The organism is Pseudomonas sp. AK106 (assembly GCF_053903055.1).
This window is the reverse complement of record NZ_CP096426.1, coordinates 120,001-350,686: the sequence shown is the minus strand read 5'-3', so window position 1 is coordinate 350,686 and position 230,686 is coordinate 120,001. Positions and strand designations below refer to the sequence as shown.

Genomic DNA, 230,686 nt, shown 5'->3' with positions numbered 1-230,686 from the left:
CTTAGTTACTGCGGAGGAGGCTACTAAGCGATCGGCGGCTGAGCGATAAATGCCCAGCCGTTCATAAATAATAACGGATCATTAAGCGTAGAATAGTTAATCCTGTGCGCCTAACGTGGCAAATAACATATGTATGGAACCGAGCACCACCAAAACCGGGGAAAAAGCCACGCTACACCAATAAATTTTTTGTTTAGAGCCTGCTGCGTCGACGCTACGTTCTCGGATACTTCCGGAAGAACTTCAAAACATCAGGCTTCCATCTCAAGAAAATACATATCCCTACTGCTCATTTCAGCCGTATCCGTCGCGTTAACTTTCGGATATTACGGACATTACACTAGGAAAGTGACAATCAAAGGGATTCTTGCTCCTCAACAGAACACAGTTCACGCGGTGTCGCCTGCAAATGGTGTAATTCAAGAAGTTTTTGTACAAGAGGGCGACTTCGTAGCGCCAGGCCAACGTATTGCTAGGCTCTCGAGGGAAACATTTACCACCCATGGTCCCACGTTCGCGCTAACCGCAGATGAAATAAAAAAACAAATTCAGTTGATCGAAATTAAGAGAAAACTGATCAGGCTCAAGCACGATCTAGAGCTACAGGACCTATCAAGCACAGAGAGCCAGCTAAAAACACAGATTTTAATGCTAACGTCGGAAGTTGAATTTCAGCAGACCCTGGTCAAAGGCAGAAAACAAAATTTTCGGAAACACATGAAACTCACCTCCGAGGGTGCCGTCTCTCTTGTAGCAACAGAAAATACAAAAAAAGAGTACTTAGAAGCATCGATAGATCTACAAAGAACAAAACAGGCTCTAAAGAGCAAAGTTTCGGAGTACGAAGGTATCGGGTTAAAGAAACAGATTATGACAACTGCCGACGAGATTACTTTGGCGGGTTTTGATCACGAAATGATGCAACTCAACCAAGATCTTCTTAACAATGAAGCATCCAAAGCAATAGATGTCGTCGCTTCGATTGCAGGCACGATTTCGGCAATCAATACTTCCGTCGGTCAACATGTTTTGCTCGGTGCAACGCTGGCGAGTGCCTATCCCGCAGAGAGTTATTTGCAAGCGATTTTATACATCCCACCGGAGAGTGTCGGATTTGTAGAGCGGGGGCAAAACGCAAACGTCAGAGTTTCCGCTTTCCCATTTCAGAAATTTGGTGGAATCAAAGGTACGATTATTGCACTTTCTCAGACACCTTATCAAAGCGGGGAACTGCCAGCACAACTTACAGATGCAATCGACGTAAACCGCACATATTACAAGGCCATCATTAGCCTCAAAAATCAAAATATTAAAGGCGATGGACAGCAGAGGAAGCTTCTGCCCGGCTTGATAGTCGAAGCGGATCTTATGTTAGAGAGGCGAAGGCTTTACGAGTGGTTATTGTCACCCCTGTATGCATTTACAAAAAAAACATATTTGAGAGAAATCTAAATGCCGATTGAATTCAATATCACCCAACAAGATTTTAAATCGCAAATCCAAGGAACAAGGCCTTACTTGTTCAAAAATGCTCTTAAGGCCCACTCCATTAACTGGAAACTCGTTAATCAACTGATTAGCAGGCACGATCATACCTCTAGCAATTTTAAATTATTGAAAAACGGGTTGATACTCAAATACGACTATCTGGAACAGTATCAGGAGGTGTTCACGACAAAATACAGAGCGAATAAGCTTTACCCACCCTATGTAACGGACTACCTGAGTTGGTTACTGGAAGACCTCTCCGCGAAGTCGGAAATATTGCGAGCACCTATTGAACCAGAGGCGCCTGAGAGTAGCGTCTTTAAGAATATCGATAGCCTGCTAGGTACAGCTATACAAAACCCGGAAAATCAAAAAAGATTTTTTCAGTGGTTTAGTAGCCTGCAAAGGGTAGACTCCCCCTATGCCATTGAGTTATTTGGCAATGCGAATGCCACCTCAATCCCGCATAAAAGCAAGATTTTCATGAACGCAAATAACTGTCACATGTGGAATGGAAGTGAGATTATTGCGAACGGTACAAAAATAAAGTTAAACGGACTCAGCAAATCAATCATTCAGGTCATTACACAGCAGCAAGGCATTCAGATTGATGCTCTCGTTGCTCGTTTCCCAGACAGGCCACCGCACCAAATTGAAAGTTTTATTATAGAAATGACTCTTCAAGACGTACTGGCCATACATTTGCAGGCATGAAAAGCGTCCAATATATATGAAGCCAATTTATCAAGAAAGCATGACTGATTGTGGGCTGGCATGTTTGGCCATGATCGCCACTCATCATGGTTCAAATGTGACAGTGCGCCAACTATCCGAACGATGCGATGTCGAATCAACCGCAATAGCGGCACATGATCTCGTTCGGATCGCGGGGAGTCTTAGTCTGAATAGTCGCGTACTTAGACTTGAGCCTGAGGAACTACCCGAACTAAGCACACCGTGCATCCTACATTGGAAGATGAATCATTTTGTTGTTTTGGAATCTGTGAATGCAAATAAGATAGTTATTATTGACCCCGCTTTGGGTAGGCGAAGCATCACAGCTTCTGAGCTAGATAGATCTTTCACAGGTATTGCGCTAGAAATTACCCGTACGGAAAATTTTGCAGCAAAAAAAACACCACCTGCTATCTCGTTATCTGATCTGTCTCGTGGCCTCGCGACGGAGATAAAGTCTCTTGGTTATATAATAACGTTTGCCATCGCATTGGAAATATTAACACTGACGATGCCCTTTATATCCCAAGTGATCATTGATAGCGCAATCACTTCACAGGATAAGGATTTTTTGCTGGTCGCGGTACTTGGTGGTATGGTTTTAGTTTTATTTCAGTTTACGCTCGGCGTCATAGGGAACATTGCAAAACTGAGGCTAAGTCAACGCATTGGGCTCCGGTGGTCCTCCAACCTGTTTTTGCACTTGATGAAGTTACCCTGGGCTTATTTCCAGCACCGTCAGCTTGGTGAAATCAGCAGCAGGGTCTCGGCACTTAAACCCATCAAAGAATTCATCTTAGCCTCGATCACTAGGACGCCGATTGACGTTATAGTTTTGGTGTGCACTGGTTCGTTCATGGCCCTATACGACACAGCACTGCTGTGGATCGTCTTAATCGCAGGCTTATGCTACGGATTAACCCAAGCGATTTTCTATCCGTTTTTAAGAAATGCGACTGCAGAGAGGTTGATACTTTCCGCCAAGGAGCACGCGTATTTCCTGGAAAGTTTGAGAGCAGCATTAACCATAAAGATGTCTGGAAACGTTGAGCATCGTGCTAATCAATGGAGCAATATGATCGTTGATGTACAAAATAGAGACACTGCCACTCAGAAAATCCAGATATGGTCTTCGGGAATTAATACGCTGATTTTCGGTATAGAATCAATGAGCGTATTATTTGTCGGTGGCAACTCGATTATTAACTCCGAAATGAGTATTGGAATGCTTATCGCTTTTTTGGGCTTTAAAACCAACTTTACCAGCCGACTTTCAGGCATCATTGATACAGTAATTCAGTGGCATATGAACTCTGTTCAATGTGAACGACTTGCAGACGTAGTCTTACAAAAAACCGAGTCGCCTACATCAAACACAACCCAAACACAATCCTGCTTACAAATAGAACTTGTTAACGTTTCATTTAGGCATAGCACGGCATCTCCGTGGATAATAAAGGATGCAAGTTTAATCATCACTCCAGGCGAATTTTTGGCAATAGTCGGTCGTTCGGGTAGTGGTAAATCTACCTTAGCCAAACTGATCCTTGGATTATTAGAGCCTACGGAAGGTCACATTTTAGTTAATGGTATCCGTCTAGAGGAATTTGGATTTTCTAGCTTACGTACAATTACAGGCACAGTAATGCAAGAAGACCAAGTTTTGACTGGAACTATCGCTGAAAACATCACAAATTTCGAACTTGAGTCATGTATGACTCAAGTTCGAATCGCTGCCAAAACTGCAAATTTACATAACGTCATATGCAAATTCCCCATGGGCTATCACACCACTATTAGTAATGCATGCTCCACTCTATCTTCAGGACAGCGACAGCGTCTGTATCTAGCTCGGGCGATTTATAAAAACCCAAAGCTTCTGATATTGGATGAAGCAACTAATAATCTCGATCTGCATAGTGAGCAACACATAATTTCATCGCTGAAGGCGATGGATATTACTCTCATCACAATTGCCCACCGTATCGAAACGTTAGCATTAGCCTCAAGGATAATATCTATTGAGAATGGCAAAGTGGTTAGCAGGTCGGACAACTGATCCAAGAAATCCATCCCCGAATGTATATGTAAATAACGAATATCAGAGAAATGCAATTTTCTACGAGATCACTTGATTCATTCTGAAGATACCGGCACGCACCCTGTGTTTTTTTATAAAACGAAAATCAATATTAGATACAGGCCCTGCTTGCTGGCGGCGTTGCACAGTGTGACAGAGCGACTATGACAGAAAGAAAAAAGCGCCGATAAGGCGCCTTCGGCGATTCTAGCGTACAGCCCTACCGCACCACCCCCTCCTCCACCAACAATTTCAAAATCGCCGCAGCCCCCTCCTGAGCAGTCACCCCCTTGAGAACCTGCCCACCGCCGCCGCTCGCTTTCGCCGTGGCGGCCTTCATGCGATCAGCGCCGCTCTTGGCTTTGATGACCTTCAAACGTTTAGGCCGTGGTTTCGCGGGCGTCAGCTCAGCGCCGGTGAACACTTCATCGATGACCACCTCGATCGCCTCCACGTCCAGCAGGCCGCGCTGCGCCGGGCCGTAGGCGCTCTGCCGAGGTTTCGGTGCCGAGTTATCCACAGTCGCGAGAAACGGCAGCCGGACCTTGAGTCGGCGGCGCTGACCTCGGGGGAGCGCCTGCAGCACCTGAGCGCTGCCGTTGCTCATGGACTCGACCTCCGCCAAGCCCACCACGAGCGGCCAGCCTAGCGTTTCAGCCAGCAAATACGGGAGCATCCCGGAACCTTCTCCCGTCTCCGCCTGACTGCCGGTCAGCACCAACTGCACGCCCGACTCGCGAATGTAATCCGTGAGCCCAGGCACCGAGTCCGCGCCTGGCGGCTGAGCCAGCACGTGAAGCTCGTCCACGCCCATGCCCAGGTAGCCACGTAATGCAGGTTCTTCGGCGTCACCCGCGTGCAGTACGTGCAAGTTATCCCCAGCCAGTTGCAAACCCAGCTCTACGGCACGGGCATCCTGCTCAGCCCGACGCGGCCGTCCTGACGTCGGGTGCGCGCCAACGGAGACGAGGCTGATCACGTGCAGCGCACCTTTATCCACAGAGACACCCATTTCAGGCTGCATCGCGCTTCTCCCCGTTCCGGTAGGCGTCGACCGCCTCAATCAGCGCTTCGAGAATGGCAGAGCTCTCGCCGATCACTGACAGATCGGCGCGCTTGATCATGTCGCAGGTGGGGTCGAGATTGATGGCCACCACCTTGTCGCAGGCGCCAATGCCCTGTAGATGCTGGATCGCACCGGAGATCCCGACCGCCACGTATACCCGGGCGGTGACCCAGGTACCGGACGCACCGACCTGGCGATCGCGGGTCATGAAGCCATCGTCAACGGCCACTCGGGATGCGCCTTCGGTGGCGCCCAGCGCGACGGCGGTACGGTGAAACAATGACCAATCCTTGATCCCGTTGCCACCCGAAAATATGAACTCAGCTTCAGACATGGGGATAAGTGCCGGATCGACCGAAACGGCACCGAGGTCCTCGATTCGTGACAAGCTGCGCGCGACAGCTGTGGATAACTCTACCGGCAGAGCTTCATGCCGTTTCTCACTGACGGGTTCGGCACATTCCGCTTGAGCAAGAATCAACCGGGACACGGGACGCGCCAGATCCTCGGCACCAGCGCCTGCACGACCGATGCACCGTTCACCAGCGACTTGCCACACTCGTGTCGACGGTCGCTCACCCAGACTGGCCGCAAAGCGGCGTCCCAACTCTCCCCCGCCGTTTCTGCTGTCGGGCAGCAACCAGTGATGGGGGTCGAACTGGTTATCCACAGCTCGCAAACCTTGCACACGCTGCTCGGGGGAATAACCAGTGAACGCGCTGCCTTCCAGTATCAACAGACGATCGACGCCTGCAGTGTCGAACGCCGTCTCTTTGTGCTCGCCAAAAATCACCGCCAGGACGGCGCCCTCGTTGCCAGCCAGACCATGGGCCAAGCCCAGCAAGTCGCGGTCATGGCTGCTCAGACGGCCGCCGACCATGTCGGGAACGACAGCGATGTAGAAAGAGGGCTCGGCAATCTGGTGCAGCGGTAACTGCGCTTCGACCGTTGCCGAGCGTTTAATCGCGCCGCCTTGCTGCGCACCGCTTCGATCAATGCGTTTGACGCCGTTGGGACCGATAAAACCGATGCCATGCACGTTTTTACGCAGCACACCGTTGGGCCCCATCCAGCTGGCTTGAGCCGGTTGCATGGCCGCGTGCAGCGGATGCAACCGGTTACGTGCGATCCATTCGGCACGTGGGTCACGGCGGATAATGTCGCTCATCAATGCGCCTCCGCAGGTTCACGTCGGGCCGCTGCCGGTTTTGCAGGCGCGGTTTCTTCAAGCAGTGCTTCAGCTACCAGCTCGGCGATGTCCTTGATCATCGGCCGTGGCTCGACCACGCCTTCAAGCATCGCGGTGCACTGTGGACAACCCACAGCCACCAGCTCGGCGCCCGTCTCGCGGATGTCATCCATGCGCATGTCCGGGATACGTTGTTTGCCAGGAATGTCGGTGATCGGCGCGCCACCGCCGCCGCCGCAGCAGCGTGAGCGGAATCCGGACCGGACCATTTCCTTGACCTCAATGCCCAGCGCACGCAGCACATCGCGCGGCGCCTGGTACTCGCCGTTGTAACGGCCGAGGTAGCACGGATCGTGATAGGTGACGCTGGCGCCTTTGTGCTGACCCAGATTCAACGCGCCGTTGACTATCAGCTCGGCCAGATACGTGCTGTGGTGCTGTACGACGTAGTGACCCCCGAACGCACCGTATTCGTTTTTCAGCACATGAAAGCTGTGGGGGTCGCAGGTGACGATGCGCTTGAAGTCGTACTGCGCCAGCGTCTGGATGTTGCGTCTGGCGAGCGTCTGGAACGTTGCTTCATCGCCCAGACGACGAGCCACATCGCCGCTGTCGCGTTCCTCCAGCCCCAGCACGGCGAAGTCGACCTTGGCCGCTTTCAGCACTTTGACGAAGGCGCGCAAGGTGCGCTGATTGCGCATGTCGAACGCGCCATCGCCGACCCAGAACAGCACGTCCACGGCTTTCTTGTGGCTCATGACGTCAAGGTTCAGGTCAGCCGCCCAGTTCATGCGTCCGCCCGGCGCGAAGCCACCCGGGTTGTCCGTCGCAATGAGGTTTTCAAGGACCTCGGCGCCCTTGTTGGGGGTGGCGCCTTTTTCGAGGGTCAGATGCCGGCGCATGTCGACGATGGCGTCCACGTGCTCGATCATCATCGGGCACTCTTCCACACAGGCCCGGCAGGTTGTGCACGACCACAGGGTGTCGGCGTCGACCAGCCCGTTGACGATGGGTTGATGGGGATTGCCGCCATGCTCGCCGATAGGCCTACCCTGACCGTCGAGGGACGGATAAGGGCTGCCGACGAAGTTTGCATCGGTGCCGCCCGCCAAGCCGACGACCATGTCCTGAATCAGTTTTTTCGGGTTCAGCGGCTGGCCGGCAGCGAAGGCCGGGCACGCCGCTTCGCACTTGCCGCACTGCACGCACGCATCGAAACCGAGCAGCTGATTCCAGGTGAAGTCCTTGGGTTTCTCCACGCCCAGCGGCGCGGTTCTGTCCTTCAGATCGAGGGGTTTCAGCCCCGTCGAGCGGCCACCGCCAAAACGCTCGGGACGGCGATGCCAGGCCAAGTGCAGCGCGCCAGCGAAGGCGTGTTTCATCGGGCCGCCCCAAGTCATGCCGAGGAACAATTCGCAGACGCCCCACAGCACGCCGATGCCCAGAATGATCGCCAGCAACCAGCCACCGAAGTTCGCCGGCAGAACGCCCGCAACCGGCAACGTGACGATAAAGAACGAGCCCGAGAACGCCAGCAGGCTCTTCGGCAGGCGCATCCACGGGCCTTTCGACAACCGACTCGGCGGGTTGCGACGACGCAGGTACATGAAGATTGCGCCCACGAACATCACGGCCGCCATCAGCAACAGCGCGTAGCCGAGGACCCGGTTATGCCAGCCAAACCCGTGAACCAGAATCGCAAGCACGATCGACGCAACCGCCCCGCCCGCCGTAGCCACGTGGGTATTGGCGATGTATTTGTCCCGGGCGACGACGTGGTGTAGATCGACCATGTAGCGCTTGGGCATGGCCAGCAACCCGCCGAGCAGATCGACCTTGGCGGCACGCCCGTTGCGCCACAGGCTCACCCGCCGCAACGCGCCAAGGACCGCAAGGCCCAGGGCAGCGAAGAGCAGGATGGGAAGAAGGGTGTTTAGCATGTGGAGCTCCCAAAGACTCAGGGTCTTGCAGGTCGGGATGCCTTACTCGATTCCTGTAGGAGTGAGCTTGCTCGCGAAGCCGGACTGACATTCAACATGGATGTCGACAGACCCGCCGCTTTCGCGAGCAAGCTCACTCCTACAGGGTTGTGTGCCGGCCGCTAGAAATCCTTGCACAGCCTGAGTGCGTCATAGATCGCCGCATGGGTATTGCGTTGAGCCACGCAGTCGCCAATGCGGAACAGCAGATACCCGTCACCCGGCTGACTCAACGACGGCTGCGGCTGAATCGCAAACAGGGCGTCGATGTCGATCTGGCCCTTGTTGCGCGAACCTTCCTTCATCCCGTAATAGAGCCCCTCGTCAGGACGAACGCCGTTCTCGACCACCACTTGATCGACCACCCGCTCCTCTTTGGCGCCGGTGTATTCGTTCTCCAGCACCGCGACCAGCTTGTCCCCTTCGCGGTAGACCTTCTCCAGCATCATGTCGCCGGTCATGATCACTTCCTTCGGGTACATGCTGCGGTAGTAAGTCGGGAACGACGTACCACCGATGGCCACGCCGGGCTTGATGTCATCGGTGACTATCTCGACCTGACAGCCTTTGTCCGCCAGAAAGTCGGCCGTGGACATCCCGGTGAACTCGCAAATGGTGTCGTAGACCAGCACGTTCTTGCCCGGCGCGACTTTGCCGTCGAGGATGTCCCAGCTGCTGACCACCAAGCCTTCACCGGCGCCCCAATGCTCGTTCTGCTCAATGAACGGATGACCGCCCACCGCCAGCACCACCACGTCCGGACGCAGGTCCATGATGGTCGCGATGTCCGCCGCCGTGCCCAGACGCAGATCGACTTTCAGGCGCGCCAGTTCAAGCTGAAACCAGCGCGTGATGCCGGCAATCTGATCGCGCTGCGGTGCTTTCGACGCCGTGGTGATCTGTCCGCCAATGGCGTCTTTCTTCTCGAACAAGGTCACGTCGTGTCCACGCTCGGCCGAGACGCGCGCCGCTTCCATCCCGGCAGGCCCTGCCCCGACGATCACCACTTTGCGCTTCACGCCGGTGGTCTTTTCGATGATGTGCGGCACGCCCATGTATTCGCGGGACGTTGCGGCGTTCTGGATGCACAGCACGTCCAGGCCCTGGTACTGACGGTCGATGCAATAGTTGGCACCGACGCACTGACGGATCTGGTCGACCTGACCCATTTTGATCTTGGTGATCAGGTGCGGGTCGGCGATGTGCGCGCGGGTCATGCCGACCATGTCGACGTAACCGCCTTCGAGGATGCGCGTCGCCTGATTCGGGTCCTTGATGTTCTGCGCGTGGAGCACAGGCGCCTTGACCACTTCCTTGATGCCGGCCGCCAGATGCAGAAATGGCTCCGGTGGATAACTCATGTTCGGGATGACGTTGGCCAGGGTGTTGTGGGTATCGCATCCTGATCCGACGACACCGAGGAAGTCGATCATGCCGGTCTGGTCGTAGTACTTGGCGATCTCCTTCATGTCCTCGTGGCTGAGGCCGTCCGGGTGAAATTCGTCGCCGCATATCCGCAGGCCGACGCAGAAGTCAGGGCCGACTTCCTTGCGCACAGCCTTGATCACTTCCAGGCCGAACCGCATGCGGTTTTCGAAGCTGCCGCCCCACTCGTCAGTACGCTTGTTGACCCGAGGGCTCCAGAACTGATCGATCATGTGTTGATGCACTGCCGACAGCTCGACGCCGTCCAGGCCACCGGCCTTGGCACGCGCCGCCGCGCTGGCGTAATTGCCGATCACCCGCCAGATCTCTTCCGGCTCGATGGTCTTGCAGGTCGCGCGGTGTACCGGCTCGCGGATGCCCGAAGGCGACAGCAGCGTCGGCCAATGATCGCCGTCCCAGCGGGAGCGACGGCCCATGTGGGTAATCTGGATCATGATCTTGGCGCCGTGCTTGTGCATGGCGTCGGCAAGGTTCTGGAAGTGCGGAATGATCTTGTCAGTCGCCAGGTTGACCGATTTCCACCAGCCTTGCGGGCTGTCGATGGCCACGCTGGACGAGCCGCCGCAAATGGCCAGACCGATGCCGCCCTTGGCTTTCTCCTCGTAGTACTTCACGTAACGGTCGGTGGTCATACCGCCGTCGGTGGCGTAGACCTCGGCGTGCGCGGTACTCAATACGCGGTTGCGTATGGTCAATTTACCGATCTGAATCGGTTGAAACATCGCTTCGAAAGCCATGACGGAAACCTCGACTTACAACGGCTTGACGACAAACAGGCCGTCGTCGTGGCCTTCTTCGGATCCGCCGTAAACCTGCTCGGCCACGGTGCGGATTTTGCTGCCGCTGGCTTCCAGAACCTGGTCCATGGCGCCTGCAAACCAGCCGGTGAACATGTAATCAACCTTGCGCCCCACCTTGCCGTAGACGTAAACGAAGGCCGAGTGCTCGAGCTTGACGCTGGCGGTGCCTTTTTCCAGATCGATGTCCTGAATCTTGAACAGGCCCCAACCGCGCTGGGACAGACGATTCATGTAGTGCTCGAACACCGCGACGCCTTCGATGCCGTGGCATTCAGCTTCTTTCTCGCACCAGTGCCAGGCGGACTTGTAGCCGGCCTTGTAGAGGATGTCGGCGTACGCTTCGGCGCCCAGTACTTCTTCGATGCCCATGTGGTTGTTGACGAAGAAATGGCGCGGCACGTACAGCATCGGCAGGGCGTCGGAGGTCCAGACACCGGTCTCGCTGTCGACTTCGATTGGCAATTGCGGGGCGATCTTGGCCATGGAAACTTAACTCCGGAAAATTCGAGTGGATGCCCTCTCCGCGACGGGGAGAGGAAAAATTCAGTGCTCGGCGCGTGGGGCTGGCGGCTTATTCGCCCCAGACGTCACCCAGGATGCGTACCCAGTTTTCGCCCATGATCTTGCGCACCACGCGCTCGGAGTGGCCGCGTTTGAGCAGGGTTTCGGTGAGGTTCGGGAATTCGCCGACGGTACGGATGCCCAGCGGGTTGATGATCTTGCCGAAGTTGGTCAGGCGGCGGGCGTAGCCTTTGTCGTGGGTCAGGTATTCGAAAAATTCCTGGCCGTGACCCTGGGTGAAGTCAGTGCCGATGCCGATGGCGTCTTCGCCGACGATGTTCATCACGTACTCGATGGCTTCGGCGTAATCGTCGATCGTCGAATCGATGCCCTTGGCCAGAAACGGCGCGAACATGGTCACGCCGACAAAGCCGCCGTGATCGGCAATGAACTTCAGCTCGGCGTCGGATTTGTTGCGGGGGTGTTCTTTGAGGCCCGAAGGCAGGCAGTGGGAGTAAGTCACTGGCTTCTTCGACTCGAGGATGACTTCCTCGGACGTCTTCGAGCCCACATGGGAGAGGTCGCACATGACGCCGACGCGGTTCATTTCCGCGACGATTTCACGACCGAAGCCCGACAGGCCGCCGTCGCGCTCGTAGCAGCCGGTGCCCACCAGATTCTGGGTGTTGTAGCACATCTGCACGATGCCCACGCCCAGCTGCTTGAAGATCTCGACGTAGCCGATCTGATCCTCGTAAGCATGGGCATTCTGGAAGCCGAACAGGATGCCGGTCTTGCCCAGTTCCTTGGCCTTGCGGATGTCAGCGGTGTTGCGCACCTGGATCACCAGGTCGCTGTTCTCACGAATCAGTTTCTGGCTGGACGCGATGCTGTTGACGGTCTGCTGAAAACCTTCCCACACCGAAACTGTGCAGTTGGCCATGGTCAGGCCGCCTTTGCGCATGTCTTCGAACAGCTCACGGTTCCATTTGGCAATGATCAACCCGTCAATGACGATGCTGTCGGCGTGTAATTCGGCTGGGCTCATCAGGCGGTCCCCTGTAGTTCTTTAATGGCCGGAAGGTCTGCCGGCGCTTTGGGGTCAGCATATGCCTGAGGGTCGGAGGAGCCGGGTGCAAAAACGACAGGGGAATTGCCGAAAGCGTCAAGAAACGACAAAGGGGGGACGTGGTCTTTTTCCGGCCGCATTTCATACCTGTTCTTTGCCTCGCGCTTGGGCGAGAATCCAATCCATCTCTGACTCGGGAAGTCCCAATGAAAACCATGTTTCTGGCTTTGGCTTTATTCGCGACAGGTGCCCACGCTGCAGCCAATCCGGCCGCCAATCCTTGTGATGGCGTCGAAGAGGACCAACAGACCCTAGAGTGCTCGGTGTACAGCCGCGACACGGCGGAGAAGCTGCTGACCGAGAATGTGCAGAACGTGCTTGAGCGGGTGCAGACGCAGTTCGGGGCGAACAAGGCCCAGGCCGAGGAGTTCGCCACCAAACTCAAGGCGGCTCAGGAAGCCTGGAAAAAACTGCGTGACGCGGATTGCGCCGTTGAAGTGTTCCCGGCCAAGCCCGGTACCAAAGAATTCAACATCGACCAGAACGATTGCCTGACCCGCGCCAGCGACGAGCGATCGGAGTATCTGGACACCGTCGCGCAGTCTGAGTGATCCCGAATGCGCTACCCTGACGCCCTTCCCGAGCTCAAGGTATGCACATGAACATCTGCGGCGTAGAAATCAAAGGCAGCGAGGCCATCTTCGCTGTCGCCACCCGCGCGTCCGGCGCGCTCGAACACGTTCCACTGCCAATCAAGAAGATCGCCCTTGAAGACGACGATGAGGCCGCCAACGTGAAATCGTTCGCCCGCCAGATCGAGGCCTTCGTGCGCGATAACGGCATTGGTCACATCGCGATCAAAAAACGCAGCAAGAAAGGCGAGTTTGCCGGCGGCCCGACGACGTTCAAGATCGAGACCATCTTTCAACTGCTGGAAGACTGTGAAGTCATCCTGCTGTCGCCTCAGACGATCAATGCTCAGATGAAGAAGCACAGCTTTGAGCTGCCGACAGCGCTGAACAAATATCAGCATGAGGCTTACAAGGCGGCGTGCTCGGCGTTGATGAAGACTAAGTAGAGAGGTCTGCACCCCATCGCTTGCTCGATGGTTGACCGGGGTTAAAACCGACTGTAGGACCGGCTTTAGCCGGGAAGGCGTCAGGCGCCACCACCTTAAACTGAGGGTGCTCAACCGGACCTATTCCCGGCTGAAGCCGGTCCTACTGAACGAGCCGGAGCCTGAGGAAGAAGGCGGAAGGAGCACGCCGCGCCATTTATACCCAATTATAGTCACGACTATAATTCACAATAATTGGGGTTCAGACAGCCTTCACCTCACGTGTACGCCCTCGGTCCTCCCTCGGGCACACCACAAATCTCCCCCTGTAACTGCGGGTGAAATACGATGGCGATTCAAACCCGCACGCAATACTGACTTCCAGCACGCTCATGTCGCTCTGACGCAGCAGTTGCCTCGCTTTTTCCAGCCGCAGGCCGAGGTAGAAGTTGCTCGGCGTGTCGTTCAGGTGCAGACGAAAGAGCCTCTCCAGCTGACGCCGCGTCACCTGAATCCCTTCCGCCAGTTCCAGCGTGCTCAGCGGCGGCTCGGTGTGCTGCTCCATGACGCCAATCACCTGAACCAGTTTCTTGTTATTGATGCCGTAGCGCGTGGCAATCTGCATGCGCTGGTGGTCTTTGCGCTGACGTATGCGCCCGAGAACGAACTGTTCGGAGACCTTGATCGCCATGTCAGCTCCGTGAGCCTGCCCGATGAGGTCGAGCATCATGTCGATGGAGGCGGTGCCGCCGGCCGACGTAATGCGGCGCCGATCGATCTCGAACAATTCCTGTGTTGCTTGCAGCCGGGGATAGGTTTCCTTGAAGGCGTCCAGCGCTTCCCAGTGCAGGGTCAGGCGATACCCCTCCAACAGACCGGCCTGGGCGAGGACGAAACTGCCGGTGTCGATGGCCCCGAGAGTCACGCCTTCCAGGTCCAGGCGGCGGAGCCAGTGTTCCAGCGTCCCGGTATAAAACTTCAGCGGATCAACGCTGCCCATCACCCACAGCGTTGCGCCTTTTTTCAGTGGCTCCAGTGCGGCATCGGCGTTCACCGACATGCCGTTGCTGGCAATCACCGGACCGCCGTCGGCGCTCAGAATGTGCCAGCGAAACAGCTCGCCACCAAAGCGATTGGCGACGCGCAGCGGCTCCAGCGCCGACACGAAACCCATCATCGAAAAGCCGGGCATGAGCAGAAAGTAGAAATCCTGGGACATCGTTGGCGCGTTCCTTGGGATTTGAGCCTATGGGCGATTTGCGCGAGGCGGGGTCAAAAGCGATCGCGCTTCCCGGACCCGCTCATCAAATACACCTCTTTGCCGATCGGCAGCAACCGCACAGGTCGCTGCTGTGCAAGACCTTGTCGCCGCTGTGCGTTTTGACGGGCTCGCCGCTGCGTAGCTTTGCACCTCAAAAGCGGGCCCCAAACGTCCGCGTCACTGTCTGGCCTGCAAGGAACCTTACCCATGAATCACGACGTCATCATCACCTGCGCACTGACCGGTGCTGGCGACACGACCGGGAAAAGCCACCTGGTTCCGATCACGCCCAAGCAGATTGCCGCAGCCGCAGTCGAGGCCGCGAAGGCCGGGGCGACAGTCGTGCACTGCCATGTGCGCGATCCCGAGACCGGCAAGTTCAGCCGTGACGTCGAGCTGTACCGCGAAACCATGGACCGCATCCGTGAAGCGGACATCGACATCATCGTCAACCTGACGGCAGGCATGGGCGGCGATCTGGAAATCGGCCCGGGCGAACGTCCGACCGAGTTCGGCCCCGGCACTGATCTGGTCGGGCCGCTGACCCGGCTCGCGCACGTCGAAGCGCTGCTGCCGGAAATCTGCACGCTGGATTGCGGCACCCTCAACTTCGGCGATGGCGACACCATTTACGTATCCACGCCCGCGCAACTGCGGGCCGGTGCCAAGCGCATTCAGGAGCTGGGTGTTAAGGCCGAACTGGAGATTTTTGACACCGGCCACCTGTGGTTTGCCAAGCAGATGATGAAAGAAGGCTTGCTCGACAACCCCCTGTTTCAGCTGTGCATGGGCATTCCATGGGGCGCGCCGGCGGACACCACCACGATGAAAGCCATGGTCGACAACTTGCCTGCTGACGCGGTGTGGGCCGCCTTTGGTATCGGGCGCATGCAAATGCCGATGGCGGCGCAGGCGGTATTGCTCGGCGGCAACGTGCGGGTCGGTCTGGAGGACAACATCTGGCTCGACAAAGGCGTGCTCGCCAGCAACGGCGCGCTGGTCGAGCGCGCCAGCGAGATTCTCAGCCGCCTGGGCGCCCGGGTTCTGACCCCGGCCGAGGGCCGCGTGAAGATGGGGCTGAAAAAGCGGTTTTGATCCCCACACAAATCCTACCGCGCAGGAGTGAGCTTGCTCGCGATAACGGTGTGTCAGTCACACATCGGGGCAGATAAGTAGCTATCGCGAGCAAGCTCACTCCCACAAAGGCTTCGACACTTTCTCGAGTAACCGACATGACCTTCATCACCACCATCAAAACCTTCGCGGCCTTGGGCAGCGGTGTCATTGGCAGCGGTTGGGTGGCGCGCGCGCTGGCTCATGGCCTGGACGTCGTGGCCTGGGACCCGGCGCCGGGAGCCGAAGCAGCGCTGCGAAAACGCGTCGCCAACGCCTGGCCAGCGCTTGAGCAAAAGGGCCTGGCATCGGGCGCCTCCCAGGAACGTCTACGCTTCGTCGACACCATCGAAGAGTGTGTTCGCGACGCCGACTTCATTCAGGAAAGCGCCCCGGAGCGCCTTGACCTCAAGCTGGATCTGCACAGCAAGATCAGCGCGGCGGCCAAGCCTGACGCGATCATCGCTTCCAGCACTTCCGGCCTGCTGCCGTCGGAGTTTTACGAAAGCGCCACGCACCCGGAACGCTGCGTGGTGGGCCATCCGTTCAACCCGGTTTATCTGCTACCGCTGGTGGAAGTGGTCGGCGGCAAGAACACCGCGCCGGAAGCGGTGCAGGCAGCGATTCAGGTCTATGCATCACTGGGCATGCGACCGCTGCATGTGCGTAAAGAGGTCCCCGGTTTTATTGCGGATCGCTTGCTCGAGGCGCTGTGGCGTGAGGCCCTGCACCTGGTGAACGATGGGGTGGCGACCACCGGCGAAATTGATGACGCGATTCGTTTCGGCGCCGGCCTGCGCTGGTCATTCATGGGCACCTTTCTGACTTATACCCTGGCCGGTGGCGATGCGGGCATGCGTCACTTCATGGCGCAGTTCGGTCCGGCGTTGCAGTTGCCGTGGACCTATCTTCCGGCACCGGAGCTGACCGACAAGCTGATTGACGACGTGGTCGATGGCACCTCCGATCAGCTGGGTAGCCACAGCATTGCGGCGCTGGAGCGGTATCGCGATGACTGCCTGCTGGCGGTGCTTGAGGCGGTGAAAACCACCAAGGCCAGGCATGGAATGGCGTTTGAGGATTGATACGCCATGCGCCCCATCGTCTGAACTGACGCTTTCGCGAGCAAGGTCACTCCTACAGGGGATCGGGAAATACTGTTCTGATGAGCACCCGAAATGTTGCGGTGTGGCGCTTGCCGTCTTCCCGGCTAAAGCCGGTCCTACATTCGTTCACGCAAAACCTGTGGGAGTGAGCTTGCTCACGAATAGGCCCATTCAGCTCACCACGATTTCAGCCCTGGAACTCCTATGCCTGCGCTCATCACTTACAAAACCCCAGTCCTCGCCGATTGGGTCGACTACAACGGCCACCTGCGCGATGCCTTCTATTTGCTGATTTTCAGCTTCGCCACAGACGCTTTCATGGACCGCATCGGCCTCGCCAGGGATGACCGGGATGCAAGCGGCCACTCGCTGTTCACGCTCGAGGCGCACATCAACTTCCTGCACGAGGTGAAGCTCGGCGAGTCGGTGGAAGTGCGTACGCAAATCGTCGGACACGATGGCAAGCGGGTGCAGATCTATCACGGGCTGTACAAGGCAGACGGGGATGTCGAGCTGGCAGCGAGCGAGCAAATGCTGCTGCATGTGGATCTGGCCGCCGGACCGAAATCGGCGCCGTTCAGTGAGGCGTCGCTGCAGGCCTTGCGCCTGCTCTCGGAAGCTCAACACGATCAGCCTGAGCCAAAGTATGTCGGGCGGATCATTGCCCTGCCTGGCCGGCAACATACCGTGTAGAAGCGCAGATCACGGCCACAAAAAAGCCCGCATCGCTGCGGGCTTCTTCATTTCAGCAAATTGATCAGAAAACGATCAGTTCACTTTGGCGTTCAGCTCGCCTTTGGCATAACGTTCAAACATCTTCTCCAGGGAGATCGGCTTGATCTTGGAGGCGTTGCCGGCGGTGCCGAAGGCTTCGTAACGGGCGATGCACACGTCGCGCATGGCCGAAACGGTTTTCGCCAGGTACTTGCGTGGGTCGAACTCGCTCGGGTTTTTCGCCATGAACTCGCGGATGGCACCGGTGGACGCCAGACGCAGGTCGGTGTCGATGTTGACCTTGCGCACGCCGTGCTTGATGCCTTCAACGATTTCTTCGACCGGCACGCCGTAGGTTTCTTTAATGTCGCCGCCGTACTGGTTGATGATTTTCAGCCATTCCTGCGGAACGGAAGAAGAACCGTGCATTACCAAGTGGGTGTTCGGAATGCGCTTGTGGATCTCTTTAATGCGCTCGATCGCCAAGATGTCGCCGGTAGGCGGCTTGGTGAACTTGTACGCGCCGTGGCTGGTGCCAATGGCGATGGCCAAGGCGTCGACCTGAGTTCGTTTAACGAAATCAGCTGCTTCTTCCGGATCGGTCAGCATCTGGCTGTGATCCAGCATGCCTTCTGCGCCGACGCCGTCTTCTTCACCGGCCATGCCGGTTTCCAGCGAGCCCAGAACACCCAGCTCACCCTCAACCGACACACCGCAGGCGTGAGCCATGGCGACGGTTTCCTGGGTGACGCGTACGTTGTAGTCGTAGTCCGCAGGGCTTTTGCCGTCTTCGCGCAGAGAGCCGTCCATCATCACCGAGCTGAAGCCCAGCTGGATGGAGCGTTGGCAGATAGCAGGGCTGGTGCCGTGGTCCTGGTGCATGACCACCGGGATGTGCGGGAATTCTTCGATTGCCGCCAGGATCAGGTGGCGCAGGAACGGGGCGCCAGCGTATTTGCGCGCACCGGCGGAAGCCTGAACGATCACCGGAGAATCGGTCTTGTCGGCCGCTTCCATAATGGCGCGCATTTGTTCCAGGTTATTCACGTTGAATGCAGGGACGCCGTAACCGAATTCGGCTGCGTGGTCCAACATCTGGCGCATGCTGATAAGTGCCATTGTCTGTCTCTCTCCCGGTGGGGTCGTTAATCGTGCGTGCCGTATTGGCGGCTATTCAAATTATAGGGGTCGATTGCTCAGTCATCGCCCCGGTACAGCCTCGTTCGAACTGCCCGGCCCTTTACGGCGCCTTGCAGCCACGACCGATCAAATCGTTGGTAGCGTCCCAGTAGACCAGGCCTTCGCTGCCTTTGTTGTCAAACGCCAGCACGCCGTTACTGTAGAGCGCGCCGGAAGCTCCGGGCGACGCTTGCAGACGGAATACCTGCTCGCTCTGATTGAGGCGCACATCCACCTCCTTCTTCGCGGCATCGGCGTACTTCCAGAAAATCTCGGCTTTGCTGTCGCAGACCCAATGGGTCCAGGGGGCTGCCGGTTCCGAAGCCTTCATGCTGGCGCAACCGCTCAGCAGCATCAGTGTCGCAAGGGCTAACAAGCCTTTCATTACTACTCCTGAATCCCCTGCATCGCGTGACGGATGTCGATCATGGCAGGGGCAATGCTGTTCCTGTATTCCGGCGCACCGTCAGCTGAGCATCAGTGGTCAACTGAGCATCAGTGACAGGGGACTGGTCCCACGGCAGGCATGAATTCGTATTTTTCCCAGACTTCAGGCCCGCCACGCTTGTAAACGATCGGTACGGTTTCCGCCTGCCAGCCCGCCTGATAGCAGCTGACCTGAAGCAATCCCGGCGCCGCGCTGGACGCCGTTTCCGCTTCAGGCTTGCTTGCGCAGCCGACCAGCAAACCCGCCATGATCAACAGCGGTAATGGCTTGACCATTTCACTCCCCTTCACCTTGGCCGGTCAGGCCTTGGCGCGTTGTTCCAGAACTTCCACGGCAGGCAGAACCTTGCCCTCGACGAACTCGAGGAACGCGCCGCCGCCTGTAGAGATATAGGAGATTTTGTCGCCTACACCGTATTTGTCGATGGCGGCCAAGGTGTCGCCCCCGCCGGCGATAGAAAACGCAGAACTCTCAGCGATTGCGTGAGCCAGCGTCTTGGTGCCTTCGCCGAACTGATCGAACTCAAAAACGCCGACCGGGCCGTTCCAGAGAATAGTCTTGGAAGATTTCAGCAATTCGGCGAAGTGCGCAGCTGTTTGAGGACCGATGTCGAGGATCATGTCGTCCTCGGCCACATCGGCGATCAGCTTGACGGTGGCTTCGGCATCGGCGGCGAATTGCTTGGCAACCACCACGTCGACCGGCAACGGCACGCTGACCTTGGCGGCGATGGCTTTGGCAGTCTCAAGCAGGTCCGGCTCGTACAAGGATTTGCCTACCGGATGACCTGCGGCAGCGAGGAAGGTATTGGCGATGCCACCGCCGACAATCAGCTGATTGCACTTCTGGCTCAGGCTGTTGAGCACGTCCAGTTTGGTGGAGACCTTGGATCCGGCAACGATGGCGGCCATTGGCTGGGCCGGATTGCCCAGAGCCTTGCCCAGTGCGTCGAGCTCGGCAGCCAGCAAAGGGCCTGCGGCAGCGACTTTGGCGAACTTGGCCACGCCGTGGGTCGAGCCTTCCGCACGGTGGGCGGTGCCGAAGGCGTCCATCACGAACACATCACACAAAGCAGCGTACTTCTGCGCCAGCTCGTCAGCGTTCTTCTTTTCGCCCGTATTGAAGCGCACGTTCTCGAACAGCACGATATCGCCCGCCTTGACGTCGACACCGTCCAGGTATTCCGCCACCAGCGGCACTTCACGCCCGAGTGCCTTGCTCAGGTAGTCAGCGACCGGCTTGAGGCTGTTCTCGGCGGAAAACTCACCCTCGGTGGGGCGACCCAGGTGCGAGCAGACCATGACGGCTGCGCCTTTCTCCAGCGCCAGCTTGATGGTGGGCAACGACGCGAGAATGCGGGCATCGCTGGTCACCACGCCGTCTTTGACCGGAACGTTGAGGTCTTCGCGGATCAGTACACGCTTACCTTGCAGATCGAGGTCGGTCATCTTCAACACGGTCATGAGGCATTCCCTGTTTTTACTATTGTTTATGGATGGTGTGCAGGTAGTGATCGGCGACGTCCAGCATGCGATTGGCAAAACCCCACTCATTGTCGAACCAGGCCAGGATGTTCACCAGCCGAGGGCCCGAGACCCGCGTCTGGCTGGCATCGATGATGGCCGAGTGCGGGTCGTGGTTGAAATCGCAGCTGGCATGGGGCAATTCGGTATACGCCAGCAGCCCCTTCAGCGGGCCGCGGGTAGCGGCCTCACGCAGGATACAGTTGACCTCGACAGCATCGGTATCACGAGCGACCTGCAGCGTGATGTCCAGGCACGAGACGTTCACCGTCGGCACACGAACTGCTTTGGCCTGAATTCGGCCGGCAAGTTCCGGAAGCAGCCGCTCGATGCCCCGCGCCAGACCAGTGGACACCGGGATGATCGACTGAAAGGCCGAGCGCGTACGGCGCAAGTCTTCATGATGATAGGCGTCGATGACCGGCTGATCGTTCATCGCCGAGTGAATCGTGGTGATGGTCACGTATTCGAGGCCCAGCTCGCGGTTCAGCAGGTCGAGTAATGGCACGCTGCAATTGGTGGTGCACGACGCGGCAGACACCAGTTGCTCATCGCCCGTCAGGGTTTCCTGATTGATGCCGTAGACGATGGTGGCGTCGACGTCGGCTTCGCTGGCCATGGGCTGGGAAAACAGTACTCGCGGCGCGCGGGCCGAAAGAAAGCGCTCGCCATCGGCACGCGTGTTGTAGACGCCGGAGCATTCGAGCACGAGATCCACGTCGAGTGAGTCCCAGTCGATGCCTTCCGGCGTCGCGCTGCGAAACACTTTGATGACGTGATCGTTGATGTGCAGAAAATCGCCTTCGACCCGCACTTCGCCGGGGAACCGGCCATGTGTGGAGTCAAAGCGCGTGAGGTATTCGAGACTGGCCATGTCGGCCAGGTCGTTGATTGCCACCACTTCAAAGCCCGCCTTCGCACCTCGCTCGCACAGCGCGCGCAGCACGCAGCGGCCGATGCGACCGTAACCATTGAGGGCGACTTTATAAGGGCGTGGCTGAGGCATGGGGTTCTCAAAATCTTGAGTGGTACAGAGAACCTGCAAGCGCGTGGCTCACCCCTCGATCTGCCAGGCTCAGGCAGCAGATCTCAAGACAAGGCACGCGCCTGCAAGGGCAACGCGGTGGTGCTTAGTCTTCCAGCAACTCTTCAGCCGTGGAAAGGACGTTCTCCAGCGTGAAGCCGAACTCTTCGAACAACAGGTTGGCAGGCGCCGACTCGCCGAACGTGGTCATGCCGATCACGCGACCTTCCAGGCCCACGTATTTGTACCAGTAGTCAGCGTGAGCAGCTTCGATGGCGATGCGCGCGCTGACTTCCAGCGGCAGGACCGACTGCTTGTAATCGGCGCTCTGGGTCTCGAAAACGCTGGTGCATGGCATGGAAACCACACGGACGTTCTTGCCGTCTGCGGTCAGCTTGTCGTATGCCTGAACAGCCAGGCCGACTTCGGAACCGGTGGCGATCAGGATCAGATCCGGTTCGCCGCTGCAGTCGCGCAGTACGTAGCCACCGCGGTTGATGTTTTCCAGCTGCTCGGCATCACGCGCCTGATGTTGCAGGTTCTGACGGGAGAAGATCAGCGCCGATGGGCCGTCATCACGTTCAATCGCGTGTTTCCAGGCGATGGCGGATTCAACGGCATCAGCCGGGCGCCAGCAATCCAGGTTCGGCGTGGTGCGCAGGCTGGTCAGTTGCTCGATCGGCTGGTGAGTCGGGCCGTCTTCGCCCAGACCGATGGAGTCGTGGGTGAACACATAGATGATGCGTTTCTTCATCAGCGAGGACATGCGCACGGCGTTGCGGGCGTATTCCATGAAGATCAGGAAGGTCGCGCCGTATGGCACGAAACCGCCGTGCAGGGCGATACCGTTCATGATCGCGCCCATGCCGAACTCACGAACACCGTAGTGCAGGTAGTTGCCGGTGGCGTCTTCGCCGGTGATGCTGCGGCAGCCTTTCCAGATGGTCAGGTTGGAACCTGCCAGGTCAGCCGAGCCGCCGAGGAATTCAGGCAGCAGCGGACCGAAGGCGCTCAAGGCATTCTGGCTGGCCTTGCGGCTGGCGATGGTTTCGCCCTTGGCGTTGACTTCAGCCACGTATGCCGCGGATTTCTCGGCGAAGTCAGCAGGCAGCTCACCGCTCATGCGGCGGATCAGCTCATTGGCTTCGGTCGGGAAGGCAGCGGAGTAGGCAGCGAAACGCTGGTCCCATTCGGCTTCGACAGCCAGGCCTTTTTCCTTGCCGTTCCACTCGCTGTAAATGTCGGCCGGGATTTCGAATGGGCCGTGGGTCCACTTCAGCGCGGCGCGGGTCAGGGCGATTTCGTCAGTGCCCAGCGGAGCGCCGTGGCAGTCTTCCTTGCCCTGCTTGTTCGGCGAACCGAAACCGATGGTGGTCTTGCAGCAGATCAGCGTCGGCTTGTCGCTCTTGTGAGCGGTGTCGATGGCGGTTTTGATCTCGTCGGCGTCATGGCCGTCGACGTTGCGGATGACCAGCCAGCCGTAGGATTCGAAGCGCTTCGGGGTGTCGTCGGTGAACCAGCCCTCGACTTCGCCGTCGATGGAAATCCCGTTGTCGTCGTAGAACGCGACCAGCTTGTTCAGGCGCAGGGTACCGGCCAGCGAAGCCACTTCGTGGGAAATGCCTTCCATCATGCAGCCATCACCCATGAACACATAGGTGTGGTGGTCGACGATGTTGTGGCCTGGACGGTTGAACTGGGCGGCGAGGGTCTTCTCGGCAACCGCGAAACCGACGGCGTTGGCGAAACCCTGACCCAGTGGGCCGGTGGTGGTTTCAACGCCCGGGGTGTAGCCGTATTCCGGGTGGCCCGGCGTGCGGCTGTGCAGCTGACGGAAGTTTTTCAGGTCTTCGATGGACAGGTCGTAACCGGTCAGGTGCAGCAGCGAGTAGATCAGCATCGAGCCGTGGCCGTTGGACAGGATGAACCGGTCGCGGTCGGCAAACATCGGATTGGCTGGGTTGTGCTTCAGATAATCGCGCCAAAGCACTTCAGCGATATCCGCCATGCCCATCGGGGCACCCGGGTGGCCGCTATTGGCCTTTTGCACGGCATCCATGCTGAGGGCACGAATGGCATTGGCTCGCTCACGACGGCTTGGCATCGCTGATCTCCTGGGGCAGATAAAAGTGGGACCGGAAAAAGGCGGCCATTTTCCCTCAGGCACCCTCCGGGGGCAATGACAGATCACACACCATCGGTGTTTTCCTCTGCTGCTGGCGTGTTTTCGTACACCGCACCCAATGCCCGACGGCAAGCGGCAGAATCACGGCGCCGGGGTGCCGCCACTGATCGACCAATATCAAAACTTTTTGATATTGGCCTTGCGACAGCCCCGGTCGATAACTAGACTGCCTGCCTTATGAATCTTCGCGTGCCTGCCATTAGCCATGATGAATGCGACGAGCTGGCTGCCCTGTGCAAAGCCGGCGGCGATCCGCTGCGGCTGAATGTCTTGCGCGCGCTGTCGAACGATTCCTTCGGCGTGCTGGAGCTGGCGCAGATTTTCGCCATTGGCCAGTCCGGCATGAGCCATCACCTCAAGGTACTGGCCCAGGCTGACTTGGTAGCGACGCGGCGTGAAGGCAACGCGATCTTCTATCGACGCGCCCTGCCCCACACCGAACACACCGGCGGCAAGCTGCACGCGGCGATGCTTGAAGAAGCCGACAATCTGCGCCTGCCCGATGATGTACAGACCCGGATCGGGCTGGTGCATCGGCAGCGGGCCAACGCCAGTCAGGACTTCTTCGCACGCACTGCCGAGAAATTTCGGGCCCAGCAGGACCTGATCGCAGGACTGCCGCAATACCGCGACAGCCTGCTGTCGTTGCTGGACAAGCTGAGCTTTCCCGCCGACGCCACGGCGATAGAAGTAGGGCCTGGGGATGGCGGTTTTCTGCCGGATCTGGCGCGGCGTTTTCGGCACGTTACGGGGCTGGACAACAGCCCGGAAATGCTCGATCTGGCGCGCAAGATCTGCACGCAAAAGGCGCTGGTTAACGTCGAGCTGAAACTGGCCGATGCACTGACCAACGCTAATATCTCCGGCAACTGCGTGGTGTTGAATATGGTGTTGCACCATTTCGCCGCGCCCGCCGAAGCGCTCAAACATTTGGCCAACCTGTTGCAACCGAGCGGTAGCTTGCTGGTGACAGAGTTGTGCAGTCATGACCAGAGCTGGGCCAAGGAGGCCTGTGGCGATCTCTGGTTAGGCTTCGAACAGGAAGATCTGGCCCGTTGGGCCATCGCTGCGGGGCTGGTCCCCGGGGAAAGCCTGTACATAGGCTTACGTAATGGTTTCCAGATCCAGGTCCGCCATTTTCAGCGACCGGCTGGCAACACTCACCATCGGTACTAATCAGGAAAACCGTCGAGATGAGCGAATACTCCCTTTTCACCTCCGAGTCCGTGTCTGAAGGACATCCGGACAAAATCGCCGACCAGATCTCCGATGCGGTGCTGGACGCCATCATTGCCCAGGACAAGCAGGCTCGCGTTGCCGTGGAAACCCTGGTCAAGACCGGTGTGGCCATTGTTGCCGGCGAAGTCACCACCACCGCGTGGGTCGACCTGGAGCAGATCGTTCGTGACGTGATCTGCGAGATCGGCTACACCAGCTCCAACGTCGGTTTTGACGGTGCGACCTGCAGCGTGATGAACATCATCGGCAAGCAGTCCCCTGACATCAACCAAGGTGTCGACCGCGCGAAACCTGAAGATCAGGGCGCTGGCGACCAGGGCCTGATGTTCGGCTACGCCAGCAACGAGACCGCCGAGCTGATGCCTGCGCCGATCGCGTTCTCGCACCAGCTGGTGCACCGCCAGGCCGAAGCCCGTAAGTCCGGCCTGCTGCCATGGTTGCGCCCGGACGCGAAATCCCAAGTCACGTGCCGCTATGAAAACGGCATCGTGGTGGGCATCGACGCCGTTGTTCTGTCGACCCAGCACAACCCGGAAGTGTCCTACAAAGATCTGCGCGAAGGCGTGATGGAGCTGATCGTCAAGCACGTGCTGCCGGCCGAACTGCTGCACAAAGACACCCAGTTCCACATCAACCCGACTGGCCAATTCATCATCGGCGGCCCCGTGGGCGACTGCGGTCTGACCGGTCGCAAGATCATCGTCGACAGCTACGGCGGCATGGCCCGTCACGGCGGCGGCGCGTTCTCCGGTAAAGATCCATCCAAGGTCGACCGTTCGGCTGCGTACGCTGGCCGGTACGTTGCCAAGAACATCGTCGCCGCCGGCCTGGCCGAGCGCTGCGAAATTCAGGTTTCCTACGCCATCGGCGTTGCACAGCCGACGTCGATCTCGCTGAACACCTTCGGCACCGGCAAGATCAGCGACGACAAGATCGTCCAGTTGGTCCGCGAGCACTTCGACCTGCGTCCATACGCGATCACCACCATGCTCGACCTGCTGCACCCGATGTACCAGGAAACCGCAGCCTACGGCCACTTCGGCCGCACGCCGCAAACCAAGACCGTGGGCGACGACACCTTCACCACGTTCACCTGGGAAAAAACCGACCGCGCCGACGCATTGCGCGCCGCTGCCGGTTTGTAATACCTGCTGGGTGCATTGCGCCTAGCGGCACCCGGTAAGAGAAAAGCCCCTGGCGATGGAAGTCGTCAGGGGCTTTTTTTTGCTTATTGCCCGGTTAATTAGCGTCAAACGGATAACTGGCCACCAGGATTTACCGGTATCGGCCTAAACCAATTGGCAATGAGTGTTATCGCGACCGGCGATAACGAGCTTCAACCCTTTGATTCACTTGTCATTTCATTCAAGTACATCTCATCAGCAATTTCGGTCGATCCCTGCACTTGTCTCTACGCTGGATTAATAACTGCGAATCTCGCAATTCATCCAGCGTAAAAGGAACTCGATCATGGACGACACCACTACTTCAGTGGTTTACGGAAAGCTATTTCCCGACCAAGTCGCTGACAGATGTTCCTCCGATGCACTTGAGTGCCAATAACTGTCCCATTGCCTACCTGCACGCGCTGTATCAGATGGCGTTAGGTGTTGAAGCGAAGGGCGATCCCCAAAGCAGGATTACTCTCGCCGAGAGGAGGCCGGATATCGGTGAACGAGTGCTTGATCAAGGCAGCCTTTTATCGGCGGCTTACGCCCAGCAGTCTCAATCACGCATGGCTGAGTTATCAAAAAGCACTCAAGCTAATCGGTTCGCTGCCAGAGCGGGTTTCAGTATCGCGATGGGTTGCTGACCCGCTCAAGAATATACAAAGCTGGTCATTTCGGACGCGCAGTAACGAGCGGATTATTAATGCGCGAAAAACGGTGGAGCAAAGACTGTTCAATCTTCGCCACGGGCTGACCATTGACGGCAGGATATTACCCGCCATCGGCTGGCAAACCGAAGGCACAGATGGTCTCAGCATCACCCAGCGCAACGTCGATCATGTGATGAGCACCTACAACAGTGGTCGAGCTCCAGTGGAAATGGAGAATGCCTATCTGCATAGCCGAGAGCGCCGCCTGACGATCAAAAAGACCATCGATATGAAAGGCAAGCAAACGGATGCTGCATGGCTGGCCACGATAAGCGGCTTGGCCACCACGCCTATTACCCTGGAGCTCAAGGCTGTCGATTTAGACAAAAACTACCCAGGTCATTATCTGCGTCAACTCAAGCACGTTTCTATCTCTTTCGTCATGACGTCGAGTAGTGGCATGGACTTGGAAAACATCATTGCCATTCTGACTCAAGTAGATAGCACAACGCTGGTCGAACCCACTGAAGAGGGGTTGGGTTATCTCTACAACGCGACAAAAGCGCCGCCGGAAATCAAGCGCAGTTTGCGCGCTAACCAGCAAATTGCATCGTCGTCTCAAGTCGCTGATGATGGATTGGGACTAGGCAAGGATGGCTGGATGTATGAGCTGTTGTTCCGTGACGGCCGTTAATAACCATTTGAAGGTTCGGCTGCCATTTCCCGCTGGAAACTGAGTTTTCCGGACGCTGAATTTGCGAGGCCACTCATCAGCGCCGACAAGAAAACCGCTCTCGTAAAAATCCAGATTCACCTTGTTTAGACAGCGGTAGAAGGAGGCAATGAATTCACTGAAAAAGTGAAAGCCATTATGCCAACCTGATAGTTGGCAGCAGCACCTTAAAGCAGCTGTTAGCTGGAAGACCTATGAAATCCCTCAAACGAAACTCGTTGGGGATTTCTGTACACTGAAAACTTATAAATATATAGCGGAGTGACGCTGCCCTGCACTCCAGCAACCTGGGAGTCAAGAAAGCTTTATAGTTAGACACATTCGCGATTACTGTTATAGCGACAGGCGATAGCCGTAGCTAATCCACTGTTTCATATAGCCTTTAGCAAATAGCACTTCGTCTGGCATTTCTACAGATCGCGGCCCCCGCGTCTACCCTGAGTATTAGTTGCGATCCCGCAATCTAATCCCGCGTGTATAGGAATACGATCATGGACGACACAATCACTTCAGCCGTGTTCAGAGAGCTCTTTCCCGAACAAGTCTCCGATACATGCTCTTCTGATGCACTGGAGGCCAATAACAGCCCGCTCGCCTATCTTCACGCGCTTTACCACCAAGCACTAGAGCTTGAAAAGCTTGGCGACGCCGCTACTCAGATCAGGCTCGCCACACGGCGCCCGGATATAGGCGAACGGGTACTTGATGAAGGCAGTCTTGAAGCCCACATACCCGCGCTAACCCTGGTCATAGAGGCGATGACACGTGAGGCAAAACTCCACGTAGGGGACAAAACCGTCCTGTCAGAGCGAATCGCCAACGCACAGTACCCTGTGCAGTTACCCTTTCATTATCCCCTTGAACAAATCAACGCCGTACTTAGCGTTAGACAGTCCTCCCTGTTTAATCTGCTACAGCAGACTGATTATGCCTACCCCAACTTCGTTTACGGAAACCTACGAACCGATCAACTGCGTAATATCATGCGCAAAGCCACCGGATTCAGTCCCGCACTGCAAGCGTTATTGCTGGAAAAAAGCGACAGCACAGTTGCCGACTTTTTGCTAAAGCGCTACGGCGTGACAGGCACTGCGGAGCACGCGCTGGAACGATTGAGTGATGTCGAATTTCTTGCGCGGCAAACAGGGTTGAAGCCGGAAGATATTGTTGATTTGCTCGCTGTGTCCGGCGTAGCAGACGAGGGCCAGGAGGCATTTACCGCTGTTAAACAGTCAAGCGCCTACTTGCCAGCCGGTAAGAACACGGCGCCGATCGCGGGACACATTTTCGGCGCAGCTTTTATCAATAACGCCACTGCCCCCGCCCTTACGCTGCAAGACACGTTAAGCGGAGCAGGTATCTCACTGCGAATCAAAGGCGCCAATGCGGACCACCTCGGCCGCATCCACAAAATCATTCACCTGCAACACGCCCTGCAGTTGCCCTACTCGGAAGTAGATCTTCTGGTCATGGCCGCGCTGCGCGCGGAAGGTCAGACCAAAGACTTCACCATTACGGAAAACACCCTCAGGGCATTGGGCGTATTCAAACACCTGCGAAATGAATATCAGATTTCTGCCGAGCAATTCGCGGCGCTGATAGATGAGGTGACGCCTTATGCCGTAGGTGAAACCAAGCCGTTTCTCAATAGAGTACTTGATGGCCCAGTGGCAGGCACGCTGGCAGAAATCGATACGCCGCTGGTGCTCGATGCACGGGTGTTTGAACTCCCCACGACCACGGGCGTCGAGAATGCTGCACCAAACCCCATGATCGCTGAACTCTGCAGAGCGTTCGCGCTTGAAGAGAACGTGGCAATTCTATATCTGAACCAGATCAAACGGACGTTGGGCGTGAAACAGCATGCCCTGACGCTTGGGGTCTTTTCGTCGTTATACCGTCTTACTCGATTGCCGCGACTTATGCGCCTGGGCATGAACGAGGGCGCCAGCCTGATCGCACTGCTCGACGCCGCTAACCCTCAGGTCATGGCACAACTGGCTGGCAAACCGGTGATTGCCAGCGATGAAAAGACGACCGACGTCCTCGATGTATTGATTGGCCTTGCGAATCTGGACCACTGGCTGCGCGAGCACAGGATCACGCCGACCGCGCTTTTGAGTTGGCTCACGCCCTACCCCGCTAACATACCCGCCAGCCTTAAATCGTATTTCGCTTTGGATGCGCGCATCCAACGCACCGTTCTTGACGCTGTCCCGCGAATCAAATCGTCACTGGTCACCGAGTCGGGCCTCGCTCAGACCGCTGGGGCGGGTGTAATGCTCATATCGGGTTCATGGCTGGACACGCTGTCCGCTTACATTGACAGCAGCGGCCTTATTAAATCGTTTGCCCTGGAGACCTCCGGTCCCCTCGCCAGTCAATTGACCGAGGCGATGGTAGGCAAAGTTGCTAGCACTTCCGGCCTGCTCATAGCCAAAGCCAATTTGGTGGAGATAGCTGATGGTCTTGGGTCGCTCATACAAAACGCAGTGATCGCCCAAGAAGATGCGGTAAAGCACATCATTGGCGCAGCGTTTGGTAAATCGAACGATGTCCTGGCCCTGAAGCCTGAACATGCTCTGCCATTACTGCAGTGGGTGAGCGTCTCGCGCCTTGAGGTCCTCGCTGGAATCCTCGAAGCAGAATCCGGTCCACCAGAGCAATCCGGTGCGACCGCAAATGGCCTTGATGTCGCGCTATGGAGCAATCTCGCTCGCCATGCGCAGGTGATCAAGCATTTCAAGTTGAGCGCAGCAGGCTTGAGCGCGCTGCTGAATAAGCCCGAATGGTTTTCGCTTGAACAAACCACGCTGGATAACACGGCGCCGTCAACAGTGCTGCCTGTGTTGAATCTCGATCTGTGCTACCAGATCGGGCATTACCACGACTGGGTGTCCAAATGTGAAGAAAATGGTTTTGAAGAGAAAGACGCGCTGGCCTTCTTCGGCAACATTCCAGCCGCCGACGATACCGAGGCAGTCGTCGCTTCGTCCCAGCGTTTAGGAAAATTGACGGGCTGGTCCGAGAGCGAAGCCTTGTCGCTGATGTCTTCGTTGCAAAAAGTGAAAGAACATCCGTTGGAAGCAAGTCTATTGTCAGCACAGCCCGTCAAGGCCGTGGCCACATTTGATGACTTCCTAAAATTGCTCAAACCTGCTGAGAAAGCGCTCTACGATCGCTGGGAGCAAAGGCCCAGAGGCGCAATGGCCGAATTGCTTAATTTGTACATGTTGGAAAACAGAACATCGAGCGGAGGCACAGAGGCTGACATTGAACGCGGAATGTACGACAAATTCAAAACATTCATGAGCGATAACCCGGCGCCTCTGCGAGTGTTTGCGAGCCAATATTTGCCAGAAACGAAGCCTACCCTGTGGAAAGAAATGGAGCTATATCAAAGAAATAAATCTCCGCTGACCTTGACGAAATATGACCCGGAAAGTTTGGAGCCTGAGTTAGGAAAGCTTGAGCCTCAAGTAGCATCAGGTCTGAAAAGCACCTTAAGCGACATTGATTACGTGCTGAGATCACAGCGCCTTTGCACTTTGACGAAATTGCGGTTCCGTTCAGTTCTGGACATGTACAGGCTTGACAGGAACGCGACATTTGATGCGTATCGAAATACCGCGCGGCTGTTACTGGGTGCATGTAGCGAGATGGAGTCAGCGTCGGTCCAGTCACTCTTGCAGGAAAAGTGGTGTGATGCATTGGCGGGTTACCTGCTAGGACATTGGGCGCCCTCCACTGACGCTACCAAAACGCAGATTAATTCGTTCGATGACCTGTCCAACTACTTTCTGACAGATATCCTGGTCAGCTCAGCTGCCACTACCTGCGTTGCCATTAAGCATATTGCCAGTCTGCAGCATTATTTGCACAGGCTGTTTGCCCGTCTGGAACCTGGCTATTTGAATGCCGCAATTCCGGAAGCCGCCTCGACGGTGTGGCGAGAGTACATGAGTGAATATGGACTATGGAAAATCTGGAAAACTCAGATCAACCACCCGGAAAATTTAATTTATTATGCAAACCGGCCAAATAAAACCGCCGCATTCCAATCCCTGGAAGTCGAGCTCAACCAAGGCAAGCTTGATCCCGCACTACTGCAAACTGCCATTACCAGCTACCTGACTAAGTTTGAACAGACCAGCAACCTGCAGGTTGTTAGCGGGTATTTGGACGGCGTAGATCCTAAAAGCGACACTTATCATTTTATTGGCAAAACCAACACGTCGCCCCCTGAGTACTACTGGCGCTCGGTAGACATGGGCCTGCGTGATGACAAAGAACGCTTGAGCCCGCTGGCTTGGACGGAGTGGGAAAAGATTAGCGTCGCACCTGGTGGCCAAATCACACAAAGCAGCTACAGAGAGATAACAAGGGACAAGAAGACCATCAAACACACTTGTGACACGATCCGCCCGGTGATGATCGAGGGGCGGCCTTATGTATTTTGGGTTGAGCGCGGGACGGTAGGCCTTCCCAGCGCCGATGAGAAAAACCAGACGCCTACCAAGTTCAAGAAGCTGACTGTTCAGTACATTTACAAACAAAGCGATGGTTTTTGGTCACCGCCTAATGAGCTTCTCTGCCTGGATGGTACAAAAGACGGGGAACGTTTGCCGGATGCAGATAATGCTTATCTGAAAGACGATACCTATGTGCCCGGCCTGGTCGCACTGGTGGACTCGGAAGGAGAACGCGCCAAGGATCCTTGGTTGAGAGTGATGCTCTATGACTGCGCCTATACCGCCCAAAACGAAACGGCAGAGGCCGCGAGCTGCGGAACTTTTCACAAAGATTATTTCATCGAGTCTAGGGACTTGCTGCTCATTGATAAGAAAGAGTCCTCGAGCGGGAAAATCGCGGAATCTTTCAGCAAATCAGCTTATAAAGCTTTCGGTGATATCAGAAAGATCCAACACCCGGACTCGATGAATAAAAACGGGATGAATCGTCGCGAGCAAGAATGGGGCATGATACTTTTTGCGCTAGAAAAATATAATGAACACTCGCTATCAACCCCAAATTTTAATCCGTGGGTAGTAGATGAGATCTACAATTACCTGGACAGTGGCGCAGGCAGTGAACTTATAGATAAACCCACAGGATTTCACGAAAAATTCGCCAAAGCATATCCTTTCTTACTGCAAATTCCTTTCTGGGCTGTCGACAGCACAAGATTTAAAATTGTTGAGATCACCGTTAAAGGAATGACGGGCGGTGTGACAGTCGAAGACGTTAGTACCCTTGAAAAAATCCCCCTAGTAGCACCCGGCACTCATAATAAACAATCCTCTTCCGAAAAGAATCAATTCTTTGCAAACTTGAACTTGCCCATGACGCTAGACGCAGCACGCAAACGTGAAAACGTGATACAGATCACTGCTCACTACCCTAAATCAATCATAAAAAAATCTGTCGCCCCAACGGTTAGTTATATTGGTATCAATGCTGAATTTTCTTCAGCCCTTTGCCATTATAGAGTCACCTGCCAGCAGAACAACATCTCTTATACCCCAGGAGAGCCATGCACCCTCCTGATCAAACTGGAAACCACCGATAAAAAATTTATTCGCGTGGGTTACTCGGTAACCGCCCACCAACAATATATCTCTGAACAGTTTGATCCTGACGAGACAACCACCATCAACCTTCAAAGCAGGACTTACAGCGTTAAGCTAAAAAAAGCCGACTATTTGTTTGAAGAAAGTTTCAGGATAGAGCTTTTCACGCTCCCTCCGAAACTTATAAAGTCGTTGCCAATGCAAATAATCGTCAACCCGGCAGCCTATGAAAAGATAGACCTCCGACTGTATGCCAAGGGACCTAACGAGAACTCCTTCAGTAGATTGACCGAGGAAAGCGTTGTGGCCAACGGCCAAGCGGTTATCAGCCAGGAGTACATTTGTGCAACTTCGGGCCCTTATATGTTTGCTCTTTGTGAAGCAGGCGATCCCATGCAGAACGTCTTCTCCACTTTCGACTTCCAGACGGCGGATTTGGAGGAGGAGTGGAAGATCGCGATAAAAAGGGATGACCAACAAGCGCAGTACCTGGACTTGAGCTCAGTCGCCGAGCGCAGCCCCGTCCTCCCCTCAAACGCCATTCGGCTAAATACGTTATTTGGCAAACAGCTGGTGTCCCGCGCAACGCGCAGTGTTGAACGCGCACTTGAATGGGAGGCGCAATGCATTGAGGAACCGACTATTGATGACAGCATCCCCACGCCTCGGGTCGACTTCCATGGCGCCAATGGCGCGTATTTCCGCGAATTGTTCCTGCATTTGCCGAATCTCGTAGCCACTCGCCTGAGCGAACAACAACAATTCGATGAGGCTGAGCGTTGGTACACCCAGTATTTGTTCGACCCCTACAGAACACAGAAAGACGAAAAACAGCGTCCGCCCTTCTGGAACACCCGTCCCCTCGCGGATGCGGGGACAGGTACCTCAGAGTTGCAAAAGGTGGTGAACCCCACGACCAGAGCTTTCATTCTGTCGCGATACAACCGGCAAGCGGTGTTCCTTTCGATGGTGGAAAACTGGCAGCGCCAGGGCGACCATTTTTACCGTCAACTTACCCCGAGCACGCTCAATCACGCTTGGCTAAGCTATCAAAAAGCGCTGAAGCTGATCGGGCCCTTACCAGAGCGCACGGCGGTGTCGCGTTGGGTGCCTACCGCACTGAGCCAACTGGAAGGCTCGGCATTCCGTATGCCGATCAATGAACGCGTTATAGAAACGCGGAAAATAATCGAACATCGCCTGTTCAATCTACGCCACGGCCTGACGCTGGACGGAAAACTGCTGCCGGTCATGGACTGGCGCACAGAAGGCACAGACCCTTTCGGGTTCGCCCAACGAGGCATCGGTCATCTCATCAGCAGCTACAACAGCGACCGCATGCAAATACCGGCCTACCGGTTCAGACAGTTGATCCCCATGGCCCGAGCTGCGGTACAGCAACTTCAGGACATGGGTCGGCATTACATGAAGCTGATGGAGGATGAGTTCAACACTACCCTTTCCGTGCTGCTAAAACAGCAGGAGATCAGAATCTCCGATTTCACATTAAGACTTAAGCAGGAGGCAATCAACTCGGTCAAGGCTAAAATGGAAACATTGTTGATAAGCAAGGAGATAGCGACTTTCAAGAAGGATCACTTCACAAATCTGATTGAAGTTGGGCGGTCTGCAAGGGAGGAGGCGGCAACAGGCCTGCAGTGGACGGCGGCAATACTGGAAAACACTTCAATGCCGCCAAAGCTTCTTGCCAGTGCAATCAAGGCAGTGGTGCCGAACATTTATGGCTTGGCAGTCGGCGGAAATGAACCTTCAAAAACCATTGACACGTTCTCTGAGTTGGCCGAAATCGGTGCTAAAGCCTCCAAGTATCTTGCAGACAAACTCCTTGTTGAAGCGGGCTACGAACGCCGGGCGAACGGATGGACATTCGAACAGGGCCTCGCAGCGTTGGATATTCAGTCCATCGACCTGCAGCTGAAAGAAACCAATATCGAACTAAACGTAGCCACCTTATCTATGGATGAGGCCCGTACCTATCGCAAAAACCTCGAAGAAGCCCACATGGCCATGACGACCGGCTTCACCATCATCCCCATCTACAACTGGCTCGTCGCCCGTCAGGAACTGCTCTATGCACCAGCCTATGACGCCGTCTTGTCGTTGTGCCTGAGCGCCGAAGCCGCCTGGCGTTACGAGATCGGCGATTACAAACGACCTGCGTTTGTTAAGACCAGCGCATGGATCGACTCCTACAAAGGCATGCTGGCGGGCGAGTCGTTGCTGGTCGATTTGCAGGAAATGGAAAATGCGTACCTGCAAAGCAATGAGCGTCGCTTGACGATCAGAAAAACGATCAATATATGGGAGGCGCAGACTGATACAGGTCTCAAGATCCTTAAGGGGCTGAAGAGCACCCCTCTGACATGCGACATTAAATCCGCCGACTTCGACCGGAGCTATCCTGGCCATTACCTGCGGCAGCTCAAGCACGTATCGGTTTCGTTCGTAATGGCTGCCGAAGCCGGCGATACCATGAAAGAGGTCAGCACGATTCTGACCCAAACCGACAGCACGACGCTGATCGAGCCTGTCAAAGATGGGGCTGAGCATCTTTACGGTCTAGCCACCAAACCACCTGCCAGCGTTAAACGTAATTTACGAGCGCAACAGCAAATCGCCCTATCGTCAGGCACTGCAGATGACGGATTGGGTTTTGGGCCAGGGGATTGGGTATATGAACTGATGTTCCACGATGGCCGGTATTTGCCATTCGAGGGCACCGGTGCGATATCGCGCTGGCAGCTGAGCTTTCCTGACGAGCAATTCGTCAAGTCATTGGTCAACGGGGATAAAGCGCTGGTTAAGAGCATCCAGCTTCATATGGTCTACACCGCAGTAGACGGCGGTAAAGACTTCACTGACAAGGTGAAAGCGCTGCGAGACAAGCCGTAACCGCAACAAGCGCCACGTCGGGGGTCATGATCATTTCATGGCCTTTGACGATTACCTGGATTCAGCCCATTTCCGTGGGCTGAATACGTATTAACCCCGCCGCGCCACCAATAAAAACGACGCCGCACTCGCCAACAACCCCGCACACCCCCGATTGAACAGCCGCTTGCCACCCGCCTGGGCAAACAACCGACGCGCATGCACCCCCATCCAGCAGTACAGCGCGATGGCGATACATTCCAGCACCAGAAACATCGCCCCCAGTTGTGCGAACTGAGTGGTGACCACGCCGGAACGATCCACAAACTGCGGCAGGAACGCCGTAAACAACAGAATGGCTTTGGGATTGCCGATGGCGACCAGAAACTCCTGGCGCGCCAGTCTCGTCACTCCGGCCTGCGCGCCGGCTTCGACATCGTGCGCCTCGCATGGCGCTCGCCACAGTTGTAAAGCCAGATAGAACAGATACGCCGCCCCCACAATCTTGATCGTATGAAACAGCCACTCGGACGTATGCAGCACCGCTGTAAGCCCAACCGCTGCCAGCGCGATCATGATCGCGAATGCCAGCAACCGACCAATGCCGCCCGAACAGGCACTGATAAATCCGTAGCGCGACGCATTGCTGATGGAGAGCAGATTGTTCGGGCCCGGCGCCATGTTCAGGGCGAAACAGGCGGGGATGAAAACAGCGAGGGTCGACAGGTCCATGGCAGTGTCTCTTCCAGTTGCCGGGATGAAACATCATTTTGCACTCGTGGGCGCGCGGCTCAAGGCACAGCTGCGCGGGGAATCAGGGCCTGGCTGTATCGGTACGAGACAAACGCGGTAACCAAGGCGCGATGAAACACCCATCGGGAAAACCTAGCCTTGCAGTCCCTCCCCCGGCAAGGACGCTCCGATGCTGCTCTGCCTTCGCGCAATGGTCCTCTGTGCACTGCCTCTTCTGGCCATCCATGCAAACGCGCAAACATGCCCCGACTGGCCACCGGCCAAAGCCCGAAGCGAGATCCTTTCGCTGCAAACCCAGATCACCCAATGGGACGACAGCTATCACCGCCAAGGCGTGTCTCTGGTGGCCGATGAGTTGTACGACCAATCCGTTCAGCGACTCGCCGATCTGCGCAGTTGTTTCGCCGCCACTTCGGCGTCGCCTTCCAATCCGCTGAAAACCGCGCGCGGTTCCGTCGCCCACCCCATCCCTCACACAGGCCTGACCAAATTGCCGGGCGAGGCCGCCGTTCAGGCATGGCTTGAAGGCCGAAGCGATCTATGGATTCAGCCAAAAGTGGACGGCGTGGCGGTCACGCTGGTGTATGTCGACGGGAAACTGGTGAGCGCCATCAGCCGGGGCGACGGGGTTTTCGGTCAGGACTGGACCGGACATGCCCACCAGATCGAGGCGATCCCTCGCCATCTCGCCTGGGAAAAGACCGTGATCCTCCAGGGCGAGTTGTATTGGAAGCTGACAGATCACGTTCAGGCGGACGCCGGCAGTCTGAACGCTCGCAGCAAAGTGGCCGGGCTGCTGGCGCGTCACGCGATCAGCGAACAGGAAGGCGCGAATATCGGGCTGTTCGTCTGGGACTGGCCAGAAGGTCCGTCGGACATGACCGAGCGATTGGCAGGGCTCAGGGCCATGGGTTTCGAGGACAGCGCGCGCTTCAGTGAGCCGTTGGAGGGTTTCATTCAGGCGAAAAACTGGCGAGAGCACTGGTACCGTTCGCCGCTGCCGTTTGCCACCGATGGCGTGGTTATGCGGCAGGGCGAGCGTCCGTCAGCCGAGCGCTGGCAGGCGAAAGCGCCTTACTGGATCGCGGCATGGAAGTACCCGTTTGCGCAGGCGCTGGCCGAGGTGCGCAAGGTTCATTTCAACGTCGGGCGCAGCGGCAAGATCACGCCCGTTCTGGATGTCGAACCGGTGCGCCTGGATGACCGCATGATTAATCGCATCAGCGTCGGTTCGTTCAAGCGTTGGCAGGAGATGGACATTCGGCCTGGGGATCAGGTCGCAATCAGCCTGGCCGGGCTGACGATTCCGCGGCTGGATGAGGTGGTGTCGCGAAGCGTCGAGCGGGCGCCGCTGAGCGTTCCGCGCGCTGAGGATTTTCATTCGCTGAGTTGCTGGCAGCCGGTCGAGGGCTGCGAAAGCCAGTTCCGCGAACGGTTGAAATGGCTGGGCGGGAAGAAGGGGTTGGCGCTCAGCGGCGTAGGGCCGGGCACGTGGGATAAGTTGATTCAGGCAGGGCAATTAAAGGGTTTGTTGGGCTGGATGACCCTCGATGGTGCACAGCTTGCTAACATTCCCGGCATGGGCGAGCGCAGCAGCGCTAAACTGCTGGCAAGTTTTCAGGCTGCACGCGATAAAACCTTTGTCGTGTGGCTCAAAGCCATCGGTTTACCGCCGGCCACGGGCGTTGATCTGGGTGATTCGTGGGCAGCGCTGGCCTCGCGAAGCGTCGTTGAATGGCAGGCCGAACCCGGCATTGGCTCGGGACGTGCGAAGCAGTTACATGCATTTTTTCAAGACCCGCAGGTGCAGGCCCTAAGCAGGCAGCTGAAGGACGAAGGCATCAACGGTTTTTAGTATTTTCAGGGCCGCATGATGGTGTAGAGCGTGCGGCTACGTGTATTCAAGGAGTATCCATGAAATTCCTGACATCCCTTTTTGCATTCACCGCGTGCGGGTTTCTGGCCGCACCCGTGTTTGCAGCCGAGCAGGCGCCGGAACCGTCCGGATGCGCCGCGAAGCGCCAGGACATCGCCACTCAGATTGAGAGCGCCAAAGCCGCCGGCAACACCGATCAACAGGCCGGGCTGCAAAAAGCCCTGAGCGAATTGAACGCCAACTGCACCGACATCGACCTGGTCAAGCAGCAGGAACAGAAGGTGCTGGATGCCAAGCGTGAAGTCAGCCGTCGCCAGGCGGACCTGAACAAGGCCATGAGCAAGGGCGATCCGGAGAAAATCGACAAGCGTAAAGACAAGCTGGCCGAGTCCCGCAAGGAACTGCAGGACGAGCAGGAAAAACTGGAGAAGGTGCAGCCCGACGAGGATGACGAGTAAGGTCGTCTGCGGGCCTGTGTCTTTTTGTGTGGGAGTGACCGGGGTGGCGCTCCACCTGGCCCGCGAGGCGGTATCAGACCCATCGGATTTGCAGCTACTACACTGGCCTCTTCGGGAGCAAGCTCCCTCCCACACAAGCTCCCTCCCACAGTAGCCAGGTGCGCCAACTGACCGCGCAGCGTCAAAAGCGCTGAGCGATCAGACTGAGACGCCAAACAACGCAATCACCAGCCCAAGCCCGACGATCCAGGCCAGCGAACGCAACGTCGCGAGATCCGCCAGATAGAAGATGATGTAGAGCAGGCGGCTGGTCACGAACAGCACGGCGAGTACGTCGATCGTCACCAACTGCGCCACGCCGGCGACGTGGGCGATGATTACGCCAGCGGCAAACCCGGGAATCGCTTCAAAACTATTGAGCTGCGCATTGTGGGCGCGGCGCGGGAGACCTTCGAGGCGGTCGAGAAAGTCCCGGGGGTCATGATTGTGCCGTGCACTGAATTTGCCGCTGCTGAACTTGGCAATGCCAGCGCACCCTATCGGCAACAGAATCACGATCAACACACACCAAAACGCGACGGTCATACCTGCATCCTTTTTTAGAATTTGAGCTTCATTAGAAAACGCCCATCTACAGCCTAAGAGCCACGGCCCGTCGAAAGGTTCTTACAGGCAACGAATGCAATCGTAGGACCGGCTTTAGCCGGGAAGGCATCACCCGCCACACCGCAAATTTGATGGCGCACACACCGGCCCCTTCCCGGCTGAAGCCAGTCCTACAGAGAACAACCCGCGTGCAGTTTGCTCGTCGTTACTGCCACCGCCATCCCGATTGGCTAAGATGCCAGCCACCCAGCCGACCGCGGCTGTATCTCGTTGCCCAGGAGCCTGCATGTCCAGCGAAGAAGACGCCACCCTCAGTGGCGCAGCGCCGATGATTCCCGATCAGCGCCGGGAGTTGATGCTGCGTCAGCTGCGCAAGCATCAAGTGCTGAGCGTGCATCAGCTCATGGACATGTTCGACTGCTCGCACATGACCGTCCGCCGCGACATCGCGCTGCTTGAGCAAAGTGGCCGTGCCTATTCGGTGACCGGCGGGGTGCGCATCGCCAGCCAGGTTCACAGCGAGCCGAGTCATCAGTCCAAGGCAGTGGTCGAGCTGCCGCACAAACAGGCGATGGCCAAACTGGCCGCCAGCCTGCTGCACCCCGAGATGACCGTGTACCTGGACGCCGGCACCAGCACGCTGGAAATTGTCCCGTACATCGTCGCGCTGGCGGGCATGACCGTGGTCACCAACGACTTCGGCGTGGTCAATGCACTCGCTGACGCAGCCCACGTAGATGTGATTCATACCGGCGGCTTGCTGGACCACCCGAACCGATCCTGTGTCGGCGGGCTGGCAGCGGCGACGTTGCGGCAACTGGCAACCGATGTCGCGTTCATGTCCACCAGCTCATGGGATCTGCAGCGAGGCACGACCACGCCCTCCGCGCTCAAGGTTGAGGTCAAGCAAGCGGCGATGCAGTCGGCGTCGCGCACAGTGTTGCTGACGACCAGCACGAAATACGGCACGTTCGGCATGTACAAGGTCGCCGGTCTGGAGCAGTTCGACACGATCATCAGCGACGACCGCCTCGCCCACGGCGCAGCGGACAGCATTCGAGGACTGGGGGTTGAATTGATGTTGGCGTCGGTGGACCAGCCACGCTAATTCAGCGCGCTTCTACAGTCGATGGTTACCAGGCCTCAGTCTCGACTGGGGCTTTTTTGTGCCCGACAGCAGCAATGTTAATTTTTGTTAATTCAAAAAAGCTCTTCACATTATCCGATCATGGGTTCACTATCTTTAACAGATCAGAACAAACACCGTTCGAGTGCTGATGAACTTCGGCGCTCACCCGAGGAGAGATTCATGAATAACAAGAATGTCGGCGTCATTGGTCTGGGTGCGATGGGCCTGGGCATTGCGCGCTCCCTGCTGCGCAGCGGCTTCAACGTTCATGCCTGTGACGTGCGCGCGGCCGTGACCGAGCAATTCGCCAGCGAAGGCGGCGTTGCCTGTGAATCTCCTGCGAGCATGGCCGCTGCCTGCGACGTGATCATCACCGTCGTGGTCAATGCCGAGCAGACCGAAACCGTATTGTTCGGCGACAACGGCGCAGTCGCCGCCCTGCGCCCGGGCAGCCTGATCATCGGTTGCGCCACGGTCGCACCGACCTTCGCCATCGAACTGGGTCAGCGCCTCACCGAAAAAGGCCTGCTCTACCTCGACGCGCCGATCTCCGGCGGCGCGGCCAAGGCAGCTGCTGGCGAGATGACCATGATGACCTCCGGCCCGGCTGATTCCTACGCCAAGGCCGACGCGATCCTCAACGGCATGGCGGGCAAGGTGTATCGCCTGGGCGACGTTCATGGCCTGGGTTCGAAAGTCAAAATCATCAATCAGCTGCTGGCCGGCGTCCACATCGCCGCCAGCGCCGAAGCCATGGCCCTGGGCCTGCGCGAAGGCGTAGACGCGGACGCGCTGTACGAAGTGATCACCAACAGCGCCGGTAACTCGTGGATGTTCGAGAACCGCGTGCCGCACATCCTCAAAGCGGACTACACGCCGCTGTCGGCCGTGGACATCTTCGTCAAAGACCTGGGCCTGGTGCTGGATACCGCCCGCGCCAGCAAATTCCCGCTGCCGTTGTCGTCCACCGCCCACCAGATGTTCATGCAGGCCTCTACCGCTGGCTTTGGCCGCGAGGATGACTCTGCCGTGATCAAGATTTTCCCGGGCATCGAACTGCCCACCGCCAAGCCTGAAAACAACTGAGATGACGCTGATGAGCACCACGACTCCGCGCCCTCTGTTGGGCTGCATTGCCGATGACTTCACCGGCGCCACCGACCTGGCCAACATGCTGGTGCGGGGTGGAATGCGCACCGTGCAGAGCATTGGCATCCCGAGCGCCGAAAGCCTGGCTGAACTGGATGCCGACGCCATCGTCATCGCGCTGAAATCCCGCACCACGCCGGTGGCAGAAGCGGTTGAAGAATCCCTCGCCGCGCTGCACTGGCTGCGTGATCGCGGCTGTGAGCAGATCTTCTTCAAGTACTGCTCGACGTTCGATTCCACCGCCAAAGGCAACATTGGCCAGGTCAGCGATGCGCTGCTCAAGGCGCTGAACAGCGACTTCACCCTGGCCTGCCCGGCGTTCCCGGAGAACGGTCGCACGATCTTCCGCGGCCACTTGTTCGTGCAGGACCAACTGCTCAGCGAATGCGGCATGCAAAACCATCCGCTGACGCCGATGACCGACGCCAATCTGGTGCGCGTGCTGCAATCCCAGACTACGCAGAAAGTCGGCTTGCTGCGTTACGACAGCATCGCCAAAGGCGTCGACGGCGTGCGTGCGCGCATCAAAGAGCTGCGTGCGGACGGCGTGGTCATGGCGATTGCCGACGCATTGTCGGACGCTGATTTGTACACGCTGGGCGAAGCCTGCGCCGACTTGCCGCTGCTCACCGGTGGCTCGGGTCTGGCGCTCGGTCTGCCGGGTAATTTCCGCAAAGCGGGCAAGTTGCGTGACATCAATGCGGCGAAGCTTGAGCACGTCGACGGCGGCGAAGTGGTATTGGCGGGCAGCGCATCGGTCGCCACCAACGGTCAGGTTGCCGCCTGGCTTGAGGCCAAACGGCCTGCCCTGCGCATCGATCCGTTGGCACTGGCTGACGGCAAACCGGTGGTGGCAGACGCATTGGCGTTCGCCCGCGATGCCGGGCAAACCGTGTTGATCTACGCGACCAGCAGCCCGGAAGAAGTCAAAGCCGTGCAGCAAAAACTCGGCGTCGAACGCGCCGGCGCGCTGGTCGAAGACGCGCTGGGGCAGATCGCCCGCGGCCTGCTTGACGCGGGCGTGAAACGCTTTGTCGTCGCCGGTGGCGAAACCTCCGGTGCCGTGGTTCAGGCGCTGGGCGTGAGCTTGCTGAAGATCGGCGCGCAGATCGACCCGGGTGTTCCAGCGACCATCAGCAGCGGCGCGACGCCTCTGGCCCTGGCGCTGAAGTCAGGGAATTTCGGCGGCCGTGACTTTTTCGACAAAGCCCTCAAGCAGCTGGCAGGGAGTGCCCAATGAGCAACGTAACCAGCCCTTCAGTGAGCGCCGAAAACAAGCAGCGTGAAGAAATCTGCGCCATCGGCCGTCTGCTGTTCGGACGCGGCTACACCGTCGGCAGCGCGGGCAACATCAGCGCGCGTCTCGACGATGGCTGGCTGATTACGCCAACCGACGCCTGCCTGGGGCGCCTCGATCCCGAGGCCATCGCCAAGGTCAACCTGGCCGGCGAATGGGTCTCCGGGGACAAGCCGTCGAAGACGTTGGCCCTGCATCGTCAGGTCTACGACCGCAATCCCGGCGTCGGCGGCGTGGTGCACACCCACTCGACGCATCTGGTTGCGCTGACCCTGGCCGGCGTCTGGAAACCGGACGACATCCTCCCGCCCATCACGCCGTATCAGGTGATGAAGGTCGGGCACATTCCCTTGATTGCCTACGAGCGCCCCGGCTCGCCGAACGTCGCTGAACAAGTGGCGAAACTGGCGAACAGCGTGCGTGGCGTGATGCTCGAGCGACTCGGCCCGGTGATCTGGGAAAGCTCGGTCGCCAAGGCTTCTTATGCGCTGGAAGAGCTGGAGGAGACCGCACGCCTCTGGCTGATGAGCAACCCCAAACCTGAACCGCTGGACGCAGCCGCTTTGGAAGAACTGCGCCAGACGTTCGGCGTGAACTGGTAACCCCAACGGCGTTTTGATCGAAAACCGGCCCTCCGGTTTTCGGCGGACCGGCCTCGCCGGAAAACAATAACAACGGGACACAACATGACTCCTCTATTCCTCATGATCGTCGCCGGAGCGGGCATTGCGCTGTTGCTGCTTCTGGTCCTGAAATACAAATTCCAACCGTTCGTGGCGCTGATGCTGGTCAGCATCATCGTGGCGCTGGTGGCCGGGGTTAAACCAAGCGACCTAGTGGCGACCATCGAAGGCGGCATGGGCAAAACCCTCGGCCACATCGCGATCATCATTGCCCTTGGCGCCATGATCGGCCGCATCATCGAACTGTCCGGCGGCGCCGAGGCGCTGGCCAAGACGCTGATCAACCGCTTCGGCAACCGCCGCACGCCGCTGGCCCTGACCGTCGCGGGGTTCATGGTCGGTATTCCGGTATTCTTCGAAGTGGGCGTGATCATCCTCATGCCGCTGGCCTACGGGGTTGCCCGTGCCGCACGTAAACCGCTGCTGGTTTACGCGCTGCCGATGTGCGCAGCGCTGCTGTCGGTGCACGCCTTCCTGCCGCCGCACCCGGGCGCCGTCGCAGCAGCCGGCCAGCTGGGTGCGGACCTGGGTCGCGTGTTGATGTTCGGGCTGCCGATGGTGGGCATTCTGTGCCTGATCGGTTACCTGATTGCCGGGCGCATGACCCGCAAGGTCTACCCGATGACCGACGATATTCGCAGCGAAGTGTATGGCTCTCACGTCACCAACGAAGACCTGGTGGCATGGGCCAACAACGATTATTCGCGGGTGTCTGAAGCGACCCACACCAAAGAACTGGGCCTTGAAGAAAACGCCAGCAGTCTGGCGGCACGCCTGCCAAAGGCGCCGGCGCCGGGTGCAGGCATCATCATCGCGCTGATTCTGCTGCCGATCATTCTGATCCTGCTCGGCACGCTGGCGACCACGATGCTGCCGGCCGACTCAATGCTGCGCAGCGTGCTGACCGTTCTCGGCGCGCCGCTGGTGGCACTGCTGATCGACACATTGCTGTGCGCATGGCTGCTGGGTTCGCGCCGTGGCTGGAGCCGCAGTCAGGTGTCCGATGTCGTGGGTTCGGCATTGCCCGGCGTGGCGATGGTGATCCTGATTGCGGGCGCTGGCGGCGTGTTCGGCAAGGTGCTGGTGGATACCGGTATCGGCGCAGTGGTGTCCGAAGCGCTGCGCAACACCGGGCTGCCGGTTCTCGCGCTGGGCTTTCTGCTGACGCTGCTATTGCGAGCAGTGCAGGGCTCGACCACAGTGGCGCTGGTCACCACGGCCGGCATTCTCAGCCCGCTGATCGCCACGCTGAACCTCAGCGCCAACCACATGGCGCTGCTCTGTCTGGCCATGGGCGGTGGCGGTCTGGCGATGTCGCACATCAACGACGCCGGTTACTGGATGTTCACCAAACTGGCGGGCCTGAACGTTGCCGACGGCCTGCGCACCTGGACCTTCCTGGTGACCATTCTGGGCACCCTCGGGTTCTTGATGACGCTGCTGCTCTGGCCTTTCGTCTAACGGCTTCAACTAGGAGATAACCATGCCTCGCTTCGCTGCCAACCTCAGCATGATGTATCCGCAACACGACTTTCTGGCGCGTTTCTCGGCTGCGGCGAGTGACGGCTTCAAGGGCGTGGAATACCTGTTTCCGTACGACTTCAAAGCTGAGGAAATCAAGCTGCGTCTGGACGACTTCGGCCTGACCCAGGCGCTGTTCAACGCCCCGCCGGGCGACTTCTCCAAAGGCGAGCGCGGCATTGCTTCGTTGCCTGGCCGGGAGGGTGAATTCCGCGACGGCTTCCAGAAAGCGCTGGATTACGCAGCGGTTCTGGGTAACGACCGCATTCACGTCATGGCCGGCCTGCTGCCCAGTGAAGACTTGCGCCAGAAGCATCACGCGGTGTACCTGGAAAACCTGAGCTTCGCCGCACAACAAGCGGCCAAGGTCGGGCTGACGGTGTTGATCGAGCCGATCAACACCCGCGACATTCCGGGCTTCTTCCTGAACCGTCAGGATCAAGGCCAGGCTGTGCTTAAAGAAGTCGGCGCCGACAATCTGCGGGTGCAGTTCGACTGCTATCACTGCCAGATCGTCGAGGGCGACGTCACCAGCAAGCTGCGCCGCGACTTCGCCGGCATCGGCCACATCCAGATCGCCGGCGTGCCGGACCGCCATGAGCCGAGCGTGGGGGAAGTGAATTACCCGTGGCTGTTCGAAGAAATCGACCGCCTGGGCTACACCGGCTGGGTCGGCTGCGAGTACCGTCCGAAAGGCGATACCACCGAAGGGCTGCAGTGGCTGCGTGACTGGCAGGCACGCAGCACAATCACTCGTTGATCACGTCTTCCTTGAACTGATCCTTCACGTAGGTGATTTCGGTCTTGCCGTGTGGCGCCGGCAGGCCGTCTTCGCCCAGATTCACGAAGACCATTTTCTCAACCGTGAGAATGCTCTTGCGGGTGATCTTGTTGCGGACCTGGCACGTTAGCGTGATGGATGTGCGGCCGAATTCGGTCGCGGTAATCCCCAGCTCGATGATGTCGCCCTGACGCGAGGCGCTGACGAAGTTGATCTCGGAAATGTACTTGGTCACAACGCGCTGATTGCCCAACTGCACAATGGCGTAGATGGCCGCCTCTTCGTCGATCCAGCGCAGGAGACTGCCGCCGAACAACGTGCCGTTGGGGTTGAGGTCTTCAGGTTTTACCCATTTGCGAGTGTGAAAGTTCATGGAGGCTCCGGGGTGTTTGGGAGACGGTGGGGGATGTGCCCCAGCTTCAAGCTTCAAGCCTGAAGCTGCAAGTTAAAAGCAGGCCCGCTGTTGTTTACCGCTTGCCGCTTGCAGCTTGCCACTTGCAGCTCAAAGAAAGATAATCGCCACCGCTTCAAAAAACGGTCATCACACCTTGTTACCGTTTTCCCGCCACCTGTCCGAGGGGCGCTGCAGCAGGTCAGACCTGTCAGGCTCGGAGAGGGCGTTGTTTGATCAGGCCTCCCGCCGGTCAAGCTTTAAACGCACAACGGCGCCCATTCGCACCCTACGAATGGAGACTCTTTATGAGTGCTGTACTGACGCCCAACGATTTCAACGACTACAAAGTCGCCGACATGTCCCTGGCTGCCTGGGGCCGTCGCGAAACCATCATTGCCGAATCCGAAATGCCAGCCCTGATGGGCCTGCGTCGCAAGTACGCTGGCGATCAACCGCTCAAGGGCGCGAAGATTCTCGGCTGCATCCACATGACCATTCAGACTGCCGTGCTGATCGAAACCCTGGTTGCCCTGGGTGCCGAAGTACGCTGGTCGTCCTGCAACATCTTCTCGACTCAGGATCAGGCCGCTGCCGCTATCGCTGCTGCCGGCATTCCGGTCTTCGCCTGGAAAGGCGAAACCGAAGCCGAGTACGAGTGGTGCCTGGAGCAGACCATCCTCAAGGACGGTCAGCCATGGGACGCCAACATGATCCTCGACGACGGCGGCGACCTCACCGAGCTGCTGCACAAGAAATACCCGGCCATCCTGGACCGCGTCCATGGCGTGACCGAAGAGACCACCACGGGCGTTCACCGTCTGCTGGACATGCTGGCCAAGGGCGAACTGAAGATCCCTGCGATCAACGTCAACGACTCGGTCACCAAGAGCAAGAACGACAACAAGTACGGCTGCCGTCACAGCCTGAACGACGCCATCAAGCGCGGCACCGACCACCTGCTGTCCGGCAAGCAAGCGCTGGTCATCGGCTACGGTGACGTGGGCAAGGGTTCGGCTCAGTCGCTGCGTCAGGAAGGCATGATCGTCAAGGTCACCGAAGTCGACCCGATCTGCGCCATGCAAGCGTGCATGGACGGTTTCGAACTGGTTTCGCCTTTCATCGACGGCGAGAACGACGGCACCGAAGCGAGCATCGACAAAGCACTGCTGGGCAAGATCGACCTGATCGTCACCACCACCGGTAACGTCAACGTCTGCGACGCCAACATGCTCAAGGCGCTGAAAAAACGCGCAGTGGTCTGCAACATCGGTCACTTCGACAACGAAATCGACACCGCTTTCATGCGCAAGAACTGGGCATGGGAAGAAGTGAAGCCGCAAGTGCACAAGATTCACCGCACCGGCACTGGCGCGTTCGATCCTCAGAACGACGACTACCTGATCCTGCTGGCCGAAGGCCGTCTGGTGAACCTGGGCAACGCCACCGGTCACCCGAGCCGCATCATGGACGGCTCGTTTGCCAACCAGGTGCTGGCGCAGATCTTCCTGTTCGGCCAGAAGTACGCTGACCTGAGCCCTGCCCAGAAAGCCGAGCGTCTGACCGTTGAAGTGTTGCCGAAGAAGCTGGACGAAGAAGTGGCCCTGGAAATGGTCCGCGGCTTCGGCGGCGTCGTGACCAAGCTGACCAAGACCCAGGCCGACTACATCGGCGTGACCGTCGAAGGTCCGTTCAAGCCGCACGCTTATCGCTACTAAGCAGTAAGCGGCAAGCTTCAAGCGGCAAGTAAAGGCATCACCATTGTCATGACTTGCCGCGTCAGGCTTTAAATCGTCCAAGCATTTAGCAGCACCAGGTGACAAGCCTTGATCTGCAGGATACGGCGCACGGCCACTCTTGCAGCTTATGGCTTGTAGCTTGCCGCTGGAGACTCGCTCCATGAGCCAAGACCGTAGCTACAGCTTCGAATTCTTCCCGACGAAGACCGACGCTGGTCATGAAAAACTGCTTGCCACGGCGCGTACGCTGGCCAGCTACAACCCCAGTTTCTTCTCCTGCACTTACGGTGCCGGGGGTTCCACGCGCGACCGCACGATCAACACCGTGCTGCAGCTGGAAAAAGAAGTGCACATTCCCGCCGCACCGCACTTGTCGTGCGTCGGTGACAGCAAGGCCGACCTGCGCAGCTTGCTGACGCAGTACCGGGAAGCCGGCATCAAACGCATCGTTGCCCTGCGCGGTGACCTGCCGTCCGGCATGGGCATGGCCAGTGGTGAGTTGCGTTATGCCAATGACCTGGTGAGCTTCATCCGTGAAGAAACCGGCGATCATTTCCACATTGAAGTCGCGGCCTACCCCGAGATGCACCCCCAAGCGCGCAACTTCGAAGACGATCTGAAAAACTTCGTGCGCAAGGCCAACGCCGGCGCCAACAGTGCGATAACCCAGTACTTCTTCAACGCCGACAGCTACTTCCACTTCGTCGAGCGCGTGCAGAAGCTGGGCGTGGATATTCCGATCGTGCCGGGCATCATGCCGATCACCAACTACAGCAAACTGGCGCGCTTTTCGGACGCGTGCGGTGCGGAGATCCCGCGCTGGGTTCGCAAGCAGCTGGAAGCGTACGGCGATGATACGGCCAGCATTCAAGCGTTCGGCGAGCATGTCATCACTGAAATGTGCGAACGACTGCTGCACGGTGGCGCCCCCGGCCTGCATTTCTACACGCTGAATCAGGCCGAACCGAGCCTGGCGGTCTGGAACAATCTGAAGCTCTCTGCGTGATAACGGTTTCAATCCAGTCGGATTGAAACGTCGCTGGCTTCACTGGCAGGCTTCTTCACCCCGAAGCCTGCCAGTCCCGTCCTTGAGCCCTGCCTTCTGCTTTTGTTGAGAATCATCACTTCTATTTAGTTAGCTTGCGTCGTAATCTCGCGCGCATGCCGCCCATCCTTCCCCTATCCGTTGCTGTCCTCCTGGCCTGCCTGAGCTTCAGCGCGCTGGGCGAGAAATTGCGGATCGTCACCGAACCCTGGTCACCCTATGTCATCGTGGACGGCAACCACGCCTCCGGGCTTGATTACGACACCACGGCGATTGTGTTCGAACGCCTGGGCATCGACGTCGAGTGGCAGTTTCTCCCCTGGAAGCGCTGCCTGATGATGCTCAGTGAAGGCGAGGCCGACGGTGTTCTCGATATAAACAAGGACGAGGCGCGCGCTGATCTGTTGTATCCGGACGAACCGTTGTCGAGCATCGACTGGGTGCTGTTTCAGGCCAATGCCAGGCCCCATGCCTTCAATAGCATGGAGGACTTGCGCGGGCTGACCATCGGCGTCTCTCCGGGCTATCGATACATCCCGGCGTTCGACACCTCGACGGCGTTCATCCGAGAGCCTGCGCCGAGCCATGAAGCGAACTTCGGCAAACTGATTCGCGGCCGCATCGATCTGATGGTGACCGATCGCCTGCTGGGCCGGCAGATGATCGAGCGGCTCAAGCTCCAAGGCCAGGTTAGTCAGCTGCCGACCGTGCTCAATCACCGGGGGCAGTATCTGGCGCTGCGCCGCAATGCCGGCATGGACCTGCTGGCCCAGCGGTTCAGTGCAGAACTGAAGCGTTTCAAGCGTGAGCCCGCGTACGCGAAACTGGTGGAGCGGTACACCGGCGAAACGCCGACGACACTCCCTGCAGAATCGGAGGAAAGGGTCGATAAAACCGTTGAGCAGCAGGAAAGCAGCGCGTTGTGATTGCTCTGTTATACTCCGGCGTCCCCGCCAGGCTTGCGCCCGGGTGCACGGTCTCACAGAAGACTTCTCGAACACGTCAGCAGCGCACTTTTTAGCGCCCCTGCCCGAGTTGAACTTACAGACCTCCACAGGACCGGACGCCATTGCACCTTCCAAGGACTGTGCGATGACCGCAGCAGGGTCGAGCGCATTCACGTTACGTGCAGAACCTTTAGTCTGCGCCTGGAAGATCATCCCTATTTGGGCCTCTATGGCCCCAACTCAAGACAGGATTACTCATGTCCTTTGCTTCCCTCGGTCTCTCCGAGGCTTTAGTCAGCGCCATCGAGGCTGCTGGCTACACCCAGCCTACCCCAGTGCAACAGCGGGCCATTCCCGCCGTGTTGCAAGGCCGCGATCTGATGGTCGCCGCCCAGACAGGTACTGGTAAAACCGGTGGTTTCGCCCTCCCTATCCTGGAGCGGTTGTTTCCCAACGGTCATCCGGACAAATCCCAGCGTCACGGCCCGCGCCAACCGCGTGTTCTGGTCCTGACCCCTACTCGTGAACTGGCCGCTCAAGTCCACGACAGCTTCAAGATCTACGCCAAGAACCTCAAGTTCGTCAGTACCTGCATCTTCGGCGGTGTCGGCATGAACCCGCAGGTTCAGGCCATGGCACGCGGCGTTGACGTACTGGTTGCCTGCCCGGGTCGTTTGCTCGATCTGGCCGGTCAGGGCAGCGTCGATCTGTCCCACGTTGAAATCCTTGTCCTGGACGAAGCTGACCGCATGCTCGACATGGGCTTCGTTCACGACGTGAAGAAAGTCCTTGCACGCCTGCCGTCCAAGCGTCAGAACCTGCTGTTCTCGGCAACGTTCTCCCAGGACATCACCGCGCTGGCCGGCAAACTGCTGCACAACCCGGAACGCATTGAAGTCACGCCGCCGAACACCACGGTCGAGCGTATCGAGCAGCGTGTGTTCCGCCTGCCGGCCAACCACAAACGCTCGCTCCTGGCGCACCTGATCACTCAAGGCGCGTGGGAACAGGTGCTGGTGTTTACCCGCACCAAGCACGGCGCCAACCGCCTGGCCGAGTACCTGGATAAGCACGGCCTCAGCGCTGTGGCGATCCACGGCAACAAGAGCCAGAACGCACGCACCAAAGCGCTGGCCGACTTCAAGGCCGGCACCGTTCGCATCATGGTCGCGACCGACATCGCTGCCCGTGGTCTGGACATCGACCAGTTGCCCCACGTGGTCAACTTCGAACTGCCTAACGTCGACGAAGACTACGTGCACCGCATCGGTCGTACCGGTCGCGCAGGCCGTAGCGGCGAGGCGATCTCGCTGGTTGCGCCGGACGAAGAGAAGCTGCTGAAAAGCATCGAGCGCATGACCAAGCAGAAGATTGCCGACGGCGATCTGATGGGCTTCGACATCACGGCCGTCGAAGCCGAGAAGCCGGAAGTCCGCGAGCGTCCGGATGTGCGTAACCCGCGCAATGCCCGTGGCCCGCGTGGCGACGGCCCAAACGGAGGCGGCGGTGGCGGCGGTCGCAAGGACAAAGGCAAAGACAAGGGCAAGGAAAAGCCGGCAACGGCCGCGGCAGCACCTTCGGGCGAGCGCCCGGCACGTCCGGCGCGCCCTCAAAAGCCGCGTCAGGGCACCCCGTCGAGCGAGTCACGTCAGTCGCAGCCAGCGGCTGCGGGTGCTAATCGCGCACCTGACGAGTTCCTGGATGACGAAGTGGATAACTTCGGCAACCGTGCCGACTACGTCAGCCCGTACCAGAACAAGAACCAGAGCCGCGGCCGTCGCCCGGGCGCTCCTGCAACGGGCGCCGCACCGGCACCTCGCGGTCAGGCGCCAGGCCGTAGCGGTCCGCGCAGTGGTTCGGCCACTGGCGGCTCCGCCAGCACCGACGCCGCCGGCGCACCGGCCAAACGCAGCGGTCCTCGCAACGGTTCCGGCCGTGACGGTCAGGCTCGTCGCGAAGACCAGCCTCGTGCTCGTCGTCCGGCGCGCGAAGACCAGCCAGCGCGTCAGGAGCCAGCGGTACGCGGGCCTCGCGACGGTCAGCCAGCACCGAAGATCATGCACAAAGAGTCCAAGGGCGATCGTTTCCCTTCGGCTGAACAACTTGATCAGTTGCCAAGCCGCCCACGCGGTGAAAAACCAGCCCTGCTGACCCGCAACCGCGAAGGTTAAGCAGCGCCGGTTGTTACGCAGCCAATAAAACGCCCCGACTGGTTCGGGGCGTTTTTGTTTGCGTGATTCAAGCAATGCCACACACAAAAACGCCGACCCAAAGGTCGGCGCTTCATCACCACGACAACGCGTCTTACTTGGCTTTGACGCCTTCGAACGAGATGTCCAGCTCCAGGGTGTCGGACTGTGGACCCAGGTCCATCATCTTGCCGAAATCAGAACGCTTGATCGAAGTAGTGCCCTCGAAGCCGGCACGGTAGCCGCCCCATGGATCCTTGCCTTCACCCAGGAAGGTAGTCTTGACGGTGACCGGCTTGGTCACGCCGTGCAGGGTCAGGTCGCCGATCACGTCAGCCGTGGTCTTACCGTCAGCATTCTTGCCGATGTTGGTGACCTTGGTGGAAACAAACTTGGCGTCAGGATAGGTCGCGACGTCGAGGAAGTCCTTGCTGCTGATGTGCTTGTCACGTTCAGCGTGGTTGGTGAAGACGCTGGCGGTCTTGAGGTCGATGCTGATCTTGCTGTCTTCAGGCTTGGCGGCGTCGAAGCTGAAAGTGCCGTTCCAGTCCTTGAACGTGCCGTAGATGAAGCTGTAGCCCAGGTGGCTGATCTTGAAGTTGATGAAGGCGTGTTGGCCTTCCTTGTCGATCGTGTAATCAGCGGCCATTGCCTGACCGGCCGTCAGCAGCGCGGTACCCAGGGCCAGTGCAGCAAGTGTCTTTTTCAACATACGTCGTCTTCCTTTCTAGTTGAATTGAGTATCAGGCCTTGCGGCCAAGCATACGTACAAGGGTGGCATCACGATCAACGAAGTGATGCTTCAAAGCGGCCAGCCCGTGGAGTCCTGCAAAAATCACCAGGGTCCAGGCCAGGTACAAGTGCACGGTGCCTGCGACGTCTGCCTGGTCGGGCAGTCCGCTGATCAAGGCAGGCACTTCGAACAATCCAAACACCGGAATCCCGACACCGTCTGCGGTGGAAATCAGGTAACCGGCGAACATCACCAAAAACAGGTCCAGATACAGAAACGCATGGCCCAGTTTCGCAGCGGTTTTCACAAACCGGCTGTGGGTGGCAGGCGCTGCTGGCGGCGGGCTGACGAAGCGCCAGATCACCCGGATCAGCATGAACAGGAACAGCGTGATGCCGATGCTCTTGTGCAGGTCAGGGCCGGCCTTACGCCAGGTGTCGTAATAGCCCAGCCCTACCATCCACAACCCTAGCGCAAACATGCCGAACACCGTCAGCGCGACACCCCAATGCAAAACGATGCTGACCCAGCCATAGCGAGAAGATGAGTTGCGTAACTGCATGCTGAATATCCTGTGAGGGCCGAGGAGAGACTAGCGCTTTACCTATCGAAAGAAAGCGCAAAATGTTGCTTTGAAGAATCAGGAAATCCGATTGAAATCTCCTGACATATTTTCGTCCGAATGAGATTAAGCCAGCGTTACGTTTTATCCAGGCGAAAAAAAGGCGCGGTATCAAGCCGCGCCTTTGCTTTCAGCCGTTACCGATCAGTTTTTGCTGTCGGTCGCCGGTGCTGCCGGAGCCGTTGCCGGAGCCGCCGGAGTAGCCGGAGTAGCCGGTGCTGCCTTGTCACCCGTGGCCTTGGCCGGCGCTTTTTTCGCAGCGTCGGTTTTGGCAGGGGCTTTGTGGGTGGCTGCCGGTTTGGCCGGAGCCTTTTTGACGGGCTCCTTCTTCGCCGGTTCTTTCTTGGCCGGGGCCTTTTTCGCAGGCTCCACGACCGCAGGCTTGGCGGGTTCAACCACTGGCGCTGGCGGCGGCGTTACCGGGGCAGGCGCTGGAGCCGGGGTCGGAGCAGGCGCCGGGGCTTTCTCGGCCGGTTTCGGCTCAGGCTTGGAACCGCCAAACATGTTCGAGAAGAAGCCGCCAATGCCGCCGCTGCTATCCTTGGCCGGTTCAGGGGCCTTCGGAGGCGGCGCTTTGACCGGCTCGTACGACTTGCCTTCAGACAGGCCCTGCACCTGAATCGCCGCACGCTGACCTGAACGCAATGCGCCTTCCAGGGTGCCTGGGTACAAGGTGTCGGTGTGCTCGCCGGCAAAGGCTACGCGCTGCAGTGGTCGTTCCCACAAGCGCCAGTATTTGCTGATCTGGCCCGGGCCGAAGGCCAGGTATGCACCGCCGCTGGACGGGTCAATGCTGGAGCGACGCAGTTCGTAGCCGGTGAACGCGCCGCGCGCCTGCGGGTAGAACGCCTGCATGCGGATCAGCACTTGATCCACCAGCTGCTTGTCGCCGAACGCCTGCATGATGCGGGCGTTGTCGCCGGCCAGGTTGATCACGACGTTGGCGCCGCCCTTCAGCGCAGGCTCGACCCACAACATGCCGAGTCCGGTGTTGCTATAGATCTCGCCGGACATGCGCGCCTTGCTGTCCCAGACCGGGGTCTTGAACTTGAGCATGATCTGGTCATGCCAGCCGTAGTTGGTGCTCTTGATCGCGCCCAGACGCTGGGCGTCCAGTGCAGGGGTCATCTGGATCTTGCTCAGTGCGCGCAACGGCACGGCCAACACGACATATTCGGCTTCGTAGCCCAGCGAACCGACCTTGACGGTCACGCCGTCCTTGTCCTGATTGATGGCCGACACCGGCGAATTGGTCTTGATGACTTTCAGCTGTTTGACGAACTCCTCGGCCAGCACGGCGCTACCACCCGGCAGGCGAGCGGCGCGGCGGTCGCGGTCGTCGACGTTGCGATTGACCCGTGTTTGCTGTGCGAGGTACAGCAGCGACAGACGCGAAGGTTCGTCGTAGCGCGTACGAATCTGCTGATTGATCAGTTGGCGCGCGGTCGTTGGCAGGCTCAGACGGTCCAGCCAGTTGGAGACGGTGATCTGGTCCAGCGCAAACAGGGTGCTGTTGGCCGCCGGGTTGTCGGGGTCGGTGATCGAACGGGCCAGGTCATCCACCGCTGCTTCGTAGCGCTTGATGGCTTCGGCGGTCGCCGGCTGTTTGGTCGCCAGGTCGGCGCCAGTGAAGTACTCGCCTTCGATCAGGTAGCTCGGGGTCCGCACAAATTCCGGCGCGGGCACCGCCTTGATCTTGAAGCGATCAATGTACTGATTCAGCACCGGCTGGGCCTTGGCGTTGCCGATCCACTCGCTGCCGGCCAGACCGGAGCGGCCGCCGACGGTGGGTTTGGCTTCCAGCAAGGTGACTTGCCAGCCTTTGCTCTGCAGCTCGTAAGCCGTCGTGAGTCCCGCCAGACCACCGCCGACGACGATCACCGTATGCGGTTTATCCACGGCAAGCGCTGAAGCGCTGACCATCCCAACCATCACCAGCGCACAGGCGCGCAGCCAACCAGAAAGCATTCAGCGAACTCCGGAGAAAAACGGGGGGAATTGTCGGATTTTGTTGTCCGATTTTTCGAAGAGCGCGAAGGATACGCGAGCCGCGAAACGCCCGCCAGCAATGTCCGTCAGGCTCGAAAGCGGCGCTCGCGGCGATTTAAACAACACGCTAAAGGTTGTCCCGCTGGCATCCATTGCATAGGCTTGCGCGATTGTTTGCCCTCGCGCCATGCGAGCCGCTATGTGGAGAAGAGTAATGGGCCTTAACGACCAGTGGATGCAGCGCGACCTGAAGGTCCTTTGGCACCCCTGCACCCAGATGAAAGACCACGAAAAACTGCCGCTGATTCCGATCAAGCGCGGCGAAGGGGTCTGGCTGGAGGACTTCGAAGGCAAGCGCTACCTCGACGCGGTCAGCTCCTGGTGGGTCAACGTATTCGGCCACGCCAACCCGCGCATCAATCAGCGCATCAAGGATCAGGTCGATCAACTGGAGCACGTGATCCTGGCAGGCTTCAGCCATCAGCCGGTCATCGAGCTGTCCGAGCGTCTGGTGGCGATGACGCCCGAAGGCCTGACGCGCTGCTTCTACGCCGACAACGGTTCGTCCTGCATCGAAGTCGCGCTGAAGATGAGCTTTCATTACTGGCTCAATCGCGGCAAGCCGGACAAGAAGCGCTTCGTCACCCTGACCAATAGCTACCACGGCGAAACCATGGCGGCGATGGCGGTCGGTGACGTGCCGCTGTTCACCGAGACCTACAAAGCGCTGCTGATGGACACCATCAAGGTGCCAAGCCCGGACTGCTACCACCGGCCTGAAGGCGTGAGCTGGGAAGAGCACACCCGGACGATGTTCGCGGTGATGGAGCAAACCCTCGCCGAGCATCACGACAGCGTCGCGGCGGTGATCATCGAGCCGCTGATTCAAGGCGCGGGCGGCATGCGCATGTACGACCCGATCTACCTCAAGCTGCTGCGCGAGGCCTGCGACCGGTATGGCGTGCACCTGATTCATGACGAGATCGCCGTGGGTTTCGGCCGCACCGGAACCATGTTTGCCTGCGAGCAAGCCGGCATCCGTCCGGATTTCCTGTGCCTGTCCAAAGCATTGACCGGCGGTTATCTGCCGCTGGCGGCGTGCATCACCACCGATGATGTGTACGACGCGTTTTACGACGATTACCCGACGCTGCGCGCGTTTCTGCACTCCCACAGTTACACCGGCAACCCGCTGGCGTGCGCGGCGGCGTTGGCGACGCTGGATATTTTCGAGCAGGACAACGTCATCGAAAACAACAAGGCGCTGGCCCAGCGCATGAAGACCGCGACAGCGCATCTGGTCGATCACCCGAACGTCGCTGAAGTGCGGCAGACCGGGATGGCGATTGCCATCGAGATGGTGCAGGACAAGACCACTAAAACGCCGTATCCGTGGCAGGAGCGGCGCGGGCTCAAGGTGTTCGAGCACGCGCTGACCCGAGGTGCTTTGCTGCGTCCGCTGGGCAGCGTGGTGTACTTCCTGCCGCCCTACGTAATCACACCGGAGCAGATCGACTTCCTGGCCGATGTAGCGACCGAAGGGATCGACATCGCGACGCGCAGCAGCGTGAGTGTGGCGGTGAGAGAGAACTTCCATCCGGATTTTCGTGATCCGGGCTAGCAGGCCGTTACACCCATTCTCCAGGCGCTGCATTCAACACAATCTTTAGAGACACAACCATGAGACTGTCCCGCTTTTTCGTCGATGCCACCCTCAGCGTCGGGGAGCACGAACTGCCAGAGGCCCAGGCCCATTACATCAGCCGCGTGTTGCGCATGTCCGAAGGCGACGCGGTGCAGCTGTTCGATGGTTCGGGCCATGAGTTTCGCGCCACGCTGGCGGAAGTCGGCAAAAAGCAGGTGCGGGTGCAGGTGAGCGAAAGCTTTGCCGGTCAGCCGGAGTCGCCCTTGCAGATCCATCTCGGCCAGGGCCTCTCCCGGGGTGAGCGGATGGACTGGGCGATTCAGAAAGCCACCGAACTGGGCGTGACGCAAATCTCCCCGATCATCAGCGAGCGCTGCGAAGTGCGTCTCAAAGATGAGCGTGCGGAGAAGCGTCAGGCCCATTGGCAGCAGATCGCGATCAGCGCCTGCGAACAGTGCGGGCGCTCCGTGGTGCCGGTGATTCATGGGCCGGTGACTCTGGCCGAGTGGCTCAAGCAGACGGAGGCGGACTTGAAGCTGGTGCTGCACCCGGTCGCGGCGCCGCTGACCAGCCATGAAAAGCCCGGCAGTCTGGCCTTTTTGATTGGTCCTGAAGGTGGGCTGAATGACGCCGAAGTGGCCCAGGCACAGGACGCCGGTTTCCACGCCGCCCGCCTCGGCCCCCGCGTGCTGCGCACCGAAACCGCGCCAGTGGTGGCGCTGAGCATCGCGCAACAGTTGTGGGGGGATTTGTAGGACCGGCTTCAGCCGGGAAGGCGTCAGTCGTCACGCCGCAAGATTGATGGTGCGCACACCGGCCCCGATCCCTTGTAGGACCGGCTTCAGCCGGGAAGGCGTCAGTCGTCACGCCGCAAGATTGATGGTGCGCACACCGGCCCCGATCCCTTGTAGGACCGGCTTCAGCCGGGAAAGCGTCAGGCGTCACGCTTCAAGATTGATGGTGCGCACACCGGCCCCGATCCCTTGTAGGACCGGCTTCAGCCGGGAAAGCGTCAGGCGTCACGCTTCAAGATTGATGGTGCGCACACCGGCCCCGATCCCTTGTAGGACCGGCTTCAGCCGGGAAAGCGTCAGGCGTCACGCTTCAAGATTGATGGTGCGCACACCGGCCCCGATCCCTTGTAGGACCGGCTTCAGCCGGGAAGGCGTCAGTCGTCACGCCGCAAGATTGATGGTGCGCACACCGGCCCCTTCCCGGCTGAAGCCAGTCCTACAAGGGTCGCGTACATCCGCCAGTGATTTAGTCCTCACTCCGGTAATTCCGACGCTCGACGCCGGGCTTTCGCAGGCTCCGGCCGGGCGCAGGGCAGAAACTCTCCGCGCCCCGGTTCACCCAACGAACTGCCGTCCCAGACCCGCTCCCCTCTGGCGAACGTCATCGCCGGCCATGCACTCAAGCGCATCCCCTCGTACGGGGTGTAATCGACGTTGTGGTGCAGCATTTCATTGGTTAGCTCGATGTCCAGGTCCTCATCCCAGATCACCAGATCCGCATCCGAGCCAATGGCGATGCTGCCCTTGCGCGGATACAACCCGTACAGCCGCGCCGCATGAGTGGCCGTCAGCGCGACAAACGCCTGCGGGCTGATTCGCCCCTTGCGCACGCCTTCCGACCAGAGCAGCGCCATGCGCGTTTCGACGCCCGGAATGCCATTGGCTACTTCTGAAAACGGCGCCGTCTCGCCGTGGGCACGCTTGCCGTCCGGGCCGCCGTAGCGAAACGGCGCGTGATCCGATGAGAACACTTCGAACGAGCCATTCTGCAGGCCGTCCCAGACCACTTGCTGATTGCCAGCGTCTCTCGGCGGCGGGCTGCAGATGCATTTTGCGCCTTCGAAGCTGTCATCGCAGCCAAGGGAATCCGCGGTGAGAAACAGATACTGCGGGCAGGTTTCGCCGTACACCTTCAAGCCGTGGCTCTGCGCCCAGCGGATCTGCTCGATGGCCTCGCGTCCGGACACATGCACGATGAGAATCGGCACATCGACCAGCTCGGCCAGCGCAATGGCCCGATGCGTGGCTTCGCGCTCGACCAGCATCGGCCGCGACGTGGCGTGATAACGCGGCGCTTTATGGCCGGCGGCGAGCAGGCGCTCGGTCAACCAAGCGATGCAGTCGCTGTTTTCCGCGTGCAGCATCACCATCGCGCCTTCGGCCCGCGCCACCGACAGGGTTTCCAGAATCTCCCGGTCGTTGAGCTTCAGCGCGTCATAGGTCATGTAGATCTTGAAGGAGGTGTAGCCCTCGGCAATCAGCTCGGGCAACTCGCGGCGCAGCACGTCTTCGGTAGGGTCGGTGACGATGAGGTGAAACGCGTAATCGATCAGCGCCCGACCGTCCGCACGCCGATGGTAATCCTCCACCGCCGCCCGCAGGGTCTGGCCCTTCTGCTGGCAGGCAAAGGGAATCACCGTTGTAGTCCCGCCACAGGCTGCCGAGCGGGTGCCGCTTTCGAAGTCATCGGCCATGACCGAACCATCACCGGTCGGCTGATCCAGATGCACATGGCTGTCGATACCGCCGGGGGTGACGGTTCGCCCTCGCGCATCGACTTCCTCTGCGGCACCTTGCAGGCCAAGGCCCAGCGCGACGATTCGGCCGTCGCGCACGCCGATGTCGCACAGGAAACCGTCCGCCGCCGTCACCACATTGGCGTTGCGGATGATCAAATCAAAAGCCTGCATGTCGTTCACTCCCTCAGGCGCGGGTCAGCCAGGCCTTGGCGATCTCTTCGCGGGTGGTGAACCAGACGCCTTCGCGGGCCTGGGCGTACTCGATGAAATGCTTGATCGCGCGGACACGACCCGGACGTCCGACCATGCGTGGGTGCAGCCCGATGGACATCATTCGCAGGCCGTCGGCCGACTCTTCGTACAGCACATCGAAGCTTTCCTTCATGTACTCGAGGAAATCGGACGCCTGAGACAAGCCCGGCGAGTTCCAGTAGCGGAAGTCGTTGACGTCGCTGGTGTACGGCACCACCAGATGTTGCTTGCCCTCGACGTCGACGAAATACGGAACGTCGTCGTTGTAGGCGTCCGAGTCATAGAGAAACCCGCCCTCTTCCGCCACCAGCCGACGCGTATGAACGCTGGCGCCGTAGCGGCAATACCAGCCCACCGGACGCTTGCCGCAGGTGCGTTCGAACGACTCGATCGCCAGGCGAATGTGCTCGCGCTCCTCGGCCTCGGTCAGGCGGAAGACCTCCTCCCAGCGATAACCGTGACTGCAGATTTCATGGCCCAGCTCGACAGCCGCTTTGGCGACATCCGGGTTCTGCTCGAAGGCCACCGCACAGGCATGAAAGGTCGCCGGGACGTTGGCCTGTTGCAGGATGTCGAGGATGCGCCAGATGCCGACGCGGGCGCCGTACTCGTACATCGACTCCATCGCCAGATTGCGCACGCCGTCGGGAAACTGATAACTGCCCCACTCGGTCATGCTCTCCTGGTCAGGGTCGCCCATGGCGAGGGAGCGCTCCGAGCCTTCTTCGTAGTTGATGACAAAGTTGACGGCCAGACGCGCGCCGTTGGGCCAGGTGCCTTGGGGGCGCTGCCGGCCGTAGCCGACCAGATCTCGAATGGGTGATGCCATAAAAGCCTACTCCTGCAACGTTCGAACAGTCGGCAGACCACCAAGCCAGGGCTCAGCAGTCGATGGTTTTCAATGCATCATGGTCGGGGCCATCGAGGTTCTGGCCGGTGCGAAAGGCCAGGCCCATGGCCAGGGTCTGCGCAATGCAGAACGCAGCGGTGAGCGAGCGAAAGCCCAGCAGCTCGGCGTCGTTGACCTCGATCATCACCGACGCGGTTTGTCCGATGGGGCTGAGAATGCTGTCAGTGATCGCCACGATGGGCGTCCCCGCGGCGACCGCTTGCTGGCAGGCGTCGATGGTTTCCTGCGCGTACGGCGGAAAACTCACCGCCACCAGCACATCATCGCCGTGCAGCGCACCGACCTGTTCGCGCAGGCTGCCGCCCAGACCGCTGATGTGTACGGCACGACGACCGACACGGCTGAGTGCATAACTCAGGTAGGACGCCATGGGAAACGAGCGACGCATGCCGACCACGAAGGTGGTGCGCGCCTGCTCCAACAGCTCGATGGCGCGCTCGATGGCCTCGACTTGCTCGCCTTCGGCCAAGTGCTCCAGCGAGACGATATTCGCGCGGCTGAATGCCGAAAGCATGGCGCCCACATCGGTGGGGTCATCGAGCAACTGCTCGCCGCGATAGTGCCGGATGCGCTCTTTAAAGCTGCCCTGCCCGGCCTGCTGCAACGGCTGCTTGAACAGGCGCTGCAGGTCGCTGAACCCGCCGAAGCCCAACGCCTGGGCCAGCCGAATGAACGCGGACGACGGGATGCCGGAGATCTTCGCCAGCGCCGCGACCGTGTTCAGCGCCACATCGTGGGGGTGCTCGTTCAGGTAATGCGCCGCGTCACGCTGCCGCGCGGTCAGGCGTTCCTGATGTTCGACGATGGCGGCACGCAGCTCGGCCAGGGTTTGGGGTACAGGCATAAAAAGGCTCGATAGAAGTCAGGATGGACGCAGTTCTGTGATCGCCTGGGCCAGATGCTCCACCAGACGATTCAGCTCATCGACGCTGTTGTAGTGGGCGATCGACACACGAACCACGCCGCCGTATGGGGTCAGCCCCAACTGTTCGATCAGGCGGCGCGCATAGAAGTCACCAAAGCGGATGCCCATACGGTGATTGTCCACGCGGCGCACGATGGCTTCCGACTGAATGCCCTCCACCACGAAGCTGATGGTTGGCACGCGATCACCATCGGTCACACGGGATTTTCCGATGATTCGTACACCCGGCGTCTCCCGCAGAAACGCCAGCAGCGTTTCGGCCAACAGGTCTTCCTGGACTTCAAAGGCATCGAACGCCGCCTGCATCAGCTGGCGTTCGCTGCCGCTGGCGCCGAGGCGTCGGCCGATGTCGATCAGGTAATCGCTGATGCCGATGCAGCCGTAGGACAGCTCGTAGTTCAGGTTGCCGGGCTGAAGCTTGTAGGGAATGACCTCCTGGCCGATGAAAAAGTGGTTCAGGCTCGGCAGCTCCAGCAACGCCTCGCGTTTGCCCCACAGCACGGCGAAGTGCGGGCCGAAGGTCTTGTAGAAACTGAACACGTAATAATCGGCGCCGCTGGCCTGCACATCGACCAGCCGATGGGGCGCGTAGGCCACGGCATCGACGCACAACTTGCCGCCGACCGCGTGCACCCTGCGCGCCACTTCGGCGACCGGGTTGACGCTGCCGAGGATGTTCGACGCGTGGGTCATGGCCAGGTAGCGAGTCTTGTCGCTGAGCAGCGCATCCAGATCAGCCAATTCCAGGTCCATGCTCTGGGCGTCGACGGCCCAGACGCGCAAGGTCGCGCCGCGGTCTTCGCACAGCCTTACCCACGGCCCGATGTTGGCTTCGTGGTCGCAGTTGGTGACGATGATTTCGTCACCGGGATTGATCGACGGGGCGATGGCGCGGCAGAGGATTTGCAGCAAATGGGTGGTCGAGCCGCCCATCACGCACTCTTCCGGGTAGCGCGCGTTGATCAGTTGTGCGACCGATTCCCGCGCCTTCATCACACGTGCGCCAGCGTCTACCGACTCACTGTAGGACGCGCCCAACTGGACGGCGCTGTTGAGCAAGTAATCGGTAATTCGAGCGGCGACCGGCTTGAGCACGGCAGAGCCGCCGGCGTTGTCCAGGTAGGCATAGCCGCTGCCGAGGGCGGGAAACTGGCTGCGTACGTAATCGATGTCCAAGGCATTCAAGGGATGAGCTCCAGAGTCTGATCAGTGATGCAGGATGGCCTGCAAAAACGCGCGGGTTCTCGGCTCTTGCGGGGCCGTGAAGAAATCGTGCGGGTTGTTCTGTTCGATGATTCGGCCGTTCTCCATGAAGATCACCCGGTCGGCGACCCTGCGCGCAAAGCCCATTTCGTGGGTCACGACGACCATGGTCACGCCCGAGCGGGCGAGGTTCTGCATGACGTCCAGCACTTCGCCGACCATCTCCGGGTCGAGCGCCGACGTGGGCTCGTCGAACAGGATCACCCGTGGTTCCATGGCCATGGTCCGGGCGATGGCCACGCGCTGCTGCTGGCCGCCGGACAGCTGGCTCGGGTATTTCGCCGCGTGGGCGCCCATGCCAACTTTCTCCAGCAGCAGGCGCGCACGTTCATTGGCGTCACGCCGAGACATGCCGCGCACCCGGACCGGCGCCAGGGCCACATTGGCGAGCACGGTGAGGTGCGGGTACAGATTGAAATTCTGAAAAACCATGCCGACTTCGCAACGGATGCCGGCCAGCTTCGGGCCGGTTTCAACGCGTTGGCTGCCGACGCGGATGTCGCCCTGCTGATACTCCTCCAGCAGGTTGATGCAGCGGATCAGTGTCGATTTACCGGAGCCCGATGGCCCGAGAATCACCACCACTTCGCCTTGATCGACGGTCAGGTTGATGTCGGTCAGGGCCTGGAATGGCCCGTAGAATTTGGCCACGCCTTCCATTTCGATGACGGTGCTCATGCGCTTTTCCTCCCGGCGCCGTTACGCCGCTCGATCCAGCTCACCAGTTGCACCAGCGGCAGAAGCAGCAACAAGTACATGACCGCCGCGCCCACCAGCGGTGTCGGGTTGGCTGACAGTGCCTGGGCCTGAGTGGCTTGTTTGAGCAGATCGGGCATCGCCACGACGGACGCCAGCGCGGTGTCTTTCATGACGTTGATGCAGTTGCTGGTCATCGGCGGCATGACGATGCGCATCGCCTGGGGCAGGACGATGTCGCGCATGGTGTTGAAAAAGCTCATGCCCTGGGACGCCGAGGCTTCGAACTGACCGCGCGGAATGGCTTCGATGCCGGAGCGGAAAATCTCCGCCGAGTACGCGCAGGACACCAGTGACAGCGCCGCCGTGGCCGCCGCGAACGACGACAGGCGAATGCCCACAAACGGCAGCGCGTAATAGATCAGCACCAACAGCACCAGCAATGGAATCGAGCGCAGCACGTCGATGTACACCCGCGCCAGAAACCGCACCGGCGCGTACCCGTACAACCGCAGCATCGCCAGCACCAGCCCGCCCACCAGGCCGAGAATGATGCTGACCACGCCAAGCATCACCGTCACGCCCAGGCCGCGGAGCATCAGTGGCAGCGCATCGACGAACACGCTCCAGTTGAAGAACGTTTCTAACAACTCCATTGCGATTCCTTGGTGGCGAGCAGTGACTGGCGGGGCCGTGAGCGGTCAGGGCTTACTTGAGCACATCGACCACTTTAACGGTGCTGGACTCCGGATCAGCGTCGGCACCGAACCACTTCTTGTGCAAGTCGGCGATCACGCCTTCTTTCTTCATCGTGGAAATGATGTCGTTGACCTGACCGGCTGAGGCCCAGCCCTTGGCGTGCATCAACGAGTACTTCTCGCCGGTAGGAATTTTCGCGACGACTTTGTACTGCGGCTTGTCCTTGATGTAGTACAGGACCGCCGGGATATCGCTGATGTAGCCGTCCATACGGCCGGACGCGAGGTCGAGCATCGCAGGCGACAGCCCTTCGTAGCGTGAGACTTCCTTGAATTTGTATTCGGCCTGATGGGCGTTGACCCACATGTCGCCGGTGGAGCCGGTGTCGACGCCGACCACTTTGCCGTCCATGTCTTTCAGGCCGTTGATGCCGGATTTGGCGAGCACGGACAGGGATTGGTCGCTGTCGTAATACGGCTGGGCGAAGCCGACCGATTCAAGGCGCTTGGGCGTGATGGTGATCGAGGAAATGGCGATGTCAGCGCGTTTGGACTGCACGGCGCTGAACAGGCCGTTAAACGGGATGTTGACGAATTCCACGGTCTTGCCGGCGCGCTTGGCGACTTCCTTCACCACGTCGACTTCGAAGCCGACGATCTCGCCTTTGGCGTCCTGAAACTCCCACGGCACGTTGCCCACGTTGGCGCCGACGGTCCAGTCAGCGGCCCAGGTGGATGCGGAAAAGGCGGTTGCCACGGCCATGCTCAAGAGTACTTTCACATTCATGTCTTGCTCCCCGATTGATCAGTCAGTTCAAGAAGGCCGCCTTACCACAAGAGGGGGGCGTTTCGAGGATCAGACTAGGATGACGAATCAAATAATTCAACAAATAAAATAAATGAATTAAATGCTTCAATCGGGTGCGGAAGTTATCCGCATTGGTGCAGAAGGGAAAGCGCGCAAGGCTGTGGGGTGTACAGAAAGTGATCAGTGATTTGAAGGACGCCATGCACCGAAGCAGCGCATGGATCGCCCAACTACGTACGCTGCGTAAGATCCGAATGTGCAGGAGCTGGGTCAGCGATGCCCAGCCTCACAACACGTAACGCATGATCGCGACAAAGTGCAGCAGGCTGCCGGCGATGACGAACAGGTGCCAGACCCCATGGAAGTGTCGGACCTTGGTGTCGAACGCGAAGAAAATGATCCCTACGGTGTAGAACACGCCCCCCAGCGCCAGACAGACGAATCCGGCCATGCCCAGCGCGGCGATCAGCGGCTTGACCGCGACCAGCACAATCCAGCCCATGACCGCGTAAATGACGATGGACATCACGCGGGCTTCGGAGCGGGGCTTGATCTCCTGCAGAATCCCGATGATCGCCAGCGCCCAGACGATGCCGAACAACGTCCAGCCCCACGCCCCGTGCAGCGTCACCAGACAAAACGGCGTGTAGCTGCCGGCGATGAGCAAATAGATGGAAAAGTGATCGACCTTTTGCATGATCACTTTCGCCCGACCGCGAACGCTGTGATAAACCGTCGACGCGCTGTACAGCATCACCAGGGCCACACCGTAGACCGCCACGCTGATGATCTTCCAGATGTCTCCGGCCATCGTCGCGACAACCAGCATCCAGACCGCACCGATCGTCGCCAGAATCGCGCCCACCAAGTGGGTCCAGGCGTTGAATTTTTCTCCGTAGTACATCCGCACACTACCTCTCTAAGTTGCACGACACGCGTCAAGGGTCCTGCTTCTGAACCGCAATGACAACGCATTGTGTCGTGTTATCGAGAATTTAATGCAGCCAGCCGCCGATCTCTTCGGCACAATCGGGCGCTCTCAAAACAAGAACCCGGCGCGGGCCCACACGATGCAGATCGACGAAGAGCTCACCCTCAAGAAGCTGGAAATCTTCCTGGCGTTCATGCGCACCGGCAATCTGGCTCGGGCGGCGGCCGAGTTGCAGACAAGCACGGTCAGCGTGCATCGGGCGATTCACTCGCTGGAAAGCGCGTTGCGGTGTCCGCTGTTCAAGCACGAGGGTCGCAACCTCACACCGCTCGAAGGCGCATATGTGCTGGAGGAGCGTGCGCAGAAGCTGGTGCAGGACGTGCTCGGCACCATCGAACAGACCCGGCAGGCGGCCGGGTTTTCGGCGGCGCGGTTCAAGCTGGGGGCGCTGTATTCACTGACGGTCAAAACCGTGCCGCAGCTGATCATGGGCCTGAAGATCCGCCGCAGCGAACTTAACATCGACCTGATTCTGGGCTCGAACATCGACCTTTTCTACAAGCTGAAGAACATGGAAGTGGATGCGATTCTGGTGTCGCTGAACGAATCCGTGAGTGATCCGGACTGCGAGCATTTGCCGCTGTTCTCAGACGATATCTTCCTCGCGGCCCCGGTGGATTCACCCTTCGCCCAGCAAAGCGAAGTGAACCTGGGCGATCTGCGCGAAGCGACGTTCATTACGCTGACCCAGGGCTTTGCCACCCACCGCGACGGCGCGCGGGTGTTTGAACAGGCCGGGTTTGAACCGAAGATCGCCATGCAAGTGAACGACATCTTCACGCTGCTGAGCATGGTCAGCTCGGGTGTGGGCTATGCGCTGCTGCCGGGGAGGATTGCGGCCGTGTATGAAAACCGTGTGCGGCTGATCCCATTGCAACAGCGCTATCGCATGCAGCAGCACATCGGACTGGTCTTCCTCAAAGCCCGCGAACGCGACCCGAACCTGCTGGCGTTGCTGGCGGAATGCCGGATGTACTCGAACCGGCTGGCCCAGGCCTGATCCCGGCTTCAGCTCGATCCAATCCCCACTGTGGGTGTGAGCTTGGTCTGGGCCGCATCGGGGCGAAGAGGCCGGGGAGTTCAGCCACTTTCTCTGCAGGCTGAATGCAAGCCTTCGCGAGCAAGCTCGCTCCCACAGAATCTCCGTCAATTTGATATCTCGGGCGAGTCGTAGAACTTGTGGGAGTGAGCTTGCTCACGAAGAGGCCGGGGCGTGCAGCCAATTTCTCTGCAGGCTGAATGCAGCCTTCGCGAGCAAGCTCGCTCCCACAGGATCTCGGTCAATTTGATATCTCGGGCGAGTCGTAGGACTTGTGGGGGTGAGCTTGCTCACGAAGAGGCCGGGGCGTTCAGCACTTTCTCTGCAGGCTGAATGCAAGCCTTCGCGAGCAAGCTCGCTACCACAGAATCTCGGTCAATTTGATACCTCGGGCGAGTCGTAGGACTTGTGGGAGTGAGCTTGCTCACGAAGAGGCCAGGACATTCAGCTGCTTTCTCTGCAAGCTGAATGTAAGCCTTCGCGAGCAAGCTCGCTCCCATGATTCCGACGCTCGCAGGTAGATCTGCAATCAGGCGCGCAGCGGCAGCATGTTGCTGAACACCGCGCATCCCAAAGCCTCAGCCCAGAATCCCGCGGACGATGAAGTACAGCAGCGACGGCCCCAGCAGACAGCCGAGCCCGGTGTGGAAGGTCGCCGTCAGCGCGCCGTAAGGCACCAGCCGTCGATCCGTCGCCGCGAGCCCGGCTGTCACGCCGCTCACGGTGCCGGCCAGACCGCCGAAGACCATCGCGGAGCGCGGGTTATCCAACCCCATCCAGCGCGCGGCCATCGGGGTGCCGACCATCACCAGAATGGCTTTGATCAGACCGGTCGCGATCGACAGCGCCATCACGTCCGAAGTCGCGCCCAGCGCCGCACCGGTCACCGGCCCGACGATGTAGGTCACTGCGCCCGCGCCAATGGTGGTGATGCTCACGGCGTCGCGATAGCCGAAGGCATACGCCACGCAGCAACCGACGATGAACGGCAGCAACGTGCCGAGCAGCAGCGAGAACGCGCCGACCCAGCCAGCTTTTTTCGCTTCGGTGGCCTGCACTTCGAAGGCCGTGGCGACGATGGCAAAATCACGCAGCATCGACCCGCCCATCAGGCCGATTCCGGAGAACAGCGCCAGGTCCGCCAGCCCTTTCTGGCCGCCGGTCATCGTGCCGCCCACCCACGCCAGGACCAGGCCGATGACGATCGCAATGGCCGAACCATGAATGCGCCCGAACGTCAGTCGCTTGGACAGCACCACCGAAATCCACATCACCACGCCCACGACCGCAAACGCGGTGACCAGGCCCTGACTGATCAGGTCTTTCTGAATGAGCTCCCACATATCAGCGGCCTCCTGCCGGGGAAACAGTCGGCGCGATCACCGGGAGCGGATTAGCCAGTTCGTCCTCTTTGGGCAGCGGCTCGCCCTTGTTGATGCGGCTGATGACGGCAATCGTGCAGCCGCAGACCACCACCGACACCACCGCCGCAATGACCGCGATCGGCCCACCCTTGAGCGCCGTCACCACGTTTTGCTGAGCGGCCATGGCCACGACGACCGGGATATACATGGCGCCCCAGAAGCCGACGCCCATTTCACAGCCTTCGCTCATGCCGCCGCGCTTTTGCATGAACAGCCGCGCGCAGATCAGCAGGATCATCGCGATCCCGACGCCGCCCACGTTGGATTTGACGCCCAGCAGCACGCCGAGCAGATCACCGAGAATCACCCCCGCGAGGGTGCAGATTGCGAGTAACGCCACGCCATAAATAACCATTGTTCTTATCCTCAAATTGCATCGTCGAAGTTGTTGTTTTTGTGTTCCTTCGAAAGCAGCAGTCGGTTTATGAGTGGCGGCGTTCCTCCTCTCGCGACAGCGCGCTGAGCGTGTCCAGCCGGGCGCCCTGGAAAGCGACGGCCGATCCTTGTTCGAAGACGCGGCGCGCCAGGCCCGTCAGCACCGTGCCCGGCGGCAATTCGATGTGCAGGCGCGCGCCGCGCTCGTAAGCGGTTTGCACCGTGCTGCGCCAGTCGATGACCCGGCACATGTTGAACGCCAGATCGTCACGGACCTTGTCGGCGCTGAGCATCGGCCGCGCAGTGCTGCCACTGAGGTATTTCAGCGTCGGTGCTTTCACCGCTACCCGGGAAAACGCTTCGGCGAGAACGTTTGCAGGTTTAGCCAGCAGCTCGCAATGGGAGGGCACGCTGACCGCCAGCCGTTTGGCTGCCGCAGCGCCCTGCTCTTTGGCGAGCGCGGCGACCGCCGCCATGGCGTCGTCTTGCCCGGCAATGACGAACTGGTTATCGGCGTTGATATTGGCCAGATAGACCGGGCTCTCAACGCTATGAATTCGGGCAACCAGGGCTTCAACGGTGGGTTGGTCGAGCCCGATCAGCGCGGTCATGCCGTAGCCCTGTGGATAAGCGCTTTGCATCAGCTCGCCCCGCAGCGCCACCAGACGCACGGCATCCGAAAAATCCAAAGCCCCCGCGATGACCGCTGCGGGATAAGCGCCAATGGACAAGCCCGCGACCATGTCAGGGGAGTTTCCATCGGCCATCAGCACGCGCGCACAGGCGACGCCGGCGATCAACAAACACAGCTGAACGGCTCGCGTCGATTGCAGCGCGGGGGCGGTGTCCAGCGTCAGGACGTCCTCGCTCAATGCAGCGCTCGCTTCCGCCAGGCACTGTTCAACCAAGGGGTGCTCCGGCAGCCCGTGGAGCATGCCCGGCTGTTGCGCGCCCTGGCCGGGAAACGCCCAGAAACTGCTCATGCCGCAACCGCCTGCGCCAGCCAAGGGTTATCCACAAGCCGCGCGCCGTCTTCGGCTTTGAGCAGCACCTGGCGTGACGGTCCTGCCCATTCGCGCAGCGCTACGGCACCAACCGGGGTTTGCAGCTGAAGGTCGATGCGGCACACCGCGCTGGCAAGCTGCTCGACCAAACGAGCGGCGTGCTGGCGATCAAAGAAATCCGGGGTGCGCAATATCAGATCGAGGTCGCTGCCCGCGTGCAGCACCGGCACGCCACTCGCCAGCTCAAAACCGGCGCCACCCGCTACGCCCCATGGCAGGCCGAGCGCATGCATCACGGGACAGATCTGCTGCAAGGCGCGCAACGCCGGCCAATCGGCGTCAGGCGTCATGGCAATCAACTCTTCAGGCCGCACGCGCCGCTGCACATCGTCGAGCTTCATATGAGTGGCGTAGCGCTGATCCCGGGACCGACCCCTCACGCCCACCGCCACCAAGCCAGCCGGGACACGGGCGCGGCGCACCACCACGGGATGACCGAGGCCAACGGCTTCAAAAGCCCATGCCGGTGCGTCGATCGGCAACGCAGCCGCCGACAAACCCCACAACAAGTCGTGGGGCAGCACCGACTGAAAAGTGCTCATCACCACTGCGCCCGCAACAGCTCGCGCACTTTCGACGACGCCGCACGGTTCGGCGCGCCCAGGCGTGTACTCAGGTCATTGGCCCCGGCCAGGGTGTCTTTAATCGCTGCAATCAGACAGTCCTGAACCAGGGTGAGATCCGACGCCGTTGGCTGCTCAATCTCACTGACCGACAGGGTTTCCCAGAGCAAACCGAGGCTGGCGTAGCTGTCGATGTCGTAGGCCATCGGCGGCACGCTCGCGGCGAGTTTTTCCAGTTCTTCGACGCTGCGCAGCGTCACCCGCGCCGCAGAAGCCTTGCCCATGGCGTGAACCATAACGCCGGGGTCGCGCAGGGCAATCAGGCGATTGGCCTGATATCCGTGGGCGAGAAACGCGCCGGACATCGCCTTGCCCACCAACAGCCCGATCACCGGATGCCCGGCCAGTCGGGCCCGCGCATAGGCGTCGACCGCACCGGCCAGCGCTTGGTGAATGCCCAGCGCTTCCTCGCGGCGGCCATAGGCCTGACTCGGTACATCGATGATCGCAATCAGCGTGCGCTTGATGTCGCTGTGCCGATCCAGCTCGATGGCGCCGTCCACCGCCTGGGCCAGACCCCATCCTTCAAGCAAACCGACTTCGCCGTTTTGTGCGCGGGGAAAGCGGTTGGCAGGGTCAGCGACCACCGCCAGGAATCGCGCCGGGCGATCACCCAGTGCGCCGTCTGCTGCTTTCACCGACGCCGGCAGCCCCGCCACTTCAGCGGCGTTCGCGGCCAGCGCATTGAACCAGTTCAATCCACGATGGGAGTAAGCACTCATGACCGGTCTCCTTGATAGGCAGTGCGCACGGCAGCGGGCTCTATCTGCCGGGCCGTGTCCACTTGGGCCAGACGTTCGAGGAAAAACGCGTATCGACTGCTGCGTTCCTGCTCGGGCTTGCCCTTGTGCAACAACGCCTGCACCTGTTGCTGAATGGCGCTGATGTCGTCGGCGACAAAGGCGTCCACCAGACCGCTGGCAAAACGTTGCTCGCCCCCGGTCAGGCTCCAGATGAAGGGCCGGTCGCGGGAATCGTATTCCTCGATGCCGGCTTCCTGCTCGATGACTTGCGGACCGTTCAGGCCCAGACGGGCTTCCTGGGTGACGACCAGATAACTGCACAAACCCGCCGCAATCGACATGCCGCCAAAGCAGCCGACGCTGCCCGCCACCACGCCAATCACTGGCTGATAACGACGCAGATCAACGATGGCCGCGTGGATGTCAGCGATGGCCGCCAGCCCGAGGTTGGCTTCCTGCAAGCGCACGCCCCCGGTTTCCAGCAGCAGAACGGCTGCGGTGGGAATGCCCTTGCGATTGTCTTCGGCGGCCAGTTCCAGCGCGCCGGCCATTTTCGCGCCGCCGACTTCGCCCATGCTGCCGCCTTGAAAGCCGCCTTCGATGGCGCAGATCACCACCGGCTTGCCCTCAATCGTGCCCTTGGCGATCACCACGCCATCGTCGGCCTGTGGCACGACGCCCTGCTTGGCCAACCAAGGGGAGACGAGTCGCGCGAAAGGATCGATCAGCTCACGAAAACTGCCGTTGTCCAGCAGTGCGCGGGCGCGTTGCCGGGCGCCGAGCTCGACGAAGCTGTGCTGCTGCAGAAGCCGCGTGCTGTCAGTCATGGCCGACCTCCTCGAAACCTTGCTCCAGGCGCAGCCGAACCACGCCCGGCGTGGCGCCGAAATCATGGATGTCGATGCTCATGGCCGGTGGCGTCTGGCCGTCAAACATGCGTTGAAAGAGGTTTTCCCAGCGCGCCGAACTGCCGTTGACCGACGTCAGCACCTGAATCGTCAGCTTGCCCGGCTGACCCGGTTCCAGGAGCACTTCCAGATCACCCGAACCGACACAACCCACCAGCGCGCGACCCAATGGCGGCTGCCCGGCGGGGAATTCAAAAGACAGGGTTTCCATGATCAGACGTTCCTCGTTGCATCGCCGAGCGCAGGCTCCAGGCGATCAATAAACAGGCAAGCGGCGAGCAGATCGGCAGCGCCGCCGGGGGAGGCGTTCAGGCTCAGCAGTTGTTGATCCAGCTGATTCAGCGCGCGACGGCCGCTGAGAGTCGCGCTGCCGCCGGCGTCCAGTACCTGCTGCGCACCGTGTTGCATGGCGTGCAGGCCTGCTTCACCGGCGCGATACAGCACGCAGGTATCGGACAGCGTGGTCATGATCGCCAACAGCGCATCGAGTCGCGCGTTCTGCTCGCCATGCCCGGCGGTGCGGCTGCGGAGGAGTTGCGGCAAACCGGTTTGGGTGACGGCAGGGAAACCCGCTTGCGCTTGCTCCCGGGCGCCCGTTGCGCCGTATTTCTGCGCAACGGCCTGGCCATGGCTCTGACTCTCGCCCTGATGACGATCGTCGATCAATGCCAGATGGCCCGCGCGTTGGCACAGCCCTTCCGGAGAGAGATCATCGGGGTCCAGCGCGGCAGCAGTGACCAGCAAACCCAATGCCCAGATCGCGCCACGGTGGGTGTTCACCCCATTGGTGGTGCGCATCATCGCGGCTTCACCCTCGCGACCGAGGCGGCCGATGGTTTCCCGCAGTGCCGGGTTGAGCTCGCCGATGGCGATGGCGGCGTCGGCCATTTGCTTGAACGCGGGCCACAGCGAGAGCGCTGATGCGTGCATCAGACCCAAGTGCAGATCGGTGTGGGCGCCACTGCTGCGGCGATCGACCAGCGCCGGTTTTGGCGACAGGTCGGCTTCGTCGATCAGTGCATCCACGGCCAGATCAGCCAGGCGCTCAGCCAGCGAGGCCGAACCGGGCGCTGCATCGAAAGCATCGAAAGCTACGTTGAGTGCGCGCATCACCAACTCCTGAATTTCGCAGGCGGGTTGTACAAACCACCGGACCACTCCACCAGCTCGGCGACGCTCTTGGCGGCCAGCAGTTCGCGGCTGGCATCGGTGCGACGAATGCCCAGATCCTCAGGCAGCGCAATCAGCCCTTCGCGGCGCATGCGGGCGGTGTCTTTCGGGTTGTGGCGCAGGCCGATGGAGGTCACCCCCGCCACGGCGGCAATCATGGCCTGACGCTCTTCCAGCGTTCGCGCCTTGTACAGATAGGCGATGCCTTCTTCGGTCAACAGATGGGTGACGTCGTCGCCGTAGATCATGATCGGCGCCAGGGGCATGCCGCTCTTTTTCGCGACTTCGACAGCGTCCAGCGTCTCGACGAAAGTGGGTTTGCCGCCCTCCTGGAAAGTCTCGACCATTTGCACGACGAGCTTCTTGCCGCGTTCAAGATAGGCGTCCGGCCCGTCACCGCTCTGCTGGCGCATGTCCAGCCAGGCGGGCGTGGCGTGACGTCGGCCGCGCGGGTCGTGCCCCATGTTCGGCGCGCCACCGAAGCCGGCGAGGCGCCCGCGCGTAACGGTGGAGGAATGGCCGTCGCCGTCGACTTGCAGCGTGGCGCCAATGAACAGGTCAACCGCGTACTGCCCGGCCAGCTGGCACATCATCCGGTTGGAGCGCATGGAGCCATCGTGGCCGGTGAAGAACACGTCGGGCCGTGCCGCAATGTAGTTTTCCATGCCCAGCTCGGTGCCGAAGCAATGCACGCTTTCGACCCAGCCGCTTTCGATGGCGGGGATCAGCGTCGGGTGCGGGTTCAGCGTCCAGTTGCGGCAGATCTTGCCCTTCAGGCCCAGGGATTCACCGTAGGTCGGCAGGATCAGTTCGATGGCTGCGGTGTTGAAGCCGATGCCGTGGTTGAGGGACTGGACGTTGTGTTTCTCGTAGATCCCGCGAATCGCCATCATCGCCATCAGCACGTGCACCGGCTTGATGTGGCGTGGGTCGCGGGTGAACAGCGGCTCGATGTAGAACGGCTTGTCGGCAACAACCACGAAATCGACCCATGACGCCGGGATGTCCACGCGCGGCAGGTCGCTGACGTCGTCCACCAACTGGTTGACCTGCACGATGACGATACCGTCGCTGAAGGCCGCCGGTTCGATCAGGGCGGGGGTGTCTTCGGTGCTGGCGCCGGTGTAGATATTGCCGGCCCGGTCAGCCATGAAACCGGCCGAGAGCACGACGTTGGGAATCAGGTCAACCAACAGGCGGGAATACAGCTCGATGTACGTATGAATCGCGCCGATTTCCAGCAGGCCGTCTTCCAGCAACTGGCTGATGCGCAGGCTTTGGGTGCCGGCGAAAGAGAAGTCCAGCTTGCGGGCAATGCCGCGTTCGAACAGGTCCAGATGCTCGGCCCGCCCAACGCTGGGCATGATCATGTGCAGGTCGTGGAGCTTGGCGGGATCGGCCTTCACCAGTGAGCGGGACAGGAAATCCGCCTGCTTCTGGTTGTTGCCTTCCAGCACCACGCGATCACCCGGCGCAATCAACGCCTCAAGCGCCGCAACAATCTTGTCAGTCGGCAGTACAACGCCATCGGCAAAGGAACGCACCAGGTCGAGCCGTCGCAGTTTTTCAGTGCGACGACGCGACCAGCGCGGGTCAAGTTTAGTTGTTGTGGTCATGCTGACTCCACGAGTTCGCTGTCGTGGGGCAGATTAGGAGGGGTTCAAGTGCGGCATCAATCAAGTAACTGACGGGATCGTTACGCTGAGAGTAATGATCAGTCCGCCCAGTTGATCTGATAACGGGTGCTGCGCCCGCCGCCCGGGAGTTTAAGCAGGCAGCCTTTTTCCAGAAGGTCTTGAAGATGCCGGGTGGCGGTGGCTTTACTGACTTTGGCAACCGCCTGGTATTGAGCGGCGCTGATGCCACCGGTAAAACCCGCGTCGGGTTTCTCCGACAGCAGGTCGCCATTCAACAACCGATTAAGCACCTTGGTCTGCTCGGGAGACAGCCCGTCATCCCGATGGGCTTGCCAGAATCTCGCCTTCGCCAGCACTCGCCCGATACGCTGCATGGCCTGCTCAAGTGTGTGCAACAACGTCTGCAGAAACCATAGGAGCCATTCGGTGATGTTAAGGTCGCCACGCTGGGTCGCTTCCAGAATCCGGTAATAGTCCTGACGGCGGGCGAGGATGCTCGCGGACATGGCGTAAAAACGTATGGCCTGATGTTCGCCCTGGGCCATGGCCAGATCAGTGATTGCGCGGGTCAAACGTCCGTTGCCATCGTCGAACGGGTGCAGCGTCACGAACCAGAAATGCGCGATGCCCGCGCGGATCAGCGGGTCCAGGGTTGGATCGGCGCGGCTGCTGTTGAACCAGTAAAAAAAGTCATCGAGCTTTTGCTCCAGGCCCTCGCGCCCAGGCGCCTCGAAATGCACCACGGGGCGGTCGATGCGCCCGGACACGACTTGCATGGGGTCGGGGCCTCTAAGCGCTCCAACCTGGATGGGGTTTGCCGTCAGCGTGCTCGTCTCGGGGAACAACAAGCGATGCCAGTGCATCAGCCGCTCAGACGTAAGCGGCCCATCGTGCTGTTGAGTGGCGTCCAGCATCAGCTCCGCCAGACCTTCACTGCGTGCAGTCACGCGGTCATCGCTGGCGAGCCCGAGCCGCTTTGCCAGCGAAGAGCGCGCCGACTCCACGTTGAGTTGCTCACCTTCAATCGCCGAGGAGGTGATGACGTTTTGCAGCAAGGCGTCCAGTTCGCGCTCGACATTCGCGCCGGTGCCCGACGCGCCAATCATCCCCAATAACTGACCCTGCGCCTGGGTACACGCCCGCAACAGCGGCGCCAACGGCTCCACGTCCCAGGAAAAGGACGGCCATTTGGGGTGTTGCCAAATCCACGTTGCTGACTGTTTCACGGGACGCCTCGGAGGGGTGTGAGCCGATTAGCAACCCTATTCGGCTCACGGCATGAGCCGAATATGCGGTTTATTCGGCTCAGCGTCTAGAAGGGATTTGAGAGGAAAGCGATATATATGTACCGCAGTCGACCCTTTTTGACTGATTAAACTGTCTGCTTCACAAATTTGAAGTCTGATCCCGATGCCGCGACCGCCTGAATTGCCTTTTTCGACCCAGACTCCTACCTTTGAGAGCGACATATATGCCTTTCAAGCGCCCGGAGATCTCATGTCATCGACTGTCCTGTCATTTCAAGCCGATGAAGAAACAGTACAAACACTTGACCAGTTGGTCGGCGCCACTGGGCGTGATCGGCAATATCACCTTCAGCAAGCACTGAGCCGCTACATCGAGGCCGAGAAGCACCAGATGCAGGCTGTCTCGGACGGCATAGCGGATGCCGATGCAGGGAACCTCACCGACATTGAATCTGTGAAAGCGAGATGGGTGAAGCGTGCTGACAATAGCCCTGACTGATAAAGCGCAGAGTGATCTAGAGGGCATACATGAATATTACGCGGCAATATGCGGCTCGGAAGTCGCCAACCGAATCGTGATTGACGTGCTTGGTCAGTTGGAGTCACTGAGAACGTTCAGTGGGCTAGGCCGGCCTTCACAATACCCCGGTGTCAGGGAGCTGGTGTTAAGTCGATACACGTATGTGGCGCCGTATCGGGTGAAGGATCATCAGGTGGAGGTGCTGAGGGTTCTACATCACCGGATGGATCGATGACAGCACGCCGTTCACGTGGGAGCAAGCTCGCTCTGGGCCGTATCCAGACGAAGATGGCGGTACATCTTTTAAATCTTCAGCAGATGAAATGAAGCGTTCGCGAGCAAGCTCACTCCTACAGGGGCTGTGTCCGGCATGCACCCTGCGGCGTTTGAGAGCCGGGGAGTCTCTTACAAGCTCGGCGTCACCTGAATCAACCCCGCCTCCACCAACCACTCTTCCAGCGCCACAAGGTCGGGGATCTTCGCCACGGTCTCGCCCACTTGCACCGCGGCCAGTTCCAGCTCGGCCAGCGGCACGTCGACATAACTGAGCTGGCTGTCGAGCTTGCACGAGCGAGGAATCCCTTGGGTCAGCAGGGCGATGAATTTGAGGTCAGGCCGGCCGCCGAGGGCGTTGAGCACGACGATGCGGGCGCGGCCTCCGACACGGGCGCGGCTGCCGCAGGCGGCTTCGAAGCTGAGCAGCGGCAGGCTGCGGTTGCGCCAGTTGATTGGGCCCAGGTACCACTGCGGTGCGGCGGGGTCGGCGACGCTGTCCTGATAGTCGATCAGTTCGGCGACCGCCACGTTGGGCAGCAGCAGGTGCCGGTCACTCAAAGGGATGAGCAACCCGGTCAGGCTAGTGAGCCGCGCCGTTTGCGTCGTCGTGTCAGACATGGGCGTGGCTCCAGTGGGCGATGCTTTCCAGCAGTGCGGCTTCCTGATACGGCTTGCTCATGTATTCGTTCACGCCCAGTGCCATGGCGTGGTCGCGGTGCTTCTGCCCTGATCGCGACGTAATCATGATGATCGGCAGGTGCTTCAAGGCGTCGTCTCCGCGAATCTTGCTGACCACCTCAAAGCCGTCCATGCGCGGCATCTCGATGTCCAGCAGCATGATGTCCGGGGTGTGCTCCTGCAGCAGCGCCATGGCATCGACGCCATCTTTGGCCGTCAGCACGTTCATGCCGTTGCGCTCCAGCAAGCGGCCGGTGACCTTGCGCACCGTTACCGAATCATCCACCACCATCACCAGCAACGGCCGCGCCTGTTCGGGTTCGACATGGCGCACCGGCGCATGCCCCGCGACGTGCAGCGCCAGCAGCTTGGCGTGAAAGCGCCGGATGTGCGCAAACAGGTCGAGAATCAGCACCACGCGGCCGTCCCCGAGAATGGTCGCGCCGGCAATGCCGGGTATCGACGAAAACTGAGGACCCAGGTTTTTCACCACAATTTCCCGCGAGCCGGCCAGCGCATCCACCTGCACCGCGACCCACTGATCGTGTACGTGGACCAAAAGCACCGGCAGCGGCTGGGTCTGTGTCTGGCCACTCAGTTTCGGCGGATGACCGTTATTGAGCAGTTCGCCCAGATACCGCAATTCGTAACTCCGTCCGCTGTACTCGTAGCGCGGCGGCACCGAGTGATAACAGGTCTCCAGCTCGCTCGGCATCACGCGCACGATGCCCTCGATACTGTTCAGCGGTACGGCGTACTGCTCCTCGCCGCTTTGCACCATCAGCGCCCGATTGACCGACACCGAGAACGGCAAGCGGACGCGGAAACGCGCGCCCTCTCCCGCCCTGGAATCAATGACCATCGAACCGCCAAGGTCCTTGACCTCGGCGTGCACCACGTCCATGCCGACGCCGCGCCCGGAAATCTGGGTGATGGTCTCGACGGTGGAAAAGCCCGCGCGCAGGATGAACTGCAGAATGTCGTGTTCGCTCAGCTCGGCGTCGGGACTGATCATGCCGCGCTTGATCGCCTTGCGCCGCACGGCCTCGAAGTCGACACCGGCGCCGTCGTCGCGCATCTCGATGACGATGTCACCACCTTCGTGGGCAAGACTCAGCGTGATATGCCCCCACTCGGATTTACCGGCGGCCAGGCGTTCCTCGACGCTCTCCAGACCATGGTCGACCGCGTTGCGCAGCATGTGCTCCAAGGGCGCAACCATGCGTTCAAGGACGTTGCGATCCATCTCGCCCTCGGCGTTGATGACGTCGAACTTGACCTTCTTGTTCAGCTCGCCTGATACCTGACGGACAATTCGGCGCAGGCGCGGCACCATGCGTTCGAACGGCACCATGCGCGTGCGCATCAGGCTTTCCTGCAGTTCGGTGTTCACCCGTGCCTGTTGCAGCAGCAGGGTTTCGGCCTCATGGGCGCGGGTGTCGAGGGTTTCCTTGAGGTCCATCAGGTCGGACGCGGACTCGAACAGCGCGCGGGACAACTGCTGCAGCTGCGAATGACGGTCCATTTCCAGCGGGTCGAATGCTTCATATCCGTACCGATCGGTGTGATGGTCACGGCTGAGAATACGGCCCTGGGTCTCGATGTCGAGTCGGCGCAGCTGATCGCGCATCCGCTCGATGGTGGTTTCCATTTCGACCAGGGTGATCTGCGCGTCGCTGACCTGCTGCTCGACACGGCCCCGGAATATCGAGGTCTCCCCGGCCAGATTCGCCAGGTCTTCCAGCTGCTCGGCCGGGACCTTGATCATCTCCGGTCCGGTACGCTCGCCATCAGCCTCGGCCTGTGCCGCCGCCGGATCAACAGCGGGCGCTGGCAGCGGAGCCGGCACCTCCTGAGGTTTTTCGACGGGCTCGCGGGCGGCTCCGGACGAGGTGTAGTGACCGATGCTCTCGATCAGCAGCGCCGGATTGGGCAACGGCTCATAACCTCGAACGGCATCAACCATGTCGGCGAGCATGTCGTGGCCGCTTTGCAGCAGGCCGTTGAGCAGCGCGCTGTTTTTCAACGCGCCGGTCGACAATCCCTCGTACAGCGACTCCAGCTCATGGGCCAGATCGCCAATTGGCGCGATTTCTACCATCCGCGCGCCGCCCTTGAGCGTGTGCAGATCGCGCAGCAGGTTCTCGACTTCCTGCGCGTTCTGAGGGTCGGCCTGCCAACGTACCAATGCCGCACTGCTGCTCTCGATGATGTCGTCGGCTTCTTCGAGGAAGATCTCCAGCAGTTCCGGATCGCGCTCGTCCAGCGAGTGAATCATTGCGCTGACGTTGCGCGTCTCGCCGTCATTGGGCAGCAGGTAGCAGTTGCGCTGACGAAACTCGCGAATCTTCTCGATCAGGGGCGCGGGACTGGTCAGCGCCGAACGGTGCTGCAGCTGCTCAAGCATCAGCGACAGGTGATCGTGGCTGTGTACCAGCAAGTCGGCCAGTTGCGGCGAGTAACCGCAACGTCGGTCGAGCAGGCCTTCGTAGAGCGATTCCAGTTCATGACCGAGGTCACCCACCGGGCCGATTTCGGCCATGCGCGCGCCCCCTTTGAGGGTGTGCAGGTCACGCTGCAACGATGACAGCGGCAGCGGGTTTTCCGGGTCGTCGAGCCAGCGCTGCAGCGCAGGGCCCGCGATGTCGAGAATATCCACCGCCTCCTCGAGGAAGATCTCGACGATTTCCTGATCGAAATCATCCCGGGCAGGCTGGGCGGGTTGAGCGAGATGCTCGGTGACCTCCTCCATGTTCGTGATGCTTGTCGCCCCACCGCGATCACGTTTGATAACGCCCATTGCGCCGGGGTCCAGCGCTTCGGCGAGCAGACCGCGCAAGGCGCCCACGCGCTCGGGGCACGGCTGGACTTCCTGTCCGGCGGCGACCTGATCGAGCATGTTGATCAGCGCTTCGTGGGCCTTTTCGGCTTCGTCGAAAAACCGCTCGCTGACCGCAAGGCTGCTCTCCTCTACGGCGCCATACAGGTCGAGCAGTGCTTCGCAGAGCTCATCGACCTGGGGCAGGTCGGCTACGTGCGCGCCGTGGCCGAGCATGGTCAGTTCGTCGAGCAGCGCATTCAGTTCCTGGCGATGGCCGGGGTGCTGGCGCCAGTCTTTGAGCAAATTGTCAGCGTCCAGCAGAATGTCCATGCCTTCGGCCAGAAAGCTCGCAATCAGCTGCGGATTGCGCCGCGTGCGCAGGCCATTGCTGTCGTCGCTCAAAACATCGGCCAGGCGCGCGTCGAGCAACTCATGGGCTTGTTGAATCAGCGCAGCGGCGCCTTCGATGGGCATCAGCGGGTCGACATTCAACTGGGACAGGCCTTGATGGAACAAAGGCTCGGCCGCCCGCAGCAGGCCGATTTCGCCCTGGCTGACCGCGATCAGATTGGTCTTGAACTCGCGCACCAACTGATCCAGCGGGCTCGCCAGCTCGGCGATCGGCAAAACGCCCGCCATGTAAGCGCTGCCTTTGAGGGTGTGCAGCGCGCGCAGCAGATCATCACTGAACAGCGGCGCATCATGGTCCTGCGCAGCGTCGAGGTAGCGAGCCATGGTGTTCAGGTGGGTGTGGGCTTCCTGTCGGAAAATCTCCAGCAACTGCGGATCAAAACCCTCTTCATCCGCCAGCCGCTGCGCAGGCTCGACGTCGCCCGCCTCACCCTGGGCCAGCGCGTGGGCCTGGGCCGCCAGTTGGTCGACATCATCGCGCTGGCGCTGAACATCCTCGGCGAAATCGCGAATCACGTCCGGCAGTAAGGCCTGCACGTCTGTGAGCAACTGCTGCACCCGTGCGTCCGGCTCGACGCTGCGCTCCAGCACGCGGTTCAGCAGGTTTTCCACCGACCACGCCAGCTCGCCCAGAATCAGCGCACGGACCATCCGGCCGCTGCCCTTGAGCGTGTGAAACGCCCGACGAATTTCGCCCAGCGCCGAGAGATTGCCAGGATCGGCAAGCCAGCGCGGCACGTACTCGCGCAGGGCTTCGAGCATCTCGTCGGTTTCTTCGAGGAAGACTTCGCGCAGCTCGTCATCGATTGCCTGCTCACCCTTCGGCGGCGGCAACAGGCTGGCCGGCATATCGCGCGCCGGCGGGTTGACCGCCGACAACGGGCTGGCCAGCACTTCGGCGAGGGTCCGGCTCGGGCTGACCAAGGCCTGGCGTTCGTGCAGGTCTTGCAGCTCTTCTTCGCTGATGATTTCTTCGAGCACCGGCACATCCAGTGCTTCCGGGACCGGTGAATAACCGAGCCTGGCGAGACTTTCCTGAGCCAGATCCAGCACGTGCTCACCCGGCGCTTCCGGGTCCTCGGCCATGCGTTCGAGGTAATACTCGACGCCGATGATCACGTCCGCCAAGTGATCGAGCTGCGAGGCCGCCGGGCTTTCGGTGTCGACCAGCAGGTGCTCGGTGATGTAATCGTTACAGGCCGCCAGCAGGCCGGATGCCCGCGCCAGGGGGATCATCGCCAATGCGCCGCGCACCTGAACCAGTTGCTCGGACAGCGGCAGCAGACGTGCCCGGTCCAGCTCGCCGTCGACGTAATCGTCGATCACATCCTTGGCCTGCTGCAGGACAATGCGCGCTTCCTTGATGACCAGCTGGTGAATCTGACTGAGGTCTGTGGTGGGCAGACGGCTCTCTTCGGGGCTGCTCTGGTTGACCGTTCCGGCCATGCCCGCGAGGGTGGACTCGACGTACAGCAACGCACCGGCGACGTCCATCAACGTGGCATCGTCGGGCGCGCGTTGTCCTTGGGCCATGCCCTGCACCACGGTCATCTGATCGATGATAACTTTGCGCGGCTGCCCAAATCCCAGCACCGCCAGGGTGTCGGCGATCTGCCGTAGCGGCGGCAGCAAAGCGCTCAGCTCACTGACGTGTTGACGGTCCCCGCGCACAAAAACGTCGAGCCGCTCCTTGGTGCGCACCAGCTCATCGCACAGGGCAATGATCACCGAGCGCATGGCGTCGCGATCCGGCCCGGCCATACGCGCACGTTCTTCAGCAACCAAGGCACTGTGGGGCAGGGCATCGGCAAGGCCGTACTGATCCTTCAAGTCCGTCATCTTCTGCGCCTCGCTGTCGGACTTGGCGATGTAAAACAACAGGCTTTTCAGGAGTTCGTCGGGCGCAGGCTGATTGATGCCTTCAATACCCTGATCCAGCAGACGTTTGAGTTCTTTGTCAGCGTCCTTGAACAGACTGCGCAGCGCCGGGCTGTTGGTGAAGTTGCCGCTGAGCATGGTTTCGACCAGCGCGGAAGCGATGCGCCACAGCGGTTCGAGGGGCGCGTCCTCGCACAACACCTCAAGCCGCGAGAACACCTTGCCCATGTAACCGAGCTGAGTCTGAACATCCTGATCGCGAAGCAGCCCGACCAGTGCCGTTTGCAGCGTTTGCCGCAGCTTGCGCAGTTTCGCGGGCAGTTCCGGGCTGTCGCGCTCGGCCAACGCGTCGGCATCAAGGGCGGGAATGGACAGCAATTGCGGCGAGAACAGGCTGGTCTCGGACAGCAGGCTTTCGCCCCTGGCGCTGCGTAAGTCGTTGAGCAGCGGCAGCACCACCAACGGCAGATCACGGCGAGCGGAGTGCACACGCTCCAGATAGACCGGCAGCTGGGTCATCGCCAGATTCAGCAGTTGAATCGCTTCGTTTTCCTGGGCGACATGGCCTTGTTTCAGTGCCAGCGCCAGCTGTTCGATTTCCTCGGCGAACAGCGCGGCGCCGTAGAACTCGATCATCTGCAGGCTGCCGTGAACCTGATGGATGAGCTCAAGGCACTCGTCCATCGCCGCTGCGTCGTGAGGCCGGGCGACGAAGGTGTCCAGCGCCTGTCGGGCGTGGGTGAGGGTTTCGGCTATTTCGCCTTTGACCCACTCCAGGGCCACGTAATCGTGACGGTCAGCCATGGTGACTCCGGTTGCCTGTGCCTTGACGCTGCTTCATGTGCAGTAACGGGGGCCTTAACGGGGCTATCAAACGCGCCTTCACAACGGCCATCACTGCCGCGATGTCGGCAGCGTGAAGCCGGACACCGAGCGGCGCATCTCGCTGGCCATCTTCGCCAGATTGCCCATGCTCCGAGCGGTGGCCGCCGTGCCTGAAGTGGTCTGCGTGGTGGTCTGCTGAATCACCAGCATGGTCGAGGATATCTGCTGACCCAATGCCGCCTGCTGCTGCGCTGCATTGGTGATGCTTTCGACCAGCGCGGCGAGGATCTTGGACACGCCTTCGATCTCTTCGAGCGCGACACCGGCATCCTGCGCCAGCCGGGCACCGCGCACCACTTCCGCGGTGGTCTGCTCCATGGAGATCACCGCTTCGTTGGTGTCGTTCTGAATCGCACGCACCAGCGTCTCGATCTGCTTGGTGGCTGACGACGAGCGCTCGGCCAGCCGCTGGACTTCATCGGCCACCACCGCAAACCCGCGCCCGGCATCACCGGCCATGGAGGCCTGGATCGCGGCGTTGAGCGCGAGAATGTTGGTCTGGTCGGCGATGTCATCAATCAGGCTGACGATATCGCCGATCTCCTGGGAAGACTCGCCCAACCGCTTGATGCGCTTGGACGTGTCCTGAATCTGCTCGCGAATGTTATCCATGCCGGTGATGGTGTTATGCACCACTTCGTTGCCCTTGTTGGCGATGGTCACGGACCGCTCGGCCACCGCGACGGACTCGGACGCATTGGCCGAGACCTGATCGATGGAAGTCGCCATGTCATGGATGGCGTTGGACGCCGCTGCGATCTGCAACGCCTGATGCTCGGACGCCGCGGCCAGTTGCGTGGCGGTGGTCTGCGTGTCTTTCACGGCGCCGAACACTTGCTCGGCAGTGAGGTTGATGGTCGACACCAGCTCGCGCAGTTGGTCGATGGAGTAGTTGATCGAATCAGCAATCGCACCGGTGAAATCCTCGGTGACCGAAGCGGCCACGGTCAGATTACCGTCCGCCAGGTCTTCGATCTCGTCGAGCAGGCGCATGATCGCGTTCTGATTGCGCTCGTTCTTCTCGGCGGTTTCGCGCAGCTGCCGATTGGTTTCGCGCACCATCACCAGGCCAATCAGGATGATCGACGCCAGGGCCAGCAGGCCCAGCATGTAGCCGGCATAGCTGTACACCGCGCGGCCACCGGCCATGTGCTCGAAGCTGTTAGCGAGCACCGAGGCTTCGTCGAGGAGCGTTTGCGACAGATTAAAGATGCTGCCTGCCGCTTCCCGGACTTCCAGCAGCTCCGGCGAGGTTTCGAGAATCTCGTCCACCGACCCCGAGACGAACTGGAACAACTCGGCGATCTCGGCCAGCCGCGCCCGCGCATCCCGGTCTTCGACCTGGGCGATCTTCAGGGTGGCATTGCCTTCGAGCATGCCGTTGAGCACGCGCCCGAACTGGCTGGCATCGCGACCGAAAGCATCCGCTGCCTGAACCGCCGTTTCGTCGCCCGACAGCACCGTGTTGACTGCGCCCAGTATCCGCTCGGCCAGCAGCGACTGCCGCTGGGCAAGGGCCACCTGGCTGGCGGGCGCACGGGTTTGCAGGAGAATGTCGACGACCTTTTCCGATTCGATCTGCAACTGCGGTATGGTCTCGGCCAGCGTCGCCGCGACCTGATGCAGCGAGAGCACGGTTTGCTCGCGGGCAAGAATCACGTCAGTGCTTTTGCGCAGGTTTTCCCAATCGGTCTGCACCGCTTTCAGCTCATCGCTCACCGCGTCGGGCGCAGCAGGCAGGCCGGTGTTCTTGTCGCCTTTCTTCAGATACTGCCAGCGCGTGTCGAAGTCGTTGCGCGCGTCGGCCAGCAGCTTGAACGCCGCCGCCTTGCCCGCCGCCGCTTCCGTGGCGTTTTTGGCGATGCGCTGGGACAGCACCCGCAGCTCGCCGGCGTGGCCGATGTATTGTTTGTCGTAGTTGGACTGCGTGCTGAGGTACGCGAAGTTGACGAACAGCAGCATGATAAAAACGATGAGGCAGATGAACAGCACGACGATCTGTGATCGACTGCGCGCGCCTTCCAGTGACTTGCCGGTATTACTCATTGCTCAGGGCTCCGCCTGATGTTCGATTTAGGGGGCGTCGGCACAGTGGCGCAACGCTGCCGTTCTGTATCAAACCGCTACGTCCATGAAATCCGGCGACTGAACCAGCGATCTCGGGCTGAACACCTGCCAGACCTGCTCGCGCACGAAACGCCCCTGTATATAAGGCGCGACGCGGGCTTCGCTGTCGTGCCCCGGTTCCGGCATCAGACTGCGCTCGCTGAAATGCTGCATGCCCAGCACCTCGTCAATGAGCAAGCCGACAAAAACCCCCTGAAAATCGATTACCAGCACGCGACGCTGTTTGCGCAAGGGCGAGAGCTCGTGGCCGAAGAATGCGCACAGATCCATGATCGGCAACAAGCGGCCGCGCAGATTGGCAATGCCGCAGACCCATGCCTTGGCGCCCGGCAACACCGCGCAGCGCGGCTCGTGGAGGATTTCGTCGACCTCGCCCATGGGCGCCACGTAATGGCGCTCGCCCATGCGAAAGCCAATGCCGCCCCAACCCTGCTGTCGGGTTTCCTGCAGCGGAAGGCCGGCAGCGAGGGAGCGGCAGCGCTGGTCGATATCGAGCAGCAGCTGGAAGGCGGTTCGTGACTGGGCCATGAGCGTCAGCCGGGGGTCAGCCCGCGAGCACCGCGTTCAGGGTTTTCATGAGGGTTTCTTCGTCCACCGGCTTGGTCAGGTAATCCCGCGCGCCCTGGCGCTTGCCCCAGACCTTGTCGGTTTCCTGATCCTTGGTGGTGATCATGATCACAGGGATCATGCTGGTGTCAGCGTCTTTGGTCAGCTGACGGGTCGCCTGAAAACCGTTCAAGCCCGGCATGACGATGTCCATCAGCACGGCATCGGGCTTTTCCTGACGGGCCAGCGCCACGCCGTCGGCACCGTTTTCGGCCTTGAGGACCTGATGGCCGTGCTTCTCCAGCATGCCGGTCAGCTTGTACATTTCGGTCGGCGAGTCATCGACGATCAGAATTCGAGCCATGGTGCTTCCCCATAGAAACAGCCGTCCCGCACGAGGGGGACAGCATCAAGATAGTTGTTGTTCGACTGCAACGAACCCGGGCACATGGGCCTTGATCGCACTGAGCAGTTCTTCCTTGCTGAACGGTTTGGTCAAAAACTGATCGGAACCGACGATGCGCCCCTTGGCCTTGTCGAACAGCCCGTCCCTTGAGGACAGCATGATCACCGGCGTGGATTTGAACGCCCGATTGTTCTTGATCAACGCGCACGTCTGATACCCGTCGAGCCTGGGCATCATGATGTCGACGAAAATGATTCTGGGATGATTGTCGGCAATCTTGGCCAATGCATCGAAGCCGTCGATGGCGGTGATCACTTCACAGCCGACGTTTTTCAGCAGGGTCTCGGCGGTGCGACGAATCGTTCGGGAGTCGTCGATGACCATCACTTTCAATGGGGCTGAATGCTGTTCCATATCTGCTCTACCATCGCCGCGGCGAATCAGATGGGTTGCCTTCTGCCGGGCATCTGGTTTTGGGTCGGGGGCATCGGGAAGCGGCAAGGCAAGGCTGGCGCGACACCGGATGCCGAGCCTTTTTAGCACACTCTCCACGGTCAATCCATAAAGCCTTGCCCCTTGACCCAAAGCCGGCGCGGCGCCACCCTGACGCCTATTTTCGGCCTGTCGTGGCCTTTACCGATCAGAGGATATTACCCATGAGCATTCGCCTGGGAATCGTCATGGACCCCATCGAGCGCATCTCCTATAAAAAGGACAGCTCGCTGGCCATGCTCCTGGCAGCGCAAGCCCGCGGCTGGTCTTTGTTCTATATGGAGCAGCACGACCTGTATCAGGACGCCGGCCAGGCCCGCGCCCGCATGAAACCGCTGAAAGTCTTCGCCGACCCGGCCCACTGGTTCGAACTCGAAGCTGAAGTGGACAGCGGTCTGGACGACCTGGATGTGATCCTGATGCGCAAGGATCCGCCGTTCGACATGGAGTTCGTCTACTCCACCTATCTGCTCGAACAAGCCGAGCGCGCCGGCGTGCTGGTGGTCAACAAGCCGCAAAGCCTGCGTGACTGCAACGAGAAGCTGTTCGCCACGCTGTTCCCGCAATGCACCCCGCCGACGCTGGTCAGCCGCCGTGCGGACATCATTCGTGAGTTCGCCGCGAAGCATGGCGACGTCATTCTCAAGCCGCTGGACGGGATGGGCGGCGCGTCGATCTTCCGCCACCGCGTCGGTGACCCGAACCTGTCGGTGATTCTCGAAACCCTGACCAAGCATGGCCATGAGCAGATCATGGCGCAGGCGTATCTGCCGGCGATCAAAGACGGCGACAAGCGCATTCTGATGGTTGACGGCGAACCTGTGCCCTATTGCCTGGCAAGGATCCCGGCCGCTGGCGAAACCCGAGGCAATCTGGCTGCGGGCGGTCGTGGCGAAGCCCGTCCCCTGAGTGACCGCGACCGCTGGATCGCCGCCGAGATCGGCCCGACGCTGCGGGAAAAAGGCCTGCTGTTTGTAGGTCTGGACGTAATTGGCGAGCACCTGACCGAAATCAACGTCACCAGCCCGACCTGCATCCGCGAGATCGACAACGCGTTCGGGACGGACATTGGCGGCATGTTGATGGATGTGATTGAGAAGAAGCTGCAGGCGCGCGTTTAACCCGGCTCCTTGTGGGAGTGACCGGGGTGGCGCTCCACCTTGCTCACGAAGGCGGCATTCCAGCCGCCGAGGATTCAGCGGATGCTCAAGCCTCTTCGCGAGCAAGCTCCCTCCCACGGGAAATGGTGGGGCCCGCCCCTCCCGCTAATCGGCCCGGATCTAATCGCTATATATCAAAGTTTTATAATTTCGATTGGCAATAAAAAAACCTGTAGAGGGCATGAGAATAAAACGCGCACATATGCCGTCAGGACTTATTCGAAATAATGCTTGGATTCGTAATAGCAAATTCATTTTACGGGCAGCACCCCCGCTTCGATAACGCTTATAAAAATCTTCGAAAAAAATCCACATAGGCCAGCAAATTCAATTAGTTAATGAATAATCGCCGAGACACCATCTCAACACTAACACCATAACTCGCAGGAACTATCCACATCTGCAGCCAATGCCATTGAGTGGCATCGCTCACACCATCAACTACAGTCTTATTGTGTGTGGGTAATTTAATGGCAGAATAGGCGACTATTAATCGTCCAACGGAGGTTCGATTCCTTCCCCACATACTTTTACCCTTATACCATGCCAATAAATGGGAACATCTGGCGTAAGGAGGCTGGGGGGAAGCACGCCCGCTGACCGACCCCGATCGCTGGATCGCCGCCGAAATCGGCCCGACGCTGCGGGAAAAAGGCCTGCTGTTCGTAGGCCTGGACGTAATTGGCGAGCACCTGACCGAAATCAACGTCACCAGCCCGACCTGCATCCGCGAGATCGACAACGCGTTCGGGACGGACATCGGCGGCATGTTGATGGATGTGATCGAGAAGAAGCTGCAGAAGGTCTAGCCGCGACGTTGTAGGAGCGTGGCTTGTCCCGCGATCTGCCGGGAACCGGCAGCAAATCTGGCGAATACGGCATATCGGGTGTACCCCATTTGCCGGTTTTGCGACGGGTGCCCCGCCGTTCGCGGGACAAGCCACGCTCCTACAAGGGACCGCACCTCCCACTAATCGGCCCGGCGACATCAAACGCAAAGCCAGTCCTGACATTGCGTTATCATGCGCGGCCTGAATTTTTGCGCTAGGTGAGTAGTAATGCTGGCACATGTGCTGCCGGAGCGTGGATGAACGCTGCGGTCGACGATGATCTCCCCCTGTCCCTGACCCGCACTGGCGTGCGCCCTGCCGATCGCCTCGGGTTTACCCTGATGATCGCCGCACTGGTGCATCTGGCGGTGATCCTTGGCGTCGGTTTCACCTACGTCAAACCGGAAAAGATCAGCCAGACGCTGGAGATTACCCTCGCCCCCTTCAGAAGCGACACCAAGCCCAAGGACGCTGACTTCCTCGCCCAGGAAAACCAGCAGGGCAGCGGCACCCTCGACAAGAAAGCGGTGCCCAAGACCACCGAAATCGCCCCGTATCAAGACAATCAGATCAACAAGGTCACGCCACCGCCTGCCGCCAAACCGGTGATCAAGCAGGACGCGCCGAAGACAGCTGTCGCCACGAAAGCCCAGTCCACGCAAAAGACCGTCGCCAAGCGCGATGAGGTCAAACCGGAAGAACAGAAGAAGGTCGCGCCCACCATCGACAGCACGCAGCTGAACAGCGAAATCGCCAGCCTTGAAGCCGAACTGGCGGATGAGCAGCAGGCCTACGCCAAGCGTCCGAAGATCCACCGCCTGAGCGCGGCCTCGACCATGCGCGACAAGGGCGCCTGGTACAAAGAGGACTGGCGCAAGAAGATCGAGCGCATCGGCAACTTGAACTACCCGGATGAGGCGCGCCGCAAGCAGATCTACGGCAGCCTGCGGATGATGGTGTCGATCAATCGCGACGGCTCGTTGTACGAAGTGCTGATTCTCGAATCATCGGGCCAGCCACTGCTGGATCAGGCGGCTCAGAAGATCGTCCGGCTGGCCGCACCCTTTGCGCCGTTCAGTGGCGATCTGGCCGACATCGACCGGCTTGAAATCATCCGCACCTGGAAATTCGCGCGCGGGGACAAGCTGTCGAGTAATTGATCAGCCAATGCCGCGCACTATGAAACCTGACCTGCGTCGCGATTTATCCGCCCGCGAGTGGGTTCTGCCAGTTGTCACAACAGCCCCGCAACGCCACACTAGGGCTCATGAAAAACGTCTCTCCGTCGTACCTCAAACATCAGTTTCTGATCGCCATGCCCCACATGCACGATGAGAACTTCGCTCAGACCTTGACCTACATCGTCGAGCACAACGCCAATGGCGCCATGGGTCTGATCATCAACCGACCGCAAAGCCTGTCGCTGGCAGACGTCCTCGAACAGCTGCGCCCCGAATTGCCGCCCCCTGCGCGGTGCAAGGACATAGCCATTCACCTCGGCGGGCCGGTGCAGACCGACCGCGGCTTTGTCCTGCACCCTTCCGGCCAGGTGTTCCAGGCGACCGTGGATCTGGGCGGTATTTCGCTCTCGACCTCCCAAGACATCCTCTTCTCTATCGCAGACGGCTACGGTCCTGATCAGAATCTGATCACTCTCGGTTATGCCGGTTGGGACGCAGGCCAGCTAGACGCCGAGTTTGCCGCCAATGCATGGCTGAACTGTGCGTTCGACCCGGCGATCCTGTTCGAGGTGGAAAGCGAAGACCGACTCAACGCCGCCGCCGCCAAACTGGGCGTCAACCTGAGCTTGCTGACCAGCCAGGCGGGTCACGCCTGATGGCTGGACTGCGCCTGCTGCTGGGATTCGACTACGGCACCAAGCAGATCGGCGTGGCCGTCGGGCAAGTGATCACCGGACAGGCTCGCGAGCTCTGTACACTGAAAGCGCAGAACGGCGTGCCGGACTGGGACAAGGTTCAGGCGCTGATCAGCGAGTGGAAACCGGACGCCATCGTCGTCGGCCTGCCGCTGAACATGGACGGCACGCCCAGCGAGATGAGCGCACGCGCCGAGAAGTTTTCGCGCAAGCTCAATGGCCGCTTCAACTTGCCGGTCTACACCCACGACGAGCGTCTGACCACGTTCGAAGCCAAAGGCGAACGTGCCTCTCGCGGCGGCCAGCACGGCAGCTACCGGGACAATCCTGTGGATGCCATCGCCGCAGCGCTTCTGCTGCAAAGCTGGCTGGAAGCCAACGCCGCGCTGTTTGAAACCTGATCCATCTACGCTGAACCGAATTCGATTTACCCCGGACGTTCGTGCAGCGCACGCCGGGGCACCTGAAGGAGCAACCATGAGCCTGCCAAATCCCGCCGAACTGATCAGCCAGATGGCCATTGATCTCGACGCGCACCTGAACAAACGCGGCATAAAAGAGCCTCGTTTCATTGGCATTCGCACCGGTGGCGTGTGGGTCGCGCAGGCGCTCCTCGAAGCCCTCAACATTGAGTCCCCGCTGGGCACGCTGGACGTCTCCTTTTATCGGGACGACTTCAGCCAGAACGGCCTGCACCCGCAGGTGCGCCCTTCGGAGCTGCCGTTCGAAATCGAAGGCCAGCACTTGGTGCTGATCGATGACGTGCTGATGAGCGGGCGCACCATTCGTGCGGCGCTCAACGAACTGTTCGATTACGGCCGCCCGGCCAGCGTGACCCTGGTGTCGCTGCTGGATCTGGACGCCGCCGACCTGCCGATTCGGCCGAACGTGACGGGCGCGACCCTGTCACTCGCGCCCAATGAGCGGGTGAAGCTGTCCGGGCCAACGCCGCTGACGCTTGAACTGCAAGACCTTTCCACCGATTCCGCCGCCCTCTAAGAGTCCTTTGCGATGACGCCTCTCGACGCCAAGCGCCCGCTGCAACTGAACCATCAGGGCCAGCTGCAGCATTTTCTCTCCCTCGACGGTTTGCCCCGCGAACTGCTCACCGAAATCCTCGACACCGCCGACTCCTTCCTCGAAGTCGGCGCCCGGGCGGTGAAGAAAGTCCCGTTGCTGCGCGGCAAGACCGTGTGCAACGTGTTCTTCGAAAACTCGACCCGCACCCGCACCACGTTCGAGCTGGCGGCGCAAAGGTTGTCGGCGGACGTCATCACGTTGAATGTGTCGACCTCCTCCACCAGCAAGGGCGAGACGCTGTTCGATACGCTGCGCAATCTGGAGGCCATGGCCGCCGACATGTTCGTCGTGCGCCACGGTGACTCCGGCGCGGCGCACTTCATCGCCGAACATGTCAGCCCGCAGGTCGCGATCATCAACGGCGGCGACGGCCGTCATGCACACCCGACCCAAGGCATGCTGGACATGCTGACCATCCGCCGCCACAAGGGCAATTTCGAGAACCTCTCGGTGGCGATCGTCGGCGATATCCTGCATTCCCGTGTCGCGCGCTCGAACATGATCGCGCTCAAAGCGCTGGGCTGCCCGGACATCCGCGTGGTCGCGCCGAAAACCCTGCTGCCGGTGGGCGTCGAGCAATACGGCGTGAAGGTCTACACCAACCTGACCGAAGGCCTGAAGGACGTCGACGTGGTGATCATGCTGCGCCTGCAGCGCGAGCGCATGTCGGGCGGCCTGCTGCCGAGCGAGGGTGAGTTCTATCGGTTGTTCGGCCTTACCACCGCGCGTCTGGCCGGCGCCAAGCCCGATGCCATCGTGATGCACCCGGGCCCGATCAACCGTGGCGTGGAAATCGAATCAGCGGTGGCCGACGGAGCGCATTCGGTCATTCTCAATCAGGTGACTTACGGCATTGCGGTGCGCATGGCCGTTCTGTCCATGGCCATGAGTGGCCAAACCGCACAACGTCAGTTCGAGCAGGAGATCGCCCAGTGAAGTTCAGCATCCTCGGCGCTCGCGTCATCGACCCTGTCAGCGGTCTGGATCAAGTCACCGACATCCATCTTGAAGCGGGCAAAGTTCTCGCCCTCGGCGCGGCCCCTGCCGGCTTCAGCCCTACGGAAACCATCGACGCCGCCGGCCTGATCGCCGCCCCCGGGCTGGTTGACCTGAACGTGTCGTTGCGCGAGCCGGGTTACAGCCGCAAAGGCAACATCGCCAGCGAAACCCGCGCCGCAGCAGCAGGCGGCGTCACCAGCCTGTGCTGTCCGCCGCGTACCAAACCGGTGCTCGACACCTCCGCGGTCGCCGAGCTGATCCTCGACCGCGCCCGCGAAGCCGGCCACAGCAAGGTGTTCCCGATCGGCGCCTTGAGCAAGGGCCTGGAAGGCGAGCAACTGGCCGAGCTGATCGCCCTGCGCGACGCGGGCTGCGTGGCGTTCACCAACGGCATGGTCAATTTCCGCAGCAATCGCACGCTCTGCCGTGCCCTCGAATACGCGGCGACGTTCGATCTGACGGTGATTTTCAACTCCCAGGACCACGATCTCGCTGAAGGCGGTCTGGCCCACGACGGCCCGACGGCGGCGTTTCTCGGCCTGCCGGGCATTCCGGAAACGGCTGAAACGGTGGCCTTGGCGCGGGACCTGTTGCTGGTCGAGCAAAGCGGTGTGCGTGCGCATTTCACGCAGCTGACCAGTGCGCGCGGTGTGGCGTTGATTGCCCAGGCCCAGGCGCGAGGCCTGCCGGTGACGGCGGACGTGGCGCTGTATCAGTTGATCCTGACCGACGAGGCGCTGACCGGCTTTTCGAGCCTGTATCACGTCCAGCCGCCGCTGCGCACACGTGCCGACCGCGACGCATTGCGTGAAGCGGTGAAGTCGGGCGTGGTGCAGGCGATCTCCAGTCATCACCAGCCCCATGAGCGTGACGCCAAGCTGGCTCCGTTTGGCGCGACCGAGCCGGGCATCAGCAGCGTGGAGTTGTTGCTCCCACTGGCGATGACGCTGGTTGAAGACGGTCTGCTGGACCTGCAGACGCTGCTGGCCCGCCTCAGCTCAGGCCCTGCCGCTGCACTGCGCCTGCCCGCCGGAACGCTGATCGCCGGCTCGCCTGCGGATCTGGTGCTGTTCGACCCCGCCGCGTCGACGGTGGCGGGCGAAAAGTGGCTGTCGAAAGGCGAGAACTGCCCGTTCCTCGGCCATTGCCTGCCGAGTGCGGTGAAGTACACGTTTGTGGATGGGCGGGTCAGCTATAACGGGTGAGATTCACCCGCTTTGTCCAGCGTCCGCGCAGTTGCGCGGCAGGCACTGTTTATGTGGGAGCAAGCTTGCTCGCGAAGGCTTACTTTCAGCCCCAGAGAAAGTGGCTGAATGCACCGAACCCTTCGTGAGCAAGCTCACTCCCACAATTCCGGCGTCACCAGTATGACCCTGCAGGAGTGAGCCGTATTTCGCAGCGCTCCTGCTATCTACGAGCGTTCTTCACCGAGATCTGGTCATTCAGCGTCCAGAAGTCGTACAGCACGCCCAGCAGCGCCAAACCTCCCGTGAACAGGTAAATGATCCCGGTGATCCATTTGCCCTGATACATCCGGTGCACACCGAACACGCCCAGAAAGGTCAGCAAAATCCAGGCGAGGCTGTAATCGGTCGACCCCGCGTTGAATCGCAGGTCCGCTTCCCGATCCATCGCCGGAATCAGGAACAGGTCAATCAGCCAGCCAATGCCAAACAGACCGAGCGTGAAAAACCAGAGCGTACCGGTCACCGGCTTGCCGTAATAAAACCGGTGAGCACCGGTGAATCCCACAATCCAGAGCAAATAGCCCATGACCTTACTGTGGGTATCAGGACGTTGAACGTCCGCTTGATAGGTGTTCATTGTTGACCTCGCCTTCTGCAATAGAAAAAAATATGCGTAAGTTTTGTGACTTTCGTGACGCCGTCCGACGTATGGCTTGAACCTCTTTTCAATCGTGCAAACCCTTGTTCTGCAAGGTGATCAGCACAGCAAGATGACGATTTTGCCGCCAAAACTGACTCCAAGGGCAGTAAATTGTTCGACAAGGGGGCTCAGAATTTCGCCAAAAGCTGTTATAAAGTTGCGCGCTGACCAACATGAGCCCTGCCTAATGCGTCCATTTTTCAAGACATGGCTGACTATTTGTCTATTTATGCCACTGGCCGCCCACGCCACCAATCGTGAGCAAACCCTTCCACCGAGCTTCACCGGTTTCACCGCCAGGTCCGAGTCGCCGGAATCCGTTTCACGCAACATTGCCGCTCAACGCGCTGCAATGGCTGCATTGGAACAGACGGCTACTCCACTCGAGTCCTCCGGCAAGCGAGCCAAAGCTGTTAAGGGGAAACCATCCCGCAGCACTCGCAAGATTTCGCAGAACACTGTCGCCCTGGCCAACACGGCGCAGATGGGTACCAAACAGAGCAGCACCGTGGTCAACCGGGCCGTTAACGCCATCGGTACACCTTATCGTTGGGGCGGCACCAGCCCGACAAAAGGGTTCGACTGCAGCGGACTGGTGAAATATGCCTTCAACGACGTGAGCGAAGTCGATTTGCCGCGCACCTCCAACGCCATGGCCGAAGGCCACGGGCAGAAGGTTGACCGCAAGGACTTGAAGCCGGGCGACTTGCTGTTTTTCAACATCAAGAGCCGCAAGGTGAATCACGTGGCGATCTACCTCGGCAACGACCGGTTCGTTCACGCGCCACGCCGCGGCAAATCCGTGACGATCGATACGCTGAAGAAGCCGTATTGGGACAGCCATTACGTCGTCGCCAAGCGTGTGCTGCCAAAGCAGCCGCCGAGTCAGAAAGGCACTGTGCGCATCGCCCAGCGTTGATCGCACACGCCGCCTGACAAACAACACGGTGGGGAGCGGAGTCATTCGCTCCCCACCGTCGTTTGCCCTCCCGATCAAAAATTGTCCGGCGTCTTCGCCTTCTCCCGCGCACTCTCCCGCGTGATCAGCCCCTTGCTGATCAGATCCTTCAGGCACATATCCAGCGTCTGCATCCCCAGCGATCCCCCGGTCTGAATCGACGAATACATCTGCGCCACCTTGTCCTCGCGGATCAGGTTACGGATCGCCGACGTGCCGATCATGATCTCGTGGGCCGCGACACGGCCTCCGCCGACCTTCTTCAACAGCGCCTGAGACACGATGGCGTGGAGCGACTCGGAGAGCATCGAGCGGATCATCGACTTCTCCTGCGCCGGAAACACATCGACGATACGGTCGATGCTCTTGGCAGCGGACGTGGTGTGCAGCGTGCCGAACACAAGGTGGCCGGTTTCGGCTGCCGTCAGCGCCAGTCGAATGGTCTCCAGGTCGCGCAGCTCGCCCACCAGAATCACGTCAGGGTCTTCACGCAGGGCCGAACGCAGCGCTTCGGCGAAACCGTGGGTGTCGCGATGGACCTCGCGCTGGTTGATCAGGCTTTTCTTGGACTCGTGAACGAACTCGATCGGGTCTTCGATGGTGAGGATGTGGTGATGTTTGTTGCTGTTCAGGTAATCGACCATCGCCGCAAGGGTGGTCGACTTGCCCGAGCCGGTCGGACCGGTCACCAGCACCAGGCCGCGGGGCACGTCGGTAATCTTGCGAAACACTTCGCCCATGCCCAGCTCTTCCATGCTCAGGACCTTCGACGGAATGGTCCGGAACACCGCGCCAGCGCCGCGATTCTGGTTGAACGCGTTGACCCGGAAGCGCGCCACGCCCGGCACTTCGAAGGAAAAGTCTGTCTCCAGATCCTCCTCGAAGTCCTTGCGCTGCCTGTCGTTCATGATGTCGTAGATCAGCGCCTGGACCTCTTTCTGGTCCAATGCGGGCAGGTTGATCCGCCGCACATCGCCATCGACGCGAATCATCGGTGGCAGGCCGGCAGAGAGATGCAAGTCCGACGCGCCTTGCTTGGCACTGAAGGCCAGCAGCTCGGTAATATCCATACAGCTCCTCATCACATAGAATGCCGCAGACTTTAGCCCTGCTGGCGCAAATCAATGTCCACGATAGCAGAGAACATTTCAACGCTCGCCGAGCGAATTCGTAGCGCGGCGCAAGCGGTGCAGCGCGACCCGGCCTCTGTCGGCCTGTTGGCGGTGAGCAAGACCAAACCGGCGAGCGACCTGCGGGAAGCCTACGACGCCGGCCTCCGCGATTTCGGCGAGAACTACCTTCAGGAAGCCCTCGGCAAGCAGGCCGAATTGACCGACCTGCCCTTGATCTGGCATTTCATCGGCCCCATCCAGTCCAACAAGACTCGCGCCATCGCCGAGAATTTTGCCTGGGTGCATTCCGTGGACCGTCTGAAAATCGCACAACGGCTGTCCGAGCAGCGGCCGCCAGCACTGCCGCCGCTGAACATCTGCATTCAGGTCAACGTCAGCGGCGAGGCCAGCAAGTCAGGCTGCAGCCCTGAAGACCTGCCCGCACTGGCCCAGGCCATCAGCGCGCTGCCGAACCTGAAACTGCGCGGCCTCATGGCCATTCCCGAACCTACCGACGACCGCGACGAACAGAACGCTTCGTTCACCGCCGTCAGCACGCTGCAGGCACAACTTGGCCTGCCGCTGGACACGCTTTCCATGGGCATGAGCCACGACCTCGAAGCCGCCATCGCACAAGGTGCGACCTGGGTGCGGATCGGCACTGCCCTCTTCGGCGCCCGCGATTATGGGCAGCCTTAACCTTTGCCCCACAGGAAACCGTTCATGAGCAAAACCCGTATCGCGTTCATCGGCGCCGGCAACATGGCCGCCAGCCTGATTGGCGGCATGCGCGCCCAGGGCGTCGACGCTGAGCTGATTCGTGCCAGCGATCCTGGCGCAGAAACCCGCGAGTGCGTGGCAAAAGAACACGGCATCAAGGTGGTCGCCGACAACGCCGAAGCCATCGAAGGCGCCGATGTGGTGCTGCTGGCGGTCAAGCCGCAAATGATGAAGTCCGTGTGCGAAGCGCTGAAACCCGCGCTCAAGCCTCATCAACTGATCGTGTCGATCGCCGCCGGGATTACCTGCGCCAGCATGCGAGCCTGGCTGGGCGAGCAACCCCTCGTACGCTGCATGCCAAACACGCCCGCACTGCTGCGCCAGGGTGTCAGCGGCCTGTACGCCACTGCCGATGTCACTCAGGCACAGCGCGAGCAGGCCGAGACGTTACTGTCGGCGGTCGGGATTGCCCTGTGGGTCGATGAAGAAGCACAGATCGACGCGGTGACTGCGGTATCAGGCAGCGGCCCGGCGTATTTCTTCCTGCTGATCGAGGCGATGACCGCCGCAGGCGTCACGCTCGGGCTGCCGGCTGACGTTGCCAGCAAGCTCACCCTGCAAACCGCGCTGGGCGCCGCACTGATGGCCACCGGCAGCGACGTCGATGCGGCAGAGCTGCGTCGCCGAGTGACATCGCCTGCGGGCACCACCGAAGCGGCCATCAAATCGTTCCAGGCCGATGGCTTCGAAGCAATTGTGGAGAAGGCGCTGGGCGCTGCCGCACATCGCTCCGCCGAACTCGCCGAACAGCTGGGCAAATAAGGAGCAACACATGAATGCACTCACCGGCGCTACGATTTTCGTCATCCAGACGCTCATCAGCCTGTACCTGACCATCGTTCTGCTGCGCTTCGTGCTGCAGCTGGTCAAAGCCAACTTCTATAACCCGCTATGCCAGTTCGCTGTTCGTGCGACCCAGCCGTTGCTCAAGCCTATCCGGCGCATCGTGCCGAGCGTTTTCGGGCTCGACACGTCCTCGCTGCTGCTGGCGATCGTCATTCAGGCGCTGTTGATGGCCTTCGTGCTGATGATGACCTACGGCACCATCGGCGATATCCCGCACCTGTTGATGTGGTCGATCATCGGCATCACGTCGCTGCTGCTGAAGATCTTCTGGGTGGCGATGATCATCATGGTCATCGTGTCGTGGATTGCTCCGGGCAGCCACAACCCGGCGGCCGAGCTGGCCTATCAGATCAGCGAGCCGATTCTGGCGCCGTTCCGCCGCATCATCCCCAACCTGGGCGGCATGGACATCTCGCCGATCTTCGCCTTTATCGCGATTCAGGTGCTGCAGTCCTACGTCATGCCTGCGCTGGCGGCCTATGCCGGCATGCCGCAAGAGCTGTGGCGTTTGATCTGACAGCCGCCGCATGCAGCAAATGGGAATGCGGTAACTCTGACCGTAGGACCGGCTTCAGCCGGGAAGCTTTTGATCTTGGGGCGACGGCACCAGCAGCCGTCGCCCTTTTCCCCGCCTCATGAATGTCGCGCGGGCAAAAATCCAAAGCGTCACCCTCCGCGCATTCAGCCATTTAGTTTGTTGCCGCACCCCGGCGCGATCTTTAGACTTACGCCTCATTTCAGCGAGAGCAGGTCGATGTCCACGGTCTTTCCCAAAGATTCTGTCGGTCTAGTCACGCCGCAAACGGCGCATTTCAATGAGCCGCTGGCCTTGGCCTGCGGGCGTTCGTTGCCAGCCTACGATCTCATCTACGAAACCTACGGTCAGCTCAACGCCGCCAAGAGCAACGCGGTGCTGATTTGCCACGCGCTTTCGGGTCATCACCACGCGGCGGGCTATCACAGCGCCGAAGATCGCAAGCCGGGCTGGTGGGACAGCTGCATCGGGCCCGGCAAGCCCATCGACACCGATAAGTTCTTCGTCGTCAGCCTGAACAACCTCGGCGGCTGCAACGGCTCCACCGGCCCCAGCAGCCTCAACCCGGAAACCGGCAGACCTTTTGGTGCCGACTTCCCGGTGTTGACGGTCGAAGACTGGGTGCATAGCCAGGCGCGTCTGGCCGACCGGCTGGGCGTCGATCAATGGGCGGCCATCGTCGGCGGCAGTCTGGGCGGCATGCAGGCGCTGCAATGGACGATCACCTACCCCGAGCGCGTGCGTCATTGCCTGGCGATTGCTTCCGCGCCCAAGCTGTCGGCGCAGAACATCGCGTTCAACGAAGTCGCGCGGCAAGCGATCCTGACGGACCCGGAATTCCACGGCGGCTCGTTTCAGGAGCACGGCGTGATCCCCAAACGCGGCCTGATGCTGGCGCGCATGGTCGGGCACATCACGTACCTGTCCGATGATTCAATGGGTGAGAAATTCGGCCGGGGCCTGAAGAACGAAAACCTCAACTACGACTTCCACAGCGTGGAATTCCAGGTCGAAAGCTACCTGCGGTACCAGGGCGAGGAGTTTTCCGGGCGCTTCGACGCCAACACCTATCTGCTGATGACCAAGGCGCTGGACTACTTTGATCCGGCCGCCAACTTCAACGACAACCTCGCCGCCACTTTCGCCAATGCCAGCGCCAGGTTCTGCGTGATGTCGTTCACCACTGACTGGCGCTTCTCCCCGGCCCGCTCGCGGGAACTGGTCGACGCGCTGATGGCGGCGAAAAAGGATGTCTGTTATCTGGAGATCGATGCGCCCCAGGGACACGACGCCTTCCTGATCCCGATCCCGCGCTACTTGCAGGCCTTCTCCAGCTACATGAACCGAATTGCACTCTGAGGACACCATGAGAGCCGACCTGGAAATCATCCAAGACTGGATACCGGCAGGCAGCCGTGTGCTCGACCTCGGCTGCGGCGACGGCGAATTGCTCGCCTGGCTGCAGGAGCACAAGCAAGTGACGGGCTATGGCCTGGAAAACGACGCCGACAACATCGCGCGTTGCGTGGCGCGAGGCGTTAATGTCATCGAACAGGATCTGGACAAGGGGCTGGGCAACTTCGCCAGCAACAGTTTCGATGTGGTGGTCATGACCCAGGCGCTTCAGGCCGTGCACTACCCGGATCGCATCCTCGACGAAATGCTGCGCGTCGGCCGCCAGTGCATCATCACCTTCCCCAACTTTGGGCACTGGCGCTGCCGCTGGTACCTGGCGAGCAAAGGGCGGATGCCGGTTTCCGAATTCCTGCCGTACACGTGGTACAACACCCCGAACATCCACTTCTGCACCTTCGAAGATTTCGAAGAGCTGTGCCGGGGTCGCTCGGCGAAGGTCATTGATCGGCTCGCGGTCGATCAACAGCATCGGCACGGCTGGGCCAGCAAGCGTTGGCCTAATCTGTTGGGTGAAATCGGCATCTACCGCGTCAGCAGCCCAGGCTTGCAGGACCATCAGATTGCCGTGTGACCTGCGCTGCAGGGCGTTAAAGCCCTGTCGGCCAGCGCCAGCACTCAGGTAAAAGCGGGCAACAGCCACACACTGACTCAGCTTCAATCAGCAGATTTTCACGCAGCCGATTTTCACGGACTCATCATGAATCTCACCCAGCTTGTACTGGCCAGCCATAACGCCGGCAAACTCAAAGAACTTCAGGCCATGCTCGGCGCCAGCGTTCAGCTGCGCTCGATCGGCGAGTTCAGCACCGTGGAGCCCGACGAAACCGGGCTGTCGTTCGTCGAGAACGCCATCCTCAAGGCGCGCAATGCCGCACGTATTTCCGGACTGCCGGCGCTGGCCGATGATTCGGGGCTCGCGGTGGATTATCTGGGCGGTGCGCCGGGCATCTATTCCGCGCGGTACGCCGACGGCCAGGGCGATGCGGCGAACAACGCCAAATTGCTGGACGCCCTCAACGACGTCCCCGCTGAACAACGCAGCGCCCAGTTCGTCTGCGTTCTGGCCCTGGTGCGCCACGCCGACGACCCGCTGCCGATCCTCTGCGAAGGCCTGTGGCACGGCCGCATCCTCACCGCCGCCAGCGGCGAGCACGGCTTTGGTTATGACCCATTGTTCTGGGTGCCGGAGCGCAACTGCTCAAGCGCCGAACTCACCCCGGCCGACAAGAACCAGATCAGCCACCGCGCCCGCGCCATGGCCATCCTGCGTCAGCGTCTGGGGCTGAGCCCTGATCAGCAATGACTCAGGATTCCACCACCCGGCCGCTGATTCTCGGCGCGGCCGGCTTCACGACAGAGCCGTCGCGGGCGCCCCTTGCCGAGCTGCCGCCGCTGTCGCTTTACATCCATATCCCGTGGTGCGTACGCAAATGCCCGTACTGCGATTTCAACTCCCACACGGCGAGCCCGGTGTTGCCGGAGCAGGAATACGTCGACGCGCTGCTGGCCGATCTCGACCAGGACCTGCCCCACGTCTACGGCCGCGAGCTGAGCACGATCTTTTTCGGTGGCGGCACGCCCAGCCTGTTCAGCGCCGATGCGCTGGGCCGCCTGCTGAGCGGCGTTGAACAACGCATTCGCTTCGCCCCAGACATCGAGATCACGCTGGAAGCCAACCCCGGCACCTTCGAGCAGGTGAAATTCAGCGCCTATCGCGGTCTAGGCATCAATCGTCTGTCCATCGGCATCCAGAGTTTTCAGGAGGCCAAGCTCAAAGCGCTGGGGCGTATCCATAACGGCGATGAGGCCGTGCGCGCTGCCGACATGGCGCGTCGGGCGGGTTTTGATAATTTCAACCTGGACCTTATGCACGGTCTGCCGGACCAGTCCCAGGAAGACGCCCTCGGCGACCTGCGTCAGGCGATCGCCCTCGCCCCGACCCACCTGTCCTGGTATCAGCTGACCCTTGAGCCGAACACGGTGTTCTGGAATCAGCCGCCCACGCTGCCGGAAGATGACATCCTTTGGGATATTCAAGAGGCCGGTCAGACGCTGCTTCGGGAAAACGGCTATGGCCAATACGAAGTGTCGGCCTACGCCCAGCCGGGACGCGAAGCACGGCATAACCTAAATTACTGGAGCTTCGGGGACTTTCTCGGGATCGGCGCGGGCGCCCATGGCAAGCTCAGCCATCCGGACGGGCGCATCATCCGCACCTGGAAAACCCGACTGCCCAAGGATTACCTCAACCCGGCCAAGGCTTATCAGGCTGGCGAAAAGCGGCTGCCACTGGATGAGATGCCCTTTGAATTCCTGATGAACGCCCTGCGCCTGACAAAGGGCGTGGACGCTGCATTATTTCAGCGCCGCACCGGTCTAAGCGTCGATTCGCTCGCCAGCGCCCGTCTTGAGGCCGAACAACGCGGCTTGCTGGAGACTGATCCGGCACGGCTGGTGGCGACCGCTCGCGGCCAGTTATTCCTCAACGACTTGCTGCAGCACTTTCTTCTGTAAGGCTCAACATTAAGGACACTGAATGGAATTCGTACTCGACTTGCTGGCCACCGTCTCGCGCTGGAGTCGCAGCAATTTGTCGGAAATCGCCTTGGCGTTGGTCGGCTGCCTGCTGATTCTGTTCGGGACCGACATCAAGGGCTGGATCGAAGGCCGCCTCGGCAGCTTTGCCGGCGCGTTGCGCATTCCGATCATGGCGCTGCTCTGCACCGTTGGCAGCGGCGCTGCGCTGATTTATGCCACGCCGTGGGTCGTGCGAGGCCTGAGCCAGTTCAACAACTACAGCCTGGCGCCGGTGTTGGTGGTGGTGCTGGTGTTGATCGGGGTGGTGGCGGATCGGAAATAACCGACCGGAATGCAAAAGCGCCCTTGCCCGCGATGGCGGGAAGGGCGCTCAAGAAATCACACTCCGCTGTTGCCGAGTGCGATCAATCCATCAGCGAATGCTTTGGATGCTGCCTTTGTTGCCGGTCACTTTTACGTTCACTTGCTTGAAGATGAAGTAATCGTTGACGGTGACTTCGTAACGCGGCGCGACGATCAGGTCGGAACCGGACGATTTGACCGCCTTGAACGCTGCGGCTGCTTTGGTGGAGGAGATCGGGTCCGGCAGAGGAAGGCCCATGCCACCGCCGCTCGCGCCGCCGTAGGTCACGCCGTCCGCAAACTGCGTGTCGCCGCCGATGTTCAACCAGCCGAACAGAACATTGGTGGATGACTCGCCGCTGATGGCTTCACCGACTTTGACGTCAGCCTTCAGATCAGTCTTCACGTCGCCGGACAGCGAAGCGCTTGGCTGGCTGACGTTGTAGCTGACACAGCCGCTGGTGGTCGCAATCAGCGTGGCGATCGCAGCCATTTGCCAAAACTTGTTCATCTTTATTCCTCGTCATCGATATGGATATATGCAACGGCGGGGACTATGAAGATCAGAACTGAAAATGGATGTCGGACGATTCCGAAGACCCTGTAGCCTTCTTAGGAAGAAATCGAAGGGTTCGTCGTACAAGGCAATTATCGGCTGAAATGTGCTGTAAAAACTCAAAAGCGGCCGCTTTTGGGCCGCTCCTGGTCAAGAAGTGATCAGGCCAGCTTCTCGAACTTCAGATCCCAGACCCCGTGACCGAGCCGTTCGCCACGGCGCTCGAACTTGGTGATCGGACGTTCCGCAGGGCGCGCAACGCATTTGCCGTCCTCGGCCAAGTTGCGGTAACCCGGGGCCACATTCATGACTTCCAGCATGTATTCGGCATACGGTTCCCAGTCGGTCGCCATGTGCAGCACGCCGCCCGGCTTCAACTTGCTACGCACCAGTTCGGCAAATTCGGCTTGAACGATACGGCGCTTGTGATGGCGCGACTTGTGCCACGGGTCCGGGAAAAACAGCATCAGCCGGTCCAGGCTGTTGTCGGCCACACAACGGTTGAGCACTTCGATCGCATCGCAATCGTAAACGCGCAGGTTGGTGAGACCTTGGGTCAGCACGCCGTTGAGTAAAGCGCCAACCCCCGGACGGTGCACTTCCACGCCGATGAAATCCTGCTCTGGCGCGGCGGCGGCCATTTCCAGCAGCGAGTGCCCCATGCCGAAACCGATTTCGAGAGTGCGCGGGGCCGAACGACCAAACACTTCGTCGAAATCAACGGGGGCGTCCGCCAGCGGCAGCACGAACAACTCCTTACCCTGATCCAGGCCACGTTGCTGACCTTCGGTCATGCGACCGGCGCGCATCACGAAGCTCTTGATGCGGCGGTGATGGCCGTCATCGCCTGGCGCTTTGGCATTTTCGTCATTCATCACTTCATCGTCCGGAAGTGGGTCGGGCGTTTGCGAATCAATCATCAACAGGCTCTTACTTGATCAGACCATCCAGCGGCGAGGACGCGCTGGCATAGAGTTTCTTGGGCATACGACCGGCCAGGTAAGCCATGCGTCCCGCCAGAATGGCGTGCTTCATGGCTTCGGCCATCAGCACCGGGTGCTGCGCGTGAGCGATGGCCGAGTTCATCAGCACCGCTTCGCAACCCAGCTCCATGGCAATAGTAGCGTCGGAAGCAGTGCCGACACCCGCATCTACCAGCACCGGGACTTTCGATTCTTCGAGGATGATCTGCAGGTTGTACGGGTTGCAGATCCCCAGGCCAGTACCGATAAGGCCCGCGAGGGGCATCACCGCGCAGCAACCGATTTCGGCGAGCTGGCGGGCAATGATCGGGTCATCGCTGGTGTAGACCATGACGTCGAAGCCGTCCTTCACCAGCGTTTCGGCTGCCTTGAGGGTTTCGATGACATTAGGGAACAGGGTTTTCTGGTCAGCGAGGACTTCCAGCTTGACCAGATTGTGGCCATCGAGCAGCTCGCGGGCCAGGCGGCAAGTGCGCACGGCCTCAATGGCGTCGTAGCAACCGGCGGTGTTCGGCAGGATGGTGTAGCGATCCGGCGGCAGCACGTCGAGCAGGTTCGGTTCGCCCGGGTTCTGCCCCAGGTTGGTCCGGCGCACGGCAACGGTCACGATCTCGGCGCCCGAGGCTTCGATGGCCAGTCGGGTCTGTTCCATGTCCGTGTACTTGCCAGTGCCGACCAGCAGGCGCGACTGAAAAGTACGACCGGCCACGGTAAACGGCTTGTCGCTGCGAACGTTGCTCATCTGAAATCCTCTTTACGGTTGAGGTTCTTGCAGTGCTTGCGGATCAGGCCGACAGCACGTCGAAGGCTAGCCGCCACCGATGGCGTGTACCACTTCGACCTGATCGCCCTCGGACAGCGTCGTGGCGGCATGCTGGCTGCGCGGGACGATGTCCAGATTGAGCTCGACGGCGACTCGGCGCCCGGTCAGATCCAGACGTGTCAGCAATGCCGAAACGGTCTCGCCGTCGGGCAGCTCAAAGGATTCACCGTTCAACTGAATGCGCATGCGAGGGGGCAGCCATCATTTTAGGGGGCGAGCATTCTAGCCCGATCGGGCGGTATGACCAAGGCAAAGCCACGCCATTCGTCTCAGGCGTGGCCGAGGGTTGCTGCGCGCTCGACATGAGCGCACGCATTCGGGATCAGAGCGTGTCGAGGCCCAGGCGCCAGGCTGTCCAACCGAGAATCGCCCAGCCGATCAGGAAAAACAGGCCGCCGAAGGGGGTGATGATGCCCAGCTTGGTCGCGCCGGTCAGCGTCATCAGGTAGAGACTGCCGGAAAACAGGATGATGCCCAGTGTGAAAGAGATGCCTGCGTAGGTGACGAGCCGGCCCTGGATCTGCATCGCCAACAGCGCCACGCCGAAAATCGCCAGCGCATGAATCAGTTGGTAGAGCACTCCGGTATGAAAGACCGCCAGGTACTCGGGCGTCAGACGGTTTCTCAGGCCGTGGGCAGCGAACGCACCAAGGGCGACGCCAGTGAATCCGAAGAAGGAGGCCAACATCAGAAAGGTTCGTAACATGTACAACTCCAGGCAGGTTCGATGACGCGTGGTCTGTATAATGGCCCGCTCAACCGGTTCGGCCAAGCCATCTCTATGCTGCAATTACTCCTCCGTCGTGTCGCCAAAGGCCTGCTCTGGTTCGCAGCGGCAAGTGTCGTGCTGGTACTGATTTTCCGTTGGGTCCCTCCTCCGTTTACCGCGTTGATGGTCGAACGCAAGATCGAATCCTGGTTCGACGGTCAGCCCATTGATCTGCAGCGCGACTGGGAGTCATGGGACAACATTTCCGATGATCTGAAAATCGCCGTCATCGCTGGCGAGGACCAGAAGTTCGCCGAGCACTGGGGTTTCGATATCGACGCCATTCAGGCGGCACTGGTTCATAACGAACGCGGTGGTTCGCTGCGCGGGGCCAGTACGCTGAGCCAGCAGGTGTCGAAGAACCTGTTCCTGTGGTCGGGCCGCAGCTACTTTCGCAAAGGCCTTGAAGCCTGGTTCACCGCGCTGATCGAGGTGTTCTGGTCCAAGCAGCGCATTCTTGAGGTGTACCTGAACAGCGTGGAATGGGACGACGGCGTCTTCGGCGCCCAGGCCGCTGCGCAGCATCACTTTCATGTGAATGCCAGCCAGCTTTCCACGCAACAGGCGAGTTATCTGGCCGCCGTCCTGCCCAACCCGCGGGAGTGGAGCGCCAGCCACCCCACCAGCTACGTCTCACGCCGCGCAGGCTGGATCCGCCAGCAGATGCGTCAGTTGGGTGGGGATGAGTATTTGATGGGGTTGAATCACAGTCGCAAGTGGTAAGCCCAAGTCTGGCTTTATAGCTTTCGTAGGACAGGCTTTAGCCGGGAAAGCGTTACGCGTCACGCCGCAATCCTAATGGTGCTCAACCCGGCCTCTTCCCGGCTGAAGCCGGTCCTACTCAGAAACCGCGTCCACCTTGCGGGATGGGCAGGGTCAGATTCGCGTTCACGCTGTTAGTAGTTTCCGCATCGGGCGCAATACATCCCAGAAACAAAAACGCCCCGATCACTTCGGGGCGTTTTGCGTTTCGGCGCAGCGATCAGGCAGCGATCGACAGCTTCAACTTGTTCATCGCGCTCTTTTCGAGCTGACGAATACGCTCGGCAGAGACGTTGTACTTCTCGGCCAGGTCGTGCAGCGTGGCCTTTTCTTCCGCCAGCCAGCGCTGGTACAGGATGTCGCGGCTGCGGTCGTCGAGCACGTTCAAGGCTTCGTGCAGGTTGGCCGTCGAGCTGTCAGTCCAGTCGGAATCTTCCAGCTGACGCGCCGGATCGTAGCGATGGTCTTCCAGGTAGTTGGCCGGCGACTGGAAGGCGCTGTCGTCGTCGGCTTCTGCCGCCGGGTCGAACGCCATGTCGTGGCCGGTCAGACGACTTTCCATCTCGCGCACTTCGCGGGGCTCAACGCCGAGGCTTTCCGCCACGCGATGCACTTCTTCGTTGTTCAGCCAGGCCAGACGCTTCTTCTGGCTGCGTAGATTGAAGAACAGTTTGCGCTGAGCCTTGGTGGTTGCGACTTTTACAATGCGCCAGTTGCGCAGGATGAACTCGTGAATCTCGGCCTTGATCCAGTGCACGGCAAAGGACACCAGGCGCACGCCCATCTCGGGGTTGAAGCGCTTGACGGCCTTCATCAGGCCAACGTTGCCTTCCTGAATCAGGTCAGCCTGAGCCAGTCCATAACCGGAATAACTGCGTGCGATATGCACGACAAATCGCAGGTGGGCGAGCACCATCTGCCGAGCCGCCCCTAAATCCTGCTCGTAATAGAGACTCTCGGCCAGTTCACGCTCCTGCTCAGGCGTCAGCAGTGGAATGCTGTTTACCGTATGCACATAGGCTTCCAGGTTTGCACCCGGAACCAAGGCATAAGCAGGTTGCAAAGAATTGGTCATACGAAAAAACCTCCGACACATAACTCGTGCAGTTCAGCACTGCGAAATTGACCGGGAACCGCTAGACAAGTTCCCTCAGCTGAAAAGTCAATAGGTGAAACAAAATTTACTCAAAACTCATGACAACACTACATTCACATCACTAACGAGGCGCCAGCTCTCTCAAATGGCGTGCCACTGCAATCCACGCACCGATATACCCCAACAACACCGCTCCAAGCAAGAGCGACACGCCGTCGGACACCGGCACGCCGGCAAGCGCAAAATCGCTGCCGTAGAGCCCAGCCAGTTTGACCACCGCATCGTTCAGCCAGTCTAGCCCAAAAGCCAGAACACCCCAGGAAAGCACCCCGGCGCCCAGCCCGTACAACGCCCCCATATAAAGGAAAGGCCGACGCACGTAGCTGTCTGTACCGCCTACTAACTTGATGACCTCGATTTCCGTACGACGGTTCTCGATGTGCAGACGAATGGTGTTGCCGATGACCAACAGCAGTGCCGCGACCAGCAAGACGGTCAGGCCGAAGACAAATCGGTCGCCCAGCTTCAGGATAGCGGCCAGCCGCTCAACCCAGACCAGGTCAAGCTGGGCCTGCTGCACCTTGGGCAACTCGGCCAGACGCGTACGTAATGCTTCCAGCGCGGCTTTGTCAACTTCCAGTGGCGTCACCAGCACAACGCCGGGCAGCGGGTTTTCAGGCAGTTCCTTCAACGCCTCGCCCAGACCGGACTGTTTCTGGAACTCGTTCAGTGCCTCATCGCGGCTGATGTACTCGGCATCAGCGACGCCGCCCATTTCCTTGATCTGACGGACAAGACCCTCGCCTTCACTCGGCGATGCGTCCAGTTGGAGGTACAGAGATATCTGCGCCGCACGCTGCCACGAACCGCCCAAGCGCTCGACATTGTTCAACAGCAATGACAGGCCCATCGGCAAGCTCAGCGCGATGGCCATGACCAGACAGGTAAAGAAGCTACCGATGGGCTGCTTGCCGAGACGGCGCAGGCTGTCCAGCAGGCTTGAACGGTGGGCCTCGATCCAGGCGTTGAACAACTCGCCGAAACTCGGGCCGTCATCGTCATCGCGTTTCTTTTTCTTTTGCGGCGCCGGGTCTGAGGCCTTGGGCGCTACACGTTCGGAAACCTTGGGACTGCGGGTGGCACTCATACGCCAGCCTCCCCGTCGCCGATCAATCGGCCGCGCTGCAACGTCAGCATGCGGTGGCGCATCCGCGCGATCAGTGCCAGGTCGTGGCTCGCAATCAGCACACTGGTGCCCAGTCGGTTGATGTCTTCGAACACGCCCATGATTTCGGCGGCGAGTCGCGGGTCGAGGTTACCGGTGGGTTCGTCCGCCAGCAGCAGCGCCGGGCGGTGAACAATGGCGCGAGCAATGCCGACGCGCTGTTGCTGACCGGTGGACAAATCGCCCGGGTACAGCTCGGCTTTGTCGGACAGCGCCACGCGCTCAAGGGCCGAATCGACGCGTTTGACCACTTCGGTCTTGGACAGGCCGAGGATCTGCAGCGGCAGCGCGACGTTATTGAACACCGTGCGATCAAACAGCAGCTGGTGGTTCTGGAACACGACACCGATCTGACGACGCAAAAACGGAATCTGCGCGGTGCTGATCTGACCCAGGTCCTGACCTGCCAGCAACAGCTTGCCGGTGGTCGGACGTTCCATCGCCAGCAGCAGGCGCAGCAAAGTGCTCTTGCCCGCGCCGGAATGGCCGGTCACAAACAGAAATTCGCCACGACGTACTCGAAAGCTCAGCTCATGCAAGCCGACGTGTCCGTTCGGATAGCGTTTACCAACCTGTTCGAAACGAATCATGGGCGCTCCCGCTCGGCGAATAGGGCTTGGACGAACGGTTCGGCTTCGAAGGTTCGCAGATCGTCGATGCCTTCACCGACACCAATGTAGCGAATCGGCAGGCCGAACTGCTTGGCCAAGGCGAAGATCACGCCGCCCTTGGCCGTCCCGTCGAGCTTGGTCAGCGCGAGGCCGGTCAGCTGGACAGTCTGATTAAACTGCTTGGCCTGATTGATCGCGTTCTGGCCTGTGCCGGCGTCTAGCACCAGCAGGACCTCATGGGGCGCGTCGGCGTCGAGCTTGCCGATCACGCGGCGAACCTTCTTCAACTCTTCCATCAGGTTGTCTTTGGTGTGCAGACGGCCCGCCGTGTCGGCGATCAGCACGTCGATACCGCGCGCCTTGGCGGCCTGCACAGCATCAAAAATCACCGAAGCCGAGTCAGCACCCGTGTGCTGGGCGATCACCGGAATCTTGTTGCGTTCGCCCCAGACCTGCAGTTGCTCAACGGCTGCAGCGCGGAAGGTGTCGCCCGCCGCCAGCATGACCTTCTTGCCTTCCATCTGAAGCTTCTTGGCGAGCTTGCCGATGGTGGTGGTTTTACCCGCGCCATTGACGCCGACGACCAGGATCACGAATGGCTTGTGCTGCGAAGTGATGACCAGCGGTGCTTCCACTGGTTTGAGCATTTCGGTCAGTTCGTTTTGCAGCGACTTGTACAGCGCGTCGCTGTCGGTGAGCTGCTTGCGCGCCACTTTCTGCGTCAGGTTGCGCACGATCGCCGACGTTGCTTCCACACCGACATCTGCGGTCAACAGCCGGGTCTCCAGCTCGTCGAGCATGTCGTCGTCGATGGCTTTTTTGCCGAGGAACAGGCTGGCCATGCCTTCGCCAAGGCTGGCGCTGGTTTTCGACAGGCCCTGCTTCAGACGCGCGAAAAAACCAGGCTGCTTGGGTGCGGGGGACCCTTCGAAAGGGACTGGCGGTACGTTGGTCTCAAGAACGGGCACGGCAGCCGCGGCTGGAACCAGCGGCGCCGTGGTCAACGGCGGCGTCAGCGCAGGAAGATCATTGCCGGAAACCGGATCAGGCAGCGCGACGGGGGTCGGCTCGATGGACGGAGCCACTTCAAACGAGCGGGTGTCGATGACCGCCGGCTGAGCGGGGGCTTGCGCCAATGGAGTCGCTGCGGATTCCACGTTGGACTCGGTGTGAACCGGAATCGACGGCGTAACGTGAGGCTCGCGCTCATCGGTGAAAGCCACTGGCTCTTCAGCAACAGGCAGGTGCAGCCAAGGATCTTCGACCGGGGCCGAAAGCGCTTCAGTCGTAGCTGTTTGTGGCAAGGGCTGCGGCGCGGTTTGCGGCGCGCGCTCGGCCGGGATGACCGGGGCGTTGGGCTGCTCAGCAACAGCCGGGGCCTGATCGGGCACGGACTCTGGCGCTGGTGCGGGGGTGTTCTGAGGCGGCTCGGGAGTGACTTCCTGCGGCTTTTTGCGCAGCCATCCGAACAGGCCTTTTTTCTCGCCAGCCGGGGCTGGGGTCTTCTTGTCGTCGTTGGAACCAAACATGGAGGACGGCTATCTCACGGTAACGACGCGCCAGAGCGGCGCCTCTGAAAAATTCTGTATGGGAAACAGACTGCTTTTATGTCAGCTTGTTCAGCGTTCGCCCTGCCACAGGGGGGGCGCAGTCCCATTGAGCGCACTGCTCGGCCATTTCTTACGAAGCGGGTTTACGACGCTGACATCTTAGTCATGGTCGTCAGGCAAACTCGCCGCTATCCTAACACCCCCGCGCCCGCTGACGCTAAGCAGGCCGTCTCCAAGGTTCAAATCACGAATGAATGCTCTAGCCCGCTGTGCCGCAGGCCTGCTGCTCAGCACAATCTGTTTGCCCTTCGCCGCATCGGCTGCCGACCCACAACCCACCACCGAATTCACGCTGGACAACGGCCTGAAGGTCGTCGTGCGTGAAGATCACCGCGCACCGGTCGTGGTTTCGCAGGTCTGGTACAAGGTTGGCTCCAGCTACGAGACGCCTGGCCAGACGGGCCTTTCCCATGCGCTGGAACACATGATGTTCAAGGGCAGCTCCAAGGCAGGTCCGGGCGAAGCGTCGCTGATCCTGCGCGACTTGGGCGCCGAAGAGAACGCCTTCACCAGCGACGACTACACCGCTTATTACCAGGTCCTGGCTCGTGATCGACTGGCGGTTGCCTTCGAACTGGAAGCCGACCGCATGGCCACCCTGCGCCTGCCGCCTGAAGAGTTCGCCCGGGAAATCGAAGTCATCAAGGAAGAGCGCCGCCTGCGCACCGATGACAAGCCGAACGCCAAGGCCTACGAGCGCTTCAAGGCCATCGCCTACCCCGCCAGCGGCTACCACACGCCGACCATTGGCTGGATGGCGGACCTTGAGCGCATGAAGGTCGAGGAGCTGCGCCACTGGTATGAATCCTGGTACGTCCCCAACAACGCCACGCTGGTGGTGGTGGGCGACGTGAAGCCCGATGAGGTTAAGGCCCTGGCTGAGCGCTTCTTCGGCCCGGTTCCGCGCCGCGATGTACCGCCCTCGAAAAAGCCGCTGGAGCTGGCCGAACCTGGTCTGCGCCAGATCACCGTGCATGTCGCCACGCAGATGCCGAGCCTGATGTATGGCTTCAACGTGCCGAGCCTGGCCACCGCCACCGATCCACAGTCGGTCAACGCACTGCGCCTGATTTCGGCCTTGCTCGACGGTGGCTACAGCGCGCGCATTCCGACCCGCCTGGAGCGCGGCGAAGAACTGGTGACCGGCGCTTCGTCCGACTACGACGCCTACACCCGCGGCGACAGCCTGTTCACCCTCAGCGCCACACCCAATCAACAGAAGAAGAAAACCCTCGCCGACGCTGAAGCCGGCATCTGGCGCCTGCTCGACGAGCTGAAAACCAAGCCGCCCGCCAAGGAAGAGCTGGAGCGGGTCCGGGCCCAGGTGATCGCCGGGTTGGTCTATGAGCGCGATTCCATTACCAGTCAGGCCAGCACCATTGGCGAACTGGAAACAGTGGGCCTGTCCTGGAAGCTCATCGATCAGGAACTGGCAGGGCTGCAAAGCGTGACGCCGGAAGACATCCAGAAAGCCGCCCGTACTTACTTCACCCGCGAGCGCCTCGCCGTTGCGCATGTTTTGCCTGAGGAGAAAGCCCAATGAGCCAGCGCTACGAATCCCGCTTTGCGCGAACGCGGGCCTGCTCATTCGCACTCGCCGTAACGCTTGGTCTGTTAGGTGCCCCATGGGCGATGGCAGAGACCGCCGCCGAAGCCCCGAAAGCCATCGACAAGGCCGCCAGTACGCTGGAGTCCCTGAAGGAACTGGACGGTAAAGCGCCGGCGCGCCGTTCGCTGAACATCCAGTCGTGGAATACCGCCGAAGGCGCTCGCGTGCTCTTTGTTGAAGCCCATGAGCTGCCAATGTTCGACATGCGCCTGCTGTTCGCAGCCGGTAGCAGTCAGGATGGCGCCACCCCCGGCATCGCGCTGGTCACCAACGCGATGCTCAACGAAGGCATCAAAGGCAAGAACGTCAGCGCCATCGCCGAAGGTTTCGAAGGGCTGGGCGCTGATTTCGGCAACGGCTCGTATCGCGACATGGCAATCGCTTCGCTGCGCAGCCTGAGCGCCGCGGACAAACGCGAGCCCGCGTTGAAACTGTTTGCCGACGTGGTGGGCAAACCGACATTCCCGGCGGACTCGCTGGCGCGAATCAAAAACCAGTTGCTGGCGGGCTTTGAATATCAGAAGCAGAACCCGGGCAAGCTGGCAGGCGACGAGCTGTTCAAGCGGTTGTACGGCGATCACCCCTACGCGCACCCGAGCATGGGCACGGCTAAAAGCATCGCGCCTCTGACGTTGGCTCAACTGAAGGCCTTTCATGCCAAGGCCTACGCCGCTGGCAACGCAGTGATCGCGTTGGTTGGCGACCTGACGCGCGCAGAAGCCGAAGCGGTAGCAACCCAAGTGTCCGCCGCGCTGCCGAAAGGCCCGGCGCTGGCACAAACCGTTGCCCCGACCGAGCCCAAGCCGAGTGAAACCCACATCGAGTTCCCGTCCAAGCAGACGCACCTGATGCTGGCTGAACTGGGCATTACCCGAGGCGACCCTGACTACGCGGCCCTGTCACTGGGCAACTCGATCCTCGGTGGCGGCGGCTTCGGCAGCCGCCTGATGACCGAAGTCCGGGAAAAACGCGGCCTGACCTACGGTGTGTCTTCAGGCTTCACGCCGATGCAGGCACAGGGTCCGTTCATGATCAGCCTGCAGACACGGGCCGAACTGAGCGAAAACACCCTGAAGCTGGTCAAGGACATTACCCGTGACTTCCTTGCCAACGGCCCGACCCAGAAAGAGCTCGACGATGCCAAGCGCGAACTGGCCGGCAGCTTTCCTCTGGCGACCGCCAGCAATGCGGCCATCGTTGGCCAACTGGGCGCGGTCGGCTTCTATAATCTGCCGCTGACCTACCTGGAAGATTTCATGACGCAGTCCCAGAGCGTGACGGTCGAACAGATCAAGACCGTGATGAACAAACATCTGGACGCTGACAAGCTGGTGATCGTGACCGCAGGTCCGACCGTCCCGCAGAAGCCGCTGCCACCCCCTACCGACAAACCCGCTGAGCAACCGCTCGGCGTTCCGGAGCACTGATGACCTCGACTTCCAAGCCGCCGCGTATCCACAAAGGGCACAAAATCCACACGGGCCTCGGCCAACTGCGGATCATCGGCGGCGAATGGCGCAGTCGGCGTCTGAGTTTCCCTGACGCCCCCGGTCTGCGCCCGACGCCGGATCGTGTGCGGGAAACCCTGTTCAACTGGCTGGCGCCGTACATCGAGGGCGCGCGCGTGCTCGATCCGTTCGCTGGCAGCGGCGCGCTGTACCTTGAAGCCCTGTCGCGCGGCGCCAGCATGGGCTTGGCGCTGGACACCAACTCGATGGCGATCTCCAGCCTGCGCGAACACCTCGGCACGCTGCGTTGCACCGTCGGCAAAACCGCGACGGGCGACGCACTCCGACATCTGGAAACCCAGCCGGCTGAACAGTTCGACGTGGTCTTCCTCGACCCGCCGTTCCACCAGGATTTGCTGATGCCTGCGTGCACGTTGCTGGAAGAGCGCAACTGGCTGGCGGACAGCGCGTGGATCTACACCGAAAGCGAGACCGCGCCGTCGACGCTGGACATGCCTGCCAACTGGCGCCTGCACCGTGAGAAGAAAGCCGGTCAGGTTCACTACGCGGTGTGGGAACGAAGTGCCGTCGCGAGCTGACCTTCCCGTGTTCGTCCCGGCCTTCGGCCTGGGCAACCCGCACTTGCAGACGCTGTGGGGACCGCTCTGGCGTCCGACCACGCACCTCGAGCGTCGGCGCGAGCGCATCTGGCTGGAAGACGGCGATTTCCTCGACATGGACTGGCACGGACCGCACGACGCAAACGTGCCGGTCGTGCTCGTGCTGCACGGTCTGACCGGCTCGTCCAACTCCCCCTATGTCGCCGGGCTGCAGCACGCCATGGAAAAACGCGGCTGGGCGAGCGTCGCCCTCAATTGGCGAGGTTGCTCGGGGGAGCCAAACCTGTTGCCCCGCAGCTATCACTCGGGGGCCAGTGAAGACCTTGCCGCCGTAATCGATCATCTGCGCAAGGCAAGACCGTTGGCGCCGCTTTACGCGGTCGGGTATTCCCTCGGCGGCAACATCTTGCTCAAGCACCTCGGCGAAACCGGGCTCGACAGCCACCTGCAAGGCGCTGCGGCGGTGTCGGTGCCGTTTAGGCTGGATGAATGCGCCGACCGGATCGGGCTGGGCTTCTCCAAAGTCTATCAACGCCATTTCATGCGCGAGATGGTCGGCTACATCAAGGACAAGCAGAGACGCTTTCAGCATGAAGGCCTCAGTGACGGACTGGCAGAACTGGCGGCACTGGGCTCGCTGAAAGACATGCGCACGTTCTGGGATTTCGACGGGCGCGTGACAGCGCCGCTCAATGGATTCGTCGACGCCCATGATTACTATCGCCGCGCCTCCAGTCGGTACTTCCTCGGCGCCATCCGTACGCCCACCCTGCTGATCCAGTCCCTGGACGACCCGTTCGTGTTCAAGCACAGCCTGCCTGAAGCCTCTGAGCTGTCGTCCAGCACCGCGTTCGACCTGCAGAAAAAAGGCGGGCATGTGGGTTTTGTCGGCGGCACGATCAGAAAGCCGACGTATTACCTGGAGCAGCGGATTCCGGCGTGGCTGGCGGACGTCCATGGCGCGCAGATAAACCGCTAACGTCTGCACGATCGTTCAAGACACTTATGCGCCGCCCGCTTACCATCCGGGGCATAAGGAGAAAAACCATGTCCCGTCACCCATTCTTCGTCCGCGGCCTCCGCGACAGCGTGCCCATGCTGGTCGGCATTGCACCGTTCGGCATTATCTTCGGCACCCTCGCCGGTGTGGGCGGGCTGACGTTATGGCAGGCCGTCGGCATGTCGATGTTCGTTTACGCAGGGTCGGCGCAATTCATCGTCATCAGCCTGATGGGCGCCGGGGCCGGCGCGGTGGTGATTCTGTTGACGACCTTCATCGTCAATCTGCGCCACGTGCTGTACAGCGCCACCTTGCAGCCACAGGTTCAGGGACTGCCACAGCGCTGGCGACTGTTGCTGGCGTTCTGGCTGACGGACGAAACCTTCGCGATCGTCCAACGCCACTACCTGGTCCACGGCCGGACGCCACTCGCACATTGGTACTGGCTGGGTGTCGCGAGTTCGCTGTATGCCTGCTGGGTCAGCAGCTCACTGGTGGGCGTGCTGTTTGGTCAGGCTTTTCCCGATATGGCCAGCTGGGGCCTGGAGTTCGCGATGCTGGCGACCTTCATAGGCATCGTCGTGCCCCTGCTGCGCAACCAGCCGCAGATTGCCGCCGCGTTGGTCGCCGGCGCAGTTGCCCTGCTGACATGGTCGTGGCCCTACAAGCTGGGGCTCATGGCCGCAGCCTTCAGTGGCATCACAGCGGGGGTGCTTCTGGAAAGACGGCAGCCAAAAAGGCAGGACGACATGCACCCGGACGAGGTGCGCCCATGACGTACTGGTGGCTGATTATGGGCATGGCTGCGATCACTTTTCTGATGCGCTACAGCCTGTTCGCCTGGCCGAACCTGCGTTTCTCGCCGCTGGTGCGCCAAGGCCTGCATTACGTACCCACCGCCGTGCTGACGGCCATCGTCGTGCCTGGCATGTTGCTGCCCGACGGCGCGCATTGGCAGCTGTCCCTGGACAACGCCTATTTGCTGGCCGGGATCGTGTCGATTGGCATTGCGGCCATGAGCCGCAATCTCCTGGCGACCATCGGCGGCGGGTTGCTGGTGTTCTTCTGGCTGCGCTGGGCGATGGGGCAGATGTGAGGCACACACGCCGCCACCTCAGCCCCCGGTCGCGACGCCCCGCTGCGGATCATTGATCCACTCGCTCCACGAGCCCGCGTACAGCGCCCCCAGTGGATACCCGGCGAGGGCCAGGGCAAACAGGTTGTGACAGGCCGTCACGCCGGAACCGCAATAAGCGACCAGCGCTTCTGCAGGGCGACCATGCAGCGCCTCGGCGAACCGCTGCTTCAGTTGCTCCGGTGGGAGAAACCGGCCATCCGACCCTAGGTTGTCGGTGAATGCCGCGCACTGCGCGCCCGGAATGTGCCCCGCGATAGGATCGATGGGCTCGACCTCACCCCGGAACCGCGCGGGTGCACGCGCATCGATCAAGGTCATGGCGGGATCGCCGATGCGGGCCTTTAGCTGCCCGGCCGTCAGCACCATCGCGTCCTCCGGCACGCCGTCGAACGAACCCTCGGGCTGATGCGGCGGATCAAGACTCAGCGGCAGACCCGCCCCATGCCAGGCCTTTAGCCCGCCATCGAGCACAAACACGCCGTCGCGCTTGCCCAGCCACGCCAGCAACCACCAGGCTCGGGCGGCATAAGCACCCGGGCCATCATCGTACAGCACGATGTCGCTCTGATCGTTCACACCCCAGAACCGCAAGCGCTCGATCAGCCGCTGGGGATCCGGCAGCGGGTGGCGACCGGTGACACCTTTGGTGATGGACCCACTGAGGTCATTGAGCAAATCAGCGTAAGAAGCCCCTTCGATATGGCCCTCTGCGTAGCTGCGCTGGCCGTAGTCCAGATCGTCCAGCGACGAACGACAATCCAGTATCACTAGCCCGGGCCGGGTCAGGCGTTCTGACAATTGTTGCGGGCTGATCAGTTGCGCGATGGACATGACAGGCTCCTGCAGGCAGTAAAAAATGGCGATATGACAATCAGTTCAGACAGCCAGGCTGATTCAGCCGGCGTCTTCCAGCGCCTTGGCCAATGGCACATAAAACTCTGCGCATAGCGCATTCACCGCTTCCCGCGCCTGGGGCGTCACGTAGGCCAGTTCCAGCATCAGCACCTGATAGACCCCGCGACGAATCGCGTCCTCATTCAGGTGCGCGGCGTTTTCCCGTGTGGTGCACAGAAAACGTACCCATGACGTGAGGATGATCCAGGCATTGAGCGTCAGTGATTCGATCTGCACCTTATCCATGCTCAGAATCTGCGCGTCGACAAAGCCGCTGTAAATGGACATCGCCTTGATCAGGCAGTGTTGGGAAAAGCGTCGGTAGCGCACCGCCAGCTCTGGATCGGTTTCAAGCAGATGCTCGAGGTCGCGGTGCAGAAAACGATAGCGCCACATGCCGTCGAGAATCGCCATCAAGTAATGGCGCTTGTCTTCAACACCCGGCAGGCGACCCTTGGGCGGGTGCAGAAAGCTGTCGACCAGCGTTTCGTATTCAGTGAACAACTCGGCGATGATCGCCTGCTTGTTGGGGAAGTGGTAGTACAGATTGCCAGGCGACATTTCCATGTGCGCAGCGATGTGATTGGTGCTGACGCTGCGCTCGCCCTGCTGATTGAACAGCTCCAGGCTGCTGTGCACGATGCGTTCACGGGTGTTGATGCGTACGGTTTTGATGCGCGGCGCCATGTTCAACTCGAACGTCGAAACGTAACAGGGATGTGCCGGATCTTAACGCAAGCGTTGGGCCCGTTGCAGACTTCATCGCTCCAGGGCAGTCGCCAGCCTGATCCGAACCACCGCTGCGACGCCGATACCCAGCCCGGCTGCCGCCAGCATGTTGATCAAGATGACGCCGCGCAGCCCGATCGGCGCTGTCAGTATCCCGACGAGCAGACCGGCCAGCGGTTGCGACAGGTTGTTCAGCAGTGTGATGACGCCCACGGTCTTGCCGAAGTCGCGCGCGGGGATGACCCGCTGACGGATGCTGCGCATGTACACGTTGAACATCTTGTCGAAGCCGACGATCAGCAGAAAGCCGACAAGGTAGACCTCGGATGACGCGCTCGTGGCGGTAATGAATGCCCCCAGCAGCAAGGCAATGTATGACATCGCACCGAGCAGTTTCAGCGGCAGGCTGACCCGTGCCAGGACAAACAGAATCCCTATGGTCAGCAAGGCGCCCGCCGCCTGCAGCCCAGCGTAGTAATCTTTGCTCTCACTGAATGAGCCGATGACCATCGCCGCCGAGCTGGCCAGCGTGACACCGACGATCAGGTTGACGCCGACCGCCAGCAAAATGATCTTCTTCAGCTCGGCCAATCGGAAGATGTGTCCGAAGGCGATTTTCAACGGCTGTGTCCAGCGGCCTGCGTCCTGATCGAACCGCTCCAGCGTGATATTGCTGTTGCGCTGCCAGACTCGCATGGCGAGATCGGCCGCGACAAAAACCAGCGCCACGCCGATGACAACACCCCACCACGGGCAGATTTCCAGCGCCAGCGCCGCCAGCAAAGGCCCGAGCACCAGGCCGGTCTGGTCGGCAATCTGTGAGTAGGACAGCGTCTTGCCGTAGCGGTAATCCGGGAAAATATGCGGCATCACCACTTCCCGGGCCATGATCCCCTGGGTGGTCAGGACGCCACAGACCGCCGACAGGATGATCAGCCAGTAGATCCCGCCAAACAGGCCATATAGCCCCATTGCGGCCAGGCAGATAACAGCCCGGTAGACCTGACTGATGTGCAGCAGCCGGATGGGCGAGTATTTGTCGCAAAGGGCGCCGCAAATCGGGAAAGCAAGGAAGCGTGGCAACGTCTCGACGAAGAACGCCAGCCCCGCCAGGGAAGCGCTGTTGGTGGTCTGGAAAACAATCAGCGGCACCAGAAACAGGAGCACCTGATCGGCAAGACGGGATAGAAAAAGGGAAAGAAAAAACGCCAGATAGTCCGTGCGCATTGAGACTCCGTGTCAGGTGGTGCGGGGCGGCAGTTCAGTTTTTGCCCGGACAGTCTGGCGTGCGTCTGCGAGCGAATGCAAGGGCCGTTGACTTCATAGAGCAATGACTCTAAAAGCACTGCATAACTTCAACAAGGACCGCCGCGATGCCCGTCGACTCTAATCTTCTGCCATATGCAGACGACGCTCCTTGCCCGCGCCGCCATCTGGAACAGGTATTCGACGAGCAACGACGCGCATTCGCCGCCAATCCGATGCCGGTCCTGCAAGAGCGCAAACAATGGCTCGATCGCTTGCACACGCTGCTCAGCAGCGAGCGCCAGGCGATCATTGATGCAATCAACGCTGATTTCAGCCACCGCAGCGCCGACGAAACGCTTCTCGCCGAGCTGATGCCCTGCCTGCACAACATCCGCCACGCCCAGCGTCATTTGAAGAAATGGATGCGGCCCTCCCGCCGAAGCGTCGGCATGGCGTTCCAGCCCGCCAGCGCCAAAGTCGTTTACCAGCCATTGGGCGTGATCGGCGTGGTGGTGCCTTGGAATTACCCGCTGTACCTGGCCATCGGGCCGCTGGTGGGCGCACTGGCGGCGGGTAACCGCGTGATGCTCAAGCTCAGCGAGTCCACGCCCGCCACCGGCGCGCTGCTGAAAAGCCTGCTGGCGCGGGTGTTTGCGGAAGATCACGTCGGCGTTGTGCTGGGCGAGGCGGAGGTTGGCGTGGCTTTTTCAAGGTTGCCGTTTGATCACTTATTGTTCACGGGCGCCACCAGCGTCGGGCGGCATGTCATGCGCGCGGCGGCGGACAACCTCACGCCGGTGACGCTGGAGCTGGGCGGAAAATCCCCCGCCATCGTGTCCCGCGACGTACCGCTCAAGGACGCCGCCGAGCGCATCGCTTTCGGCAAAACCCTCAACGCCGGACAAACCTGCGTGGCTCCCGACTACGTGCTGGTGCCCAAGGATCGCGTTGACGAATTCGTCGAATCCTACAAGGAGGCGGTCACACGGTTTTATCCGACATTGACGGATAACCCGGACTACACCGCGATCATCAATCAGCGGCATGTCGCACGCCTGAATTCGTATCTCGCCGACGCGCAAGCCAAAGGTGCTCGCGTGATTCAGCTATTCCCCGAGGGGCAGGACAGGAGGATGCCGTTCAGCCTGATTCTGGATGTGAGCGACGACATGCTGATCATGCAGGACGAGATCTTCGGCCCGCTGCTGCCGATCGTACCCTACGACCAGATCGAGCAGGCGTTCGCCTACATCAATCAGCGGCCCAGGCCACTGGCACTGTACTACTTCGGCTACGAACGGCATGAACAGAGCCGCGTGCTGGAGCAGACGCATTCGGGCGGCGTCTGCTTGAATGACACCCTGCTCCATGTCGCCCAGGACGACTTGCCTTTCGGCGGCATCGGCGCGTCAGGCATGGGCCATTACCACGGACACGAGGGGTTTTTGACGTTTAGTCATGCCAAAGGCGTGTTGATCAAACAGCGGTTCAACGCGGCGCGGCTGCTCTACCCGCCCTATGGAAAGGCGATCCAGACGCTGATTCAGCGACTGTTCGTGCGCTGATGCGCTTGCGAATTCTGACTGACCCAACACCCCCGTGCATTGAGCTGGCTGTGGAACATTGTGGGACTGGCTTTAGCGCGTCACACCGCAAATCTGAAGGTGCCCACACTGGCCTCTTCCCGGCTGAAGCCGGTCCCACTATTTGAACGCGATCGTCCTGTAGCACAGGCTTTAGCCGGGAAGACGTCTCGCGTCAGACCGCAAATCTGACGGTGCCCACACTGGCCTCTTCCCGGCTGAAGCCGGTCCCACTATTTGAACGCGATCGTCCTGTAGGACTGGCTTTAGCCGGGAAGGCGTCTCGCGTCACACCGCAAATCTGACGGTGCCCAGACTGCCCTCTTCCCGGCTGAAGCCGGTCCCACTATTTGAACGCGATCGTCCTGTAGGACTGGCTTTAGCCGGGAAGGCGTCTCGCGTCACACCGCAAATCTGACGGTGCCCAGACTGCCCTCTTCCCGGCTGAAGCCGGTCCCACTATTTGAACGCGATCGTCCTGTAGCTCAGGCTTTAGCCGGGAAGACGTCTCGCGTCACACCGCAAATCTGACGGTGGCCACACCGGCCTCTTCCCGGCTGAAGCCGGTTCCACTATTTGAACGCGATCGTCCTGTAGGACTGGCTTTAGCCGGGAAGGCGTCTCGCGTCACACCGCAAATCTGACGGTGCCCACACTGGCCTCTTCCCGGCTGAAGCCGGTCCCACTATTTGAACGCGATCGTCCTGTAGGACTGGCTTTAGCCGGGAAGGCGTCTCGCGCTGCACCGCAAAGCTTCCCACTACACTCCTCGGCAGCTTGGCCCGCTCAGCCTGCTGCGCTACCATCCAGTCCCCAACGAACTCCGACCAGGACGACGCGATGAACCGAGTGTTGTACCCCGGCACCTTCGACCCTATTACCAAGGGTCATGGCGATCTGGTCGAGCGCGCCTCGCGCCTGTTCGATCAAGTGGTCATCGCCGTCGCCGCCAGCCCCAAGAAAAACCCCCTGTTCCCACTGGAGCAACGTGTTGCGCTCGCCCGCGAAGCGACCAAGCACCTGCACAACGTGGAAGTCGTAGGATTCTCGACACTGCTGGCGCACTTCGCTCAGGAACAGAACGCCAACATCCTGCTGCGCGGCCTGCGTGCAGTGTCGGATTTCGAGTATGAATTTCAGCTCGCCAACATGAACAAGCAACTGGCCCCGGACATCGAGAGTCTTTTTCTTACGCCGTCGGAACGCTATTCGTTCATTTCATCTACGCTGGTCAGGGAAATCGCAGCGCTGGGCGGTGATATCACCAAATTCGTCCACCCCGCCGTGGCCCAGGCGCTGAGCGAACGTTTCAAAGCCTGAGGCCTTGCGTCGAGGTAAGGTGCATACCGAGCGCTAATGCGGCACAATTCGCCGCATTCGTTTTGATATGCCCCGGTGTCGACCGTGGCAGGAGTATCCATGTCCCTGATCATCACCGACGATTGCATCAACTGCGACGTCTGCGAACCCGAGTGCCCGAACGAAGCGATTTCCCAGGGTGAAGAGATCTACGTGATCAATCCCAACCTGTGCACCGAATGCGTCGGCCACTATGACGAGCCGCAGTGCCAGCAAGTCTGCCCCGTGGATTGCATCCCGCTGGATGAAAACCACGTGGAGAGCAAGGACGAGCTCATGGCCAAGTACAACCTGATCACCAGCAAGGCATAACCGAACGCATATCCTGTCGGCATACGTGCTTTCGCCGAAGACACTGGCTTATAACGCCCGTTGAATTGAGCGAGATACGCATGATCTCTATGCTGGAACGGATACCTGTTTTGTCAGGCGCAGTGTTTCTGCTGTGCGCTTTTTCGGCCCAGGCCAGCCCCGATCACCCCGATCAGGCTGCCATCGCCAGCCCGCATCCCATTGCCACCGCCGCCGGCCGGGAAATCCTGGTGGATGGCGGCAACGCATTCGATGCCGCCATTGCCATCAGTGCCACGCTCGCCGTCGTTGAACCTTACGGGTCGGGCCTCGGCGGCGGCGGGTTTTTCCTGCTGCGCCAATCCGGCGACCCCGTTCAGTATCAGTTTCTCGACGCGCGCGAAAAGGCGCCGCTCAAATCAAAACCCAAAATGTTCCACCGCAACGGGATCCTCCAGCCGGACCTGTCCCTTAACGGACCACTGGCGGCCGCGATCCCCGGGCTTCCCGCGGCATTGGTCGAGCTCGCCGAACGCTATGGCCGATTGCCGCTTTCGATCTCGCTGGCGCCCGCCATCCGGGTCGCCTACCGCGGCTTCAAGGTGGACAGCGTTTATCGCGAGCGCGCCAGCTGGCGGCTGTTCGCGTTGCGCAACAATAAAGAGAGCGCGCGCCTGTTCCTGCGCAACAACGACGTGCCGAATCTGGGTGACGTCATCACCCAGCCTGAGCTGGCGCAAACCCTGGGGCGCCTTGCCGATAACGGCCGCGCCGGGTTCTACAGTGGCTTGGTGGCACAGGCGATGGTCAGTGGGGTGCGTCGCGCCGGCGGTATCTGGAATTACCATGATTTCGAAGAATATGAAGTCATCACGCGAACGCCTCTGCGCTTTCAGATGGCCGATCAACGGGAACTGATCAGCGCACCGCCGCCCTCGGCAGGTGGCATTGCACTGGCGCAAAGCCTGTCGATGCTGCAACAGCTGCCGTGGCGGGGGTCGGAGAACATTCAGCGGGCGCATTTTGTGATTGAGGCGCTTCGCCGTGCGTATCGTGATCGCGTGCTGCTGGGCGACCCGGACTTCGTGCCCAACCCGGTGGCTCAACTCCTGTCCACCGACTACTTGCTGCAGCTGACCACCAGCATCGATCCCCACCGCGCCACGCCCAATAACACCCTGCCCCCCGCGCCGCGCTGGCGTGAGGGCGACAACACCAGCCATTTCGCCGTACTGGACAACGAAGGCAACGCCGTGACGGCGACACTGTCGCTAAACCTGCCCTTCGGCTCAGCGTTTACCGTGCCCGGCACCGGGATCATCCTCAACGATGAGATGGACGACTTTGCCATAGACCCCAAAGGTCAGGGCAACTCGGCCTCAGCCGGCGGACACGCCAATGCCATCGAGCCGGGCAAGCGACCGATCTCAAGCATGAGCCCGAGCTTCATCGAAGGCCCGCAATCACTCGCTGCCTTCGGTACCCCGGGCGGCAGCCGCATCCCCAGCATGGTGCTGCTGTCGATGCTGCAGTATCTGGACGAGCAGCCGATTGCCAACTGGGCATCAACGCCGCGCTACCACCACCAGTACACGCCGGATGTGGTGGAGTACGAGCCGGAGACATTCACGGAGCAGGAACTGGCGGACCTGCGCGAGCGCGGTTATGCGCTGAAGGAGACGGCGAAGGATTTCGGCAATCAGCAGGTGCTGTTATGGCACAAGAACAGTGCCCGGGTCGAAGCGGCCAGTGACCCGCGTGGCATTGGCGTATCAACGACTTTCAAACCCAGTGACGCGCTGAAGCTGATGCGCGCCTGCGCCGATCAGTCCTGCTTGCCATAACCGTCGCCGGTGCAACCCAGGCAGCGGACGAATGCCGCCTTGCCCGGATCCACCACCAGCGCCTTGCCGGTTCGGCCAATGCCGCCGCCGGCGGCGGTAAACGGCAGTGCAACCACGAACAACCCGGCGCCGATGATGGTGGCAGCAATGAGAATCGGCCGCGCGATCAGCAGGTCGCCGATCATCGCGTAGGCGGGAGGGCTTTCGATTTCGTAGACGGGGTCACCACTGCCGGTCGCGTCCTGAGCCAGCGCAGGCGTGAATTGCAAGCCGAAGAACACGGCCAGGGTGGCAGCAAGCATGCGAAACGGGCTCATGGCATGGTCCTTCAAGCTAAGGCAGATATGAAGCTGTTCACTATAAACAGGGCGCGGGCTTACGCAAGAGGCGGCGTGTCTCACTGACAAGACACGCCCTGTAGGAGGGATCGGATAAACCCTCGCGATCCGGGGCAGTCAGCGATCCAGGCCGACGGCTCTGCTGCTGTCTGGAACTACTTCTGGCACTTGGGGCAATAAACACTCGCCCGCTGACCCAGCTTCACTTCTCGCAGCGTGGTCCCGCACACCTTGCACGGTTCCTCGCCGCGTCCGTAGGCGAACAGTTCCTGCTGGAAGTAACCGGGCTGGCCGTCCCCGCCGATGAAATCACGCAGCGTGGTACCGCCCCGTTCGATGGCGGCGGCCAGGATGCGTTTGATTTCAATCGCCAGCTTTATATAGCGTGCCTTGGACACGCTCCCGGCGGCGCGGCGCGGATCAATGCCGGCGGCAAACAGGGCCTCGGTTGCATAGATGTTGCCGACACCCACGACGATCGCGTTGTCCATGATGAACGGCTTGACCGCCATTGCCCGGCCACGGGACAGCTCGAACAGACGCAGCCCGTCGAACACCTCGGTCAGCGGTTCCGGCCCAAGGCGCGCGAGCAATTCATGGTTAAGCGGGTCGAGGCTCCAGAGCATGGCGCCGAAACGCCGAGGGTCGGTGTAGCGCAAGGCCAGGCCGGACTCGAGTTCGATGTCGACGTGCTCGTGCTTGAGGGGCGGCAGACCGGCGTCCACCAGGCGCAGATTACCCGACATGCCGAGGTGGCTGATCAACGTGCCGACCTCCGCCTGGATCAGCAAATACTTGGCACGACGCTCGACAGCCACGATTTTCTGACCTGACAGGCGCACGTCAAGGTCTTCGGGGATCGGCCAGCGCAGGCGACGATCACGCACAATCACGCGGCTCACGCGCTGGCCCACCAGATGCGGCGCAATGCCCCGGCGGGTGGTTTCGACTTCAGGTAATTCAGGCATGCGGCAGCTCGATGAAGGGCAAGGTCAGGCGCAGGGTCAGTGCGCGCTCAGCTCGCGAATACTTTCCTTGAGGTTTTCGAAGTCGTAGTCGGACAAGCCAACGTAATCGAGCACCAGAGGACCAATGCTGTTCCACTCGTGGTCGACGGGCTCGTTGCCCAATACGCGGTGGGATTCGCAGACATGCTCGGCCATCTTCAGCACGGCCAGCATGTTTTTCAGTGGCGCGTTGCGACCCGAGTCGTCCTTGAAAATCGCCAGCGCATTATGGTGATTGGCGATCGCATTGCTGACATGTTCAGGCAAACGCCAGGACTTGGCGGTGAAATAACCGACAACGGCGTGGTTGGTGTTCAGCAGCCGGTTCTCGGTGTCGACCACCCGGCACTCGGCGGTGGTGTTGGAATACGCCTCTTCGAGCACGCTCATGTAGTCGGGGAAACGCTTGATCATCAGCGGCACACCGCAGTCATGAAACAGGCCCAGTGCGTAGGATTCGTCGACCGTTTGCGAGCCGATGCGCTTGGCGATCGTCAGACTGGTCATTGCGACGTCCTGGGCGGTGTCCCAGAAACGGTTGAGCACGACGATGGTTTCGTCGCTCATCTCGCCCTTGATCGACTGTGCGTTGATCAGGTTGATGACCGAGCGGCTGCCGAGCAGGTTCACCGCCCGTTGGATCGAGGCGATTTTGTTGGTCAGTCCGTAATGGCTGGAATTGACGATTTTCAGCAGCGCGCCGGAGAGCCCCGGATCCTGGGCGATCAACCGGGCGATGGCACCCAAGTCAGGGTCAGGCATGTACTGCTCCATCTGCAAATCCACCATGATTTGCGGCTGGGGCGGAACGCTGATGCCTTGTAACGCCTGCTGGATCTGCTCGGACGTAAGCTCTTGGGACATAACTTCACACTCGGGGTCAGGCCACGATTCTAACCCCTCGCGGCCACGGGTCGACAACTGGATGACGATCCAACGGATCCGACGGACAGCCAGACGGTAATCGACCACGGCGCGCCCGTCAGAGGGTTCACGCGCTATACTCCCGCTCTTTTTTCCGGAGCGACGTCATGTCCCTGCCTAGCTTGCGCCTCAAGCCCAACGCCGATCGCCGTTTGCGCAACGGTCATTTGTGGGTCTACAGCAACGAAATCGACGTCGCTGCCACCCCGCTCAACGGCTTTGCTCCGGGCGCTCAAGCCATTCTGGAAGCTGCGGGCGGCAAGCCGCTGGGCATCGTCGCGATGAGCCCGCAAAACCTGATTTGCGCACGTTTGCTGTCCCGCGACATCAAGCTGCCACTGGACAAGTCGCTGCTGGTTCATCGCCTGAATGTCTGCCTGTCGCTGCGCGAGCGTCTGTTCGACAAGCCGTTTTATCGTCTGGTCTACGGCGACTCCGACCTGTTGCCAGGTTTGGTGGTGGATCGCTTCGGCGACATTCTGGTGGTGCAGCTGGCGTCAGCGGCCATGGAGCAGCTCAAGGACGACGTGCTCGCCGCGCTGATTCAAGTGATCAAGCCGAGCGGCATTCTGCTCAAGAACGACTCCGCCGCACGCGACGCCGAAGGGCTGAACCGCTACGTTGAAACCGCGTTCGGCCTGGTGCCGGAGTGGGTCGCGCTGGAAGAGAACGGCGTGAAGTTCGAAGCGCCGGTGATGGAAGGCCAGAAGACGGGCTGGTTCTACGACCACCGCATGAACCGCGCGCGCCTGGCACCGTACGCCAAGGGCAAGCGTGTACTGGACCTGTTCAGTTACATCGGCGGCTGGGGCATCCAGGCCGGTGCTTTCGGCGCCAGCGAAGTCTTCTGCGTCGACGCGTCAGCCTTCGCGCTGGACGGTGTCGAGCGTAACGCCGCACTGAACGGCTTCGCGGAAAAGGTCACCTGCATCGAAGGCGACGTGTTTGAGGCGCTGAAGGAACTGAAAGCGGCTGAAGAGCGTTTTGACGTGATCATTGCCGACCCGCCCGCGTTCATCAAACGCAAGAAAGACATGAAGAACGGCGAAGGCGCCTACCGCCGCCTGAACGAGCAAGCCATGCGCCTGCTCAGCAAGGACGGCATTCTGGTCAGCGCTTCCTGCTCAATGCACCTGCCGGAGGACGACCTGCAAAACATCCTCCTGACCAGTGCCCGCCATCTGGACCGCAACATCCAGCTGCTCGAGCGCGGAGGCCAGGGCCCGGACCACCCGGTCCACCCTGCAATCCCCGAAACGCGTTACATCAAAAGCATCACCTGCCGGTTGTTGCCGAACAGCTGATGGCTGATAGCGTGACGTAACGAGCCGCCCACTCCTACAGGCCATCTGCAGAACCTGTAGGAGCGTGGCTTGTCCCGCGATCTGCCGGGAACCGGCAGCAAATCAGACGACAGGGACATGTCTGAGTGAATGCGATTGCAGGATTACTGTCGCTTCGCAACAGATCGCGAGCAAGCTCACTCCTACAGGCGATGCACAGTACCTGTAGGAGTGAGCTTGCTCGCGATTCTGCTTCAAAACCAACTCGCGTCCCACAGCGAATAATCTCCGACCCGTTTGACCAATCCAGCCCTCAACGGATTGGCGACAATGTATCTGGCCATCATCAAAAGATCGTCCTCCCGTCGTAATGCTCTGTCGTGAAAACCCCTCTGCCAGACTTGCCGGTGCGTTCCTCGCGACTGATTGATTGCGCGAGCGCTTCGCGATTTCACTCCCTGTAAAATCCGAGTGAGTTCACCTCCCGTCAGTTCAAGCAGCCAGTGGATGTGGTCGGGCATGATGACCCACGCTAACGAATCCGCCGCCCCCGAGGACTGAACAGCGCGAAACTCGTTTACGACCAAACGCCCCAGCTTCCAGTCGTTGAAAACCTGCTCCCGGTTATGGGTGACCGACGTGACGAGGTAAATCCGTCCCGACTCCGAAAATCTCCCGCTCCTTAGATATCTTCCACGCGGTAATTCCGGCATTAGTCGCTCCCGTTGGTGATTACCAGGAAGGCTAGAACAGTGCCTGAGGGGTAGACGCCAAACAGAGATTCCGGATGTGTCTGCAAGATCCTTATCGCGAGCAAGCTCACTCCTACAGTGGTTCCGCGCCGAACTTTGCATTCGTGCCGGGACCATTGATCGCTCGAATCAGGGGGCATCTTTGTAGGAGTGAGCTTGCTCGCGATTGAGGTCGGATCCCCCACCGACCCGTTTGGCAATCAGACCGATGAGTCCGCAGCCCCACTTCCCACCATTCCCTCCCGCCCCCACAGGTGTAGAATCAGCGCTATTCATCGCCAGTCATCCCCGGCGGGTTTATGAGCTCAGGCTGGGCGTACGGTGATCCCGTATCGTTCGGTTTCTTCGCTGCATCCGGTCACTGCCTTTTGCACACGACGTCACTAGAAGCTCACTCCCTTCCTCATTCAGCCGATTAGCCGGAGTGCTCCAATGCCTGATTACCGTTCGAAAACGTCCACCCACGGCCGCAATATGGCCGGCGCGCGCGCCTTGTGGCGTGCCACGGGCATGAAGGACGACGATTTCAAGAAGCCGATCATCGCCATCGCCAACTCGTTCACCCAGTTCGTTCCGGGCCACGTCCATTTGAAAGACATGGGTCAGCTGGTGGCGCGCGAGATCGAAAGAGCAGGCGGCGTCGCCAAGGAATTCAACACCATCGCGGTGGATGACGGCATCGCCATGGGCCATGACGGCATGCTGTATTCGTTGCCCAGCCGCGAGATCATCGCCGACTCCGTCGAATACATGGTCAACGCCCACTGCGCCGATGCAATCGTCTGCATCTCCAACTGCGACAAGATCACCCCCGGCATGCTGATGGCTTCTTTGCGCCTGAACATCCCGGTGATCTTCGTCTCCGGCGGTCCGATGGAAGCCGGCAAGACCAAGCTCGCCAGCCACGGCCTGGACCTGGTCGACGCCATGGTCATCGCTGCCGACTCCACCGCGTCCGACGAAAAAGTCGCTGAATACGAGCGCAGCGCCTGCCCGACGTGCGGTTCGTGCTCCGGGATGTTCACCGCCAACTCGATGAACTGCCTGACTGAAGCACTGGGCCTTGCACTGCCGGGCAACGGCTCCACGCTGGCGACCCACTCGGACCGCGAACAGCTGTTCCTGCAGGCCGGGCGCACCATCGTCGACCTGTGCAAAACCTACTACAAAGACAACGACGAGTCGGTGCTGCCGCGTAACATCGCCAACTTCAAGGCGTTCGAGAACGCGATGACCCTCGACATCGCCATGGGCGGTTCGACCAACACCATCCTGCATTTGCTGGCCGCTGCCCAGGAAGCCGAGATTCCGTTCGACTTGCGCGACATTGATCGCCTGTCGCGCCGCGTGCCGCAGCTGTGCAAAGTCGCGCCGAACATCCAGAAGTACCACATGGAAGACGTCCACCGCGCCGGCGGCATCTTCAGCATCCTCGGCTCGCTGGCCCGTGGCGGCCTGCTGCACACCGACTTGCCGACCGTGCACAGCAAATCCATGGAAGAAGCCATCGCCAAGTGGGACATCACCCAGACTGACGACGAAGCAGTGCACCACTTCTTCAAAGCGGGCCCTGCGGGCATTCCGACCCAGACGGCCTTCAGCCAGTCGACCCGTTGGGAAACCCTGGACGACGACCGCGAGAACGGCTGCATCCGCAGTGTCGAGCACGCCTACTCCCAGGAAGGTGGCCTGGCCGTGCTGTACGGCAATATCGCGCTGGACGGCTGCGTGGTGAAAACCGCTGGCGTGGACGAGTCGATTCACGTGTTCGAAGGCAACGCCAAGATCTTCGAAAGTCAGGACAGCGCTGTTCGCGGCATTCTGGCGGACGAAGTGAAGGCCGGCGACATCGTGATCATCCGTTACGAAGGTCCGAAAGGCGGCCCGGGTATGCAGGAAATGCTGTACCCGACGTCGTATCTGAAATCCAAAGGTCTGGGCAAAGACTGTGCGCTGCTGACCGACGGGCGTTTCTCGGGCGGGACCTCTGGCCTGTCCATCGGCCATGCGTCTCCTGAAGCCGCAGCAGGTGGCGCGATCGGTCTGGTCCGTGACGGCGACAAAGTACTGATCGATATTCCGAATCGCTCGATCAATCTGTTGATCGACGACGCGGAAATGGCCGAACGTCGCGCCGAGCAGGAAAAGAAAGGCTGGAAACCCGTTGAGTCACGCCCTCGCAAAGTGACCACCGCCCTCAAGGCCTACGCCCTGCTGGCGACCAGCGCCGACAAGGGTGCTGTGCGTGACAAGGCGATGCTCGACAAGCTGATGCCGTAAGCATCAACCCGCACTGGAAAACACCCCGCATGTCGGGGTGTTTTTTTGCCTGCCAACCGCTTGGAGGAGGTAAGGCTCGGGCACGGGTCGAACACCCGGCCGAACCTTCAATTAGCCTCCAACAGATCCGGACACCGGCGGTTTCAGGAGCCAACGGCTACAGTGATCGCTCCCAGCAGCAGGCAAAGACTGGCGACCAACGTTAAACGCAGGCGCATCGGCAAATACCAGTCGGGCAGTGTTGTGGTTTTCACCAGACGCCGGTCCTGCCAGTAGTGCGTGACGAAACCGAAAATCAGCAGCAACAGCCCCAACGGTGCCGGCAATAACAGTGCGGGCCAGGCGATCAGCGCCGGGATGACACTCCAGATGAACCGCTCGCGACACTGGTCGGCATTCAAGCCTTGCAGGGTCATGGCGAATCCCCAATGCAGCGCGCCCACAAAACTCAGGATCACCGCTCCGTAAGCGAGCAGCGCGTGCGTCAAGAAAGCTCGGTAGTCGACTGCAAACAGGATCAGCAACAGCAGCCCAACGAACGGCAGCAAACCGCCATAACCCAGCAGCGCCACGTACCTTGGCGACGAAGACAGCGACAACGCTTTCATTTGAGCCCCTTTCAGTCATTTACTTGAAAGACTATGGCTCAAAAGTGCAATGCTGTTTAGCTTCTCTTGCTCGACCGGAAAAAGGACCACGTCCTGTCACCCACTGATCAAGGCCTCGATCCCTGGGCGCTGAGACCTTCACATGAATACGTTGATCTATTGGTTCCGTCAGGACCTTCGGCTTGCCGACAACCCCGCATTCACCCACGCATGCGAACTTGCCCACACGCTGCTGCCGGTTTACTGCACACCCGTGGTGACGTCCACGCCGTGGGGATTCGAGCGCATCGGCGCCCACCGCCAGTATTTCGAACAGACCGCGGTCAGCGCACTGGCCGGGCAGCTGAGCGCACGAGGCAACGCGCTGATGCAGATTGAGGGTGAGTCCGTTGAACGCCTCGTCGCCCTGGCCCACGAGCTGGGCATCGATACGATCATCTGCGAACGCATCGCGGCGCCGGAAGAGGAAGCACAGGTGCAAGCCCTCCGCGCGGCGGGACTGACCGTGGAGGATCACTGGCAATCGACGCTGTTTACGCTGGATGAATTGCCAATGGCGGTCGAGCAGCTGCCCGACGTATTCAGCAGCTTTCGGCGTCTTGTGGAAAAGGCCCACGCTTCTGCCCGCCCCGCCATACCATCGCCAGCGACAATTCCAGCGCTGCCGCAAGGTGTGAGGATTGAACCGGTCACGCTGCAAACGTCTGCGGTTCCGGACTCCCGCTCGGCGTTTCCTTACCAACAGCAAGCATTTCACGGCGGCGAGCACGCGGCCATCGAGCATCTGCAGCAGTATTTTCGCCGGGGCCTGGCGAACAGCTATAAAGCCACCCGCAACAACTTGAGCGCTGTGGACGACTCCACCAAGTTTTCGCCCTGGCTTGCACGCGGTTCGCTTTCAGCGCCGCAGGTCGATCAGGCGCTGAAGGCTTTTGAGTCCGAACATGGCGCCAATGACAGTACGTACTGGATCTACTTCGAGTTGCTGTGGCGCGATTACTTTCGCTTGCTGCATCTGAAATACGGCCGGCTTCTCTATTGCGCCAGCGGCCTGAAAGGGACCAGCGAACCGGGCCACAATCCACAGGGCTTTGCGCGCTGGTGTCGGGGTGAAACCGGAGAGGCGTTGATTGACGCGGGTATGCGGGAATTGGCAGCGACGGGCTATCTGTCCAACCGCATGCGCCAGATCGTCGCCAGTTACCTGATCTTCGATCTAAAGGGTGATTGGCGCGCCGGGGCCGCGTGGTTCGAGGCGCAGCTGGTGGATTACGACGTTTACAGCAATCAGGGCAATTGGCTGTACATCGCCGGCTACGGAACGGACCCGCGGGGCGGTCGGCGCTTCAACACCGTGAAGCAGGCCGACGAACATGATGCCGACGGCGCATACCGCAGGTTATGGGCCTGAAAAAGTGCGACACGGCAAATCGCCGCGCCGCGCAATGAGACGGCTTACTGAATCTCGTCCGGCTTGACGATCACCCAGTTCTTGTCCGCCGTGACCGGCAAGCCTTCTTTGGCCTGAGCCTCGGCATTGGTCTTCATCATGCCGTTGAGCTGGGTCATGTACTTGTCCTTTCGGTTGATCCACAGATGAACGCCGCCTTTGCTGACGTCGACGCTGTGGAACAGCATGTAGCCATCGCTGGTGGGGGTGTCGCCGCCCACCAGCACCGGTTTTTTCCACTGATCGATGTAGGTCAGAATCGCTGCCTGCTTGCCGGCCATCCAGGTCGCCGGGGTCCACAGGTAAGGCGTCAGCTCAAGACCGAGGTTGGCCTTTTCGTCGTATTTGCCGGCGGTGATCTGCTTGCGGGCGGTGGTCAGCTCGCCTGTCTCGCGGTTCTTCAGCAGAGTGGTCACCCCGATGACGTTCTGCGGCTTCACGTTGTAGCCGTATTTGGGATCGGCGGCGACCATGCGCACCAGCTCTTCTGACGCCGCGGTCATGACATAGACCTCAATACCGTTTTCCATCAGCTTGTTGTACAGCTCGGCCTGACCGGTGAAGACCTTGGGCGGCTGCACTTCGATGGTCTTGACCACATCGCCTTCGTAATACGTACTCGGCACCGGCTTGCCCGAGGCCATCAGCTCGTCGACGTAGCCTTTGAGCTCTTTGAGGGTGAAGCCGGAAAACACTTGCGCGACCCACGGATAGCAGACCATGTCGTCGATTTCGCAAAGCCGGTAGTAGTAGCTGAACAGGCTTTCCTTGTGGTCAGCGGTGTCCTTGAACGGGATGAGCTTGAGGGAAGGATCGAGTGTGTCGCGGGTGATCAGCCCCTTGTTTTCCATGAACGGCAGCAGCGACTCTTCCAGGTCGAAGCGGTAGCTGGTGTTGTCCATGTCGAAAACGGCGAAATTACCTTTGTTGGCGTTTGCCGCAATCATGGCGTTGAGCTGCTTGGCGGCAGGCGCAGGCCAGTGGGTCAGTTCGGTGGCGAGTGCCTGTCCGGCCAGACCCAGACACAGCGCGGTGGCCAATAATGTTGGTACGAATTTCATGGTGATCCCCTCCCCTTTTTTGGTTCGAGGAGGACCGTAACAAAAAGCCATGACTGTTTGGATGCGTCAGCGACAACGTCTGTTCTGATGGCGTCACCCCGATCGCCATTCACGACAGATGACATGAAACCGACATTTTTGTGACAGCGTTGGGCTGCTCACTCCCACAGTTGACCGCATTCCCCTGTAGGAGTGAGCTTGCTCGCGATAGCGATATCAGGCCCGCTCCCAAACCTCGAAACTGTACGCAGGCTTGTCATCCAGTGCCGGGTTTGGCGTGTCGGAAACCAGTTTCCACTGCGCCAGATCGAATTCCGGAAACCACGCGTCTCCTTCAGGACTCAGCGCCACGCGGGTGAGGTACAGGCGGTCAGCGTTCTCAAGGGCCTGGCCGTAAAGCTGGGCGCCGCCGATCAGCATCACTTCACTGACGCCCTGCTCGGCCGCCCACTCTTCCGCGCGGTGCACCGCCGCTTCCAGAGAGGTGAAGACCTCGGCGCCCTCAAGCTGCAAATCCTGTTGGCGCGTGACCACCAGATTCAACCGCCCCGGCAGCGGACGACCGAGCGAATCCCAAGTCTTGCGACCCATGATGATCGGCTTGCCCAGCGTGGTCGCCTTGAAATATTTGAAATCACCCGGCAAGTGCCAGGGCATGGAATTGTCGACGCCGATCACCCGGTTTTCAGCGAGTGCGGCGATCAAGCTCAAGGGGAGATGTTTTTTCATGGCGCGAGGATATCAGAGGCCGCCCTCTGATTCCTTCCACGGAGTGCGAGCCGAATGACCATCGCCTGGAAGGCCCCTATCGCGAGCAAGCTCACTCCTACAATGTCCGCAGACGCGGAAAATTGCGAACGACGAACCTATAAGAGTGAGCTTGCTCGCGATGGCGGTTGTCCAAACACCGCGAACCCTTGGCAATGCGCGATCGCAGCCACACCGGTTATGCTCACCCACGACTTTACCGACGAGACGCCGCGTGACTGCACTGACTCCCCTTGATGAACTCTGGCTGACCGAAGCCGTGCGCCTGCGTGAAGAACACGCCGGCGCGCTCGAAGACGAAGAAGCCAACCGCCGCGCACGCGCCTCGGCGGGCGACCTGCAAACCCGGATCAAACACCGCGCCCTGTGGCTCGCCGAACGCGACGGCATGCTCAAGGCGCTGCATCACTGGAAACAAGGCGCGCGCCTGGCGTTGATCGTGCTGGCGGTGTTCGCGGTGGTCAGCGGCGCCGGACTGGCGTTCGCTGCCTTGGGCGACGGCCAGACGCCCGTCAATGTGTTCTGGGCGCTCGGCAGCCTGCTGGGGCTTAACCTGATTCTGCTGTTGAGTTGGACCATCGGCGTGCTCTTCGTCGGGGAAAGTACCGCCGGCCTCGGTCGCCTCTGGCTGTGGCTCAGCGAGAAACTGGCGCGCGATGCCCAGGCGGCGCAGCTCGCGCCGGCGTTGATATTGCTGCTGCAACGCAAGCGCCTGAACCGCTGGGTGCTGGGTATCTGCGTCAACGGCTTGTGGCTGCTCGCCTTGGTCAGCGCCCTGACGCTGCTGCTGTTACTGATGGCGACGCGGCGCTACGGCTTCGTCTGGGAAACCACCATTCTGGGCAGCGACACCTTTGTCAGCCTGACCCGAGGCCTGGGAGCAATCCCCTCGCTTCTCGGTTTCAGCGTCCCCACCGAGTCGATGATCCGCGCCAGCGGTGATAACGCGCTCGCCATCGAAAACGCCCGTCAGGCCTGGGCTGGATGGCTGGTCGGCGTGCTGGTGGTGTTCGGTATTATGCCGCGCTTGCTGCTGACGATGCTGTGTTACCTGCGTTGGCGCGTGGGTCGACGAGGGTTGTCACTGGATCTGAGCCATCCCGGTTTCGTCGAGCTGCGCGAGCGCTTGATGCCCAGCAGCGAACGGCTGGGCATCAACGATGCCGCGCCTCCCGAGCTTCACACCGTGGTCACCGGTCCGTCAGCGAGCGAAAGCCAGGGCGCGCTGCTGGTCGCCATCGAGCTGGACAATCAGCAGCCGTGGCCGCCCGAGCTGCCCGACAGCGTGGTCAACGCCGGCATTCTCGACTCCCGTGAGTCAAGGCGCACACTGCTCGACCAACTGACACGCTACCCGCCTGCGCGTCTTGCCATCGCCTGCGATCCACGTCGCTCGCCGGATCGCGGCAGCCTGGCGTTGATTGCCGAGTTGGCTCGCTGCGCCACCGCGACGCGCATCTGGCTGTTGCCGGCCCCCACCGGACAGGTGCTGGACGCCGACCGACTGGAGGATTGGCACACGGCGCTGCAGCAGCTTGAACTGCACTGGACCGACAGTGCGCCGATGACCTGGCTGGAGAGCGGGCATGACTGACAAGGACGCAATTCGCCCGTTGAAACTGGCCGTGGTCGGCCACACCAACGTCGGCAAAACCTCACTGTTGCGCACGCTCACCCGCGACGTCGGCTTCGGCGAAGTCTCCCACCGCCCGAGCACCACCCGGCACGTCGAAGGCGCGCGGTTGTCGGTGGATGGCGAGGCGCTGCTGGAGCTGTACGACACGCCCGGCCTGGAAGACGCCATCGCCCTGCTGGATTACCTCGAGCGGCTGGACCGACCCGGCGAACGGCTCGACGGCCCGGCGCGGCTCGGGCGCTTTCTGGAAGGCAGCGAGGCGCGCCAGCGTTTTGAACAGGAGGCCAAAGTGCTTCGTCAGCTACTCGCCTCCGACGCCGGCCTGTACGTGATCGACGCGCGAGAGCCGGTGCTTGCCAAGTACCGCGACGAGCTTGCGGTGCTTGCCAGTTGCGGCAAGCCGTTGCTGCCCGTGCTCAATTTTGTCAGCAGTGCGCAGCAGCGCGAACCGGACTGGCGTGAAGCGCTGGCGCGTCTCGGCCTGCACGCGCTGGTGCGTTTTGACAGCGTTGCACCGCCCGAAGATGGCGAACGCCGTCTGTATGAAAGCCTGGCCCTGCTGCTGGAAACCTCCCGCGGCAGACTGGAGCGTCTCATCGCAGATCAGCAGGCCCAGCGCGAGGCTCGCAAGCAGAGCGCCGCCAGGCTGATCTCCGAGCTGTTGCTGGACTGCGCTGCCTGCCGCCGAAGTGTTGCGACGGATTCCGGTCAGGTACAGGCGGCCATCGACGATCTGCGCAAAGCCGTGCGCCAGCGCGAACAACGTTGCGTCGAGTCGCTGCTCAAGCTCTACGCGTTTCGTCGAGAAGATGCCTCGGCCAGCGATTTGCCGTTGATGGATGGCCGCTGGGGGGATGACCTGTTCAATCCCGAAACCCTGAAATTGCTGGGCGTACGTGTGGGTGGCGGTATTGCTGCGGGCGCGGCGGCAGGTGCAGGCGTGGACTTGCTGGTGGGCGGCATCACGCTGGGTGCGGCGGCACTGGTCGGCGCGATTGCCGGCGGCGCTCTGCAAACAGCGCGCAGTTACGGCGGGCGGCTGATGGACAAATTCAAGGGGCAGCGCGAACTGACGGTCGACGATGCCGTGCTGCGGCTGTTGGCGCTGCGCCAACGGCAATTGCTGCAAGCGCTGGAAGTGCGCGGCCACGCCGCCATGGAGAGCATCAAACTGACCGCGCCTCTGGACAAGACCTGGCGCGAAGGCAAGCTGCCGGAGGCGCTGCACAAGGCGCGAGCGCATCCGCAATGGTCGTCGCTGAATCCTGGCGCAAAGCTGAACCAGAGCGAGCGGCAGGAGCAAGTCGAGGCCTTGGCAAAGACCGTGCTGGTCTGAAATGGGCGGCCGCAATGCTCTACCGGTCAGCAGCCGACAGTCGCCCCGACGATTTTGCGATAGGGGAATTGCGCGCGGACCGGTATGATCGCGCGCCCGATACACCCGGAAGCACACGCGCATGAAACCCACCTTGATCGCCGCTGCAGAACTCGACCGCATCGAGACCTGGCAGAAATATTCCAGCTACATGTGCGGAGGCTGTGTTTCCAGTTGCTGCACGCTCCCTGTGGAAGTGAAGATCAAGGACCTGATCCGCATCGGCATCGTCGACGAGTTCGAACAGGGCGATAACCCGAAGAACATCGCCAAACGCTTGCAGAAGGACGGGATCGTCGAGCGCTTCAATCAGAAGTCCGGGATCTTCACCCTCCAGCGCATGAGCAACAACGATTGCCTGTACCTGGATCGCAAGAGCCGGCTGTGCACCATCTATGACAAACGCCCCGACACTTGCCGCAACCACCCGAAGATCGGCCCGCGCCCGGGTTATTGCGCCTATAAACCGAAAGAAGTCGTGCGCGAAGCTACCGGTACGTTGAATTCGAACTCCGGCCGGGTGCCGTTGAAGTTCTAAACCTTCTATAGTGCTCGTGTACGCCTTCCCGGCTGAAGCCGGTCCTACCAAAGGCGCGCAGACCTTAGTGGGACCGGCTTTAGCCGGGAAGAGGCCGGATTGAGCGGCATCGCCCTCACAGCATCGACACCGGCCAAACCAAAACGCAGACAAACAAAAACGCCCCCGGCCTTTCGACCGGGGGCGTTTTCGTTCAGCCGGGGCTAGTTACGCCTTGGCTTTCTTGGCAGCACGGGTACGCTCGCCTTCGTCGAGGATCTTCTTGCGAAGACGGATCGACTTAGGGGTGACTTCGCACAGCTCGTCGTCCTGGATGAATTCCAGAGCCTGTTCCAGGGTGAAGCGAACAGGTGGAACCAGAGCGATGGTTTCGTCTTTGCCCGAAGCACGCATGTTGTCGAGCTTCTTGCCTTTGGTTGGGTTCACGCCCATGTCGTTATCGCGGCTGTTCAAGCCAACGATCTGACCGTTGTAGATCTCCTGACCGTGCTCGACGAACAGCTTGCCGCGCGCCTGCAGGGTTTCCAGGGAATAGGTCAGTGCCTTGCCGGTCTCAACCGATACCAGAACGCCGTTCTGACGACCGGACATGTCGCCGGACTTCATGGTGTCGTAGCGGTCAAAGATCGAGGTCAGGATGCCAGCACCGTTGGTCAGGGTCAGGAACTGGTTACGGAAACCAATCAGGCCACGAGCAGGGATGTTGTATTCCAGACGCACACGGCCTTTGCCATCCGGCACCATGTTGGTCAGGTCGCCCTTACGCAGCCCCATCTCTTCCATGACCTTGCCCTGGGATTCTTCCGGGGTATCAATGGTCACGTTTTCAAACGGTTCCTGCTTCACGCCGTCTACCTGACGGATGATCACCTCAGGACGACCGACACCCATTTCGAAGCCTTCGCGACGCATGGTTTCGATCAGTACCGACAAGTGCAGCTCACCACGGCCGGAGACCTTGAACTTGTCAGCCGAGTCGCCTTCTTCAACGCGCAGAGCAACGTTGTACAGCAGCTCCTTGTCCAGACGCTCCTTGATGTTACGGGACGTCACGAACTTGCCTTCTTTACCGCAGAACGGCGAGTCGTTGACCTGGAAGGTCATCGAAACGGTGGGTTCGTCAACGGTCAGCGGCTTCATCGCTTCCACTGTGTCCGGGTGGCACAGAGTGTCGGAGATGAACAGCGATTCCATACCGCTGATGCAAACGATGTCGCCAGCAGCAGCTTCTTCGACGTCGATGCGGTGCAGACCGTGGTGACCCATCAGCTTCAGGATACGGCCGTTGCGGCGCTTGCCGTCAGCACCGATCGCAACAACCGGAGTGTTTGGCTTGACGCGGCCACGAGCGATACGGCCAACACCGATAACGCCCAGGAAGCTGTTGTAGTCCAGTGCCGAGATCTGCATCTGGAACGGGCCGTCACGGTCAACCTTTGGCGCAGGGACGTTGTCGACGATCGACTGGTACAGCGGGGTCATGTCTTCAGCCATGTCGGTGTGATCCAGACCGGCAATACCGTTCAGGGCCGAGGCGTAGACGACTTTGAAGTCCAGCTGTTCTTCGGTAGCACCGAGGTTGTCGAACAGGTCGAAGATCTGGTCCAGAACCCAGTCCGGACGCGCGCCTGGACGGTCAACCTTGTTGATGCAGACGATTGGACGCAGGCCGGCTTCGAAAGCCTTCTTGGTCACGAAACGCGTTTGCGGCATAGGGCCGTCCTGGGCGTCGACCAGCAGCAGAACGGAGTCAACCATCGACATCACGCGCTCTACTTCACCGCCGAAGTCGGCGTGGCCCGGGGTGTCAACGATGTTGATGTGGTAGCCATTCCAGTTGATCGCGGTGTTCTTCGCGAGAATGGTAATACCGCGTTCTTTTTCCTGGTCGTTGGAGTCCATCACGCGTTCGTCGTTGAGCTCGTTGCGCTCAAGGGTGCCGGACTGGCGCAGGAGCTTGTCAACGAGGGTAGTTTTACCGTGGTCAACGTGAGCAATGATGGCGATGTTGCGTAGATTTTCGATCACTTGTGTATCTCGATCAGAGGATTCGGTCAGCTGTCTGATTGTAGGCAGCTATGAACGGTGGAGCCGGCGAAAGCCGTTACGGCTGACGACTGGTGTCGGGGGGCCGGTGACGCAAGCCACAGGCAAACAGCCCCGGGCACTTAGCTCGGTCGATAAACGCGCACATTGGCATGCCCCTCACTGAGCAGATGATGAGCATGCAGGCGACTCATGACGCCTTTGTCGCAATAGAGCAGGTACTGGCGCGTATCATCCAGTTCCTTGAAACGGCTGTTCAATGCAAAGAACGGCAGCGTTTGTACTTCAACGCCAGTCAGCGCCAGCGGGCGGTCTTCAGCGTCATCCGGGTGACGGATGTCGATGACCACTTGCCCGGCCAGCGCCTGACCAACTTCTTCAATCTGAACGTCCTGGCCCAATTCCTCGATCACGCGATCGATCGGTACCAGACGAGCGTTTTCAAGCGCACGCTCGAGCACGGCCATGTCGAACGATTTTTCTTCGTGCTCGACCCGGTTGCGCTTGGCAGCGGTCTTCGGGTTCACCGAAATCACCCCGCAGTATTCGGGCATGTGCCGGGCAAAATCGCCGGTGCCGATCTGATCGGCCAAGTCAATGATGTCCTGCTTGTGACTGGCGATCAGCGGCCGCAAGACCAGCTTCTCCGTCACGCAATCAATGACCGACAGGTTGGGCAGCGTCTGGCTGGACACCTGGGAAATCGCCTCGCCGGTGACCAGCGCGTCGATTTCCAGCCGGTCGGCAATGTTCGTCGCGGCGCGCAACATCATACGCTTCAATACTACGCCCATATGACTGTTATCGACTTTTCCGAGAATTTCTCCCAGAACTTCCTCGAACGGTACGCTGACAAACAGCACGCGCTGGGAGCTGCCGTACTTCTTCCAGATGAAGTGCGCGACTTCCATCACGCCCAGCTCGTGGGCACGTCCGCCCAGGTTGAAGAAGCAGAAATGGCTCATCAGGCCACGACGCATGATCTGGTACGCGGCCACGGTGGAGTCAAAACCACCGGACATCAGGATCAGGGTCTGCTCAAGCGAACCCAGCGGATAACCGCCCATGCCGTTGTGCTGGCTGTGAATCACGAACAGGCGCTGGTCGCGGATTTCGATTCTGACTTCGACTTCCGGGGCCTTCAGCGAGATGCCGGCGGCGTTGCATTCACGGCGCAGCTTGCTGCCGACGTACTTCTCGACGTCCATGGAGCTGAAGTCGTGATGACCCGCTCGCTTGCAGCGCACCCCGAATATCTTGCCGGGGATCGCATCGCCGAAGTGCAGCTTGCACTTCTCATAGATGTCTTCCATGTCGCCCAGCGGATACTGGTCAACCTGCAGAAAGTGCGTGATGCCGGGCATGCAGCTCAGCCGCTCGGTCATCTCGCGCAGCACTTTGGCATCCTCGACCCTGGTTTCGACCTCAAGGTTGTCCCACACGCCATCCACCACCAACGCCGGGTCCAGATCGCGGAGCACCGTACGGATGTTCTTGGCCAGCTGTTTGATGAAGCGCTTGCGCACAGGCCGGCTTTTGATAGTGATTTCTGGGAAGACTTTGACGATTAATTTCATGAAAACAGCGCGCTAGGTCCCGGTCGAAAAAGGGGGGCGCGGATTATAGCGGAAATTGCTCAAGGTTTAACCAGTTATCGTACAGTCAATCGTCCACGCACCAAAACGGCCCTGTATACAATTAATTGGCACCACAACGGTGCGCCTGTTTTCGAATATGCGACGTTTAACACGCTAAAAGGCAGGTATTCCCGAGGAAATCCCAACACAGGGCACTGGCATGCAAATTGCTCCCTTGTGAGGCAGGTTGCCTTGGTCGAGTATCGCGCCCGGCATCACCCAAATTGAAGGGCCCACTACTACTCAGGCCCTAATCCACCCCGGAGGACAACATGTCGAAGTCGGTTCAACTCATCAAAGATCATGACGTTAAGTGGATTGATCTGCGCTTCACGGACACCAAAGGCACTCAGCACCACGTGACCATGCCGGCCCGCGATGCGCTGGAAGACGACTTCTTCGAAGTCGGCAAAATGTTCGACGGTTCCTCCATCTCGGGCTGGAAAGGCATCGAAGCCTCCGACATGATCCTGCTGCCGGACGACGAAACCGCCGTCCTGGATCCGTTCACCGAAGAGCCTACCCTGATCCTGGTTTGCGACATCATCGAACCGTCGACCATGCAAGGTTACGATCGCGACCCACGCGCCATCGCTCACCGCGCCGAGGAATACCTGAAGTCGACCGGCATCGGTGACACTGTATTCGCCGGCCCTGAGCCAGAATTCTTCATCTTCGACGAAGTGAAATTCAAGTCCGATATCTCCGGCTCCATGTTCAAGATCTACTCCGAACAAGGTTCGTGGATGTCCGACGCTGACATCGAAGGCGGCAACAAGGGCCACCGTCCAGGCATCAAAGGCGGCTACTTCCCGGTTCCACCGTTCGACCACGACCACGAAATCCGCACCGCAATGTGCAACGCTCTGGAAGAAATGGGCCAGGTCGTCGAAGTTCACCACCACGAAGTCGCAACCGCTGGCCAGAACGAAATCGGCGTGAAATTCAACACGCTGGTTAAAAAGGCTGACGAAGTTCAGACCCTGAAATACGTCGTGCATAACGTTGCCGACGCTTACGGCCGCACCGCTACCTTCATGCCCAAGCCTCTGTACGGCGATAACGGTTCGGGTATGCACGTTCACATGTCCATCTCCAAAGATGGCAAGAACACCTTCGCAGGCGAAGGTTATGCCGGCCTGTCCGACACCGCTCTGTACTTCATCGGCGGCATCATCAAACACGGCAAGGCCCTGAACGGCTTCACCAACCCGGCAACCAACTCGTACAAGCGTCTGGTTCCAGGTTTCGAAGCGCCGGTCATGCTGGCCTACTCGGCTCGTAACCGTTCGGCTTCGATCCGTATTCCTTACGTCAATAGCCCTAAAGGCCGTCGTATCGAAGCACGTTTCCCGGACCCGGCAGCCAACCCTTACCTGGCATTCGCTGCCCTGTTGATGGCTGGCCTGGACGGCATCCAGAACAAGATCCACCCTGGCGATGCTGCTGACAAAAACCTGTATGACCTGCCGCCTGAAGAGGCGAAAGAGATCCCACAAGTTTGCGGCAGCCTGAAAGAAGCCCTGGAAGAGCTGGATAAAGGCCGTGCGTTCCTGACCAAAGGCGGCGTATTCAGCGACGACTTCATCGACGCTTACATCGCTCTGAAATCCGAAGAAGAAATCAAAGTACGCACCTTCGTACACCCACTGGAATATGAGCTGTACTACAGCTGCTGATCCAGTCGCGCAGGCGTAAGCCGCGTGAACAAAAGGCCTCCTTCGGGAGGCCTTTTTTGTTACTGAGCGCGTATTGTTCAGTCGCTATAAATATGTACCGCAGATGGGAACGATGCTTCCGGCAACCTTGTGCTTTCTGCTCTTCAACAAGCACAAGGATTTCTTTCATGCTCAACATCACCCCCGCCTGCCTGCTGCTGGCGATGATCGCCCTTGGCGGATGCGCCACCGCGCAAACGTCCAGCTCCGCTCCAGTCTCAACGGTCGAGTCCACCGTTCTGCTCAAAAGCTCAACTTCCTGGGACGGAACCCCCTATGACGCCTACCCTGTCGGCAACCCTGAGCTGACAGTCCTCAACATCAAGATCCCCGCCAACACCGCCCTCAAATGGCACGAGCACCCGATGCCCAATGCGGCCTATGTCGTGTCCGGCAATCTCACGGTGGAAACCCGCGAAGGCGGCAAGTCGATTCAGCTGAAACCAGGCGATGTGCTGCCTGAAATGGTCGCCAGGCAGCACCGAGGCCTGACGGGAGACACCGCCGTGGAGCTCGTCGTTTTTTACGCCGGAACACCGGGAATGCCACTTTCTTCCAGCCAAAATGTTAAACAGTGATCGCTTGGTCATACGTGAGGACATGACAATGCTCAAACAGCTCCAACTCGCCGCCCTGGCCTGCGGCCTGGTGTCGACCGGCGTTCACGCGGCGCCTGCTCAGCAGCCTCCTGGGCAACTTCAGCCGCTTATTGCGGCCATGGAGCAAAGGCTGGAAATCGCCAATGACGTGGCGCGCAGCAAATGGCACAGCGGCAAGCCGGTACAGGACAGTGAGCGCGAGCGCCAGGTGATCCAGAGCGCCGAATCACGGGCGGGTGAATTCAAACTGGCGGCCGACGACGTGCGCGAGTTCATGACCGCCCAGATGGAAGCCAACAAGATGGTGCAATACGCGCGCATCGAGCAGTGGCGTGAAACTGGCCACTCTCCGGAGAAGCCCGAATCCAGTCTCACCGATGGCATCCGGGGTCGGCTGGATACGCTGCTGCCGGTGTTGATGCAAAGTTACTCGGCGTTTCAGCCTTATCGCAGCGATGCCAAGTGCCCGGGTTGGGTGCAGTCGGAAATCCAGCGGCAGGCAAGTGATCCGGTCATCGTGACCGCGTTGCAACGGGCGGCAGGCGACCTTTGCCGGATCAAGGCAAGCCAGTAAGCAGGCACGCAGATCCGCTTCTCAACTGACACCGTCGATCAGTATTCCTCTATGCTGATCCTGTGCCGCGCCATGCATTGAGCGCGGCACCATTGTTGGTTGTCCTGATCGCTGCACTGGAGTGTTCATGCGTCAATGTCTCGCCCTTCTGCTGCTGGTGTTTGCACTGCCCGCTGACGCGCAGATCTACAAATACACCGATGCCTCCGGGAACACGGCGTACAGCAACCAGCCGCCGAACGGCACCAAAGCCGAAACTGTCGAGCTGCCGCCGCTCAACAGCGTCGAGACCGTCGTGCCTGCCGCGCCGCCGCCACTGCCCGCGACGCAGAACCAGAACCAGCAAACCGCTGCCACCTATCAGGTGCTCGCGCTGAAAGACCTGCCCCAGGACGAAGCGCTTCGTGCCAACAACGGCTCGTTCACCGTTGGCGTGGCCATTGAGCCTCGTCTGCAGCCCGGGCATTTGCTGCAGTTGATAGTGGACGGCGCGCCCTACGGCCAGCCCACCAATATTCCGCGACTGCAGGTGATGGAGCTTGAACGGGGCGAACACAGCTTCTCGGTTCAGGTGCTGGACAATCAGCGTTCCATCCAGCAAAGCGAGACGGTTAACCTGACAGTGCAGCGAGTTCATGTCGGCAGACCTTAAACACTTTTGCCGGTTGGCCATTGCCCTCTGCCTGCTGTTCGGCGTAACTCAGTCCGCCCTCGCCCAGGTGTATACCTACGTCGATGCAGACGGGAATCGGGTCTTCACCGACCAACCTCACCGCAATGCGAAGAAGGTCGACATTGCGCCGACCAACCGGGTCGATCAGCCTGCGAAGGCGCCCAGTCGGCCATCCAAACCGAAGCCAGCGGCGGGTCCCATCTTTCATTATCAGTTGCTGCGCATTCTGGCGCCGGAACCTGACAGCACGATTCGCGACATTGAGGGCAACCTGAACGTCACCGTCAGCAATGAGCCAGAGCTACAGCCAGACCACCTGTACCGGTTACTGCTCGACAGCAAACCCTATGGCGAGCCGACGCGCAGCCCGGTGTTTCCGCTGACCAACATCGACCGCGGCACTCACCAGCTGTCCGTGGAGATCATCGATCAATACGGCCGAGTGCTGGAGCGAACCCCCAATCAGCCCTTTCACCTGATACGCATCTCTCTGGCGCAGAAGCGGCTCGCACAGCCTTGTAAAACGGAAGATTACGGCGTGCGCCCCGAATGCCCCCTCAAGGACAAGCCAGAAGAAGAGTCGAGCTTCTTTCCATTTTTCCGCTAAACCACGCTGACTGGCTATGCTCTATTATGGTGCGCAACCTGAACAAGGTTTCGTTCTAAAAGCCCATTTTGGTTCAGCATTCAGGAATTCATGCACTGTCGCCGGGCCTGCCGTGCAAAAACCGCTCGCAATTCCTCAATCCGCGCTTCTTTTCGGAGCCTTGGTTTGGTTTTTGCATTTTGTAATGAATGCGCGAGCACATCACACGTTTCAGCGGTTTCCATACGCTGGCAAAGACCAATCAGCGCCTGCACTCACGGCCCAGACCGTGTGCATAGAGCCAAAAGAGGTCACCGGGATTCATGACTATCAGCGATGCGTTGCATCGGTTGTTACTCGACAACCTGACCACTGCCACGATTCTGCTCAACTCGGACCTGCGCCTCGAGTACATGAATCCTGCCGCTGAAATGCTGCTGGCCATCAGCGGTCAGCGCAGCCACGGACAATTCATCAGCGAGCTGTTCACCGAATCCGCCGAAGCGCTCAGCTCCCTTCGTCAGGCAGTCGAACAGGCCCATCCGTTTACCAAGCGTGAGGCCATGCTCACCGCACTGACCGGCCAGACGCTGACGGTTGATTACGCCGTCACGCCGATCCTTTCCCAAGCCGAGACGATGCTGCTGCTGGAAGTCCATCCCCGTGATCGCTTGCTGCGCATCACCAAGGAGGAGGCTCAGCTGTCCAAGCAGGAAACCACCAAGATGCTGGTGCGTGGCCTGGCCCATGAGATCAAGAACCCCCTTGGCGGGATTCGCGGTGCCGCGCAGTTGCTGGCACGTGAGCTGCCGGAGGAGAGCCTCAAGGACTACACCAACGTCATCATCGAAGAGGCTGACCGTCTGCGTAATCTGGTCGACCGTATGCTGGGCTCGAACAAGCTGCCGATGCTGGCGATGACTAACGTGCATGAAGTGCTCGAGCGCGTGTGCAGCCTGGTCGAAGCCGAAAGCCAGGGATGCATCACCCTCGTGCGCGACTACGACCCGAGCATTCCCGATGTACTGATCGACCGCGAGCAGATGATTCAGGCGGTGCTCAATATCGTGCGCAATGCCATGCAGGCGATCAGCAGCCAGAACGAGCTGCGTCTGGGCCGCATCAGCCTGCGCACGCGCGCCATGCGTCAGTTCACCATCGGCCACGTGCGCCATCGTCTGGTCAGCAAGATCGAAATCATCGACAACGGCCCCGGCATTCCGCCGGAGCTGCAAGAAACCATTTTTTATCCCATGGTCAGCGGCCGCCCGGATGGCACCGGGCTGGGCCTTGCCATTACCCAGAACATCATCAGTCAGCACCAGGGGCTGATCGAGTGTGATAGCCATCCTGGCCATACAACATTCTCGATCTTCCTGCCGCTGGAACAAGGAGCAGCGTCGACATGAGCCGTAGTGAAACTGTCTGGATCGTCGATGACGACCGTTCCATCCGCTGGGTACTGGAGAAAGCCCTGCAGCAAGAGGGCATGACCACGCAAAGTTTCGACAGCGCCGATGGTGTGATGAGCCGCCTGGCCCGCCAGCAACCGGACGTGATCATTTCCGATATCCGCATGCCCGGCGCCAGCGGCCTGGACCTGCTGGCGCGCATTCGCGAACAGCATCCGCGCCTGCCGGTCATCATCATGACCGCGCATTCGGACCTCGACAGTGCCGTGGCGTCCTATCAGGGCGGTGCCTTCGAGTACCTGCCCAAGCCGTTCGACGTTGACGAAGCCGTTTCTCTGGTCAAACGCGCCAATCAGCACGCTCAAGAGCAGCAAGGCCTGGCCGTTCCGCCTACCCTGACCCGCACGCCGGAAATCATCGGCGAAGCGCCGGCGATGCAGGAAGTGTTTCGCGCCATCGGCCGCTTGAGCCACTCCAATATCACCGTGTTGATCAACGGCGAATCCGGGACCGGTAAAGAACTGGTTGCCCACGCCCTGCACCGGCACAGCCCACGGTCGGCGTCGCCGTTCATTGCGCTGAACATGGCCGCAATTCCGAAAGACTTGATGGAATCCGAACTGTTCGGCCATGAAAAAGGCGCGTTCACCGGCGCGGCGAACCTGCGCCGCGGGCGTTTCGAGCAGGCCGACGGCGGCACCCTGTTTCTCGATGAAATCGGCGACATGCCGGCCGATACCCAGACCCGACTGCTGCGCGTGCTGGCCGACGGCGAGTTCTACCGGGTGGGCGGCCACGTGCCGGTCAAAGTCGACGTGCGCATCATTGCGGCGACCCACCAGAATCTGGAAACCCTGGTCCAGGCCGGCAAGTTCCGCGAAGACTTGTTTCACCGCCTGAACGTGATCCGCATTCACATCCCGCGCATGTCCGACCGTCGCGAGGACATCCCGACACTGGCACGCCACTTCCTCAGCCGCGCTGCGCAGGAACTGGCCGTTGAGCCCAAGCTATTGAAGGCGGAAACGGAGGAATACCTCAAGCACCTGCCGTGGCCGGGCAACGTCCGTCAGTTGGAAAACACCTGCCGCTGGATCACGGTGATGGCTTCAGGCCGAGAAGTGCACGTCAGCGATCTGCCGCCTGAACTGCTGAGCCTGCCGCAGGACGCTGCCCCGGTGACCAACTGGGAACAAGCGCTGCGCCAATGGGCGGATCAAGCGCTGGCGCGCGGCCAATCCAGCCTGCTGGACAGCGCCGTGCCGACGTTCGAACGCATCATGATCGAGACCGCGCTCAAGCATACCGCTGGCCGTCGTCGCGACGCTGCCGTGCTGCTGGGCTGGGGCCGTAACACCTTGACCCGCAAGATCAAGGAATTGGGCATGAAGATCGATGGCGGGGACGATGACGAGGGTGATGAGGGCTGAACGGATGCAGCCCCGTGTATTGATGGGCTAGACCAGAAATTGTAGGAGCCGGCTTGCTGGCGAACGGACCGGTGTCAACGATAGAAACGTCGCCTGACGTGTTGAGTTCGCCAGCAAGCCGGCTCCAACAGCCCAGCGTCACTCAGCCGAAGACGGCTTCTCCCACAGATTAATCCCGCCTTCGACTGCGAAGCGGTCGATCTCTGCCAGTTCTTCCTGACTGAACTCAAGGTTGTCGAGGGCGCCGACGTTCTCGATGATCTGCTCCGGACGGCTTGCACCGATCAGTGCGGAGGTGACGCGTGGATCGCGCAGCGTCCAGGCCAGTGCCATCTGCGCCAGGCTCTGGCCGCGACGCTTGGCGATCTCGTTCAGCGCACGCACGTGCTCGATGTTCTGCTCCGACAAATGCGCCGCCTGCAACGAGCCGCCACCGGGACGGTTGACCCGCGCGTCTTTTGGAATGCCGTTCAGGTACTTGTCCGAGAGCAACCCCTGGGCCAGTGCGGTGAACGCGATAACGCCCGAGCCGAGTTCCTCTGTGGTGTCCAGCAGGTCTTTTTCGACCCAGCGATTGAGCAGGTTATAGGCCGGCTGATGAATCAGCAGCGGCACTTTCCACTCTTTCAGCAGGCCGGCGATTTCCCGGGTTTTGGCGCCTGAATACGACGAAATCCCGATATACAGCGCTTTGCCCTGCTGCACAGCGGTGGCCAGTGCGCTGGCGGTTTCTTCCAGCGGGGTGTCCGGGTCGAAGCGGTGGGAATAGAAAATATCGACGTAGTCCAGACCCATGCGCTGCAGGCTCTGGTCGAGGCTGGCGAGCACGTACTTGCGCGATCCGCCGCCCTGACCGTAAGGCCCCGGCCACATATCCCAGCCGGCTTTGCTGGAGATGATCAACTCGTCCCGGTACTGCTTGAAGTCTTCTTTGAGCAGGCGGCCGAAATTGATCTCGGCACTGCCGTAGGGCGGGCCATAGTTGTTGGCGAGGTCGAAGTGGTTGATACCCAGATCGAAGGCCGTGCGCAGCATCGCGCGCTGGGTGTCCATCGGCGTGCTGTCGCCGAAGTTGTGCCACAGCCCCATGGAGAGCGCTGGCAACACCAGGCCGCTACGGCCTACGCGACGATAGGGAATGCGTTCATAACGGTTTTCGGCAGCGATGTAAGTCATCCAGTCCTCTCTTTCTTGTATGGAAGTCAGGTCACATAACCAAACCCGTGAGATTACTCGGATTTCCGTGCGACGAGGGGGTTCAAGCGAGTGGACGAATGCCACCCGTTCAGCGCAGACAGGCGGCGATGCGCATTCAATTGTTCGCTTAGCAGATCCAGCACTTCGCCAACATGCCGCCGCTGCAACGGCTGGGACAGCCGAAAGATATCGCCAGCGTCGTGTCCTTCCTTGCCGGCCCGGATTCAGGCTGGGTGAATGGTCAAGTGCTGCGGGCGAATGGTGGCCTGGCGTAAAACCAGGCGGTAGAAGCGCGCGTGCCCGCGAAGATTTCGTGGCAGCCCCCGGTTAGGGGGACTGGCACGACGCCGTCGCGGGCACGCGTGTTTCTACAAACGAAACAGCCTCAACGCACCAGGTGCAGGAACTGCATGTGGCGCTCGTACTGATCGAGGATGTCGTTGATCACCTGTTCCTTGGTGTAGCCCACCAGGTCGTAGTCCTGACTGCCTTCGCTCAGGTGCACTTCGGCACGGTAGTAACGGCGGTTGTTGAGCTGCTTGGAGCCCATGCCGCCGCGCGCAAAGGACGGCGTGAAGTAGCCACGCATGGTCACCTGGTACACGAACGGACGCTCTTCACCGTGGCCGATCTCCAGGCCCACGGTGTCGTTGGCCGGATCCGGCTGAGTCACGACGGTCAGGCCCTTCTCGACGAACACTGCCGTCACTTCTTCAATCGCCGGGCGCACGGTCTGATCGAGGAAGCGGTAAACCTCGTCCCGGGACGGGAACGCCACCGCCTGGGTCAGACGCTGACGCCATCCGCCGCGCCGCGCTCCAGAGACCGGTGCCAGCGAATACAGCTGGGCGATCTTGCGCTGGGATTCCATATAGAACGCCTTGTGCAGCCCCCACATCATCAGCAGCAGAATCAGCGAGAACGGCAACGAGGTCAGCACCACCGCTGACTTCAGCGCATCGATGCTGCCCGAGAACAGCAACCCGCTGGTGATCAGCGCGGTCATCACGCCCCAGAACACGCGCAGCCATTTCGGGCCGTCTTCGTCCGGGCTGCCGCCTTTGGCGGACAGTGTCGACAGCACCACGGTGCCGGAGTCGGCAGAGGTCACGAAGAACACGAAGCTGATGAACACCGTCACGGCAATGACCGTCCGGCTCCACGGGTACGTCTGCAACATCAGGTACAGGGTCATCGACGGATCGTCGATAGCCGATTGGCCCAAGGCCGCCATGCCGTGGTTCAGCACCAGGTCGATGGCGCTGTTACCGAAGATCGACATCCAGGCCAGGGTGAAACCCAGCGGAATCAGCAACACGCCACAGACGAATTCACGAATGGTGCGGCCACGGGAGATACGCGCAATGAACAGACCCACGAACGGCGACCAGGCAATCCACCACGCCCAATAGAACACGGTCCAGCCGCCCAGCCAGTCACTCGGGCCGTCGTACGCATACACGTCGAAGCTCTTGACCGGCAGTGCGCCGAGGTAATCACCGATGTTCTGCACCAGGGTATTGAGCAGGTGTTGCGTGGGCCCGGCAAACAACACGAACAGCAGCAGCGCGCAGGCCAGCAGCATGTTGATGTCGGACATGACGCGCACGCCTTTGTCCACGCCTGCAATGGCCACGAGGATTGCCGCGCCCATCATCAGGGTGATCAAACCCACCTGAATCCATTGGGTGTGCGGCACGTTGAACAGGTAGTCCAGCCCGGAGTTCAGGTGCAGGACGCCAAAGCCCATGTCGGCGCCGAGGCCGAAGATGGTGGCGATGATGCCGAAGCCGTCGACCGCATAGCCGATCGGGCCATTGATGCGCTTGCCGATCAGCGGATACAGCGCTGAACGCAATGCCAGCGGCAGGTTATGGCGATACGCGAAGTAAGCCAGTGCCATGCCGACGAACGCGAACACGCCCCAACCGTGCAAGCCCCAGTGCAGAAACAGCAGCTGCATGGCCTGACGTGCCGATTGGGTGGTCCCGCCTTCCCCCTGTGGCGGCGCCAGCATGTGGGTCAGCGGTTCGGACACACAGAAGAAGAACAGCGTGATGCTGATCCCTGCGGCGAACAGCATGCCGGCCCAGGACAGGTAGCTGAACTCGGGTTCGTCGTGGTCCGCGCCAAGCTTGATCTTGCCGTAGCCTGAGATCGCGGTAACAACCACGAACAGCAGATACAGGGTCATGGCCAGCATGTAGTACCAGCCAACGGTATTGGCGGCCCAGTTCTGCGCGGCAAGCAACCAGGCACCCGAGGCTTCCGGGAAACCGATCACGACCAGTCCGAAGATCAGGATGAAGCTGGCGGCAAAGTAGAAAACAGGGCCGTTCATGCGAACAGCCGAGCTGTTCGGAGCGCTCGAATTATTCATATGAATACCGCCGCGCGGGCGAGGGGATTGATCATGCAACGTGTATGCGGCAAAGGTAGGCCTCCTGAGATCAGCGGGCAGCGAACCACCGGTTTAACTTGATTGAACGTTCAATTAAAACACGAAAACACGGCTGGAGACTAATGCACAGTGGCGTGACGCTCTCTCAGGCGAGGGTAGGACGGACGACGAAAGCCTTTCGTTCCGTGGGTTCGGGAGGGTTTTTAAAGCGCTGAAGAAATTGCGGAGTGACACACGCCGCCTTCCCGGCTAAAGCCGGTCCTACGAAGCGTACGCGGTCGATCAGTAGGACCGGCTTCAGCCGGGAAGAGGCCAGTGTGCGCAAGAAGATTTGCGACATGACGACTGACGCCTTCCCGGCTAAAGCCGGTCCTACGAAGCGTACGCGGTTGATCAGTAGGACCGGCTTCAGCCGGGAAAAGGCCAGTGTGAGCAGCCCGAAGATTTGCGACATGACGACTGACGCCTTCCCGGCTAAAGCCGGTCCTACGAAGCGTACGCGGTCGATCAGTAGGACCCGCTTCAGCCGGGAAGAGGCCAGTGTGCGCGCAAGAAGATTTGCGACATGACGACTGACGTCTTCCCGGCTAAAGCCGGTCCTACGAAGCGTACGCGGTCGATCAGTAGGACCGGCTTCAGCCGGGAAAAGGCCAGTGCGCGCACCCAAAAATTTGCGACATGACGACTGACGCCTTCCCGGCTAAAGCCGGTCCTACACGATGTGCGCGGTTGGTCAGTAGGACCGGCTTCAGCCGGGAAGAGGCCAGCGTGCGCACCCCGAAATTTGCGACATGACGGGCTACTTCGGACAGCCATCCTCGTGCTGCAGGCTCGCCTGATTGACGTTGCTGCCTGCCGGGACGCCGCGCGTCAGCCAGACGTTGCCGCCGATGGTCGAGCCCTTGCCAATGGTGATGCGCCCCAGAATCGTGGCGCCCGCATAAATCACCACATCATCTTCGACGATCGGGTGGCGCGCATGGCCCTTCAGCAACTGACCATCCTCATCGGAAGGGAAACGTTTGGCGCCCAGCGTGACCGCCTGATAAATGCGCACGCGCTCGCCGATGATTGCAGTCTCGCCAATCACCACGCCTGTCCCGTGATCGATGAAGAAGCTTGGGCCGATCTGCGCGCCGGGATGAATATCGATGCCGGTCGCGGAATGGGCCAGTTCGGCGCTGATGCGTGCCAGCAAGGGCAAACCGTTGTGATACAGGTGATGGGCCAGACGATGGTGGATCACCGCCAGAATGCCCGGGTAGCACAGCAACACCTCATCCACACTGCGCGCGGCGGGGTCGCCGTGATACGCCGCCAGCACGTCGGTGTCGAGGATGCGGCGAATGGTCGGCAGCGCGCTGGCGAAATCCTGAATCAGCCGTTCCGCATGCACGTCCGCGCAGCTGGCATCCTGGCCTTTCTGGCGGGCGGCGTAGCGCAGTTCAAGGCGCGCCTGGTCGAGCAACGAATTCAGCGCCACGTCGAGGGTGTAGCCGACGTAGAAGTCCTCGCTCTCTTCGCGCAGGTCCACCGGCCCCAGCCGCATCGGAAACAGCGCGCCGCACAAGGCATCGAGAATGTCGCGCATGGCCTCCCGCGAAGGCAGCTCGCGGCCGCCCTTCTCGCCGCTGATTCGGCCGTTGCTGGTACGCCAGTCATCACGCGCGGCGCGCAATTCGCCCACAATCCGCTGCAATTGCCAGTGGCCGGTCACGCCCTCGGCGCAGGATTCCGGGGACAGGTCGGGAATAGTGCTCACGCAGATTTCTCCTCAATTCAACGGCGAGTCAGGCTGTAACGGCCGAAGTGGAATCACTCTACGACATCCCTTCGCGGCAAAAAAATAACTATTTTTGTGAGGCTTCTGCCTGGAGGATGGCGGACGCCGGGCGGTTGCCCTGCGGGAAACGTCTGCCTATAGTCCTGCGACTCAATTGCAGACCTGTCGACGCCACCATGATCAAACAACAGCTCGCCCGTTTTAACCGTCTGGAATTGCTCGGCGGCCCGACGCCCTTTGAAAAGCTGGAACGCCTTTCGACCTGGGCCGGCCGCGACATTTACGTGAAACGCGACGACATCACCCCGTTGGCCATGGGCGGCAACAAGCTGCGCAAGCTGGAATACCTCGCGGCCGACGCCTTGGCTCAAGGGTGCGACACGCTGATCACTGCGGGCGCCATTCAGTCCAATCATGTTCGCCAAACCGCCGCCCTCGCCGCCCGTCTTGGCCTGGGTTGTGTCGCCCTGCTGGAAAACCCGATCGCGACTGACGACAGCAATTACCTGGGCAACGGCAATCGCCTGTTGCTGGATTTGTTCGATACCAAAGTCGAATTGGTCGAAAACCTCGACAATGCAGACGACCAGTTGCAGGCACTTGCGAGCCGACTGCGTCTCAGCGGCAAGAAGCCGTACCTGGTGCCGATCGGCGGTTCGAACGCCCTCGGCGCGCTGGGTTATGTGCAGGCCGGTTTTGAACTGGCCGAGCAGATCAAGCAAAGCGGCCTCTCATTTGCAGCCGTCGTCCTCGCGTCGGGCAGTGCCGGTACCCACAGCGGCCTGGCACTTGCGCTGGCTGAAGAACTGCCCGAGCTCCCGGTGATTGGCGTGACCGTGTCGCGCCCGGAAGAAACCCAGGCGCCCAAGGTTCAGCGTCTGGCCGAGCAAACCGTCGAACTGCTGGGCGAATCACTGCCCGCCGCGTTCAAGGTGCAGCTGTGGGACGAATACTTCGGCCCACGGTACGGCGAGCCGAATGCCGGGACGTTGGCGGCGATCCGGCTGGTGGCCAGTCATGAAGGGCTGCTGCTGGACCCGGTCTATACCGGCAAAGCCATGGCCGGACTGCTCGACGGCATTGGCCGGCAGCGTTTCGAAGACGGGCCGATCGTGTTCCTGCACACCGGCGGGGCGCCTGCCTTGTTTGCGTACCAGGGCGTCTTTTCGGCGGCATAGAGCCACCTTCACACTCCTGCTCGCAGGGTTGCACGGGCTTAATATTCCAAAAACTGATAAGCAGTCCGATTTTTATTATTTTTCAGGTCTTGGTTCGGGTCTTATGATCGCCGCCAGCCGGCGCGCAGAGCCGCGCAGGCGACTGAAAAAGCTGGATAAACGCGTGATCCCAACGTAGCTTCGTCGGGTCTGATACTTGCCTGACATTCCAATTAAAACAGGGGACTTTCATGAACATGTCTGCAATCCGCCGCACCTTTCTGTTGTCGGCCTTCAGCCTGGTGCTGGGCACCGGTCTGGTCAGCCAGGCTATGGCTGGCGAACAACTGGCAACGATCAAAAAGAATGGAACCCTCAATGTCGGCCTGGAAGGCACTTATCCCCCGTTCAGCTTCGTGGGTGAAGACGGCAAACTGACCGGTTTTGAAGTCGAGTTCTCTGAAGCACTCGCCAAGGAACTGGGCGTCAAGGTCAAGCTGCAAGCCACGCCGTGGGCTGGCATTCTGGCCGCGCTGGAATCCAAGCGTCTGGATGTGGTGATCAACCAGGTGACCATCTCCGACGAGCGCAAGAAAAAGTACGACTTCTCCGAACCGTACACCGTGTCGGGCATTCAAGCGTTGGTGCAGACCAAAGACGTCGGCGTGATCAAGACGGCTGCTGACCTGAAAGGCAAGAAAGTCGGCGTCGGTCTGGGCACCAACTACGAAGAATGGCTCAAAGCCAACGTGCCTGATGCCATCGTCAAAACCTACGACGATGATCCGACCAAATACCAGGACCTGCGTGTCGGCCGTATCGACGCCATCCTCGTCGATCGCCTCGCTGCACTGGAACTGGTCGCCAAGACCAAGGACAAACTGGCGGTCTCCGGCGAAGCGTTCTCCCGTCAGGAGTCCGGTGTCGCACTGCGCAAGGGCGAGCCTGAATTGCTGGACGCGATCAACAAGGCCATCGACAAGCTGCGCGCCGACGGCACCCTCGCCAAGCTGTCGGACAAGTACTTCAAGGCTGACGTGACCAAATGATTCCAGAGAGCCTTCAGCTCGCGCTGGACTCCGCGCCCTTTTTGCTCAAGGGCGCGTATTACACGGTGGGCTTGAGCCTGGGGTCGATGTTTTTCGGATTGGTGCTGGGCTTCGGCCTGGCACTGATGCGTTTGTCGAAGATCTGGGTCATCAGTGCCGTTGCCAGGGTTTACGTGTCGTTTTTCCGTGGGACGCCGCTTCTCGTCCAGCTGTTCATGATCTATTACGGCTTGCCGGACCTGGGGATTGAACTGGATGCGATCACCGCAGCGCTGATCGGTCTTTCGCTGAACATGGCCGCATATGCCTGCGAAATCCTTCGGGCCGCGATCAGTTCGGTGGACCGAGGGCAATGGGAAGCCGCTGCGAGCATCGGCATGACGCGCGCCCAGACGATGCGCCGCGCCATCTTGCCGCAAGCTGCACGCACCGCGTTGCCGCCACTGGGCAACAGCTTTATTTCGCTGGTCAAGGACACGGCGATGGCCGCCACCATTCAGGTGCCGGAAGTGTTCCGCCAGGCGCAGCTGATCTCTTCGCGGACGCTGGAAATTTTCACCATGTATCTCACCGTTGCGGTGATCTACTGGGTGCTGTGCAGCATCCTGGCGCATTTCCAAAATCGCCTGGAAGCACGGGCCAACCGCCACGACGTGGAGTCCTGAGGCATGATCACGGTTGAAAAACTGACCAAGCAATTCAAGGGCAACGAAGTGCTCAAGGGCATCGACCTGAAGGTCGAGCCTGGCGAGGTGGTGGCGATCATCGGCCCAAGCGGGTCGGGCAAAACCACTTTGTTGCGCTGCCTGAACCTGCTGGAAGTGCCCACGAGCGGCAGCATTGTCGTGGGCGACATCAAAGTCGATTTGAGCCGTCCGCTGAGCCAGCAACAGGGACTGATCCGGCAACTGCGCCAGCATGTCGGGTTCGTCTTCCAGAACTTCAACCTGTTCCCGCACCGCACGGCGCTGGAAAACGTCATCGAAGGCCCGACCGTGGTCAAGAAGATGCCGCGCGAGCAGGCCATCGAGCTGGGCCGCGCGCTGCTGGCGAAAGTCGGCCTCGCGGGGAAAGAGGACGCTTATCCGCGTCGGCTGTCTGGCGGCCAACAACAGCGGGTGGCGATTGCCCGTGCGCTGGCCATGGAGCCTGAAGTCATTCTGTTCGATGAACCGACGTCTGCGCTCGATCCCGAGCTGGTGGGCGAGGTGCTGAATACGATTCACGCCCTGGCGCTGGAGAAACGCACGATGGTGATCGTGACCCACGAAATGAGCTTCGCGCGGGACGTCGCCAACCGGGTGATTTTCATCGACAAGGGCGTCATCGTTGAACAGGGTGAGGCGAAAGCGCTGTTTGCCAATCCCAAAGAAGAACGCACAAGGCAGTTTCTTGAGCGCAGCAGGAACTAGTCCGACACGATATGTGTTCAAAACGGCGCCAACAGGCGCCGTTTTCTTTGTCGTTCATATTTAGAAAAGCGTTGATCCACTAAAAGTCTTACTGTTTCGACGCCGGCTAACCGCCGCACATCTATCTATTTTTTCTATATGTACAGCCCTCACTCTCTCCGCTTCCCCGCAACGTTGATTGACCATTTCTCCGCCCACAAATAACTGCCGCTGACACTTTTCATCCACTCGCTGGCTGTCAAAGGCGGCACGCCCGGCCGCTCAGGTAGGACCGGAGTCGTAACTCCCTCCCATAAGCAACGCCCGAGTGTAGGAAACTTCTGCATTTGTCTCTCACAGACTTTAAAAACTTAAATGCCGTTGACACAAACACCGCAACACAATTAGCTGAAATCGCTCCGTGTTTATTTTCTTTCCCAAACGGCAACTCACCAATTGCCACCGTTTGTAATGTTTGCCATGCCTGCGCATCCCGGCGTGTACTAGTGCCAGTCGTTTCCACGTTGCAGTTGCGATGAATTAACTACCTGACTTGCCTTGACCCAGGCGCACATTCGAAGAGTATTAAAAGATGATCCATACCCCTGTAATGACTCAGTCTTTCAAGTTGATGGCCCCGTATCTCCCACAGTCGAACAAGCACGGGATTGGCGCCCTTGCGGCGGCCGATCTGCAGGTACACATTGACCCCTGGCCAGAAATGGACTGTGGTGACTTGATCGAATTGTTTTGGGGAGGTTGTTATGCCGCGTCAAAACTTTTATCGGAGTCCGACATCGGGCATACATCCGTCCTACATGTACCCGAAAGTTTTCTTCGAAGCGGAAAAGTTAAAACCTACTATCGCGTTACCAAAATTGGCAGCGAACCCATTAAGTCTCCTGGCGCCAAACTGTGGGTCAAACTGGAGACTCCCGGCGGTCAATTGGTCAGCGGCGAGGGCGATGAGAATCAGGGGCTGGCACCGGTGACCTTCGCCGAGTCGGTCATGCACGACGGTTTGACGGCGCGCCATTTCGATGAGGGCGTACAGCTCACCCTCGACGCCTATCCCAACATGGATGCCTACGACGAGATCACCCTGCGCTGGGGCGACCTGCGTCTGGACTTGCCACCCCTCACCCAGGACGACGTCGGCCGGCCCATCGTTGTTGAAATACCGGCAGAGCTGGTGCGCGAGACCGGCGATGATCCCCATCTGGAGGTGAGCTACTGCGTGATTGACCGGGTCGGCAACAACTCGCGCTGGGCGCCGGCACGGCTGATCAAGGTATCTACCGACGTGACCGATGGGGCCGAAGTTTGATATCGACCCTGCCCAGAACGCTGTCGCGGCGCACCTTCTGCGCGCTGCGACACGTGTGCTGCCCGCCACATGCCCGCCACATGGCGTCGTGCAATGTGAACAACTCCACAGATCCGCAGAGGAGAAGAAAGCTCCCACATGATCTGCATCAGCGTCCTACAAATTCCTCCCTCGTCCATCGAAGACTGACTGCTAGCCTGCGGTGAAACCCTTCACGAGGTGTTCGCCATGCCCTGCAGACATATCGTCAAGTACATGATTCTGGCGCTGGCTTTCGGCTCATGCCTGACCTACACCCAAGCCACGGCGTTGGGGACGGCCGCCGCCATTTCGCCTTCTATGCTTATGCCTAAATGTGAGTTTATTTAATGTTTATACACGCTTAGGGTATATGCACCGGACCACCGGACCATCGTCAATTTTCCCGCCGCCATCGCGGTATTGATTCGAGGTTCGAATGGTCAAGCACAACGACCCCAGTGCTCGCGCTCGAGAAGGTCACCACCATGACTGATCTGAACGCCCTTTCTGTCCAGCACACCCTGGACGTGGCTCCTCCCCTGCTTCCTGCCAACGTATTGCGTAACGACGCCGACGCCATTGCCGCGGCCCATGAACTGGCCGCGATCGTGCGCCCCAATGCCGCTACGCGAGACCGCGAGCGGCAACTGCCTTGGTCGGAAATCGAACTGTTTACCCGCAGCGGTCTGGGCAGCATCTCGGTGCCGCGCGCGTACGGCGGGCCCCAAGTGTCATTCGTCACAGTGGCCGAGGTTTTCGCCATCCTCTCGGCAGCTGACCCTGCCGTGGGCCAGATTCCACAGAACCACTTCGGCATCCTCTACTCGCTGACGGGCAGCGCCACAGAGGCTCAGAAGGAAACGCTGTTCGCCAGCATCCTGGGCGGCGCACGCATCGGCAACGGCGGCCCCGAGCGAGGAACTAAAAACACCCTCGACCTGCGAACCCGACTGACTGCGGACGGTGATCATTATTTGCTCAACGGCCGCAAGTTCTACTCGACGGGCGCGCTGTTCGCCCACTGGGTGGCGGTCAAGGCCATCAATGACGACGGCAAACAGGTGCTGGTGTTCGTGCCACGCGGAACGCCGGGGCTGCACATCATCGATGATTGGTCCGGCTTCGGTCAGCGCACCACCGCCAGCGGCAGCGTGCTGCTGGAAAACGTGCGCGTGAGTGGCGAGCTGGTTGTGGATAACTGGAAGCTCGGCCTGTCGCCGAACATTCAGGGCGCGGTTTCGCAGCTGATTCAGGCGGCCATCGATGCGGGTATCGCCCGGGAAGCCATCGACGAAAGCATCCGTTTTGTGCGCGAGCGTTCACGACCATGGATCGACGCCAATGTGGCGCGCGCCAGTGACGATCCCTATGTGATCGCCGACATCGGCAAGTTAAAGCTCGAACTGCACGCCGCCGAAGCGCTGTTGCGCAAGGCCGGTCGCGTGCTCGATGACATTGCCGCCGCCCCCATCGACGAACACTCAGCGGCGCGGGCGTCCATCGTGGTCGCCGAACCCAAGGTGCTGACCACTCAGATCGCCCTGCTCGCCAGTGAAAAATTGTTCGAGCTGTCGGGCAGTCGCGCGACGTTGGCTGAATTCAATCTGGATCGGCACTGGCGCAACGCGCGGGTTCATACCCTCCATGACCCGGTGCGCTGGAAGGTGCACGCCGTCGGCGCCTGGCACCTGAACGGCACCCTGCCTGCCCGTCATTCCTGGATATAACCAGACCACTGGAAGCACACTTATGAGCCTTCAAACCTTGCCGCGTGACACGCAGGCGACCGCCGTGACCGCGATCATTCGTGACGACGCCGAGGCACTGCGCATCGCCCGCACGCTGGCGGAAGATTTCAAACAACAGAGCGCCACGCGTGATCGCGAACGGCGTCTGCCCCATCAGGAACTGGAAGCGTTTTCCCGCTCCGGACTGTGGGGCATCAGCGTGCCGAAGGCCTTCGGCGGCGCAGGCGTCTCCAATGTCACCCTGGCCGACGTCATTCGGATCATCTCTGCCGCCGACGCCTCCCTGGGGCAAATTCCACAGAACCACTTCTACGCGCTGGAAGTGCTGCGGCTGAATGGCAGCCCGGCGCAGCAGGCGCGGCTGTATGCAGAGGTCCTTGCCGGTCAGCGCTTCGGCAACGCGCTGGCCGAACTGGGCACCAAAACCGCCCACGACCGCACCACCCGCCTGAGCCGCGACGGCAACGGCTGGCGCATCAACGGCCGTAAGTTCTACGCCACCGGCGCTCTTTACGCCCAACGCATACCGACCTCGGTGGTCGATGACCACGGCGTGCAGCAGCTGGCATTCGTGCCGGCGAATGCCGCGGGGCTGAGCGTGATCGACGACTGGAGCGGGTTCGGGCAGCGCACCACGGGCAGCGGCTCGGTGGTGTTCGATAACGTGTACGTCGAAGCCGATGACGTGGTGCCTTTTCAGACGGCGTTTGAGCGCCCGACCACCGTGGGCCCGCTGGCGCAGATTCTCCATGCCGCCATCGACACCGGCATCGCTCGCGCGGCCTTTGAAGACGCGCTGCATTTCGTGCGCACCCGCACCCGGCCATGGATCGACTCCGGCATAGAAAAAGCCGTCGATGATCCGCTGACGCTGCACAGCTTCGGCAGGCTCGGCATTCGTCTGCACGCCGCCGAAGCCCTGCTTGAACGTTCAGGGGAATACCTTGATCGCGCACAGGCCGAGACCACGCCCGAAACGCTGGCCCAGGCATCGATTGCGGTGGCGGAAGCGCGGGCGATCAGCACTGAGATCTCACTGGATGCCGGCAGCACGTTGTTCGAACTCGCCGGTTCCCAGGCCACGCTGGCGGAGCACGGCCTTGACCGGCACTGGCGCAACGCGCGGGTTCACACGCTGCACGACCCGGTGCGCTGGAAGTATCACGCCATCGGCAATTACTACCTCAATGACGTCAAGCCGCCACGCCGGGGGACGATCTGATGAGCAAGAAAAAGATCCTGCTCAACGCGTTCAACATGAACTGCATTGGCCACATCAATCACGGCTTCTGGACACACCCGCGGGACACGTCCACCCAGTACAAGACCCTGGAATACTGGACAGATCTGGCGCAGTTGCTGGAGCGCGGGCTGTTCGACGGTTTGTTCATCGCGGACATCGTCGGGGTCTACGACGTCTATCAGAAGTCGGTGGACATGACGCTGAAGGAGTCGATCCAGTTGCCGGTGAATGATCCGTTGCTGCTGGTATCGGCCATGGCCGCGGTCACGAAAAACCTCGGCTTCGGCCTGACCGCCAACCTCACCTACGAGGCGCCGTATCTGTTCGCCCGGCGCATGTCGACGCTGGATCACCTGACCCGCGGACGCGTGGGCTGGAACATCGTCACCGGGTATCTGGACAGCGCCGCACGCGCGATGGGCCTGACCGAGCAGATCGAACACGACCGCCGCTACGACCAGGCCGATGAGTACCTGGAGGTTTTGTACAAGCTGTGGGAAGGCAGTTGGGAGGACGACGCTGTGATCGAGGACCGTCAGGCGCGCATTTATGCCCAGCCGGAAAAGGTCCACCCCGTGCGGCACAGCGGCGAGTTCTATCAGGTGGAGGGTTATCACTTGTGCGAGCCGTCGCCGCAGCGCACGCCGGTGTTGTTTCAGGCGGGCAGTTCCGAGCGCGGTTTGCAGTTTGCCGGCAGCAACGCCGAGTGCGTGTTTATCAGCGGGCAGAACAAACCCGCGACCCGCGAACAGGTCGACAAGGTCCGAGCCAGTGCCGTGGCCGCCGGGCGCAATCCCGATGACATCAAGGTGTTCATGGGCCTCAACGTGATCGTCGGCGCCACCGAAGAAGCGGCGCGGGCCAAGCATGCGGAGTACCGGTCTTACGCCAGCGCGGAGGCCGGGCTCGCCCATTTTGCCGCGTCCACCGGCATCGACTTCGCCGACTACGCGCTCGACGAGCCGATCCAGCACGTGAAAGGCAATGCCATTCAGTCAGCGACGAAGATCCTCAAGAACAACGACTGGACCCGCCAGAAGTTGCTCGATCAGCACGCCCTGGGCGGCCGTTACCTCACGCTGATTGGCTCGCCCGAGCAGGTCGCCGACGAGCTGGAATCGTGGATCGCCGAAACCGGTCTGGACGGCTTCAACCTCACCCGCATCATCACCCCGGAGAGCTACGAGGATTTCATCGATCTGGTGATCCCCGAGCTGCAACGACGGGGTTCGTACAAGACCGCGTATGAACACGGCACCTTGCGCGAGAAGTTATTTGAAGGCGACGCGCGACTGCCGGATCGCCACGCAGGGGCGAGCTACAGAACGCGCCGCAACGTGTAGGAGCGCGCTTGGTCTGGGCCGCGTCCGGACGAAGACGGCTTCACAGACATCTAAGCATTCAAACCAGACCACTGACCCGGATTACCACCCATGACCAAAACCCTCCTCACCCTCGCGCTGTCCCTGGGCCTGTTTACCGGGATCACCCACGCCGCTGATCAACCGCTCAAAGTCGGCACCACGGCGGCGTTCGCCATCCCGCTGGAAACCGCCGTCGCCGAAGCCGAGAAACAAGGCCTGAAGGTCGAGCTGGTGGAATTCACCGACTGGATCGCGCCCAACGTCAGCCTCAACGCCGGTGACATCGACGTGAACTACTTCCAGCACATTCCATTTCTGGAAAACGCCAAGGCCGCGTCCGGCTTCGATCTGGTGCCCTACGCGCCGGGCATCATCAACAACGTCGGGCTGTATTCGAAGCAGTACAAAAGCTTCGATGAGCTGCCAACCGGTGCGACTGTGGCGATCGCCAACGACCCGATCAATAGCGGACGCGGTCTGCAACTGCTGGCCAAGGCCGGCCTGATTACGTTGAAACCGGGCGTGGGTTACAAGGCCACCGAAGACGACATCACCGCCAATCCGAAGAAGATCAAGCTGATCCAGGTCGAAGCCGTGCAACTGGTGCGCGCTTATGACGATGCCGATCTGGTGCAGGGCTACCCGGCCTACATCCGTTTGTCGAAGACCTTCGATGCTGGCTCGGCGATCCTGTTCGACGGCCTCGACCACCCGGAATACGTGATTCAGTTCGTCATCAAACCGGACCACAAGGATGATCCGCGTCTGGCCAGGTTCATCGATATCTATCAGCACTCGCCCGTCGTGCGCGCCTCGCTGGATAAGGTCAATGGCTCGCTGTATCAAGTTGGCTGGAAGAACTGACCATGACCGCATCCGCGCAACGCGCTTTGACGCTTGAAGGTGCTGAGGCTCCCCATGCCGCCGAGCAAGCCGAACTCCATCCGCAGAAGCAACATGCCCATGTGCGTTTCATTAATCTGGGCAAGGTCTATGAAGGTCCGCAAGGGCCGGTGCCGGCGCTTCAGGGCATCGACCTGGATATCCAGCGCGGTGAGGTGTTCGGCATCATCGGCCGCAGCGGCGCAGGCAAGTCGTCGCTGATCCGCACCATCAATCGTCTGGAGAAACCCAGCAGCGGCCGCGTGCTGATCGATCAGGTGGACATCGGCGACTTCAACGAAGACACGCTGGTGGCGCTGCGCCGACGCATCGGCATGATCTTTCAGCATTTCAATCTGATGTCGGCCAAGACTGTGTGGCAGAACGTCGAATTGCCGCTCAAGGTCGCGGGCGTGCCCAAGGCGCAGCGTCAGCGCAAAGTCGCCGAGCTGCTGGCGTTGGTCGGGCTGGAAGGCAAGCACAAGGCCTACCCGGCACAGCTGTCGGGTGGGCAGAAGCAGCGCGTCGGCATTGCCCGGGCATTGGTGCATGATCCGGCGATTCTGCTGTGCGACGAGGCGACTTCGGCACTCGACCCGGAGACCACGCAATCAATTCTCGGCCTGCTGCGTGAGATCAACCGGCGCCTGGGGCTGACGATCATTTTGATCACCCACGAGATGGCGGTGATCCGGGAGATCTGTGACCGGGTGGTGGTGCTGGAAAAAGGTCAGGTCGTCGAGCAAGGCCCGGTCTGGCAGGTGTTCGGCAACCCGCAGCATGAGGTCAGCAAGACGCTGCTGGCGCCGCTGCAACAGGCGCTGCCGGAGGATGTTCAAGCGCGCTTGCAGCCGCACCCTTCCGAGCATCACGCCAGCGTTGTGCTGGATCTGCAGTTCACCGGCATCGACGGCAAGGAGGCTGATCTGTCGGCGTTATTCAGCGCCTTTGGCGGGCGGGTGAGCCTGCTGCATGGCGGCGTCGAACGCATTCAAGGGCGTGCGCTGGGCCACCTGCTGCTGGCGGTAAGTCATTCGCCACTGTCGGCGGAAGAACTGCTCAATCGCGCCCGCAAACACGCGCAGCAGGCGGGGGTACTGGGTTATGTGGCTTGATCGTCTCTGGCAGGGCGTCATCGATACCTTCCTGATGGTCGGCGTGTCGTCGTTGATCGCGTTGATGCTGGGCATTCCACTGGCGGTGATTCTGGTGACCAGCGGCAAGGGCGGCATCTTTGAAGCGCCCAACGTCAATCGGGTGCTGGGCGCGTTCGTGAATATTTTCCGCTCGGTGCCGTTCCTGATTCTGATGGTCGCGCTGATCCCGTTCACGCGGCTGATCGTCGGCACGACCTACGGCGTGTGGGCGGCGGTGGTGCCGCTGACCATTGCGTCGACGCCGTTCTTCGCGCGCATTGCGGAAGTCAGCTTGCGCGAGGTGGACCACGGTTTGGTCGAAGCGGCACAAGCGATGGGTTGCCGCCGCTGGCACATCGTCCGGCACGTGCTGCTGCCCGAAGCGCTGCCGGGCATCGTTGGGGGATTCACCATCACCCTCGTGACGATGATCAATTCATCGGCCATGGCGGGCGCGATTGGCGCCGGAGGGTTGGGCGACATCGCTTATCGCTACGGTTATCAGCGGTTTGATACGCAAGTGATGCTCACCGTCATCGTGTTGCTGGTGATATTGGTGGCGGTGATCCAGTTGGGTGGGGATCGATTGGCGTTGCGGCTGAACAAGCGCTGATCGAAGGGTGCTTTCCCTGCAGGACGGGCTATAGCCGGGAAAGCGCCAGGCGTCACACTGCAAATGGATGGCGCTGCCACTGGCCTCTTCCCGGCTGAAGCCGGTCCCACTAACATCATGCGTTCATTCAGTAGGACTGGATTTGGCCGGTCCTACTATTGGCATGCGTTTATTCAGTGGGACCGGCGTTAGCCGGGAAAGCGCCAGGCTTCACACCGCAAAATGGATGGCGCTACCACGGGCCTCTTCCCGGCTGAAGCCGGTCCCACTAACAGCATGCGTTCATTCAGTGGGACTGGATTTGGCCGGTCCTACTATTGGCACGGGTTCATTCAGTAGAACCGGCTTTAGCCGGGAATGCGCCAGGCGTCACACCGCAAAATGGATGGCGCTACCACGGGCCTCTTCCCGGCTGAAGCCGGTCCCACTAACAGCATGCGTTCATTCAGTGGGACTGGATTTGGCCGGTCCTACTATTGGCACGGGTTCATTCAGTAGAACCGGCTTTAGCCGGGAATGCGTCGGGCGTCACACTGCAAAATGGATGGCGCTGCCATGGGCCTTTTCCCGGCTGAAGCCGGTCCCACTAACAGCATGCGTTCATTCAGTGGGACTGGCTTTCGCCGATCCCACTATTGGCATGAGTTCATTCAGTAGGACTGGCTTTAGCCGGGAAAGCGTCGGGTGCGACACTGCAAAATTGATGGCGCTGATACAGGCCTCTTCCCGGCTGAAGCCGGTCCCACTAACAGCATGCGTTCATTCAGTGGGACCGGCTTTCGCCGATCCCACTATTGGCATGGGTTCATTCAGTAGGACTGGCTTTAGCCGGGAAAGCGCCAGGTGCGACACTGCAAAATGGATGGCGCTGCCACCGGCCTCTTCCCGGCTGAAGCCGGTCCTACTATTGGGATGCAGTGGGACTGGATTTGGCCGGTCCTACTATTGGCACGGGTTCATTCAGTAGGACCGGCTTTAGCCGGGAATGCGTCGGGCGTCACACTGCAAAATGGATGGCGCTGCCACCGGCCTCTTCCCGGCTGAAGCCGGTCCTACTTACGGCATGCAGTCCCGCCAGGAGATTGCAATTCGCGAGCGGGGTATATTGGCGGCCTTATTTGCCCAGACACCCGCCCCATGAAACTCGACTCAGAAGACCTCGCCCAGATCACCGCCACTACCCTCGGCAATTACAACGAGGTCGCCGAGGGCTTTCGCGAAGGGACCCGCGACCATGATGTGAGCCAGAACATCGACGCGCTGCTGCGCAATATCACTGGCCCTGCGCCGTTTCAGATTCTCGATTTTGGCTGCGGGCCAGGCCGTGACCTGCAAACCTTCACCGCCATGGGCCACATCGCCACCGGCCTGGACGGCTCCGAACGTTTCGCCGACATGGCCCGTGTCGACAGCGGCTGCGACGTGCTTCATCAGAACTTCCTTGAGCTGAACCTCCCGAATGAACGCTTCGACGGCATCTTCGCCAACGCGTCGCTGTTCCACGTCCCTCGTCAGGAGTTGCCTCGGGTGCTGCGCGAATTGCACGCCGCGTTGAAGCCCGGCGGCGTATTGTTCAGCTCCAATCCCCGGGGTGACAATCAGGAAGGCTGGAAAGGCGAGCGCTATGGCGCGTTTCATGACCTGGCGTCATGGACCGGACTGCTGACCGAAGCCGGATTCACCGAGGTCGAGCACTACTATCGACCTGCTGGATTACCCAGGGATCAGCAACCCTGGCTGGCGAGTGTCTGGCGCAAGGCTTGAAGGGATTCAGGCATTTCACGCGTCACAAGATTCGCCACCAACGGGGCGAGCCGGCACAGATCCCGGCTCGCCGTTCGTTTATCGAGCAGGCGTCGGCCTTTCGTCCGCGCCACCTTGATCGCGCTCATTGTCTGCGCTCTTTTCCTGCTTCTCCCGCTCAGCGTTCTGACGCTCTTCGTCACTCGGCTCCTTGATCTTGTACCAGGCCACGTAAAGCGCTGGCAGGAACAGCAACGTCAACAGAGTCGCGATGATGATCCCGCCGATCATCGCGTAAGCCATCGGCCCCCAGAACACTTCGCGGGCGATGGGGATCATGCCCAGGCTTGCCGCCGCAGCGGTCAGGAGGATCGGACGACGACGGTGTTCAGTCGCCTCCGCCACTGCGTCCCAAGGCAGATAGCCGGCCACTTCATACTCATGAATCTGCGTCACCAGAATGACCGAGTTACGGATGATGATGCCGATCAGCGCCAGAATCCCGAGGATCGCCACAAACCCCATCGGCGTCCCGGTCGGCACCAGCGCGAGCACCACGCCGATCAATCCCAACGGCGCAACGCTGGCGACGATGAACATCTTCTGCACGCTGTGCAGCTGAATCATCAGGAACGTGGCCATCAGGAAGATCATCAACGGCACGACCTTGGCGATCGGCCCCTGCGCCTTGCCGCTCTCCTCCACCGTGCCGCCCGTGGCGACCTTGTAGCCCACCGGCAACCCGGCGGCGAATTTGTCGATCTCGGGCTTGAGTTCCTTGACCAGGTCAGTCGGCTGCATGTCGTCGCTCACGGCGGCCTTGAGCGTGATCGTCGGTTTGCGATCGCGACGCCACACCAGCGGCTGTTCCAGTTCGTAGCGCACATTGGCGAAGGCCAGCAGCGGAATCGACGTGCCTTGGGGCGTGACGATCTGCAGGTTTTGCAGGGTTTCCGGTGACCCGCGCTCGGCATCCACCGCACGACCAACGACGTTGATCAGGTAGATGTCATCGCGCACCTGGGTCACCGCCGAGCCGGTTACGACGCTGTTCATCAACTGCGCAACGTCCTCGGACGACAAGCCCAGCTGCCGCGCCTTGTCCTGGTTGATGTCGATGCGCAGGACTTTGCCGGGCTCGTTCCAGTCGTAGATCATCTCGCCGATGTGCTGGTTTTTGTCCAACAGCGTGGCGAGTTCGATGGCGTGCTGGCGCACTTCATCAATGTTCTCGCCGCTGACCCGGTACTGAATCGGACGACCCACCGGCGGCCCCATTTCCAGCGCCTGCACATAAGTGCCGATGCCGACGAAGTCATCACGCAAGCGTTTTTGCAAGCGCTCGGTCAACGCGCCGCGCTCTTCCAGCCCTTTGCTGACGATCACCAACTGCGCGTAGTACGGGTTCTCCAGCTGCTGATCCAGTGGCAGGTAGAAACGCACCGCGCCTTCGCCAATGTAAGTGCTCCAGCTGACGATGTCCGGATCGTCCTTGAGGGTCGCCTCAAGCTTGTCCACTGCGCGGCGGGTCTCGTTGATCGACGCGTTCTGCGGCAGGTTGAGGTCGACCAGAATCTCCGGCCGGTCCGATGACGGGAAGAACTGGTTTTGCACGAAGCGCATGCAGAACAGCGAGGTGGCGAACAGCAAAATCGTGATGATGATGGTCAGCCAGCGATGGCGCATGGCCCAGAACATCGAGCCGTTGAACGCCCGTGCGATGCGACCGGGCTTGGCGTTCTCATCGTGCTTTTTCACGTTTTCGCTGAGGATGTGCACGCCGATCACCGGCGCGAACAGCACGGCAACGACCCACGACACCAGCATGGCGACGGCAATCACTGCGAACAGCGTAAAGGTGTATTCACCTGCCGAGCTGGCGTTCAGGCCGATCGGCACGAAGCCCGCGACCGTCACCAGCGTACCGGTGAGCATCGGGAAGGCCGTCGAGGTGTAGGCGTAGGTCGCGGCCTGGGCTTTGGTCTCACCTTTTTCAAGGCGTGACACCATCATCTCCACGGTAATCATCGCGTCATCGACCAACAGGCCGAGGGCAATGATTAGCGCGCCCAACGAAATACGCTGCATGGTGATGCCGCTGTATTCCATGAACACGAAGACCATCGCCAGCACCAGCGGGATCGAGCAGGCAACCACAAGCCCCGCACGCATGCCGAGGCTGATGAAGCTCACGATCAGTACGATCACCACCGCCTCGAACAGCGCGCTGGTGAAACCACCGACGGCTTTCTCTACCACTTGCGCCTGATCGGACACCACGTGCACGCCCACGCCAATCGGCAGGTCGGCGGTCGCGGCGCTCATGCGTTCGTGCAACTGCTTGCCGAACTCCTGAACGTTGCCGCCCTTCTTCATGGCGATGGCCAGGCCGATGGCGGTCTTGCCGTCGAAGCGGAACAGCGGCTTGGGCGGATCCACGTAGCCGCGGGTAATTTCGGCGATGTCGCTCAAGCGATAGAAGCGATCGTTGAGGCGCAGGTTGACGTTTTCCAGGTCTTTTTCCGACGCGAACTGGCCGGAGGTGCGCACTGATATGCGCTCAGGACCCGCCTCGATGACCCCGGCAGGCGTCACGGTGTTTTGCGATTGCAGGCTTTGCACGACCTGACGTTGATCCAGCCCCAGGGCGGCCAGCTTGCGGGTGGAGAAGTTCAGGTAGAGCACTTCGTCCTGCTCGCCGATCATCTCGACTTTGCCCAGACCCGGCACGTCGCGGATCTGGACGCGCACTTGCTCCACGTAGTCGCGCAGCTGGCGCAGGGTCAGGCCGTCGGAGGTAAAGGCGTAAATCGAACCGTAGACGTCGCCGAATTCATCGTTGAACGCCGGGCCTTGAATCCCCTGGGGAAATTGCCCGCGAATATCGTCGATCTTCTTGCGCACCTGGTACCAGATGTCAGGAATGGCCTCCGCGCTGGTGGTGTCGCGCAGGTAAACCATAACAGTGGACTCGCCCGGCCGGGTGTAGCTCTTCACGTAGTCGAGGGAGTCGAGTTCTTCGAGCTTTTTCTCGATGCGGTCGGTCACCTGCTCAAGGGTTTCATCCACGGTCGCGCCCGGCCAGCGGGTTTGTATGACCATGGTCTTGATGGTGAACGAAGGGTCTTCTTCGCGTCCCAGGTTCATGTAGGAAAACACGCCCATCAGCAGGCCGACGAACATCAGGTACCAGACAAAAGACTGATGCTTGATCGCCCAATCGGAGAGGTTGAACGTCCCTTTCATCGTGGGCTTTCCTTATCGACTTTGATTTTCTGCCCCGGCTTGAGGCTGTTGACGCCGGCGGTCACAATGCGATCGCCATCGTTGACGCCACCGGCCAGTACCACGGAATCATCACTGCGGCTGACGACCGTGACGACGCGTGGGGAAACCGTTTGATTCTGCGTGTCGATGACCCAGATCTGCGTTTTGCCATCCACTTCCTGCACGGAGGTGGCGGGCAGCTCGATGCGCGGTTTGATCGCCGAGCTCAGGGTCACGCTGATCGCTGTGCCCAAGCGGAAGGCCGACGGCGTTTCTGCCAGAGTCAAACGTGCGCGACGGGTGCGCGTGGTGCTTTCGGCCTGGGGTTCGAGTTCTCGCACCGTCGCGGTGGTGTTGATCTCTGGCTCCAACTGGCTGGCGACTGTAAACACGACGTCGCTGGGCAGTTGATCACTCAATTGCGCCGGCAGGTCGATGACCGCCTCCTTGATGTCCGGGCGCGCCAGTGTCACCACCTGCTCACCTGCGCTGACCACCTGGCCGGCCTCGACTTTCCATTCGGTGACGACGGCATCGTGATCGGCGCGCAGCTCGCTGTAGCTCAGCTGATCCTTGGCCTGTTGCGTCGCGGCCTTGGCCTGGTCGTAGGAAGACTGGGTGGTTTTCAGGTCGGTGACGGCGACATCCAGCGCAGCCTGGGCGCCGACGCCGCGATCAAACAGCTCGTGCTGCCGACGGGCGTTGGCTTGGGCGTTGATTAACTGGGCTTCGACCCGGGCCAGATCGCCCTGGGTCGAGCGCACCTGGTTCTGTTGGTCCGTCGGGTCGAGCACCGCGAGCATGTCGCCCTTCTTGACCTGTGCGCCGACATCGACACTGCGCTGGGCGATGCGGCCCGAGACGCGAAAACCCAAGGTACTTTCATAGCGCGCGGCAATGTTGCCGGCGAAGCGACCGAGGCTTTCTTGCGCCTGGGGCTTCACTTCGATGAACAGCACCGGCCGAACAGGCTCCGGCGGCGGCTCTTCCTTGCTGCAGGCGCTCAACAGCAGCCCGGTCAATATGATTCCCGGCAGGCGCTTCATGGCTTGTCTCCTGTCGGTTGTTTGGAGGGATCGGGGTACACGTCGGCGAGTTCGACCTGCATGTCGGGGTGCAATAACTGGTTGCCGGCAACGACCACTTTTTCGCCGTTCTTCAGACCGTCGACAACGATCACTTTGCCCGTCAGGTAGCGCCCGACCGTGACGCCGCGCAGGCTTACCTTGTTGTCACCATCGACCACCCAAACGGCAGGCTGGCCGAGCTGATCGCCCAGGCCCTTGGTGAGGGCCGACCACGGCAGTTCGACGCTGGTCCTGGCCGGCACGCTCAGCGCGGCACTGACCACCGAACCCAAGTCCATGCCCGGCGGCAGGGAGCTGAGTGCGATCTTCACTTGCAGCGTGCCCGTCTGGGCTGACACGGCTGGCGTGACTTCACGGACTTTACCGACGGCCTTGACCTTAGGGTTGTCCAGCAACGTGACTTCAACCGGCTGGTCGGTGGGCGGGTTAACGAACAGCGATTCGTAAACGTTGAACACGGCATCGCGCTCACCGTCACGGGCCAGACTGAAGATCGGTGCCGTCGGTTGCACGACCTGGCCGACTTCGGCCTGCCGCGCGGTGATGATCCCCGGCGCGTCGGCGATCAAGGCGGTGTAACTCAGTTGCTCGCGGGCGTTGGCCAGTTGCGCCTGGGCGGCTTTGAGCGCGCTCTGGCTGCCGCGCAATTGCGCCTGGGCCGAATCGTATTCACTGCGACTGGTGTAGCCCTTGGGTAGCAGTTTTTCCTGACGCACGAAGGCGGCGGAGGTCTGTTTCACGCGCGCCTGCTCGGCGGCAACGGCAGCGATGGCGGAGTCGACGTTGGTTTGCAGGTCTTTAGGGTCGAGTTTGGCCAGCACTTGCTTGGCCGACACCCGATCGCCGACATCGACCGAACGCTGAATGATCTTGCCGCCGACCCGGAACGAAAGCTGCGTCTGCACCCGCGCCTGCACGTCCCCGGTCAGTGCCACGTCCGCAGCAAAATCGACCGTCTTGACCTCCTGCGCCTGCACGCGTGCGAGCACGGGCTCCTGAGGCTTTTCCTTGCCACAGCCGGCGAGAACGGCCAGGCACAGACCGATGGAAATAACGGTCAGACGACCACGAAAAAGAGGGAGTTGGGCGGGCATGCAAGCTCCTTGTGCCAAGCCATTACGACACCGCGCCGCCGAACGCCGTTGCGATGTGGTCATGCGACTGTGAGCGTAGATCAGGGTTCCTTGGGGTAAGGAACTCTGCCGGGCTCTAGGTCGCACGCCAATTTACGCTAGAGCGCGCCTGTTCGCGATGGGGGCGGGTCTATGACATCGATGTTGGCAGACACACCGCCTTCGCGAGCAAGCTCGCTCTCATGAACATGACAACGCCGCAGCTCTGCCTGCGGACACTGCTTAAAGGGGACTGATTTATTTACAACTCCACCGTAAATTAATCTGTCCCCGCGCTAGCAGTCTGCCGCAGGCATTTTGAGTTACTGAGTCTTGCCAACGCTTCGCGTCACATCCCCCCAAGCCCAAGGCGCCCCGGCAAGAGCAGATGCCGGCTTTTGGATTACCGCACTCGGGGACAGATTAATTTACGGAGAAGCGCTGTAAATAAATCAGTCCCCGTTTAACCCACCGCCTTCGCGAGCAAGCCCACTCCCACAGGGGTTGTGTTTGACGCGAAACAGCGCCTCGTCTGGACGACGGGATATCTCACAAGTTCGCTGCGTCCCAAACATCTGGCTCGCACGCAAATCCCCTGTAGGAGCAATCGGAGGTTACGACGGTCGCGAAGGCGGTGTGACCGGCACACCGCCTCCCTATCTGACGTGCCTAAACAGCCCGATCAGACATCAAGGATCAACTCCCCGCGCCACCGTGGGCTTCTTCGAAGAAGTAATCCTTCCAGCTGTCGGCCTTGTTTTTCAGCACACCCAGCTCGTGCAGTTTTTCGGCGTAGATGAACGTGCGCTGGGGCACGACGGTGAAGTCGATTTCAGGGTCGGAGACGATCTTCTCCACCAGCGGCAACGGCAGTTTCGATTTCTCGACGTCGATGTAGGTCTTCGCCGCCGCAGGCTTGTCCGCCTTGATGATTTTCTCGGCCTCGGCCAGCGCGTCGTAGAACGCTTTGTAGGTCTTCGGGTTTTGGTCGTGGAATTTCTGGGTGGTGTAGAGCACGTTGAACGTCGCCTGGCCGCCCAGCACGTCGTACGAACTCAGCACCTTATGCACCTTGGGGTTTTCCAGCTCCTGATACTGAAAGGGCGGGCTGGAAAAGTGCGCGCTGATCTCCGAACCGCCGGCGATCAGCGCCGAGGTCGCATCCGGGTGCGGCAGGCTGACCGAGATGTTGTCGAATTTCTTGAAATTGTCGTTCCCGAACAGCTTGGCGGTTTCGATCTGCAAGGTACGCGACTGGAAGCCCACGCCGGCCGCCGGCACCGCGATGCGGTCCTTGTCGGTGAAGTCGTTGAGGGTTTTCACGTTCGGGTTGTTGCTGAGCAGGTAATTGGGCATCGAGCCCAGCGAGGCGATCGCCTTGACGTTCTGCTTGCCCTTGGTCCGGTCCCAGATGGTCAGCATCGGCGGCACGCCCGCCGACACCACGTCCAGCGCGCCAGCCAGCAGGGCTTCATTCATCGCGGTGGCGCCGGAGATGCTGTTCCAGTCGACCTTGATGTCCAGGCCCTGTTCCTTGCCGTGCTTCTCGATCAGCTTCTGCTGCTGAACGACGTCCAGAATCAGATAACCGATACCGAACTGCTGGGCGATGCTGATCTTGCCTTCAGCGTGGGCGCCGCTGCTCAACAATGCGCCAGCCAGCCCCAATGCGGCGGCGAGCGCGGTCAGTGTCGGGCGCTTGGAGGGTGCAGCTGTCTTCGAAAAATCCATATATTTCTCACGATGAAGGCGAAAGGGGGTGACAGCCTCATTGCCTATCAAGCGGCCACAAGGCGGAGCGTTCGTTGATAAAGCAGATCAGCGCTGCATGCCCCACCGCTTCACGGTCAGACGCTCGACGTTGCTGAACAGCAGGTTTTCCACCAGCAGACCGATGATGATTACCGCCGCCAGACCCGCGAATACCTTGTCGGTGTACAGCTCGTTGCGATTCTGGAAGATGTACCAGCCCAGACCGCCCTTGCCTGAAGACGCACCGAACACCAGTTCAGCGGCGATGAGGGTTCGCCAGGCAAACGCCCAGCCGATCTTCAGGCCTGCGAGAATCGACGGCAGCGCCGCGGGGATCAGGATGTACCAGACGAACCGCAGCCCCTTGAGCCCGTAATTGCGCCCGGCCATGCGCTGGGTTTCAGAGACCCCGAGAAATCCCGCGTAGGTATTCAACGCCAGTGCCCAGAGCACGGAGTGCACCAGCACGAAGATCAGGCTGTTTTCACCCAGGCCGAACCACAGCAGCGACAACGGCAGCAGCGCGATGGCCGGCAACGGGTTGAACATCGCCGTCAGCGTGCCCAACAGGTCGCGGCCCAGTTGAGTCGACACCGCCAGGGTAGTCAGGCCGAACGCCAGGACGATGCCAATCAGGTAGCCCTTGACCAGGACCGTCAGGGAAATCCAGACCTTGGTCAGCAATTCGCCGCTGGCAATGCCGTCAATAAACGCCGAAGCGGTTTGCAGAAAGCTCGGCAGCAGCAAGTCGTTGCCTTGAATGCGCGCGGCGATTTCCCAGATGATCGCGAGGGCGACGAGGATGACGGCCTTGCGCACCCAGCTCACCTGCCAGATGCGTTGCGCGAGGGGAATATCGCGGGCCAGGTCTTCCTGCGTGAAAGGCTCCAGCACGACTTCGTATTCTTCCCGCAGAGGGGGTGAAAGGCTCATGGGTGCAATCTCTCGATGGGGTAGCGCGACGAACCGCGATCAGTAGGCAATCCGAACATCCTGAAACCGCAGATCCGGCTCGACTGCAGGCGCTTCGCCCTCGTCGAACAACAGCCGGTGAATGCGCTGAGCAGACGCCTGGAACTCAACCCCGCCAAGGCTTTTCAAGTTGTACTGATGGCTGTTGATCTCGGCGCGCACGCGGCCCGGATGGGGCGACAGCAGCAGAATCCGGTTGCCCACCACCAGTGCTTCCTCGATGGAGTGGGTCACGAACAGCAGCGTGAAGCGCACCTCTTCCCACAACTCCAGCAGCTCCTCCTGCATCTTGCGACGGGTCAATGCGTCGAGCGCGGCGAAGGGCTCGTCCATCAGCAGGATCTTGGGCTGCATCGCCAGCGCCCGGGCAATCGCCACGCGCGCCTTCATGCCGCCGGACAACGTGTGCGGATAGGCATCGGCGAAGGCGCTCAGGCCGACCTTCTCCAGGTAATACCGCGCACGTTCCTCGGCTTCACGACGCTTGAGGGTGCGCGAGGCCAGCAGCGGAAACATGACGTTCTGGATCACCGTCTTCCACGGCGGCAACTGGTCGAATTCCTGAAACACCACAATGCGGTCCGGCCCCGGCTCCCTGACCTGCTGGCCAGCCAGACGAATCTGTCCTTCGCTGGGCTGAATGAATCCGGCCACGGCTTTAAGGAGCGTGGACTTGCCGCAGCCCGACGGGCCGAGCAACACGAAGCGGTCGGCCGGATCGATTTCAAAACTGACCTGATGGGTGGCCCGCACTACGCGTTCCGGCGTGCGGTACTCAAGGCTGACGCCCTGTACTTGCAGCAGCGCTTCAGCGGTGGGCTGATTGGCCTGGTGCGCGTTCAAGCGATCGCTAGCCGTATGGCTTTGCAGAACAGCGTTCATGGAGCTCTCCTGGATCAGAACGGCGCATCGCCCTGAATGGTGGTGCGGTGCAAGCGACGGCGCAGGTGATCGGGCGTGCCGCCGGCCAGATGAATCAGCGAACGGTTGTCCCAGAACACCATGTCGTTCTCCTGCCACTTGTGGCGGTAAACGCCTTCCGGGCGAACGCTGTGGGCGTACAGCTCTGTGAGAATTGCCTGACTCTCGTCTTCCGGCAGGCCGACGATGTGGGTGGTGAAGCCTTCGCTGACAAACAGCGCCTTGCGCCCGTTTTCCGGGTGGGTGCGCACAATCGGATGGCTGACCACCGCAACCTGGGCCAGCTGTTCAGCGCTGAGGGTCGGGCGCCAGTTATCGGCGTTATGCCCATGGCTGTAGCGCGAGGTGTAGCTGTGCGCGGCGCTGCGACCTTCGACGGCCTTGCGCAGGTGCTCGGGCAGCGTGTCCCACGCCAGGTGCATGTCGGCGAACAGGGTGTCACCGCCTTCGCTTGGCAACTCCTGGGCGTAGAGCATCGAGCCCAGGCTCGGCAGTTCTTTGTAGGACAGGTCCGAGTGCCAGTACTTGCCCGCATCGCCCAGCCCCACCGGCTGACCGTTCTCGACGATATTGGAGACGATCAAAATTTCGGGATGATTGGCGAGAAGGAACTGCTTGAGCACATGAATCTGCAAGACGCCAAATCGGCGGCTGAAATCGATCTGCTGCTGCGGGGTGATGTGCTGATCGCGGAAAACAACCACGTGATAATCGAGATGCGCTTGATGCACGCGGGCAAAATCGGCGTCGTTGAGCGGACGGGACAGATCCAGACCGACGATTTCCGCGCCCACCTTTTCGGCGAATGGACGCACATCGAACGGCTGACCGGGCGCTTGCGCGGACGAAGCGTGGGAGGCTGCTGGCATGAGAACTCCGACTCCAAAAGGCGTGGCTGAGGAGAGAGGACTTTAAAGCTATAAGAACGGAAGTTTAAATATCGTTAGAGCATATGCATAGCGCCGAACAACCTATCGAAGGACGTCGGTACTCATTGTCATCACCGCAGCCGCAGGCCCGGAAACGTTGACGAATTTCTACGTTAAAACGCAAAAACGCGCTTGCCCGTCGCCACTCCCTGCAGCCGATGACAGTGCGTCAGCGGAGCGGGAGCAGCGGCGGGCAAGCGCGTTTTTTATCGTTGAGCGCGCGGCAGTTGCTCGCTCAGGCCTTCATCAGAACGCCGGCAGTACCGCGCCGTCGTACTTCTTGTTGATGAAGTCTTTGACTTGCTGGCTGGTCAGCGCTTTGGACAGCTTCTCGATCGCGTCGGTGTGAGCGTTGTCGGTACGGGTCACCAGATAGTTCACGTACGGCGAGTCGGCACCTTCCAGAATCAGCGCATCCTTTTTAGGGCTGAGCTTGGCTTCCAGCGCGTAGTTGGTGTTGATCAGATCCAGGTCAACCTGATCCAGCGCGCGCGGCAGCAGCGCCGATTCCAGCTCGCGGAATTTCAGGTGCTTCGGGTTGGTGGCGATGTCTTTCGGCGTCGCCAGAGCGTCTTTCGGGTCTTTCAGGGTGATCAGGCCGTTCTTCTGCAACAGCAGCAGGGCGCGACCGGCGTTGCTGCCTTCGTTAGGGATGGCAACGGTTGCGCCATCAGGCAGCTCGGCGATGGACTTCCACTTCTTCGAGTAGCCGCCGAACGGTTCAACATGTACGCCGACGCCGGTCACCAGCGTGGCGCCCTTGCCTTTGTTGAAGCCATCCAGATAAGGCTTGGTCTGGAAGTAGTTGGCATCCAGACGCTTCTCGTTCAGTTGCACGTTCGGCTGCACGTAGTCAGTGAAGACCTTGATCTGCAGGTCCACGCCTTCTTTGGCCAGTTCAGGCTTGATCAGCTCGAGGATCTCGGCGTGCGGAACAGCGGTGGCGCCCACAACGAGCTTCTCGGCAGCGTGTGCAGCGCTGATGCCCAGGGAGAGAGCGGCCGCCAGTGCGGTGAACAGAAACGTCTTCTTCATGCGATGTCCTTAATAGAAATCGGGTCGCCTCGTGGGCGACTGTGCCTTCGATCTGCCGCGGGATCGACCCTTGGCAGGGTGGCGGCTGATGCGGACAGTACCGAGATTTTTTATTCCGAGACAATACTTTTTAGTCGGATGGTTATGCTTTTTCGTTCTCAGGGGGCGTTTTCCCACCGGCCCATCAAATACATGAGCCCGAGTGCCCTCAGCGAACAGGCAGATTCAGGTGTTCCGGCAGGATTTCCGCACCGCTGCTGACCAGCAGCGCGAAGTGAATGACGTTCTCCAGCTCCCGCGTATTGCCCGGCCAGTAATGGGCTTCAAGCACGCGCTGCGCGTCCTCGCCGATCAACGGCATCTCGAAGCCGAAGCGCTGGCTGTAAATCCCCAGGAAGTACTCGGCCAGTGGCAGGATGTTGCCCGGCTGCTCGCGCAACGCCGGCAGATCGAGGCGCCCTTCGTTCAAGTAGCGATAAAGCCGCTCATGGAATTTGCCGGCGGCGACTGACAGGCGCAGATCGATGCTGGTCGCTGCGACCAGCCTGACGTCGACCTGGCTGGGCTGCGTGGCGCCGACGCGGGTGACTTCGTGGTTTTCCACCGCCGCCAGCAACTTGATCTGGATCGCCATTGGCAGGTCGGCGATCTCATCAAGATAAAGGGTGCCGCCGGTTGCCGAGCCGAACCAGCCGGCACGACTGCTGGCAGAACCGCTGTGGGCGCCAGCGGCATAACCGAACAGCTCGGCGTCGGCGTAAGTCGAGCTGATGGCGCCGCAGTTGACCGAAACGAACAACCCGGCCCGGTCGCTGCCACGGTGAATATGACGCGCGAGCAATTCCTTGCCCGTACCGGATTCGCCGCGGATCAGCACGGGCAGGTCCAGTGGCGCCAGCAGCTCCATCTCTTCGCGCAGCTGCCGTGATCGAGGATCGACGAACACCAAGGCCTTGGCGCGGATGCTCAGCGGGCTTTTTTCAGCATCAGGGAAGGTCAACAGCGGGTGGCTCGAAATGTCGGAAAGGCTCATGGCAGGCTCCCGCCCGGCCATTCATGGACCCGGGCGTTGAAAAAAAAGCCGCAGCACCTGTCGGTTCACTGCGGCGAAAATGATGCTGAGAACAGTGGGCTCGTGCGCAACGACGGTGACGTGTGCTGATGTCATGCGCGGCGGCGGGTAAGTTGCTCGATACGCCCTTGCAGCCGGTACAGGTAAGCGAAACCCTGCTCCCAACGCTGATGGCCGGACTTCACGTTGATATGGCCAGCGCCGCTGAGGATGCCGATTTCGGCGCCCCAGTTGCGGGCCATTTCCATTGCGCGCAACGCACTGACGGCTGAATCGTTGTCCGAGCTGACCACTTGGGTCGGGAACGGCAGCAGGTGCTCGGGAATCGGCGCGAAATTGCGGATCGCCGGCGGGCAATTGGGGCGTTCGACGTCAGCGGGGGCCACCAGCAAGGCCCCTCGCACCTGACGCAAACTCGTCAAAGGCGCCAGCTGCGCCCAATGGGCGACGGTGACGCAACCCAGGCTGTGGGCGATGAGAATCACCGGTGTGCTGTCAGAGGCGATAGCGCGCTGCAGTTCACCCACCCAATCTTCTCGACGCGGCTTGAGCCAATCGGCCTGCTCCACGCGCACGCTGTTGGGCAGGCTGTTCTGCCAGTGAGTTTGCCAATGGTCGTCGGCAGATCCTTGCCAGCCTGGCACGATCAAGTAACGGATCGATTCGTTATGCATGGCCTTCGCCTCCTGCATGGTGCGTTCATGGGGGCGAGTATAGGGATCGGACATATATTCGAAAAAGAATAAGAAGCTATTTATTAATAGCTCGAAAATATATGCCGCTGCATCAGAAGAAGGCGCCAAAAAAGAGGGCCACCCCCTGCCTTAAAGGGGTGACCCTGAGAATCACGCTGTCTGCCCCCAGCTCGCCGGGGATGAGCAGAGATTAAGGGGCGGTTGTTACAGAAATTTTTATCCGGAGAAATTTCCTACAAGCCGGCGGGGCTGGCGCAATGGGCCGCCAGGTATCAACCGCGCGCAGGCTTGAGCACCGAGACATTTTCAGTCATCCGTTCAAACCGGTTGGCCCGCACGAAGGTGCCGAAGTCATTGAAGCGCACGCCCATCTCAGCCATGACCTTGTGCGCAACGGATGCCGTCATCTGGCGGATGTAGAAAGGCTCCTTCACCACAAAATGATGGATGCCATGGGTGCTGCCGAAGTTGAAGCAGAACGCCTGCAGCGGCCACATCCACCACGGGTTGAGCACTTGGGTCTGCTGCATGACATTGCCCATCTCGACGTCGCCGTAGTAATGCATGTTCGAACTGACGAAATGCAGACAGAAGGTCCTCAGCACGTTCGGGCCCACCAACACCACAACAGCGATGTCGATGACGTGCATGACCGCCAGCGTATCCGCCGACCATTCAATCGGGCTGCCCATCAGACCGGCAATGCCATTGGCGGCATGGAAGCCGAGAAACACATACCACGTGCCCCAATTCGCCAGCGCCAGAGGCGCATAGACACGCAGGGTGCGCTTGAGAATGCTGAACGTATGCGCCCAGGTTTTCGCGCGCAGCATGCGGATCAGCGACGACATTACGTTATCGCCCACCATCAGAAACCGCGCCACGCCCCATGGCTCGCCGTTGGTGATGGCGCGCTCCTCCATATCGGCCTCGGTGCCGGAGACCTTGTGATGGTTGAGGTGCAGATGCCGACGAATCCATGGGTTGATTGTGCTCGGCCGCGCCAGCCAGACCAGTGCCAGCATCAGGTTATGGGGCACGCGCTGTTTGCGGAAATACATGCTGTGGATCAGGTCGTGTTCAAGCTCGTGGGTCAGCGAGGCGAAGAACGCATTCAGCAGCAGACACGACCACCAGGCCAGATAACCCCCGAGATAGAGCGCCGCGCTGCCGATCATGCCGGCCAGTGCGAAGAACAGGATGCCGGCGCCAATGGCGTCCTGATGCCGTAGCAGCGGATAGCGCTCACGCAACGCGGCGCCGTGGGCGGAAACCACGGCACGAATATGCGCTGATCGTTGTTGTGCATTCAGTCCGGCAGCACTTGCAGAAGTGTCGTGCATGATTCCATTCTCCGGTTTCAGGATGAAAAAACGTGGCACCACTGTGCCGCTTGGGGAGGGAAGCTGCCTGACCGTGAACGCCAATCTGTAGACCGGAGGCGCCAACCTGTATGTCTAAGCCGAGCATTCTCGCCAGCTGGACCCGCGCCCTGCGCAAGCAACTCGATGCTCTCGGCCTCGATAGCCTCGCACTGAGTCAGGCTGCGGGCCTGGATCCGCAGCTGATGGATGATCCCAACGCGCGATACCCGGTGACAGTGACCACCCGTTTCTGGGAGCTGGCGGTGCAGGCCAGTGGCGATCCGGCGCTGGGCTTGCGGGTGTCTCGTTTCGTCAGCCCGACGACCTTTCACGCACTGGGTTACGCGCTGGTCGCCAGCGGCTCGTTGCGTGAGGTGTTCGAACGCATCGTGCGTTATCACCCGGTGGTGAGCGACGCGCTGGTCATGAGCTTTGAACGTGTGGATGAGCGTTACGAATTTCGTTTCCGCGTGCCCGACGGCAGCCCGGTGCCGGCCAATGAGGCCATGGACGCCTTCGCCGCAATCTATGTGCGCACCTGTCGCAACCGCCTGGGCCGTCATTACGCGCCGCTGGCCGTGCACCTGATGCGTCCGCAACCGGAAGACCCTCAGCCGTGGCATGACGTCTTCCGTGCGCCGCTGTTTTTCGGCGCGGCGGAGAATCTGCTGAGTTTTGCCAGCGAGGATTTCGACAGGCACCTGGACGATGGAAATCCGGAGCTGGCCGTGCACAACGAAGCGGTGCTCAACCGCACCCTCGAGCAACTCAGTGCACTGACGTGGGAGCGCAAGGTGCGTGGCGCCATCGAGACCCACTTGCCGGAGGGCGAGCCGTCCGCCGAGCACATCGCCCACACGCTGCACCTGAGCCTGCGCAGCCTTCAACGCCATCTGGCCGACGAGGGTTGCCGCTACGACTTGCTGCTCAATCAATGCCGGCAGAATCTGGCCCTGCAGCACATGCGCGACCCCGGTTGCTCGCTCAGTGAAGTCGCCTATCTGCTCGGTTTCGCCGACACCAGCAGTTTCAGCCGCGCGTTCAAGCGCTGGACCGGCATCACGCCAAGCCAGTATCGCGAAGGAATGCTGCGCTGACGGGTGACGCCCTCAGCCGCATGCGCCGGTCAGGCGATGAAGGGCCGCCTCACGCAGCCATTCGATGTCCAGCACGCCGATAAGAGCGTGATCGCGGCGCACGATCTGCCGTTCGGCGAGCTGCCCCAGCACCCGCTCGACCACCTCACCGCTCAACCCGAGGCAGCGATTCGAGGCCATGTCGGCAAGGGGCACGCTGCGCACGGAGCGGTCCATCTCGCCATAGGCTTCGGCCAGCATCAGCAGCCGAAACGCCACGCGCTCTTCAGTCGGCATCAGGGTGATGTCTTCGATGGCGGGCACGGCGAGGCCGAGCTTGCGTCCCAGCAAATCGCGGAAGTGCCGCCAAAAGGCCGGGTGCTCGGCCAGCAGTTGCTTGAGTGGCGCGTGGGGCATGTGCAGGAGGATGACTGCATCCTGAGCGAACACATCGTGGGTTGCGGGGCGGTCGTCGAACAACGAGGCCTCGCCGAACCAAAAGGGCCGATAGCCTTCTGCCGGGGGCATGTCCCCCTGCTGCGGCTTGAGGGGATTGATGCGCAACGAGCCCGTGAGCAACGCGTACAGACCGGGCGCCGGGTCGCCGCGCTGGAAGATCGATTTGCCGGGCGTCACCCGGCGCTGCCGCATGCTGCTCAGCAAGCTATCCTGCAACAGCGCAGGCAGATCGCGGAACCATCGGTCGTTGATAAACCATGAGCGCCATTGGGTTCCATTCGTCATGTGAATCTCCTTTTGATAGCCGGCGTTTTGTTGCAGGCTGAGCCGTGCAGCGGGCTCAGCCTTAAAAAATCAGCGGCATGATCCACGTATCCACAGAGGAATAACAATGAAAAACCTCGTCGATCACCTCAGCCAGTACGCGGCCTACCACCGCGACACCCGCAATATCCTCACCCACTTCGTCGGCATTCCCCTGATCGTGATCGCGGTGGCCGTGCTGCTGTCACGCCCCGGCTGGACCAGTTGGTCCCTCGGCGGGATTTGGGTGTCGCCCGCTTTGCTGGTGAGTCTGGCCGCGACGTTTTTCTACCTGCGGCTGGATGCCTTCTTCGGCGTGCTGATGGGTGTTCTGCTTGCGCTGTGCCTGTGGCTCGGCGCCCATCTGGCGCAACAGACCACCATGGTCTGGCTCGGCGCAGGCGTCGGCTTGTTCGTGCTCGGTTGGGTGATTCAGTTTGTGGGCCATTATTACGAAGGCCGCAAGCCGGCGTTTGTCGACGACCTCACAGGCTTGATCATCGGCCCGCTGTTTGTCGTCGCCGAAGCGGCTTTTTTGCTGGGAATGAGAAAGAAGTTGCAGCACGCCATCGAAGCGCGAGTGGGCAAGACCCATCGGCGGGATTTGAAGAAGGCTGCGGTTTAAAGCTCAGACCCACCGCCTTCGCGACCGTAGTAACCTCCGATTGCTCCTACAAGGAATTTGCGTCCGGCCCGGATTGTGAGTACTCACACGAACCTGTAGGAGCGTGGCTTGTCCCGCGATCGGCGACGCAGTCGTCGCAAACTGGATAATGCGGTGCATCAGGCAGAACGCATTATCAGGATTGCTGCCGGTCCCCGGCAGATCGCGGGACAAGCCACGCTCCTACAGGGCTACGCTTAGAGGTTGTCGACTTTCTGCCAGACCTTCGGCTTGAAGAACAACGTCTCGCCCCTCGCCAGTCCGGTCAGGCTGTCATGGTCTTTCACCACTTCGGCTTCGATCAGCTCGGGTTGCCCTTCGACCCTCAGCGTCACCCGCGTCGTGGCGCCCAACGGACGGATGTCCCGTACCTCCGCTGCGTGGTGCCCTTCCACTTCATGCCGTGACAACGACACCTCGTGCGGGCGGAACAGCACGTGGTTGTCATCACCCAGGTGCAGGCGGTTCGAGTCACCCAGAAAGTGGTAGACGAAGTCGCTGGCCGGGTTCTCGTAGACGTCGCCGGGGGAGCCGATCTGCTCGATCACACCCTTGTTCATCACCACGATGCGGTCCGCGACTTCCATCGCCTCTTCCTGGTCGTGGGTCACGAATACCGAAGTCAGGTTGATGTCTTCGTGCAGCCGCGCCAGCCAGCGACGCAGTTCCTTGCGCACCTTGGCATCCAGCGCGCCGAACGGCTCGTCCAGCAGCAACACCTTGGGCTCCACCGCCAGGGCACGGGCCAGGGCAATCCGCTGACGCTGACCGCCCGACAGTTGCTCCGGATAGCGATCCGACAGCCAGTCCAGCTGCACCATGTTCAGCAGCTCATGCACTTTGACCGCGATCTGGCTCTCGTTCGGGCGCTGGTTTTTGGGCTTCATGCGCAGGCCGAAGGCGACGTTGTCGAACACCGTCATGTGGCGAAACAGCGCGTAATGCTGGAACACAAAACCCACGTTGCGATCACGCACGTCGTGGCCGGAGACATCCTCGCCGTGGAACACAATGCTGCCTTTGTCCGGCGTTTCCAGCCCGGCAATGATGCGCAGCAGCGTGGTCTTGCCACAGCCGGACGGGCCCAACAGCGCCACGAGCTCGCCACTCTGGATATCCAGACTGATGCCGTCGAGGGCCTTGAAGGCGTTGAAATTCTTGCTGACGTTACGGACTTCGATCGACATGAATTATTCCTCCGCCGCGTTTTTGCGCAGACGGCTAATGCGCGCTTCGCTCCACTGCTTGAGCAGCAGGATGAACAGCGCAAGGATCAATAACAGGCTCGCCACGGCAAATGCAGCCACGTGGTTGTACTCGTTGTAGAGAATCTCGACATGCAGCGGCAGGGTGTTGGTCACGCCGCGAATGTGGCCCGAGACCACAGACACCGCACCGAACTCGCCCATGGCCCGCGCGGTACACAGCACCACGCCGTAGATCAGGCCCCACTTGATGTTGGGGACGGTCACGTGCCAGAACATCTGCCAGCCATTGGCACCGAGCAGGCGCGCGGCTTCCTCTTCCTGCGTGCCCTGCTCCTGCATCAGCGGGATCAGTTCGCGGGCCACGAACGGCACGGTCACGAAGATGGTCGCCAGTACGATGCCCGGCAGGGCGAAGACGATCTGGATGTCGTGCTCCTGCAGCCAGGGGCCGAACACGCCACGGGCGCCGAACATCAGCACGTAGATCAGACCGGCGATGACCGGCGAGACCGAGAACGGCAGGTCGATCAGGGTGACCAGAATCGCCTTGCCACGGAACGAGTATTTACTCACGCACCAGGCCGCGGCGACGCCGAAGACCACGTTGAGCGGCACCGAAATCAGCACCGCGAACACGGTGAGCTTGAGGGCCGACAGCGCATCGGGCTCCAGGATGGCCGCGAAGAATCCGCCGAGGCCGTTGCTCAAACCCTGGCCGATCACCACCACCAATGGCAGCAACAGGAAGAACGCAAAGACCAGCCAGCCAAGGCCGATCAGAATGCGCCGCGACACCGCGCTGCCACGACGGGCAGCGTTGGCGGAGGACGCAGCAATGAGCGATGAATCAGACATAGGTGCGCCTCCTCAGTTAGGGGTTTCGATGCGTCGCTGCAACAGATTGATCAGCAGCAACAGCACGAACGACACCAGCAGCATCATCACGCCAATTGCCGTGGCGCCGGTGTAGTCGTACTGGTCGAGCTTGACCATGATCAGCAACGGCAGGATTTCGGTCTTCATCGGCATGTTGCCGGCGATGAAAATCACCGAGCCGTACTCACCCACGCCCCGGGCGAAGGCCAGCGCAAAGCCGGTCAGCCAGGCAGGCAACAAGGCCGGCACGAGGATGTGACGGAAGACTTGCAGGGGTTTGGCGCCAAGGCACGCCGCCGCTTCTTCGACTTCCCGGGGGATGTCCGCCAGCACCGGCTGAACCGTGCGCACCACGAAGGGCAAGGTGACAAAGGTCAATGCCAGGGTGATGCCGAAGGGGCTGTAGGCGATCTTGATGCCCATGTCGGCGGCGAACTGGCCGATGAAACCGGTGGGTGTGTACAGCGCGGTCAGCGCGATACCGGCGACGGCGGTGGGCAATGCGAACGGCAGATCGATCATCGCATCGATGATCTTGCGACCGGGGAAGGTGTAACGCACCAGCACCCACGCCAGCAGCGTGCCGATGACGCCGTTGATGATCGCCGCGAAAAACGCGGTGCCGAAACTCAGCCTGAGCGCTGCGAGCACGCGAGGCGCGGTGACGATGTTCCAGAACTGAGCGGCGCTCAGCTGGGACGCGTGGATGAACATGACCGCAAGCGGTATCAGCACAATCAGGCTGAGGTACACCAATGTGTAACCCAGCGTCAGCCCGAAGCCGGGTATGACGGGGGATATGCGTCGCGACATAAAAGTCCTTGGTTTACACACGTTACCCGGAACAAGTCCGGGTCCTTTTATTCCGTGGAGCGCTGCGGTTACTGCGGAATGTAGATCTGATCGAACACACCGCCGTCATCGAAGAACTTGGGCTGAGCCGATTTCCAGCCGCCGAAATCTTTGTCGATGGTCAGCAGATTCAGTTTAGGAAACTGCTTCTCGTACTTGGCGGCCACTTCAGCGTCACGGGGACGATAGAAGTTTTTCGCCGCGATTTCCTGGCCTTCCTTGCTGTACAGGTGCTTGAGGTATTCGGTGGCGATTTCGGTGGTGCCGTGCTTCTCGGCGTTCTTCTCGACAACGGCCACGGGAGGCTCGGCCAGAATCGACAGCGAAGGTACGACGATGTCGAACTTGTCGGCGCCGCCGCCTTCTTTCAGCGCCAGGAACGCTTCGTTTTCCCACGCCAGCAACACATCACCCTGACCGTTGTTGACGAAAGTGATGGTCGAACCGCGCGCACCGGTGTCCAGCACAGGCACATGCTTGAACAGCTTGCCGATGTATTCCTTGGCCTTGGCTTCATCGCCGCCATTGGATTTGAGACCGTAGCCGTAAGCCGCCAGGAAATTCCAGCGAGCGCCGCCCGAGGTTTTCGGGTTTGGCGTGATGACCGACACGCCGTCCTTGATCAGGTCGGCCCAGTCATGGATGCCTTTCGGGTTGCCCTTGCGCACCAGAAACACAATGGTCGAGGTGTACGGGGTGCTGGCGTCCGGCAGTTTGGTCTGCCAATCCGCAGGGAGGGTCTTGCCCAGCTTGGCGATTTCGTCGATGTCGCCGGCGAGCGCCAGGGTCACCACGTCGGCAGGCGAGCCGTCGATCACCGAGCGGCCCTGCTTGCCGGAGCCACCATGGGACTGGTTGATCTTCACGGTGTCGCCCGGGTGGGATTTTTTCCAGTAGCTGATGAATTCGGCGTTGTAGTCCTGGTACAGCTCGCGCGTAGGGTCATACGACACGTTCAGCAGGGTGAAATCCTTGGCGACAGCAGAACCGGCAAACACCGCACTGGCGAGCGCGGCCAGCGCATAACGACGAATGGACATGAATCAAGCTCCTGGACGAATTTTCTTTTGTTGGCTTTTCGAGTTGCAGGTCGTGCAGTGTTCGTTATGCGGGAGCGTGGCTCAGCCCTGCTTGTTGCTCGGGTTCTGCAGACGGAATTTCTCTTTGCGCTCGATCTGCACCACCTGCGCGTTGTGCACCGTGATTTCAACCGCGCCAAAACGCAGGTCGCGCAGCGCGCTTTGAATTTCACGCAAAATGCTTGCTTCGTCCTGGCCGTCAACGCTACGTAGAGATGCGCTCATGTTCGTGCTCCTTGAAAGATGTGCCGCAGCGTGGGGGCGACCGCTGCTTGTGGCGTGAGCGCGATATTAGAGACGCAGAGATATTCTTAAAAAGACTATTTAAGAATGCAGATATAACCAAAAGGCATTTACGGGGAGTGTGGTCAGCCAGCCGCTTTAAAAGCGGCGATGGGACCTGTAAGCGGTGGCCATGCTGCCGTCTTAAGCAGAGACAAAAACCGGCGCATGGTGCCAGTCGATCTGTTCCGCCGGCATGGGCCGCGCGAACCAGTAGCCCTGGCCCAGTTCGCAGTTGTGCTTCAGCAGGAAACCGGCCTGACTGGCCTGCTCGATGCCTTCTGCCAACACGCGCATACCCATCGCCCGTGCCAGGGCGATGATGGCGTTGACGATCGCGATGTCGTCATCGTCGTCCGGCAAACCCGCAACAAAGCCCTGATCAATTTTCAGTTTCTGCACCGGCATGCGCTTGAGCCGCAGCAGTGACGAATACCCCGTACCGAAATCGTCGATGGACAGTTTCAGGCCCAGATCCCGTAGCCGGTGCATCTGCTCGATGGCTTGATCGGGGTCGTCCATGATCGCGCTTTCGGTGACCTCCAGCTCGAGAAACTGCGGCGCCAGTCCGGTTTCGTTCAGCACTTTGGCCACCCGCCGATCAAGATCACCACGGCCGAACAAACGGCTGGACACGTTCACCGCGACGAACGAGACATTCACGCCCTCCGCCAGCCACTGGTTCATCTGCCGACAGGCTTCGGTCAGCACCCAGTTATCGATGTCGGCAATCAGCCCGCTTTGCTCGGCAATGGGGATGAATTCACCCGGCGAGACCATGCCCCGTGCCGGATGCTCCCAGCGCACCAGCGCTTCGACACCTTCGATGCCGCGGCTATGAAGGTTGTGAATCGGCTGGTAAAACACCCGCAGCTCGTTTTCCTCGACGGCCTGTCGCAGCTCCGCCGCCAACTCGACGCGACGCTGGGCGTGGGCGGTCAGTTCGGCGGTGTACATCGCGTAGCTTTCACGGCCCTGATGCTTGGCCTGTGACAGCGCGGCATCGGCGTTACGCAGCAACTGCTCGGCGGTCAGCGCATCGTGGGGGAAGATGCTGATGCCGACGCTGGCGGTGAGAAACAGCGATTGCCCGCTGACCAGAAAAGGCTCCCGCAGCCCTTCCAGAATGCTCTGCGCCAGTTCGGCGGACTGAACGACCTGCTGGGCGTTTTCGAGCAGAATCGCGAATTCGTCGCCGCCCAGCCGCGCCAGCGTGACGCCCTTCTCCAGATGGGTTTCGAGGCGCTCGGCGGCAGCTTTCAACACCTCGTCCCCGGCGTTGTGGCCGAGGCTTTCGTTGATGTGCTTGAAGTGATCGAGATCGACGAGCAGAAGTGCCAGGGTGCGCTTATTGCGGCGGGCGTGGGTATGCGCCTGCTCGGCACGGTCGGTGAACAGCAGGCGATTGGGCAGACCGGTCAGCGGATCGTAATGGGCCAGATGCGCCAGCTCGCGCTCGGAATGCTTGATCGAGGAAATGTCGGAAAACACCGCGACGAACTGAGTAATTGCACCATGCTCGTCCCGGATCGGACGGATGCTTTGCCACTGCGGGTAGATTTCGCCGCTTTTGCGCCGGTTCCAGATTTCGCCACTCCACTGCCCTGCGCTGTGAATGGTCTTGAACATGCGTTCGTAGAACTCAGGGCCATGGCGCCCTGATTTGAATTTGCTCGGCCGCAGACCCAGCACTTCATCCTGCTGATACCCGGTGATCTCGCTGAAGGCGCGGTTCACGTGCACGATCACACCCGTGGCATCGGTGACCAACACGCCTTCCAGCGTGGTGTCGAACACCGCCGCTGCCAGTCGCAGACGCTGCATGTCTTCATCCCGGCGCGCCAGTTCGGTGACGCCCATGAATCGGAGCAACCGCGAGCGGGCGAGATAGATCAGCACCGCGCTGAGGGCCAACCAGATATAACCGCCGGCCTGCTGCGCCCGGCCCAGTTGGGTCGGGTCGTCGATCAGCCGCGGCAGCACATGGTCCATGACCGCCGACCACCCAATCGATACAACCCCGTACAACGTTGCGGTGCGTAGCGCATCCCGGGTAGTGCTCGACATAGATAGAAACAACCTTGCGAAAGACCGAAATTATAGAACAAGAAACATCTTGCGACGCTTATCTCAAAGAGCGGGTGGTTTTATCTGTGAGCTAAGTGATAATGCGCGCTTCTGTCTCAGGGTCTGCTCAGGCGGATCCGTATATTGCACGCGTTACAACCGAGGGCAACTCAGCCTATGTGGAACAACGGTCTGCTCGACCTTTCCGTCTGGCAATTGGTCGCAGTCACCCTGGCGATGACACACGTCACCATCGTCGGCGTCACGGTCTATCTCCATCGCTATTCAGCGCATCGCTCCCTGGAACTCAACGCAGGGCTCAAGCACTTTTTCCGTTTCTGGCTGTGGCTCACCACGGCGCAGAACACCCGCGAGTGGACGGCTATCCACCGCAAGCACCATGCCAAATGCGAAACCGTCGATGACCCGCACAGCCCGGTCATCAAGGGTCTGTCGACCGTGCTGCGCAAAGGGGCCGAGCTGTACCGCGCCGAAGCGGAGAACCCGGAAACCCTGCGCATCTACGGCAAAAACTGCCCCGAGGACTGGATCGAGCGCAACCTGTATTCGCGCTATCCCCTGCTGGGCATCGCCATCATGGGCGTGATCGATCTGGCGCTGTTCGGCGTCATCGGCATCACGGTCTGGGCGATTCAGATGATGTGGATTCCGGTGTGGGCGGCGGGCGTGGTCAATGGCCTCGGCCATGCCGTCGGCTATCGCAACTTCGAATGCCGCGACGCCGCCACCAACCTGGTGCCCTGGGGCATTTTGATCGGCGGCGAAGAGCTGCATAACAACCACCACACCTACCCCAATTCGGCCAAGCTGTCGGTCAAGCGCTGGGAGTTCGACATGGGCTGGGCGTGGATCAAGGTGTTCAGCTGGTTGCGCCTGGCGAAGGTTCAGAGGGTCGCGCCGATCGCGCACCGCGTTGAAGGCAAGGGCCATCTGGACATGGACACGGCAATGGCCATCCTCAACAACCGTTTCCAGATCATGGCTCAGTACCGCAAGCTGGTGATCAAGCCTTTGGTGGCGCAGGAACTGGCGAAAGCCGACGCCTCCGTACGTCACCAGTTCCGCCGCGCCAAACGCCTGCTTTCCCGGGAGCCGAGCCTGCTTGAAGACAAGCATCAAGCGCGCATCCAGACCATGCTGGAGCACAGTCACGCTCTGAAAGTGATTTACGAAAAACGCCTGGCGCTGCAGCAGATCTGGGCGAAGACCAGCAGCAATGGTCACGACATGCTGGCGGCCATCAAGGACTGGGTGCACGAAGCGGAAGCCAGCGGTATTCAGTCGTTGCGTGAGTTCGCCGATCAGCTGAAAACCTACTCGCTGCGGCCTCAACACGCTTGATGCCGTTGATCGGTGACCATTCGTCCGAGTGGCACCGATCGGAACTTAGTGCCATTAGTCCTATCTCATTAACACCTTCGCACTATGCTGTGTGACATGTTGTGGCATGCGCCGCACCTTATTCTGAGATGCAGTGCTCATGGACAACCAGACTCCCCACGTTGAGACCCCCGCCGCAGCAGAAACCCTTCTGGCGCTGATGCATGCCCAGGCCGAAGTGGCGCGCCTCAGCGAGCGCGAGCAGCTGTTCAGCTCTCTGCTGGTCAGCGTCAACGCCGTGTTGTGGGCGTTCGACTGGCAGACGCAACGCATGATCTATGTCAGCCCTGCCTACGAGCGCATTTTCGGCCGATCCGCCGGTTTGTTGCTGGCGGACTACAGCGAGTGGCGCGACAGCATTTACCCCGACGACCTCGATTACGCCGAGCGCAGCCTGAGCGAAGTGCTCGAAAAAGGCTCCATCGAAGACCGCGAGTACCGCATCATCCGCGCCGACGGCCAGGTCCGCTGGCTCAGTGACAAATGCTTTGTCAGTCATCAGGCCGAGCACAGCCAGCGGCTGATCGTGGTCGGCATCGCCGAAGACATCACCGAGAAGAAGCACCTCGAAGACGAGCTGCAGCGTCTGGCCACCACCGATGTGCTCACCCAGAGCAGCAACCGCCGGCACTTCTTCGAATGCGCCCAACGCGAGTTCGAGCAGGCGCGTCTGCAGGGCACGCCAATGGCGTTCCTGTTGCTGGACGTGGATGATTTCAAGCTGGTCAACGACACCTACGGCCACCAGGAAGGCGATCTGGTGCTGCAACGCATCGCCGAATGCGGTCGCAAGACGCTGCGCCGTGGTGATCTGTTCGGCCGAATTGGCGGGGAAGAGTTCGCCGCCGTGTTCCCGGGCTGTGCGCCGGAAATGGCCCAGCAGATTGCCGAGCGGCTGCAGCGTGAGATTCAGCGCCTGAGCTTTCAGTGCAATGACAAAACCTTCGGCATCACCGCCAGCCAGGGGCTGACCAACCTCGGCGATCAGGACCAGAGCCTCGAAGCGCTCTATGCACGCTCGGACGCTGCGATGTACCAGGCCAAGCGCCAGGGCAAAAATCAGATCGTGCTGGTGTAAGCCTGCTTTTCTGAATCAACCTCCCGGTCAAGCCACCGTCTTGCTGCGCACCCCTTCCAGATCTGACCTGCTGACCTTCAAGAGCCGCGCCGATTTGCTTTTCGCCAGCGCCTCGAGCGGGTCTTCGAGCCCAAGCAGGCCCATTTGCCCCGCCACATTCATCGCCAGGATTTCCCGGGTAAAAACCCCGGTGTTGTATTGATACACCGCCGCAATCAACTCACGCAGCTCCAGCGGGAGCCGCCAGCGCGTCCGTAATGCGGAGCCAAACGAGGCCGAATACTGCGCCAACGCGCGGCGAATGGTGGCCTCATCCAGCGAGCCTCCAGCGATCAGCCAGTCCTGCAAACAGCGCAACACCGTCAGTTCGCCCAGGCCCCTGAGCAAACCGGCGCAGTAACAGCGCTCGTGATCGAGATCCAGCTTGCGCGCCAGCGTCCGCGCGCAGTCGGCGGTGCGTTGCGAGACCTCCCAGATTTCGGTGGCGTGCAGCGATAACGTTGCATCCGTCAGCACCGCGCCGCGCTTGAGGGCCAGACCTTGCACCAGATTGACGCTCTGGGTGGCGCCCAGCACGGCGAGCGCCTGCCCCAGGGTCTGCACCGGTTTGCCCTGATGATTCGACGCGCTGTTGGCGGCGGCAATCAACATCGCGGTGACATGGGGGTCGAGGGTCAGCGCCTGTTCCAGCAACGTCAGATCCACACCCGACGCCCCGCGACTGCTCGCCACCGCCGCCCTCACGTCAACGAACAGCGGCCCGCCGTCGGCCACTTCCCGCCGCTTCTCCAGAAACGCATCCAGCCCGACACCCGGCGCCAGCGCGGGCACCGCACAGGCAACCTGCGCGCCGTCCTGCAACAGCAGCGTTTCCAGCCGTTGCCGCAGGCCTTCCATGTTCAGGGGTTTGGTGAGGTAGGCGGTGGGCGCCAGTTGCACGGCCTCGCGGACACTGACGCTGTCGCTGCGACTGCTCAGCAGAATGAAACGAACGGGCGGCTGACGACGCAACTGCCGCAGCCCGCGCAGCAGGCTCAGGCCATCGACGCCCGGCAACTCGCGGGAAGCGATCACCAGGTCGGGGATATACCCGCTCATCCGCTCAATGGCTTCCCGGCCGTTCGAACAGATGTCCAGCTGCGCGTCGCAACGCACGTCGAGAACCAATTCGTTGAGCATCTCCCGGGCCCAGGGGTCCGATTCAGCGATCAACACGCGTGGAACGGCTAGCGCCTCTACTACGGTCATCATGACTCTCCGGCATCAGTCTCTTCACCTTAGTCAAAGACTGCGCAGGGAGACAGACTGGGACGAAATTTTCCGGCGTCCATAAACGAAAAAACCTGCCGAAGCAGGTTTTTTCTGATGAAGCGGTCACACGTTGATCAAGCGTGCCCGCGGCGCATCGGCATGAAGTCAGGCGATTTCAGCGAAGCATTCTTCGATGATCTTCAGGCCTTTGTCCAACTGCTCGTCCGGCGAGGTCAGCGGGACCAGCACGCGCAGGACGTTGCCATAGGTGCCGCAGGACAGCAGGATCAGGCCCTTGTCACGGGCCTTGGCGATCACTTGCGCGACGGCAGCAGCGTTCGGCTTGTGGGTGTCGCCGTTCTCGAAGCACTCGACGGCGATCATCGCACCCAGCGCTCGGACTTCACCGATGACCGGGTACTTGGCCTGGATGGCGCGCAGGCCAGTGACCAGACGCTCGCCAACGGCCTTGCAACGATCAAGCAGATGCTCTTCTTCGAACACCTCCATGACCGCCAACGCCGCAGCGCACGCGATCGGGCTACCGGCGTACGTGCCGCCCAGACCGCCCGGGGCGATGGCGTCCATGTATTCAGCCTTGCCGCACACGCCGGCCAGCGGGAAACCACCGGCGATGGATTTGGCGAAGGTGGTCAGGTCGGCGCTCACGCCCATCTGCTCCATGGCGAAGAAAGTGCCGGTACGGCCAGCGCCGGTCTGCACTTCGTCAGCGATCAGCAGAATGCCGTGCTTGTCGCACAGTTCGCGCAGACGCGCCATGAACGCCTTCGGCGCCACGTAGAACCCGCCCTCGCCCTGCACCGGCTCGATGATGATCGCGGCGATGTCTTTCGGCTCGGCGTCATTCTTGAAGATGCGCTCGATGCTGGCGATGGAATCGTCAACGCTGACACCGTGCAGCTCGTTCGGGTAGATGGCGCGGAAGATACCGCCCGGCATCAGGCCCATGCCGGCCGAGTACGGCATGACTTTACCGGTCAGACCCAGGGTCATCATGGTGCGGCCGTGGTACGCGCCGGTGAAGGCGATGACGCCTGCACGGCCTGTCGCGGCGCGGGCGATCTTGACGGCGTTTTCAACCGCTTCGGAACCGGTGGTGACCAACAGGGTTTTCTTGGCGAAATCGCCAGGAACCTTGGCGTTGACCTTCTCGCACAGCTCGACGTAAGGCTCGTACGCCAGCACCTGGAAGCAGGTGTGGGTCAGCTTGGTCAGTTGCTCTTGCACGGCGGCAACGATCTTCGGGTGCAGGTGACCGGTGTTCAGTACCGCAATACCGCCGGCGAAGTCGATGAACTCATTGCCTTCAACGTCGGTGACGGTGGCGTTCTTCGCGGATTCAGCGAAGATCGGGTGAATTTGACCAACGCCGCGTGGGACAGCAGCTTCGCGGCGTTTCATCAGGGATGCGTTAGTTTTGCTCATCATTTCCTCATTCGCCGCTCATCGGGCGGCGCGGTTCAAGGATCAAGCAGCGGGGGTCAACAGCGACAGCATACGATGATCGACTGTCGCGGCCTCCCGGCCACCCATAGGTTGGTGCCACTGAAACCTGCGAAACGGCGCTCTCGCGTCCCGCAGGTTGTCGAACAGTTACTTCACGCTGCCACTCAGCGGGTTCAGATGCTGAGGCAGAGGTATTTGATTTCCAGATAATCTTCGATGCCGTACTTGGAGCCTTCACGGCCAAGACCGGACGCCTTGATGCCGCCGAATGGCGCGACTTCGTTGGAGATCAGGCCGGTGTTGATGCCCACCATGCCGTACTCCAGAGCTTCAGCCACACGGAACACGCGGCTCAGGTTCTGCGCATAAAAATACGACGCCAGCCCGAACTCGGTGTCGTTGGCCATGGCGATCACTTCGGCTTCGTCTTTGAAGCGGAACAGCGGGGCCAGCGGACCGAAGGTTTCTTCCTTGGCCACGGCTGCGTTTTTCGGCACGTTGACCAGGATAGTCGGTTCGAAGAAGTTGCCTTCCAGGCTGTTGCCGCCGCTCAGCACTTTCGCGCCTTTGCTCAAGGCATCAGCGATGTGCTCCTTGACCTTGGCAACGGCTTTTTCATCGATCAGAGGACCGGTGGTGGTGCCGTCGGCCAGGCCATCACCCACTTTCAGCTTGGCAACGGCGACCTGCAGCTTCTCGGCGAAAGCGTCGTAGACCGCGTCCTGCACGTAGATGCGGTTGGCGCACACGCAGGTCTGACCGTTGTTGCGGTACTTGGAGATGATCGCGCCTTCAACGGCCTTATCCAGGTCAGCGTCGTCGAACACGATGAACGGCGCGTTGCCGCCCAGTTCCAGCGACACCTTCTTGATGTCGTGGGCGCATTCAGCCATCAGCTGGCGACCGATCTCGGTCGAGCCGGTGAACGACAGCTTGCGCACGATCGGATTGCTGGTCAGCTCGCTGCCAATATCGCCGGCGCTGCCAGTCACCACACTGAACACGCCCGCCGGGATGCCCGCGCGCTCGGCCAGTTCAGCCAGTGCCAGTGCGGAGTAAGGCGTTTGCGAAGCGGGCTTGAGCACCATGGTGCAGCCTGCCGCCAGCGCCGGGCCGGCCTTGCGGGTGATCATCGCGGCGGGGAAGTTCCACGGCGTGATCGCTGCAGTAACGCCGATCGGCTGCTTGAGGACGATCAGGCGCTTGTCCGGCTGATGGCCCGGAATCACGTCGCCGTAGATGCGCTTGGCTTCTTCGGAAAACCACTCGATAAAGGAAGCAGCGTAAGTGATTTCGCCTTTGGCCTCAGCCAGCGGCTTGCCCTGCTCCAGGGTCATCAGGCGACCCAGGTCGTCCTGGTTTTCAATCATCAGCTCGAACCAGCGACGCAGCTTGGCGCCACGCTCTTTGGCAGTCAGCGCACGCCAGGCCGGCAGCGCCTTGTCAGCGGCCTCAATGGCGCGGCGGGTTTCAGCAGCGCCCATCTTCGGCACGGTGCCGAGAATCTCGTTGGTCGAGGGGTTGTTGACCTTGATGGTCTGGCCACTGTCGGCATCAGCCCAGGCGCCATTGATGTACGCCTGCTGGCGGAACAACTTCGAGTCTTTGAGCTGCATTGCGGCCTCCTGAACAGCACCGCGCGCGGCGGAGCGAATGGTTGTATGCGGGCGCCCCGACCGAGGCCGCCGCCGGATAAGACTGTCGCCGGCCCTGATTGGAGAATAGAAGAAAGGCCGGGCGGGGCGTTTGAAATCTCAAACGAATCCTAGGGACAACAGGGGTAAAGGACAATAGTGCGTTCGAAAAAAAGAACGGGTGGGGCTGGGGTGGGATGGATTTGGGTCAGCGTAGCTGGGAGGGCGCGTATGTGGTTGTCATGCGGGGGTGGCTTTGCTGCCTGGCCTGGTCTCACTAAATTGTTAACGGCGGGTCATCGGCATGGACGCGTGCAGGCCAGATGAGTATTATGGCGCCCGCGTTGCACCTGTAGCTCAGCTGGATAGAGTACTGCCCTCCGAAGGCAGGGGTCATGGGTTCGAATCCCGTCAGGTGCACCACTAAATTCAAGGCGTCTAGCCTTTGCCGCCCTCCCGCTTAAACGTTCGTGACAGCAGGGTGACAGCAACAGATGAGGTTGTGGTAAATCAAAAGGGCTTAATCGCCTTCCTGTTCCGCTTCCTCGTCGGCCCTCCGCACATAATACAGATACTTGCCGGTCTTTTTATTGGACGGCAGCTTGGTGCTGCAGCTCTACGGGTTCAGCACCGTCTAGAATATCTGCCCTTACCCGTTTGTCAGCGCATAGGTATTGAATGGACAGTGTTCGTGATATCGAGGAGCGCATGATTAGCTTCCTCGACAGCCAGGACCATGTGACCCATCTCGACGGCCATATTTCTCAGCCTGCTGGCGCGAAGATTGCCGATTACCTGTTTTTTCACCGGCAAGCGGTCGTCGAACTTAAAACCCTAAAGATAGATCCGAAAGATAAGATCTTGGATGGCGCTAAATCGCTGATGGAGTCTGAAGATTTTCCTCTGATCTTCGGTAGCTATGACCTTGAAACCGCGTTGAAGAACACGCCGGGAGGGCAAGAGCGTCTTAACGAGCTTTTTTCCAGCGCAACCAGGATGGTGGAAGGGGTGCTGAGAAATGCCAAAAAACAGATCGCCTCATCCAAGAGGCTACTGAGCCTCGATCCCGAGACCCCTGGCATCGCGCTCATATTGAACGACACAGTTGAAAGCATTCCCGCCGCCCGGCTCGCTGACAGGTTCAGCAGCCGGCTCTCAGGTGATGGTAAAGATCCGGGTCGCTTCTCGGAGATTGATTTTATAGTTTTGATCCAGACCACCTATAGGCTTCGGCAGAGTGGCGGCGGATCGACGCGGGTGCCGACTTTCATTATAAGCAATCCCATCAATGCTCATCGCCATCATAGAATTGAGCAGGAGATCGAGCTTTTTCTGCAAGCCTGGGCCCGCTCGCAGGGCCACAGTTTTGAAAGTACGAGTGCAACATCTACTCTTCGATTCGAGCACAACCAAGATATTCATCCCGGACCCCAATCGTTGCAGGAATTCGTAGAGACGCGATACCGGGCGAATAGGTATATGAGCGAGTGGAGCGAAGAGAGGCTAATTGCTCACGGCAAGGATGTGATTCAGAAGATGCTGCCGATATTTCTCAAAGATGCTGAAAAACCCTCAGAAGCCGACTCTCATTTCTTCATCATGCAATTCACGGAACTGCTTGAGGAAGGTCGGATACGGGGATTTGACCTGAGGAAAGTATTGAAAGAGATTCCTAAGGCCAAGTAATTACTCTTCGTCTATCGCTTTGATGGCAAGGACTGTAAACGGCCAGCAGTTGGCGCGGATTGCTGGTCCGCCTAGCCTAATAGTTGCCGAGCGAAACTCGAACGCCGCGATTACAGCGTTCGGCTTACAGGGGGCGGGCCGTGATCTATTCGCTTACTCCCGTTCCTACTCACAAATGTCGGAGTGCTTTTGACATAGTGTCGTGGCATATCGGCAAACACGTGTTCGGCCAGGTGAGAACGTCAGTGCACTAATCGTGTAGCAAGTGGTGCCCTATCCCCGCCCGCTCGCAAGGCCTGTGCATACGGTTGCGGGGCTGTCTACACGCGATGAGCCGTGCACGTGCACGAAGGTTCGTCTGGTGGACAACTGTGACGATTATCGAATTCCATAGATTCTTGCGCGCCTTGTGAACGCTTCTTTGGCGCCTTCAAGGATCTTACAAGCAGCGTCGCGTGCCTCAATATCGTCAATAGATCCTCTGGCCGCGATGATACTCTTGTCATTATTGCTCTTGAGAACGACTAACTGTTCCGCATCACCGAGAACCGCAATGTTGGCATTATGGGTGATAATTATGACCTGTCTTCTTTCCTTGGCACGCCGCAACACAGGAACGAATGTATGAAAGATGAACTCACTATCTAAATTATCCTCAGGCTGATCAATAATTAGGGGTCGAGTACTTTCTGAAGATAATATCAGTGCGAGGAGTACGGACTGCTGCTGCCCCAACGAAAGCTCTGCAAATTCCCTTTGTAAGTTTCGAATATTTCCCGAATTATTTACCTGCTTGGACACAGTTAATCGAGGTAGATCATCCACATGGCAAGCTTGAAGCTTAAATAAAGAAGTCGGTTTCTTGAACGTTTCAATGATGCTTTTCGCTTCAGCTTCAGAAAATTGCTGGATTTCGTCTTGCAACTTAATAGCAGTAATTGCTGACCAGTTAGACTTGGAAATAGCGTCAATTAGTTTAGGTGTTGTAAGTTGCTCAACTAACAATTTTGCTTTATTCCCGCCTCTCCACCCCATCTCTTTGTTAATCAAATGGACTGATTCATCAGAGTGACTACTTTCGGCGTATTGTAGTTTCACCTGAAATTCGCTCAATACTTCACCAAGAGCGCGGGTAGCGGTTACGGCGTAGTTTTGCCTGCGCCGTGCTACACTAATGCGGGCTTTACGTCTGCTTTCAAGCATGGTGTTATAAGTAGTCTCAAGCTGCTTCAGATGTGGCTGCCAAGTTTTTAAGTCGTCGAGGTTTTTTGCTAATCTACTTTCCTCGCTTGTCAGCCTAGTGATGTGCGACATATCAAGCCGCACGCCTTTAAGCTCTAGCGCGGCTCGCTTGTTTTCAATATCTTCTCGTATAGGTTTTTCTTTCTCCGTCCAAGCTGAGATGGACGCGTCAACAGTGTGTCGCAGCTCGCGATACTTGTTAGATAGCGTAATTTTCGCAGCAGCAAATTCCGCCTCGAACTCACTCAGCGCTGTATCTATATTATCTGCCTCGAGGGCACCATTCACAATGTCGCCGGCCGCGAGGGTTTCTTTGGCACGTCGAATCAATTCTTCAACTACTGAATCATCGAGCAGTACTACAATTTCATTTGTGAACTCTTCAATACTTTCTTTTTTGGATTGCTCGCTTGCCAAGTTTCGCTGTAATTTTATTACTTCCGCTCCGTTCGCCGACTGAAATGCCTGTATCTGCTGTTGAACTACCGTCAGCGCCCGCTGTGCATTTGGTATTTCTGAAATATTTTCTGTTGCCTTGATCATCTCAGTTCAGCAAGCTGTTGAATAAGGTGTAACGCGTGCTGGCGTTACCTAATGGGGCACATGGCACGAAGACGCCCCGCAGAGTGTTTTCATTAGCGCAGTGAATGTCTGACGCACTCTGGGCCGCTCGGGTAGGCGATACGTTGTCGCACACCTCAATGATGCCGACATTCTCGGGGGCGTGCTGGAAGTGGCCGCCAATTGCCATCGGCGCACTGGCTACCGCTGCGGTGGGCGCGGCGACAGAAATTACGGTGGCCACTGGCGGCATCGGCGGTCGGACTGGTTGTCGGCGTGGTGATGAGCAACCTGCTGAATCAGCTGACTGAAGTCGCGTTTGCCGATGAGCTTGGTCCAGATCAATCTCGATGGGCAGGTCATCAGCGACTTCAAGCGTATCTCGATTCCGGACCGTTTAGAGAAGTCAAAAAAGGAGGCAAATGTGGATCGCCGTGAGTTGGCCGAACAGTTGAAAACCATCCAGGCCCCCGCCAACAGCTACGCCATCGGCGAAATCAACGACGAGGCGCTCTGCCTTGTCGAAGAAAACGGGGGCTGGTCGATCTTCTACAGTGAGCGCGGATTGCGCACCGAAGAGCAGCGCTTCAGTGACGAAAACAGCGCTTGCGAAGCCTTTTTGCATCGGCTGAAGCACATGCTAGGAATCCGCTGAGTCAGCGAGGATCGGACCGAGGCTACACGACGGTCCTACACCTGCCTCCCCTGGTTGTTACACAACAAACTTACTCACCAACCCCTGCAGATGCACACCCAAACGCGCCAGCTCAACACTGGACGCTGCTGTCTGTTCACTCGCAGAGGCAGTCTGTTCGGAGATGTCTCTTACGCTGAGAACACTGCGATTGATTTCTTCAGCCACGGCACTTTGCTCTTCGGCAGAGGCGGCGATTTGCTGGTTCATTGATTCGATGGTTGAAATAGAGCGACTGATGTTTCCAATCGAAGCGCCCGCATCACGCGCCAGCTCGACGCTGTTATCAGTCAGAAGGCGGCTGTTTTCCAGCGTGGTCGCAACCTGTGCGGTTCGGCTGTGCAGACCACCAATCAATGTCGCAATTTCTTCGGTCGACGCCTGGGTGCGCTGCGCAAGACTTCTCACCTCATCTGCAACCACCGCAAAACCTCGGCCGGCTTCGCCAGCACGCGCGGCTTCGATGGCGGCATTGAGTGCCAGCAAGTTGGTTTGCTCGGCAACAGCCTTGATCACGTCGAGCACGCCGCCGATCTTGTTGCTCTCTTGCTTGAGCTCATCCATCGCGGTTTTCGAATAGCCGACTTCTGTGGCGAGTTTTTCAATCTGGAGCACTGCCTTGGCAACAACTGCATCACCATCGCGGGCTTCTTTGGAGGCGCTGACCGCCGCATCCGACGCCTGCTCTGCGTTCCTCGCCACTTCCTGAACCGTGGCGGCCATTTGGTTCATGGCTGTTGCGACTTGGTCGGTTTCGGTTCGCTGACTATTGACCCCTGCACTGGTCTGCTCGGTGACTGCGGACAACTGTTCGGCAGCGCTCGCAATCTGAGTGACGCTATCACGCAGGCCACCAATCAACTGCCGCAGGTTGGTGGTCATTCTGTGCATGCTGGCTTGCAGCAGGCCCAGCTCGTCTCGCCTTTGCGTTACTTCGCTGTAGGTCAGATCGCCGTTGGCGACTCGATCAGCCAACTGCAGTGCTTCGCGAAGCGGACCCACGATGAGGCGGGTGATGACCCATGCAGCCAGTGCGCTGATGATGAGCGCAATGCTGAGCCATATGATCAACATCTTATTGGCTTGGCCCACATCCTCAATACGCAGCGAAACCTGGTTCTGCGCCAACTGATCGGCGGAAGCCAGCAGGACTTCGATGTTTTTGGTAATACCTGCCTGGCCCTGGTTAATGGCGGCCTGTGCTTCCGAAAATTGGGCAATGGCAGCCTGGTATTTATTCAGTGAAGCCTGAAAGCCTTTGATGGCATCGGGTTGAAATCCAGCGGCTTGCAGGGATTGGGCGTTGCTTACGGCCGCAGCGATTGAGGCGTTCGCCAGCTGCTGCGCGTCAGGCTTTAGCGTGAAGGTGTAGCCACGCACATCAAAGCGCATTTTCTGAAAAAGCGTCAGCGCTTGTCCGATGGCATCTCGCTGCGCGGCCGTGCCCTCGGGCGAATTGGAGAGCGTGTCCAAGCGCAGCAGCACCTCCAATGCCTCATCGGCGGCGCTGCCAGACACGGCTCGGCTCGCTTCGCGCGTATGGGTCGCATTGATGATGTCGTTGTAAAAGCCCTTGTAGACCGTCATCGCGGCGGTCGCGGTTTTTACATGGGGAATATTGAGCTCGGAGTCGAGTATTTCGCGCAAATACGCCAAATGACTGTCGAGGTTGTCATAGGCTTTTAGCCAGGTGGCAGCGTTGGCGTCGTCAGAATTCTGGCCGTAGACCAGTCGGGCGATGCGCATGTCCCGCGTCAGCGTTGTGAGTTTCGCGATGTCAGACACGCGCTCACTTCGCTCGCTGAGTGAGGAGATGCCTGTCCACCCCGTGAGGGCGATAAGGACAGTGAATATGATCACCAGGGTGAAGCCGAGTACGAGCTTCGACCTGACGGTCATGTTGATTAATATGTTCTTTAGCATGGCGCCCTCTGAAGTTTTAGGTATTCACATAGGAGAGGGCCACTCCATGCCATTCCTACAGCCTTAAACTTCGGCCTGCCGCAAAAAAACTTTAGGAAAAAATCGTCCTTTCATACACTATCGGCGCAATAGGTTACTTGCTTCGCGGTATCTATTCCGGACGAAAAGTTCAAATTATTTTGCTTGTTTTTTCGTTGTCCGATGGAAGGTCGCCTGAGTCAGAGGCTGGAGATCAATTGCGGTTTAGAGGTCACGGCTGCTGCTTACTACGACCCCGCCCCCCAAGGATTAGGCCATTCAAGGCTGAATAGTTGGCCATAGCGCTATCGATGGATGGGAACAGTTTCAGCCCACTACTAAAGACAGTTGTTCTTTTTATTCAGCGCGGATAATGCCACCCCGCTGGCAACTTTGCACTTCGATATTGGGTGCCGTCATAGTGAAAGATTCAGTGCTTGCGCTGATTACCGCTAATTGACCGTCACTTAAAATTCTTTACCGTTCAGAACCATTGTTTGGTGAACCGATAGAAACCAAACACTCATTCCAGCAGACCGACGGCTTGAACCAACTTCAGCCCCCACTCCACTCGTTCGGGAATGGCTTGAACCAGCTGCTCCCGGTCTCCACCCAGCAGCGCTCTGAGCTGATGGGGCGCGAACACCAAGTCGATGAATTGAAGGGCCAGCGCATCAGGATCCGAGGGTTGGTCCGGGCCCGCCATGATGGCGGAACGCACTCTGGTGAATCCACCTTCCCACCCGATTCGATTCACTTCAGCCGCCAGCAGCGGGGTCCGACTGGAAGTGGCTATCACCAGGCGCATCATGGCCAGGGTATCGGGTTGCAGCGCATGTTCGAGGATGCCATGGCCCACATGCCTCAGGCGGCCTTGGAGCGGGAGCGCGGGAATCGCCTCGGCGGGCACCAGCAAAGTCGCTACGTGGCGCCGCACCACGGCTTCGAACAACGCCTCTTTATTGGCATAGCGCGCATAGAGAGTGGCTTTGCTGGCGCCTGCCGCCCGGGCGATGTCTTCGCATGAAGTGCCCTCGACGCCTTTGGCCAGAAAGCGCTGCAGCGCAGCATCCAGCAATCGACGCTCGGCCTCGCCCGCCTGGCTTTGCCTGGGCCTGCCGCCTTTGGATTTGGTCGTGATCAACGTCATGGCCGGCAACTTACCGACCTCTTGTTTGCGCGTCAACTAAACGGTAACGTTCAGTTAATTCGGCGCAGGCAGCCGGCGCTCTTTACCCCCTTCACACCGACCAGGAAGGCTCTTTGTGGATCACACTACTGCTTCACCGATTGTGGTTGCTGGCGCATCAGGAGACTTGGGCCAACGCCTGGTCCTGGCGCTGGTTGAGCGCGGCGCCCATGTCATCGCACTGGTTCGACCAGGCACTGAACAAACCCGGTTGACTGGTCTACCCAGCAGCGGCGTCACCGTAACGCCCGTTTCCCTGGATGACGCTCGGGGCCTGCGCGGTGCCATTGCCGGCGCGGGTTGCGTGGTGTCCACGCTCAACGGCCTGGAGGAGGTGATCATCAAGCAGCAAGGCAGGCTGTTGGAGGCCGCTGCCGCTGCTGGGGTGCCCAGGTTCATTCCCTCGGATTATTCGCTCGACTACACCCATACCCGCCCCGGGGACAACCGCAACCTGGACCTTCGCCGGCGCTTCGCCACCCAGCTCGATTCAGCCAACATCGCCGTTACCTCAATCCTCAACGGTGGGTTTCTGGAACTGCTCGAAGGCGACGCGCCTATCGTGCTTCCCGGCCGCCGAGTGCTGCATTTCGGCGATGTGCAACAGCTACTGGACTTCACTGCCAAGGACGACGTAGCCGCCTTTACCGCCGATGCCGCGCTTGATCACAACACGCCACGTTTCCTGCGCATTGCCGGCAACAGTGTGTCGCCTGCGCAGATTGCCAACATCCTGACCGAGCTGACCGGGCAGCATTACCGCACCCTGCGCCCCGGGAATATCGGCACGCTGTCCGCCCTTATCTCCGGGGTGCGCGCGCTTACGCCTGCCAGTGAAAAGCCATTCCCCGCCTGGCAAGGCATGCAATACCTGCGAGACATGATGAGTGGGCGCGGCAAGCTGCTCAATCTGGACAACGATCGCTATGGCCAACGTGAATGGGCATCCGTCCGTGACACGTTGGCCCGTACCCATGTGCAAGGGACCAACCCATGACCCACCCTGTCGAGTCCTTTCCCCTTCATATCCCCCAGACACAACTCGACGATCTGGCCCAGCGCCTGGCGCAAACCCGCTGGCCTGACCCAGAAACCGTCTCCGACAACAGCCAGGGGCCCAGGCTTGAGCGTATTCGCGCGCTGGTCGAGCGCTGGCGCAACGGCTATGACTGGCGCGCCACCGAAACCCAACTCAACCAGTGGAACAGCAGCCGGACCGAGATCGACGGCCTTGGCATTCACTTTCTGCACATACGCTCGCCTCACCCTGACGCCCTGCCCTTGCTGATGACCCACGGCTGGCCAGGCTCCATTCTGGAGTTCAGGGCGATGATTGGGCCTCTCACCGACCCGACCGCCCATGGCGGCGAGGCCAGCGACGCGTTTCATCTGGTGATCCCGGCGCTTCCGGGTTTTGGTTTCAGTGATAAGCCACGTTCGCCGGGTTGGGGCGTGGGTAAAACCGCTGCGGCCTGGGCACAATTGATGGACCGCTTGGGATATGGCCAGCGCTGGGCGGCCCAGGGTGGGGATTGGGGGGCGGCCGTGACCAGCGCACTTGGGCACATGCGTCCGCCTGGTCTGATTGGCATTCACCTGAACATGGTCATGTACCAACCCACTGAAGAGGAGATCGCGCAGGCCACTCCTGAAGAGCAGCGCATGTTGGCCGATGCGCAACGCTATGAGCGGGAGCTGTCCGGTTACATGAAGGTGCAAAGCACCCGGCCGCAGTCGATAGGCTTCGCCCTGTCGGATTCGCCCGTTGGCTTGGCGGCGTGGGTTTACGCGCTGTTTCAGGACGCTTCCGACAGCGGCGGAGAGCCCGAGCGGGTCATCGAGCTCGACGCGCTGATCGACGACATCATGCTGTACTGGCTGCCTGATGCGGGACCCAGCTCGGTCCGTTTCTACTGGGAAGGGATGCGCGAAATGCAACAGCAAGGCCCTCCACGCGCCCTACCCATCCCGGCGGGCGTGAGCATGTTCCCGGGCGAGTTGCTTCGCCTGTCACGGCGCTGGGCCCAGGCGCGATTCGACGACTTGCGGTTCTTCGCTGAGGCCGAGCACGGCGGCCACTTTGCTGCGATGGAAAACCCGGCGACGCTCACCGCGCATGTGCGTGAGACCTTCCGTCTGCTGCGTTGAGAGCTTCGCTTTTGGGATTGAGCGGCGGTCGCGGACTGCCGGCATCTGGATGCAACGTGTGTAATAGACGAGCCTTCGCCATGGCGTTGCGCGCAAGCAATGCCGGCCGCTGCAGCATGAGTCAGAGATTCAGGCTTCGCCCGACATTGGCCTGATCTGGTCAGCGCATTCGACATGTAGTAAACGTGTCGGATGCTCTGGCTCGCTGATTGCAGCCCGTCACGATTTCTACGGCGGCGGGTGGATCGGGGAACATTGAGCGCTGAGGGAGCTCACACCTCTTGCCTTTGAACCGTCCTGTTGGTGACCCCCTCTATGGAACACGTACTCCCGGAAGCCTGGCTGAACGCACTGCCGTTGCCCTGGCTCAACACCTTGGTGGCCGCCGCCTTCGCGATTTGCATCGCACTGTTGGGACGCTGGATCGCATTGGTGTTGCTCCGTCGCGTCGCCAAGTCGTTCGTCTTCGCCCAGCAGCTCATTCACCGCGCCGAACCGCCGACCTTGTGGCTGATCCCGCTGCTGGCCCTGCAAACCGTGTGGACGTCTGCGCCTGATGATCTGATGTTGATCAAGGGTGTTCGGCATCTGAACGGCATGCTGGTGGTGGCCGGGTTCACCTGGCTGGCGCTGAGCTGCGTGAAGGCCATTGGCGAAGCGGTGGCGATCCGCAACCCGCTGGACATCGAAGACAACCTGCAAGCCCGCCGGATTCAGACGCAAGTGCGGGTGCTGGTGCGCTGCCTGAATGTGCTGGTTCTGCTGTTCGGCACCGGGCTGATTCTGATGAGCTTCCCGCCGGTGCGTCAGATCGGCACCAGTCTGCTGGCGTCGGCAGGCCTTGCGGGATTGGCCGCCGGTTTCGCCGCCAAGCCGGTGCTGGGTAACTTGATCGCGGGTTTGCAAATCGCGATATCCCAGCCGATTCGCCTGGATGACGTGGTGATCGTTGAGGGCGAGTGGGGTCGCATTGAAGAGATCAGCGGCACGTACGTAGTGCTGAAGATCTGGGATGAGCGGCGGATGGTGATTCCGTTGCAGTACTTCATCGAGAAGCCCTTCCAGAACTGGACGCGCAGCACGTCGAGCCTGATTGGCTCGGTGTTTCTGTGGGTGGATTACGCGTTGCCACTGGAGGAGCTGCGCGAAGAAGCGGAGCGCATCTGCAAGGAAATTCCGCACCTCTGGGATGGCCGCGTCTGCGTATTGCAGGTCACGGACACCACCGACAAAGCGATGCAGTTGCGGGTGTTGTTGAGTTCGGCGGATTCATCGCGCAGTTGGGATGCGCGATGCCACATGCGCGAGCGGCTGATCAGTTTCGTTGCCCGGCAATATCCGCAGTGCCTGCCTCAGCTGCGTGCGGAGATGTCTTCGCGCACCGTTCAGCCGGAACGCGAAGGCCACGAAGCGCCCACGGAAATCGCGCGTCAGCCGCCAGTCTGAAGACAGGTCATAGCAAGCTGCCCGGCCACCTCAGCGGTGGCCAGGCAAGACTTATTGACCGCCGCTGAACATCACAAACTTGCCCATCATCATTGCGGCAAACTGTTGCGCCGGCATCTTCACGCCGTTGAAGTCCACCACGTCGTTGGCGTAGTGCAGGCTGGACACGATGTTGTCGCCATCGACCTTGCCCATTTGCAACATGACCGCCATGCCGCCCACCGAATCCGCTGCGCCCTGCGCCTGCTGCGCGATGGCGGCGGGGTCGGTCAGACCGGCAGACTTGGCGCGCAGTGCGGCCAGATCCTTGATCATCGGCTTGGAGAGCACCAGCTTGGCGTCCAGCTGGGTCAGCAGCTGCTTGAGCAATTCCGCGCCTGGCTGATCGAGTGCCGAAGGATTGGCCAAGTCCATCGACAGGCTGAACTGGCTCTCGCCGCTGGCTGTTTTCAGTGAAAGCTTTTCCAGCTCGATATGCGGCTTGGCACTCAGCAACTTGCTGACTTCAGCCTGCACCAAGGCCTGATCAGCCGGGCTCAAATGTGGCGTGTAGGTTTCACCCACCGCCGCGGCGGCCTGGGCTTGAGGCTGCACTTTCTCCTGATAGATCTTCATCAGTGCCTGGGTTGAGGCGATGTCGAAATTGCCGAACTTCCAGAGCATCTGCATGGCGCCAACGTCATTGCCATTGAAGCTGACGTTGCCGATGTCGTAGGTCACCTGCGCATTCAGGTTGCCTTCCACTTCCTGCAACAGGCTGGTGTTGACGAAGTCCTTGAAATGAATGGCCGGCTGGCCTGCCGCCTGGAACGTGGCCGAGGCGATTTTCGCGTCGGTGTGGCCCAGGTAGAAACCCGATTTGCCTTTTGTGCCACCGGTGTTGAAGGTGAAATCCTTGAGCGTCAGATGCACCGGGCCTTCTTCGGAGGTGGCGGTGACGTCGACGCTGCCCAGCACACCGTTGGCCTCAAGCTTCTGGCCATCGCCCGAGCCGGAGGCATTCACGGTGAAACCGGAAAACTTGAACGCGCCGGTCTGATCGGTGAATTCAAACGGCAGCAAGTCCACCCGGCCCAATGCGGCGCGGTCGTAGCCCATGCTGAAGTGGCCGGTCAGCGGCGGCTGGCCGTTGGTCATGGCAAACCATTTCTCGGAGAAAGCGTTCTTCTCAATCTGCACGTTGCTGGCGGCCATTACCGGCAGCAGTTGCAGCGATTTCACGCGGCTCCACGGCAATGGCCCGTGCTCGATGTTGTCGACAAACAGCAGCTCGACCGGCTTGCCCTCATTGAATTGGGGGTCCTGGATATTCAGCTTGTAGTGCGCGGTGCTGGTGAAGAAGTGACGGTCAAGGGAAAGGAGCTCAACACTCGCCTTGCCTTCATGCCCGACGAACGCGGCTTGAAGCTGCTGATTGCCTTGCTGGATGGCGTCGTTGAGCGCGCCCTCCAGCCGTTTTCCGGTGTACCAGGCGCCAGCGGTAACGAGGACGCCCGCAACCACAATGACGCCTACGGCGATGTTGACTGATTTTTTCATGTGTCGACTCGAAGATGTCCGTTCTTGAAGAGAGGTCTTGCCTTCCTTGACCCCGGAGGGTTTCGGCGCCACACAGAGCGGCCGTGCAGCACCTTGCGCTGCCGAGAGCCCGGCGAGATTAGCACTTGGCGAGGACGTTTTGCAGCCGTTGCGCCTAGCCACGACGTTCGCCGAGGCGTTAGGCTGGACGCCAATTTGCTAAGGGAATCGATGAGATGAGCGACGTGCAAAAGCCCAAGGGTCCGGTCAAGGCGGTGATTTTCGACATGGACGGCCTGCTGCTGGACACCGAAGGCATCTACACCGAAGTGACCGACACCATCGCCAAGTGGCACGGCAGGACGTTCGACTGGGCGGTGAAACAGCACTCCATTGGCCGCGGCTCCCAGGATTTCGCCGAGTACGTGATCAGCGCGCTTGAGCTGCCGATGTCTCCCGAGGAGTTCCTGACCGTTCGCCAGCCGATGCTGGACGAGCGCTTCCCGCACGCCGTGCCGATGCGTGGCGCCGAGGCACTGGTGCGTCACCTTGCCGAGCACAACATCCCCATCGCGGTGGGCACCAGTTCTTCCCTTCACTACTTCCACGTGAAAACGAACAATCACCGCGCCTGGTTTGAGCTGTTTAAAGACGTGGTGACGGCAGATCACGCCGAGGTCACCGCGGCCAAGCCTGCGCCGGATATCTTCCTGGCTGCGGCGCGCCACCTGGGCGTGGACCCGAAGGATTGTCTGGTGTTTGAAGACTCGCCTTTCGGCGTCACCGCTGCCAAGACCGCAGGGATGTATGCCGTGGCGGTGCCTGACTCGCACATGCCGGTCGAGCAATATGCGCACGCCGACCTGATACTGGGCTCGCTGACCGAGTTTCCGCTGGAAGATTGGGGTTTGCCGGGCTTTGCCCGCTGATCACGCTGTAGGCGCAGGACCGCGCTTGCTCGCGATGAGGCCGGCACATCCGCTAGGTCGCAGGCGTTCGAAAGGGCGCCTTCGCGAGCAAGCTCACTCCCACAGGGACGGTGTTTGCTGCGCGCCACCGGGCTTACGTTCGCGGCAATTGCGTGACATTTACGCTACACCCCAACCCTTAAATCCACCCCCAACGCCCGAGCGAACGCCTTGACCAGCGGGCTCCGGGGGGCGTTGTGCCTCAGGATGAGGTTGACGGGCGTTTGTAGAAAGATCAGGTCGCGGCGCAGGGCGCGCAGCTGACCGTCGCGGATCATATTGCGCGCATAGTGTTCGGGAAGAAAGCCGATGAAGCGCCCGGTCAGGATCATCATGGCGACGGCTTCGACCTGGGAGGCGGAGGCGCACTGGCTGTCGGAATTGACGAAGCTCGCCTTGTCGCGATGGATCGCATAGCGGTGATTCACGATGTCGAATGCGCGCAGGCTGTCGATGCTCAGGGCACCGTCGTCCGCCTCGAACAGCGGATGCCCCACTGCGCAATACGCGTGGGAGGTCTCTTCGTACAACTGGAAATAATCAAACTCTTCGCGCCGCTGATACACCGGCACGATGCCAAGACTCACCCGTCCTTCGACCATGGCACGCTCGACTTCATCCAGTTGAGACGCTTGCAGGCGCAGTCTGACTTTGGGCGCTTCATCGCGCATTAGTCTAAGTGCGGCAATGAGCGGCGAACTTTTATCGGTCAGGGTGTTATCAATTACGCCGATACTCAAATCGCCAATCAACTCATTCTGCGCAGAACTAATCCGGTCGCGAAAACTGTCCACAGACGCGAACAATTCGATCGCCGCCTGATAGACCAGCTTGCCCTCTTCAGTGAGATGAAACCCTTCCCGGCCTCGTGTACAGAGGCGCATGCCGATGCGGATTTCAAGGTCCGAAATCTGCTTGCTGATGGCTGCGAGGCCCACATTCAGCTCATTCTGGGCGGCGCTGAAGCCACCCGCCTCGACCACGGCCTGAAACACCCGCAACAGCTTGAAGTCCATTCCGCTGAGAGTAAGAGGCGGGCGTATTCCCGGTTTAGGCGGCACGTTTCCAGAATTGGAAAGTGGAGTTTCCATAATGCTTATTGACCTCGCCTATTGGATTCAACAGGCTCTGACTCACAACAAAAACGTGCCCGGTTGATAATAATGAACACAGAAAAACCCGATTGGCAACCGCGCACGCGGTACTCTGCAACATAGGCAGAAAGCGGATCCAACATTAAATAACCTGACACTTTGATCAGGACTTTCAATTAGTAACTGCCCTCTATCCAGGACGATTCCATGCTGCAGCGGCGGGCCTACGTCGGGGCGGGGAGGCTGGGTAGGGTTGCCCAGATCAGGCAGGCGCGGTCTGCACACAGCTTCGGAGAGACACATGAATCAGAATCAGGCGGAGCAGCTGCAAGCCGAGCGCAGGAAGACCGAAAACGCGTTCGACATCACCCAGTACGAACACGTCCCACGCCGCTATTACGGGCGCATTTTCTTCGCGACCCTCATCATCGTTGCCCTCGCCGGCCTGGCCCGTGCGTTTGCCAACGGGCAGATCGAGTGGGGTTATATCGGCCAGTTCCTCACGTCCGAGGCCATTCTTTGGGGTCTGCTGAACACGATCATCATGTCGATTCTGGCGATGGTCCTCGGGGTGGTGATCGGCGTGATCACGGCCATCATGCGCATGTCGGCGAACCCGATTTTGCGTTACGTCGCGATCACCTACACCTGGCTGTTTCGTGGCACGCCGCTGATTTTGCAGCTGCTGCTGTGGTTTAACCTGGCGCTCATCTTCCCGGTCATCGGCATTCCCGGTGTGTTCGAGATCGATACGGTCAGCCTGATGACACCTTTCGTTGCCGCGCTACTGGGCCTGAGCATCAATCAGGGCGCGTACACCGCCGAGGTCGTGCGCGCAGGCTTGCTGTCTGTAGACACCGGTCAGTACGAAGCCGCCAAATCCATCGGCATGCCGCGCCTGCAGGCGCTGCGTCGGGTGATCCTGCCCCAGGCGATGCGCGTGATCATCCCGCCGGTTGGCAACGAATTCATCAGCATGGTGAAGATGACCAGCCTTGCCAGCGTCATCCAGTATTCCGAATTACTGCACAACGCGCAGAACATCTACTACGCCAACGCCCGGGTCATGGAGCTGCTGATCGTCGCGGGGATCTGGTACCTGGCGGTGGTGACTGTCCTGTCGTTCGGTCAAAGCCGGCTGGAGCTGCGCTTCGCCCGCGGCGCCGGCAAGCGTTCGTAAGTCAGGCCCAGGAGAATCAGCATGAGAAACATCGTCAAAGCCGTCGGCCTGAACAAATACTACGACCAGTTCCACGCCTTAAAAGACGTCAGCATTGAAGTCGAACAAGGCGAAGTCCTGTGCATCATCGGGCCCTCGGGCTCGGGCAAGAGCACCCTGCTGCGGTGCGTCAATCAGCTCGAAAAAATCGACAAGGGCGGTTTGTGGGTCGATGGCGAACTGGTGGGCTACCGCATCGTCGGCAATAAACTGCACGAACTGACGGACGCTCAGATCGCCCGTCAGCGTTTGAGCACCGGCATGGTGTTTCAGCGCTTCAATCTCTTCCCGCACATGACCGCGTTGCAGAACGTGATCGAAGGCCCGATCCAGGTGCTCAAGCGCTCGCCCAAAGAAGCCAATGAAGAAGCCACCGAGCTACTGGCCCGCGTCGGTCTGGCGGACAAGCGCCATTCCTATCCCGTGGAGCTCTCCGGCGGCCAGCAACAGCGTGTCGCGATCGCGCGCGCATTGGCGATGCGGCCCAAGCTGATGCTGTTCGACGAACCCACTTCCGCCCTCGATCCGGAGTTGGTGGGCGAAGTGTTGTCGGTCATGCGTGACCTGGCGCACAGCGGCATGACCATGATCGTCGTGACACACGAACTCGGCTTTGCCCGCGAAGTTTCCAACCGGATGGTGTTCATGGACGGCGGCCAGATTGTGGAGGCCGGCACCCCGGAAGACATTCTAATAAGCCCACAAAATCCAAGAACCCAAAGCTTCATTTCTGCCGTTCGCACTTAAACCAGAACAAACGAGAACGACCATGAAAAAGATCCTCATCCCCAGTTTGCTCGCCGGCCTGATGGCGTCCGCGTCAGTGTTCGCCGCGCTGCCCGCCAGCCTCAAGGAAAAGGGCGAAATCACCGCCGCCATCGTGCCGAATTACCCGCCGATGGATTTCAAAGACACCAGCACCAACACGCTGACCGGCCTGGACGTGGATCTCGGCAACGCCCTGGCCGAGCGCCTTGGCGTCAAGATCAAATGGCAGGAGACCGCTTTCGAGCAGATGGTCAGCGGCTTGGTCACCAGGCGCTTCGATATCATTCTGTCGGGCATGACCGACACGGCCGAGCGGCAGAAGTCGGTGACGTTCATCGACTATTTCGCCAGCGGGCCGCAGCTGTACACGCTGACCAAAAACGCTGATCTGAATGAGCCCGCCGATCTGTGCGGCAAAAAAGTCGGCACCAGCCGCCGCACCACCTGGCCTGCGGAAATCGCGGGGTGGAGCAAGGAAAACTGCGAAGCGAAAGGCAAGCCGGCGATCATCGTCAGTGGCTCCGAAGGCTCGGCCGATGCACGCGCGCAACTGCGTCAGGGCCGGCTCGACGCCGCGATGCAGGGCAGCGAAACCATTCCTTACCTGATGTCCCAGGAGAAGGACACGTACAAGCCCCTTGGCCTGGCGATCTCGAAACAGTTCACCGGCCTGGGCGTCAGCAAGTCCAACCCTGAACTGGCGGCGGCCATCTCTGAAGCGATGCAGGCCATGGTCGACGACGGCACCTATGGCAAGATTTTGAAAAAATGGGAGCTGGAACAGGGCGCGGTGACCAAGGTCGGGATGAATCAGGGTAAGTAACAGGCGATCAAGCCAGCCCCGTCAGGGATGACTCGTCGTCTAGAATGCGGCGCTGTCGGGCAGCGTTTGTGGGAGCACCAACCCGGTCGCTCCCACAATGGATCTGCTCCGAGGCTTGAACAAGGACGGAAAAACAACAGTGGCCACCTACTCCCTCGTCATCCGCCGCTTGATGGTCTGCTCGTTGACTATCGTCATGAGCCGGGCGATGACCAGCCCGCTGCTGACGCTGTTCCTGAGCACAAGGCTGGGGCTCAATCAGCAAGACGTCGGGTTGCTGATGGGCATCGCGGTGTTCATCGCCACGCTGCTGGGCCTGTACGGTGGCTACATCATCGACCGGCTGGAAAAGCGCAAGTTGCTGATCCTGGCGATGCTGTCCAGTGCCGTCGGCTTCGCCCTGCTGACCTTCGCCCACAACGTCTATCTGACGACCCTCACGCTGGTGATCACTGAGACGGCCTCGGCGCTGTTCCTGATCGGCTCCAAAGCAATCATCAGCGAAAACCTGCCCATCGGGCAGCGTGCGAGGGTTTTCTCGCTGCGCTATACCCTCACCAACATTGGCTACGCCACCGGCCCGATGCTCGGCGTGGTCATTGCCGGGCACCTGCCACTGGCACCGTTTTTCATCGCCAGTGCGATCGCGTTCTGCAGTCTTTTCCTGATGCTCGGCATACCGCGCACAGTCGCGGATACCGAGCACCCACCGCGCAGCTTTCTCGACACCCTGGTCACGCTGAAAAACGACCGCACGCTGATTCTGTTCACGGGCGGCAGCTTGCTCAGCACCATCGTGCATGGCCGGTATACGTTGTACCTGTCGCAGTTTCTGCTGGTCACGCACACGGCGGAACAGGCGCTGAAAATCCTGTCAGCCGTATTGGCGTGCAACGCGTTAACGGTCATTTTGATGCAGTACCAGATCGGCCGCTTTCTCAAACGCGAGCAGTTGCCGTACTGGATTTGCCTTGGCACCGCATTGTTTGCGATCGGCCTTGTCGGCTTCAGCTTTGCCGAAACAACCCTGGCCTGGTGCGCCGCAATGTTCGTTTTTACGTTGGGCGAGATGATCATCTATCCCGCCGAATACCTGTTCGTCGACACCATCGCACCGGATCACCTTCGCGGCAGTTACTTGGGGGCGCAGAATCTGGCGGCCTTCGGCGGAGCGTTGAGCCCGGTGATCTGCGGCTACTTATTGATCAACAGCCCCGCGCCGACCATGTTTTATGTCCTGGCGTGCCTGACCGCCATGGGCGGCACACTGTGCTTCCTGGCCGGGCGCCACGGGAAGCTCACTCACGCTGACCTCTCCCTCTGACGCCGTGCTCGGCCACCTGCGGCTCGTCAATTTGTCACTTTTCAAAACCCGCCCAAACAGGTGAGTATGTCCGGCCTAGAGCTTTCGGTCTGATCGGTCTTTACGAGACCCCTTGCAAGCCTGTTCCAGACTGTCCTGATTTCCACTTCCCTGACGAAAAGGATATCGAGCAATGAAATACCGCACCCTTGGCCAATCCGGCCTCCAGGTTTCAACGCTGACACTGGGCTCCATGATGTTCGGCGTGCAGACCGGCACCGAAGAATCCCTGCGCATCATCGACAAGGCCTGGGATGAAGGCGTCAACTTCATCGACACGGCCAACGTCTACAACGCCGGCCGGTCTGAGGAGATCGTCGGCGAAGCCATTGCCAAGCGGCGCAGCGAGTGGGTCCTCGCCACCAAGGTCGGCAGCAGCTCGGGCAATACTGCACCGAACGCCAGCGGCCTGAATCGCAAGCACATCTTCAATGAAATCGAATCCAGCCTGCGTCGTCTCGACACCGATTACATCGATATCCATTACCTGCACAAGGAAGACCACAACACGCCACTCGAAGTGACCGTGTCGGCCATTGGCGATCTGATTCGCCAGGGCAAGATCCGGTACTGGGGCGTGTCGAACTTCCGCGGCTGGCGTATCGCGGAGGTGGTGAATGTGGCTCAGCGTCTGGGCGTCGACACACCGGTAATCAGCCAGCCGCTGTATAACATCGTCAACCGTCAGGCCGAGCTGGAGCAGATCACTGCGGCGAAGTTCTATGGTTTGGGCGTCGTGCCCTACAGCCCGCTGGCACGCGGCGTGTTGAGTGGCAAGTACGCCCCTGATGTAACGCCAGACAGCAGCACCCGCGCCGGCCGTCAGGACAAGCGCATCCTGGAAACCGAATGGCGCACCGAGTCCTTGCACATCGCCCAGAAACTGCAGGTGTACACCCAGGCCAAAGGCGTAGGGCTGGTGGAATTCGCCATTGCCTGGGTGCTGAACAATCAGGCTGTGACCTCTGCCATTGTCGGGCCACGTACCGAGGACCAATGGGACAGCTACACCAAGGCGCTCAGCGTGAACATCACGGCCGAAGACGAAGCGTTTATCGACTCCCTCGTCACACCCGGGCATGCGTCCACGCCGGGTTTCAATGACGTGCAGCATTTCGTGACGGGCCGCTATATCTGACGCCGTTCGGCCGTGAAGCCAGCCTCGCGTGCCGCAAAGACTTGCGTCACCGAGGTCGGGCAGCCCGTTCCCAATCCCCGATTGATGGCAATACCTCTACGCTTAATCCCTTGTAGAATGCCGCGCCGAGACAGCCCGCTAAACTTGTAGCAAAGTTTGACAAGGCCGGCAGCGGTCTCTAGTGTTTCATTGGATCCAATAACTGTTCAGCTGAAGAAGATCAAGCATGCGCAGGACTGAGAAAGAGCAATTTCTGCGGGAAACCCTGGGTGATGAGCAGCCGCCTGCACATCTGGCGCGTGCCGTCATCGAAGAAAAACTGCGCAGCGCCATTCTTGAAGGACGCCTCCCGGCAGGCATCGCCCTGCGCCAGCAAGAGCTGGCGACACTTTTCGGTGTCAGCCGCATGCCCGTGCGCGAGGCGCTGCGTCAGCTGGAAGCTCAATCGTTGCTGCGTGTCGAAACCCACAAAGGTGCGGTCGTTGCCCCGTTGATCAACGAGGATGCTACCGATGCCTATGCGTTGCGCATCCTGCTGGAGTCCGAGGCCCTGCGCCAGTCGATCCCGCTGCTGACCGATGAAGACATCAGCATGGCGCGTGGGTACATCGAACAGTTGGAGGTCGAAACCGATTACAGCATCATGGGCACGCTCAACCGCCAGTTCCACATGGCGCTGTATTCCAAGGCGCACAACACACGCCTGCTCAAACTGGTCGAGGACGGCTTGAACGAGGAAGAGCGCTTCTTGCGTTTCAATCTTAAGCAAATGAACCTGGGCAAGGTGTCCCAGCGCGACCACTACGAATTGCTGGAAAAGGCCGGCGCCGGTGATGTGGACGCCACCGTCGAGGCGCTGACTCACCACTTGAATCGTGGTGTTGAAGCCATCAATGCCTACTTGAGCGCCCGTAAGGCGGAAGAGGCAAAACCTGCGGCGGCCTCACGAAAACGTGCCGTCACCCAGTGACATTCGCTGTTTTTTCAACCTTGACCTTGCTCGCCACTGGCTAATCGGCCGATAAGCACAAGGGATCAACGAACGCCGTTCATGACGGGGTATGCGCCGAAGGACCCGGCTCCACGGTTATGACGCCTCTATCAAGGCTCGGGGAAGCTGAGTGCAAGCCGAAAAGAACAAATGGCTGATGGTTGTCAATTCTGGACAACCCGTCAGAACACGCCTGATTTGCTTTCCTCACGTAGGTGGCGATCCGGAGCATTTTCGTGACTGGTCCGAAGGCCTTGGGGATCACATCGAACTGGTAACGCTGCGCCTGCCCGGCCACGGCAGCCGGCTCAAGGAAACGCCCTACGATCAGTGGGCGCCCTTGCTGCAAGACACCTTCCTCGCGTTGCAGCCCTATCTGAGCGAACCTCACGCATTTTATGGCCACAGCTTTGGCGGTCGTGTCGCTTATGAAATGGCCAGGCTGGCGCAGCATCATTACCCGAATCTGACGCGTCACCTGTTCATTTCCGGCTGCCGCAGCCCTGACAGCCGACAACCCTGGCCGTTTTTGCACACGCTGCCGCAGGACGATTTCATTCAAGCGCTGATCAGGCTGGGCGTGCTCCCGAACACGTTCGACCAGGATAAGAAACGCCTGAAGCTGCTGGAGGCTGTCGTGCGCAGCGACGTGAAGCTGTCTGAAATCTGGTCGCACCGCGCAGACGAGGGCCTGGACATTCCGTTGACCGGTCTGTACGGCAGCGATGATCCGGTCGCCACAGCCGCCAGCATGATGAAGTGGCGGGAGTTCACACGTCGCGAGTTCGAACTGATCGAAGTGCGCGGCACTCATGACTTCCTCAGCTCGCAACGCGACCGCCTGCTGCACATCATCAACACGCACCTCGGCTTGCTGGGCGGCTGAACGGAAACCGCCGCCCACTCCTTCTGCATCGACTCCTTACCCCCTCCCCCCTGAAGCCTCCTACGACTAAAAGCCGGCCCTCCCACGCTCGGGCCGCGGCTTATGCACCTATCGTGAAACTTGGTCGTCGTTGACGCGGTGTACCGGTGTGTTCAGGCAAACTCGAACGACGAATCGGTCTGCAGCCGATTCAGGGAAAGCAGTTCTCATGGAGCGGCAAAAGGAGCATTGCCCCGGGCGGAGACATTGAAGTGAAACCCTGAATGTCGCCCAAACCGAAAATTCTCAAAAACTGTATTAACCCGATTAAGCGCAACGCTGAACGAGGTATTCGTTCATTCATTTCAATTCTGGCCTTAATGGGCCGGAAGGGTTGCGCTCGCCCCAATAAAATTTCACTCAGAAGTTTTATTGCCATCTCTCACGCCCGATTTATATAGGCTGTTAATTATATTAAAAAGTATTTGCGGAACCCTTTGAAACTGTTCTAACGTTTTCTGGCCGCCAACGTTTAAGGGCTATTCCCCCACACACGTTGGGCAGCGAGGGCATAGGCCAAGTGCGCATGCCCGATTCCAGCCTGCACGATTGTTGATCACACACGAAATAAGGTTTGCGGCCTTTTATTGCCCGAGATTAACGGGAGTCATGTTATCCGTTGTTTGCACGGCAACTTAAGACGACCACCCGTTGTGGCAATTAGAAGAAATGCTGACACACTTAATCTACCAAGGACGTAAAAATGGACAGTCTCAAACAGCAACTTATTGCAAAAAAATCAGCACTTAGCGCGCACCCTGTTTTTTCCGAAATTAATTCACTGCACGTCCTGCAGCGCTTCATGGAGGTGCATGTGTTCGCGGTCTGGGACTTCATGTCACTCACCAAACGGCTGCAACAGGAGCTGACGTGCACCCGGCTGCCCTGGCTGCCACCGCGAGACCCGAAGGCAGCGCGGCTCATCAATGAAATCGTGTTGGGTGAGGAGTCCGACGACCGGCCGGGACGCCACGATCATTACAGCCACTTCGAACTGTATCTGGATGCCATGCGAGAAGTCGGCGCCAGTACGGCCCGCATCGAGCATTTCGTCGAACTGTTGCACGAAGGCATTCACTACAACACCGCGCTCGACAGCGTCGGCGCAGGCCGAGCGGCCACGCACTTCGTCCGCGACACGCTCGACATTGCTTTGAATGCACCGGCGCATTGCGTAGCGGCCGCGTTTCTGCATGGGCGCGAGAGTGTTATCCCGCAGATGTTTCAGCGAATTCTCGACGACTGGGGCATCACGGCCGACAAGGCACCGACCTTTAGCTACTACCTGGAACGCCACATCGAGGTGGACTCCGAAGACCACGGCCCGGCGGCGGAATCATTGCTGGCCAGGCTAGTCGCCGGCAATGAACAGCACCAGCGCGAGGTGTACGCCGCTGCCATTGCCGCCGTTGATAGCCGCATGGCGCTTTGGGACGCCCTGCAACACACCCTGCGTGAGACGGCGCGGGAAGTCAGCGCGTGAGCCCCTCCCGCCTCCGCAACCCAGAAGCCCTCCACACAAGGACGCCATCATGAAAGCCGAAGACTACATGTCATTCGTCGATGCCTGGGAAGGCCGCGCGACGATTCGGACACGCCCGCGCCGCATCGTCGAAAACGACGAAAAACTGATCTACCCGCTCAGCCGCCAGCCATTGGTGCTCAGCGAGACGTTCACCCGTGAATGCGCCCATCTGCGCGATCTGGCGCTGGTGCAGAGCCTGTACAAGTTCATCAACGACGTGGTGATTTTCGAGACTGAAATCGTCGACAAGACCGCGCGAAGCATCGCCAAAGACAACTTCGCAATCCGCTTTCCCTTCGCTTGCCGCTACGACGCCATGACCGTGGTTGTCGATGAGGATTACCACGCACTGGTGGCGATGGACTTCATGCAGCAAACCATCGCACTCACTGGCATCCAGCCAATCCCGTTGCCACAGGAAATCGAACTCAGCAGGGCCATCCCCGCTGCTCTGGCATTGGCGCCAGGCCACTTGCGCAGCGCAGTCGAGCTGATCTGCGTGGCGATTGCCGAGAACACCGTGACCAACGACGTGGCGGCGTTCGCCAAAGACGACACGGTGAAGCAATCCGTCAAAGGCCTCATGGCGGACCACCTGCTCGATGAAGGACGGCACTCCGGTTTCTGGTCGCGCCTCGTCAGGATCTACTGGCACACAGCGCCCGAGCAGGACAAGCAGCTTATCGCGCAGATCCTGCCTGTGTTCATTGCTCAGTATTTGACCAATGACATCCAGAAGTCTTTCGACTTCGTGCTGATCGACAGCTTGCCGGTCGCAGAGCCGATCAAACAGGCGCTGAAGGAAGAAACGCAGGCGATGTGCTTTCCGATCAATCGCCACCATCCGTTGGTGGGCAACATCATGCGTTTCTTTACCTCCAGCTCGATGCTCGATTCCCCCTGCGTCCAGCATGCCCTTGCCGACTATCTACCGGTCGGAGGCTCGCAATGAAGCGCCTGGAGATTGTGCTCATCGGTCATAGCCAGACAATGAGTGAGCTGAGTGCAGAACTGAATGCCCACGGGCATCTGATTCACCACCTGCGCGACGAGGCAACGCTGAAGCTGAGCGCACCGCAGAACGCGTCGATCCTCATCGACGACGGTACGCTGGACCTGCCCCGCGCAGAGCTGGGCGTGTTCGAGACAGCCGTTCATCTCGGCCTCCGGGTAGGACTGACACCGGTGAGCGAGCGGGCGCTGCCTGAGCTGGAAATAGTGTGCTGGCTCGGGACGGCTACGGCTCAGCGCTTGATCGCGCGCCATACCGTGGCTGCCACGCTTTCCGGCAACGGACGCGTCTTGCGGGACGCGGCGGTCGCAACGCTGGTGGACAACGTTGCCATGCTGATCAGCCGGTTCTCGCGCGATACCGAGTACTTTGCACGCGCCGAGCGCGTCGACCCGCCGCACAGTGGACGCCAGGAAAGCCTGCTGCAACTGGACCGGTTGGCCTTCGAGCACTGTTCCAACTTTACCGCGGCGCCGGAATTGCTGCGCGTTGCCGAGCAGACGCTGATCGCACGACTGGACCGGAGCTTCAGCCAATTCGCCGGACGCATTGCGCTGAGTATCGACGGCGAGCGCATCAGCTATGACCAACTGCGGGCACACAGCGTCGCGATCCAGTCGCAGATACAGGCCATGCGGCCGCACGCATCAGCTGAACCGGTGGTGATTGGCATTTGTATGCCGAAGTCTGCGGCGCTGTTCGCCGGGATCCTCGCCATTCTGGGCAACGGGGCGGTGTATCTACCATTGGACCCCAGCCAGCCTCTGCAGCGTCAGCAGTACATCCTCGAAAACGCACATGCCGTATTACTGCTGCACAATGGCAGCCACCCGCTGGCGGGCGTTGTTGTGCCGGGGCTGGATATCAGCTGCATCGAGATCGTGCCGACGGCGCAGTCGCTGATGCGCTATTGCCCTGAGACCGACGCGCCATGCATGGCGCTGTACACCTCGGGTACGACCGGACACCCGAAAGGCGTAATGCTCAGCCAGCGCAACCTGAGCCACTTCACGGCCTGGTACGCAGACTATGTCGAGCTCTCCGAGCACAGCCGGGTACTGCAGTTCTCAACACTGAGTTTCGATTCCTCGGTCATCGACATCTTCCCGACGCTGCTCAGCGGCGCTGAACTGATCGTGGCGAGCGATGACCAGCGTCGTGATCCGCTGCAACTGTTCGAGCTGCTGGATCAGAATCTCAGCCACGCGTTTCTGCCGCCTGCCTTGTTGAGCATCCTGCCGATTGACCGACCGCTGAAGCTCAAGCACTTGTGCACCGGCGGTGATGTCTGCGAGCCCTACGTGATTGAACGCCTGGCAGCGCAATGTCACTTCCATAACCTGTACGGCCCCACTGAGGCCACCGTGCTGATCACTGCCGGCCAGTTTCAACTCGGCGGCAGCAACCGCAACCTGGGTCGCCCGATTGCTAACAGCCAGGTCCTGATTCTGGACGAGGACATGCAGCCTGTCGCGGACCAGACGCCCGGCGAGCTCTACATCGTCGGTCCGGGCGTGTGCCTGGGTTACATCAACAACCCTGAGCTCACCGATGACCGCTATGTGCATGTCACTCTGGGTGATGGCCAAAGTATTCGGGCTTACCGAACCGGGGACATCGGCAAATGGACGAGCGAAGGCATCGAGCTGTCCGGGCGACGTGACAACCAAGTGAAGATCCGTGGATTCAGGGTCGAGCCTGAGGAGATCGAGCACTGCCTGCGCGACAGCCAGCTGTACCGCCAAGTCGCGGTAGTGATTGACGACCAGCGACGCATCCTGGCTTTTCTCGCGCAACCGCACGGCGCAGAACCGGACGCCGCTCGGCGTTTGCTCAAGGACCATGTCGCCGCTATGTTGCCCGACTATATGCGGCCGACCGCCTACACGGAGTTGGCGAGCATGCCGTTTGCCAGCAACGGGAAGGTTGATCGCAAGGCACTGTTGCAGTTGCCCGTGAACATGCTTGAGCAAGCGCCGCGTCGTTTACCCGATAGCGAAAGCGAGAGGCTGCTCCTGACCTTGTGGGCGGACCTGCTGGAACTTCCGCCCGGCGAAATCTCGACCGACGAGAGCTTCTTCAATTTGGGTGGCCACTCGATTCTGTTGTCGCAGATGCTGCTGGGTATCCGCGAACGGTTCGGCCGCAGCATCCCTATCAATCGCTTCATCGAGGCGCCAACGCTGGCCAATCTGGCGTCACTGCTCGACAGCGACGGCACCACATCATGGACCGTCAGCCCGCAAGCGTTCCTGGATGGTTCGGCGCCCTTCGAGCTGCCCGTACTGCCGGTGGAGCGCATGGGCGACGTGCACAAAGTCATCGTCACCGGCGCCAACGGATTTCTCGGTGTTCACATCGTCGAAGCGCTGTTGGCGTGGGGCGCAACCGAGGTTGCCTGTCTGGTGCGTGAAAACGCAGGGATGACCGCGCAGGATCGCTTTATTCAGGCACTGCGCGAAAACCGTCTTGAGCATCTGGATCTGGCGCGAGTACGGGTCTATGCCGCCGACGTCACACGGCCACAGCTTGGATTGAGCAACGAGGTGTACGAGCGCCTTGATCGCGAGTTTGGCGCGCTGGTGCATAACGCCGCCAACGTCAACCATGTCCAGGATTACGAGACCCTGGCCAAAGATAACGTCGAGCCCATCTTCGAATGCCTGAAGCTGTGCGAAGGGCGCAGCAAGAAGGTGTTCAACTTCGTATCGACGCTGTCTGCCTCAAGCGCCGTCGGGGCTGACGGTCGCGTCCTCGAAGCGCCTGCTGCCGAGACACCGCCCATCTATATCAAGAACGGCTACAACCTGTCCAAGTGGGTCGCCGAGCGCATCCTGCAGCAAGCCAGGGAGCGAGGCGCGTGGGTAAACATCTACCGGCCCGGCAATATCGCGTTCAATAGCACGACGGGGGTCTGCCAGCCGCACAAAAACCGCTTGATGCTGATGCTCAAGGGTTCGATGCAACTGGGCCAGGTCCCGGACTTCTCCATGACCTTCGATTTGATGCCTGTCGACTTCCTCGCCCGATTCATCGGCTTCCACGCCAGTCGTTACCAGCCATCTCATGCAGTCTTCAACCTCCATAACCCGGAGCCATTGAGCTGGAGCAATTACGTCAGCGCGTTCCGTGAAGCGGGCAGTGATTTCGAAATGGTCAGCGTCAGTGAATGGCAAACCCAGCTGAAACGTGTGAACAGCGAGAACGCTTTATTCGGCGTGCTCGGTTTTTATCTCGACGGGTTGGAGGAAGACATCGGAGACATATCAATGATCGCGTATCAGAACGCCCATGCGGGTGTTCAACGGATGGGCGAATGCTACCCCTCAAAAACCCCGGCGCTGCTTCGCAAGGGCTGCGATTACCTGAAAGAGATTGCTTTCATCTGATACACCCCAACGCAACATCCCCTTTAGTTATGGAGAACAACATGAACGCTATTCAGCCGCTCAACACCCTTGGCTCCCTGTCGCCCGATACGCTGATTACCAATCCTGGCGGGGAACCGGTGGTGTCTGCTATCTCGATAAATGCACCGGCGCGTAAGGTCTGGAAGGTCGTGGGCGATTTCGGTGGTTTCACTCAATTCATTCCGGAGCTTGCGAGCATCGAAGTGATTGGTAACGGTCCTGGCTCAGTCCGTTACAAGAAATTCAAGGAAGGTGGTCTGGTGGTTATCGAACAACTCAATTCGTACGACGATGACGCAATGGCTATGACATGGACAACCATCTACAACAACCTAGGCGTCAGCAAGCTCTGGGCCTCAATGACGGTTGTCCCCAAGGACGGTGTCAGCTGCGTTGCTACTTGGGCGATCATTGCCGAGCCTGTGGACAACGGCTCGACGAGCATTGAGGGCTTCAGAGAGTTTTTGCAGGGCTTTGCTGATGGTGCGATGAAGAACGTGCCGAGAGCCGTGATGCCCTCATAGCAGAAGCCTGCGGAGCTTCAGTGCCGGTGGCCTAAACGACAAAACCCCAGTCTCCGTAAGCAGACTGGGGTGTCGGAATTCAATCTTGACGATGACCTACTCTCACATGGGGAAACCCCACACTACCATCGGCGATGCACCGTTTCACTGCTGAGTTCGGGATGGGATCAGGTGGTTCCAGCACTCTATGGTCGTCAAGAAGTTCTGTAGCCGACCCGTTACTGACGTAACGTTCCAGCGAAAATGTATGACCTTCACTTAAAACAAAACCCCATCTGCTTTCGCAAATGGGGTTCTGGAATTTAATCTTGACGATGACCTACTCTCACATGGGGAAACCCCACACTACCATCGGCGATGCATCGTTTCACTGCTGAGTTCGGGATGGGATCAGGTGGTTCCAACGCTCTATGGTCGTCAAGAAATTCGGGTACTGACTCGTTCTCTCGAACGCTTCAGCAAATCGGGTATGTGATCAAGGTACCGCTTGTGTGTACGCAAACTTTCGTCTTCATGCGTCTTCACACACCGTAATCTGCTGTCTTTGTGCAGATTGCTTGGGTGTTATATGGTCAAGCCTCACGGGCAATTAGTATTGGTTAGCTCAACGCCTCACAGCGCTTACACACCCAACCTATCAACGTCGTAGTCTTCGACGGCCCTTCAGGGAACTCAAGGTTCCAGTGAGATCTCATCTTGAGGCAAGTTTCCCGCTTAGATGCTTTCAGCGGTTATCTTTTCCGAACATAGCTACCCGGCAATGCCACTGGCGTGACAACCGGAACACCAGAGGTTCGTCCACTCCGGTCCTCTCGTACTAGGAGCAGCCCCTCTCAAATCTCAAACGTCCACGGCAGATAGGGACCGAACTGTCTCACGACGTTCTAAACCCAGCTCGCGTACCACTTTAAATGGCGAACAGCCATACCCTTGGGACCGGCTTCAGCCCCAGGATGTGATGAGCCGACATCGAGGTGCCAAACACCGCCGTCGATATGAACTCTTGGGCGGTATCAGCCTGTTATCCCCGGAGTACCTTTTATCCGTTGAGCGATGGCCCTTCCATACAGAACCACCGGATCACTAAGACCTACTTTCGTACCTGCTCGACGTGTCTGTCTCGCAGTCAAGCGCGCTTTTGCCTTTATACTCTACGACCGATTTCCGACCGGTCTGAGCGCACCTTCGTACTCCTCCGTTACTCTTTAGGAGGAGACCGCCCCAGTCAAACTACCCACCATACACTGTCCTCGATCCGGATAACGGACCTGAGTTAGAACCTCAAAGTTGCCAGGGTGGTATTTCAAGGTTGGCTCCACGCAGACTGGCGTCCACGCTTCAAAGCCTCCCACCTATCCTACACAAGCAAATTCAAAGTCCAGTGCAAAGCTATAGTAAAGGTTCACGGGGTCTTTCCGTCTAGCCGCGGATACACTGCATCTTCACAGCGATTTCAATTTCACTGAGTCTCGGGTGGAGACAGCGCCGCCATCGTTACGCCATTCGTGCAGGTCGGAACTTACCCGACAAGGAATTTCGCTACCTTAGGACCGTTATAGTTACGGCCGCCGTTTACCGGGGCTTCGATCAAGAGCTTCGCGTTAGCTAACCCCATCAATTAACCTTCCGGCACCGGGCAGGCGTCACACCCTATACGTCCACTTTCGTGTTTGCAGAGTGCTGTGTTTTTAATAAACAGTCGCAGCGGCCTGGTATCTTCGACCGGCATGAGCTTACGGAGCAAGTCCTTCACCCTCACCGGCGCACCTTCTCCCGAAGTTACGGTGCCATTTTGCCTAGTTCCTTCACCCGAGTTCTCTCAAGCGCCTTGGTATTCTCTACCCAACCACCTGTGTCGGTTTGGGGTACGGTTCCTGGTTACCTGAAGCTTAGAAGCTTTTCTTGGAAGCATGGCATCAACCACTTCGTGTTCTAAAGAACACTCGTCATCAGCTCTCGGCCTTGAAACCCCGGATTTACCTAAGATTTCAGCCTACCACCTTAAACCTGGACAACCAACGCCAGGCTGGCCTAGCCTTCTCCGTCCCTCCATCGCAATAACCAGAAGTACAGGAATATTAACCTGTTTTCCATCGACTACGCTTTTCAGCCTCGCCTTAGGGACCGACTAACCCTGCGTCGATTAACGTTGCGCAGGAAACCTTGGTCTTTCGG

At 60.0% G+C, this 230,686-nt stretch carries 196 protein-coding genes, 2 tRNA genes, 3 rRNA genes, 5 pseudogenes and 1 riboswitch (1 of these 207 cut by a window edge); of the genes and pseudogenes, 107 read left to right on the top strand and 99 right to left on the bottom strand.

Features of this window, described 5'->3' with window-relative positions:
• Nucleotides 1–129 precede the first annotated feature (129 nt).
• From M1E04_RS01585 to M1E04_RS01575, 3 genes are read left to right on the top strand one after another with little or no spacing between them, the layout of a single operon-like run.
• Nucleotides 130–1,452 (top strand): HlyD family efflux transporter periplasmic adaptor subunit, encoded by a 1,323-nt coding sequence (locus M1E04_RS01585; protein ID WP_456292277.1) that lies wholly within the window; start codon nucleotides 130–132, stop codon nucleotides 1,450–1,452.
• Nucleotides 1,453–2,202 (top strand): hypothetical protein, encoded by a 750-nt coding sequence (locus M1E04_RS01580; protein WP_456292276.1) that lies wholly within the window; start codon nucleotides 1,453–1,455, stop codon nucleotides 2,200–2,202.
• Between the two features lie 16 nt (nucleotides 2,203–2,218).
• Nucleotides 2,219–4,282 carry a peptidase domain-containing ABC transporter gene (locus M1E04_RS01575; RefSeq protein ID WP_456292275.1) on the top strand — a complete coding sequence of 688 codons (2,064 nt, stop codon included), beginning with the start codon at nucleotides 2,219–2,221 and terminating at the stop codon, nucleotides 4,280–4,282.
• A gap of 241 nt (nucleotides 4,283–4,523) precedes the next feature.
• On the opposite strand, the gene etfB is transcribed toward M1E04_RS01575, so the two are convergent.
• From etfB to M1E04_RS01545, 6 genes are all read right to left on the bottom strand, one after another.
• Entirely contained in the window at nucleotides 4,524–5,327 is an 804-nt protein-coding gene (gene etfB / locus M1E04_RS01570) for an electron transfer flavoprotein subunit beta (protein ID WP_456292274.1), read from the bottom strand.
• Nucleotides 5,317–6,537: an electron transfer flavoprotein subunit alpha gene (etfA, locus tag M1E04_RS01565; RefSeq protein ID WP_456292273.1), complete on the bottom strand. Its 1,221-nt coding sequence runs from the start codon at nucleotides 6,535–6,537 to the stop codon at nucleotides 5,317–5,319. Before etfA ends, etfB begins: the two co-directional genes overlap by 11 nt.
• The gene (gene dgcB / locus M1E04_RS01560; RefSeq protein ID WP_456292272.1) at nucleotides 6,537–8,498 is read right to left on the bottom strand and encodes a dimethylglycine demethylation protein DgcB; all 1,962 of its coding nucleotides are present in this window, start codon (nucleotides 8,496–8,498) and stop codon (nucleotides 6,537–6,539) included. The genes etfA and dgcB overlap by 1 nt, the downstream gene beginning before the upstream one ends.
• A gap of 161 nt (nucleotides 8,499–8,659) precedes the next feature.
• The gene (gene dgcA, locus M1E04_RS01555) at nucleotides 8,660–10,720 is read right to left on the bottom strand and encodes a dimethylglycine demethylation protein DgcA (protein WP_456292271.1); all 2,061 of its coding nucleotides are present in this window, start codon (nucleotides 10,718–10,720) and stop codon (nucleotides 8,660–8,662) included.
• A gap of 15 nt (nucleotides 10,721–10,735) precedes the next feature.
• Entirely contained in the window at nucleotides 10,736–11,266 is a 531-nt protein-coding gene (locus M1E04_RS01550) for a 4-vinyl reductase (protein WP_296315780.1), read from the bottom strand.
• A gap of 88 nt (nucleotides 11,267–11,354) precedes the next feature.
• Nucleotides 11,355–12,332, bottom strand: a complete 978-nt coding sequence (locus M1E04_RS01545; protein WP_074886739.1) for a dipeptidase — start codon at nucleotides 12,330–12,332, stop codon at nucleotides 11,355–11,357.
• A 227-nt stretch (nucleotides 12,333–12,559) separates the two neighbouring features.
• On the opposite strand from M1E04_RS01545, the gene M1E04_RS01540 reads away from it, so the two are divergent.
• Nucleotides 12,560–12,964, top strand: a complete 405-nt coding sequence (locus M1E04_RS01540) for a lysozyme inhibitor LprI family protein (RefSeq protein ID WP_192135020.1) — start codon at nucleotides 12,560–12,562, stop codon at nucleotides 12,962–12,964.
• 47 nt (nucleotides 12,965–13,011) lie between these two features.
• Entirely contained in the window at nucleotides 13,012–13,431 is a 420-nt protein-coding gene (locus M1E04_RS01535) for a DUF3010 family protein (RefSeq protein WP_192135022.1), read from the top strand.
• Between the two features lie 241 nt (nucleotides 13,432–13,672).
• On the opposite strand, the gene M1E04_RS01530 is transcribed toward M1E04_RS01535, so the two are convergent.
• Nucleotides 13,673–14,629 (bottom strand): GlxA family transcriptional regulator, encoded by a 957-nt coding sequence (locus M1E04_RS01530; protein ID WP_192135024.1) that lies wholly within the window; start codon nucleotides 14,627–14,629, stop codon nucleotides 13,673–13,675.
• 249 nt (nucleotides 14,630–14,878) lie between these two features.
• Here M1E04_RS01530 and M1E04_RS01525 point away from each other — a divergent pair, with 249 nt between their 5' ends.
• From M1E04_RS01525 to M1E04_RS01515, 3 genes are all read left to right on the top strand, one after another.
• A complete protein-coding gene (locus M1E04_RS01525) occupies nucleotides 14,879–15,766 on the top strand; it encodes a 3-keto-5-aminohexanoate cleavage protein (RefSeq protein WP_456292270.1) in 888 nt (295 codons plus the stop codon).
• A 137-nt stretch (nucleotides 15,767–15,903) separates the two neighbouring features.
• Nucleotides 15,904–16,869 carry an L-carnitine dehydrogenase gene (locus M1E04_RS01520; protein ID WP_369319190.1) on the top strand — a complete coding sequence of 322 codons (966 nt, stop codon included), beginning with the start codon at nucleotides 15,904–15,906 and terminating at the stop codon, nucleotides 16,867–16,869.
• A gap of 225 nt (nucleotides 16,870–17,094) precedes the next feature.
• Complete coding sequence (locus tag M1E04_RS01515; RefSeq protein WP_369319191.1) at nucleotides 17,095–17,583, top strand: thioesterase family protein; 489 nt, start codon at nucleotides 17,095–17,097, stop codon at nucleotides 17,581–17,583.
• Between the two features lie 75 nt (nucleotides 17,584–17,658).
• Here the strand turns inward: M1E04_RS01515 and fba are convergent, their stop codons facing one another.
• The 6 genes from fba to tkt all read right to left on the bottom strand — a co-directional run bounded on the left by fba (nucleotide 17,659) and on the right by tkt (nucleotide 23,882).
• Nucleotides 17,659–18,723, bottom strand: coding sequence for a class II fructose-bisphosphate aldolase (fba, locus tag M1E04_RS01510; RefSeq protein ID WP_065991242.1), 1,065 nt, complete (start codon nucleotides 18,721–18,723; stop codon nucleotides 17,659–17,661).
• A 121-nt stretch (nucleotides 18,724–18,844) separates the two neighbouring features.
• Nucleotides 18,845–19,168 carry an MliC family protein gene (locus M1E04_RS01505; RefSeq protein WP_065991241.1) on the bottom strand — a complete coding sequence of 108 codons (324 nt, stop codon included), beginning with the start codon at nucleotides 19,166–19,168 and terminating at the stop codon, nucleotides 18,845–18,847.
• A gap of 110 nt (nucleotides 19,169–19,278) precedes the next feature.
• Nucleotides 19,279–19,506: a putative periplasmic lipoprotein gene (locus M1E04_RS01500; protein WP_065991240.1), complete on the bottom strand. Its 228-nt coding sequence runs from the start codon at nucleotides 19,504–19,506 to the stop codon at nucleotides 19,279–19,281.
• A 24-nt stretch (nucleotides 19,507–19,530) separates the two neighbouring features.
• Nucleotides 19,531–20,694: a phosphoglycerate kinase gene (locus tag M1E04_RS01495; protein WP_192135032.1), complete on the bottom strand. Its 1,164-nt coding sequence runs from the start codon at nucleotides 20,692–20,694 to the stop codon at nucleotides 19,531–19,533.
• Between the two features lie 19 nt (nucleotides 20,695–20,713).
• Nucleotides 20,714–21,760 (bottom strand): erythrose-4-phosphate dehydrogenase, encoded by a 1,047-nt coding sequence (gene epd / locus M1E04_RS01490; RefSeq protein ID WP_456292269.1) that lies wholly within the window; start codon nucleotides 21,758–21,760, stop codon nucleotides 20,714–20,716.
• 124 nt (nucleotides 21,761–21,884) lie between these two features.
• On the bottom strand, nucleotides 21,885–23,882 hold the full coding sequence (gene tkt / locus M1E04_RS01485; protein WP_456292268.1) for a transketolase: 1,998 nt from the start codon (nucleotides 23,880–23,882) through the stop codon (nucleotides 21,885–21,887).
• Between the two features lie 258 nt (nucleotides 23,883–24,140).
• Between tkt and M1E04_RS01480 the strand changes: the two genes are divergently transcribed.
• The 5 genes and pseudogenes from M1E04_RS01480 (at nucleotide 24,141) to M1E04_RS01460 (ending at nucleotide 36,237) form a co-directional block, all read left to right on the top strand.
• Nucleotides 24,141–25,139: an ArsR/SmtB family transcription factor gene (locus M1E04_RS01480; protein ID WP_192135035.1), complete on the top strand. Its 999-nt coding sequence runs from the start codon at nucleotides 24,141–24,143 to the stop codon at nucleotides 25,137–25,139.
• 17 nt (nucleotides 25,140–25,156) lie between these two features.
• Nucleotides 25,157–26,347 (top strand): methionine adenosyltransferase, encoded by a 1,191-nt coding sequence (gene metK / locus M1E04_RS01475; protein WP_065991235.1) that lies wholly within the window; start codon nucleotides 25,157–25,159, stop codon nucleotides 26,345–26,347.
• Between the two features lie 398 nt (nucleotides 26,348–26,745).
• A pseudogene (locus tag M1E04_RS01470) lies at nucleotides 26,746–26,847 on the top strand (hypothetical protein); the annotation flags it as partial.
• Nucleotides 26,848–26,884: 37 nt separating this feature from the next.
• Nucleotides 26,885–27,715 carry a Tc toxin subunit A-related protein gene (locus M1E04_RS01465; RefSeq protein ID WP_456292267.1) on the top strand — a complete coding sequence of 277 codons (831 nt, stop codon included), beginning with the start codon at nucleotides 26,885–26,887 and terminating at the stop codon, nucleotides 27,713–27,715.
• A 530-nt stretch (nucleotides 27,716–28,245) separates the two neighbouring features.
• Nucleotides 28,246–36,237, top strand: a complete 7,992-nt coding sequence (locus M1E04_RS01460; RefSeq protein WP_456292266.1) for a Tc toxin subunit A-related protein — start codon at nucleotides 28,246–28,248, stop codon at nucleotides 36,235–36,237.
• A 90-nt stretch (nucleotides 36,238–36,327) separates the two neighbouring features.
• Here M1E04_RS01460 and M1E04_RS01455 read toward each other — a convergent pair whose 3' ends face one another.
• Nucleotides 36,328–36,948 carry a LysE family translocator gene (locus M1E04_RS01455; protein WP_192135043.1) on the bottom strand — a complete coding sequence of 207 codons (621 nt, stop codon included), beginning with the start codon at nucleotides 36,946–36,948 and terminating at the stop codon, nucleotides 36,328–36,330.
• 190 nt (nucleotides 36,949–37,138) lie between these two features.
• Here M1E04_RS01455 and ligB point away from each other — a divergent pair, with 190 nt between their 5' ends.
• Both ligB and M1E04_RS01445 read left to right on the top strand, forming a co-directional pair.
• Nucleotides 37,139–38,824 carry an NAD-dependent DNA ligase LigB gene (gene ligB / locus M1E04_RS01450; RefSeq protein WP_456292265.1) on the top strand — a complete coding sequence of 562 codons (1,686 nt, stop codon included), beginning with the start codon at nucleotides 37,139–37,141 and terminating at the stop codon, nucleotides 38,822–38,824.
• Nucleotides 38,825–38,883: 59 nt separating this feature from the next.
• Entirely contained in the window at nucleotides 38,884–39,303 is a 420-nt protein-coding gene (locus M1E04_RS01445; RefSeq protein ID WP_192135047.1) for a DUF1090 domain-containing protein, read from the top strand.
• Nucleotides 39,304–39,501: 198 nt separating this feature from the next.
• Here the strand turns inward: M1E04_RS01445 and M1E04_RS01440 are convergent, their stop codons facing one another.
• Complete coding sequence (locus M1E04_RS01440; protein ID WP_192135049.1) at nucleotides 39,502–39,888, bottom strand: MAPEG family protein; 387 nt, start codon at nucleotides 39,886–39,888, stop codon at nucleotides 39,502–39,504.
• 307 nt (nucleotides 39,889–40,195) lie between these two features.
• Between M1E04_RS01440 and M1E04_RS01435 the strand changes: the two genes are divergently transcribed.
• From M1E04_RS01435 to otnI, 6 genes are all read left to right on the top strand, one after another.
• Nucleotides 40,196–41,017: a DeoR/GlpR family DNA-binding transcription regulator gene (locus tag M1E04_RS01435; RefSeq protein WP_192135051.1), complete on the top strand. Its 822-nt coding sequence runs from the start codon at nucleotides 40,196–40,198 to the stop codon at nucleotides 41,015–41,017.
• 120 nt (nucleotides 41,018–41,137) lie between these two features.
• Nucleotides 41,138–42,124, top strand: coding sequence for an L-threonate dehydrogenase (gene ltnD, locus M1E04_RS01430; RefSeq protein ID WP_274605155.1), 987 nt, complete (start codon nucleotides 41,138–41,140; stop codon nucleotides 42,122–42,124).
• 10 nt (nucleotides 42,125–42,134) lie between these two features.
• Nucleotides 42,135–43,427, top strand: a complete 1,293-nt coding sequence (otnK, locus tag M1E04_RS01425) for a 3-oxo-tetronate kinase (protein ID WP_456292264.1) — start codon at nucleotides 42,135–42,137, stop codon at nucleotides 43,425–43,427.
• Entirely contained in the window at nucleotides 43,424–44,086 is a 663-nt protein-coding gene (otnC, locus tag M1E04_RS01420) for a 3-oxo-tetronate 4-phosphate decarboxylase (protein WP_369319199.1), read from the top strand. Before otnK ends, otnC begins: the two co-directional genes overlap by 4 nt.
• Nucleotides 44,087–44,170: 84 nt before the next feature.
• Nucleotides 44,171–45,628 (top strand): GntT/GntP/DsdX family permease, encoded by a 1,458-nt coding sequence (locus tag M1E04_RS01415; protein WP_192135056.1) that lies wholly within the window; start codon nucleotides 44,171–44,173, stop codon nucleotides 45,626–45,628.
• A gap of 22 nt (nucleotides 45,629–45,650) precedes the next feature.
• Complete coding sequence (otnI, locus tag M1E04_RS01410) at nucleotides 45,651–46,448, top strand: 2-oxo-tetronate isomerase (RefSeq protein ID WP_065991224.1); 798 nt, start codon at nucleotides 45,651–45,653, stop codon at nucleotides 46,446–46,448.
• Here otnI and M1E04_RS01405 read toward each other — a convergent pair.
• Nucleotides 46,438–46,842 (bottom strand): acyl-CoA thioesterase, encoded by a 405-nt coding sequence (locus M1E04_RS01405; protein ID WP_133775566.1) that lies wholly within the window; start codon nucleotides 46,840–46,842, stop codon nucleotides 46,438–46,440. The genes otnI and M1E04_RS01405 overlap by 11 nt on opposite strands.
• A 196-nt stretch (nucleotides 46,843–47,038) precedes the next feature.
• Nucleotides 47,039–47,147: riboswitch (S-adenosyl-L-homocysteine riboswitch) on the top strand.
• 21 nt (nucleotides 47,148–47,168) lie between these two features.
• Here M1E04_RS01405 and ahcY point away from each other — a divergent pair.
• The 4 genes from ahcY (at nucleotide 47,169) to M1E04_RS01385 (ending at nucleotide 52,762) form a co-directional block, all read left to right on the top strand.
• Nucleotides 47,169–48,578, top strand: a complete 1,410-nt coding sequence (gene ahcY / locus M1E04_RS01400) for an adenosylhomocysteinase (protein ID WP_192135060.1) — start codon at nucleotides 47,169–47,171, stop codon at nucleotides 48,576–48,578.
• 181 nt (nucleotides 48,579–48,759) lie between these two features.
• Complete coding sequence (gene metF / locus M1E04_RS01395) at nucleotides 48,760–49,605, top strand: methylenetetrahydrofolate reductase [NAD(P)H] (RefSeq protein WP_296308877.1); 846 nt, start codon at nucleotides 48,760–48,762, stop codon at nucleotides 49,603–49,605.
• Between the two features lie 155 nt (nucleotides 49,606–49,760).
• Nucleotides 49,761–50,570 carry a substrate-binding periplasmic protein gene (locus tag M1E04_RS01390; protein WP_456293136.1) on the top strand — a complete coding sequence of 270 codons (810 nt, stop codon included), beginning with the start codon at nucleotides 49,761–49,763 and terminating at the stop codon, nucleotides 50,568–50,570.
• 278 nt (nucleotides 50,571–50,848) lie between these two features.
• Entirely contained in the window at nucleotides 50,849–52,762 is a 1,914-nt protein-coding gene (locus M1E04_RS01385) for a DEAD/DEAH box helicase (protein ID WP_065991219.1), read from the top strand.
• Between the two features lie 133 nt (nucleotides 52,763–52,895).
• Here M1E04_RS01385 and M1E04_RS01380 read toward each other — a convergent pair whose 3' ends face one another.
• The 3 genes from M1E04_RS01380 to M1E04_RS01370 form a co-directional block, all read right to left on the bottom strand.
• Nucleotides 52,896–53,492, bottom strand: coding sequence for a YceI family protein (locus M1E04_RS01380; RefSeq protein ID WP_065991218.1), 597 nt, complete (start codon nucleotides 53,490–53,492; stop codon nucleotides 52,896–52,898).
• Nucleotides 53,493–53,523: 31 nt separating this feature from the next.
• Nucleotides 53,524–54,075, bottom strand: coding sequence for a cytochrome b (locus tag M1E04_RS01375; RefSeq protein WP_065991217.1), 552 nt, complete (start codon nucleotides 54,073–54,075; stop codon nucleotides 53,524–53,526).
• Nucleotides 54,076–54,279: 204 nt separating this feature from the next.
• Nucleotides 54,280–56,103, bottom strand: coding sequence for an FAD-dependent oxidoreductase (locus tag M1E04_RS01370; protein ID WP_456292263.1), 1,824 nt, complete (start codon nucleotides 56,101–56,103; stop codon nucleotides 54,280–54,282).
• 235 nt (nucleotides 56,104–56,338) lie between these two features.
• Here M1E04_RS01370 and M1E04_RS01365 point away from each other — a divergent pair, with 235 nt between their 5' ends.
• Nucleotides 56,339–57,745 carry an adenosylmethionine--8-amino-7-oxononanoate transaminase gene (locus M1E04_RS01365; protein WP_065991214.1) on the top strand — a complete coding sequence of 469 codons (1,407 nt, stop codon included), beginning with the start codon at nucleotides 56,339–56,341 and terminating at the stop codon, nucleotides 57,743–57,745.
• A gap of 59 nt (nucleotides 57,746–57,804) precedes the next feature.
• Nucleotides 57,805–58,524, top strand: coding sequence for a 16S rRNA (uracil(1498)-N(3))-methyltransferase (locus M1E04_RS01360; RefSeq protein ID WP_456292262.1), 720 nt, complete (start codon nucleotides 57,805–57,807; stop codon nucleotides 58,522–58,524).
• A gap of 512 nt (nucleotides 58,525–59,036) precedes the next feature.
• Here the strand turns inward: M1E04_RS01360 and hydA are convergent.
• The 8 genes from hydA to trhA all read right to left on the bottom strand — a co-directional run bounded on the left by hydA (nucleotide 59,037) and on the right by trhA (nucleotide 66,758).
• On the bottom strand, nucleotides 59,037–60,473 hold the full coding sequence (hydA, locus tag M1E04_RS01355) for a dihydropyrimidinase (protein ID WP_192135488.1): 1,437 nt from the start codon (nucleotides 60,471–60,473) through the stop codon (nucleotides 59,037–59,039).
• A 13-nt stretch (nucleotides 60,474–60,486) separates the two neighbouring features.
• A complete protein-coding gene (locus tag M1E04_RS01350) occupies nucleotides 60,487–61,383 on the bottom strand; it encodes an allantoinase PuuE (RefSeq protein WP_065991211.1) in 897 nt (298 codons plus the stop codon).
• A 52-nt stretch (nucleotides 61,384–61,435) separates the two neighbouring features.
• The gene (locus tag M1E04_RS01345) at nucleotides 61,436–62,308 is read right to left on the bottom strand and encodes a MurR/RpiR family transcriptional regulator (RefSeq protein WP_065991210.1); all 873 of its coding nucleotides are present in this window, start codon (nucleotides 62,306–62,308) and stop codon (nucleotides 61,436–61,438) included.
• An 18-nt stretch (nucleotides 62,309–62,326) separates the two neighbouring features.
• A complete protein-coding gene (locus M1E04_RS01340) occupies nucleotides 62,327–63,574 on the bottom strand; it encodes a cysteine desulfurase-like protein (RefSeq protein ID WP_456292261.1) in 1,248 nt (415 codons plus the stop codon).
• Between the two features lie 21 nt (nucleotides 63,575–63,595).
• On the bottom strand, nucleotides 63,596–64,330 hold the full coding sequence (locus tag M1E04_RS01335; protein ID WP_456292260.1) for an amino acid ABC transporter ATP-binding protein: 735 nt from the start codon (nucleotides 64,328–64,330) through the stop codon (nucleotides 63,596–63,598).
• Entirely contained in the window at nucleotides 64,327–65,004 is a 678-nt protein-coding gene (locus tag M1E04_RS01330) for an amino acid ABC transporter permease (protein WP_192135494.1), read from the bottom strand. The genes M1E04_RS01335 and M1E04_RS01330 overlap by 4 nt, the downstream gene beginning before the upstream one ends.
• Nucleotides 65,005–65,056: 52 nt before the next feature.
• Nucleotides 65,057–65,833 carry a transporter substrate-binding domain-containing protein gene (locus M1E04_RS01325; protein ID WP_065991205.1) on the bottom strand — a complete coding sequence of 259 codons (777 nt, stop codon included), beginning with the start codon at nucleotides 65,831–65,833 and terminating at the stop codon, nucleotides 65,057–65,059.
• Between the two features lie 307 nt (nucleotides 65,834–66,140).
• Nucleotides 66,141–66,758, bottom strand: coding sequence for a PAQR family membrane homeostasis protein TrhA (gene trhA, locus M1E04_RS01320; RefSeq protein WP_192135498.1), 618 nt, complete (start codon nucleotides 66,756–66,758; stop codon nucleotides 66,141–66,143).
• 166 nt (nucleotides 66,759–66,924) lie between these two features.
• Between trhA and M1E04_RS01315 the strand changes: the two genes are divergently transcribed.
• A complete protein-coding gene (locus M1E04_RS01315) occupies nucleotides 66,925–67,845 on the top strand; it encodes a LysR family transcriptional regulator (protein WP_065991377.1) in 921 nt (306 codons plus the stop codon).
• A 617-nt stretch (nucleotides 67,846–68,462) separates the two neighbouring features.
• Here the strand turns inward: M1E04_RS01315 and madM are convergent.
• The 10 genes from madM to M1E04_RS01265 form a co-directional block, all read right to left on the bottom strand.
• Nucleotides 68,463–69,227, bottom strand: coding sequence for a malonate transporter subunit MadM (gene madM / locus M1E04_RS01310; RefSeq protein WP_037018905.1), 765 nt, complete (start codon nucleotides 69,225–69,227; stop codon nucleotides 68,463–68,465).
• A gap of 1 nt (nucleotide 69,228) precedes the next feature.
• On the bottom strand, nucleotides 69,229–69,663 hold the full coding sequence (gene madL, locus M1E04_RS01305) for a malonate transporter subunit MadL (RefSeq protein ID WP_065991198.1): 435 nt from the start codon (nucleotides 69,661–69,663) through the stop codon (nucleotides 69,229–69,231).
• 67 nt (nucleotides 69,664–69,730) lie between these two features.
• Nucleotides 69,731–70,666 carry a malonate decarboxylase subunit epsilon gene (gene mdcH / locus M1E04_RS01300; RefSeq protein ID WP_456292259.1) on the bottom strand — a complete coding sequence of 312 codons (936 nt, stop codon included), beginning with the start codon at nucleotides 70,664–70,666 and terminating at the stop codon, nucleotides 69,731–69,733.
• Nucleotides 70,663–71,289, bottom strand: coding sequence for a malonate decarboxylase holo-ACP synthase (locus M1E04_RS01295; protein ID WP_456292258.1), 627 nt, complete (start codon nucleotides 71,287–71,289; stop codon nucleotides 70,663–70,665). Before M1E04_RS01295 ends, mdcH begins: the two co-directional genes overlap by 4 nt.
• Nucleotides 71,289–72,092 (bottom strand): biotin-independent malonate decarboxylase subunit gamma, encoded by an 804-nt coding sequence (mdcE, locus tag M1E04_RS01290; protein ID WP_456292257.1) that lies wholly within the window; start codon nucleotides 72,090–72,092, stop codon nucleotides 71,289–71,291. Before mdcE ends, M1E04_RS01295 begins: the two co-directional genes overlap by 1 nt.
• On the bottom strand, nucleotides 72,089–72,940 hold the full coding sequence (locus M1E04_RS01285; protein WP_456292256.1) for a biotin-independent malonate decarboxylase subunit beta: 852 nt from the start codon (nucleotides 72,938–72,940) through the stop codon (nucleotides 72,089–72,091). Before M1E04_RS01285 ends, mdcE begins: the two co-directional genes overlap by 4 nt.
• On the bottom strand, nucleotides 72,933–73,232 hold the full coding sequence (locus M1E04_RS01280) for a malonate decarboxylase subunit delta (RefSeq protein WP_065991186.1): 300 nt from the start codon (nucleotides 73,230–73,232) through the stop codon (nucleotides 72,933–72,935). The genes M1E04_RS01285 and M1E04_RS01280 overlap by 8 nt, the downstream gene beginning before the upstream one ends.
• 2 nt (nucleotides 73,233–73,234) lie before the next feature.
• Nucleotides 73,235–74,131 (bottom strand): triphosphoribosyl-dephospho-CoA synthase, encoded by an 897-nt coding sequence (locus M1E04_RS01275; protein WP_456292255.1) that lies wholly within the window; start codon nucleotides 74,129–74,131, stop codon nucleotides 73,235–73,237.
• Nucleotides 74,131–75,807: a malonate decarboxylase subunit alpha gene (mdcA, locus tag M1E04_RS01270; protein WP_455913656.1), complete on the bottom strand. Its 1,677-nt coding sequence runs from the start codon at nucleotides 75,805–75,807 to the stop codon at nucleotides 74,131–74,133. Before mdcA ends, M1E04_RS01275 begins: the two co-directional genes overlap by 1 nt.
• 98 nt (nucleotides 75,808–75,905) lie before the next feature.
• A complete protein-coding gene (locus M1E04_RS01265) occupies nucleotides 75,906–77,054 on the bottom strand; it encodes a Fic family protein (protein WP_456292254.1) in 1,149 nt (382 codons plus the stop codon).
• Between the two features lie 271 nt (nucleotides 77,055–77,325).
• Here M1E04_RS01265 and M1E04_RS01260 point away from each other — a divergent pair, with 271 nt between their 5' ends.
• Nucleotides 77,326–77,574, top strand: coding sequence for a CopG family ribbon-helix-helix protein (locus M1E04_RS01260; RefSeq protein ID WP_456292253.1), 249 nt, complete (start codon nucleotides 77,326–77,328; stop codon nucleotides 77,572–77,574).
• Nucleotides 77,552–77,830, top strand: coding sequence for a type II toxin-antitoxin system RelE/ParE family toxin (locus tag M1E04_RS01255; protein WP_456292252.1), 279 nt, complete (start codon nucleotides 77,552–77,554; stop codon nucleotides 77,828–77,830). Before M1E04_RS01260 ends, M1E04_RS01255 begins: the two co-directional genes overlap by 23 nt.
• Before the next feature lie 170 nt (nucleotides 77,831–78,000).
• Here the strand turns inward: M1E04_RS01255 and M1E04_RS01250 are convergent, their stop codons facing one another.
• The 6 genes from M1E04_RS01250 to pilG form a co-directional block, all read right to left on the bottom strand.
• Nucleotides 78,001–78,489 (bottom strand): chemotaxis protein CheW, encoded by a 489-nt coding sequence (locus M1E04_RS01250; protein ID WP_456292251.1) that lies wholly within the window; start codon nucleotides 78,487–78,489, stop codon nucleotides 78,001–78,003.
• Nucleotides 78,482–84,463: an Hpt domain-containing protein gene (locus M1E04_RS01245; RefSeq protein WP_456292250.1), complete on the bottom strand. Its 5,982-nt coding sequence runs from the start codon at nucleotides 84,461–84,463 to the stop codon at nucleotides 78,482–78,484. Before M1E04_RS01245 ends, M1E04_RS01250 begins: the two co-directional genes overlap by 8 nt.
• Nucleotides 84,464–84,553: 90 nt before the next feature.
• Nucleotides 84,554–86,590, bottom strand: a complete 2,037-nt coding sequence (locus M1E04_RS01240; RefSeq protein ID WP_065991174.1) for a methyl-accepting chemotaxis protein — start codon at nucleotides 86,588–86,590, stop codon at nucleotides 84,554–84,556.
• A gap of 69 nt (nucleotides 86,591–86,659) precedes the next feature.
• Nucleotides 86,660–87,199 (bottom strand): chemotaxis protein CheW, encoded by a 540-nt coding sequence (locus M1E04_RS01235; protein WP_369319951.1) that lies wholly within the window; start codon nucleotides 87,197–87,199, stop codon nucleotides 86,660–86,662.
• 16 nt (nucleotides 87,200–87,215) lie between these two features.
• Nucleotides 87,216–87,581 (bottom strand): twitching motility response regulator PilH, encoded by a 366-nt coding sequence (pilH, locus tag M1E04_RS01230; protein WP_065991171.1) that lies wholly within the window; start codon nucleotides 87,579–87,581, stop codon nucleotides 87,216–87,218.
• Nucleotides 87,582–87,626: 45 nt separating this feature from the next.
• Nucleotides 87,627–88,037, bottom strand: a complete 411-nt coding sequence (gene pilG, locus M1E04_RS01225) for a twitching motility response regulator PilG (protein ID WP_065991170.1) — start codon at nucleotides 88,035–88,037, stop codon at nucleotides 87,627–87,629.
• Nucleotides 88,038–88,279: 242 nt separating this feature from the next.
• Here pilG and gshB point away from each other — a divergent pair, with 242 nt between their 5' ends.
• The 9 genes and pseudogenes from gshB to M1E04_RS01180 all read left to right on the top strand — a co-directional run bounded on the left by gshB (nucleotide 88,280) and on the right by M1E04_RS01180 (nucleotide 95,265).
• Nucleotides 88,280–89,236 (top strand): glutathione synthase, encoded by a 957-nt coding sequence (gene gshB, locus M1E04_RS01220; protein ID WP_369319950.1) that lies wholly within the window; start codon nucleotides 88,280–88,282, stop codon nucleotides 89,234–89,236.
• 495 nt (nucleotides 89,237–89,731) lie between these two features.
• Nucleotides 89,732–89,802: transfer RNA gene (locus M1E04_RS01215), tRNA-Asn, on the top strand.
• Nucleotides 89,803–89,847: 45 nt separating this feature from the next.
• Nucleotides 89,848–90,084: pseudogene (locus tag M1E04_RS01210) on the top strand (ATP-grasp domain-containing protein); the annotation flags it as partial.
• A gap of 278 nt (nucleotides 90,085–90,362) precedes the next feature.
• Nucleotides 90,363–91,265, top strand: a complete 903-nt coding sequence (locus M1E04_RS01205) for an energy transducer TonB (protein ID WP_296313134.1) — start codon at nucleotides 90,363–90,365, stop codon at nucleotides 91,263–91,265.
• Nucleotides 91,266–91,372: 107 nt separating this feature from the next.
• A complete protein-coding gene (locus M1E04_RS01200; RefSeq protein WP_192135526.1) occupies nucleotides 91,373–91,942 on the top strand; it encodes a YqgE/AlgH family protein in 570 nt (189 codons plus the stop codon).
• On the top strand, nucleotides 91,942–92,382 hold the full coding sequence (gene ruvX / locus M1E04_RS01195; protein ID WP_296313136.1) for a Holliday junction resolvase RuvX: 441 nt from the start codon (nucleotides 91,942–91,944) through the stop codon (nucleotides 92,380–92,382). Before M1E04_RS01200 ends, ruvX begins: the two co-directional genes overlap by 1 nt.
• Before the next feature lie 76 nt (nucleotides 92,383–92,458).
• Nucleotides 92,459–92,980: a bifunctional pyr operon transcriptional regulator/uracil phosphoribosyltransferase PyrR gene (gene pyrR, locus M1E04_RS01190; protein ID WP_065991161.1), complete on the top strand. Its 522-nt coding sequence runs from the start codon at nucleotides 92,459–92,461 to the stop codon at nucleotides 92,978–92,980.
• A 12-nt stretch (nucleotides 92,981–92,992) separates the two neighbouring features.
• Complete coding sequence (locus M1E04_RS01185) at nucleotides 92,993–93,997, top strand: aspartate carbamoyltransferase catalytic subunit (RefSeq protein WP_456292249.1); 1,005 nt, start codon at nucleotides 92,993–92,995, stop codon at nucleotides 93,995–93,997.
• On the top strand, nucleotides 93,994–95,265 hold the full coding sequence (locus tag M1E04_RS01180; RefSeq protein ID WP_369319946.1) for a dihydroorotase: 1,272 nt from the start codon (nucleotides 93,994–93,996) through the stop codon (nucleotides 95,263–95,265). The genes M1E04_RS01185 and M1E04_RS01180 overlap by 4 nt, the downstream gene beginning before the upstream one ends.
• A 202-nt stretch (nucleotides 95,266–95,467) precedes the next feature.
• Here M1E04_RS01180 and M1E04_RS01175 read toward each other — a convergent pair whose 3' ends face one another.
• The gene (locus M1E04_RS01175) at nucleotides 95,468–95,884 is read right to left on the bottom strand and encodes an NINE protein (RefSeq protein WP_065991157.1); all 417 of its coding nucleotides are present in this window, start codon (nucleotides 95,882–95,884) and stop codon (nucleotides 95,468–95,470) included.
• Nucleotides 95,885–96,134: 250 nt separating this feature from the next.
• On the opposite strand from M1E04_RS01175, the gene M1E04_RS01170 reads away from it, so the two are divergent.
• Nucleotides 96,135–96,866, top strand: a complete 732-nt coding sequence (locus tag M1E04_RS01170; RefSeq protein WP_065991154.1) for a C40 family peptidase — start codon at nucleotides 96,135–96,137, stop codon at nucleotides 96,864–96,866.
• Nucleotides 96,867–96,940: 74 nt separating this feature from the next.
• On the opposite strand, the gene M1E04_RS01165 is transcribed toward M1E04_RS01170, so the two are convergent.
• Nucleotides 96,941–97,975, bottom strand: a complete 1,035-nt coding sequence (locus tag M1E04_RS01165) for a type IV pilus twitching motility protein PilT (RefSeq protein ID WP_065991152.1) — start codon at nucleotides 97,973–97,975, stop codon at nucleotides 96,941–96,943.
• Nucleotides 97,976–98,029: 54 nt separating this feature from the next.
• Between M1E04_RS01165 and M1E04_RS01160 the strand changes: the two genes are divergently transcribed.
• The 8 genes from M1E04_RS01160 to M1E04_RS01125 all read left to right on the top strand — a co-directional run bounded on the left by M1E04_RS01160 (nucleotide 98,030) and on the right by M1E04_RS01125 (nucleotide 104,454).
• A complete protein-coding gene (locus M1E04_RS01160; protein ID WP_456292248.1) occupies nucleotides 98,030–98,716 on the top strand; it encodes a YggS family pyridoxal phosphate-dependent enzyme in 687 nt (228 codons plus the stop codon).
• 24 nt (nucleotides 98,717–98,740) lie between these two features.
• Entirely contained in the window at nucleotides 98,741–99,559 is an 819-nt protein-coding gene (gene proC / locus M1E04_RS01155; protein ID WP_456292247.1) for a pyrroline-5-carboxylate reductase, read from the top strand.
• 10 nt (nucleotides 99,560–99,569) lie between these two features.
• Complete coding sequence (locus tag M1E04_RS01150; RefSeq protein ID WP_065991147.1) at nucleotides 99,570–100,160, top strand: YggT family protein; 591 nt, start codon at nucleotides 99,570–99,572, stop codon at nucleotides 100,158–100,160.
• Nucleotides 100,161–100,397: 237 nt separating this feature from the next.
• Nucleotides 100,398–101,537 carry a homoserine O-succinyltransferase MetX gene (gene metX, locus M1E04_RS01145; protein WP_122624410.1) on the top strand — a complete coding sequence of 380 codons (1,140 nt, stop codon included), beginning with the start codon at nucleotides 100,398–100,400 and terminating at the stop codon, nucleotides 101,535–101,537.
• A gap of 7 nt (nucleotides 101,538–101,544) precedes the next feature.
• On the top strand, nucleotides 101,545–102,165 hold the full coding sequence (gene metW, locus M1E04_RS01140) for a methionine biosynthesis protein MetW (protein ID WP_065991140.1): 621 nt from the start codon (nucleotides 101,545–101,547) through the stop codon (nucleotides 102,163–102,165).
• Nucleotides 102,166–102,288: 123 nt separating this feature from the next.
• Nucleotides 102,289–102,897 (top strand): RdgB/HAM1 family non-canonical purine NTP pyrophosphatase, encoded by a 609-nt coding sequence (rdgB, locus tag M1E04_RS01135; protein WP_456293135.1) that lies wholly within the window; start codon nucleotides 102,289–102,291, stop codon nucleotides 102,895–102,897.
• On the top strand, nucleotides 102,894–104,108 hold the full coding sequence (gene hemW, locus M1E04_RS01130) for a radical SAM family heme chaperone HemW (protein WP_192135536.1): 1,215 nt from the start codon (nucleotides 102,894–102,896) through the stop codon (nucleotides 104,106–104,108). Before rdgB ends, hemW begins: the two co-directional genes overlap by 4 nt.
• 22 nt (nucleotides 104,109–104,130) lie before the next feature.
• Complete coding sequence (locus M1E04_RS01125) at nucleotides 104,131–104,454, top strand: DUF3392 domain-containing protein (RefSeq protein WP_065991135.1); 324 nt, start codon at nucleotides 104,131–104,133, stop codon at nucleotides 104,452–104,454.
• A 90-nt stretch (nucleotides 104,455–104,544) separates the two neighbouring features.
• On the opposite strand, the gene M1E04_RS01120 is transcribed toward M1E04_RS01125, so the two are convergent.
• From M1E04_RS01120 to M1E04_RS01100, 5 genes are all read right to left on the bottom strand, one after another.
• Nucleotides 104,545–104,985, bottom strand: a complete 441-nt coding sequence (locus M1E04_RS01120) for a hypothetical protein (RefSeq protein WP_065991133.1) — start codon at nucleotides 104,983–104,985, stop codon at nucleotides 104,545–104,547.
• A 206-nt stretch (nucleotides 104,986–105,191) separates the two neighbouring features.
• On the bottom strand, nucleotides 105,192–105,905 hold the full coding sequence (gene trmB / locus M1E04_RS01115; protein ID WP_192135608.1) for a tRNA (guanosine(46)-N7)-methyltransferase TrmB: 714 nt from the start codon (nucleotides 105,903–105,905) through the stop codon (nucleotides 105,192–105,194).
• Nucleotides 105,906–105,960: 55 nt separating this feature from the next.
• A complete protein-coding gene (locus tag M1E04_RS01110) occupies nucleotides 105,961–106,755 on the bottom strand; it encodes a thiazole synthase (protein ID WP_065991132.1) in 795 nt (264 codons plus the stop codon).
• A gap of 66 nt (nucleotides 106,756–106,821) precedes the next feature.
• On the bottom strand, nucleotides 106,822–107,022 hold the full coding sequence (gene thiS, locus M1E04_RS01105; RefSeq protein ID WP_065991131.1) for a sulfur carrier protein ThiS: 201 nt from the start codon (nucleotides 107,020–107,022) through the stop codon (nucleotides 106,822–106,824).
• 136 nt (nucleotides 107,023–107,158) lie between these two features.
• Nucleotides 107,159–107,542, bottom strand: coding sequence for a DUF423 domain-containing protein (locus M1E04_RS01100; protein WP_456292246.1), 384 nt, complete (start codon nucleotides 107,540–107,542; stop codon nucleotides 107,159–107,161).
• Between the two features lie 75 nt (nucleotides 107,543–107,617).
• On the opposite strand from M1E04_RS01100, the gene mtgA reads away from it, so the two are divergent.
• Nucleotides 107,618–108,328, top strand: a complete 711-nt coding sequence (mtgA, locus tag M1E04_RS01095) for a monofunctional biosynthetic peptidoglycan transglycosylase (protein WP_456292245.1) — start codon at nucleotides 107,618–107,620, stop codon at nucleotides 108,326–108,328.
• A gap of 259 nt (nucleotides 108,329–108,587) precedes the next feature.
• Here the strand turns inward: mtgA and rpoH are convergent, their stop codons facing one another.
• The 4 genes from rpoH to ftsY all read right to left on the bottom strand — a co-directional run bounded on the left by rpoH (nucleotide 108,588) and on the right by ftsY (nucleotide 112,828).
• Nucleotides 108,588–109,442 (bottom strand): RNA polymerase sigma factor RpoH, encoded by an 855-nt coding sequence (gene rpoH / locus M1E04_RS01090; RefSeq protein WP_065991120.1) that lies wholly within the window; start codon nucleotides 109,440–109,442, stop codon nucleotides 108,588–108,590.
• Nucleotides 109,443–109,584: 142 nt separating this feature from the next.
• Nucleotides 109,585–110,610, bottom strand: a complete 1,026-nt coding sequence (gene ftsX / locus M1E04_RS01085) for a permease-like cell division protein FtsX (RefSeq protein ID WP_065991118.1) — start codon at nucleotides 110,608–110,610, stop codon at nucleotides 109,585–109,587.
• Nucleotides 110,607–111,278, bottom strand: coding sequence for a cell division ATP-binding protein FtsE (ftsE, locus tag M1E04_RS01080; RefSeq protein ID WP_037018829.1), 672 nt, complete (start codon nucleotides 111,276–111,278; stop codon nucleotides 110,607–110,609). The genes ftsX and ftsE overlap by 4 nt, the downstream gene beginning before the upstream one ends.
• Complete coding sequence (ftsY, locus tag M1E04_RS01075; RefSeq protein ID WP_456292244.1) at nucleotides 111,275–112,828, bottom strand: signal recognition particle-docking protein FtsY; 1,554 nt, start codon at nucleotides 112,826–112,828, stop codon at nucleotides 111,275–111,277. Before ftsY ends, ftsE begins: the two co-directional genes overlap by 4 nt.
• Before the next feature lie 271 nt (nucleotides 112,829–113,099).
• Between ftsY and M1E04_RS01070 the strand changes: the two genes are divergently transcribed.
• The 6 genes from M1E04_RS01070 to M1E04_RS01045 all read left to right on the top strand — a co-directional run bounded on the left by M1E04_RS01070 (nucleotide 113,100) and on the right by M1E04_RS01045 (nucleotide 118,682).
• Complete coding sequence (locus tag M1E04_RS01070) at nucleotides 113,100–114,452, top strand: M16 family metallopeptidase (protein ID WP_192135540.1); 1,353 nt, start codon at nucleotides 113,100–113,102, stop codon at nucleotides 114,450–114,452.
• Entirely contained in the window at nucleotides 114,449–115,945 is a 1,497-nt protein-coding gene (locus tag M1E04_RS01065) for a M16 family metallopeptidase (RefSeq protein WP_065991112.1), read from the top strand. The genes M1E04_RS01070 and M1E04_RS01065 overlap by 4 nt, the downstream gene beginning before the upstream one ends.
• On the top strand, nucleotides 115,945–116,565 hold the full coding sequence (gene rsmD, locus M1E04_RS01060; protein ID WP_456292243.1) for a 16S rRNA (guanine(966)-N(2))-methyltransferase RsmD: 621 nt from the start codon (nucleotides 115,945–115,947) through the stop codon (nucleotides 116,563–116,565). Before M1E04_RS01065 ends, rsmD begins: the two co-directional genes overlap by 1 nt.
• Nucleotides 116,549–117,565, top strand: a complete 1,017-nt coding sequence (locus tag M1E04_RS01055) for a hydrolase (RefSeq protein WP_065991108.1) — start codon at nucleotides 116,549–116,551, stop codon at nucleotides 117,563–117,565. Before rsmD ends, M1E04_RS01055 begins: the two co-directional genes overlap by 17 nt.
• A gap of 68 nt (nucleotides 117,566–117,633) precedes the next feature.
• Nucleotides 117,634–118,362 (top strand): AzlC family ABC transporter permease, encoded by a 729-nt coding sequence (locus M1E04_RS01050; protein WP_192135542.1) that lies wholly within the window; start codon nucleotides 117,634–117,636, stop codon nucleotides 118,360–118,362.
• Complete coding sequence (locus tag M1E04_RS01045) at nucleotides 118,359–118,682, top strand: AzlD domain-containing protein (RefSeq protein WP_192135543.1); 324 nt, start codon at nucleotides 118,359–118,361, stop codon at nucleotides 118,680–118,682. Before M1E04_RS01050 ends, M1E04_RS01045 begins: the two co-directional genes overlap by 4 nt.
• A gap of 18 nt (nucleotides 118,683–118,700) precedes the next feature.
• On the opposite strand, the gene M1E04_RS01040 is transcribed toward M1E04_RS01045, so the two are convergent.
• The 3 genes from M1E04_RS01040 to M1E04_RS01030 form a co-directional block, all read right to left on the bottom strand.
• Entirely contained in the window at nucleotides 118,701–119,555 is an 855-nt protein-coding gene (locus M1E04_RS01040) for a sulfurtransferase (RefSeq protein WP_192135545.1), read from the bottom strand.
• Nucleotides 119,556–119,618: 63 nt separating this feature from the next.
• Nucleotides 119,619–120,305, bottom strand: coding sequence for a TetR/AcrR family transcriptional regulator (locus M1E04_RS01035; protein WP_065991100.1), 687 nt, complete (start codon nucleotides 120,303–120,305; stop codon nucleotides 119,619–119,621).
• A 72-nt stretch (nucleotides 120,306–120,377) separates the two neighbouring features.
• Entirely contained in the window at nucleotides 120,378–121,574 is a 1,197-nt protein-coding gene (locus M1E04_RS01030; protein WP_456292242.1) for an MFS transporter, read from the bottom strand.
• A 146-nt stretch (nucleotides 121,575–121,720) separates the two neighbouring features.
• Here M1E04_RS01030 and M1E04_RS01025 point away from each other — a divergent pair, with 146 nt between their 5' ends.
• The 4 genes from M1E04_RS01025 (at nucleotide 121,721) to ggt (ending at nucleotide 126,672) form a co-directional block, all read left to right on the top strand.
• Complete coding sequence (locus M1E04_RS01025) at nucleotides 121,721–123,160, top strand: coniferyl aldehyde dehydrogenase (RefSeq protein WP_456292241.1); 1,440 nt, start codon at nucleotides 121,721–121,723, stop codon at nucleotides 123,158–123,160.
• An 858-nt stretch (nucleotides 123,161–124,018) separates the two neighbouring features.
• A complete protein-coding gene (coaD, locus tag M1E04_RS01020; protein WP_065991094.1) occupies nucleotides 124,019–124,498 on the top strand; it encodes a pantetheine-phosphate adenylyltransferase in 480 nt (159 codons plus the stop codon).
• Between the two features lie 99 nt (nucleotides 124,499–124,597).
• Nucleotides 124,598–124,849, top strand: a complete 252-nt coding sequence (locus tag M1E04_RS01015) for a YfhL family 4Fe-4S dicluster ferredoxin (RefSeq protein ID WP_065991092.1) — start codon at nucleotides 124,598–124,600, stop codon at nucleotides 124,847–124,849.
• A gap of 80 nt (nucleotides 124,850–124,929) precedes the next feature.
• On the top strand, nucleotides 124,930–126,672 hold the full coding sequence (gene ggt / locus M1E04_RS01010; protein ID WP_446731153.1) for a gamma-glutamyltransferase: 1,743 nt from the start codon (nucleotides 124,930–124,932) through the stop codon (nucleotides 126,670–126,672).
• On the opposite strand, the gene M1E04_RS01005 is transcribed toward ggt, so the two are convergent.
• From M1E04_RS01005 to M1E04_RS00995, 3 genes are all read right to left on the bottom strand, one after another.
• Nucleotides 126,654–126,989, bottom strand: a complete 336-nt coding sequence (locus tag M1E04_RS01005; RefSeq protein ID WP_065991088.1) for a multidrug transporter — start codon at nucleotides 126,987–126,989, stop codon at nucleotides 126,654–126,656. The two genes, ggt and M1E04_RS01005, sit on opposite strands and share 19 nt — an antisense overlap.
• Nucleotides 126,990–127,165: 176 nt before the next feature.
• A complete protein-coding gene (gene mutM, locus M1E04_RS01000; RefSeq protein ID WP_296310354.1) occupies nucleotides 127,166–127,978 on the bottom strand; it encodes a bifunctional DNA-formamidopyrimidine glycosylase/DNA-(apurinic or apyrimidinic site) lyase in 813 nt (270 codons plus the stop codon).
• A gap of 36 nt (nucleotides 127,979–128,014) precedes the next feature.
• Nucleotides 128,015–128,881 carry an HDOD domain-containing protein gene (locus M1E04_RS00995; RefSeq protein ID WP_074890184.1) on the bottom strand — a complete coding sequence of 289 codons (867 nt, stop codon included), beginning with the start codon at nucleotides 128,879–128,881 and terminating at the stop codon, nucleotides 128,015–128,017.
• A gap of 167 nt (nucleotides 128,882–129,048) precedes the next feature.
• On the opposite strand from M1E04_RS00995, the gene M1E04_RS00990 reads away from it, so the two are divergent.
• Complete coding sequence (locus M1E04_RS00990; protein ID WP_410935306.1) at nucleotides 129,049–130,245, top strand: class I SAM-dependent rRNA methyltransferase; 1,197 nt, start codon at nucleotides 129,049–129,051, stop codon at nucleotides 130,243–130,245.
• Between the two features lie 233 nt (nucleotides 130,246–130,478).
• Here M1E04_RS00990 and M1E04_RS00985 read toward each other — a convergent pair whose 3' ends face one another.
• Nucleotides 130,479–130,937, bottom strand: a complete 459-nt coding sequence (locus tag M1E04_RS00985; protein ID WP_456292240.1) for an REP-associated tyrosine transposase — start codon at nucleotides 130,935–130,937, stop codon at nucleotides 130,479–130,481.
• A gap of 471 nt (nucleotides 130,938–131,408) precedes the next feature.
• Between M1E04_RS00985 and ilvD the strand changes: the two genes are divergently transcribed.
• Entirely contained in the window at nucleotides 131,409–133,256 is a 1,848-nt protein-coding gene (ilvD, locus tag M1E04_RS00980) for a dihydroxy-acid dehydratase (protein ID WP_410930345.1), read from the top strand.
• Nucleotides 133,257–133,399: 143 nt separating this feature from the next.
• On the opposite strand, the gene M1E04_RS00975 is transcribed toward ilvD, so the two are convergent.
• Nucleotides 133,400–133,864 (bottom strand): DUF3429 domain-containing protein, encoded by a 465-nt coding sequence (locus tag M1E04_RS00975; protein ID WP_065991072.1) that lies wholly within the window; start codon nucleotides 133,862–133,864, stop codon nucleotides 133,400–133,402.
• Nucleotides 133,865–134,006: 142 nt separating this feature from the next.
• Between M1E04_RS00975 and M1E04_RS00970 the strand changes: the two genes are divergently transcribed.
• Nucleotides 134,007–135,275 (top strand): DASH family cryptochrome, encoded by a 1,269-nt coding sequence (locus M1E04_RS00970; protein ID WP_296307012.1) that lies wholly within the window; start codon nucleotides 134,007–134,009, stop codon nucleotides 135,273–135,275.
• A 44-nt stretch (nucleotides 135,276–135,319) separates the two neighbouring features.
• Here M1E04_RS00970 and M1E04_RS00965 read toward each other — a convergent pair whose 3' ends face one another.
• Together M1E04_RS00965 and M1E04_RS00960 are read right to left on the bottom strand one after the other, a co-directional pair.
• Complete coding sequence (locus tag M1E04_RS00965) at nucleotides 135,320–136,375, bottom strand: HAD family hydrolase (protein WP_296307010.1); 1,056 nt, start codon at nucleotides 136,373–136,375, stop codon at nucleotides 135,320–135,322.
• A 216-nt stretch (nucleotides 136,376–136,591) separates the two neighbouring features.
• On the bottom strand, nucleotides 136,592–137,104 hold the full coding sequence (locus tag M1E04_RS00960; RefSeq protein WP_296307008.1) for a dihydrofolate reductase: 513 nt from the start codon (nucleotides 137,102–137,104) through the stop codon (nucleotides 136,592–136,594).
• A 253-nt stretch (nucleotides 137,105–137,357) separates the two neighbouring features.
• On the opposite strand from M1E04_RS00960, the gene M1E04_RS00955 reads away from it, so the two are divergent.
• From M1E04_RS00955 to M1E04_RS00945, 3 genes are all read left to right on the top strand, one after another.
• Nucleotides 137,358–138,737: a DUF2868 domain-containing protein gene (locus tag M1E04_RS00955; protein ID WP_456292239.1), complete on the top strand. Its 1,380-nt coding sequence runs from the start codon at nucleotides 137,358–137,360 to the stop codon at nucleotides 138,735–138,737.
• The gene (locus tag M1E04_RS00950; RefSeq protein ID WP_065991061.1) at nucleotides 138,730–140,115 is read left to right on the top strand and encodes a GTPase/DUF3482 domain-containing protein; all 1,386 of its coding nucleotides are present in this window, start codon (nucleotides 138,730–138,732) and stop codon (nucleotides 140,113–140,115) included. Before M1E04_RS00955 ends, M1E04_RS00950 begins: the two co-directional genes overlap by 8 nt.
• A gap of 121 nt (nucleotides 140,116–140,236) precedes the next feature.
• The gene (locus M1E04_RS00945) at nucleotides 140,237–140,692 is read left to right on the top strand and encodes a YkgJ family cysteine cluster protein (protein ID WP_065991059.1); all 456 of its coding nucleotides are present in this window, start codon (nucleotides 140,237–140,239) and stop codon (nucleotides 140,690–140,692) included.
• A 207-nt stretch (nucleotides 140,693–140,899) separates the two neighbouring features.
• Here M1E04_RS00945 and typA read toward each other — a convergent pair whose 3' ends face one another.
• Nucleotides 140,900–142,720, bottom strand: a complete 1,821-nt coding sequence (typA, locus tag M1E04_RS00940; protein WP_065991054.1) for a translational GTPase TypA — start codon at nucleotides 142,718–142,720, stop codon at nucleotides 140,900–140,902.
• 140 nt (nucleotides 142,721–142,860) lie between these two features.
• On the bottom strand, nucleotides 142,861–144,315 hold the full coding sequence (thiI, locus tag M1E04_RS00935; RefSeq protein WP_065991052.1) for a tRNA uracil 4-sulfurtransferase ThiI: 1,455 nt from the start codon (nucleotides 144,313–144,315) through the stop codon (nucleotides 142,861–142,863).
• 332 nt (nucleotides 144,316–144,647) lie between these two features.
• Between thiI and glnA the strand changes: the two genes are divergently transcribed.
• The 7 genes from glnA to ntrC all read left to right on the top strand — a co-directional run bounded on the left by glnA (nucleotide 144,648) and on the right by ntrC (nucleotide 151,367).
• Nucleotides 144,648–146,054 carry a glutamate--ammonia ligase gene (glnA, locus tag M1E04_RS00930; protein WP_037018763.1) on the top strand — a complete coding sequence of 469 codons (1,407 nt, stop codon included), beginning with the start codon at nucleotides 144,648–144,650 and terminating at the stop codon, nucleotides 146,052–146,054.
• A 167-nt stretch (nucleotides 146,055–146,221) separates the two neighbouring features.
• A complete protein-coding gene (locus tag M1E04_RS00925; RefSeq protein WP_065991050.1) occupies nucleotides 146,222–146,671 on the top strand; it encodes a cupin domain-containing protein in 450 nt (149 codons plus the stop codon).
• Nucleotides 146,672–146,699: 28 nt separating this feature from the next.
• A complete protein-coding gene (locus M1E04_RS00920; protein WP_167355816.1) occupies nucleotides 146,700–147,266 on the top strand; it encodes a chorismate mutase in 567 nt (188 codons plus the stop codon).
• 127 nt (nucleotides 147,267–147,393) lie between these two features.
• The gene (locus M1E04_RS00915; protein WP_456292238.1) at nucleotides 147,394–147,918 is read left to right on the top strand and encodes a DUF4124 domain-containing protein; all 525 of its coding nucleotides are present in this window, start codon (nucleotides 147,394–147,396) and stop codon (nucleotides 147,916–147,918) included.
• Nucleotides 147,902–148,546 (top strand): DUF4124 domain-containing protein, encoded by a 645-nt coding sequence (locus M1E04_RS00910; RefSeq protein ID WP_456292237.1) that lies wholly within the window; start codon nucleotides 147,902–147,904, stop codon nucleotides 148,544–148,546. Before M1E04_RS00915 ends, M1E04_RS00910 begins: the two co-directional genes overlap by 17 nt.
• A 302-nt stretch (nucleotides 148,547–148,848) precedes the next feature.
• Entirely contained in the window at nucleotides 148,849–149,934 is a 1,086-nt protein-coding gene (gene glnL, locus M1E04_RS00905) for a nitrogen regulation protein NR(II) (protein ID WP_065991042.1), read from the top strand.
• The gene (gene ntrC, locus M1E04_RS00900) at nucleotides 149,931–151,367 is read left to right on the top strand and encodes a nitrogen regulation protein NR(I) (protein ID WP_074890141.1); all 1,437 of its coding nucleotides are present in this window, start codon (nucleotides 149,931–149,933) and stop codon (nucleotides 151,365–151,367) included. Before glnL ends, ntrC begins: the two co-directional genes overlap by 4 nt.
• Nucleotides 151,368–151,505: 138 nt before the next feature.
• Here ntrC and mgrA read toward each other — a convergent pair whose 3' ends face one another.
• The gene (gene mgrA / locus M1E04_RS00895; protein WP_065991034.1) at nucleotides 151,506–152,543 is read right to left on the bottom strand and encodes an L-glyceraldehyde 3-phosphate reductase; all 1,038 of its coding nucleotides are present in this window, start codon (nucleotides 152,541–152,543) and stop codon (nucleotides 151,506–151,508) included.
• 152 nt (nucleotides 152,544–152,695) lie between these two features.
• Between mgrA and M1E04_RS00890 the strand changes: the two are divergent.
• Nucleotides 152,696–152,839, top strand: a pseudogene (locus M1E04_RS00890) (SDR family oxidoreductase); the annotation flags it as partial.
• 110 nt (nucleotides 152,840–152,949) lie between these two features.
• Here M1E04_RS00890 and betT read toward each other — a convergent pair.
• Both betT and epsC read right to left on the bottom strand, forming a co-directional pair.
• Nucleotides 152,950–154,905, bottom strand: coding sequence for a choline transporter BetT (betT, locus tag M1E04_RS00885; protein ID WP_244160397.1), 1,956 nt, complete (start codon nucleotides 154,903–154,905; stop codon nucleotides 152,950–152,952).
• A gap of 859 nt (nucleotides 154,906–155,764) precedes the next feature.
• Nucleotides 155,765–156,709, bottom strand: coding sequence for a serine O-acetyltransferase EpsC (epsC, locus tag M1E04_RS00880; protein WP_197986109.1), 945 nt, complete (start codon nucleotides 156,707–156,709; stop codon nucleotides 155,765–155,767).
• Between the two features lie 215 nt (nucleotides 156,710–156,924).
• Here epsC and M1E04_RS00875 point away from each other — a divergent pair, with 215 nt between their 5' ends.
• From M1E04_RS00875 to M1E04_RS00820, 12 genes are all read left to right on the top strand, one after another.
• Nucleotides 156,925–157,926 carry a D-cysteine desulfhydrase gene (locus M1E04_RS00875; RefSeq protein ID WP_410930506.1) on the top strand — a complete coding sequence of 334 codons (1,002 nt, stop codon included), beginning with the start codon at nucleotides 156,925–156,927 and terminating at the stop codon, nucleotides 157,924–157,926.
• 230 nt (nucleotides 157,927–158,156) lie between these two features.
• On the top strand, nucleotides 158,157–158,954 hold the full coding sequence (gene tcyJ, locus M1E04_RS00870) for a cystine ABC transporter substrate-binding protein (protein ID WP_065991028.1): 798 nt from the start codon (nucleotides 158,157–158,159) through the stop codon (nucleotides 158,952–158,954).
• Entirely contained in the window at nucleotides 158,951–159,619 is a 669-nt protein-coding gene (gene tcyL, locus M1E04_RS00865) for a cystine ABC transporter permease (protein ID WP_192135579.1), read from the top strand. The genes tcyJ and tcyL overlap by 4 nt, the downstream gene beginning before the upstream one ends.
• A 3-nt stretch (nucleotides 159,620–159,622) precedes the next feature.
• A complete protein-coding gene (gene tcyN, locus M1E04_RS00860) occupies nucleotides 159,623–160,366 on the top strand; it encodes an L-cystine ABC transporter ATP-binding protein TcyN (RefSeq protein WP_065991020.1) in 744 nt (247 codons plus the stop codon).
• Between the two features lie 571 nt (nucleotides 160,367–160,937).
• Nucleotides 160,938–161,672 (top strand): hypothetical protein, encoded by a 735-nt coding sequence (locus tag M1E04_RS00855; RefSeq protein ID WP_410935316.1) that lies wholly within the window; start codon nucleotides 160,938–160,940, stop codon nucleotides 161,670–161,672.
• A gap of 506 nt (nucleotides 161,673–162,178) precedes the next feature.
• On the top strand, nucleotides 162,179–163,420 hold the full coding sequence (locus M1E04_RS00850) for an SfnB family sulfur acquisition oxidoreductase (RefSeq protein ID WP_456292236.1): 1,242 nt from the start codon (nucleotides 162,179–162,181) through the stop codon (nucleotides 163,418–163,420).
• A gap of 37 nt (nucleotides 163,421–163,457) precedes the next feature.
• Nucleotides 163,458–164,663, top strand: a complete 1,206-nt coding sequence (locus M1E04_RS00845) for an SfnB family sulfur acquisition oxidoreductase (protein ID WP_369320061.1) — start codon at nucleotides 163,458–163,460, stop codon at nucleotides 164,661–164,663.
• Nucleotides 164,663–166,027, top strand: coding sequence for an LLM class flavin-dependent oxidoreductase (locus M1E04_RS00840; RefSeq protein WP_456292235.1), 1,365 nt, complete (start codon nucleotides 164,663–164,665; stop codon nucleotides 166,025–166,027). The genes M1E04_RS00845 and M1E04_RS00840 overlap by 1 nt, the downstream gene beginning before the upstream one ends.
• Before the next feature lie 90 nt (nucleotides 166,028–166,117).
• Complete coding sequence (locus M1E04_RS00835) at nucleotides 166,118–166,912, top strand: MetQ/NlpA family ABC transporter substrate-binding protein (protein WP_456292234.1); 795 nt, start codon at nucleotides 166,118–166,120, stop codon at nucleotides 166,910–166,912.
• 2 nt (nucleotides 166,913–166,914) lie between these two features.
• Nucleotides 166,915–168,045 (top strand): methionine ABC transporter ATP-binding protein, encoded by a 1,131-nt coding sequence (locus M1E04_RS00830; protein ID WP_456292233.1) that lies wholly within the window; start codon nucleotides 166,915–166,917, stop codon nucleotides 168,043–168,045.
• Nucleotides 168,035–168,679, top strand: a complete 645-nt coding sequence (locus tag M1E04_RS00825) for a methionine ABC transporter permease (RefSeq protein ID WP_456292232.1) — start codon at nucleotides 168,035–168,037, stop codon at nucleotides 168,677–168,679. Before M1E04_RS00830 ends, M1E04_RS00825 begins: the two co-directional genes overlap by 11 nt.
• Before the next feature lie 1,137 nt (nucleotides 168,680–169,816).
• A complete protein-coding gene (locus tag M1E04_RS00820; RefSeq protein WP_456292231.1) occupies nucleotides 169,817–170,443 on the top strand; it encodes a class I SAM-dependent methyltransferase in 627 nt (208 codons plus the stop codon).
• Between the two features lie 78 nt (nucleotides 170,444–170,521).
• Here the strand turns inward: M1E04_RS00820 and M1E04_RS00815 are convergent, their stop codons facing one another.
• The 11 genes and pseudogenes from M1E04_RS00815 to M1E04_RS00765 form a co-directional block, all read right to left on the bottom strand.
• Nucleotides 170,522–173,668: an efflux RND transporter permease subunit gene (locus tag M1E04_RS00815; RefSeq protein WP_369320013.1), complete on the bottom strand. Its 3,147-nt coding sequence runs from the start codon at nucleotides 173,666–173,668 to the stop codon at nucleotides 170,522–170,524.
• Nucleotides 173,665–174,735, bottom strand: a complete 1,071-nt coding sequence (locus M1E04_RS00810) for an efflux RND transporter periplasmic adaptor subunit (protein WP_065991001.1) — start codon at nucleotides 174,733–174,735, stop codon at nucleotides 173,665–173,667. The genes M1E04_RS00815 and M1E04_RS00810 overlap by 4 nt, the downstream gene beginning before the upstream one ends.
• Nucleotides 174,732–175,871 carry an efflux RND transporter periplasmic adaptor subunit gene (locus tag M1E04_RS00805; RefSeq protein WP_456292230.1) on the bottom strand — a complete coding sequence of 380 codons (1,140 nt, stop codon included), beginning with the start codon at nucleotides 175,869–175,871 and terminating at the stop codon, nucleotides 174,732–174,734. The genes M1E04_RS00810 and M1E04_RS00805 overlap by 4 nt, the downstream gene beginning before the upstream one ends.
• A 714-nt stretch (nucleotides 175,872–176,585) precedes the next feature.
• Nucleotides 176,586–177,620 carry an ABC transporter substrate-binding protein gene (locus M1E04_RS00800; RefSeq protein ID WP_456292229.1) on the bottom strand — a complete coding sequence of 345 codons (1,035 nt, stop codon included), beginning with the start codon at nucleotides 177,618–177,620 and terminating at the stop codon, nucleotides 176,586–176,588.
• An 87-nt stretch (nucleotides 177,621–177,707) separates the two neighbouring features.
• The gene (locus M1E04_RS00795; RefSeq protein ID WP_122536747.1) at nucleotides 177,708–178,574 is read right to left on the bottom strand and encodes an ABC transporter permease; all 867 of its coding nucleotides are present in this window, start codon (nucleotides 178,572–178,574) and stop codon (nucleotides 177,708–177,710) included.
• 39 nt (nucleotides 178,575–178,613) lie between these two features.
• On the bottom strand, nucleotides 178,614–179,495 hold the full coding sequence (locus tag M1E04_RS00790) for an ABC transporter ATP-binding protein (protein ID WP_407073235.1): 882 nt from the start codon (nucleotides 179,493–179,495) through the stop codon (nucleotides 178,614–178,616).
• A gap of 14 nt (nucleotides 179,496–179,509) precedes the next feature.
• Nucleotides 179,510–180,403 (bottom strand): TauD/TfdA dioxygenase family protein, encoded by an 894-nt coding sequence (locus tag M1E04_RS00785; protein WP_296310323.1) that lies wholly within the window; start codon nucleotides 180,401–180,403, stop codon nucleotides 179,510–179,512.
• Between the two features lie 306 nt (nucleotides 180,404–180,709).
• A complete protein-coding gene (locus M1E04_RS00780; protein WP_065990991.1) occupies nucleotides 180,710–181,498 on the bottom strand; it encodes a MetQ/NlpA family ABC transporter substrate-binding protein in 789 nt (262 codons plus the stop codon).
• Nucleotides 181,499–181,715: 217 nt separating this feature from the next.
• A pseudogene (locus tag M1E04_RS00775) lies at nucleotides 181,716–182,531 on the bottom strand (sigma 54-interacting transcriptional regulator); the annotation flags it as partial.
• Between the two features lie 131 nt (nucleotides 182,532–182,662).
• Nucleotides 182,663–183,244 carry an alpha/beta hydrolase gene (locus M1E04_RS00770; protein ID WP_065991371.1) on the bottom strand — a complete coding sequence of 194 codons (582 nt, stop codon included), beginning with the start codon at nucleotides 183,242–183,244 and terminating at the stop codon, nucleotides 182,663–182,665.
• 293 nt (nucleotides 183,245–183,537) lie between these two features.
• Nucleotides 183,538–184,608 carry a fatty acid desaturase gene (locus M1E04_RS00765; protein WP_456292228.1) on the bottom strand — a complete coding sequence of 357 codons (1,071 nt, stop codon included), beginning with the start codon at nucleotides 184,606–184,608 and terminating at the stop codon, nucleotides 183,538–183,540.
• Nucleotides 184,609–184,718: 110 nt separating this feature from the next.
• Here M1E04_RS00765 and M1E04_RS00760 point away from each other — a divergent pair, with 110 nt between their 5' ends.
• A complete protein-coding gene (locus M1E04_RS00760) occupies nucleotides 184,719–185,726 on the top strand; it encodes an AraC family transcriptional regulator (protein ID WP_456292227.1) in 1,008 nt (335 codons plus the stop codon).
• Between the two features lie 12 nt (nucleotides 185,727–185,738).
• On the opposite strand, the gene M1E04_RS00755 is transcribed toward M1E04_RS00760, so the two are convergent.
• Entirely contained in the window at nucleotides 185,739–186,449 is a 711-nt protein-coding gene (locus M1E04_RS00755) for a Crp/Fnr family transcriptional regulator (protein ID WP_456292226.1), read from the bottom strand.
• Nucleotides 186,450–186,555: 106 nt separating this feature from the next.
• Between M1E04_RS00755 and M1E04_RS00750 the strand changes: the two genes are divergently transcribed.
• Nucleotides 186,556–187,092 (top strand): Mpo1 family 2-hydroxy fatty acid dioxygenase, encoded by a 537-nt coding sequence (locus M1E04_RS00750; protein WP_456292225.1) that lies wholly within the window; start codon nucleotides 186,556–186,558, stop codon nucleotides 187,090–187,092.
• A gap of 236 nt (nucleotides 187,093–187,328) precedes the next feature.
• Here the strand turns inward: M1E04_RS00750 and M1E04_RS00745 are convergent, their stop codons facing one another.
• From M1E04_RS00745 to dibA, 6 genes are all read right to left on the bottom strand, one after another.
• Entirely contained in the window at nucleotides 187,329–188,318 is a 990-nt protein-coding gene (locus M1E04_RS00745) for a sulfate/molybdate ABC transporter ATP-binding protein (protein WP_456292224.1), read from the bottom strand.
• Nucleotides 188,319–188,321: 3 nt separating this feature from the next.
• The gene (cysW, locus tag M1E04_RS00740) at nucleotides 188,322–189,194 is read right to left on the bottom strand and encodes a sulfate ABC transporter permease subunit CysW (protein ID WP_065990981.1); all 873 of its coding nucleotides are present in this window, start codon (nucleotides 189,192–189,194) and stop codon (nucleotides 188,322–188,324) included.
• Nucleotides 189,195–189,206: 12 nt separating this feature from the next.
• Nucleotides 189,207–190,028 carry a sulfate ABC transporter permease subunit CysT gene (cysT, locus tag M1E04_RS00735; RefSeq protein ID WP_065990979.1) on the bottom strand — a complete coding sequence of 274 codons (822 nt, stop codon included), beginning with the start codon at nucleotides 190,026–190,028 and terminating at the stop codon, nucleotides 189,207–189,209.
• A 68-nt stretch (nucleotides 190,029–190,096) separates the two neighbouring features.
• Nucleotides 190,097–191,107: a sulfate ABC transporter substrate-binding protein gene (locus M1E04_RS00730; RefSeq protein ID WP_065990978.1), complete on the bottom strand. Its 1,011-nt coding sequence runs from the start codon at nucleotides 191,105–191,107 to the stop codon at nucleotides 190,097–190,099.
• 81 nt (nucleotides 191,108–191,188) lie between these two features.
• Nucleotides 191,189–191,371, bottom strand: a complete 183-nt coding sequence (gene oscA, locus M1E04_RS00725) for a sulfur starvation response protein OscA (RefSeq protein WP_065990977.1) — start codon at nucleotides 191,369–191,371, stop codon at nucleotides 191,189–191,191.
• Nucleotides 191,372–191,572: 201 nt separating this feature from the next.
• Nucleotides 191,573–193,495 carry a phosphodiesterase DibA gene (dibA, locus tag M1E04_RS00720; RefSeq protein ID WP_455913694.1) on the bottom strand — a complete coding sequence of 641 codons (1,923 nt, stop codon included), beginning with the start codon at nucleotides 193,493–193,495 and terminating at the stop codon, nucleotides 191,573–191,575.
• 177 nt (nucleotides 193,496–193,672) lie between these two features.
• Here dibA and desA point away from each other — a divergent pair, with 177 nt between their 5' ends.
• Nucleotides 193,673–194,857, top strand: coding sequence for a delta-9 fatty acid desaturase DesA (gene desA, locus M1E04_RS00715; protein ID WP_192135862.1), 1,185 nt, complete (start codon nucleotides 193,673–193,675; stop codon nucleotides 194,855–194,857).
• Between the two features lie 139 nt (nucleotides 194,858–194,996).
• A complete protein-coding gene (locus M1E04_RS00710) occupies nucleotides 194,997–195,974 on the top strand; it encodes a GGDEF domain-containing protein (RefSeq protein WP_065990974.1) in 978 nt (325 codons plus the stop codon).
• Between the two features lie 27 nt (nucleotides 195,975–196,001).
• Here the strand turns inward: M1E04_RS00710 and M1E04_RS00705 are convergent, their stop codons facing one another.
• The 3 genes from M1E04_RS00705 to gabD all read right to left on the bottom strand — a co-directional run bounded on the left by M1E04_RS00705 (nucleotide 196,002) and on the right by gabD (nucleotide 200,308).
• A complete protein-coding gene (locus M1E04_RS00705) occupies nucleotides 196,002–197,225 on the bottom strand; it encodes an HDOD domain-containing protein (RefSeq protein WP_456292223.1) in 1,224 nt (407 codons plus the stop codon).
• A 165-nt stretch (nucleotides 197,226–197,390) separates the two neighbouring features.
• Nucleotides 197,391–198,671 (bottom strand): 4-aminobutyrate--2-oxoglutarate transaminase, encoded by a 1,281-nt coding sequence (gabT, locus tag M1E04_RS00700; RefSeq protein WP_456292222.1) that lies wholly within the window; start codon nucleotides 198,669–198,671, stop codon nucleotides 197,391–197,393.
• Nucleotides 198,672–198,865: 194 nt separating this feature from the next.
• Nucleotides 198,866–200,308: an NADP-dependent succinate-semialdehyde dehydrogenase gene (gabD, locus tag M1E04_RS00695; RefSeq protein ID WP_065990969.1), complete on the bottom strand. Its 1,443-nt coding sequence runs from the start codon at nucleotides 200,306–200,308 to the stop codon at nucleotides 198,866–198,868.
• 364 nt (nucleotides 200,309–200,672) lie between these two features.
• On the opposite strand from gabD, the gene M1E04_RS00690 reads away from it, so the two are divergent.
• A tRNA-Arg gene (locus M1E04_RS00690) sits at nucleotides 200,673–200,749 on the top strand.
• A 255-nt stretch (nucleotides 200,750–201,004) separates the two neighbouring features.
• Nucleotides 201,005–202,012, top strand: coding sequence for a hypothetical protein (locus M1E04_RS00685; RefSeq protein WP_456292221.1), 1,008 nt, complete (start codon nucleotides 201,005–201,007; stop codon nucleotides 202,010–202,012).
• A 378-nt stretch (nucleotides 202,013–202,390) separates the two neighbouring features.
• Here the strand turns inward: M1E04_RS00685 and M1E04_RS00680 are convergent, their stop codons facing one another.
• The gene (locus M1E04_RS00680) at nucleotides 202,391–203,797 is read right to left on the bottom strand and encodes an AAA family ATPase (protein ID WP_456292220.1); all 1,407 of its coding nucleotides are present in this window, start codon (nucleotides 203,795–203,797) and stop codon (nucleotides 202,391–202,393) included.
• Between the two features lie 343 nt (nucleotides 203,798–204,140).
• Between M1E04_RS00680 and M1E04_RS00675 the strand changes: the two genes are divergently transcribed.
• Nucleotides 204,141–204,470, top strand: coding sequence for a hypothetical protein (locus tag M1E04_RS00675; protein WP_456292219.1), 330 nt, complete (start codon nucleotides 204,141–204,143; stop codon nucleotides 204,468–204,470).
• Nucleotides 204,471–204,527: 57 nt separating this feature from the next.
• On the opposite strand, the gene M1E04_RS00670 is transcribed toward M1E04_RS00675, so the two are convergent.
• The 3 genes and pseudogenes from M1E04_RS00670 to M1E04_RS00660 all read right to left on the bottom strand — a co-directional run bounded on the left by M1E04_RS00670 (nucleotide 204,528) and on the right by M1E04_RS00660 (nucleotide 207,600).
• Complete coding sequence (locus M1E04_RS00670; RefSeq protein WP_456293134.1) at nucleotides 204,528–205,232, bottom strand: methyl-accepting chemotaxis protein; 705 nt, start codon at nucleotides 205,230–205,232, stop codon at nucleotides 204,528–204,530.
• Between the two features lie 198 nt (nucleotides 205,233–205,430).
• Nucleotides 205,431–206,408 (bottom strand): annotated as a pseudogene (locus M1E04_RS00665) (methyl-accepting chemotaxis protein); the annotation flags it as partial.
• A 565-nt stretch (nucleotides 206,409–206,973) separates the two neighbouring features.
• On the bottom strand, nucleotides 206,974–207,600 hold the full coding sequence (locus tag M1E04_RS00660) for a TetR/AcrR family transcriptional regulator (protein WP_456292218.1): 627 nt from the start codon (nucleotides 207,598–207,600) through the stop codon (nucleotides 206,974–206,976).
• 115 nt (nucleotides 207,601–207,715) lie between these two features.
• On the opposite strand from M1E04_RS00660, the gene M1E04_RS00655 reads away from it, so the two are divergent.
• The 3 genes from M1E04_RS00655 (at nucleotide 207,716) to M1E04_RS00645 (ending at nucleotide 211,233) form a co-directional block, all read left to right on the top strand.
• A complete protein-coding gene (locus M1E04_RS00655; RefSeq protein ID WP_410935346.1) occupies nucleotides 207,716–208,636 on the top strand; it encodes an NmrA family NAD(P)-binding protein in 921 nt (306 codons plus the stop codon).
• The gene (locus M1E04_RS00650) at nucleotides 208,633–209,787 is read left to right on the top strand and encodes an epoxide hydrolase family protein (protein WP_192135842.1); all 1,155 of its coding nucleotides are present in this window, start codon (nucleotides 208,633–208,635) and stop codon (nucleotides 209,785–209,787) included. Before M1E04_RS00655 ends, M1E04_RS00650 begins: the two co-directional genes overlap by 4 nt.
• Before the next feature lie 315 nt (nucleotides 209,788–210,102).
• Nucleotides 210,103–211,233 carry a mechanosensitive ion channel family protein gene (locus tag M1E04_RS00645; RefSeq protein WP_065990932.1) on the top strand — a complete coding sequence of 377 codons (1,131 nt, stop codon included), beginning with the start codon at nucleotides 210,103–210,105 and terminating at the stop codon, nucleotides 211,231–211,233.
• Between the two features lie 51 nt (nucleotides 211,234–211,284).
• On the opposite strand, the gene M1E04_RS00640 is transcribed toward M1E04_RS00645, so the two are convergent.
• A complete protein-coding gene (locus M1E04_RS00640; RefSeq protein ID WP_065990930.1) occupies nucleotides 211,285–212,772 on the bottom strand; it encodes a YdgA family protein in 1,488 nt (495 codons plus the stop codon).
• Nucleotides 212,773–212,987: 215 nt separating this feature from the next.
• On the opposite strand from M1E04_RS00640, the gene M1E04_RS00635 reads away from it, so the two are divergent.
• Nucleotides 212,988–213,680: an HAD-IA family hydrolase gene (locus tag M1E04_RS00635; protein WP_192135840.1), complete on the top strand. Its 693-nt coding sequence runs from the start codon at nucleotides 212,988–212,990 to the stop codon at nucleotides 213,678–213,680.
• A 164-nt stretch (nucleotides 213,681–213,844) separates the two neighbouring features.
• Here M1E04_RS00635 and M1E04_RS00630 read toward each other — a convergent pair whose 3' ends face one another.
• Complete coding sequence (locus tag M1E04_RS00630) at nucleotides 213,845–214,810, bottom strand: LysR family transcriptional regulator (protein WP_192135838.1); 966 nt, start codon at nucleotides 214,808–214,810, stop codon at nucleotides 213,845–213,847.
• Between the two features lie 304 nt (nucleotides 214,811–215,114).
• Between M1E04_RS00630 and M1E04_RS00625 the strand changes: the two genes are divergently transcribed.
• From M1E04_RS00625 to M1E04_RS00575, 11 genes are all read left to right on the top strand, one after another.
• The gene (locus M1E04_RS00625; protein ID WP_065990922.1) at nucleotides 215,115–215,993 is read left to right on the top strand and encodes an amino acid ABC transporter permease; all 879 of its coding nucleotides are present in this window, start codon (nucleotides 215,115–215,117) and stop codon (nucleotides 215,991–215,993) included.
• Between the two features lie 21 nt (nucleotides 215,994–216,014).
• A complete protein-coding gene (locus M1E04_RS00620) occupies nucleotides 216,015–216,779 on the top strand; it encodes an amino acid ABC transporter ATP-binding protein (protein WP_065990920.1) in 765 nt (254 codons plus the stop codon).
• 22 nt (nucleotides 216,780–216,801) lie between these two features.
• Entirely contained in the window at nucleotides 216,802–217,623 is an 822-nt protein-coding gene (locus M1E04_RS00615) for an ABC transporter substrate-binding protein (RefSeq protein ID WP_296308864.1), read from the top strand.
• 139 nt (nucleotides 217,624–217,762) lie between these two features.
• Complete coding sequence (locus tag M1E04_RS00610; protein WP_369319999.1) at nucleotides 217,763–218,947, top strand: MFS transporter; 1,185 nt, start codon at nucleotides 217,763–217,765, stop codon at nucleotides 218,945–218,947.
• A gap of 172 nt (nucleotides 218,948–219,119) precedes the next feature.
• On the top strand, nucleotides 219,120–220,124 hold the full coding sequence (locus M1E04_RS00605) for an aldo/keto reductase (RefSeq protein ID WP_192135830.1): 1,005 nt from the start codon (nucleotides 219,120–219,122) through the stop codon (nucleotides 220,122–220,124).
• A gap of 226 nt (nucleotides 220,125–220,350) precedes the next feature.
• Complete coding sequence (locus M1E04_RS00600) at nucleotides 220,351–221,094, top strand: GntR family transcriptional regulator (RefSeq protein WP_065990912.1); 744 nt, start codon at nucleotides 220,351–220,353, stop codon at nucleotides 221,092–221,094.
• A 178-nt stretch (nucleotides 221,095–221,272) separates the two neighbouring features.
• Nucleotides 221,273–222,001 (top strand): thioesterase II family protein, encoded by a 729-nt coding sequence (locus M1E04_RS00595; protein WP_197986119.1) that lies wholly within the window; start codon nucleotides 221,273–221,275, stop codon nucleotides 221,999–222,001.
• 742 nt (nucleotides 222,002–222,743) lie between these two features.
• Entirely contained in the window at nucleotides 222,744–223,523 is a 780-nt protein-coding gene (locus tag M1E04_RS00590) for a DUF3050 domain-containing protein (RefSeq protein WP_065990908.1), read from the top strand.
• Nucleotides 223,524–223,572: 49 nt separating this feature from the next.
• A complete protein-coding gene (locus tag M1E04_RS00585; RefSeq protein WP_456292217.1) occupies nucleotides 223,573–224,517 on the top strand; it encodes a diiron oxygenase in 945 nt (314 codons plus the stop codon).
• Nucleotides 224,514–227,966 carry a thioester reductase domain-containing protein gene (locus tag M1E04_RS00580; RefSeq protein WP_456292216.1) on the top strand — a complete coding sequence of 1,151 codons (3,453 nt, stop codon included), beginning with the start codon at nucleotides 224,514–224,516 and terminating at the stop codon, nucleotides 227,964–227,966. Before M1E04_RS00585 ends, M1E04_RS00580 begins: the two co-directional genes overlap by 4 nt.
• A 41-nt stretch (nucleotides 227,967–228,007) precedes the next feature.
• Entirely contained in the window at nucleotides 228,008–228,511 is a 504-nt protein-coding gene (locus M1E04_RS00575) for an SRPBCC family protein (protein ID WP_296312416.1), read from the top strand.
• Nucleotides 228,512–228,594: 83 nt separating this feature from the next.
• Here the strand turns inward: M1E04_RS00575 and rrf (M1E04_RS00570) are convergent.
• The 3 genes from rrf (M1E04_RS00570) to M1E04_RS00560 form a co-directional block, all read right to left on the bottom strand.
• Nucleotides 228,595–228,710 (bottom strand): 5S ribosomal RNA (gene rrf / locus M1E04_RS00570).
• 107 nt (nucleotides 228,711–228,817) lie between these two features.
• A 5S ribosomal RNA gene (rrf, locus tag M1E04_RS00565) occupies nucleotides 228,818–228,933 on the bottom strand.
• A gap of 146 nt (nucleotides 228,934–229,079) precedes the next feature.
• Nucleotides 229,080–230,686: ribosomal RNA gene (locus tag M1E04_RS00560) — 23S ribosomal RNA — on the bottom strand (it continues 1,286 nt past the right edge of the window).

Excerpts from the sequence above, each read along its gene's own strand:
- M1E04_RS01585 (WP_456292277.1), top strand. The coding sequence starts at position 130 with ATGTATGGAACCGAGCACCACCAAAACCGGGGAAAAAGCCACGCTACA.
- M1E04_RS01580 (WP_456292276.1), top strand. The coding sequence starts at position 1,453 with ATGCCGATTGAATTCAATATCACCCAACAAGATTTTAAATCGCAAATC.
- M1E04_RS01575 (WP_456292275.1), top strand. The coding sequence starts at position 2,219 with ATGAAGCCAATTTATCAAGAAAGCATGACTGATTGTGGGCTGGCATGT.
- etfB (WP_456292274.1), bottom strand. The coding sequence starts at position 5,327 with ATGCAGCCTGAAATGGGTGTCTCTGTGGATAAAGGTGCGCTGCACGTG.
- etfA (WP_456292273.1), bottom strand. The coding sequence starts at position 6,537 with ATGAGCGACATTATCCGCCGTGACCCACGTGCCGAATGGATCGCACGT.
- dgcB (WP_456292272.1), bottom strand. The coding sequence starts at position 8,498 with ATGCTAAACACCCTTCTTCCCATCCTGCTCTTCGCTGCCCTGGGCCTT.
- dgcA (WP_456292271.1), bottom strand. The coding sequence starts at position 10,720 with ATGGCTTTCGAAGCGATGTTTCAACCGATTCAGATCGGTAAATTGACC.
- M1E04_RS01550 (WP_296315780.1), bottom strand. The coding sequence starts at position 11,266 with ATGGCCAAGATCGCCCCGCAATTGCCAATCGAAGTCGACAGCGAGACC.
- M1E04_RS01545 (WP_074886739.1), bottom strand. The coding sequence starts at position 12,332 with ATGAGCCCAGCCGAATTACACGCCGACAGCATCGTCATTGACGGGTTG.
- M1E04_RS01540 (WP_192135020.1), top strand. The coding sequence starts at position 12,560 with ATGAAAACCATGTTTCTGGCTTTGGCTTTATTCGCGACAGGTGCCCAC.
- M1E04_RS01535 (WP_192135022.1), top strand. The coding sequence starts at position 13,012 with ATGAACATCTGCGGCGTAGAAATCAAAGGCAGCGAGGCCATCTTCGCT.
- M1E04_RS01530 (WP_192135024.1), bottom strand. The coding sequence starts at position 14,629 with ATGTCCCAGGATTTCTACTTTCTGCTCATGCCCGGCTTTTCGATGATG.
- M1E04_RS01525 (WP_456292270.1), top strand. The coding sequence starts at position 14,879 with ATGAATCACGACGTCATCATCACCTGCGCACTGACCGGTGCTGGCGAC.
- M1E04_RS01520 (WP_369319190.1), top strand. The coding sequence starts at position 15,904 with ATGACCTTCATCACCACCATCAAAACCTTCGCGGCCTTGGGCAGCGGT.
- M1E04_RS01515 (WP_369319191.1), top strand. The coding sequence starts at position 17,095 with ATGCCTGCGCTCATCACTTACAAAACCCCAGTCCTCGCCGATTGGGTC.
- fba (WP_065991242.1), bottom strand. The coding sequence starts at position 18,723 with ATGGCACTTATCAGCATGCGCCAGATGTTGGACCACGCAGCCGAATTC.
- M1E04_RS01505 (WP_065991241.1), bottom strand. The coding sequence starts at position 19,168 with ATGAAAGGCTTGTTAGCCCTTGCGACACTGATGCTGCTGAGCGGTTGC.
- M1E04_RS01500 (WP_065991240.1), bottom strand. The coding sequence starts at position 19,506 with ATGGTCAAGCCATTACCGCTGTTGATCATGGCGGGTTTGCTGGTCGGC.
- M1E04_RS01495 (WP_192135032.1), bottom strand. The coding sequence starts at position 20,694 with ATGACCGTGTTGAAGATGACCGACCTCGATCTGCAAGGTAAGCGTGTA.
- epd (WP_456292269.1), bottom strand. The coding sequence starts at position 21,760 with ATGCCTCAGCCACGCCCTTATAAAGTCGCCCTCAATGGTTACGGTCGC.
- tkt (WP_456292268.1), bottom strand. The coding sequence starts at position 23,882 with ATGCCAAGCCGTCGTGAGCGAGCCAATGCCATTCGTGCCCTCAGCATG.
- M1E04_RS01480 (WP_192135035.1), top strand. The coding sequence starts at position 24,141 with ATGAATCTTCGCGTGCCTGCCATTAGCCATGATGAATGCGACGAGCTG.
- metK (WP_065991235.1), top strand. The coding sequence starts at position 25,157 with ATGAGCGAATACTCCCTTTTCACCTCCGAGTCCGTGTCTGAAGGACAT.
- M1E04_RS01460 (WP_456292266.1), top strand. The coding sequence starts at position 28,246 with ATGGACGACACAATCACTTCAGCCGTGTTCAGAGAGCTCTTTCCCGAA.
- M1E04_RS01455 (WP_192135043.1), bottom strand. The coding sequence starts at position 36,948 with ATGGACCTGTCGACCCTCGCTGTTTTCATCCCCGCCTGTTTCGCCCTG.
- ligB (WP_456292265.1), top strand. The coding sequence starts at position 37,139 with ATGCTGCTCTGCCTTCGCGCAATGGTCCTCTGTGCACTGCCTCTTCTG.
- M1E04_RS01445 (WP_192135047.1), top strand. The coding sequence starts at position 38,884 with ATGAAATTCCTGACATCCCTTTTTGCATTCACCGCGTGCGGGTTTCTG.
- M1E04_RS01440 (WP_192135049.1), bottom strand. The coding sequence starts at position 39,888 with ATGACCGTCGCGTTTTGGTGTGTGTTGATCGTGATTCTGTTGCCGATA.
- M1E04_RS01435 (WP_192135051.1), top strand. The coding sequence starts at position 40,196 with ATGTCCAGCGAAGAAGACGCCACCCTCAGTGGCGCAGCGCCGATGATT.
- ltnD (WP_274605155.1), top strand. The coding sequence starts at position 41,138 with ATGGGTTCACTATCTTTAACAGATCAGAACAAACACCGTTCGAGTGCT.
- otnK (WP_456292264.1), top strand. The coding sequence starts at position 42,135 with ATGAGCACCACGACTCCGCGCCCTCTGTTGGGCTGCATTGCCGATGAC.
- otnC (WP_369319199.1), top strand. The coding sequence starts at position 43,424 with ATGAGCAACGTAACCAGCCCTTCAGTGAGCGCCGAAAACAAGCAGCGT.
- M1E04_RS01415 (WP_192135056.1), top strand. The coding sequence starts at position 44,171 with ATGACTCCTCTATTCCTCATGATCGTCGCCGGAGCGGGCATTGCGCTG.
- otnI (WP_065991224.1), top strand. The coding sequence starts at position 45,651 with ATGCCTCGCTTCGCTGCCAACCTCAGCATGATGTATCCGCAACACGAC.
- M1E04_RS01405 (WP_133775566.1), bottom strand. The coding sequence starts at position 46,842 with ATGAACTTTCACACTCGCAAATGGGTAAAACCTGAAGACCTCAACCCC.
- ahcY (WP_192135060.1), top strand. The coding sequence starts at position 47,169 with ATGAGTGCTGTACTGACGCCCAACGATTTCAACGACTACAAAGTCGCC.
- metF (WP_296308877.1), top strand. The coding sequence starts at position 48,760 with ATGAGCCAAGACCGTAGCTACAGCTTCGAATTCTTCCCGACGAAGACC.
- M1E04_RS01390 (WP_456293136.1), top strand. The coding sequence starts at position 49,761 with ATGCCGCCCATCCTTCCCCTATCCGTTGCTGTCCTCCTGGCCTGCCTG.
- M1E04_RS01385 (WP_065991219.1), top strand. The coding sequence starts at position 50,849 with ATGTCCTTTGCTTCCCTCGGTCTCTCCGAGGCTTTAGTCAGCGCCATC.
- M1E04_RS01380 (WP_065991218.1), bottom strand. The coding sequence starts at position 53,492 with ATGTTGAAAAAGACACTTGCTGCACTGGCCCTGGGTACCGCGCTGCTG.
- M1E04_RS01375 (WP_065991217.1), bottom strand. The coding sequence starts at position 54,075 with ATGCAGTTACGCAACTCATCTTCTCGCTATGGCTGGGTCAGCATCGTT.
- M1E04_RS01370 (WP_456292263.1), bottom strand. The coding sequence starts at position 56,103 with ATGCTTTCTGGTTGGCTGCGCGCCTGTGCGCTGGTGATGGTTGGGATG.
- M1E04_RS01365 (WP_065991214.1), top strand. The coding sequence starts at position 56,339 with ATGGGCCTTAACGACCAGTGGATGCAGCGCGACCTGAAGGTCCTTTGG.
- M1E04_RS01360 (WP_456292262.1), top strand. The coding sequence starts at position 57,805 with ATGAGACTGTCCCGCTTTTTCGTCGATGCCACCCTCAGCGTCGGGGAG.
- hydA (WP_192135488.1), bottom strand. The coding sequence starts at position 60,473 with ATGCAGGCTTTTGATTTGATCATCCGCAACGCCAATGTGGTGACGGCG.
- M1E04_RS01350 (WP_065991211.1), bottom strand. The coding sequence starts at position 61,383 with ATGGCATCACCCATTCGAGATCTGGTCGGCTACGGCCGGCAGCGCCCC.
- M1E04_RS01345 (WP_065991210.1), bottom strand. The coding sequence starts at position 62,308 with ATGCCTGTACCCCAAACCCTGGCCGAGCTGCGTGCCGCCATCGTCGAA.
- M1E04_RS01335 (WP_456292260.1), bottom strand. The coding sequence starts at position 64,330 with ATGAGCACCGTCATCGAAATGGAAGGCGTGGCCAAATTCTACGGGCCA.
- M1E04_RS01330 (WP_192135494.1), bottom strand. The coding sequence starts at position 65,004 with ATGGAGTTGTTAGAAACGTTCTTCAACTGGAGCGTGTTCGTCGATGCG.
- M1E04_RS01325 (WP_065991205.1), bottom strand. The coding sequence starts at position 65,833 with ATGAATGTGAAAGTACTCTTGAGCATGGCCGTGGCAACCGCCTTTTCC.
- trhA (WP_192135498.1), bottom strand. The coding sequence starts at position 66,758 with ATGTACTACGGAGAAAAATTCAACGCCTGGACCCACTTGGTGGGCGCG.
- M1E04_RS01315 (WP_065991377.1), top strand. The coding sequence starts at position 66,925 with ATGCAGATCGACGAAGAGCTCACCCTCAAGAAGCTGGAAATCTTCCTG.
- madM (WP_037018905.1), bottom strand. The coding sequence starts at position 69,227 with ATGTGGGAGCTCATTCAGAAAGACCTGATCAGTCAGGGCCTGGTCACC.
- madL (WP_065991198.1), bottom strand. The coding sequence starts at position 69,663 with ATGGTTATTTATGGCGTGGCGTTACTCGCAATCTGCACCCTCGCGGGG.
- mdcH (WP_456292259.1), bottom strand. The coding sequence starts at position 70,666 with ATGAGCAGTTTCTGGGCGTTTCCCGGCCAGGGCGCGCAACAGCCGGGC.
- M1E04_RS01295 (WP_456292258.1), bottom strand. The coding sequence starts at position 71,289 with ATGAGCACTTTTCAGTCGGTGCTGCCCCACGACTTGTTGTGGGGTTTG.
- mdcE (WP_456292257.1), bottom strand. The coding sequence starts at position 72,092 with ATGAGTGCTTACTCCCATCGTGGATTGAACTGGTTCAATGCGCTGGCC.
- M1E04_RS01285 (WP_456292256.1), bottom strand. The coding sequence starts at position 72,940 with ATGACTGACAGCACGCGGCTTCTGCAGCAGCACAGCTTCGTCGAGCTC.
- M1E04_RS01280 (WP_065991186.1), bottom strand. The coding sequence starts at position 73,232 with ATGGAAACCCTGTCTTTTGAATTCCCCGCCGGGCAGCCGCCATTGGGT.
- M1E04_RS01275 (WP_456292255.1), bottom strand. The coding sequence starts at position 74,131 with ATGCGCGCACTCAACGTAGCTTTCGATGCTTTCGATGCAGCGCCCGGT.
- mdcA (WP_455913656.1), bottom strand. The coding sequence starts at position 75,807 with ATGACCACAACAACTAAACTTGACCCGCGCTGGTCGCGTCGTCGCACT.
- M1E04_RS01260 (WP_456292253.1), top strand. The coding sequence starts at position 77,326 with ATGTCATCGACTGTCCTGTCATTTCAAGCCGATGAAGAAACAGTACAA.
- M1E04_RS01250 (WP_456292251.1), bottom strand. The coding sequence starts at position 78,489 with ATGTCTGACACGACGACGCAAACGGCGCGGCTCACTAGCCTGACCGGG.
- M1E04_RS01245 (WP_456292250.1), bottom strand. The coding sequence starts at position 84,463 with ATGGCTGACCGTCACGATTACGTGGCCCTGGAGTGGGTCAAAGGCGAA.
- M1E04_RS01240 (WP_065991174.1), bottom strand. The coding sequence starts at position 86,590 with ATGAGTAATACCGGCAAGTCACTGGAAGGCGCGCGCAGTCGATCACAG.
- M1E04_RS01235 (WP_369319951.1), bottom strand. The coding sequence starts at position 87,199 with ATGGCCCAGTCACGAACCGCCTTCCAGCTGCTGCTCGATATCGACCAG.
- pilH (WP_065991171.1), bottom strand. The coding sequence starts at position 87,581 with ATGGCTCGAATTCTGATCGTCGATGACTCGCCGACCGAAATGTACAAG.
- pilG (WP_065991170.1), bottom strand. The coding sequence starts at position 88,037 with ATGGAACAGCATTCAGCCCCATTGAAAGTGATGGTCATCGACGACTCC.
- gshB (WP_369319950.1), top strand. The coding sequence starts at position 88,280 with ATGAGCATTCGCCTGGGAATCGTCATGGACCCCATCGAGCGCATCTCC.
- M1E04_RS01205 (WP_296313134.1), top strand. The coding sequence starts at position 90,363 with ATGAACGCTGCGGTCGACGATGATCTCCCCCTGTCCCTGACCCGCACT.
- M1E04_RS01200 (WP_192135526.1), top strand. The coding sequence starts at position 91,373 with ATGAAAAACGTCTCTCCGTCGTACCTCAAACATCAGTTTCTGATCGCC.
- ruvX (WP_296313136.1), top strand. The coding sequence starts at position 91,942 with ATGGCTGGACTGCGCCTGCTGCTGGGATTCGACTACGGCACCAAGCAG.
- pyrR (WP_065991161.1), top strand. The coding sequence starts at position 92,459 with ATGAGCCTGCCAAATCCCGCCGAACTGATCAGCCAGATGGCCATTGAT.
- M1E04_RS01185 (WP_456292249.1), top strand. The coding sequence starts at position 92,993 with ATGACGCCTCTCGACGCCAAGCGCCCGCTGCAACTGAACCATCAGGGC.
- M1E04_RS01175 (WP_065991157.1), bottom strand. The coding sequence starts at position 95,884 with ATGAACACCTATCAAGCGGACGTTCAACGTCCTGATACCCACAGTAAG.
- M1E04_RS01170 (WP_065991154.1), top strand. The coding sequence starts at position 96,135 with ATGCGTCCATTTTTCAAGACATGGCTGACTATTTGTCTATTTATGCCA.
- M1E04_RS01165 (WP_065991152.1), bottom strand. The coding sequence starts at position 97,975 with ATGGATATTACCGAGCTGCTGGCCTTCAGTGCCAAGCAAGGCGCGTCG.
- M1E04_RS01160 (WP_456292248.1), top strand. The coding sequence starts at position 98,030 with ATGTCCACGATAGCAGAGAACATTTCAACGCTCGCCGAGCGAATTCGT.
- proC (WP_456292247.1), top strand. The coding sequence starts at position 98,741 with ATGAGCAAAACCCGTATCGCGTTCATCGGCGCCGGCAACATGGCCGCC.
- M1E04_RS01150 (WP_065991147.1), top strand. The coding sequence starts at position 99,570 with ATGAATGCACTCACCGGCGCTACGATTTTCGTCATCCAGACGCTCATC.
- metX (WP_122624410.1), top strand. The coding sequence starts at position 100,398 with ATGTCCACGGTCTTTCCCAAAGATTCTGTCGGTCTAGTCACGCCGCAA.
- metW (WP_065991140.1), top strand. The coding sequence starts at position 101,545 with ATGAGAGCCGACCTGGAAATCATCCAAGACTGGATACCGGCAGGCAGC.
- hemW (WP_192135536.1), top strand. The coding sequence starts at position 102,894 with ATGACTCAGGATTCCACCACCCGGCCGCTGATTCTCGGCGCGGCCGGC.
- M1E04_RS01125 (WP_065991135.1), top strand. The coding sequence starts at position 104,131 with ATGGAATTCGTACTCGACTTGCTGGCCACCGTCTCGCGCTGGAGTCGC.
- M1E04_RS01120 (WP_065991133.1), bottom strand. The coding sequence starts at position 104,985 with ATGAACAAGTTTTGGCAAATGGCTGCGATCGCCACGCTGATTGCGACC.
- trmB (WP_192135608.1), bottom strand. The coding sequence starts at position 105,905 with ATGAATGACGAAAATGCCAAAGCGCCAGGCGATGACGGCCATCACCGC.
- M1E04_RS01110 (WP_065991132.1), bottom strand. The coding sequence starts at position 106,755 with ATGAGCAACGTTCGCAGCGACAAGCCGTTTACCGTGGCCGGTCGTACT.
- thiS (WP_065991131.1), bottom strand. The coding sequence starts at position 107,022 with ATGCGCATTCAGTTGAACGGTGAATCCTTTGAGCTGCCCGACGGCGAG.
- M1E04_RS01100 (WP_456292246.1), bottom strand. The coding sequence starts at position 107,542 with ATGTTACGAACCTTTCTGATGTTGGCCTCCTTCTTCGGATTCACTGGC.
- mtgA (WP_456292245.1), top strand. The coding sequence starts at position 107,618 with ATGCTGCAATTACTCCTCCGTCGTGTCGCCAAAGGCCTGCTCTGGTTC.
- rpoH (WP_065991120.1), bottom strand. The coding sequence starts at position 109,442 with ATGACCAATTCTTTGCAACCTGCTTATGCCTTGGTTCCGGGTGCAAAC.
- ftsX (WP_065991118.1), bottom strand. The coding sequence starts at position 110,610 with ATGAGTGCCACCCGCAGTCCCAAGGTTTCCGAACGTGTAGCGCCCAAG.
- ftsE (WP_037018829.1), bottom strand. The coding sequence starts at position 111,278 with ATGATTCGTTTCGAACAGGTTGGTAAACGCTATCCGAACGGACACGTC.
- ftsY (WP_456292244.1), bottom strand. The coding sequence starts at position 112,828 with ATGTTTGGTTCCAACGACGACAAGAAGACCCCAGCCCCGGCTGGCGAG.
- M1E04_RS01070 (WP_192135540.1), top strand. The coding sequence starts at position 113,100 with ATGAATGCTCTAGCCCGCTGTGCCGCAGGCCTGCTGCTCAGCACAATC.
- M1E04_RS01065 (WP_065991112.1), top strand. The coding sequence starts at position 114,449 with ATGAGCCAGCGCTACGAATCCCGCTTTGCGCGAACGCGGGCCTGCTCA.
- rsmD (WP_456292243.1), top strand. The coding sequence starts at position 115,945 with ATGACCTCGACTTCCAAGCCGCCGCGTATCCACAAAGGGCACAAAATC.
- M1E04_RS01050 (WP_192135542.1), top strand. The coding sequence starts at position 117,634 with ATGTCCCGTCACCCATTCTTCGTCCGCGGCCTCCGCGACAGCGTGCCC.
- M1E04_RS01045 (WP_192135543.1), top strand. The coding sequence starts at position 118,359 with ATGACGTACTGGTGGCTGATTATGGGCATGGCTGCGATCACTTTTCTG.
- M1E04_RS01040 (WP_192135545.1), bottom strand. The coding sequence starts at position 119,555 with ATGTCCATCGCGCAACTGATCAGCCCGCAACAATTGTCAGAACGCCTG.
- M1E04_RS01035 (WP_065991100.1), bottom strand. The coding sequence starts at position 120,305 with ATGGCGCCGCGCATCAAAACCGTACGCATCAACACCCGTGAACGCATC.
- M1E04_RS01030 (WP_456292242.1), bottom strand. The coding sequence starts at position 121,574 with ATGCGCACGGACTATCTGGCGTTTTTTCTTTCCCTTTTTCTATCCCGT.
- M1E04_RS01025 (WP_456292241.1), top strand. The coding sequence starts at position 121,721 with ATGCCCGTCGACTCTAATCTTCTGCCATATGCAGACGACGCTCCTTGC.
- coaD (WP_065991094.1), top strand. The coding sequence starts at position 124,019 with ATGAACCGAGTGTTGTACCCCGGCACCTTCGACCCTATTACCAAGGGT.
- M1E04_RS01015 (WP_065991092.1), top strand. The coding sequence starts at position 124,598 with ATGTCCCTGATCATCACCGACGATTGCATCAACTGCGACGTCTGCGAA.
- ggt (WP_446731153.1), top strand. The coding sequence starts at position 124,930 with ATGATCTCTATGCTGGAACGGATACCTGTTTTGTCAGGCGCAGTGTTT.
- M1E04_RS01005 (WP_065991088.1), bottom strand. The coding sequence starts at position 126,989 with ATGAGCCCGTTTCGCATGCTTGCTGCCACCCTGGCCGTGTTCTTCGGC.
- mutM (WP_296310354.1), bottom strand. The coding sequence starts at position 127,978 with ATGCCTGAATTACCTGAAGTCGAAACCACCCGCCGGGGCATTGCGCCG.
- M1E04_RS00995 (WP_074890184.1), bottom strand. The coding sequence starts at position 128,881 with ATGTCCCAAGAGCTTACGTCCGAGCAGATCCAGCAGGCGTTACAAGGC.
- M1E04_RS00990 (WP_410935306.1), top strand. The coding sequence starts at position 129,049 with ATGTCCCTGCCTAGCTTGCGCCTCAAGCCCAACGCCGATCGCCGTTTG.
- M1E04_RS00985 (WP_456292240.1), bottom strand. The coding sequence starts at position 130,937 with ATGCCGGAATTACCGCGTGGAAGATATCTAAGGAGCGGGAGATTTTCG.
- ilvD (WP_410930345.1), top strand. The coding sequence starts at position 131,409 with ATGCCTGATTACCGTTCGAAAACGTCCACCCACGGCCGCAATATGGCC.
- M1E04_RS00975 (WP_065991072.1), bottom strand. The coding sequence starts at position 133,864 with ATGAAAGCGTTGTCGCTGTCTTCGTCGCCAAGGTACGTGGCGCTGCTG.
- M1E04_RS00970 (WP_296307012.1), top strand. The coding sequence starts at position 134,007 with ATGAATACGTTGATCTATTGGTTCCGTCAGGACCTTCGGCTTGCCGAC.
- M1E04_RS00965 (WP_296307010.1), bottom strand. The coding sequence starts at position 136,375 with ATGAAATTCGTACCAACATTATTGGCCACCGCGCTGTGTCTGGGTCTG.
- M1E04_RS00960 (WP_296307008.1), bottom strand. The coding sequence starts at position 137,104 with ATGAAAAAACATCTCCCCTTGAGCTTGATCGCCGCACTCGCTGAAAAC.
- M1E04_RS00950 (WP_065991061.1), top strand. The coding sequence starts at position 138,730 with ATGACTGACAAGGACGCAATTCGCCCGTTGAAACTGGCCGTGGTCGGC.
- M1E04_RS00945 (WP_065991059.1), top strand. The coding sequence starts at position 140,237 with ATGAAACCCACCTTGATCGCCGCTGCAGAACTCGACCGCATCGAGACC.
- thiI (WP_065991052.1), bottom strand. The coding sequence starts at position 144,315 with ATGAAATTAATCGTCAAAGTCTTCCCAGAAATCACTATCAAAAGCCGG.
- glnA (WP_037018763.1), top strand. The coding sequence starts at position 144,648 with ATGTCGAAGTCGGTTCAACTCATCAAAGATCATGACGTTAAGTGGATT.
- M1E04_RS00925 (WP_065991050.1), top strand. The coding sequence starts at position 146,222 with ATGCTCAACATCACCCCCGCCTGCCTGCTGCTGGCGATGATCGCCCTT.
- M1E04_RS00920 (WP_167355816.1), top strand. The coding sequence starts at position 146,700 with ATGCTCAAACAGCTCCAACTCGCCGCCCTGGCCTGCGGCCTGGTGTCG.
- M1E04_RS00915 (WP_456292238.1), top strand. The coding sequence starts at position 147,394 with ATGCGTCAATGTCTCGCCCTTCTGCTGCTGGTGTTTGCACTGCCCGCT.
- M1E04_RS00910 (WP_456292237.1), top strand. The coding sequence starts at position 147,902 with ATGTCGGCAGACCTTAAACACTTTTGCCGGTTGGCCATTGCCCTCTGC.
- glnL (WP_065991042.1), top strand. The coding sequence starts at position 148,849 with ATGACTATCAGCGATGCGTTGCATCGGTTGTTACTCGACAACCTGACC.
- ntrC (WP_074890141.1), top strand. The coding sequence starts at position 149,931 with ATGAGCCGTAGTGAAACTGTCTGGATCGTCGATGACGACCGTTCCATC.
- mgrA (WP_065991034.1), bottom strand. The coding sequence starts at position 152,543 with ATGACTTACATCGCTGCCGAAAACCGTTATGAACGCATTCCCTATCGT.
- betT (WP_244160397.1), bottom strand. The coding sequence starts at position 154,905 with ATGAACGGCCCTGTTTTCTACTTTGCCGCCAGCTTCATCCTGATCTTC.
- M1E04_RS00875 (WP_410930506.1), top strand. The coding sequence starts at position 156,925 with ATGATCAAACAACAGCTCGCCCGTTTTAACCGTCTGGAATTGCTCGGC.
- tcyJ (WP_065991028.1), top strand. The coding sequence starts at position 158,157 with ATGAACATGTCTGCAATCCGCCGCACCTTTCTGTTGTCGGCCTTCAGC.
- tcyL (WP_192135579.1), top strand. The coding sequence starts at position 158,951 with ATGATTCCAGAGAGCCTTCAGCTCGCGCTGGACTCCGCGCCCTTTTTG.
- tcyN (WP_065991020.1), top strand. The coding sequence starts at position 159,623 with ATGATCACGGTTGAAAAACTGACCAAGCAATTCAAGGGCAACGAAGTG.
- M1E04_RS00855 (WP_410935316.1), top strand. The coding sequence starts at position 160,938 with ATGATCCATACCCCTGTAATGACTCAGTCTTTCAAGTTGATGGCCCCG.
- M1E04_RS00850 (WP_456292236.1), top strand. The coding sequence starts at position 162,179 with ATGACTGATCTGAACGCCCTTTCTGTCCAGCACACCCTGGACGTGGCT.
- M1E04_RS00840 (WP_456292235.1), top strand. The coding sequence starts at position 164,663 with ATGAGCAAGAAAAAGATCCTGCTCAACGCGTTCAACATGAACTGCATT.
- M1E04_RS00835 (WP_456292234.1), top strand. The coding sequence starts at position 166,118 with ATGACCAAAACCCTCCTCACCCTCGCGCTGTCCCTGGGCCTGTTTACC.
- M1E04_RS00830 (WP_456292233.1), top strand. The coding sequence starts at position 166,915 with ATGACCGCATCCGCGCAACGCGCTTTGACGCTTGAAGGTGCTGAGGCT.
- M1E04_RS00825 (WP_456292232.1), top strand. The coding sequence starts at position 168,035 with ATGTGGCTTGATCGTCTCTGGCAGGGCGTCATCGATACCTTCCTGATG.
- M1E04_RS00820 (WP_456292231.1), top strand. The coding sequence starts at position 169,817 with ATGAAACTCGACTCAGAAGACCTCGCCCAGATCACCGCCACTACCCTC.
- M1E04_RS00815 (WP_369320013.1), bottom strand. The coding sequence starts at position 173,668 with ATGAAAGGGACGTTCAACCTCTCCGATTGGGCGATCAAGCATCAGTCT.
- M1E04_RS00810 (WP_065991001.1), bottom strand. The coding sequence starts at position 174,735 with ATGAAGCGCCTGCCGGGAATCATATTGACCGGGCTGCTGTTGAGCGCC.
- M1E04_RS00805 (WP_456292230.1), bottom strand. The coding sequence starts at position 175,871 with ATGCCCGCCCAACTCCCTCTTTTTCGTGGTCGTCTGACCGTTATTTCC.
- M1E04_RS00800 (WP_456292229.1), bottom strand. The coding sequence starts at position 177,620 with ATGGATTTTTCGAAGACAGCTGCACCCTCCAAGCGCCCGACACTGACC.
- M1E04_RS00795 (WP_122536747.1), bottom strand. The coding sequence starts at position 178,574 with ATGAGCCTTTCACCCCCTCTGCGGGAAGAATACGAAGTCGTGCTGGAG.
- M1E04_RS00790 (WP_407073235.1), bottom strand. The coding sequence starts at position 179,495 with ATGAACGCTGTTCTGCAAAGCCATACGGCTAGCGATCGCTTGAACGCG.
- M1E04_RS00785 (WP_296310323.1), bottom strand. The coding sequence starts at position 180,403 with ATGCCAGCAGCCTCCCACGCTTCGTCCGCGCAAGCGCCCGGTCAGCCG.
- M1E04_RS00780 (WP_065990991.1), bottom strand. The coding sequence starts at position 181,498 with ATGAAGAAGACGTTTCTGTTCACCGCACTGGCGGCCGCTCTCTCCCTG.
- M1E04_RS00770 (WP_065991371.1), bottom strand. The coding sequence starts at position 183,244 with ATGCATAACGAATCGATCCGTTACTTGATCGTGCCAGGCTGGCAAGGA.
- M1E04_RS00765 (WP_456292228.1), bottom strand. The coding sequence starts at position 184,608 with ATGCACGACACTTCTGCAAGTGCTGCCGGACTGAATGCACAACAACGA.
- M1E04_RS00760 (WP_456292227.1), top strand. The coding sequence starts at position 184,719 with ATGTCTAAGCCGAGCATTCTCGCCAGCTGGACCCGCGCCCTGCGCAAG.
- M1E04_RS00755 (WP_456292226.1), bottom strand. The coding sequence starts at position 186,449 with ATGACGAATGGAACCCAATGGCGCTCATGGTTTATCAACGACCGATGG.
- M1E04_RS00750 (WP_456292225.1), top strand. The coding sequence starts at position 186,556 with ATGAAAAACCTCGTCGATCACCTCAGCCAGTACGCGGCCTACCACCGC.
- M1E04_RS00745 (WP_456292224.1), bottom strand. The coding sequence starts at position 188,318 with ATGTCGATCGAAGTCCGTAACGTCAGCAAGAATTTCAACGCCTTCAAG.
- cysW (WP_065990981.1), bottom strand. The coding sequence starts at position 189,194 with ATGTCTGATTCATCGCTCATTGCTGCGTCCTCCGCCAACGCTGCCCGT.
- cysT (WP_065990979.1), bottom strand. The coding sequence starts at position 190,028 with ATGTCGCGACGCATATCCCCCGTCATACCCGGCTTCGGGCTGACGCTG.
- M1E04_RS00730 (WP_065990978.1), bottom strand. The coding sequence starts at position 191,107 with ATGTCCATTCGTCGTTATGCGCTGGCCGCGCTCGCCAGTGCGGTGTTT.
- oscA (WP_065990977.1), bottom strand. The coding sequence starts at position 191,371 with ATGAGCGCATCTCTACGTAGCGTTGACGGCCAGGACGAAGCAAGCATT.
- dibA (WP_455913694.1), bottom strand. The coding sequence starts at position 193,495 with ATGTCGAGCACTACCCGGGATGCGCTACGCACCGCAACGTTGTACGGG.
- desA (WP_192135862.1), top strand. The coding sequence starts at position 193,673 with ATGTGGAACAACGGTCTGCTCGACCTTTCCGTCTGGCAATTGGTCGCA.
- M1E04_RS00710 (WP_065990974.1), top strand. The coding sequence starts at position 194,997 with ATGGACAACCAGACTCCCCACGTTGAGACCCCCGCCGCAGCAGAAACC.
- M1E04_RS00705 (WP_456292223.1), bottom strand. The coding sequence starts at position 197,225 with ATGATGACCGTAGTAGAGGCGCTAGCCGTTCCACGCGTGTTGATCGCT.
- gabT (WP_456292222.1), bottom strand. The coding sequence starts at position 198,671 with ATGAGCAAAACTAACGCATCCCTGATGAAACGCCGCGAAGCTGCTGTC.
- gabD (WP_065990969.1), bottom strand. The coding sequence starts at position 200,308 with ATGCAGCTCAAAGACTCGAAGTTGTTCCGCCAGCAGGCGTACATCAAT.
- M1E04_RS00685 (WP_456292221.1), top strand. The coding sequence starts at position 201,005 with ATGGACAGTGTTCGTGATATCGAGGAGCGCATGATTAGCTTCCTCGAC.
- M1E04_RS00680 (WP_456292220.1), bottom strand. The coding sequence starts at position 203,797 with ATGATCAAGGCAACAGAAAATATTTCAGAAATACCAAATGCACAGCGG.
- M1E04_RS00675 (WP_456292219.1), top strand. The coding sequence starts at position 204,141 with ATGAGCTTGGTCCAGATCAATCTCGATGGGCAGGTCATCAGCGACTTC.
- M1E04_RS00670 (WP_456293134.1), bottom strand. The coding sequence starts at position 205,232 with ATGGCCGCCACGGTTCAGGAAGTGGCGAGGAACGCAGAGCAGGCGTCG.
- M1E04_RS00660 (WP_456292218.1), bottom strand. The coding sequence starts at position 207,600 with ATGACGTTGATCACGACCAAATCCAAAGGCGGCAGGCCCAGGCAAAGC.
- M1E04_RS00650 (WP_192135842.1), top strand. The coding sequence starts at position 208,633 with ATGACCCACCCTGTCGAGTCCTTTCCCCTTCATATCCCCCAGACACAA.
- M1E04_RS00645 (WP_065990932.1), top strand. The coding sequence starts at position 210,103 with ATGGAACACGTACTCCCGGAAGCCTGGCTGAACGCACTGCCGTTGCCC.
- M1E04_RS00640 (WP_065990930.1), bottom strand. The coding sequence starts at position 212,772 with ATGAAAAAATCAGTCAACATCGCCGTAGGCGTCATTGTGGTTGCGGGC.
- M1E04_RS00635 (WP_192135840.1), top strand. The coding sequence starts at position 212,988 with ATGAGCGACGTGCAAAAGCCCAAGGGTCCGGTCAAGGCGGTGATTTTC.
- M1E04_RS00630 (WP_192135838.1), bottom strand. The coding sequence starts at position 214,810 with ATGGAAACTCCACTTTCCAATTCTGGAAACGTGCCGCCTAAACCGGGA.
- M1E04_RS00625 (WP_065990922.1), top strand. The coding sequence starts at position 215,115 with ATGAATCAGAATCAGGCGGAGCAGCTGCAAGCCGAGCGCAGGAAGACC.
- M1E04_RS00620 (WP_065990920.1), top strand. The coding sequence starts at position 216,015 with ATGAGAAACATCGTCAAAGCCGTCGGCCTGAACAAATACTACGACCAG.
- M1E04_RS00615 (WP_296308864.1), top strand. The coding sequence starts at position 216,802 with ATGAAAAAGATCCTCATCCCCAGTTTGCTCGCCGGCCTGATGGCGTCC.
- M1E04_RS00605 (WP_192135830.1), top strand. The coding sequence starts at position 219,120 with ATGAAATACCGCACCCTTGGCCAATCCGGCCTCCAGGTTTCAACGCTG.
- M1E04_RS00600 (WP_065990912.1), top strand. The coding sequence starts at position 220,351 with ATGCGCAGGACTGAGAAAGAGCAATTTCTGCGGGAAACCCTGGGTGAT.
- M1E04_RS00595 (WP_197986119.1), top strand. The coding sequence starts at position 221,273 with ATGGTTGTCAATTCTGGACAACCCGTCAGAACACGCCTGATTTGCTTT.
- M1E04_RS00590 (WP_065990908.1), top strand. The coding sequence starts at position 222,744 with ATGGACAGTCTCAAACAGCAACTTATTGCAAAAAAATCAGCACTTAGC.
- M1E04_RS00585 (WP_456292217.1), top strand. The coding sequence starts at position 223,573 with ATGAAAGCCGAAGACTACATGTCATTCGTCGATGCCTGGGAAGGCCGC.
- M1E04_RS00580 (WP_456292216.1), top strand. The coding sequence starts at position 224,514 with ATGAAGCGCCTGGAGATTGTGCTCATCGGTCATAGCCAGACAATGAGT.
- M1E04_RS00575 (WP_296312416.1), top strand. The coding sequence starts at position 228,008 with ATGAACGCTATTCAGCCGCTCAACACCCTTGGCTCCCTGTCGCCCGAT.